Consider the following 230686-nt stretch of genomic DNA (forward strand, 5'->3'; position numbering starts at 1 on the left):
AAGAGTAGGTCACCGCCAGGGGCTTTATCCCAAAAACCTCCACCCGAAACGGTGGGGGTTTTTTCTTGGTTGGGCGTTGCTGTGGCGACCGTAGGTCGCGACCCGCAACAGGTCACCGCCAGGGGCTTTATCCAAGAAGGCCTCCCCATCCGGGGAGGCCTTCGTCTTTATGGCGTTTGAAAGCGGCCACTGTGGCGATCGACGATCGCTGGCTGCAACAGGTCACTGCCAGGGGCTTTATCCCTAAAACCTCCACCCGAAACGGTGGGGGTTTTTTCTTTTGGGCGATCCAGGCGGCTGCGGGGATAGGGCAAATTGTCGCGGCGAATTTGTGTTGCGCAGTATTTTGCGAAGATCGGTGGTCGACTTATAGCCACCCTTATCCCGGATATGCATGACGTCTCCCAGCAAGAATCACCTAGGTCCCCTGTCGCAGCTGATCTTTTCCTCACGCTGGCTGCAACTGCCGCTGTATCTGGGACTGATCGTCGCTCAGGCGATCTACGTAGTGCAGTTTTTGCGCGAATTGTGGCACTTGGTGGAAACCACGTTGTTCCACAACGGTATCGACACAGCGGCAGGTGCCGATAGTGCCGAAGCGACGATCATGTTGACCGTGCTGGGTCTGATCGATGTAGTGATGATCTCGAACCTGCTGGTGATGGTCATCGTGGGCGGCTACGAGACATTCGTATCCCGTCTCAAGCTCGAAGGGCATCCGGATCAACCGGAATGGCTGTCGCATGTGAATGCCACGGTGCTGAAGGTGAAACTGGCAATGGCGATCATCGGCATTTCCTCGATCCATTTGCTTGCCACCTTCATCAAGGCGCGCGCCATGGATGGCGAGACCATCATGTGGCAGATCCTGTTACACCTGACCTTTGTGATCTCCGCGGTGGCGCTGGCGTATATCGACAAGCTGACCCAGCCGGCGGGAAGGCACGTCGAGGCGCATTGAACGCCGACGTTGTGGATCGCGCACTGCACCGACCTGCTCTACTCTTCGCTGACAAGTTTTTGATACGCGACGAATGGACGTTACATGGCGCAGCGCTACATCTTGGCAATAGACCAGGGAACGACCAGTTCGCGCGCGATGCTGTTCGATCGCATTGGCGGCGTGGTCGCATCGTCACAGCGCGAATTCCGGCAGATTTTTCCGCAGCCGGGCTGGGTGGAGCACGATCCGCAGGAGATTCTTGCGAGCATGCTGACGACGGTCGCTGAAGTGCTGGCGACGACGCAAACCGAGACGGATGCACTGGCCGGCATCGGCATCACCAACCAGCGCGAAACCACCATAGTGTGGGATCGTCACACCGGCCAGCCTATCCACAATGCGATCGTGTGGCAGTCGCGACAAAGTCTGGCGATCTGCGAGCAGTTGGAAGCGGACGGCTATGCCTCGCTGGTGCGTGAAAAGACCGGCCTGCTGATCGACGCCTATTTCTCCGGTAGCAAGATCCGCTGGATTCTCGATCATGTGGACGGCGCCCGTGCTCGCGCAGAACACGGCGACTTGCTGTTCGGCACGATCGACAGCTGGCTGATCTGGAACCTCAGTGGCGGCAAGCTGCACGTGACGGATGTCAGCAACGCAGCACGTACGCTGCTGTTCGATATTCATGCGCGATGCTGGGACGACGAACTGCTGCGCATGCTGGATATTCCACGCAGCATGTTGCCGCAAGTGCGCTCCAGCAGCGAGGTCTATGGACATACCGTGGCGTTGCCCGGTCTGCCTGCCGGCATACCGATCAGCGGTGTGGCCGGCGATCAGCAGGCGGCTCTGTTCGGTCAGGCCTGCTTCGAGTCGGGCATGGCCAAGAACACCTACGGCACCGGCTGCTTCATGCTGATGAATACCGGTACCCAAGCGGTGCCATCGCGACATGGCTTGCTGACCACGATTGCATGGGAAGTGGATGGCACCGTCGAGTACGCGCTGGAGGGCAGCATCTTTGTCGCTGGCTCGGTGGTGCAATGGCTGCGCGATGGTTTGCAGATGCTGGAGCATGCCAGCGACTCACAGATTTGCGCGGAGAGTGTGCTTTCCAGCGAGGGCGTGTATCTGGTGCCGGCATTTGTGGGGCTAGGTGCGCCGTACTGGCGCAGCGATGTTCGCGGGGCGATGTTCGGTCTGTCGCGGGGTACCCGCAAAGAGCATGTGGTGCGTGCGGCGCTCGAGTCGATGGCCTACCAGTCGCGTGACGTACTGGCCGCGATGGAGGCGGACGCCGGCATTCCGCTGAAGGAATTGCGCGCCGACGGCGGTGCGATCGCGAACGATTTCATGGCGCAGTTCCAGAGCGACATGCTTGGCGTACCGGTGTTGCGTCCACGCGTGACCGAAACCACCGCGCTGGGTGCAGCGTATCTGGCGGGGCTGGCGGTGGGGTTCTGGGAAAGCCGCGCACAGATCGCCGCGTTGTGGCAGATGGATCGGCGCTTTCAGCCCACGATGGACGAAGCTACCCGCGAGCGCCTGTATCGCGGCTGGCAGGATGCGGTGAACGCGACCATCGGATTCCGCGTCGACTGATACGAACGAGGCTCCCAGCGTGACGCGAGAGCCTCGAGGTCAAGTCGCTCGTGTAGCGATCAATCCAGTGCGTAACCGAACTGATCGAGGAATTCCGCAGCGAACTCGGTGTAGCTGAAGCGCTGGTTCTGCGTGCCGGGATGTTCGACTTTCAGCGCACCCATCAGCGAGGCCATGCGACCGATCGTCGGCCAGTCCTTGCCGCGCATGATGCCGAAGATCAGGCCGGCGCGATAAGCGTCGCCGCAGCCGGTCGGATCCACGATCTGGCGTTCGCGCGCAGGCGGAATGTGGTGAGTCTCGCTGCCGACGTGGATGATCGAGCCGCGCGGCCCCTGGGTCACGATATACGCGGTCACCTGGTCGGCGATCTCGGCGGCGCTCAAACCGGTACGCGTCTGCAGCAACTGCGACTCGTAGTCGTTGACGATCACATAGGTCGACTTGGCGATCATCGAGCGGAACTCGTCACCGCTGAACAGCGGCATCGCCTGGCCCGGATCGAAGATGAACGGCACACCGCGTTCGGCAAACTCATCCACGTGCTGCAGCATCGCATCGCGACCATCGGGAGCGACGATCGCAAAGTCGATCTGCGGGATATCGCGTACGTGGTTTTCCTGCGCGCTGGACATCGCGCCCGGATGGAAGGCGGTGATCTGGTTGTTGTCCAGATCGGTGGTGATGAAGCACTGCGGGGTGAACTGGTCGTCGAACTCGCGCACGCAGTCGAGCCGGATGCCGCACTGTTCCATATGCTTGCGGTATGGCGCGAAGTCCTGGCCTACGGCCGCCACCGGCAACGGATCGCCGCCGAGCAGTTTGAGATTGTAGGCAATATTGCCGGCGCAGCCGCCGAATTCGCGACGCATCCGCGGGACCAGAAACGACACGTTCAGAATATGCATCTGATCGGGCAGGATGTGATTCTTGAACTGGTCCTGGAACACCATGATGGTGTCGTAGGCCAACGATCCGCAGATGACGGCAGGCATGATGTGCGGGAGTCCCCAAGCAAGGTGAAAAGGCCGCGCACGTCGTGATCGGCGGACAGCCGAACCAGAATGCTGCGGTCAAAGGATGGAATCGTACCGCCATATGCCCGCGTTGGCGACTTTTTGCAGCAACGCGCTGCTCACTTCAAGGTGCAGGAAATGCGCATATGGCAGTGTTGTGAAAGGATTTCTTAACGTAATGGTCCTTGCGCATGCGGGCCACGCTGACTAGACTGGCGAGCTTACTTTTTAGCCAAGCCGACCCACGGCGGACCCATGTTCAAGAAGTTTCGCGGGATCTTTTCCAACGACATCTCCATCGACCTCGGCACGGCCAATACGCTGATCTATGTGCGCGGCCAGGGCATCGTCCTGAATGAGCCGTCGGTGGTGGCGATTCGCCAGGATCGTGGTCCCGGTGGTCCACGCACGATTGCCGCAGTCGGTAGCGACGCCAAGCGCATGCTTGGCCGCACGCCGGGCAATATCGCCACGGTGCGACCGATGAAGGACGGCGTGATCGCCGACTTCACCATGACCGAGGCGATGCTGCAGCACTTCATCAAGCAGGTGCACAAGTCGCGCTTCCTGCGACCGAGCCCGCGCGTACTGGTCTGCGTGCCATGCGGTTCGACCCAGGTCGAGCGTCGTGCGATCAAGGAATCGGCCGAAGGTGCCGGTGCACGCGACGTATTCCTGATCGAGGAGCCGATGGCCGCGGCGATCGGTGCCGGCATTCCGGTGCACGAGGCGCGCGGTGCGATGGTGCTGGATATCGGCGGCGGCACCTCCGAAGTCGCGGTGATCTCGCTCAACGGCATCGTCTATTCGCAGTCGGTGCGCGTCGGTGGTGATCGCTTCGACGAGGCGATCATCAACTACGTGCGTCGCAACCACGGCACCCTGATCGGTGAGTCGACGGCTGAGCGGATCAAGCTGCAGATCGGTTGCGCGTTCCCGCAGAGCGAGGTCAAGGAGATCGAGATTTCCGGCCGCAATCTCGCCGAAGGCGTGCCGCGCATGTTCACGATCAATTCCAACGAAATTCTCGAAGCGTTGCACGAGCCGCTCGCCGGTATCGTGGCGGCGGTCAAGTCGGCGCTGGAGCAGACTCCGCCGGAGCTGTGCTCCGACGTGGCCGAGCGCGGCATCGTGCTGACCGGCGGCGGCGCGTTGCTGCGTGATCTGGATCGTCTGATCTCCGAGGAGACCGGCCTGCACGTGCAGGTGGCGGATGATCCGCTGACCTGCGTGGCACGCGGTGGCGGCAAGGCGCTGGAGCTGATCGATCAGCACGGCAGCGATTTCTTCGCGCCCGAATAACCCACGCTAGGCAGGGGCGGCCATGGCGCGCACGCGCGACGAATCCTCGCCTCTGTTCGCCGGCAATGCGGCCGGCACGCTGCGGCTGATTATCTATCTCGCGCTGGCTGTGGTGCTGATGGTGCTCGATCAGCGCAACGGCTGGTTGTGGCGTCTGCGCTACGGTGCATCGGCGGTGGTGGAGCCGGTGTATCGGCTGGCCGGTCTGCCGGCTGCGGGCGTGCGCACCATGAGCGTGGCGTTTGCCGATCGTCAGCGATTGACCGAGCAGAACCAGCGGCTGCGCGAAGACCTGCTGCTGGCCAATGCCAAGTTGAACCGGATGGCCGCCGTCGCCGAACAGAACCAGCGGTTGAAGGAACTGCTCGATACCCAGCACAGTCTGGAGCTCAACGTGCAGTTGGCGCGCGTAATCGGCGTGGATCTGGGTGCCTACCGCTACCAACTGACCTTGAACGTGGGTAGCCGTGATGGCGTCAAGCCGGGTCAGCCGGTGATCGATGCGCATGGCGTGATGGGTCAGGTGAAGGAAGTGCTACCGACCACCGCGGTGGTGATGCTGGTTACCGATCCGGCCCACGCCATTCCGGTGGTGATCGAGCGTTCGGGTTTGCGCACAGTGGCGTATGGCTCGCGCGACGGCGATCAGCTCGCTCTGCCCAATATCCCCTTGGCGGCCGACGTGCGTGCGGGCGACAAACTGCTTACTTCCGGCCTCGGCGGGCGCTTTCCGCCGGGCTTCCCGGTGGGTGAGATCGTCTCGGTGGCGCCGGCAGCCACGGGCATGTTCCTGGTGGCGCAGGCGCGCCCGGCAGCGGATCTCGATCGCAGCGAGGACGTGCTGCTGCTGCACGATCAGGCCGAGCCGGACGGGCCGCCAGCCCTGGTGAAACCGATGGGGCCACCCAGCGATCTGACGCCGAACGGAGCCGCCGCGCCTGCGGCAAACGCCACGGTCCAGTCAGTGACGACGCCGGCGACGGTCGGGGTGCCGCAATGAACAAGCAGCGTTTGAGCCTGTGGTGGTTCATCGGCACGCTGGTGTTTGCGCTGGTGTCGATGCTGGTGCCGTTGCCCGGCGTGCTGGAGCCGTTCAAGCCGTACTGGCCGGCACTGTTCCTGCTGTACTGGTCGCTGGAGTCGGAGGACCGGGTCACCTTGGGGCTGGCCTTCATGGTGGGACTGGGCGCGGATCTGCTCAATGGCGTGGTGCTGGGCGAGCAGGCCTTGCGTCTGTGCGCGCTGGTTTTTATCGCGCTGCGCTTTCGCTCACGGCTGCGTTTCTTTCCGATGTGGCAGCAGGCGCTCGCAGTGCTGGCGCTGTTGTTGAACGACCGCATCCTGCTGCTGATCGTGCGTGTGCTGGCCGGCGGGACGCTGCCGCCGGCCAGCTGGTGGATTTCGCCGTTCGTCGGTGCGGCGTTGTGGCCGTTCCTGTTCCTGCTGCTCGACGACTTGCGCGCACGTCTGCGGATTCAATGAGACATGAACCAGTGACATGAAGATCCGGCGATCGCTCAAGGACCCTCGTGGCGAAAGCCTGCTGTTCCGGCGTCGTGCGCTGGCGGGGTTCGTGCTGATTCTGCTGGGTCTGTGCCTGCTGGTCACTCGCTTCGTGTTTCTGCAGGTGACCCATCACGACGAGTTCGTCACCCGTTCGACCAACAATCGCGTCAAGCCACGTGCGATCCCGCCGGCGCGCGGACTGATCTACGACCGCAACGGCGTGCTGCTGGCCGACAACGTGCCGGCGTTCCGGCTCGAAGTGGTACCCGAGCAGATCACCGACATGCCGGCCTTGCTGGAGCAGCTCGGCAAGGTGGTGCCGCTGGGCCAGGACGACCTGGATGCGTTCCGCAAGCAGCTCAAGCAAAGCCGGCGCTTCGACAGCGTGCCGTTGAAGATGCACCTGACCGAGGACGAGATCGATCGTTTTGCGGTGAACCGTTGGCGCTTTCCCGGCGTGGACGTGGTGCCTTATCTGACCCGGCGTTATCCGCTGGCTGGACTGTTCGCCCATGTGGTGGGCTATGTCGGGCGTATCGATGCGGACGATGTCGAGCGGCTCGATCCGAAGCGCTACCAGGGCACCAGCCACGTCGGTCGCAGCGGCATCGAGCGCTCCTACGAGGATGTGCTGCACGGCACGCCGGGTTACGAATTGCTGGAAGTGAATGCCGATGGACGCACTCAGCGCGTGCTGGAAACGCATGCGCCGATACCTGGCAGAAATCTGTACCTGAGCATCGACGTGCGCCTGCAGAAAGCCGCCGAAGCCGCGTTCGCCGGCCGGCCCGGTGCGGCGGTGGCGATCGATCCGCGCAATGGCCAGGTGCTGGCGATGGTCAGCGTGCCGACGTTCGATCCGAACCTGTTCGTCAACGGCATCAACCACGCCGACTACAGCGCGTTGACCAACGACCCGGACAAGCCGCTAGTCAACCGCGCGCTGAAAGGTGTCTATCCGCCCGGCTCCACGGTAAAGCCTTTCCTTGCGCTGGGCGGGCTCGAATATGGTGTGCGCCGGCCCGAGGACACCGTGTTCTCCACCGGCCAGTTCTGCCTGCCAGGACATGGCGGCAGCAACTCGACGGGGCGCGGAGGTTGTTACCGCGACGATACGCGTGGCGGCGACGGCACGGTGAACATGGTGCGTGCGATCGAGAAGTCGACCAACACCTACTTCTACAAGCTCGCGCTGGATATGGGCATCGATCGACTGAGCGAGTGGATGAGTCGCTTCAGTTTCGGCGGCAAGACCGGCATCGATCTGCTCGGTGAATCCGAAGGCATCCTGCCCTCGCGCCAGTGGAAGGCCGCGCACAGCAAGTTCGGCTGGTTCCCCGGTGAAACGGTGATTGCCGGCATCGGTCAGGGTTACTGGGCGGTGACTCCGCTGCAGCTCGGGCATGCGATCGCCACCTTCGCCGGTCATGGCGTGCCTTACGCACCGCGGCTGGTGATGGCCACCACCGCGGTGGCCGACACGCAACAGCGACCGTTGCCGAATCCACCCAGTGGTCCGTCGTTGATCCGCAGGCCTGCCGAATGGGACGTGATCAACCAAGGCATGCGTGCGGTGATCGTCAGCGGCACCGGCAAACTGGCGAAATTGAACGATGGCTTTCCCTATCTGATCGCGGGCAAGAGCGGCACCGCCGAGCGCTTCTCGCGCACATCTTCAGCGTATGACACCAACAAGAACCTCGCCTACCTGGCGACACGCCATCGCGCATGGTTCATGGGTTATACGCCGACCGATGACCCGCAGATTGCGGCCGCGGTCGTGCTTGAGGCCGGTGCGTGGGGCGGTACCGATGCCGGACCGATCATGCGCAAGATTTTCGATGCGTGGGTCATCGCGAAGGGCGGCCCCACGCCACGGGATGTGCCCCTGCCTGCGCCGGGTTCGTCCAGTCAGGAATCGCCGGATCAGGGCTTGCCAAATCAGCGTGATCAGCGCGCGCCGACCGAGAGCGCGCCAAATGACAGCACGGCACCGGTGGAAGATGTTCCGGTGGAAGACACTCCTGCACAGGCATCCAGCAGCGACGGGGCCACGCCACCATGATCGGAACCATAAGCGTTCGCCTGCAGCGCTTTCTGCGGCGCAGTCTGACCCGGCCCCGCATCGATCTGCCGCTGGCGCTCGGCTTGTTCGTACTCGCTTTGATCGGCCTGGTCACGCTGTACAGCGCCAGCAATGCCAGCCTCGGCATGGTCGGTGGGCAGGCGGCCCGTTTCGTGCTCGGCGGCGTGTTGTTGCTGGTGGTGTCACGCATCCCGCCGGCAGTGTTGCGCGGCTGGACGCCATGGCTTTACGCCGGCAGCACCGCGCTGCTGGTGGTGGTGGCGATCCTCGGCGAGGGGCGCGGCTCGGTGCGCTGGCTGGACCTCGGGGTGATGCGCTTTCAGCCGTCCGAATTGCTCAAGCTGACCATGCCGATGATGGTGGCCTGGTATCTGCATCCGCGCCAATTGCCGCCGGGCTGGAAGGACATTGTGGTGGTCGGCGCGCTGATCGCGATCCCGGCTGGACTGATCGCCGAACAGCCAGACCTGGGCACCGCCGTACTGGTGACGGCCGCCGGTGCGTTCGCGCTGTTCCTGTCCGGCATGGCGTGGTGGCGCATCGGCCTGCTGGTCGGTGCGGTTGGCGGCATGATTCCGGTCGGTTGGCACTTCCTGCATCAGTACCAGCGCGATCGCGTGCTGACCCTGCTCAATCCGGAATCCGATCCTCTCGGCAACGGCTGGCACATCATCCAGTCGCAGATTGCGGTGGGCTCCGGCGGCATCTTCGGCAAGGGCTGGCAGCACAGCACACAGTCGCGGCTGGATTTCCTGCCCGAACACACCACCGATTTCATTTTCGCGGTGTTTTCCGAGGAGTTCGGCCTGGTTGGCGTGTGTGTGCTGGTCGCACTGTATGCATTCATCATCGGCCGCTGCCTGTGGATCGCGATGGAGGCGCGCGACACCTATTCGCGCCTGCTCGCCGGTGCGATCGGCATGAGTTTCTTCGTCTACGTGTTCGTCAACGGCGGCATGGTCGCTGGCATGTTGCCGGTGGTCGGTGTGCCGATGCCGATGATCAGTTACGGCGGTACGTCGGCCGTGTCGCTGCTGGTTGGTTTCGGTGTGCTGATGTCGATTCATGCCAATCGCAAGGCGCACCTGTGAACACAGCCAGTGCAGCGCCCGCGCACGGCCCGAAGTTGCGCCGGTGTGCGTGTTAGGCTTTCGATGACATCAGTTTTCTGCGAGCGGAGCCTCCACATGACAGCCACTCCTGCGCCGCGCGCGGCATGTTTCCTCGCCATCCTCAGCCTGCTCTGGGTGACTGCGCCGGCGCTGGCGACGACGCATCCCGGCCAGGTCGAGCTGGTGCGCGAGGTGGCGCGTGATACCGGCAAGAGCCCACAGGCGCTGAACGCGTTGCTCGATGGCGCGAAGATGCAGCAGAGCATTCTCGATGCGATCAGCCGTCCGGCCGAGGCCAAGCCGTGGAAGGATTACCGGCCGATCTTCCTCAACGACAAGCGCATCAACGACGGCATCGCTTTCTATCGCGAGCATCGCGCGATGCTGGAGCAGATCGGCCGGCAGTACGGCGTGGCGCCGCAGTACATCGTGGCGATCGTCGGCGTGGAGACCAGCTACGGCGGCAACACCGGCAAGTACAAGGTGCTCGATGCGCTGGTCACGCTGGGCCTGTATTACCCGCCGCGGGCGAAGTTTTTCCGCGAGCAGTTGAAGGAGCTGCTGGAGATGCCCGCCAACCATCTGGCCGGCCCGATCGACACGCTCACCGGTTCGTATGCCGGCGCGCAAGGCTGGGGCCAGTTCATGCCCACCAGCATCCGCGACTTTGCGGTGGATGCGGATCAGGATGGTCGCATCGACCTGAAGAATTCGCTGCCGGACATCTTCGCCAGTGTGGCGAACTACTTCGCGAAACACGGGTGGGTCAACGGCGGTCCGGTCGCTGCGCGGGCGCAGCCGGATGTGGCGGCGCGACCGATCGAGGCGAAGGACGCCAAGCCGCAGTGGCCGCTGGAGCAGCTCGAAGCGTGGGGCTATGCGCCGTTGCAATCACTGTCGCCGGCGCAGCCGACCAGCCTGCAGACGCTGGACGGTCCGAACGGGCCGGAGTACTGGTTCACTTTCCAGAATTTCTACGTGATCACGCGTTACAACCGCAGCCCGCTGTATGCGATGGCGGTCGATCAGCTGGCGGGCGCCATCGCCGCCGGCGTGGCGCAGGCGGACGCAGCACCATGAGGTTGATGGGCGTAGTGGCGCTGTTGCTGGCGATGCTGTTGCTGGCTGGCTGCGGCGGTGCGAAGACGAAACCCTCCCATGCCGGCAGCAGCCGTTCGCAGCCGAGCCGGGCCGGCGGCAACGTTGCCGGCGGCGACAGCTTCCGCGATGACCTCAGCAAATCGCAGAGCAGCCGTTATCGCGACGGCAGCGACAGCGTGCCGGGCGACGTGCCGGACGTCAGCAAGCTGACCGAGCCGGTGCCGAAGTCGGAGCCGCGCTCGCTGTACGGCAACAAGTCGCCGTATACCGTGCTTGGACAAACGTACAACGTGCTGCCCAGCGCGCGTGATTACGACGAGCGCGGCATCGCCTCGTTCTACGGCAACAAGTTCCACGGCTACAAGACCTCCAGCCTGGAAACCTACGACATGTACGCGTTCAGTGCCGCCAGCACCACGCTGCCGCTGCCCAGCTACGCGCGCGTCACCAATCTGGAAAACGGCAAGAGCGTGATCGTGCGGGTCAACGACCGCGGCCCGTTCCACCAGAACCGGCTGATCGACCTGTCCTACGCGGCCGCCGTGAAAATCGGCATCTGGCCCAAGGGCACCGGACTGGTCGAGGTGCGCGGCATCGATCCGGGCCATCCGGCGCCGGAACTGCCGCCGCCGGCTGTGGTCACATCCGGACACCCGGGCATCTACCTGCAGGTGGGCGCGTTCTCGGATGCGGACAATGCCGAGCGGCTGGCCCAGCGTCTGCGCCAGGCCAACTTGGGCGACGTGCAGGTGATGGACGCCGACGTCAACGGTCGCCGCGTGCGGCGCGTGCGGGTCGGGCCGCTGGCCGATGTGGATCGCGCCGACCAGGTCAGCGCCCGGATCGAAGGCATGGGTCTGCCGCGGCCTCAGGTCGCGGTAGACTGAGCAGGATTTGCGTGCCCCTTTTTAATCACTCGGCACCCGCGGTGCCGATATTCAGAGACTGAACAACCCGATGAATTTCTTCCGCCGTAGCCTGATTCCGTTCGCCGCCGCCGTATTGCTGGTCGGTGTTGCCGTTGCCCAGACACCGCCGCGTCCGTCGCCGGTGCCGCGCCCGGTGGTGCCTGACGCGCCGGTGCCGCCGCCGCCGGATGTCGACGGCAAGAGCTGGGTGCTGATGGATTACGCCACCGGCCAGATCCTCGCCAGCAAGGAACCTGATCTGCGCGTGGAGCCGGCCTCGATCACCAAGATCATGACCGACTACGTGGTCTCCGCCGAGGTCGGCAACGGCAAGGTGCACATGACCGACCCGGTGACCATCAGCGAGAACGCCTGGCGCGGCGGCGGTGCCGGCACCGACGGTTCCACCAGCTTCCTCAAGCTCAACAGCCAGGTGCCGCTGAAGGATCTGCTGTACGGCCTGATCATCCAGTCCGGCAACGACGCCGCGATCGCGCTGGCCGAGCACACCGCCGGTTCCGAGTCGGCCTTCGCTGGCCTGATGAACGCGTACGCGAAGCAGCTCGGCATGGTGAACTCGAACTTCCAGAATGCTTCCGGCTATCCGATCGCCAACCACTACACCACCGCACACGACGTGGCGATCCTGTCGCGCGCGCTGATCCATGATTTTCCCGAGGACTACGCGATCTCCGCAGTGAAGGAATTCGAGTGGAACGGGATCAAGCAGCACAATCGCAACACGCTGCTGTGGCGCGATCCGAGCGTGGACGGCATCAAGACTGGCCACACTGCCGCCGCCGGCTATTGCCTGGCCGCCTCGGCCAAGCAGGGCGAAGCGCGCATGATCGCGATCGTGATGGGTGCCAGCAGCGAGAAGGCGCGTGCCGATTCGGCGATGGCGCTGCTCAACTACGGCTTCCGCTTCTACGAGACGCACAAGCTGTATGACGCCGGCAAGCCGCAGGCCACGCCGCGGTTGTGGAAGGGTGCGGCCAACCAGCTGCCGATCGGCGTCGCCGACGACGTGCTGGTCACGGTCAAGCGCGGCGACTACGACAAGCTCAAGGCCGACATGGACATTCCGGCCACCCTGATCGCCCCGTTCACGAAGGGCCAGCAGGTCGGCACGCTGCGCATCACGCTGGCCGGCCAGCCGGTGCAGACCGTGCCGCTGGTCGCATTGAACGATGCGCCGCAGGGCGGTTTCTTCTCACGCCTGTGGGACAGCATCATGCTGTGGTTCCACAGCAGCAAGAGCAACACCGAACAGGCGCCGGGCACCAAGTAATGCAACCGATCGACTTCAGCAAGGCGAAGCAGGACGGCAAGGGCTTCCAGTTCCCTGGCGAGTTCGAGATCACCGCGGTCGGCAGTGCCAGCGCGAACCTGCCGACCCACGTGCCGCAGTTGCTGGAGCGTGCCGGCCTGCATGTGCTGCACGAGAGCGTGCGGCACCGGCATTCCGGTGCCGGCAATTTCGTTTCGGTCACGGTGAGCTTTCGCTGCGAGAACCGCGAGCAGTACGAAGCGGCGCACGTCGCGCTGCGCGCGAGCCCGGATATCCGCTACACGATGTAGCGCGGGGATCATGATCGTTGCCCCGAACTACCGTCTCCCAGGTCACCCGTCATGTCGTTGCCGTTGAAAATCCGCCGTCTTGGTCGCCAGTCGTACGAGACGACCTGGAAGGCGATGAGCGCGTTCACCGACAACCGCACGGCGGACACGGCCGACGAGCTGTGGCTGTTGGAACACGACCCGGTGTTCACCCTCGGCCAGGCCGGCAAGATGGAACACGTGCTGGCGCCCGGCGATATCCCGGTGGTGCCGGTCGATCGCGGCGGGCAGGTGACCTATCACGGCCCCGGCCAGATCGTCGGCTATCCGCTGATCGACCTGCGCCGGGTCGGCGTCGGCGTGCGCGAGCTGGTCCACAAGATCGAGCAGTCGCTGATCGATACGCTGGCGCACTGGAACGTCGTGGCGGTGCGGCGCGAAGGCGCGCCCGGCGTATACGCGGGCGACGCCAAGGTCGCCGCGCTGGGATTGCGCGTGCGGCGCGGCTGCAGTTTCCACGGGCTGGCCTTCAACGTGGCCATGGACCTGGAGCCGTTTCATCGGATCAACCCTTGCGGTTACAAGGGTTTGGCGGTCACACAGCTGCTAGACTTGGGCGGTCCGTCGCAGCTGGCCACGGTCGAGGACGTGCTGGTGGAGGAGTTCTGCCGCCAGTTCGGTTTTGTCGCCGAGTCAGCTGCCCCTGTCTTACCCGAACTCCCCGCTCGTGCAGCGGTCTGAGCTGTCTACATGAGCGAAATCTCCACCTCTTCCGCCAAAGTCATCCCGATCACCGTCGTCAGCGGTGCGCCGGCCGGTGAAAAGCAGGTCGGCAACGACAAGATCGCGCTGAATCGCGCCGGCTTCGATACCGCCGTACCGACCCTGCGCAAGCCGTCGTGGATCCGCGTGCGGCTGCCGCAGGGCAACGCCGTGGCGCAGCTGAAGGCGCGCCTGCGCGAGAACGCGCTGGTCACGGTATGCGAAGAAGCGTCATGCCCGAACATCCACGAATGCTTCAGCAAAGGCACCGCGACGTTCATGATCCTCGGCGAGGTCTGCACGCGCCGCTGTTCGTTCTGCGACGTGGCACATGGCCGTCCATCCGCACCCGATCCGCTGGAGCCGGCACGGCTGGCCGAGACGATCCGCGACATGCGCCTGAAGTACGTGGTGATCACCTCGGTCGACCGCGACGATCTGCGCGACGGTGGCGCCGAGCATTTCGCGGCGTGCATTCGCGCGACCCGTCACGCCAGCCCGAACATCAAGATCGAGATCCTCACGCCGGATTTCCGCGGCAAGGGCCGCATGGAGCGCGCGCTGGAAGTGCTCAAGGATTTTCCACCGGACGTGTTCAACCACAACCTGGAAACCGTGCCGCACCTGTATCGCGAAGTGCGTCCGGGCGCCGACTACCAGTGGTCGCTGGACCTGCTCAAGCGCTTCAAGGCGCAGCATCCGGACGTGCCGACCAAGTCCGGCATCATGCTGGGGCTGGGCGAAACCTGGGATCAGGTGATCGAAACCATGGGCGATTTACGCGCCCATGACGTCGAGATGATCACCATTGGCCAGTACCTGCAGCCCACGCCGCACCATCATCCGGTAGTGCGCTACTGGACTCCCGAAGAATTCGAGGCATTGCGCGAAGCCGGTGAGGCGATGGGTTTCCATCACGTCGCCTCCGGTCCGCTGGTGCGTTCGTCCTATCACGCCGACCTGCAGGCCCATGCAGCCGGTGTCACCGAGTCAGCCTGAGAGCCTCCATGAAATTTCGTCCTGCGCTGGTCCTGTTGCTTGCCCTCACCGCGACCTGTGTCTTCGCGCAGTCGGCGGCCGATCTCGGTGCCGGCAGCACGGGTCGCAAGGCGGCCAGCTGGCCGCTCACCTCCACGCCCAGCGAGGCGCAGGCCGCGCAGCTGTCGGCGCGCTTCCTGACCCGCTTCCACTACGACGCGCAGCCGCTCGACGACGCGATGTCGGCGCGCATCTACAAGGCCTACTTCAAGCTGCTCGACAGCGAGAAGGTGTTCTTCACCCAGGTCGACATGGCGAAGTTCGCGCCACTGAAGACCCAGCTCGACGACGCGATCTGGAACCAGGATCTGTCCGCACCGTTCTCGGTGTTCAACCTGTACGTGCAGCGCGCGGTCGAACGCATGACCTACGCGCGTGGCCTGCTCAAACAGGGCTTCGATTTTTCCGTCGATGAAAGCTACACGTTCGATCGCGACCATGCCGACTGGCCGAAAGACCAGGCCGAACTGGACACGCTGTGGCGCCAGCGCACCAAGAACGACTGGTTGCGCCTGAAGCTGGCCGGCAAGAATGACGACGACATCCGCAAGACGCTGGACAAGCGTTATGCCGGCTACATCGAGCGGGTCAAGCAGCTCGATGGCGAGGACGCGTTCCAGACCTTCATGACCGCGTACGCCGAAACCACCGACCCGCATACCGACTACCTCGGCCCGCGTGCCGCGGAGAATTTCGACATCGCGATGAAGCTGTCGCTGGAAGGCATCGGCGCCCAGCTGCAGGCGCGTGACGACTACACGATGATCTTCACCCTGGTGCCGGGCGGCCCGGCGATCAAGTCCGGCAAGCTCAAGTCCGGCGACCGCATCGTCGCCGTGGGGCAGGGCGACAACGGCCCGCTGACCGACGTGATCGGCTGGCGGCTGGACGATGTGGTCAACCGCATCCGCGGCAAGAAAGACACCACCGTGCGGCTGGAGATCCTGCCGGCCGATGCCGGCCTGGACGGCAAGCACGAGATCGTCACCCTGGTGCGCAAGAAAGTCAGCATCGAGGATTCGGCGGCGAAGAAGAAGGTCGTCGACATCAAGGACGGCGACGTCACCCGCAAGATCGGCGTGATCGAGCTGCCCTCGTTCTACTCCGACTTCGGTGCGCGCAGCGAAGGCGACAAGGACTTCAAGAGCGCCACCCGCGACGTCGCCAAGTTGCTTGGCGAACTCAAGGCCGAGGGTGTGCAGGGCATCGTGGTCGATCTGCGCAACAACGGCGGCGGCTCGCTGGCCGAGGCCAATTCGCTGACCGGCCTGTTCATCGACAAGGGCCCGGTCGTGCAGGTGCGCGACTCCAAGGGTCAGGTCGAAGTGCAGGGCGACGACAACGCGGGCATGGCGTGGAGCGGCCCATTGGCCGTAATGGTCAACCGCGGCACGGCGTCGGCGTCGGAGATCTTCGCCGCGGCAATCCAGGACTACCACCGTGGCCTGATCGTCGGTGAACCGACCTTCGGCAAGGGCACCGTGCAGAACCTGGTCGATCTGGATCGTTTCTCGCAGAGCGACAGCGAGAAGCCGCAGCTCGGCGAACTGAAAATGACCATCCAGGAATTCTTCCGCATCAACGGCGGCTCCACCCAGCTGAAGGGTGTGACGCCGGACATCGCCTTCCCGAAGAACGGCGACGACAAGGATTTCGGCGAGTCGACCTACGACAACGCGCTGAAGTGGACGCAGATCGCGCCGGCCGACTACCAGCCGGTGGCGAACCTCAATGCCTATCTGCCGCAACTGCTGCAGTTGCATGACGCGCGCGTGACGAAGTCGCCGGCATGGAAACTGATGCTCGACGAACTGGCGCAGTACAAGACCATGCGCGCGAAGACCTCGATCTCGCTGAACTTCGCCACGCGCGAAGTCGAGCGCAAGCAGCAGGATGCGATCCAGTCCGATTTCCGCGCGCGGCACAAGGCCATCGACGGCACCGATGCCACGCTGGGTGACGAGCAGAGCAACCTCGACGACGGCCTCAACGCAAACGAGCGCAGCCTGAAGAGCGAACTCAAGCAGGAGAAGGACGCGAAAAAGGCGAAGGACGTGCCGCTCAACGAAACCGCGCACATCCTGTTCGACGCGATCGGCCTGGCCAAGGCCGATCCGAAGCTGGCAGCCGAAGTGCTGCCGTATGGCGGCAAGTCCTCCAGTACGGCAGCAGTGGCGCCGTCGTCGCCGAGTCCAGCGGCGGTGCCGGCCGCACAGCACTGATTGCATCGGCGGTTCGCGACAAAGCATAAAAAAACCCGGCGCCAGCGCCGGGTTTTTTTATGGCCGGATCATGCCGGCGGTGTATCTGTTTCTACTTCGTCGTGGTCTTGCGGCGCTGCTGTTCGTGCTGCTGCTTCATCCATTGCTGATATTTCTCGATATGCGGCATGTCGCGCAGCAGCTTCGAGTGCGGGTCAATGATCAGCAGGCTGCCGGTCGGCACCTGCAGCTGGCCGCTGCCGTCGCTCATCGGCAAGCGGTGCACGGTATCGCCGACCTGCACTTCCACCGGCAGCGGGAACGGCTTACCGTGTTCGGTCACCCAGCGCAGCTTCAGCGTGTCGCCGTCGCGCTGCTCGTCCAGGCGCGGCAGTGCGGCGTCGCGCAGGTACACATCGAAGAACCAGTCGAGCTTGCGACCGGTCACCTTGTCGACGATGGCGACGTAGTCGTCGGTGCTGGCGTACAGCGGGCTGAAGTTGCCCGGCTTCGGGTCCGGCCGGCCATACACCAGCTGGCGGATGCTGTCGAAGAAATCCTTGTCACCGATCAGCTGCCGCAGCGTGTGCAGCATCAGAGCGCCCTTGTTGTAGATGTCCTGCCCGGGCCCGGCCGTCTCGTCGTAGACCTGTTCCTCGGTCTTGCTGCTGCCGGACACGATCGGGCGGTGGTCGCGCAACATCAGGCGCAGGCCATGCAGCCAGCTGAAATAATCCATGTCGCCGTTGAGGTACTGACTGTAGAGCGGCTGCATGTAGGTGCCGAAACTCTCGTGCAGCCACATGTCGTCCCAGTCGGCATTGGTCATCTGGTTGCCGAACCACTCATGCGCGAACTCGTGCTGCAGCAGCCGGTCGTAGCCGTAGCCATCCAGCCGGTAATTGTTGCCGTAGGCGTTAAGGGTCTGGTGTTCCATGCCCATGTGCGGCGTTTCCACTACGCCCATCTTCTCGTCGCCAAAGGGGTAAGGGCCGATCTGCTGCTCGAAGAAATCCAGCATCTTCGGGAACCCGGCAAACAGTTCCTTCGCCTGCGCCTCGTGACCGCGCAGATACCAGAATTGCATCGGGATGGTATTGCCGTAACGACTCTTGTAGTCCGCCTTGAGTTCATCGAAGGGGCCGACGTTGATCGAGATGGCATAGGTATTCGGATGCTTCGCACGCCAGTGGTAGGTGTGCTGATCGCCTTCCTCGGTGATGCCGACCAGCACGCCGTTGCCAGGTGCGGCCAGCGACTTCGGCACGGTCACCCAGGTGTCGACCAGGTCGGGCTCACCCTGCGGTTGGTCGATGCACGGCCAGAACAGGTCGCAGCCTTCGCCCTCGACCGCACTGGCGATCCACGGCTGGCCATCCGCGGTATGGCTCCACACGAAGCCACCGTCCCATGGCGCGTTCTTCGCCACGTGCGGCTTGCCGCCGTAGTGGACGGTGGCGCGTACCTTGCCGCCGCTGACGAGCGGCGTCGGCAACGCGATACGCAGGCGGCCGTCCGGATTGCTCCAGGCGCTCGCGGCCAGCGGTTGGCCATCCAGTTCTATGGCGCTGATCGGCAGGTTGCGATCCAGGTCCAGCAGCAGCACGTCGGTGGCGGCCTTGGCGGTGAAGCTCAGCGTGGCGCTGGCGTCGAGGCTTTGCCCGGCCGGGTTGATCGTGAAGTGCAACTCGGCATGATCGAAATGCAGGCGCGCCTGTTCGGCTGGCATCACACCGCCCGAGTTCAGCGTTTGCGCCGTCAATGCCGGTTGGGTCGGCGCGTTGGTCTTGGCGACCGGTACGCTGGTGCAGCCGGCGAGGCCGAACGCGACGCTGAAGGCGAGCAGGTGCAGGCGATGATGCATGACGGGCTTCTTCCGGCAAATTGAACTGGCAGGATGCAGCCTTTCGGGCTGTCATGACAACGCCAGAAGTCATGCCGCGCGGCATCTCGTGGGCGCGATGGCAGCGTCAACGGTGGACAGGCCACCGCTTCGCGCGTAAACACGGTCTGCAGCCGCCCCTCACGAGAACCCGCATGGACATGTTGCCGAACGTCGCGCTTGCCGGTGGTCTGGCCTGGGCCAGTGGCATCCGTCTGTACGCCACGATTTTCGCGGCCGGCATGCTGGGCCGGTTCGGCTATGTGCACCTGCCGGACGGCCTGCTGCCGCTGACCGACACCTGGGTGCTGGTGGTATCCGGCGTACTGATGCTGTGCGAATTCCTCGCCGACAAGATACCGGCGTTCGACAGCGTCTGGGATGCGGTGCACAGCTTCATCCGCATTCCGATCGGCACCTTGCTGGCCTGGGGCGTGTTCAAGGATTCCGGCGCCGGTGCGCAGTTCGCGGCGGCCCTGCTCGGCGGTGCGATGGTTGCCGGCACGCATTTCACCAAGGCCGGCACGCGTGCGCTGATCAACACCTCACCGGAGCCGTTCAGCAACTGGGGCGCCAGTGTGGGCGAAGACATCAGCTGGGCCGGCGGTCTGTACCTGATGTGGCAGCATCCGCTGGCGCTGCTGATCCTGCTTGGCCTGTTCGTGCTGCTGATGTGCTGGATGCTGCCGCGCATCGTGCGCGGCCTGCGCGCCTTGCGGCAGCGGTTGCAACGGATCGGCGCGACCCTGTCCGGCTCCGCTCAGCCGCGATAGCGCTGCTGCAGGAACGCGAACAGCGCACGCAGGCCCATTGCCTCGCCACCGCGAGGGCGGCCGGGACGATCGGCATCGTTCCATGCGTAAGTGTCCAGATGCAACCACGGCATGCCGTCCGGCACGAAGCGTTCCAGATACAGCGCCGCGGTGATCGCGCCAGCGTGGCGTGACGGGCCGGCGTTGGCGAAGTCGGCCAGGTACGAGTCGAGCATGCGGCGGTACGGCCGCCACAGCGGTAGCTGCCACAGCGGATCGTTGACCGTGCGACCGGCGGCCAGCACGGCGGCGGCAAGGCCATCGTCGTTGGCGAACAGCGCCGGCAGATCCGGTCCCAGCGCCACGCGTGCGGCGCCGGTGAGCGTGGCGAAATCGACGATCAGTTCGGGCTGCTGTTCGGTGGCGTAAGCCAGCGCGTCGCACAACACCAGCCGACCCTCGGCATCGGTGTTGTCGATCTCCACGGTGAGGCCGGCGCGGGTGGTGATCACTTCGCCCGGACGCATCGCGTTGCCGGCCACGGCATTCTCCACTGCAGGAATCAGCAGGGTCAGTCGCACCGGCAGCTTCGCCTGCATGATCAGGCCGGCCAGCGCGATCGCGTGCGCGGCACCGCCCATGTCCTTCTTCATCCAGCGCATGCCGTCGGACGATTTCAGGTCGAGCCCGCCGGTGTCGAAGCACACGCCCTTGCCGATCACCACCAGCTTCGGATCGCTGGACTTGCCCCAGCTCAGCTCGATCAATCGCGGTGCGCGATGGCTGGCGCGACCGACCGCATGGATGGTCGGGAAGTTGGCCTTGAGCAGTTCGTCGCCGACCCACTCGCGCACCTTCGCCTTGTGCGTCTTGCCGAGCTGCTTGATGGCGTGGGCGAGCTGCTGCGGGCCCATGTCCTCGGTCGGCGTGTTGACCAGATCGCGTACCTGATGGGTCGCTTCCACCAGCGGCGCCAGCTGCTGCAGTTCGGCGGCGGCGATGGCGAGCCGCGCCGGTGCGCGTTTCGGCTGACGATAGCGGGTGAACTGATACGCGCCCAGCGCCCAGCCCAATGCCGCCATCGCCGGATCGGTCAGCACGCCTTCGGCGGCGAGGTGATAGTTCGCCTCGGGCAGGCTGCACGGCAACGCGGCCAGTGCGCTCAGCGGATCATGCGGATCGACGCCGACCAGCACGCGCACCAGCTTGCCCGCGGGATCGGACAGCAAGGCGACGCTGCCCGGCGCTGCCGCGAAACCGCTGTCGCTCAGCCAGCGTCGCTGTGCCGCGCTCAGTCGCCGGCGCGTCGCGGCGTAGTGCGCGGCGTCGGTGGTCTCGATGGCGATGCTGTGGCGGGCGCCGGACTGGCGTTCGATCAGGGCGGACATGCGGAATCCTTCTGGCTGGCGGCGGCATGAAGCGCGCCGTACTGGTGACAATCAGTCGGCAATGATGCGCGTTTTGCCCGTGCCTTGCCTACTTGCTGGAGACCGGATGCTGCGCATCGAGCCAGTCGGCCAGTGCGGTCATGTCGCGCAGATCCAGCTCGGGCGGCGCGCCCAGTTCGGCCGGCCACGGCTGGCCGTCGCGGTTGATCCAGGCGGTGCGCAGGCCGGCGTCGCGCGCACCGACGACATCCATGACCGGATCGTCGCCGACGTGCAGGATCTGCGCGGGCGCCACGCCGAGGCGCTCGGCGGCGGCCAGGAAGATCCGCGGATCGGGCTTGGCCACGCCGCTGTCGCGCGCGCAGATGTGGTGGGCGAAATGCGTGTGCAGGCCGATGCGCTGCAGGTCGGCATTGCCGTTGGTCAGGCTCGCCAGCGGCCAGCGTGCGGTGATCCGCTCAAGCGCCGGCAGGCTGTCCGGATACAGCTCCACGCTGTTGCGCGCGGCGAAGTAGATTTCCCACAACGCCTCGATCGGCGCCGCGGCGATGCCGCAGGCGGCAAACGCGTGCTGCATGGTGAGCTGGCGCTGAGTGGTGAAGTCATGCGCCAGATCGAGCCGCTCGGCGGCGACCTGATCGCGCAACTCGCGCATGGCCGCTATCGGCCACGCGCGAGCGACGTCGGGATGGTGTTGCCATAACCAGGCATCCACTGCCTGGTCGGCACGTTGCAGTGCCGGCAGCACCGGCCACAAGGTGTCATCCAGATCCAGCGTCAGCGCGAGGATGCGCACGTCCCCCGGCGTCAATCGCGGCCAATGCGCAGCGACTGTCCCGGCTTGACGTTGTCGCTCTTGAGGTGGTTCCAACTGCGCAGCTCGGCGACATCCACCGAGTGCGACTTGGCGATCGAGGACAGCGTGTCACCGCTGGCAACCTTGTAGGTCTTGCCCGAGCCGCCGCTGCTCTTGTTTGCCTTGTCTGCTTTGGCGCCCGAGGCAGCGACACCGCCCTGGACGTGCGCCAGGCTGGTCACGTGGACGCTTGCCACGCCGCCCTTCACACCGGTGAGCTGGGTCTTCTCGCTTTGCGCGAGCTTGTCGGCGGCGTTGCGCTTGTCCAGCGCGAGTTTGGCGGCGACGGTATCGGGCGAGGTCGGAGCCACCGCGGCGCGGGCCGCATAGGTCGCGCCCGGTGCCGACACCGGTGTGATGTGGCTGGCATGGGCGCCGACTTCAGCGAGGATCGCGCTGCGGCGCGAGCCGTCCATCGCGGCCAGCGCGCTGCCGTCCTGGAAGGGCAGAACGGCATGCTTGCGCAGCGCGGCCTTGGCCGGTTCGGTCTGCAGGAAGTCGACGAAGCTCTGCGCCGCGGCGGCCTTCGGGCTGCTCGGGTTGGTCACCAGGTACAGCGGGATGAACAACGGATAGCTGCCGTCGGCGATGTTGGCGACGCTGGCGGACTTGCCGTTGATCGGAATCGCCTTGAGCTTGGAGTTGCCGCTGATGTCGGCCAGCGTGGCGACACCGAAGCCGTTCGGGTTGAGCTCGATGCCTTCTTCCAGCTTGCGCGTGTTGACGTACAGTCGCGGCGCGGCGACCGGCTGGTTGCCGCGGCCGAACAGCAGCGTGCGCAGGCTGTATTCCACGCCGTCGCCGGGGCTGGCCACGGCGTACACGTCGATCGGCGCGTCGCGGCCGCCGACCTCGCTCCAGTTGTGGATCTTGCCGTAGTAGATGTCGTGCACCTGTTTCAGCGTGAGTCCGCTGATCGGATTGGACGACTGGGTGATGATCACCAGCCCATCCCAGGCCACCGGGGTGAACGTGAGGTTCGCGTTCTGCGCGCTACCGTCGCCGGGGCGCGCGCTGCCGGCCAGATCCGCGGTGCCGGTAGCCACCGCGTCGATACCCGAGGCCGTGTTGAACGGCTGCAGTTCGATACGGCCGTGTCCGTTCTTTTCCCATGCCTGCGCCACCTCGTTGACGACGCCATTCGCGGTGGCGATGTCGCCGCGCCAGATCAGGGTAGGGCCTTTCGCGGGCGCAGCGGCCTTGGCCTTGGGATGACTCTTGGCGAATGCCGGGGCAGTGACGAAGCAGGCCCCGATCAGGGCGACGGACAGCAGGCGGGTAAGACGGACGGACATGGTAATGGGGAGCCCCGGCGTGATTTGGGTGATGTGGAAGGCGCGAGTATGCCGCCTCGAAGGCGTACATAGGGTGAAGTAGCGAGGATATTCCATCGGCCTGAACGCAGAACATCAAGCACTTTCATGCATTTGCGTGCAGGCAAAGCGTCAGGCTGTGCGCCGCGACACGGCCGGCCAGCGACCCGTGCCACGGTTTCGCTGGCGCGCCAAACCTCAATTGACCACCACGTAGCGACTGCCGTCGGCGTCGGCGACCACCAGCACCAGCTGGCGCGGCTTCACCCCGGCCAGTCCGCGCAGCATGCGCAGGCTGGTGATGCGCTGGTTGCCCACGCCGATCACCACGTCGTCGGTGCTCAGCCCGGCCAGCGCGGCGCGGCTGCCCGGTTGCACCACGCTGATCGCCACGCCGTAGAAACCCTGGCTGCGCTGGCGCTCGCTCAGGTCGCTGAAACGCACGCCGCTGAGGCGGGGATCGAGCTGGCCGCCGTCGATGCTGGCCAGTTTCTCCACGCTCAGCGTGGCGCTGACTTCGCGGCTGTGGCCGTCGCGCAGCACACCCAGTTGCACGGAGCTGCCCAGCGGCAGCAGGCCTTCGGCGTTGCGCAGCTCCTGTTCGCTGCGCAGCGGCTTGCCGTTGAGCGTGGTCAGCACGTCGCCCGCCTGCAGGCCGGCATGTTCGGCGGCGGAGTCGTCGCTGACCGCGGTGACCACCACGCCGTTGCTGTCTTTCAGATTCAGCAACTGCGCGATGCGCGGCGTGATCGCCTGCGTCTGCACGCCCAGGCTGCCGCGCTGCACCTTGCCGTGCGCCACCAGTTGCGCCATCACTTCGGTGGTGATCGCGCTGGGAATCGCAAAGCCGATGCCGACATTGCCGCCGGATGGCGAGAAGATCATCGTGTTGATGCCGACCAGTTCGCCACGCAGGTTGACCAGCGCGCCGCCGGAGTTGCCGGGGTTGATCGAGGCGTCGGTCTGGATGAAGTTCTGGTAACCGGTGCCGCCAAGGCCCGAGCGACCCAGCGCGGAGACGATGCCGGCCGTGACGGTCTCGCTCAGACCGAACGGCTCGCCCACCGCGACCACGTAGTCGCCCACGCGCAGCTTCGCGGAGTCGGCCAGCGGCAGCGCGGTGAGGCTCTGCGCGGGAATCTGCACCACCGCCACATCGGTGTCCGGATCGGTGCCGATCAACTTCGCCTTGAACGTGCGCCCGTCCTGCAAGGTCACCGTGATGTCGTCGGCACCGCCGACCACGTGGTTGTTGGTCAGCACGTAGCCCTTGGCCGCATCCACGATCACGCCCGAGCCCAGGCTCTGTTTGGTGCGCTCCTGCGGCGTGTCGGGCAGGCCGAAGAACTGGCGGAACACCGGGTCGTTGAAATACGGATTGCTCACCGCCACCCGCGTCTTGGTCGAGATGTTCACCACCGCCGGCGTCACGCGCTCAAGCATCGGCGCCAGCGACGGCATCGGTTGGCCATCGACCGCTGTCGGCAGGGTGGCGGCGCGACTGGTGCCGGGCACGCTGGCAACGACGATCACGGCAAGCAGGCCGGTCAGCCAGTGCAAGAAGCGGGAGTGCGGCTGCGACATGGAATCCTCCTGGAGGTGATGAGGCCTGGGGTGATGGCGACTGGGGCGATGGAGCCGGTGGCGATGAAAACGAGCGCTGGTAAGACCGGGCCGGTGCGCGACGGTTCCATTGCACCGAATGCTGCCGTGGGTACTTTACTTCCAGTGGCGTGGGAGTTAACTTGCCTACCCGGTAGCAACCACAACATCTTGTGTTCGATTACCAGTATTTGGACAAGTACTGGTGGCGATCGCCGCACTCTTGAGGGGGAGTCGTTGTTGTCGGAAACAAGCGGCACATGGGCTGGAGGGCAATCCTCGTGGTCTGTCCGTTGTCGCCGGGATAGCGTGAACGACACCGTCGTATCTAATAAAAATCAACGGGGGCCGCGAGGCCGCACCGAGAGGTCAGGAAGCCGATGAGCACACTGCGTGCCCCAGCCACAAATCCAGCTACAGGTCGTGATGCCGTCGTGGAAATTCCACTGCAACCCGCGTCCTACGATATCTGGGACAAGAAGTACCGCCTGAAGGCGAAGTCCGGCGAGCCGGTCGACGCCACCATCGACGGTACCTATCAGCGCGTGGCGCGCGCCCTGTCCGATGTCGAAATCAGCGACGAGCTGCGCGGCCACTGGTACGAGCGTTTCCTGTGGGCGCTGCGCCGCGGTGCGATTCCCGCCGGCCGCATCACCTCCAACGCCGGCGCGCTGGCGCACAAACCGGCCACCTCCACGATCAACTGCACCGTCTCCGGCACCATCCGCGATTCGATGGACGACATCCTGGAGAAGGTGCACGAGGCCGGCCTCACCCTGAAGGCCGGCTGCGGCATCGGCTACGAATTCTCCACCCTGCGTCCGCGCGGCGCGTACGTCTCGGGCGCCGGTGCGTATACCAGCGGCCCGCTGTCGTTCATGGATATCTACGACAAGATGTGCTTCACCGTGTCGTCCGCCGGCGGCCGTCGCGGCGCGCAGATGGGCACGTTCGACATCAGCCATCCGGACGCCAAGGAATTCATCCGCGCCAAGCGCGAGGACGGCCGCCTGCGCCAGTTCAACCTGTCGCTGCTGATCACCGACGGCTTCATGGAAGCGGTCGAGCACGACCAGGACTGGCCGCTGGTGTTCCCGGTGCACGTCAAGGAAAAGGACGAGATCGACGTCGACGATCCGGCCAAGGTGGTCTGGCGCGAATGGCCGACCCACGAGAACTACGTCGACCGCGAAGACGGCCTGGTTGCCTGCAAGATCTACAGCCACATCCGTGCGCGGCATCTGTGGGACATGATCATGGTCTCGACGTACGACTACGCCGAGCCCGGATTCATCCTGATCGACAAGGTCAACGAGATGAACAACAACTGGTGGTGCGAGCACATCCGCGCGACCAACCCGTGCGGCGAACAGCCGCTGCCGCCGTACGGCTCGTGCCTGCTCGGCTCGATCAACCTGACCACCTTCGTGCGCGATCCGTTCGGCCCGAAGGCACGCTTCGACTGGGACGAGTACCGCGAAGTGGTGAAGGTGTTCACCCGCATGCTCGACAACGTGGTCGAGATCAACGGCCTGCCGCTGGAGCAGCAGCGCAACGAGATCATGTCCAAGCGCCGCCACGGCATGGGCTTCCTCGGCCTGGGTTCCACCGTAACCATGCTCAAGCACCGCTACGGCAGCGCCGAAGCGGTCGCGTTCACCGAGGAAGTCTCGCGCGAGATGGCCGTCGCCGGCTGGGAAATGGCGCTGGATCTGGCCAAGGAGAAGGGCGCCGCGCCGATCCTGCTGCGCGACTTCACCGTCACCGGCGACATGCTGCGCAAGCGTCCGGAAATGGTCACCGACGGCTACAAGGTCGGCGACTCCATCCCCGGCCGCGTGCTGCACGCGAAGTACTCGCGCTACATGCAGCGCATCGCCAGCGTGGCGCCGAACCTGGTCGCCGAGCTGGCCGAGACCGGCGCGCGCTTCACCCACCACAGCTCGATCGCGCCCACGGGCACGATCTCGCTGTCGCTGGCCAACAACGCCAGCAACGGCATCGAGCCGAGCTTCGCGCACAGCTACTCGCGCAACGTGATCCGCGAAGGCAAGAAGTCGAAGGAGAAGGTCGAGGTGCTCAGCTTCGAGCTGCTCGCCTACCGCGCGCTGATCAATGCCGATGCCAAGGTGTTCACCGACGAGGCGGACAACAAGCTGCCCGACTACTTCGTCTCCGCCGACGACATCAGCCCGAAAGAGCACGTCGACATCCAGGCTGCCTCGCAGAAGTGGATCGACTCGTCGATCTCCAAGACCGCGAACGTGCCCACCGATTACCCCTACGAAGACTTCAAGGACATCTATTTCTACGCCTACAAACAGGGCCTGAAAGGATGCACCACGTTCCGCTTCAACCCCGCCGCTTTCCAGGGCGTACTGGTCAAGGAAGCCGACCTTGAAAATACCCTCTACCGCTTCGAGCTTGAGGACGGTAGTGTTGTCGAACTGAAAGGCAATGAGCAGGTGGAATACGACGGCGAAATGCACTCCGCCGCCAACCTCTTCGATGCCTTGAAGGAAGGCTACTACGGCAAGTTCTGAGCTTTTGTTTGCGGTTTCGAATAAAGGCTCACAACTGGTTCTGACCGTCGCACGTCACCAGCGTGCGACAACTCAAGCGGTCCATCGGAGGGGAACATCAGCATGTCCATCGACAACGAATTTGAAGTGAACAGCAACGCCGCACCGGTCGTCGACGCACCTGCCGTCGTGCTGCCCGTGCTGCCCGACGTACCGGCCGCGCCCGTGGCTGCTGCTGCACCGGCAGTGAAGAAGCCGGCAGCGAAGAAGGCTCCGGCCAAGAAGGCGGCGCCGAAGAAGGCCGCAGCAAAGAAGGCCGCGCCGAAGAAGGCAGCGGCCAAGAAAGCTGCGCCGAAGAAGGCTGCAGCCAAGAAGGCCGCACCGAAGAAAGCCGCTGCCAAGAAAGCTGCGCCGAAAAAGGCTGCGGCCAAGAAGGCTGCACCGAAGAAAGCTGCCGCCAAGAAAACCGTGAAGAAGGCCGCCGCCAAGAAGGTGGCCAAGAAAGCCGTGAAGAAGGCGGTCAAGAAGGTGGCGAAGAAAGCCGCCGTCGCCAAGAAAGCGGTGAAGAAGGTCGCCAGGAAAGTCGCCAAGGTGGTGAAGAAGAAAGCCGCCAAGGTCGCAAAGAAGGTCAGCAGCAAAAAGTCGGCCAGCAAGAAGGCCGCACCCAAGAAGGCGGCAGCGAAGAAGTCCGCCAGCAAGAAGGCCGTCGCCAAGACGGCCAAGAGGTCCACTGCCAGCAAGAAAGCGAGCGTCAAGTCGGCAAAGAAACCTGCCGCCAAGAAGGCCGCTGCAAAACGGAAGTAAGCAACACCGCATGCGGCCCGGCCCTGCGCCGGGCCGCATGTTTCTCGCACCACGCCGCGTCCACTCCGGCACCAACACCTCAAGAAGAAGCGAACACCATGGCGATCAAGATCGAAAAGAAGATCACGGGCTACAACGTGGTCAAACCCGAAGACAAGGTTGCCGCCAACCCGGTCACCGTCGCCGCGCCGAAAGAAGTGCGCCAGGCCGAAGTGATCCAGATGCACGAAAGCGTGGAGCGCCCGGAAACCCTGGTCGGCTCCACCTTCAAGGTCAAGTCACCGCTGTTCGAGCACGCGCTGTACGTCACCATCAACGACATCGTGCTCAACGCCGGCACCCCGCACGAGCTGCGCCGCCCGTTCGAGATCTTCATCAACTCGAAGAACATGGACCACTTCCAGTGGATCGTGGCGCTCACCCGCATCCTGTCCGCCGTGTTCCGCAAGGGCGGCGACGTCACCTTCATCGTCGAAGAGCTGAAGGCCGTGTTCGACCCGCGCGGCGGCTACTTCAAGGCCGGCGGCGTCTACATGCCGTCGATCGTCGCCGAGATCGGTGCGGTGATCGAGCAGCACATGAAGAACATCGGCCTGATCCACGATCCGGAAATGGATGCCGCCACGCGCCAGCTGATCGCCGACAAGCGCGCTGCCTACGAGGCGGCCGGGGCAAAAAAAAACACTGACGTAAGTGCGGCGGCCAGCGCCAAGGGCGAGATCAACGACTCCGGCTTTCCGCCCGGTGCCACGCTGTGCGTGAAGTGCAATACGCAGGCGCTGGTGCTGATGGATGGGTGTCAGACGTGTTTGAATTGTGGGTATTCAAAGTGCGGGTGAGTAGAGACGATTGATGGGGACCAAAGCACAAGAGCGGCAGCGATGCCGCTCTTGTGCTTTGGTTCGTGATTATCTGGATAGCCATTGGCTCCAATGGCGTTGTGGGCCACGATGAACGGATGTAGACTTCTATCTAAGGACGTAGAAAATTTTCGCGGGCGACCGTTGACCGAGGGTGCTCGGTTCATAGCTTCGCTTGTCGTGAACATGGTAATTCGGAACGCGCTGGCAATGTCCCCGCGGCAGCCTTGATGAGTTTGCGGTGATTTGGATGATCAGCCGTTCCTATCGTGGATAGCGGCTCCTAGCGGGTAACGGAGTATTGAAGTGAGTGAAGAGCTTTTGCAGACGACAGCGCAGGCTGTTGGAAAATATGAGTACTACAAGCTGGGAGCGACAACGCTTGGACAGTTGGCTGTTCATGGAAAAGTAAAAAAAAGCGCCGCTGTGGTAGCGCTTGCAACTAAGAAGCCTGATGGGTTGGTTATATATCAAGGAAAGATCGTTGCAGTTATTGAATACAAGCAACCATCCAAATTAAAAACTGACGCTCATGTTAAAGCGGCGATCAATCAGGAAATTGCTGTCGCGAAAGCCTTGTGCAATATTTTGATCGTCACCGATGGATCAAAGAGCATTTGGGTGAACGCCCACACTGGCGACCAAATTACACATTCTAATGGATCGAATGTAACGTTCGTTTTCCATCCAAAGAATGTCAGCAACACAAATCAACTTGAAGCATTACTAGACCAGATCCGCTCTTCAATATCAAAGAAGAACAGCAAACTTATCGGCGCTTCGGTGATCGATCCTACCCCATTAGCTGCGCGGCTATGGCAAACGATCTGGGTTGCGACGGGCAAGTCCCCTGTAAAATGCCTTTATAATGTAGTCGAACTTTTCATATTTAAGTTTCTCAGTGACCTACAGGTTCTCGACGACGATTATGCTTTTCCAAAGGTGTATGACATATCGCGCGTCGATGTCGATAAAGCTCTTGAGTTTTACGCCGTTAATACCAGAAAGCAAATACTTAAGCTTTTTCCAAAATCAAAAGTTGATAACACGACAATTATCAACGGAACTATATTCGTCACCGAGGATGGCTCCCCAAATATTACACAGTCATTGCTATTCGCGCGCTCGCTAGAGCATCTTAATAAGTACTCTGAGGAATTCGGAAGTCTCACTAAGATCGACAAACAATTCAAGACAAAGCTGTACGAGAGTTTTCTGAAGCAAGAAGTAGAGGCTTTAGGCCAATACTTTACGCCCCGCTCGGTCGTACAGTCTGTCATCCGCATGGCAGGTCTGAACGAACAATCCTATCAGTTTGCGGGAAAGCGGTTTTGTGACCCGTTCTGCGGTGTAGGTGGCTTCCCATTGGAGCTTCTTAATCTCAATGAGGCGATGCAAAATGCTTATCGGCCCAATAAAGATAAGATGATTGATCCTGGGTTCGTTCTACAGGGTTTTGACAAAGGCTTTGAGCGTGATGATGAGCGAACGATCATACTCGCGAAAGCGAATATGCTTATCTATATTGCCGAATTGCTTTTTTCAAATCCGACCTGTACCACGGAGTTTGCAAAGGCTTTTAACGAGACTTTTCGTCTCTTCAAGGATAACGTCGGAACTTTCGGCCATATAATTACGAAGGAAGAAGAGAAGTATGACGTTATTCTCAGTAATCCGCCTTATGTAACGAGCGGCTCGAGCATTATCAAAGAGGAGCTTCAGAGCAAGGCCCTCACAAGGGACGCCTATCCGATCAATTCCCTTGGCCTAGAAGGGCTGTCGATCGAATGGATAGTGAATTCGCTAAAGGCTGGTGGCAAAGCTTTCGTCATTATCCCTGATGGCATTCTTGGTCGTGTCAATGGCGGAAAGCTGAGAAGCTTCATTCTCGAACAGTGCTACCTCGATGCTATTGTTGCCTTGCCACCCAGAACATTCTTCTCGAACGCCGAGCTGACTTACGTTCTGGCGATCACGAAAAAAACCGAGATTGATGGACTATTGCCCACTCAAACCGATCCGGTATTTACCTATCTCGTTACGAGTATCGGCGAGAAGCTAACTAGTGTGAAGCGAGAAGAAATTACAGATAACGATCTTCCTGAAATGGAGAAGCTTTTTAAAGTATTTTTGGCTGCAAAAAAGGCGACCAAGTCGATGCTTGAAAAGGAAAGTGCACGATGCAAGGTTCAGAAATTCGAGCTATTCTCGAATCCTGGTCACTGGGTTGTGGACCGTTGGTGGTCAAAAGCCGAACTAGTCGCTCTTGGGGTCGAGAAGGAGTTGGAGCCGATCGGTCACGATGAGCTAACCGCGGAGCTTGCAAAATTTCGGACGGATGTTGCCAAATTTCAGAAACTGTACGACGCGAGTATTGCGTCTGGAATGATGACGACTGTCAAACTGGGACAAGCAGAACTGTTTGAGTTGACCATCGGCGAACGGGTTGTAAAGAGGAATATGTCAAACGGGATAGGTGAAATTCCGGTATTTAGCTCGAACGTGAATGATCCTTTCGGTTTTGTTGCCCATAAGACCTTTGACAGCTATTCGCGACCGACCATCATTTGGGGCATTGACGGAAATTTCGATTTTGCTTTGAAGGAAGCGAAGTTTGTATTTTCGATCACTGACCACTGCGGCGCGCTTCGCATCAAAACGCCCGATATCTCGCCAACCTATCTTTTGTATGCGCTGCGTCATCGCGCCGTTGTTGAGTCATTCAGTCGATCATTCCGCGCGTCGCTCACCAACATGCGTGCATTTGAGATCGAAGTCCCCGTAGACGCGCTCGGTCGATTCGATCGCATTGAACAGACGCGGCTTGCTAAACAGTATGCGAAGATCGACAAGGGGCTTTTAGATCTACGCGAGAGCAAGAAGAACTTGGATGAGATGTTTCTTCGATTCACTTCACCTATGGCTTTTCTTGCGTGAACAAGCGACGGGTGGCGAGGTTCGTGACTCTTGCGCGTCAAACCAAAACGGAGGTCACCATTCCGCCGTCCGGGTCATAATAAGCAAGCACTTTTGCTCTTCCTCGGCGATGCCGAGGGTAGATGTCCGTCTTGCCGCGGCCCCCCAGCCGCCGTGTTTCATGTGGCGCAAAGATCGCGCCAGTCGCCGTTCTGGTTAGGGCCGCGTCAGCGGCCCTTGCTGCTTGCCAAACACTCGTCGGTCATCGCGGACCCCGCTCAGGTGCGCGTCGTGCGTCGCACAGAGTCTCGGGCTCACGGTCCACTCCTTGAGGGCTCGGTTCGCGTGAGGTCCTGCGCGCACGCGGGTGCCGACAGTTGCGACCTTTCAGAGCAATGGCTCAAAGCCAACCCACTTTCCAGTCGGCGACCGTCGGCGTAATCAACCGAAGGCGCGTGCGAGATCGAACGTCGTGCTTTCGTGCAGCATGTGGTGTGGTAGCAGTCGCGAGCCAGTTTGTGCGCCACCGCCTGCGCGACAGCTTTTGACGACCCTCCAGCACAGGCATAGCATCAGTGCGCTGCTGTTTTCTCCTGGGGGAAAAACCATGCCACGCGCTTCCGTTCGATCCCGCCCGGCACTGACGCGGCGGATGTATCCCTGGGTGCCGTTGGCCGTGGGTCTGGCCGTGTTTGCCGGCTTTGCCCAAACCTACTATCTGAAGATCGCCTTCGCCCAGCCAGCACTGCCGTTGCTGGTGCATTTGCACGGTTTGCTGATGAGTGCCTGGGTGGTGCTGTTCGCCAGCCAGACCTGGCTGGTGGCGAATCACCGGGTCGATCTGCATCGGCGTATGGGTATCGCCGGGGTGGTCATGGTGGTGTTGATACCGATCGTCGGATCGATGACGGCGATCGAGGCCGCACGTCTGGGCCACACGCCGGGTCCGCCGGCGCTGGTGTTTCTCACCGTACCGCTATTCGATGTGGCGGTTTTTACCGCGCTTGTCGTCGCCGCGCTGCTGCTGAGGCGCCGCACTGACTGGCATCGCCGGCTGATGCTGACCGCAACGCTGAACCTGCTGCCGCCAGCGCTGGGCCGATTAGCGCCGCTTTACCTGCACCTGCCCGGTTTGCCATTCGCCTTCGGCCTGACCGACCTGGTGCTTATAGGCGCGGCAACCTACGACACGCTGCGGCATCGCCGGCTGCATCCGGCTTTCGCCTGGGGCATCGGCTTGACCTTGGCATGGCAGGTGGCGGCGGTCATGCTTGGTTCGACTGCGGGCTGGCTGCGCGTGGCGCACTGGCTGACCGGCACCGGTTGAGCCGCCAGCGCACTGCCGGCTCGCGCTCAAAGGGGGCGGAGACATTTTTCGCAATTTCAGATGCCAGTGATCCGCATCAAAAAAGGACCGGGATGAAGTTTTTGCTAGGCTGCGACCTGCATTTCATCGGGGAACAGGGATGACGTTTGAAGTTGATCAGAAGCTCCGGCCGGAGCTGGCGCGGGGTGAACGCCTGTTGTGGAGCGGGATGCCGCAGCAGGGCCTGCGATGGCGTACCGCCGACTGGTTTGCTGTGCCCTTCACCTTGTTCTGGCTTTACATGTTGATGTTCGGGACTTTCCGGCACGGCATCCAGACAGACCAGCCGCCGCTGTACCTGATGCCGGAAGGCATTCCCTTCGTGCTCGTCGGTTTCTACATGCTTGCAGGACGGTTCCTCGTGGACTGGTACCAGCGGACGCGTACGTACTATGGCCTCACCGATCAGCGCGTCATCATTCTCGGCGGTCTGTTCAATCGTCAGATCAAAAGCGTAACGCTGGCAACTCTCAGCGACATCACCCTGAGTGCGCGATCCAACGGTAGCGGCACCATCACGTTCGGGCCCGGCGCGTCGACGTCTTCGTGGTTTGGCCGCAGTTCCTGGGGGAGTGTGAACAACCAGCAGGCGCCGGCCTTCGACATGATTGAGGACGTGCGCAAGGTTTATGCGATGACCCGCGAAGCGCAGCAGGCGAATCGGATACGCGCGGTGGTGTGACCAAAACAACAAAGCGGAGTTGGCCGGGTCAGTGCCTCCTCCTGACGAGAGCCGGCACTGCTATCGAACAGAAGGCGGAAAAGTGCCAGGGATAATTCCTGCCACCTTTTCGGTGGCTGCGATTCGATATTTGCCATAACGCCGGCGTTAGCGATTTCCCACAGCAAGCCAGCGCATGCCGCGGTAGGAATCCGCCACCACCCAGGCGGCCGCCGTCAGCACCCAGGTGGCATAGGTCTCGCCCCAATTGAAGGCGCTGATATGGCCTGCCGCGACCATGGGTACCCATATCAACAGCAGGAACAGGCCCATTTGCAGCGCCGAGAGCGCGGCCGCCAGCCGTGCACACACACCGATGATTATCGCCACGCCCGCAGCGAGGTAGGCGCCGCCGGTGAAATACGCCCAGAACACATGCGCCGGCAGCCAGCCGGGTACCAGCGGTGCGGTCAAATTGAGATAGGCGAAATGCGACAGGCCGAAGGCGATCAGGGCCAGGCCGTAGAGCACCCGCGCCATGCGCACGCCCTGGTCACCGATGGCGAAACCGAGCCAACGCCTGTCCCCGTCGGTGGCGAACCGGGCATAAAGTACCCAGGCGCCGGCCACGACCACCGCCATCTCTCCGCAGTATTGATAGGAGCCTTCCACGCCGGGCGATTGGACGATGACGGGTAGCTTGAACACCAGCAGCCAAAGCAGGAGATAGACGAACAGCACGCGGGCAGCGGGGGCAGTGGCGCGCCGCCAGAACAGGCCTGCGCCACACGCCAGCGAGACAAAGGCGCAGAGATAAGCCAGTGCTCCGGCCGCGGGCACATGATCGAATACCGGCTGCCATATCACGGTGAAGCCGCCTTCGATCAGGCCGATGATTCCGAGGGCGATCATGGTTGCCGCAAAGACCGCATGACCCATGCTTGCGATGCGCATTGCTCGATCCTCCGGTCGAAAACCAACGGGGTGCGGTTGATGAAGCCGAGCTATTGGCTGGTGCCTGTTGACGCGTGGCAGGCCGGCGAAGAGTTCGGCCCGCCGCCCTGACGTTTCAGCCTGACTTGCGCGATGTTGGAGCAGGCGCCACCACTTGTTGCAGCGGTCCCACGGTGACATGCCCGGCCCAGCCATCGAACACGTTCGCGGCGGCTTGATCGAGAGCCTTGGTCATCGCCGGGATCGGCGGGCATTGTGCCGGGTCTCCCGCCTCACCCGCATCTGCCAGCGTCGTGAGGCCTTCCATGCAGTAGTGGCCATTGCCCGAACTCAGGCGTTCGAGTGTGGCCATGCCCTGCGCATAGCGCCGTTCGGCCCGGCTGGCCGCCGTGGCATCGGCATAGGTCGGACGCATGCTCGCCAGCAACCGTTCGGCCGCTTGCCGTTCGGTCGGCGTGGCGCTGGCATACGCCGAGGTGTACGCATTCTGGAACTTCGACTGCGGCCGTTCCGCCGCCAGGCTCAGCCATGCCAGTGCCAGCGCGCGGTTCACCGGCTGGTGATCGCCATGGAATGCCATGATGCCGAGCACGTACTGTGCCGGCTTGCTGGCCCAGCTGGCCGCGGTGGCAAAAAATTTCTGCGCCCGGTCGAAGTGGTGCTCGCCATAGCTCTGCGTGGCCAGGCAATAGTAGTAGTCCGCCGGCAGGAACTTCTCCTCGCCAATCGCACACCCCGTGTTGGCCAGATCGGTGTCGCTCGGTGATTTGCTGGCTGCCTGCGGCGTCGCGGTTCCGCTGGTCGCGGCCGTGGCGGTCCAAGGTATTCCGAAAGCACCTAGCAGCAGCGCAGACAAGCCCCACCTGCGCAAAAATTTGCAGCACATGCCATGCATGCCGCTCTCCCGTGATCGATTGGATGGCCAGGCTGACCCAGCACAAAGGTTAACGTCGATACCTCGCTGTCGGTGGACAAGGGGCGGAGGAAGTGAGTTGAGGCAGCTGTTCCTCGAGCTGCCTTTTGTCCCCGGACGTATACTGAATTCAGTGCCGCTCCATTGTCGCGATTCGTGGTGGTTCGGCCGCCGTCATTGTATCGATCCGGGAAATTCGCCATGAAATCCTCCCCACTTCCCCGCCTGTTGTGTGTGGTCTGCCTCGCCCTCGCTTCCGTTACCGCATGGGCGGCGACACCGCCGGACAACGTCAGCGTGCACTACAAGGATCCCCAGCACTTCACCGAGGCGAAGCGCAGTGCCGGGGTGCACGCGATCGACGCCGACGCGTATCTGAAACCGCTCAAGGACTACATCGCCCAGCGTGCCTCGCGCATCCTGGCGCCAGGCCAGCGGCTGGACATCGAGGTGACCGATGTGGATCGTGCCGGCGAATACGAGCCCTGGCGTGGCCCCAGCTTCAACGACGTGCGCATCATCAAGGACCTGTATCCGCCGCGCATTGACCTGCACTTCACCTTGTACGGTGCCGATGGCAAGGTGCTGCGCGAGGGCGACCGCAAGCTGCGTGACACGGCCTTTCTCAGCGACAGCTCGGCCGTCGATCAGGATTCGTTGCGTTATGAAAAATCCCTGATCAATCGCTGGCTGCGCCAGGGCACCGGGAAGCTCTGAAGATCGGTAGCGGGGCGGAGGTAGTTGCCTGTCGATGACTACTTCCGCGATAAAGATGGCAGGGACATTCCGGCGCCAACAGGAGCAATACCATGGACCCCGACTTCTGGCACCAGCGCTGGCGCGAAGGCCGCATCGGTTTCCACCAGGACACGCCGACGCCGTTGCTGCTCGAGCATTGGCCGGCGCTGGCACTCGCGCCGGGCAGCCAGGTGTTCGTGCCGCTGGCCGGCAAGTCGCTGGATCTCGTCTGGTTGGCGGCGCAAGGCCACCGCGTGCTGGGAGTGGAACTGTCGCCGCTGGCGGTCGCACAGTTCTTTGACGAACACGGCCTGACGCCGCAGGTACACGACTCGCGCTATGGCCGCCACTATCGGGCCGGCGATATCGAACTGATCTGTGGCGACGTGTTCGGCCTCGATGTCGATGCGTTGGTCGACTGCGCGGCGGTGTACGACCGCGCTGCGCTGATCGCGCTGCCGCCACCGTTGCGCCGTCGTTACGTGCGCGAGCTGCATGCGCTACTCCCGGTAGGCTGCCGCGGCCTGCTGATCACGCTGGAGTATCCGCCGCACGAAAAGCAGGGGCCGCCGTTCGCCGTGCCGGAAGCCGAGGTGCGTGAGCTGTATGGTCACGACTGGGACGTGACGACGCTGGAGCGTCGCGACATCCTCGTGCAGCAACCGGGCTTCGTCGCCGAAGGGGTGAGCGCGCTGGAGACGGTGGTGTATCGGTTGTCGAGGAGATAAGCAGGTCAGCGCCCGCCATCCAGGCTGCGGTCGGAATCGAAACAGTGGCCAGAGCGCACGTTCTTCGCGAGTCGATTCAGTGCGCGAATAGCTCACGTCACTTATCCTTGGCGAGTGAGTGTTTCTGCTCCGTTCTTCCCTTGCAAAGCGAGTGACGTGATGACGACCCCAGCCCCCTATCCGATTGGCACGCCTGGACAACCCTGGGGGGCCGAGGAAGTCGCTATCTGGCGGTCGCGGCAGATCGTGCAGCGCAACTACGAAGCGGATGTTGTCAGCGTGATCGAGACGCTGCGCACGCGCTTCGACGTGTCGGAGTACGGCCGTCTGCATTACGCGCCCGACAGCTACCCGCTGTTCGCGATCAAGAGCCGCGACTGGCGCGACGAACTTCCCTGTGTGCTGGTGACGGGCGGCGTGCACGGCTATGAAACCAGTGGCGTGCACGGCGCGCTGCAGTTCGTCGAGCGACATGCGGCGAACTATGCGGGGCGAGCCAACCTGCTCGTGGCGCCGTGCGTCAGCCCGTGGGCCTACGAGCGCATTCACCGCTGGAATGCGGAGGCGCTCGACCCGAACCGCTCGTTCCGCGAGAACAGCCCGGCACAGGAATCGGCGGCGCTGATGCGTCTGGTCGCGCCGTTCCGTGATCGCGTGGTGGTGCATATCGATCTGCATGAAACCACCGACAGCGACGAGAGCGAGTTTCGCCCGGCGCTGGCGGCGCGCGATGGCGTCGATTACGAACCGGGTGAAATCCCCGACGGCTTCTATCTGGTCGACGACAGCGAGCATCCGCAACCCGCCTTCCAGCAGGCGGTGATCACGGCGGTGGCGAAAGTCACCCATATCGCGCCGGCCGATGCCCAGGGCGAGATCATCGGTTCGCTGGTGGTCGCGCCGGGCGTCATCGAGTACGCGCTCACGCAACTCGGCCTCTGCGCCGGCATCACCAGCGCGCCGTACAAGACCACCACCGAGGTCTATCCGGACAGCCCGCGCGCCACGCCCGAGCAATGCAACGACGCGCAGGCGGCGGCAGTGTGTGCGGCGATCGATTTCGCGCTGGCGCACCGCGCGATCAGGCAGGGGTGAAGTTGCACTTTCGGTAAAACGACTGTCTGCACCGGGTTTCCATACCAATGAGCCAGATGCTGATCTCATGAAAGTCAGACTGCTAGATGCTACCGACGCCCGTGCCTACCAACGGCTGCGGCTGCAGGCGCTTCAGGAAAGTCCCACGGCGTTCAGTGCAAGCCATGCCGACGAGGTGGGCCGGTCACTGGATGACGTGGTGGCGCGGATCACCGCGGCTGCCGATGGATCGGTATGCACGTTTGGCATCTTCGAACAGGATCAGCTGGCCGGGTTCGTGGCCGTCATCCATCCGCAGCGGGAGAAACTGCGGCATGCCGTTGAACTGGCCGGCATGTATGTGGCTCCGTCATGCCGTCGTCGCGGATTCGGCCGTGCACTGCTGCAGGCGGCCGTGGCTCACGCCCATGCCATCGCCGGCGTTCGTCAGATCAGGCTTGGCGTCAACGCCTCGAACGCGGAAGCCAGGGCGTTGTATCAGTCGATCGGCTTCACAAGCTACGGCGTGGAGCCGGGCGCATTGCAGGTCGACGGCATGTGCCATGACGAGGCGCACTATGTGCTTCGCTGGGGTCTTGTCGCCGGATAATCCGGAAGGGACCGCTCGACGCGGCCGGTTGTCCGAAGCATCACGCCGCCGCTGCAAAAACACCGTTAGTCTGGGATTTGCTCGATATCCGAACGGGAGTCAGTAATGGAAGAAGCGACGAAACGATGCCCGGCATGTGCGGAGGTAATCCAGGCGGCTGCGCACAAGTGCCGGTTCTGCGGCACGAACCTCGACAGTTACGTGGCGGCACACGAAGCGACGGTGGAGAAGGAACTGTTTTCGGGGCATCCGAAAGTCATCTACACCTTCAGCCAGTATGTGCTGGTGGTCTGCACGCTCGGCATCGCCTTGCTGGTCTACTGGGTGCGCAGTCTGGGCATCAGGTTCACCATCACGACCCAGCGTGTGCAGATCGAACGTGGGGTGTTCTCCAAGGTGAAGGACAATCTCGAACTGTTCCGGGTCGATCACTTCGATGTACTGAAGCCGCTCGGCATGCGCTTGCTGGGACAATGCCAGGTGCATCTGCACTCATCCGACCAGGGCATGTCGTCGGTCTACCTGTACGGTATTCCCGGGCTCGAAGGCATGGCGGACTCGCTCCGCGAGTGCTCGCTGCGCGAACGCGCACGCCGCCGGGTGTTGCCGGTGGAGCAGATGTAACTGCATTCGCGGAACTTGCCGGATCAGAGCGTCTGGTCGTTCTTCAGCGGCTGGTGTCCGCAAAACGTCAGGATTTCGCCTGCCGCAGTTCAGGTGTGACGGCGATGCTGCGCACTTTGCGACGACGGAGTTTCCATATGTCTTTACGCCTGCTGGCCGGCGCCGTGCTGACCCTGTGCCTGATCCTGCCGACCGCTCACGCGGAACAGCCGTCGGCGAAAACTTCGCATGGCATCGATCGCAGCGAATGGAACGCGCCACAGAAACCATTCCGCATCTACGGCAACACGTTGTACGTGGGGCCGTATGGCTTGTCCTCGATCCTGCTGGACACCGGGCACGGACTGGCGCTGTTCGACGGCGATCTGCCGCAGTCGGCGCCGGTGATCGAGGCGAATCTCCGTGCACTGGGGTTCCACGTGCGCGACATCAAATGGATATTCAACTCGCACGCGCATGCCGATCACGCCGGCGGCATCGCGGCGCTGCAGCGCGACAGTGGCGCGCAGGTGCTGGCCAGCGCGGCCGGTGCGCACGCGATGGCGCTGGGTGGCGCCGATCGCGCCGACCCGCAGCACGGTGATGCTCCCGACTATCCATCGGTGCGCCAGGTGCGCGTGCTGCGCGACGGCGAGGTCGTGCAGCTGGGTGACGTGGCGATCACCGCGCATTACACGCCGGGGCATACGCCGGGCAGCACGTCGTGGACGTGGACTTCGTGCGCGGATGGACGCTGCCTGCGCATGGTGTATGCCGACAGCCTCACTGCGATCAGCGCGCCCGGTTTCCGCTTCAGTGACGATCCGCGTCGCGTCGCGGCATTTCGCCAGGCGATCGCCACGGTGGCCGCGTTGCCTTGCGACATCCTGCTGACTCCGCACCCCGACGCCAGCGATTTCTGGCAGAAGGTGGCGCGGCGCAGGTCGGACACGGATGTCGCTCCGTTGATCGATGCCAACGCCTGTCGTGCCTATGCCGCCACCGCGGCGAAGACGCTGGACGCGAAGCTGGCACAGGAGCAGGCAGAGACGCGGAGCCGGGGCGACGGGAAAAGGGAGCGGCAAGGTCATTGAATCCCGCCCTGGCCATCGAGTGATCGTCGAGGCGGACTGATCCGGGTGCAGTTTCTCCGAATCTCGCACAAACTCGCCTTTCACTTGACTCCAAAAAACTAGCGCGATGCTTCGAGACGCCACGCCCGCCGATTTTCCCGCCATCCTCGCGCTCAATGAGACCTTCGTGAGGGTGCTCAGTCCGCTCGACGGCGAGCGTCTGGCGCGGCTGCATGCGCAGGCGGCACTGCACCGCGTGATCGAACAGGACGGCCGGATCGAGGCGTTTCTGCTGGTGTTCCGCGAAGGGGCGGATTACGACAGCCCGAACTACCGCTGGTTTGTGCAGCGCCATGAGCGCTTCCTGTATGTGGATCGCATCGTGGTGGCCGCGGACACGCAGGCGCGTGGCGCCGGCAGCCAGCTCTATCGCGACGTGTATGCACTGGCGTTGCGTGATGGCGTGCCGTTGATCACCTGCGAGTTCGATATCGAGCCGCCGAATCCGGCGTCCGAACGGTTCCACGCCAGGCTGGGGTTTCGTGAAATCGGCCGGCAACAGCTCGATGGCGGCCGCAAGACCGTCTCGCTGCAGGCACTGGATATCACGACGGGCAACACGTCGTTGGGCAAGATCGACGCCGGCTGACGCAAGCACCTCCATCGCACGCGCTGCATCTTTGTCCGGTTGTCCGCTATCGCCTTGTCCGCTGTCCGCGGACAACCGGTCGGCATGCTTCGCATTTCATTCTTCTTCGAAAACTCAATGACTTAGTCCTCCTGCACGGATTGGCACAGCGATTGCTCTACAGACAGCACAGGGCTTATCGCCAATCACGGAGACACGTCATGAAATTCGAATCACAGATCCTGGCCGCGCTGTTCGTTGCCTGCTTCGGCGTTTGCGCATTGGTCATGGGCGCCATGCTGAAAACCACGCCGGCCTCGGTGCAGTTGGCCGGTACGAGCAAGGCCACTGCCGTCGCTCTGGTTTCGCCGGCAAGCTGCGCGTTGCCCACCAGCTGCGCACGTGCCGGCGAGTGATGTTGCCCGTGACGACTGCTCTGGCGTGTGCGCGAGCCACACCGGTACGAGCAAAGGAACCAGAGGCAGGCTTCTGACAATCTCCGGTTCCTTTGCCTGCCACACGATCAATCGGAATCGTGATCAGCACGCACGATGGCAATGCCGTTCGTGGCAGCGCTGTTGATGGTCGCCAGTCCCTTCAAGCTGAAGTCGCCATCCTCGTCCACGTCGAAAATGGATACATGCGAGACGCCGCCGCTGGCGTCGATCACCGCGGCCAGGTCGTTGCGGTAGGTGATGTCGGTCGGGTTGCCATTGAAGGTCGTGACCACGGCCGCGTCCTGAATGATTTTTTCGCCGTAGACCGCATAGCGCGACACCGACTTGCTTGGCGAATTGGCGGAGAACAGGAAGGGTCCGTCCAGCGTCACCCAGCACGGTGCGGATTGGGTGCCCGAGCCGGTGACGGCCAGCACCGTGTTGTTTCGCACCAGGCTGATCTCGTTCGCGTGGGCAATCGTCACGTAGGCGTCATTGCCGCGCGTGGCCAGACCGAACGGCGCATTGACGTTGGCGGGGATGTTGGCCACCAGCTTGGTCGAGCCGGTAACCGCACCTTGTCCATCCAGGTTGACCGTTTCGATCGCATTGCTTTTTTCGCTGATGACCAGCTGGCCCCGCAGCACTCCCACTTGCGCGGCAGAGCCATCGCCGATGACCAGCCTCGCTTCACCGTCCGCGGTCGATGCCACGCCGTAGCGATCGATCCGGTGCGATTCGATATAGGACGCGGTCAGGATGTACAGGTGATCGTGGCCGAATGCGACGCTTACGGGGTTGGTGATGGCCGGAACCAGTTTCTCGTAGCGCAAGCCCGCATGCTCAAGGTCCTTGTCGAATACGGACACGTTGCCCGAACCGAAGTTGACCACGGCGAGTCGATCGTGATTCTGGGCGATGCCACCGGCATTGCCACTGACGCCTCCCGCACCACCGGTGGGCAGCTGTTCGAGCAGAACGCCGGTCGTGCTGTAGACCATCAGTTGGTTGTGCGTCGTATTCGACGCCGTGACGATCAGTGACTGCTGGTTGTTCGACGATGGAGCGCCTTGCGCCGCTACCGCGCCGGCGATGACCAGCGAAAGCAAACCCACACCACATGCTGCTTTTTTCATGTGCGTATCCTCGAGTGTGACGATTCGAAATGGCGACCCGGTTTGGAGTCGTCCTGCCGTACGACCGGGATTGCGCCGGTCATCCATTCATTCGTTGGGATACAGAGAAAGTTACGAGTGCTCTCCCGCTGCATGGCTCATGACGATGGGGGACTTGGTTGTCGAATGAAGTCGGAATCGGCGCACTATTTCGCGAGCAGGCGTTATTGCCCTGGCAAAGGCCTATGCTGGCAACGCAATCACGCCAAAGGCTTCAGTCATGAGCAATGTTTCCGGCAAGACCCGCAACGGGTTCACCTACGAAGGGGACTACCACCCCGCGAGCGCCGGCCGCGTCAACTGGACGGCGACCTTCCGCCATAACGGTGATTACGCCGGCATGCGGCATGGCTGTGTCCACGGGATGCTCGACGTGCCCACGGCGGCCGTGGATGACGCCGTGAAAGGCGACATCGAGTCGACCTGGACGGATCCCGCTTGACGGAATAGCCGGGCCAATGTGCAGACCTTCGCTCATCATGGCTCGGTTGAGTTTCTGCATCGCCCGAAATCCATAAGCTGACCTCGGAGACCACATGTACAAGCTTGCCGCGTCGATCGTGATGGTTTCCGCACTCGTGGTACTGGGCTCTTCTGTAGCAGCTTCCGGATTGCCGTCTACGAACACACCGCCTGCGGATCCGCTGTTCAATAAAATCTCAGCGCTCGATACCGCTGTGTTCGACGCATTCAACCATTGCAGTGAACCGGGCCAGCTCGAACGGCACGCCAGCTATTTCGCGCCGGATGTCGAGTTCTATCACGACCAGGGTGGCGTGACGTGGACGCGCGACGCGATGATCGCGAACACCAGAAAGAACGTCTGCGATCACTTCCGCCGCGAGTTGATCCCCGGCACGCTGAAGGTTTATCCGATCAAGGATTTCGGCGCCATCGAGCAGGGCGTGCATCGCTTCTGCCAGTTCAAGACGGGCGACTGCGAAGGCATGGCCGACTTTATCGTCATATGGCGCCATCAGGGCGATCAGTGGCAGATCACGCGGGTTCTCAGTTATGGCCATCGGCCCAACAAATAGCGCGATCGAAAGTTCAGTGACGTCCGGCGACGGCTTCACTCGCTGCGACCGCCAACCCCGACACCACGCCAAGCGACGGATCGCCTTGTACCAGCGGGATCTCCGGGAAGCAGGCCTGCACGCGCGCCTTGACCTGCGGTGAGCGCGAGGTGCCGCCGGTAAGGAAGACACTGGCGGGGAGTTCGTCGAGGTCGTTGCGCACGGTCGCCAGGGTGCGTTCCAGCTGGCCGAGAAAGGGTTCGATGGCGGCGAGGAAATCTTCGCTGCCAAGCTCAACGGCCAGATCGCGTTCGATGAAGTCCAGCTCGGCGCGATGGCGTGACGAGGTGCTCAAGGTGATCTTGCTGCGCTCGGCCATCTGATTGAGACGTGTAGTGGCGCCGAGTTCCTGCAGGGCGCGCAGTCGCGCGCCGTACGGCTCGTCGACGAGACGGTAGTTCTGCTGACGGAACTCGCGCTGTTTGGGCAGGTTGTGCACGCTGGCCGCATCCACGTAGCGGTGCGCCGGCATGCTGATCTGATCCTTGCCCAGCTGTGGCATGAAACTGTGCAGGCTGACGCTCACGTCGAGGTCGGTGCCGCCTTTGGGCAGGCCCCAGCTGCGCGCGATGTACGCAGCTTCACCGCCGCCGAGCTGGGCGTGCGCCACGTCGGTGGTGCCGCCGCCGATGTCGACGATCAGCGCGTACTGCCGTTGCTGCAGACTCTGGTGGTAGTGCATCGCGGCGGCGGCCGGTTCTTCCAGAAACGACACGTGGTCGAAGCCGGCCACGGCGGCGGCTTCACGCAGGATCTCGATCGCCTGTTCCGATCCCTGCGCGCCCATCGAGCTGCGGAATTCCACCGGCCGGCCGATCACCGCGCCGCGGACCGGCACGCCGAACTGGTGGCTGGCGCTGAGGCGGATGTGTTCGAGGATATGTGTGGCGATGTGCATGATCACCTTGCGCACTTGCGGATCGAGTCGGTAGCCGAACATCGACTTGGGCGACTCGATCAGATTGCCGCCGCCGCTTTCCAGATAGCCTTCCACCGCCTCTTCGCCGAACAGCGCGTGCTGGAAGCTGGCGACCGAGGCGCTCGTGGCGCGGGTCTGTTCTTCCATCCACTGCCGGCGCACCACGCGCAGCGCCTCGCGACGCAACTCATCGTCGCTGCGCGACACCGGTGCCTGCCCGCGTGCGGCTACCGCTGCGGCCTGCTGACGCTGCTGGGTTCGCGCCAGACGCAGCTGGGTCTCCAGTTGCGCTTCCAGCGCCGGCGTCAGGGTGAAGTCATTGGGGTCCGGCACCAGCTCGGGAAAAAACACCGCGGTGCGGAACTGCTCGGCGTCGCCGAAACGCACCAGGCTCAGTTCACCGTCGATGATGGCCGCGGCGGCTGAATAGCTGGTGCCGAAATCGATACCGATGTGCATGGGTCATGTCGTCGCGGTAGGCCAACCTGGCATTATGACGGCTGCGCCGGTAATGGCCTAGACATCGAGGGGAAGGAGCCGACGCTACGATGGTTTTCTGCACGCTGGCGTCGTGAAGAAACGGAGGTCATGGATACATCGCAAGCCGATGGCGTAGCAGGTGACACTTGCCGCTGCCCGCAGGCAATAATCGGCAGCCCGCTTCTGGCAGCTTTTTGCGCAGCGGGTGGATCGCCAATCAAACAGGGGAAGGGAATGAATACCTACAATCCGTACGAGGCGCCCAAGGCCGATGTCACCACGCCGGTGGCGGACGAACCCGGCATCGAAAAGGTGGCCGGCGCACAGAAGCTGATCATTTACTCGATCCTTGCCTACTTTGTCGCTGTGGCCATCAAGGCCGCGCTTGGTCCAATCGGTTTTCTGGTTTTGCTGGTCGCGCTTTGCATGGGCGTGATCGGTACTTGGCGTCTTTGCACGGGCCTGGGCTATTCGATGGTGGTACGGGTCATCTTGATGGTGCTGATGTTCGTGCCGCTGGTAAGCCTGATTGTGCTGCTGGTATTGAACGCCAAAGCGACCGGCAAGCTGCGGGCGGCTGGATACACGGTGGGATTGCTGGGGGCGTCGCGCTGAAGCGTCGTTGCGGAGTCGGCGTCAGCGTCATTCGGCCGGCGCTGATGTGCTGCTGACGCAGTTCGCGCGCAGCGGCGGATGCAGGGCAGCCGTTTTGATGGGGCGCGTCATTGATAAATGGACGGCCCACGGCAAAGTTGTCGGGCATGGCCGACTTGGCGTTTGCACACACTGCATGTGGAGAAGGGAGATCCGCGGCAGACTCGGCAGGATCGAGTTGTCGATACTCAATCTCTCGATGTTCGCGCTTCCAGCCATCTGTGTCGTGAGTGCGTTGGTCGTGTTGTATCTCTACTGGCGTGGCGGCAGCGTGGCATCTTACTGGTGGTCGCATTTCCGCTGGCGGCTACGGCCCTGTATCTCGCCTATGCGATCTGGCTGAGCAAACGTGGGTGACTCAATGCCGGCAACGGGTCGCGTTTAGCAGTAGCGTGGTCGGCACATGGCGTCTTTGCGCGAGCTGGCGTTGGTCTATCTCTGGTCTGACTGCACCAGGCCAAGCTTGTAGCTCAGCGCAACTGCTTTGCTCCTGGAAGCAACACCAAGTTTGCCGAGAATGTTTCCCACGTGAAACTTGATCGTGTCTTTGGTGACGGCCATTTCCCGGGCAATTTGAAGGTTGCTATGCCCTCGCACCAGCCATTGCAGCACTTCCAGTTCGCGCGCGGTCAGGTCGGGGCGGACGGCGATCTCGTCGGCCTTGCGTCCCACCGCAGGCGACAGATATCGACCGCCACGGAACACTGTGCGGATGGCGCCCAGCAGTTCCTCGGAAGGAGCGTTCTTGAACAGGTAGGCATGCGCGCCCGCCTGCAGGGCCTTGCCGATCTCGCTGCCGCCCGCGTTTGCGGTGAGTACCAGGAATCGTGCGACGGCGGATTGCCGGCGCAGGATCGTGATCAGTTCGATGCCACTGAGGTCGGGAAGCGACAGATCCACCAGGGTGACATCGGGCGTCTTGAGCGCAAACAGCTCGATCGCTTCGGCTGCACTTGCCGCCTCGCCGACGAGTTCCAGATCTTCCTGATAGCCGACAATCGAACAGAGTCCGGCGCGGACGACCGGATGGTCGTCAACCACCAGCACCTTGATTTTCGGTTGCATGCTCATCCGTCGATTCTCGACACGCCGGCGCCGCGCAGGCGTTGCCACCACCTCGTCAACAGGCCGGGTCGCGGAATGCTGAGGAATATCCTTGTACCCGTTCCGACTTCACTCGTCACCTCGAGCCTGGCGCCCAGCGACAACGCACGATGACGCATGTTGCCCATACCGTGTCCGCGCGCATGTTCGCGTGCATCACTATCGGGATCGAAGCCGGTCCCGTCGTCCGTCACGGCGAGGCGCAAGGTGTCCGCAGCAAACGTCAGATTGATCGATATGGTTCGGGCGCTGCCGTGCTGCATGGCATTCGACACGGCCTCCTGCGCGATCAGAACGATGTGGTGCTTCGCTTCCGCCGGTACGACCCACGCTGTTCCGGACGAATGTACATCCAGTTCATCCACGCGTCCGCCGGTCAGTTGCCTGGCCATCGCCGAGAGTGATTCGAGCAGACTCTTCTGGTCCAGTATCGGTGGGCTGAGGTTCAACACGGAATAGCGGGCGTCATCCAGACTGCTCTTTGCCAGGTCGCGGGCCGCTATCAGATGCTTCGACGTCATCGCCGGCGCACGCTCCATGCTGATAAGCGCGGCCTCCGTCTGGAAAACGATGCCGCTGAGACCCTGGGCCAGGCTGTCATGGATTTCGCCGGCAATGCGCTGCCGCTCCTCCAGTACGGCGGCTCTGGCATGAAGCCAGTTGACCCGCATCCTATAGAAGCCCAATAGCACCAGTATTGCCGCGAGTCCTCCCAGCAGGTGAAACCACCACGTCTGGTAGAACTGTGGCAATAACTCAAAATGGAGGATGCCCTCGCGACTGCCCCAGCGGCCCGCATCATCACTGGCGCCCACGTGAAAGGTGTAACGCCCAGGCGACAAGTTGGTGTATTGCGCCACGCGCTGCGCGGAACCGGCAATCCACTGCTCATCGAAACCGTCCAGGCGATAGCGGAACCGCGTCCGCTTCGGTGTCGAGAGGTTGGGCGCTGTGTAGTGAATCTCCAGCCGGCGCGTGCCCGCTGCCAGTCGCACCGGCGCGGCAAGGTTGGTATCCACCTCGTCGGCGAGCAACTGCTCCACCATGGCGGGCCGCGGCTGATCGCTGAGGGAAATCCGTGCGGGATCGACCACGACCAGGCCCCGAGGGGTCGGAAACCACAATCTTCCATCGTGTGCGCGCCAGCTGGAAGGTTGCGTACCCGTATTGGTTTCGCTGCTTTTCATGCCGTCGGCTTCACCGAAGACCAGCGGCTGCATCATCGTCCCAGTTCCCACAGCTATAGCATCAAGCTCGTGCGTGGTGAGGCGGTAGATGCCCTTGTCGGATCCGATCCACAGATTTCCGGCACGATCATCCTGGATGCTGTTGACCGTATCGTTCAGCAGCCCCTGACGGGTGGTGTAACGGGTGATGTGACCGTGCTCCAGCCGGAACAGGCCGCGTCCTATGGTACCGATCCACAACACGTGCTTCGCGTCGATATGCAGCGCGACAATCCATGCATGCGCGAGCAGCGGATTATCCGCGTAGCTCTTGATGTGGCCGTCGGTGACGCTGTTGAGTCCATCACTGGTCGCGATCCATAGTGTTCCCTTGTCATCCTCCGTCAGTGCGTAGATGAAATTGGACAGTAAGCCGGTCTCCCTCGAATACGTGGTGACCCGGTCATCAGCACGACGCACCAAGCCCCCGCCGCGGGTCGCGATCCAGAGTGCGTGCTGGTGGTCCTCGACGATTGCGGTGAGGAGGTAATCAGGAATGCCGTCACGTGCCACGAGCCCGGGTACGACATGCCCGTCGGTCATCCTGGCCAGCCCATTCCGTGCCGTCCCTATCAGCAGGTTTTGCTGATGATCCTCAGCCAGCGCCCAGACGTCATTGCTTGGCAGTCCGTCAGCTGTCGTGAATACGTGGAAACGATCGCCATGCAGCTGGTTTAGCCCTGCAGGAGTGGTCACCCAGATATCGCCCGCGTGATCCTCCATCACCGAATAGGTGCGGTCGCCAGCGAGTCCGTTCTCTCGGGAGTAGCTGGTAAAACTTCCATTTTGGAAACGATCCAGGCCTCCTTCGTTGGTACCGACCCAGATATTTCCGGCGCGATCCTCGTACAGGGAAATAATCTCGTTGCTGCTCAGTCCATCCTTCGTCGAGAAATGTGTGACCTGCTGGCCGCTGATTTTGAAAAGCCCTGCGGTCAAGCTGGCGATCCAGAGGTTTCCATCGCGATCTTCCAGAATGTCATGAATGCCTGCGCCGGCAATGCCCGGAATTATCCAGGGCTGGAAATGGCCATCCATTCGTCGCGTCGGTTCTGCGTTCTGGGTCTTGACCCACAACATATCCTTCGCATCGAGGCCCATGTCGATCACGTCGTTGCCAGGCAGACCGTCCCTGCTCGTATACGCCACGAACTTGTCGCCAGTCAGTTGGTCAAGCCCGCTAGGCGTCGCAACCCACAACGAGCCGTTCCGATCACCGAGGACACGTGCCACCGGGTCGCCAGATAAACCGTCAGCGACGGTATAGGTTCGGATCACCTTTCCGTCTTTGACGTGGGTCATGCCGCCATACCCGCCCAGCCAGACACTGCCGTCAACGGTGACCGCGAGAGTGAGCGCGCCGCGCGCAGCCACCGAGTCGAAATGGGAAAACCTGCCGCCGCGATAGATCGTGACGCCGCCATGGGATGTGCCGATCCATAGCGTTCCATCGCCGTCTTCGGCCAGGTCGCAGATCCAGTCGTCCTCCAGCGCCGGCGTGTTGCTGCGATCGAAATTCGTGAAACGCACCCCGTCGAACCGGGCCAGGCCCGCTTGCGTGCCGATCCACAGATAGCCGTCTTTCGTCTCGAGAACTTTCATGACCGAGCTTTGCGGAAGCCCGTCGGAAGTTCGCCACGAAGAGTGCACGTACTGCGTCAGGGCCTTGGACGGATCGAGCGCGATCGCCGATCGCAACGGCGCCATCGCACAAAGCAGTGCAAGCGCCAGCTGCAAGAGTCGCCGTTGCAAGCACACCATCATCGTCTCGTCCCCGCGTGGTCGAGACCCACTGTAGGCCATCCCACGCGACGGCGTGGCATCGGCGCGCGTGCGGTTCCCTAACCTACCCATTGGAGTAGGGCGAACCTACCGGCACTGCGGTCGTCCCGGCGAATGCCGTGTGCCAGAGTTGCTGCAGATAGCCGGGGACGCTTTCGAACCGTCGCGCGACGCGTGCGGTGAATCGTTCGGCCAACGGGCACAGCCAGGGCAAGCAGTGTCCGTTACGTAATGCCAGGGTGGCTCAGATCTTTCGCGTTCCCGGAATCATCCGGGTTGTTTCGTAACCACCTTTGCATGGGGTCGAATGACCATGAAGACGTTTTACTACTCTCCATTTCAGGCGCTGGCCCTGAGCGCGACGCTGGCACTTGCCGCCGCTGCGGTCATGTCCGCGCATGCCAGTGACATCATCATAGGCACGGACGTCGCGGTGAGCAGCACCACCACCCTGCGCCAGGGCGATGCTTTCGCCGGCGTGTTGCCGCATACGCAGCCGCTGCACATTGTGGTGGCTCTGAAGTTGCGCAACCCCGTCCAGCTCCAGAGCCTGGTCGCCGCGCATGGCACGCTGGCACCAACCCAGTTCTCCGCGCTGCACGCTCCCACGCAGTTGCAGGCACAAGCGGTCGCGAAGTACCTGAGCCAGACCGGCTTCACCCATGTGGTGATCGCGCCGAACAACATGCTGGTGTCGGCGGACGGAACCGCTGGCATCGCGCAGGCGGCGTTCCGCACCTCGTTCGCGCGAGTGCAGACGCTCGATGGGCGCGCGGCTTTCGCCAACGACAGCGACGCGCACATTCCAGCGATACTGCAGGACAGCGTGCTGTCGGTGATCGGCTTGCAGAACGTCTACCAGGTGCACAGCTTCGCGCAGCGCATGCAGCCGAAGGCCAACGGCGCCACGTTCTCGATCACCGGACATAACCCGCTGGAGTTTTCGTCGATCTACGGCGGCACCGGCGTGCAGACCGGCGCCGGCGTCACTGTCGGCATCATCAGCGAAGGCGATCTCACACAGACCATCGCCGACCTCAACACATTCACCGCCAACAACGGCCTGACTACCGTGTCCACGCAGGTCGTCAATACCGGCACGCCTAGCGGCGATACCAGTGGTACCACTGAATGGGATATCGACGGGCAGGACATCGTCGGCGCGGCTGGCGGACAGATCGGCAAGATCATTTATTACGTTTCTCCCGCGATGAGCAATCCGGACATTGTGGCCGCCTTCAACGGGGCGATGAACGCCAACGCGGCGAAGATCATCAATGTCTCGCTCGGCGAATGCGAAATCGGCGCCAAGGCTGACGGCTCGGCAGCCGCGGCGGCACAGATCTTCCAGGCTGCGGTCGCGCAGGGTCAGACCTTCGCCGTCGCCACCGGCGACAGCGGCGCGGATGAATGCAAGAACGGCGGCATCACGCCGAGCTGGCCGGCCAATTCGCCGTACGTACTCGCGGTAGGCGGCACCACACTCAACGCCTCGACCACGACCTGGGGCAGCGAAACGGTCTGGATCGGCGGTGGCGGCAGCCCCAGCACCTACGAGCTGAAACCGAGCTGGCAGAACGCGCTGGTGCCCGGCCTCAAGCGCGGTGTGCCGGATATCGCGATGGAAGGCGACCCCGACTCGGGCGCGATCATCGTCGTCAACGGCGGCTATCAGCAGTGGGGTGGCACCAGCCTGGCGACGCCGATCTTCGTCGGCCTGTGGGCGCGCATGATCGCGATCAAGGGAACCTCGATCGGCTTTGCGCCGCCGCTGCTATACCAGCTTCCCTCTACGGATTTCCACGACATTACCGTCGGTACCAATGGTGGCGAAGCGGCGAAGATCGGCTACGACTTCGCCAGTGGCCGCGGCAGCGTGATTCTCAACCGCTTGGTCGGACAGCTCGGCGCACCCAGTCCGCTGGTGCCGGACTTCAGTGTCACCGCCAGCGGCCTGGTCGCGAAGTTCACCGACCTTTCCACCGACAGCGCCGGCACGATCACTTCGCATCTATGGGCATTTGGCGACAACGGCACATCCACTGCCGCCAATCCCAGCCATCTGTACCCCAAGGCAGGTGTCTACACCGTGTCGGAGACGGTGACGGACAACGCCGGATACGCCTTGGCAAAAACCACCAGCGTGACGGTTGGCTCCGCGCCGCCCAAGTAATCGCGTCATGGCTTGCTGCGCGTCCGCGCCGCTGGCCACCACCGAATGGATCGTCATCGCCGCCGCACCGCGACCGGAACCCCGGACGCGGCCCGCGCGATTCCAAAAAAACCGAAGGGGTCTGGTCAGCTGATGAATGCAAACACGAGCAATCGAACAAAAGCACTTCGAGTCGACCAGGCCCCCAAGGTCACGCCCCTCACGCACGCGGTGCGTGCGGCGCTGGCCATCTCCTTCACGCTGTTCGCCTTGGGCGGTAGCGGAGCAGCCATCGCTGCCGGCACCTGCGTCACCACCGTGTCGAACACGGTCTCGTGCAACGGCGATTTCACCGAGACACTGCCCGGTACGGTATTCGCCCCAGTCGCCGATCTCACCCTTGTCGTCGGCGACAGCCTGCCCAGCAGCGTGATCCCGGGCGCCGGGCTCATCGGCATCGACGCGACTTGGGGGGGCAACGTCGGCGTGGTCAGCGCCGCCAACATCACGACCGTCGGTGCGGACGGCATCCATGCGGTCGGCACGACATCGGCCCTAGTCACCAACAGCGGCAGCGTCAATACGGATGTGACCGGCTCCGCCGCAATCGCGCTGAACGTGGTCGCCAACGGCGACGTCGGCGTCGTTAACAGCGGCAACATCAACGCGTACAGCACGGATGTCGATGACGTCACCGCGGTGAATGTCTATACCGACAGCGGCAACGTCACGTTCGACAACCAGGCCACCGGCGGCATCACGGCCACGGCGCAGGACGGCAACGCCATCGCGGTCAATGCGTCGGCCGCCGCGGGCATCGCAACCTTCAGCAACGAAGGCACGATTACCGCCAGCTCGGTCAACGGCATCGCGATCGGTGTCCTCGTCAGTGCCTATGGCGACGTGGGCGTCACCCATAGCGGCAACCTGTCGGCGACCTCCACCAACTATCAGGCCGTGGGTCTGCTGGCTTCGTCGGCCACGGGGATCGCCACGGTCGATAGCAGTGGTTCGATCAGCGCCACCGGCGGCCAGGATCAGGCGATCGCCCTGGAGGCCTTCGGCCAGACCGGTGCCAGCGTCACCAATAGCGGCTCCATCAGCGCGACATCCGCCACCGGTACCGCCACTGGCATCCTCGCGCAAACGGTGTACGGCAACGCAACGATCGACAGCAGCAGCGGCCTGAGCATCACCTCGGGTTACAACGCCGTAGGCCTCTCCGCCATCAGCACCTACGGCGACGCATCGGCTTCGGGTTCGGGCTTCACCCAGGTGATCGGGCACGGCGGCATCAGCCATGTGATCGAGGCGTACTCGGTGAATGGCAACGCGACCGCCAGCAACAACGGCTTCAATCTTTCGGGTGCCTACAACGGCAGCGCCGTCGGTGTGTCAGCCATCAGCGGCAACAGCACTGCCAGCGCCAGCAACAACGCCTACATGCAGATCATTGCCAAGGGCGACAGCTCGAATTACGCCACCGCCATACTCGCCAAGACCTATAACGGCGATGCCAGCGCCAGCAACAGCGATACCGCCGTGGCCTATTCCAGTCATGGTGTCGCCATCGGTATGAAGGTTGATGCTGCTGGAGGTGATGCACTGGCTACCAACACTGGCACGATCATCAGCCAGAATTTCCTGTTCGCCAACGCGGACGGCATCCGCGCGGTGTCCTCCACCGGAAAATCGACGGTGAACAACTCCGGCACCGTGGTCGGTGACTCGCTACAGATCCTTGGCTACCCGTTTTCGTTCACGACGGTGCTGGGCATCGGTGCGCAAAGCTATTCCGGTACGAGTGTCACCAACTCCGGCATCGTTCAGGCTGTGGGTCCCTGGTTTGTCGATGGCATCAAGGCCATTGCGCTGTACGGCGATGTCGGCGTGACGAATACGGCCAGTGGCACCGTATTCGCGAGTGGGCTCGCGCCCGTCGGCATTGGCGCCTACGTCGGCTACGGCTTGTCCTACCATGCCACGGTCAACAACGACGGTGCGGTCCACGTCGTGCAGACGGGCGACTGCTTCTGCAGCGGCATCACGCCGGACGGCATCGGCATCGCTGCAGCGTCCAACTATGCCGGCGGCGTGCAGGTCAACAACAACGCGACCGGCAGTATCGTCATTTCGACTCAGCACGGCGGCACCGGCATCAGCGCGAATACCTATAACGACGTGGCTGGGGTGGACAACGCCGGCAGTATCGCCATCAACAGCAGTGCCTACAACGCATCCAGTTTCGGCATTTTGGCGTTCAGTGCCTACGGCGCCGTGGGCGTGGTCAATAGTGGCAGCATCACGCTCACGGCTGCGCCCGCACCCGGCCTGGGTCACTATACCTTTAACGACATGATCGGCATCTACGGCAAGACCGGTCGCCATCACAACGTCGGCTACGGCTCGGGCTATTACGGTGCGCTGGACACTACCATCACCAATAGCGGTGACATCGACATCCGCGCCTCGCAGGGTGATGGCATCCTCGGTGTCGCACAGTACGGTTCGGCGCTGGTATCGAACTCGGGCAACATCCGCATCGACGATACGTTTGGCGGTTACGGTGTAGTGGTGCAAACCGGTTTCAACGGCCTGACCACGATCGGCAGCGCCGGCATCGACAACACCGGGCTCGTGCAGGTCTACGGTTCGCAAGGTGCACGCGGCCTGATTGCCCGCGTTTCCGGCGGCAACGCGATCGACATCACCAATGAAGGCGACGTGGAGGCCTCCGGCGAACTGGGTGCCGCAGGCATATTCGCCCGCAACTACAACTACACCGGCAACGCGATCAACGTCACCAACACGGGCAGCATTGGCGCGCACAGCGCCACCGGCGCGCTCTACGCCGCCAATGCCATCAGCAGCAGCCTCCACGCCGAAGCAATCGGTGTGCGCACGTACAACTACTCGGGCGTCACCACGGTCAACAATGGCGGCGACATCGTGGCCACCGCAGCCACGTCCAACCCGTTGTCCAGCAGTGCGATCGGTGTCTACACGAAGAACGGCTACGCCACCCACTATGGCGACACCGTCATCGCCAATACCGGCACGATTACCGCGGCCGACATTTCCAGCAATGGCAAGCCAGCCTTTCATGCACAACACGGCGCCTGGGGCGCGGGTATCGCCGCGGTCGGCACGTACGGCAACTTCGATATCAGCAATACCAACAGCATTGTCGCCAGCGCCAAGTCGGCGTATTTCGACAATAGCGGACTCACCACGGCCAATGGCATCTCGGTGATCTCGAAGGTCGGCAGTGTCGCGCGTACGCTGACGCTGGGTGACATCTCGCTGGTCAACAGCGCGACCGGATCCATCTCGGCCAGCGCCGAAAGCAGCATCGGTACCGGTACTACCACTTTCGCCAGCGGACTCGATGGTCTGGTGACCGTGGGCTCATACGGCAGCGGCCTGGTCAGCACCCTCCATGGCATCACGATCGACAACGAAGGTAGCGTGCTGACAAGCGCCATTACCGACGCTGCAGCCGCCGGCTCGTCCACCGCGATCGGCCTGTCGGCAGTGAACGGCTCGGCGCAGGGTTACGCCAAGGTCATCAATAACGGCATCGTGTCGAGTCAGGCCAACAGCGAGAGCGTGGCCAATGCCACTGGCATCTTCGCCACGGCGAACGACATCACCGTCACGTTGAACGCCGCCAGCAACATCGTGGCCACGGCGACTGGTGGCAGCGGCACTGCGATCGGTCTGTTCGCTTCCGGTGCGACCATTGCGGCAAGCAATGCCGGCATCATCGACGCCACCTTCATCGGCAGCGGCGGCAGCGCCAATGGCGCAATGATCACCTCGGCCAGCGATGTGGCCTTCACCAATACGGGCAACATTGTCGCCAGCGCGGATAACGCCGTGGGCGTAAACCTCGTCAGCACCACGGCGACCACACTGACCAACAGTGGCATGATCAGCGCGGTGTCGCCGAGTGGGAATGGCGTGGCGGTATTGACGGGTGCGTCGAGCGATACCATCACCAACACCGGCACAATCAACGGCGCAATTCAAACCGGTGCTGGCGACGATACCTTCACCAATGCCGTGGGCGGCGTCTGGAATGCGGTGGGTGCCTCGGACTTCGGTGCCGGTGACGACATCATCACCAATGCCGGCACGATCCACCTGAGCAACACGACGATCAGCCTGGGAAGCGACCCGATCGGTAACCAGTTCGGCAATGCCGGCCTGATCACCGTTTCAGGCACCAATGCCATCACCATGATCACCGGCACGTCGGCGAACCCGAATGCGTTCACCAACAACGGTACGTTGAATTTCCAGAACGGTGTGGTGGGCGACACGCTGGCGATCACTGGCAACTTCGCCGGCAACGGCACGATCAACATGGACGTGAGTGGCCTGCACGGTACCAGCGATCAATTGGAGATCATCGGCAACGTGCTCGCCGGCAGCGTGAACACGGTCAACGTGCACGTGCTGGATGATCCGACCGCCGCCTCGACCGTCATCCCGCTGGTCACAGTGACCGGAACTTCCGTCGCCGGCTCCTTCGTGCTGGGCAACGTGGTGCAAGACAAGAGCTTCCTGGAACTGAGTGAGGTGCTGCTCACCAACATCGACCCCAGCAACACAACCAGCGATGCGTTCTCGCTCGGTCAGACCGTGACAGCGCCCCCGGCTCCGCCCGCGCCCCCGGCTCCACCAGCACCGCCCGCCCCTCCGGCTCCACCCGCCCCGCCACCGATCGTGGGCATCGGCGAAAGTGTGAGCGGTCTGAGCAACCTGGGCACACTCGCGGTGTCGGCGGCACCGGGTGCGCAGAGTCTGATGAATAGCCAGATCGGCACCTTGGAACAGCGCATGGGCGCAGTCAGCCAGACGCTCAAAGGCGGCGTGAGCCTGTGGGCTCGTGTGTTCGGCGACAGTGGCACGGTTGATCCCAGTCACAATGCCGGCAACTTCGGCCAAGGCGGTAACTTCTCTTTTGACCAGAGCAACACTGGTGAGGAGGTGGGCGTGGACTTTGCGTTCACCGACGAGCTGAAGGCTGGTCTGTTGGTGGCAAAGAATCAGGCTAACCAGCATCTCGATGGCAGCAACTCAGGTTCTGGTCAGATCAAGGGCACCACCAGTGGTGTCTATGCGACCTGGATTTCGTCGACTGGCGCCTACCTCGATGCCTCGTTTCGCTCGATGAGCTTTACCAGTCATCTCAAGTCGGCCGCAGGCGAGGCATGGGTCGAGGGCGATGCCGATGCCTTTAACGTGGAAGCAGGCAAGAGCTGGACACTCGGCAACGGCCTGCAAATCGCTCCGCAACTGCAGTACACGTGGAACCGGGTCAACAGCGTCAAGTCCGATTCGGCCACGTTGGCGGGCTTCCAGTCCGGCGGTGACAACTCGTCGCGCGGCCGACTGGGTGTGATGGTCAGCAAGAGCTATACGGCGGATGCAGGCACGACATGGACGCCGTATGTCGGGATCTCCGCGGTGCATGAATTCGACGGCACCAACCGTTACACGATCAACAACACGTTCTACGGTGAAACCAGCACGCAAGGCACCAGTGCGTTGGTCGAGGGCGGCGTCAACGTGAAGATCCGCAACCTCGCCCTGTACGGCGGCGCAAGCTGGCAGGACGGCGGCGCGATGAAGAGCTTCTTCGGTGGGCAGGTCGGGTTGCGCTACACCTGGTAAGGCAGCGGGGAGGGAGTCCGGTAGATGCAGATTTTCCGGGCTTCTTTTCCCGAGGACACAGCAAATGGCAGCAGCCCCGAATGATATCGAAGGCTGCTCTAGGGAGAGCGTCATAGTAAACAAGTTACATGGAGCAGGGTCCGTCGAATCTCAGATGAGCCTGGCTCAAGATGGTGCCCGGGTATTCACGCCTGGTCAGCAGCGTGTTCTAGAACTGGAAGATGGAGACAGTTTCTTGTTGCAGACGATTCTGGTCGACGAAGACAACAGTGTCATCCCGCGGTGGCGTTACCGCAGCGCGTCACAAATCGCTACTCGTCTGACGAGCTGGGCGCGGGAGCGCCATGTGCTGGTCGCATATCGCATGATCGACAAGAACACCGCCCGGATCTGGCGACTCGGTACGATCTGATGAAGCAGGCATGAGCATCACCGTATTCGAGGGTTACACGGTCGGCAAGATCGAGCGGGGTATCCCATTTCCGAACGGGAGCAGGAGGCCGCTTTCCATCGAACAGCAGCGGGTCCTGCAAATGAAGGAGGGCGATAGTTTTGTGCTTGTAGTGCGCTTCGATGGGTTTTCGACCGACAACGCTAGGCGACTCGCGCAGTGGGCGCGAACGAAGGGCATTCGCATCATGCAGCGCAAGATCGACCACGACTCTGTGCGAATCTGGCGTGTGGGAGCCATGAAGTCCGATACGCCAGACCAGCCACAGAAATGATCATGAGCCACGCATGCAGGGTTGGCCCGGACGACACCCCCGATTTTCTCCTGGCCATCGTCGAGGATGGCGCTTCGAGCAAGCTGCGTGGTCAAACATCTGCCGGCGCATCATGATCTGAAGGCGTACTCTCAGAGGGTGAATACTTCGACGCGAAGTCAGTCACGAGAATGTGGAGAATGATGTGACAAGCAAGCAGGAAATTTCGGGTCACGCTGTGTCGATGGCTGGCATCCCGGGCGACTTCGAGGCAGGTTCACAACCTGTTGTACCTGAGGTTTTTTTACCAGCGGATCCTGCGAAATCTGCACTGTCATCTGCAGATTCGCCCGTAGAGATCACCGCACAGGCCGCTGTGGACGTTCCCAAGCCACGAGTCGTCGACAAAAGCTGTTCACGCGGGCTAGCGGGATGGCTGGCCGGCAACAATTTGTCGCTGGCGATCTCGTCCTATCAGACCGGTCGCGTCTATCTGGTGGGTAGCGACAAGCAAGGCCGCGTGTCGTTCTTCGAGCGACTGTTCGAACGTGCCATGGGCATTGTCGGCAACGCCCAACGCATTTATCTGGGCGGCCTGTACCAGCTGTGGCGCTTTGAGAACGTGCTGCGTTCGAACGAGGTCATCCACGACCAGTTCGACAAGTGCTATGTGCCGCGCAACGCGCAGACCATCGGCGATCTGGATATCCACGAGCTGGGCATCCGCAAGAATGGCAAAGTGGTGTTCATCAACACAAAGTACTCGTGCGTCGCCGAGCTAAGCCAGACGCACAGCTTCAAGGCGATCTGGAAGCCGGATTTCATCAGCAAGATCGCACCGGAGGATCGTTGCCATCTCAACGGGCTGGCGATGGTCGACGGCGCCCCCAAGTACGTCACCGCCGTGTGCAAGAGCGATGCGGTGGATGGTTGGCGCGATCGGCGCCACAACGGCGGTGTGGTGATCGACATCGACACCAACGAGATCGTCTGCGAAGGTCTGTCGATGCCGCATTCGCCGCGCTGGGCCAACGGCAAGCTGTGGGTACTGAACGCGGGCACCGGGTATCTGGGCTGGGTGGATTTTGCGACCAAATCGTTTGTGCCGCATGCGTTCCTGCCCGGTTTCGTGCGCGGCCTGTCGATCTTCGGCAATACCGCAGCGGTGGGTCTGTCCAAGCCAAGGAATCAGCGCTTCGAAGGCCTGCAGCTGGACGCGGAACTGACCAAACACGACGTCGAGCCGTGGTGCGGCGTGCAGATCATCTCGCTCACCAGCGGCGATGTGCTGCACTGGATCCGTTTTGATGGCGACATCTCCGAGATCTTCGATCTGTGTTTCCTGCCGAACGTGCGCAACCCGATGATGGTGGGACTGCGTACACCGGAGATCCGCGAGCTGATCACGTTTGAAACCGAACTGATGATGGAGGTGACCTCATGAACCTTACTTGCGAAGGATGGGTCCGGTGATTTGCATAACCGCAGCACAACTCGTGGTCAACATGGTGCAGGCGCCGTCGCGCTGAGGTCATACGTGGCTTTGCCATCAGCAAACACGTCGCCGCGACATGTGAGCCTCGCGCGAAGCACTGCACCGGATCATTGCTGGCGCGGACAGCCGTACGTCTTGCGCCGCTGCACGAGCAGATGAGCGACGCGTTGGAGGCCGCGATGTGCGCGTACTTCAAGAAGCGGCGTACTACGGCGGGCTGGAAAAGGCTGATCAGCGCCCGGATCTGGACGGCTGCTTCCAGTAAGGGCCTGTGTGTTTTGGTTGTAGGGCGTAGGAGCAGTGGTTACTTGCAATGCCGCTGTTGGCTCATGCTGCTACTTGGATGGGATGTCACGTAGCTTCCTGAATTCGGGCGCCTAACTCTGCGGTCAGCTCCACTGCGCAAGAGAAGGCACTTCGTGCGCAGATCGTCGTACGACTCCAGATGATCGTCCAGCCACCGCTTGAATCGCGAGGTGAACAAGCCGTCCGCCTTGTTTTCCATGGGGCGTGGAAGGCCGCTGATGGCGCCGTCCTTCCAGGGCTCGTGCTTCAGATCCGCAATGCTCTGGCTGCAGGTGTCCTCGAGCCGGGTGTTGGGTCGCAGATCCAGGAATTGACAGATCCGCGTCCATTCATCGTCCGGCTCGCGGATCAGGTCTTCCAGAAATACGAAGGCGTGATTGGCGCGCCCGATGCATGCCTCATGAATCTGCATCGCGCGGTTCCAGCGGCGCGCCCAGTGCACCGAACCACCGCCAAAGGCATCGTCGTTCTCGAAACGAAGGTAGGCGTCCACCAGCGAAGCCAGCACGTCCTCGCCCGGGCGTATCACGTGGATGAAACGTGCGTCGGATGCGCAGGCTTCGATTTCCGGCATGTACAGAAGATGGTTCGGTGTCTTCTCCACCCACAGCGAGCAATCGGCGTGCGACGCAAGCGAGTCGAGCAGGTCGATGAACTTGGCGGCGCAGGCGTTCGAGCTGAACGGTACTCGCTTGATCTGGCTGCGCTCGTCATCCAGCGAGTGCAGCAGCGGAACGATCGAAGGTCTTACTCCCTTGCGCATCAAGCCAAGGCGCTGTCGCCACCGGCGTCGTCGCGGTTTGGCACGGTAATCGCCCCAGCGCCATTCCAGATCGGCGTACAGCTGCTCAAAGAAAGCCGTCTCTGGCAGGGTGAATACATCCGGGTGTCTGGCCAGCAAGGCCTGCACGACCGTGGTGCCAGATCGCGGACAACCAACAATAAAAGTCCGTTTCATAGCTCAGGATCTCCTTCAACTCACGTCGGAAGCGACAAGCCCGACCATTTACGTTCAAACGTGCCTGAAACCCGGCGGTTGACCTGTGAAAGCATCGGGATGCGTGACCCATATCGCGAAGTGCCGGCAAGTCAGGCCACTCCATGAGAATCCGGGTCACTTGATGTCTGCCGTGTAGTGCCGGGTTCCGCTGCATGGTCGCGCGGCGCAGCCGCCGACAGGCTCGCTGTGCCTTGCACAGGAGACGAGCTGTTTCAGTTGCGAGGCGAATCGGCACAAGACGATCAGCCGATGCGCGGTGTTGCTCGCGGCGACGCTGCAAAATCGCTACGTCGCGTTGGCACCGATGGCGCCGTCGTTGCGGGTACGTCCGTGGCGGGTGGTGCTGCTGAAACGCAGCTTGTACGTCATGGATGTTGCGGCTGATCCGCTGGATCGGATGACTTGACGATTTCGCTCTCCACGACCATGTCGAGCACGAGCGCGGTGGCCGGTGCATCGGCGAGCGGCTGCTTCAGCGTGTAACGCTTCACGCGCAGCACGTTGCGTGTGCCGGGCTGGTGCACGTAACCCTCGATGTCCTGTTGCAGCGTCTGCCATGGGCCGGGTTGGCCGCTGCGCAGACCTTGTGCGTCGTAGTGGCGTTCGCGCACCAGCAGGCATGACTTGTCCGGGATCAGCGGGTGATGGCACGGCGTCGTGTTGGATGCCACTTCCAGAAACATCGTCTCGCCGGGGCCATCGTAACGTGCCTCCGCTGTCGGCTTGCCGGCGAACGTCAGCGACAGGCCGCTGTCGGCCGCCAGCGTGAGCAACGGTGTGTCGCCGGCCGTCGTCAGGATCAGTGTGGGTCGGCTTTGCAGCACAGCCTTGATGGTGGACTCGCGCTGCATCAGGGTCGGCTCGGCGCAGGCCATCATGGTATGCAACAAAGACGTCGTGACGAGATGGCCCTCGACGATGGTGTAGCCGCCGTGGATGCCATTGCAGGCGTTGCGCACGCTGATCGTGTCAGCGCTGAAATCGAGCTGCAGCGGTTGATCCGGCTTGTCGAGCAGTACGTCGAGGCGCCGATTGTTGCCGTCGACGGCGTCGTGCAATTGCCAGTGGTAGCGCGCGAGGGTGATGGTGGATGTCGGCACGCTGGCGCTGGCTGCCATCGGCGCAGCCGGATGCGTGGTCGATTCGGGTGCCGACATGCAGGCAGTGAGTGCGAGCGACAGCAGCAGTAGGCAGGCTTTCATGATGGGTTCTCCTGAGAGGACGATTCAACAATCTCGCACGTGAACATGGCTTGACGATGGCGTTGGCAAGGCGAGACGTGCATACACAAAAAAGCCGCGTCGAGCTTGCGCCGAACGCGGCAAATGTTTGAACCGATCCACTGCCAGTGCATCGGGTGCCGCCAGCGGAGGGTTCCGACTGGCCCGGGCCAAGTTAGCGGTTGCCTGTCTCACGGACTGGGATGGCGTTTGGCCGGTGCCGGATTTCGCTCGTCACACGGCCTAGACGGCTCTGGCGGGCACGATGCGGTTCTTGTTGGCCAACACGGCACAACATCCCCATGAGAACGTGCCATGTTGATCACCATCCTGATTGTCGTCCTTGTCCTTGCACTCGTCGGCGGTCTGCCGACTTGGCCGCATTCCCGTTCGTGGGGTTACGGGCCGAGTGGCGGCATCGGCCTGATCCTGGTCATTCTGCTGGTGCTTTTTCTGCTCGGCCGGCTGTGAGGCCGGTTCTGAGGCGATAACGAGCGCGCGCTCAATCCGCTGGCGTGACACGTGGCCGGCGTGGGCCCGGTGCGGAGTGCCGGCCCTGCGCCGCGTCGATCTCGTCGATCCAGCCCGCGCGCGAGATCGGAAACGCATCGGCGTAGGGCACGTACGGCTTGATGTCGAGGATCGGTGTGCCGTCGAGCAAATCCATCCCGCGCACGCGTAGCGCATGTTCGCCGACCTCGACCAGCTCGACCGCGGACAGGCCGATCGCATTCGGCCGGTGCGGCGAACGGGTGGCCAGCACGCTGCGCTTGCCGCCACCGCGCGGTGGTCGTACCTCGGCCTTCCAGCCTTCGCTGCGATGGAACACGAACACCAGCCAGATGCGCTCGAAGCCGGCCAGGTCGCGAAATGCCGCGGTCGGAAAGTCCGCCGTGAACTGGATGATCGCCTCGGCCGCCGCGCCGGTCTCGGTGCCTTCGACCACGGTGGGCTGGTGCGGCGCGTCGATGCGCTGCGCATATGGCGAGCGTACGAACGCGATCGGGTGGCAGGAGAACGCGCTGGAGGTATCGTTCATGGTGGTCAGCGTGGCGGGATGCCGGCATTATCCATCCTCCGCACACCTTCCCATGGCTTTATCCACCTTCCCCTGTCGAGGACGCCATGAAATACCTGGTCATGATCTATTGCGACGACGCCTTGCTCAACGCGTTGCCGGACGGCGAGTTCGACACGATGATGCACGGCTGCTTCATGCATGCGGACGAATTGCAGGCGCAAGGCCATCTGCATGATTCGCAGCAGCTGGAGGCGCCAGCCACGGCGCGAACGCTGCGCATGCGCAACGACCGCGTCAGCGTCGTCGACGGGCCGTTTGCCGAGACCAAGGAATACCTGGGCGGCTTCAACCTGATCGAGGCCGACAGCATGGACGAGGCGGTGCGGATCGCCTCGGAGTTTCCGTGGTCGCGCACCGGTGCGATCGAGATCCGGCCGGTGCGCGACATGGCGGCGGTGCGCCGCCGGGTGGGCGCGTGATGATCGGCGCTTCCCCCGCGGCGGCGTACGCGCCACCATGCGACTCCTGCCTGTAGTGATCCACCCATGAATTCATCCGACGACGAATATGAAGGCGAGCGCGAATTCGACGATGTCGATGAGGACTCGGTCGAGGCGAAGGTCTGGCAGCTGCTGCTGCTGATCAATCCCGGCGACGAGGAAACTGCGCTGCTGCAGTTCAACGACTACCGCGAGGCGATGGCCGATGTTGACGCTGACGAGGTCGAGCCGATCGAGGTGATCGGTCGGGTGATCGACTGGCGCTCTGGTTTCATCGTGGGCACGCACGACCTGCGCTCGCTGGTGCAGGCGATCGACGAACTGTCCTCACGCTGGAACCTGTCGGTCGACTGGAACGGCGATCCGGACGACGACGAGTTCTTCGACGACCTGGATGCGGCCGAGTTATTCTCGATCGCCTACGACCGCCTGGCGGAGTTCGGCTACACGCTGTGGGCGTGGGAGACCGACGGCGACACCTACGCCGGCTTCATGACGCTGACCCGCGACGGCGAACCGTTGCGTGAACTGGCCACCACGTTAGGCATCAATCTGCGACTGGGTAGCGAAGTGAGCTGAGCCGCACTCCAACGCTCAGTAGTAGCGCGGGATCGGGCCAAGCTGCGGCGTCATGCGGTCACGCAGGTCGAACATCACTTCATCCACGTAGCACCAACCCCATCCTTCCGGCGGATCGTAGCCTTCGATGATCGGGTGCTTGGTGCTGTGAAAATGTTTGGTGGCGTGCCGGTTCGGCGAATCGTCGCAGCAGCCGACATGCCCGCAGGTGCGGCAGATGCGCAGGTGCAGCCAGACGTCGCCGGACTGCAGGCATTCCTCGCAACCGCGCGCGCTGGGTGTGACCTCCTGAATGCCTTCGAGATGGGTGCAATGCGTGGCCATCGAAAGTCTCCGTCGGGATCCGCAAAGCCGGCCCATGAATGAGGGGCGAGCCGGGCGCTTATCATAGGCCGACTTTCGGTATCTGTTCCGGTACAGACCCCACCCAGGATGAAAGGTTGACGGCATGCTGCAACTGATCGGTTTCGATGGCGACGACACGCTGTGGCATAGCGAGGGTTACTACCGGCAGGCGAACGAGGAGTTCGCCACGATCGTCGGGCGCTACGTGGATCTCGGCGACCAGCAGGTGCACGACAGCATGCTGGCAACCGAGCAGCGCAACCTCAAGCTGTTCGGCTACGGCGCGAAAGGGATGGCGCTGTCGATGGTGGAGACCGCGATTGCGGTCAGTGCCGGCCGCATCACGGCAGCCGACATCCATCGGCTGATCGAGCTGGGCAAGGACGTGCTGCAGCACCCGGTGGAACTGCTGCCCGGCATTCGTGAGGCGGTCGAGGCGGTAGCGCAGCATCACGCGGTGGTGCTGATCACCAAGGGCGACCTGTTCCACCAGGAAAAGAAGGTCGCGCAATCAGGTCTGGCCGAGCTGTTCCGCCGCATCGAGATCGTCTCGGAGAAGAACGGCGACACTTACCGGCGCGTGCTGGCCGAGTTCAAGCTGCAGCCGGCGCAGTTCGCGATGGTCGGCAATTCGCTGCGTTCGGATATCGAGCCGGTGGTGAAGCTCGGCGGCTGGGGCATCCATCTGCCGTATCACGTGACCTGGGCGCATGAACTGGAGCACGATCTCGGCGACGACCATCCGCACGTGATCACGGTGGAAGCGCCATCGGCGATTCCGGCAGCCGTGGCGCAATTGCGCGAGCGGGCGGCTTGAATCGCGCGCGGCGCGTGAGCAGGTTTGATTAGAAGATTTCATTAATTCGGAGCGCCACGCCATGCATGCCTTGTTGTTTGAAAAATTCGGCGGTCCCGAGGTGTTGCACTGGGGCGAGCAACCCGATCCGGTTCCCGCGCCCGGCCAGGCGCTGGTGCGCATGCGCAGCGTCGGGCTCAATTTCGCGGACGTCTACCGGCGCAACGGCAACTATCACCTGAGCGGCACGGCGCCGTGGATCCTCGGCTACGAGGGCGCGGGCGTGATCGAGCAAGCAGCCGCAGGCGATTCGCTGTTTCCAGTCGGTACACGCGTCGGTTTTGCCGACATGCCGTACGCGAATGCGGAGCTGGTCGCGGTCGATCTCGACAAGCTGATTCCGCTGCCGGACGACATCACGTTCGATACCGCCGCGGCGACCCTGTTGCAGGGTCTGACCGCGCAGTATCTGGTGACCGACAGCTATCGCGTACGCCGCAGCGATGTCGCAGTGGTGCATGCGGCGGCCGGCGGCGTGGGCCAGCTGCTGGTGCAGATGCTGAAGGCGCTGGGTGCGCGCGTGCTGGGCGTGGCGTCGAGTGCGGTGAAACGCGCCGCGGTGCTGACGGCCGGCGCGGATGCTGCGTGTGGTTACGACGAGCTATCCGTGCAAACGAAGCAACTGAGCGAAGGTCGCGGCGCCGACGTGGTCTACGACTCGGTCGGACGCACGCTGGGCGACAGTCTGGCCGCGGCACGTATCGGCGGCACCGTAGTGTTCTACGGCATGGCGGCGGGCGATCCCGATCCGGTGGATCCGCGCCTGCTGATGGATCGCTCGCTGACGCTGACCGGCGGCGATCTCTGGAACGTGCTGACCAGTGCGGCGATCCGGCGCGAGCGGGCGGCGGCGTTGTTCGCGCAGATCCGCGCCGGCCAGCTGCAGCCGAACATCGCCGCGCGCTTTCCGCTCAGCGACGGCGCGAAGGCGCATGCCTATCTGGAAAGTCGCGAAGCGATCGGCAAGGTGCTGCTGACGCTGTGAGTTGCCACAGCTCGGCGCTCGATATGCGCCGGACGCGGAATTATTCCGGCTCGCTGCCCGGCTTGTCGTCGTCAAAACCGGTGTAGCCGTCCGGGAAGATCGGCGTGCCATCCTCTTCCAGTCCCAGCATGTCGGCAAGCGCCTTGGCGGCGGCGGTCTCGGCGATGGTCTTGTCGCGGAAGCTGCGGTTTTCGCAGATCGCGAAATACATCGGGAAGCCGCTCTTGCGCGGAGTCACCGCGAGATAGGCGGTGTAGCGCGAACCTTCGAGCGTGGCGCCGGAGCGGGCAAGGTAGTTGTCGAACTCGCGCTCGGCCATCGGTGGTCATCCGCTAGAGGGAAGCCACAGTGTATCGCCTGACAAGTACGGTGCAGCATCAGCCGGACAGACTCGTATCCTCATCCAGCGGCAGCACGTCGTGAAAGACGCTGTAGTCGATGACGTTGACACCGCTATCGTCGACGTGGACGAGATCGAGGTAACGATGATTCCAGCGCAGCTCCTGGTGACCCCATTGCTGGCGCGCCAGCATGGATTGCGAGGTGGTCTCGTCGACGCCTTCGATACTCAGCAGGAAGGCCGACTGGGTACTTTCCAGGGTCTCGGGGGTTTCGCCGTAGAGCGGGCTGCTCTCATCGATCACATGCATCAGGCTCCAGCTCAGCACGAAGATCGGGTGACGATCGCGGACCAGTTGCAGATCGTGGATCTTGCGCAGCCTGAAACCCTCCGGCGACGTTTCTAGGCGCAGCAGATGCAATTGGGCCGAGGCTTCGGCGATCACGTTCTGGCGGGTGTTGGCGGCACGGATCATCAGGGTTTGCCGGCCGTCGATGACCCGCACGACCGGGTGGTTGGCGAAGATGATCTTCGCGCGTGGCCGCGAGAAGCGCGAAAAGATCAATCCGGTCATCACCGCGATGCAGGCCATGCCGGTGAAGATTTCCACCGTGGCCACGACATGCGCGTAGACGGTCTGTGGATGCATGTCGCCGTAACCGACCGTGGCCAGGGTCTCCACGCTGAAAAAGAACGCGCCGGCAAAACCATGCGGATACTGGTTCGCGATCGGCTGTGTGCCGAGCTGGTAGATCCCGGCAAAGATCGTGTTGAGCAGCAGGAAGGCTGCCGCGGCGAGGCTGAAGAACACCGGCCAGCGCATGATCAGCGCGCGATGATAGATATCGTCCCAGATGCGCCTCGACAGGCCCTGGCTGACGAAGGTCCGGCCGCCGATGTTGAGGGTGCGGGGCTTGTTGAGGAAGTTCGGCATCGGCTTGGCGCTCATCGTCGGCGTGATACGCAAAGATGGATGCCGTCCACGCTGAGGGCGGCAGTGCCGTCGATTGTAGCGCGCCGAACTGAGGCCCCGTGCCGCCAGTCTGTGGCAAGCTGGGTCATCCCTGCTTCGGTACACGCCCATGCTCACGCCCTTCGACATCTCCTGCCCGTATTGCGGCGAACCGATCGAGATCCTGGTCGATGCCTCGGTCGGCGATCAGCACTACATCGAGGACTGCCAGGTCTGTTGCCGACCGATCACGCTGAGCGTCCGGATCGATGCGGACGGCGAGCCGCATGTGAGCGCGACATCCGAAAACGACGCCTGATGGAAGCGCCGGCACTCATGCATCGGTGCTACCCGGTGCTGCTGCGATGACTCGCGCCGAGCTTCCGGTGCCGCGCATCGTGCTGGACACCAATGTGTGTCTGGACCTGTTCGTGTTCGGCGACTCGCTGTGCTCGCACGTGCTGGCGGCCATGCGCAGTGGGGCGGTGCAGGCGGTGACACGCGACGACTGCCGCGAGGAATGGCAGCGGGTGCTGCACTATCCGCAACTGCCGATCGACGATCGACAACGTCCGAGGTTCCGCGATGCTTTCGACGCGTTGATCCAGCTGCTGACGCCCGAAGCATCGATGGTAGGCGAGGACGATCTTCCGCTGCCGCGCTGCGCCGACCCGGACGACCAGAAATTTCTGGAGCTGGCACTGGCGTCGGGTGCGCGTTGGCTACTCAGCAAGGACAAGGAACTGCTGAAGCTGGATCGCCGCACGCGCAGTGCCGGACTGTTTGCGATCCGCTTGCCGCAGTTGTGGTCGATCGCCGAGGTCCGATCGCTCCGAGCGCCTGAGCCCGGATGACCCGCCGCTTCATTCTCGCCTCAGCTCACTTGCTTCGGTAATCGTGATGCCCTGCGTCAGCAGGGTGGTGCGGGTCGCTGCATCCGTATCCAGTGTCACCGGCCGACTGAGATCCCACAGCAGGTGGGCACGGAAGCCGAGTTCCACAGCATCCTGCGCGGTCCACAGCACGCAGACGTCGCGCGCCAGTCCGCACACGAAGACCTCCTCCACGCCGCGTTCGCGCAACCAGCCGGCCAGGCCGGTACTGGGGCGCGCGCCAGCCGGGCCGTGGTTCTCGCGAAAACCGCTATAGGAATCCACGCCCGGATCACTGCCCTTGCGGATCACTGCATCGAGTGGCGACCAGTCGATGGCCGGATGCAGTTCGGCGCCGGGCGTGCCCTGCACGCAGTGATCAGGCCACAGTGTCTGCGGCTGGCCGTACAGGTCGATCTGTTCGAACGGTACCCGGCCTGGATGCGAGCTGGCGAACGAGATGTGTCCGCGCGGGTGCCAGTCCTGGGTCGCCAGCACATGGCGGAAGATGCGCGAGCGCAACAGCTCATCGATGCCTGGCACGATCGCGTCGCCCTCGTGGCAGGCCAAAGCGCCGCCGGGCATGAAGTCAGGCTGCACGTCGACGATGATCAATGCGGCGTGGGACGAGAGGATGTGGCTCATGCGGAGGTTCGCGGATGGGCAGACACTCGAGTCTAGCGCGCTGGCGTCACGAGCCGGATGAGCGAGCATGCATAATGCGCGGGACAACCATCGACGGATATCGCAGCACCATGCATTACGACCAGAGCTGGATGGGCTACGGCATCATCGGCGGCATCGAGGCCGGGGTGATTTCCGCGCTGGCGGGCCTGCTGCTGTTCGGCGTGTTCCACTGGTTGGGGCGGCGCAACGGCTGGAGCTACGGTCCGCAGATCGGCTGGTCGTTCCTGCTGGCGACGGTGCTGACGGCCAGCGGCGATCTATGGGATCTGTTCTATTTCAATTACGCGCGCTTGCAGTCGCTGCAGTTGCTCAAGGCCAAGCTGGCACAGGTGCATGATCCGGACGGCATCGGCACGCGGGTGTTGTGCGAGTTGCTGGGTGTGGTGCTGGGCATCTATATCGGCTGGGTGTGGTGCAGTGGCAACGGGAGCCGGCGCGCCGGTAGCCAGGATAAAGACCAGGATAAACGGGGATAACCGCTGCCTTCGCTGGTCAGCATTACGGCTCCAGCGTGGTCTGGTCAGCATGGTCTACAGCAGCGGATCGAACAACCGCGCCACGTGCATCGCCACCCGGCGCAGGTACGGTGCATCGCGGTATTCGCGCTCGTCCACGGCGGCGGCGTGACGAAAATCTTCGGTCAGCATCGCCGCCACGTCGGCGGCGAAGGCAGGATCGACGGCCAGTGCTGCAACCTCGAAGTTGAGCCGGAACGAGCGGCTGTCCAGGTTCATGCTGCCGATCGCGGCGGCGTCGCGGTCGATCAGCAGCGCTTTTTGATGCAGGAAACCGGGCTGGTAGCGGAACACGCGGATGCCGGCGCGCACCGCGTGATATGCATGCAGGGTGGAGGCGAGAAACACGGTGCGGTGATCCGGCCGCGAAGGAATCAACACGCGCACGTCGACCCCGCGCAGCACCGCCAGCTGCAACGCCGCCCGCACGGCGTGGTCGGGTACGTAGTACGGCGTGCTCAGCCACACGCGCTGTTGCGCCGCGTTGATCGCGGCGGCAAAAAACAGCGAGCCGGTTTCCTGCGGGTCGGCCGGACCGCTGGCGACGACCAGCGCACTGGCATTGCCGTCACCGGACGGCGACGGCAGCAGCGGCGGCGGCGCGCCGGTGATCCATTGCCAGTCGTCGGCAAACAGTTGCTGCAGGTCGGCCACCACCGCGCCGTGCAACTCCAGCTGGGTATCACGCCACGGCGCCAGCGGCGGCTTCAGGCCCAGGTATTCGTCGCCCACGTTGAGGCCGCCGACGAACGCGCGCGCGCCGTCCACCACCACGATTTTGCGATGGTTGCGAAAATTCAGCTGGAACCGGTTGCGCCAGCGATGCGTGGCAAAGCGGTGGATCGCCACGCCGCCGGCGCGCAGCGTGTCTACATAGTGCTGCGGCAACGCATGGCTGCCGATGCCGTCGAACAGCACGCAGACATGCACGCCGGCAGCCGCGCGTTCCAGCAGTATCTGCTGCAGACGGCGACCGAGTGCGTCGTCGTGGATGATGAAAAACTGCACCAGCAGGCACTGCTCGGCGGCGGCCATCGCCGCCAGCATGACGTCGAACGCGGCCTCGCCGTCGATCAGCAGGCGCAGTCGATGACCGCCACGGAATGGCCGCCCTTGCAGTGCGCTGATCGCGGCGAAGCGGGCGCAGCCGGGATCGATGGCGTGTGTATCCGCCGCGGCCAGCACTGCGCGCGGCGACAGCGGGTGATGCCCCACGCGATAACCGAGGAAGCGGCTGGAGCCCAGATACAGATAAGGCAGCAAGGTCACATACGGCAGCAACAGCAGGCCGAGTGCCCAGCCGATCGCGCCCTGTGGTGTACGCGTATGCATCACGGCGTGCATCGCCGCGAACATGCCGAGCAGATGCAGCAGGGCGATACCGAGGGTGAGTGCGCTGGCGGTCATCGCGGGCGCCGGTGACGGCTAGACGCCCAGCAGCCGATCAGCCAGATTGCGGGCCTGCTGGCGGATCTCCGGCATCGCGGTGGATTCCCACAAGGTGCCGCGTAGCAGACTGCCGATCGCGAACAGATGCGGCCAATCCTGGCCGCCATGCTGGAGCCGTCCATCCGTGCCGGCCTGCACGCCGAGTCCGAGCGGATCGGCCGCGATGTGCGCATTGGTCAGCAGCTGGCTGATCAGTCGATGGCTGGTGCGGCGCACGTCGGTGTCCAGGCCGACGGTCTGGATCACCAGATCGGCGCCCAGCGTGTGCGTCTCGCCAGCGTGGCTCAGGTTCAGCTGCAGGCTGTCGCCGATGACGTTCACCGATTGCATGCGTCCGCGCTGGCGATGCAGGCGGCCGCTTTGCTCCAACGCGGCGATTGCGGCGTGTACCTGCGGCGGCATGCGGTGACGGACGCGTTCCCACGCCCAACGCGCATGACGCATGAAGCGCGCACGTTGCTCCAGCGACAGCTCGGCCCACAGGCCGGGCACATGCGGTCGCAGGCTGTCGACGACGGTGCGCCACTCATTGTCTTCCTGCACGATCGCCTCGCGCAGCAGGTGCATCCAGCGGTGGATCTCTGGCGCGTCGTGCATCGCCTCGATCAGTTCGGCGCTGTCGTCGGCGGGCGCGGCGGCCGCGTGCAGATGCGCCTCGGGCAGCAGGCCGTGGCGAGAGATCGCGATGAATTCGGTCTGCGGCCATTGCGCAGAGAGTTCGAGCAGGACGTCGACCGCGGTCAGCCCCAGCCCGATCAGCACCACCTTGCGTGGCGGCGGTTGCAACTGGCCCACCGTGGCCAACAGTTGCCACGGATCCACCACGTAACGACCGCTGGCCAGTGCGTCGGCACTGACGCCGGGCAGCGGCTGCGGCGGCAGCGCGCCGAGTGCCAGCACGGCAGCGTCCACGTGATGACTTTCCTCGCCGTGGATCACGGTGACGCCGTCGTGCTCGGGAACCAGTGCGTCGACCGCGAACGGAATGATGTTCACGTCATGTCCGTGCGCCTTGCCGTGCTGCAGAACGCGCGCCACTTCCGCCTCCAGATAGTCGCCGTAGCGGCGGCGCGGCAGGAAGTCGGTGCCGGCGATCGCCGGGTCGTCGCGCTGCACGAAATCCAGGAAGCCGCGTGGCTTGCCGGCGAACATGCTCATCGAGGCTGCCCGCACGTTCAGCAGATGGCGCTCCGACAGGGTGCCGTAGGCTACGCCGCGCGCGGGCGTGCCGCCGCCGGTATACCAGTCCAGATGCAGTGACTGCGGCGGCTGGCGCTCCAGCAACTCGCTGAGCAGCGTGGCGGCCGCGGCACCGCCGCCGATGATGGCGACCCGTCGAAACATGAAATTCCTTGTGTGTGGTGTCGTGCGGATCAGCGCTGCAGGCGACCGGCGATCGCGCTGCGCTGCGGCTGTGCGATCCAGCGTCCGTCCGGTTCCGCCTGCTCGTACGCGAAGTACTGTGCCAGATCGCCACCATAAACGTGAAGCGTGAGCGCCGTATCGTGCCGGGACAGATTGCGGCAGCGGTGCGCGTGGTGCTGATCGCCTTCGAACCAGGTGCCGTCGCCCGGCCCGAGCCAGTCGCGCCCTTGCATACGCAAGTCGCCCGTGACGGGATCACGCGCATACGACTGCACTTCCAGCGCGCCATGCAGGGTCAACTCCAGACCCCACAGGCCGGCGTGATCGTGCACCGGGGTGAGGTGATTCGGCGGCCACGCCATCACCAGCACACTGAGTGCCGGCTTGCTGCGCTCGGCCAGCAGCCAGCGTTCGAAGCCGCGTTGGCGCGCGCGCAGCGGCGCCAGGCGTGCGGCCAGTGCCGTGGCATCCTGATGCACCACCTGACCCAGTTCACGTGCCATCGAGGCGAGATCGGGCTGCTCGACGGCGCCGTGTTCGAGCGCAATGGCGCGCAGGGTTTTCAAGGTGTTCGCGTGCTTGCCCATGCGTGAAACCTGGCAGGGTGGATGGGCGTCAGTGGAGCATGCGTATCGTTAAAGACGCGTAAGCCGGCGACGAATATTCGCCATGCTGGCGTGCCGCACCGGCATGCGGAGACAGAAGGTTGGCGTGGGGAGCCCGGCCGGAATACCGGCCGGGCTTGCTGGCGGATCGGTCAATCGCGCAACTGGAAATTCACCGGCACCCTGGCCCATGCACGCACTGCCTGCCCATTCACTATCGCAGGCTGGAAACGCCAACCGGCGAGGACCTGGTCACGTGCGCTGCGGTCGAGCAGGGCATAGCCGCTGCCCTGTTCCACCGTCACCTGCATTGGCTTGCCGGTTTCATCCACCAGCACCCTTAGCAGCACGGTGCCGTGCATGTGCTGTTGCCGCGCCTGTGCCGGGAAACGCAACGGCGCTACCTGATAGGCCAGGCTGGCTTCGACCGCAGGCGCCACCCCAGCGGTGCCGGGAGTGGTGTCGCTGGGTAGCAGCGTTGGTGGGCTGATCGGCGGCGCGGCGATATTGCCTTCCACGCTGGGCACGACGACCGGTGGGCTGACCGGTGTCGGTCGCACGTGCGCTTGCGGCAGTGTCGGTGGGTGCGGTAACGGCTTCAGCTCGACCGGCAGCGGTGGCGGAATCACGGCTGGGCGCTCGATGATCCGGATCAGTGACGCGGGAGTCAGCTGGCTGACCACGGCAAACTGCGCCGGAGTGACCGGTCGTGTGGCAATCACGATGACGGCCAGGTTGAGTGCAATCGCGGCGCTGAGAGCAGCGATGCGTGCACTGTCGGGGTGTGCGCGATGAGCAACGGCCAGGCTTGCGGACGACATGGCGACCTCCTGACATCGGTGGGGATGTTGCGGCAGTCACGCTGCGTGAGCAGGGGGATCGTGCTGCCGCGACTGCAGCGTATGCCTGTCCGGCGATCTTGCGCAAGTAGACGGCTGGATGGCCATGTTTGACGGGCCGTTGTCCGTGGATCGGGCAGGTTGTGAGGAGCGACGATGAGTTTGATCAAATGAGCGGCTGGGGCGGTAGTAGGCAAGCGTCGACCTGCCCGCTAAGGTAGTCGGGGCGCTGTCGGGCGCCGGTGCGTTGCCAGGAGTTCCTCCATGTCCGTCACATCCGGTGTGCTGACCCCGCGCTACAGCTTTGGCGATGAACTGGCCAGCAGTGTCATTCACGGCATCGGCATCGTGCTCAGCATCGCCGGGCTGGCCACGCTGGTGGCGTTTGCGGCGTTGCATGGCAATGCGCTCACCGTGGTGGCCTGCGCGGTGTTCGGCAGCTCGCTGGTGCTGCTGTATACCGCTTCGACGCTGTACCACTCGATTTCCGTCGCCGCCGCCAAGCCGGCCTTGCGCGCGCTCGATCACATCGCGATCTATGTGCTGATCGCCGGTACCTATACCCCGTTCACCCTGATCGCGCTGCCCGGCGCCTGGGGCTGGAGCCTGTTCGTGGCGGTGTGGACGCTGGCGCTGATCGGCAGTGCGCTGGAGCTGGGCCTGTTCAAGCGATATCACAAGCTGGCCGTGCTGCTGTACGTGGGCATGGGCTGGATCGGCATGATCGCGTTCAAACCGCTGAGCGAGCACCTGCAGACCGGCGGCATGCTGTTGCTGATCGGCGGCGGCGTCGCCTATACGCTGGGCGTGCCGTTCTATCTGTGGCGACGGCTGCCGTATCACCACGCGCTGTGGCATGTGTTCGTGCTGGCCGGCAGCGTGCTGCATTTCCTCGCCGTGCTGCTGTACGTGATTCCCGACGCGCAGGCATGAGCATGCCGGCCGCACTCGACGTCATGCGTGGCGAGCTAGAAGATGCGGCCGCGCATCTGGGCAAGCTGCACGATCTGCGCTTCAAGCCGATGTTTGGCGGGCTGATGGCCTGGCTCGACGAAAAGCCATGTGCATGGCTGACGCCGAGCGGGTTGGCGTTGAAGCTGGCGGCTGCTGATCAGTCGGCGTTGTTGCAGCTAGCCGGCGCGTCGCGGCTGATCGCCATGCCGGGGGCGGCGCCGAGCCGACACTACATCGTGCTGCCTGCTGCACTCAGTCGCGATACCGTGCAACTCGCCAGCTGGCTGGCCAAGCATGCCGAGGGTGCGGTGAGCCGACGTTCCGCAGCATCGTCGCCACGGCGTCGCCGCTGAGACCACACCATCGTCGCGTGGACGGTCAGTGCTTCTGCTGGGCCGGCACGAATTGCGTGCGCACCGCCGCGGCCAGCTGTGCCGGCGGCAGCAGGCCCTGGCCGATTACGAAGTCGTTGAACTCCATGCGGTTGAACTTCGGCCCGAGTGTGAGCTCGGTTTCCAGGCGCAGTTGCTGGATCCGCATGTAGCCGTAGAAATACGAGGCGGCCTGGCCTGGACTGTTGAAGGTGTAGCGGTCGATCTCCTCGCGCGCCATCGGCTCGGACAGGCCGACGTCGTGCATCAGCACTTCCATTGCACGCTCCTTGCTGATCAGGCCGAGGTTGAGCATCGGATCGAGGTAAGCCCGCGCGGCACGCATCATGCGGTGCTGCAGGGCTATGAACTGACCAGCCGGGGGTTCATACGGCAGCATCTCGGATTCCGAATACAACGCCCAGCCTTCCACGTTGACGCTGTTGAACGCGAACAGGCTGCGCGCCAGCGATACGCCGCGCTCGAGCATCGCGGCGAATTGCAGCTCATGGCCGGGGCGGCCTTCGTGCGAGGTGAGCGTCCACGCCGCCGCCTTGAAAGTGAAATCGTCGTAGCTCTGCTTGCTGTCGCCCTTGCTCGCCGGCTGACCGGTGCTCAACACGAACGTGCCCTGCTCGCCGTGATTGTTGATGAACGGCGGCGGGTCCATGTGCGGCGCGGGAATCTGCGCGTTCTCGGCATCCGATGCCAGTCGCATCGCCATCTTGCGCTGGGGCAGGGTGATGATGTGCTCGCGACGGATGATCGCCTCGATCTGGCCGAGCACGTCGTGGTACCACGGCAGCACCTGGTCCTTCGGCAACTGCTGTTTCTTCAGCGCCTTCAGCACATCGCGGTAGTCGGTAGCGTCGATACCCTCGGCCTTGGCCACCACCGGCGCCAGCATCTGCATTGCCCCGCGCATCTCGACGAATTCCAGCTCGGCCTGCTTCATCAATTCCTGCGGCGGAATGTCGATGCCGACCTGTTTGAGGGTGTAGGCATACAGTGGCTCGGGCATGCGGAAGTCGGTGCGTGCATGCGGCAGCACGGTGCTGCGCGTCCAGCTGTCGTAATCCTTCAACTGCTGCGCGAGCGTATCGAGCGCGGCCTTGCCTTCGGCATTGTCCAGCTTGTACTTGGCGAACAGCTGGCGAATGCCGTCGACGTAATGCGAGGTGTTGTCCAGTTGCTGTTCGATCTGGCCTTTGTAGGGGCCGAGCAGGGCCTTGTTGCCCAGCCGCTCGGTGGTCTGCGCCTCGGCAAGCTGGGTGATTGGCATGCAGCCGGGCGTCTTGCCGATGTAGCACTGCAGGCGGGCCAGTGCAGACGGTCGACGTTTGGCATCGACGTCGTCCTTCAGCAATGCAAACTCGCCACCGAAGATTAGCTGACCGACATCCTGGAAGGGCAGCAGGTATTTTGCGTTGAGGTCGATACCCTCGATTTGTTGCGCGGTGGCATCGATCATGATGTGCAGGTCCTGCTGCACGTTGGCGTCCTTCTCGGTCGCCAGCATATTTTCCAGCTTGCCTTTGGCATCCACCAGCGCTGCGCGCGAACGTGCGTCTATGCCGGGCTTGAGGTCGGCGACCTTGTCATCGTAGCCGGCGATACCGATCTGCGAGGCGAATTCCGGGCTGAAGCGGGCCAGCGTATCGAGCATCACCTGGGCATCTACATTGCTGCGTGCAACCCAGGCGGACGGCGCGGTGGCCTGTGCATGGACCGAGCCGGCAGCCAGCGTGGTTGCCATGGCGAAGGCAAGATATTTGGACATGGGTGGGATCCCGGTGAGGTGGCTCAGCCTAGGTGAGGCCACCGGCATTGCACCATGTGCCGAAGGTCGTGGTGATCAGCCGAGCAGCATCGCCAGCCCGAACAGACCGACCATCACGAACGAAAGCACCAGCTTGATCAGCGTGCCGAACAATAATCCCAGCCAGGTGCCGACGCCGACGTGCGCCGAACGCAGCACGCTGGTGCCCGACGCCAACTCACCGCAGAGCGCACCGAGGAACGGCCCGAACAGCAGGCCCGGGATGCCGAAAAACATTCCGACCAAGGTCCCCAGGCTGGCACCCCACAGGGCCAGGTTGCTGGCACCGACACGTTTGGCGCCGAGCGTACTGGCGACGAAATCGACGATCACGCCCACCGCACCCAGGGTGCCGATGATCAGCAGCCACCACAGGCCGAGATGGCGGTAATCGTCCACGGCGGCGACCAGCCAGATGCCGCCGAAGATCATCGGGATGCCCGGCAGGCTGGGCAGCACGGCACCGGCAAGTCCGCCGACGATCAGCAAGGCGGCGAGCGCATACAGCGCGATATCCATCATGGGCGTTCCGCCGCAGCATCGAGGTGAGTGGAGCCCGCAGCATTTCAGGAGTTTGCCTGGCGCGCCAGTACAGCGACGGCATCGCACTTGTCAGGCGGCTGCTTTCACTTCTCCACGAACGCCCGCTCGATCACGTAATCGCCCGGCTCGCGCGTGCGCGGCGAGGCCTGGAAGCCGCGGCCATCGAGCAGGGTGCACAAGTCGTCCAGCATCACCGGGCTGCCGCACAGCATCACGCGGTCGGTTTCAGGATTCAGTGGCGGCAGGCCAATCGCCTCGCTCATCACGCCATCGACGATCGCGTCGGTGATGCGGCCGCGATGGCGGAACGGTTCGCGCGTCACCGTGGGGTAGTAGATCAGTTTCTCGCGCACCAGTTCGCCAAGGTATTCGTGCCGCGGCAGCTCGTGTTCGAGGTAGTCGGCGTAGGCGAGGTCGTTGATGTGGCGCACGCCGTGGGCCAGCACGATCTTGTCGAAGCGTGCGTAGGTGTCCGGGTCGCGGATGATGCTCATGAACGGTGCCAGCCCGGTGCCGGTACCAAGCAGGTAGAGATGTTTGCCGGGCTTGAGATCATTCAGCACCAGCGTGCCGGTGGGTTTGCGCGTGACGATCAGCGGATCGCCCGGTTGCAGATGTTGCAGGCGCGAGGTGAGCGGGCCGTTGGCGACCTTGATCGAGAAGAACTCCAGGTGTTCCTCCCAGTTCGCGCTGGCGATCGAATACGCGCGCATCAGCGGACGGCCTTCCGTTTCCAGCCCGATCATCACGAACTGGCCGCTGTCGAAACGGAAGCCCGGATCGCGTGTGGTGCGGAAGCTGAAGAGCGTGTCGTTCCAGTGCTGCACGTCGATCACGTACTCGGTCGCCATTGCCACCATGGTGGTTGTCTCGATGTTTCGGGTCAGGGGTCGGCACCACGCACGCTGTAGCGATGCCTGCGCAGGGGAGTGATGGACTGCGGGGCCTGACACATGCTGCCGGTGGCGCAGGGCCGCGTCGGCATTTTACGCGATCCGGCACGCCGGGTGCCTGCACGGGATCTTTGTCGGTTTCCGCTGAGAACGTTCTACGGCATCCAGGGGGTGATCATTACCGCATTGATCACATGGGCTGGCGGGGTAATGCGCCGCGCTTCGCTCCGGATGGAACGATCGAGTAAATCCTGAGCCGTTTGGTCAGCCGGCGATTCGAATGGCCGGGGTCAAGAGGTGCGCTGCTGCATGCCTGGGGCAGGATTTTCCGTCGCGCAGCGTGGCGGGCACGGCGCGGAGAATGGTTGCCAGTGCAATGCGGATGCTTTGCCACAGGAGGTGCGGTCGCAACATGTCGCACAGGCAGGCCGCCGTTCCATCGGCGACCTGCCGCCAATGATCGTCAGCCTTGCTTGACGGTGTTCGCTGGCACGAAGGTATAACCCATCGTCTGCAGGCCCACGACGATCTGCTTCAGGTAGCTGATATCCAGGTAAGGATGGAAGAAGAAGCTCATTACACCGTCGGTAATCACCGTATTGCATTGCGCACTGGCCAAGATGTCGGCCGGAAAGCGCGGCGGATTGTGATTGGACGCGAGCAGCTCGACGTTGCCCAGGTTTTCCGGGATCACGTTGGAGCCGTAGATGTCGCGCACGAGGTATGGGAAGAACTGGCCGTAGATGCGGGTGTAGTCCGGGGTGCCGGTGCCGCAGTTGCCATTCGGGCACCAGCCAACCGCATAGAGGCCGCGGTCATAACGTGTGCCGAACATCTGCTGGAACACCTGGTAGTCCACGGCGGATGCGGCGTAGTGCGGCGGTTCGAAGATGGTCGGTGCCGACAAGCCGGCGGCGGCAAACACTGCTAGGCCGGAGTTGATACGACCGGATGCCCACAGGCCGGTGTCCTGCGGTGGGGGAGTGTCGTAGATGACATAGTTGTCGCTGCTGATATGCGACAGATAGAACTCGAAATCGTCCGCGCTCACTCCAGAGTAGGGATTGGCGACGTTCGAGTACTGGTGGGTGTAGCCATGCATGATCAGCGTGCCGCCTTTGGATTGCATGTACTTCAGCGCCGATACGATGCCTTTGACCTTGTTCAGGGGGACCGACATCGGTACGCCGTTGTTGTAGTAGCCGTTGGGATCGAGATACAGCGGGATCACTGCGACGCTGAAGGGTACGTGCACGCTGTACAGATAATCGGCGATCGCGCGTAGTGAATTCGGGTCATCCTCGGAGTTGACATCCTCGATCCGTACCAGCGCGCGCTTGCGTGCCTGCATGGCTGGATTGGAGACATTGCCGACCATGTCGATGGCGGCAAGGTAGCGATCGCTCATGCCGACATAGCTGAAGGGTACTTCGCCGATATAGGTGAGATTGCCCGAGCGGGTAGCCCAGTTGGAAACCACGCCGGTGTCCGAGGCAGTGCCGGTCGCGATGGCTTGCGCTTTGGTGGGGTCGGAGATCACCGTCTCCAGCAGACCCGAAGGTACCGCCAGCGGATCGCGCGTCAGTGTCACACCCTTGTAGGTCACACTAAGCGTGTTGCCGAAATCGAAGTAGCCGGGAGTCCAGCCGTACTGAGCGGTGAAGTTGCTGGCGCGCGCTGACAGCTGCCAGATATTGTCGTTCAGCCACAGCACCGGCTTGGTCGTGGCGAGTATGTCGTCCAGAAGCGCAGTGGGCAGCGGCTCTCCGTAGGTCGAGCCGACATAGATCAGGCCGGTATAACCGGCCAGTTCACCCGACGTGTAATTTACAGCGGGCTGCAGGGTGTACTTGCTGCCATGCGAGACCAGGTTGCCGGCTTGTACACCATAGGCCTCACCCAGCCAGCCCCACGCGCCGGTAGTGTCGTAAAGCACCAGGGTGTTCTGGTTTGGATTTGCTCCCGGTGCACCGGGGTAGTGGTTCGATGGGGTTGCTGCCTGTTGCAGCGTCGACTTCACCCGACTGGCTGCCGTCGAGAGGGTGGTCAGCGATCCCTTCGTCGGCAGTGTTGCGCTCGGCGGTGGTGGTGGCGCGGGAAGCATGCGGTGATCAGCAGGCCGTACGGCCGACACGGGCGCAAAGGCTGGCTGCGTTGCACTGGCGGCGGGCATCGAGCTGGCTGCTGCAACCAATACAAGTACTGCACTGGCGACGAGGGATTTGAGAGTCGACAGCCCGATAAGCGTTGACCTGGTCATGGGGAATCCTCACTGCATTGTTGGGATTGGCGCGCAGTTACCGCGCGCATTGCTGTAAAAAACGCAATACACATCCCGAATGCCCAGGCCCCTGTCCCGTGAAAGGGACGCCTCGCCGTCCGTTGGCAAGCCTGCTTGCGACCGGATTGCCCGGTCTCCTGTTTCATATTATAAATATAAAAATATGTCAATATCAACAACGCAAATATTCACCAATAATTATCGTTAATTTAACGTTGAGTTGGCAATATAGAACATCAAGGCAGAATTTTTCGACTGCCGATACCGGCTGGACCACAGGTACTCCCTCCCCGCCCAATCGAGGCGCCTGCGGCTAGCTGTTTGCAACTGAAACGACAGGGGAAGGGCAGGATGCCCGTGGGGCAGGATTGTGTCGTCGTCCTGCGTGGGGGGAGGGAGCGCATGCAGGATGTCCTGATCATCTGCGGCACGCGTCCGGAAATCATCAAGCTGGCGCCGCTGTATCACAGCCTGCGCGCCAGTGGGTGGGCGCAACCGCGCTGGTTGCATACCGGGCAACACGACGAGATGGCGCGTCAGATGCTTGCCTGTTTCGGCATTGTTCCCGACGTTTGGCTCGAGCGCGGTGGCGATGGGTTGAGCGAATTCAGTACGCGCTGCCGCACCCTGCTCGACATGGTTATTTCAAGCGGAACATGGTCGCTGGTGGTGGTGCAGGGCGATACCGAGAGCGCCTTCCTCGGTGCGTTATGCGGTTTCTATCACCACGTTCCCGTTGCGCACGTCGAAGCCGGTCTGCGTACTTATGATCTGGAGCGGCCATTCCCCGAGGAAGGCCTGCGCCAGATGATCAGCCGCATCACCCGATTCCATTTCGCACCGACCGAGCGCGCTGCGCTGGCGCTGCGTGATGAGGCGATTGCGCTGGAGCGCATCTTCGTCACCGGCAATACCGTGATCGACGCGCAACACTGGGTGGTGCGGCACCACCGGATACAGCGTCGTGTGGAAAGTCGCGGTCACCTGTTGGTCACCGCGCATCGCCGTGAGAACTGGGGTAGCGACCTGCGCGAGATCTGCTATGCGATCGCCGATGTCGCGAGTCGCCACCCGGAGTTGCAAGTGCTGTTTCCGGTACATCTCAATCCGGTGGTGGGTCAGCCTGTGCGCGCCATCCTCGGCGAGCTGGCCAACGTGCATCTCAGCCCCCCGTTCGACTATCTGGAGATGCAGCAGGCATTGATCGACTCCTGGCTGGTACTGACCGATTCCGGCGGCCTGCAGGAAGAAGCGCCCACCTTTGGCGTGCCGCTGCTGGTGCTGCGTACGGAAACCGAGCGGCCGGAGGCGATCGAGGCGGGCTGCGCCCGACTGGCCGGCACACAACGCGTGTCCATCGTGAGGCAGATCGAGGAGCTCTGGTCGGACCCGGCCGCGTACCAGTCGATGGCGCGCGCAGGCAATCCGTTCGGTGATGGCCAAGCCAGCGTTCGGATCGTCAATCTGCTGCAGAACGCGTTGGCGTGCGACGAGCGCCTGCGTGCGGTGATTTAGCTAGCGAAGGAGACGCAACATGTGGTGGCTGGATGCATTCTCGACCTATCTCTACGGACTGAGCGTGGTCGTCACCGCGATCGCCATGCTGATGCTGGTCAGTGGGCTGGACGATTTGTTTATCGACATCGTTTATTGGTCGCATCGGCTGTGGAAGTCGCTGTTCATCTACCGCAGGTACGAGCACACCGACTACCAGGAGCTGTACGGACCGGCTGAGAAGCCTCTGGCAATCATGGTGCCTGCCTGGCATGAAACCGGCGTGATCGGTCATATGGCCGAGCTGGTCGCGACGACGCTGGACTACGAGAACTATCACATTTTCGTCGGCACCTATCCGAACGATCCGGATACCCAGCGCGACGTCGACGAGGTGTGCGCGCGTTTTCCCAATGTGCACAAGGTCGTATGTGCGCGGCCGGGGCCGACCAGCAAGGCCGACTGCCTCAACAATGTGCTGGACGCGATCCTGCAGTTCGAGCGGCGCGCCCATATGACGTTCGAAGGCTTCATCCTGCACGATGCCGAAGACGTCGTGTGTGAGCATGAGCTGCGGCTGTTCAACTATCTGGTTGGCCGCAAGGATCTGATCCAGATTCCGGTCTACCCGTTCGCGCGGCAGTGGAACAACTTCACCAGCCTGCATTACCTGGACGAGTTCGCGGAACTTCACGGCAAGGACGTGCCTGTACGCGAAACGCTGGCGGGGCAGGTGCCCAGCGCCGGTGTCGGTACCTGCTTCAGTCGGCGCGCCGTGCTCACGTTGATAGAGGCGGGCAACGGCATAGCGTTCGACGTGCAGAGTCTGACCGAGGATTACGACATCGGTCTGCGCCTGAAGGCCTGGGGCATGGAGGAGATCTTCGTGCGCTTCCCGGTGCTGCGCCATCGGCGCCACCCTGAAGGTGAGAGCTGCCTGGGTCAGAGCTGGCGCGAGTCCAATGTGATCTGCGTGCGCGAATACTTCCCCGATCGCCTGATGACGGCGGTACGGCAGAAGTCGCGCTGGATCATCGGCATCGTCTACCAGGGCTACCGCACCCACGGTTGGAAACAGGGCCCGGTGCTCAATTACTTTCTGTGGCGTGATCGCAAGGGCGCGATCAACAACTTCGTCAGTTTTTCCGCGATGCTGATCCTGCTGCAGCTGATCTTGATCTGGCTGCTCCAGCAGGTGTGGACGGACGCGCCGCGCTTCGTCTCGATCTTCGAGGGGCGAGTGTGGTTCGACTACATACTGACGGCGAACATCGTGCTGATGGGCAACCGCATGCTGCAGCGGATCATCTTCGTGTCCGGCTACTACGGCGTGAAACAGGGGTTGCTGTCGATACCGCGGTTGTTGTGGGGCAACCTGATCAATTTCCTCGCCAACTGGCGTGCGATCCGCCAGATCATCAAGTGCGGCGATCCACGTCGCGTGGCCTGGGACAAGACGACCCACGACTTTCCCAGCATCAGCGGCGACAACCATGCCAAGCGCTCGCTCGAAGAGATACTCGTCGCGAACGGCATGGCATCGGAGCAGGCGTTGCACGAAGCGGAATTGCACCGTATCGACGGTCTGCAACTGGGCAGCTCGATGGTCCATGAAGGCCGGATCACGGCTGCGCAACTGGCCTGCTCGATCGCCGAACAGATCGGCGTAAGTTGCGAGTCGGTGGATCCGACCGGGTTGCCGCGCGATCTGCTGGGGGTGCTTCCGGCGCGCACGGCGCTGCACTACGCGATACTGCCGCTGCGCCACGAAGGCCGCACGCTGGTTCTCGCCAGCGAGTGCTACATCGACCCGGTGTCGTTGGCCGCGATCGCGCGCCAACTCGGCCGGCCGGTGCGTTATGTGATCGCGCACAAGGGCCAGGTCACCGTCGGTCTGCGACGCTGGTACGCACACGCGTGCGACCACGATCGCGACCCGCACCATTTGCTCGACATCGCGGCACGCAGCGGGCACCTTCATGGCAACCGCGTGGCGCTTGTGTGGGACAGCTATGTGTCGCGCCAGGTCATGCTGGGCGAGATCCTGGTCGCGCAAGGTCACCTGGATGAAGTGGCATTCAGGTCATTGCTGTTGAGCCATGCGCGCAATCCTCAGCCACTGGGTGAATTCCTGGTCGAGCGGGGTGCGATCAGCCGCGAAATACTGGATCGCATGCTGGTTCTTCAGGCTGCACTGCAGCCAAGCATCGCCAATCTCCTGTTGAGGGAGGTCGCGGTGTCGGCGCAGCTGGCGACGCCGACGGAACAAGCGGCATGAAACGGTCATGGCCGAGCCGATGTGCCATGGCGCTGTTCGTGATGGCACCTGCGTGGCCGCTCCATGCGGCAGGCCAGGAACCGGTCGCCGACAGCAGCCGCTACCGGCAGTTCATGGTCTATCCGCATCGTCAGGCCGGTTATGCGGCCATGCGTGCCGGCGATGAGCGCGTCGCGATGGCGGAGTTCATGCGCGCACGCGCGCTGGCACCGCAGAGTATCGACACCGCCCTGGATCTGGTCGAGGCCTATCGGCATTTCGGTCACGCGGCGCAAGCGCAGAAGTTGCTGGACGAACAACATCGCTACACGCCGAACGATCCACGCCTGCGAGCCGCTCAATCCGTTGCCGCGCCATCGGCGGTGGACTGCAGTCGCGACGGCAGGCCGGTATGCCGCGCCCAGCGCGGCTTCGACGACTTGCAGGCGGGCAATCTGGCCAAGGCGCAGGCAGAACTCGATGCCCCGGATTTCGCGCGCAGTCCCGAAGGCCGTTCCTTGCGTCATGCACTGGTTCAGCGCGCGATTTACCTCGGCGACCGTCAGCGCGCCGACGCGCAACTGGCTGAGCTGGATGCCAACGACAAGCTCAGTGCCGATGAGCGCAGCCAATGGTTCAATCTGCTGCTTCAGCTCGGCAAGCTGGATGCGGCGCGTCAGCTGCAATCGCGTGGCGGGCTGGATGCGCCGGCGCAGGACCTGGCCATGGCTCAGGCCATCGCCAACCACAGCGATCGCAAAGGGCTGGCCGCCTACATGGCGTCCCGCCAACCTGCATTCACCACCGAAAAAGACGAGCGGCAATGGGTGAATCTGCTCGCGTCGGTGGCGCACGATCGACCGGAGCTGTTGGCCCGTTATGCCTCGCGCTATCCCGCCAACGCGGTGTTGCAGGCGCGGCTTTCGGTGCCGTTGGCGATGGCGCGCGGCGACAGCGCGATGGCGCAACGCATGTTGTCGCGCTTGCCGGATGGCAGCTTTCGCGAGGATCGTTTCAGCCTGGATCTGCAGCAAGGTCGGTATGCCGAAGCCAGCCAGCAGGCCGAGCTACTGATCGCCCAGCCGGAGGGCTACCGTCTGCTCGATCCGCTCAGCTACCGCTTGATGGAGGCCGGTGCGCGTGGTGAGGCAAAACAACTGCTGTTGGCGGCGTACCCGTTTGCCGGCAACCCGGGTTCGGCGGCCCTGTTCTCTCGCCTGGCGGTGCTGGCTGGCGAGCAGCCGGCGTTGTTTTCATCCGATGATCGCGTACGCCTGCGGCGGCCGCTGGAAAGCGTGCCGCTGCGCATGGCGCAGGTCGCCATCCTTGGCGCGTTGCACGATTGCGATGGCATCCGCCAGGTGATGATTGACCTCTCACCGAACTATTCCGCCGAACAGTGGCGGCAGCTCGGCGATTGCTACGGCAACGACCGGCCCGGTCTTGCCGAATACGCTTACGCCGAGGCCAACAAGCGCAAGCCTGACAGCGACACCACTCGGGCATTGGCCTATCAGGCCTATAGTGCGCAGGACTATGCAACGGCCTTGCAGGTCTGGCGTTCGATACCGGTGGTGCACATGCAGTCGGCCGATTTGCTGGCCGCCGCGACCACCGCGCTCACCGTCGACGACCCGGCCGTCGCGCGCTCCTGGCTGGATACGTATGCAGCGCAGGGCGGCCAACGGGATCACACGTATTGGTGGTTGCGCGCGCAAGCCGACGATCCGCGTGATCCGGCGCTGGCCCGTGCGGATCTGGAAAACGCCGTGGCCATGCATCCCGATCCGCGTTATTACGCGCGCCTGGCGGCTTTGCAAAGTCAGGCCGGCGAGGCGCAGCAGGCGCTGGTTTCATTGCAGCGTGCCAGTGCGCTCGCGCCCAACGACAGCAAGCTGGCTGCCGCGTTGGGCTACGCCTACCTGCAAGTCGGTGCGCCGGACAAGGCGATGGTGCAGTTCGAGCGCGCGCACCAGGCCAACCCGGACGACCCGGCTTTGACCCGGCAATTGCTGTACGTGCATCAGCAGCTTGGCGACAGCGCACAGGCGCGCACGTATGCAGCGCTGGCGATCGACCAGCTCGGTCCCATCGACGCCCCCGGCACCGGGAGCAGCGACAGCACGGCGCAGGAAGACGAGGACCAGCAGCGCTATACCCTGCGGCGCCTGCACGAAGATCTCGGCCGCCAGTGGCGCTTCAATGCCGACATGACCCTGGGCGATACGGTGTCCTCGGCGGCCAACACGGCGGCGCCGGGCGTTTCCTATCGCAGCTATCTGCAACTCGAAGCGCAATACCGCTTTGATCCGCATCTCACCGGCGGCGATGCCAATACGCTGGCCGCCTACGCACGCGTGTTCGCCGGTAGCGGAGCCAGCGGCTCGGTGTGGCCGATGCATGCGCCAATGCTGGGCGTGGGCCTGCACTGGAAACCGCTTCTTTCGCAGAACGTTGTGTTGTCGATCGAGCAGCAAACACCCGTCGGCAACAGCCGCGACACCCGCAACGACACCATGCTGCGAGCCAGCGGATCGTGGTCCTTCAGTCCACGGCTGAGCGACGACTGGCACGCGACCGGACCAAGTTGGTTCACCCAGAACTTCTACGTCGACATCGCCCGCTATCTGCGTGCGAGGCAGACCGTGTTCACGGTGGACTACCAGCTGGGCTGGCAGCGCAAACTGATCGACGGCCAGACCATTGAGCCCTATGCCCATGTGCAATACACCGGCATCGACCGTGCGCATGGCGCGGGCTATGCGCGTGACGCACGCCTCGGCGTCGGCCTGCAGTGGAACCTGTGGTACGGCGAAACCCGCTACGACGCCTACCCGCACCGCTTCAGCATCGCGGTGGAAGGGCAGCACGCCTTCACCAGTTATCTGCACGAGAACAATGCGGTGTTCCTGATCGCGAGGACGCAGTGGTGAGGTCTGCGCTGTGCTGGCTGATAGCACTGCTGTTGTGGGTGCCATGGTTGGCCGGTGCGACCACGGCGATCTTCTACCAGCCGCAGCTGCGCGACCGCGAGGTCGCGCAGGCGCAATGGCCATCGGTGTTTGCACAAGTGCGCGCGCGTGGCTTCGATACGCTGGTGGTGCAGTGGACCCAGGACGGCGATGCGTTCGGCGACCCTGCCGGACATGCATGGTTGCTGCAGCGGGTACACGAGGCACACGCTGCCGGTTTGCGTATCGTGCTGGGGCTCTACAACGATCCTGCGTTCTTTCATCGGCTGGAAGTGGAGGCGTTGCAAAAAACGCAGCTGGCAGTGCCGGACGACTACCTGCCCGGGCTGTTACGCCACAACGCCGAGGTCGCCCGACGCTGGGGCGCCGACCTTGGCGGCGAAGCGATTGCTGGCTGGTATTTGCCGATCGAGATCGACGACATGCACTGGCGCAGTCCTGCCGCGCGCAAGCAGTTGGAGCATTACCTTGCCGCGGAGCGGCGCCAACTGGATGGCATCGCACAACGGCCGGTCTACGTAACCTCGTTCTTCAGAGGCAATATGACGCCATCGCGCTATGCCGAGCTGCTCAGCGACGTTCAGCGCAGTGGCGTGCGTGTCTGGGTGCAGGACGGCGCGGGTATCGCGAGTGCCGAGGGTCTGGAGGGCGGCGTGCGTGCGCTGTATCTCGGGGCGGTAAGCCAGTGTGCGAGTCCGCATGTGCACGGGATTATCTACGAAATCTTCCGCCAGACCGGCAAGGACGCGGCGTTCACTGCTGCGGCTTTGCCTGCTGTCGAAGCGAGTGCGGCATTGGCGCAACGAACCCCGTGTGGGGGCGACAGTGTCTTCTTCGAGCTGGGTTACCTGCCTGAGATGGCGGGAGTGTTGCGGCGCTAGCCACGAAAGAAAAAAAGCGCCTCCATCAGGAGGCGCTTTTCTATTTTCAAGAGCGATTGCGCAAGGTAACCGATCTATCGCATGGAGCGGTCGCTGGTTTACTGCGGCACTTTCAGCGGAGCAATCGTCTGATTGAGTGTGGTCCAGTACGCCTTGGTGTACGGAACCATTTGCTCGGCGTAATTCCACCAGAAGAAACCACCGACAAACCGCGGGTTCTTGATGGTGTTGACCATCGGGTAGTACGTCTTGATCAGGTTGGTCTGCACCGACGTGGGCGCGCTGGTGCTCGACGTGCCGATCTCGCCGAAGCCGAGCCTGGCGTTCGGGAAGATGCTCCCCAGTGCGCTGAAATCGGTCTCCCACGAGGGCGACAGTCCCGGGCAATCCTGGTACGGGTAATAGCTGAAGAATGCGTAGTCGGCGCCCAGGCGCACCGCGGCGGGCAGGAAGGTGGTGGGCCAGGTCTTCCAGTAATCCTGCGACTTCTCCCAGCAATTGGTGCCCTTGCTGTCGTCGTTGTAATAGAGCGTGATGGCTGTCTTGCCGCCAACGCCCTTCACGATCGTGTTGGCAGCGGCGACCATCTGCCCGATGGCAGTCTCCTGGGCGTTGACCGTGGTGTTGTTGCCGTTCGGATTCGGTCGCAGCCATTCGCCATTGATCTCGTTGGCGATCTCCCACACGTCGACCGTACCGTTCAGGCCGTAGACCAGTTCCTTGGTGCGCGCCGTATAGGTGTTGATGTCAGTCGGGAAGTAGTACGAGTCCATGATCTCGCCCATCACGTTGGCCACCGTGTGCAGCTTGACCAGCGCGGGGTAGTACTCGGCGGCGGTGGTGCCTGGGTCGAACACCACGCGGACCGTGGGCTTGTACGGCAGCTTGGTCAGCGACGTGACGATCGCATTGATGTTGGACAGGTCATCCAGGGTGACGCCGTAGATCGGTGCCTTGAGCGTTGTCGCTGCCTGCGCATGCGCGTTCGAAGCGAGCGGTGCGGCGGCGGCATAGAGCGCGATGGATGCGGCAAGTGGAGCCAGAAAGGTCTTTGCGACGGTTGCAAGATTTGTCATCGATTGAAATTCTCGTACTTGGGCGATCCTTTACCCGGTCTAGGAGTAGTTGCGGTGACGCAAGTGGTTTGCCACGGCATGAAGACGGCGCCGTGGAAAAGCCTGCGGAATGGGTTTTGCCCGTGCGGGTCCGAGCACTAATGGAAATCGTCCATAAACGGCGGCCTTCCCCTGCAGCAAGGCAAAGGAGTGGCAATGGAGCTACCGTTGGGAATACCAGCGAAGATGGCGAATACTGCGTGGACAGCCGAACCATGTCGGACCATCCATCAGCACAACCGATCGAGCCAGCCTTTATGGAACAAGACTGAGGGTACTGGCCCAGAGAAACCGTACCTGGACATCACTGGCGCGGCGAGTCTAGCGAATCGATCTTCAGGAAGATCAAAATTTGGTTAGTTCATGCCAACTTGCAGGGAAAAGCCTGCGCTTTTGTGACGCAGTTGACAGGTGAGTGGTTTGTCAACACGGGTCCATTCGTCGAATGCAGTGGGCGCCACGGCGCCCACCAATGCCAGGCTGGTAGCATTCCTTTCAGGAGGAGCTCGTTGCCCGGCGGTGGTCTTGCTGAGGAAGTTTCCGTAAATCAGTGGTGTGCGAACCTGCATCCGCCCGCCCTTGTCCCGCCGGACAAGCGTCGCCATCAAGTGTGCCGACCCGTGTGCCGAACGGCATGCTGCCGAGGATGCGCAGTGACGCAGTCGGAAATTAATGGACGTGAAATGCATGACCTGGCGTTGTGCCACGTCGAGCGCAGACTTTGAAAAACGTGCATAACTCATTGAACACACAAGACTATAAAGTGTGCGTCGCGCCGATGATGGACTGGACCGATCGGCATTGCCGCTACTTCCATCGGCTGCTGTCGCCGCGGGCGCGGCTGTATACCGAAATGGTGACCAGTGCGGCGTTGGTGCGCGGCAAGCAGATGCGCTTGCTGGAACATAGTCAGCAGGAGCATCCGCTGGTACTGCAACTGGGCGGCAGCGACCCGCAGGAACTGGCGCAGGCGGCGCGTTTTGGCGCCGAGGCGGGCTATGACGAGATCAACCTCAACGTGGGTTGTCCGTCGGATCGGGTGCAATCGGGCCGTTTCGGTGCCTGCCTGATGTACGAGCCCACGTTGGTCGGTGATTGCGTGAAGGCGATGCGCGATGCGGTCAGCATCCCCGTCACGGTGAAGTGCCGTATTGGCGTGGACGACCAGGACGACTACGCCGGCCTGCAGCACTTCACCGAGATCATGCTGGACGCCGGCGTCGAGGTACTGATGGTGCATGCGCGCAAGGCATGGCTCAAAGGACTGTCGCCGAAGGAGAACCGCGAGATTCCGCCGCTGGATTACGAGCGGGTCTATCGGCTCAAGCGCGAGTTTCCGCAGCTGGTGGTGGTGATCAATGGCGGCATCACCACGGTCGAACAGGTGCAGGCGCATCTCGCGCAGCTGGATGGCGTGATGCTGGGTCGCGCGGCGTACCACGATCCGTACCTGCTGGCGCAGGTCGAGACGGCGCTGTACGGCGAGCCGCTGCCGCAGCGCGACGACGTGCTGCGGCATATGCAACCTTATGTCGAGGCCGAGCTGGCGCGCGGCACCGCGCTCAAGCACATCAGCCGGCACTTGCTGGGCTTGTATCAAGGCGAACCGGGCGCGCGCGCGTTCCGCCGCACGATCAGCGAAGGGGCGCATCTGCCGGGGGCGGGCTGGGGTCTGCTCGAACAGGCGTTGCTGCCAAGTTCGGCAGCGGCGTGACAGCAGACGGTCATCCGGTCAGTATTCAGCCCTGATTGCCTAGGCTAGACGGCATGGCAGGTGCCGGGCGGAATCTTCGACGCATGACAACGCACAAAAACTTCATCCCTGCTCTGCTGATATGGCTGCTCATGGGTGCCGTGGCAACGGCTTCGGCGCAATCGGCCGGGCCGACACTGACGCTGGATCAGGCGGTGGCCAAGGTGCAGCAGGATACCGGTGGCCGAGTATTGTCGGCCGAGCCGCACCGGGTGGATCGCAAGCTGAAATACCTCATCAAGGTGCTCACGCCGGACGGGCATGTGCAGAGGTTGGTGGTTTCGTCCGAAGCGAGCAAGAATCCCGCTTCCAGTCAGTCAACCAAGAATCCGCCCGCGAAACGCGCGGGCAGCAAGGAGAAACACTGATGCGCATCCTGTTGGTGGAGGACGAGGCGCCGTTGCGCGAGACGCTGGCGGCACGCCTGAAGCGGGACGGTTTTGCGGTCGATGCAGCGCAGGATGGCGAGGAGGGCATCTACCTCGGCCGCGAGGTGCCGTTCGACCTCGCGATCATCGATCTGGGCCTGCCCAAGATGTCCGGCATGGATCTGGTCAAGGCCCTGCGCGAGGCCGGCCAGCGTTATCCGATCCTGATCCTGACCGCACGCGGCAGTTGGCAGGACAAGGTCGAGGGGCTGAAGTACGGCGCCGACGACTACCTGGTCAAGCCGTTCCATGTGGAGGAGTTGCTGGCCCGGATCAACGCGCTGGTGCGCCGCGCCAGCGGCTGGTCGAAGCCGATCCTGGCCTGCGGCATGATCAAGCTGGACACCACCGCGCAAACCGTGACGGTGGAAGGCAAGCTGGTCGACCTCACCAGCTACGAATACAAGGTGCTGGAATACCTGATGCTGCACGCCGGCGAGCTGGTCTCCAAGGCCGACCTCACCGAGCATATCTACCAGCAGGATTTCGATCGCGATTCCAACGTGCTTGAAGTGTTCATCGGCCGCCTGCGCCGCAAGCTCGATCCGGAAGGCACCCTCAAACCCATCGAGACGGTACGTGGACGCGGATACCGCTTTGCCATCCCGCGCACCGACGGCGACGACGAATGAACCGGAATCGCCGCGCCGTCCGCTTTCATTGGCGGCGCGCGCGGCGATTGCCACCGGTTTCGTGCTGGCCGGCTTCCTCGGCCTGGTCGGGTTGACCCTGTCGCAGGCGAACAAGCAACGCGCGCTGAGCGCGTTGCATGATCGGCTGCAGAACTTCGCTATTGCGTACATCACCAATACCGAAGTCAATCGCTATGGCAACAAACTGCTGCCGCCCTCCGCCGACACGCTGCCCGACCCGAATTTTCTGCATCCCGGTTCCGGCTTGTACGCGGTGGCCGTGGGTGACTATGGGTATCACTGGGAGTCGTCGTCGGCGGTCGGCCGCGATTTCAGTTTCCTGAAGCCGCTGGAGCCAGGTCAGAGCCTGTTCGTCGGCCCGGTCGATACGCGCATGGGCCGGCTGTACTACTACAGCTACGGCGTGGCGCTCGATACCGATGAGAAGGGCAAGTCGGTGCGACTCACCATGACAGTGGCGCAGACCGAGTATCAGTTCGAGGACCAGAACGCGGTGTTCCGGCACTCGCTGGTGATCTGGCTGTCGATCCTCGGCGTAATGCTGATCGTGCTGCAGTTGCTGCTGCTGCGCTGGAGCCTGACCCCGCTGCGCAAGGTGGCCAGCGACATGAGCCGGGTCGAAAGTGGTGACAGCGAGCAACTGGACAGCCAGTACCCGCTGGAACTGACCGGCCTGACCGAACGCATCAACGCCTTCATCACCAGCGAGCGCGAGCAGCGCACGCGTTATCGACACACCCTGGCCGATCTGGCACACAGCTTGAAGACGCCGCTGGCGGTGATCCGCTCGCAGCTGGAATCGACCACCGGCGACGAGCCGGCGCGGCGCAGCAGCGTGCTGGACCAGGTGCGGCGGATGAACGAGCTGGTCGCCTACCAGCTCTCGCGCGCCGCCACCTCCGGCCGGCAGACCTTCGCCAGCGCGGTGCCGATCGCCGGTCATGCCGAGGATCTGGTGCAGAGTCTGGAGAAGGTCTATGCGACCAAAAATGTGCTGTGCGAATTCGACATCGAGGACGGTGCGGTGTTCTACGGCGAGCAGGGCGACCTGCTGGAGCTGATGGGCAACCTGCTGGAGAACGCGTTCAAGTGGGCCGGTCACCGCGTGCTGCTGGTGGTGAAGATGCGGCCGCAACCCGGCCGGCAGCGACCGGGTCTGAGTCTGAGCGTGGAAGACGATGGTCCGGGCATCGCCGCGGAGAAGATCGAGAAGGTATTGCAGCGTGGCGTGCGCGGCGACGAACGGGTGCAGGGCCATGGCATCGGCCTGTCAATCGTGCAGGACATCGTGCATGCCTATCAGGGCGAGCTGGTGGTCGATCGTTCGCCGGAATTTGGCGGTGCCCGCTTCAGCGTGAGCCTGGCAGCGAGCTGAGTTGCTTCTCGAACGATCAGCGCGAACCGCAGAAGCCAAGCGACTCGCGACCCGCGGCTGGTGAGCGGCCATAGAACGCTTGCAGCAGATCGGCGACCGCCGGTTCCGCCTCGCGCAGCAGCGCTGGCTGCGAGTAGTGCAGTTCGCTGACCACGGCGAAATATTCGCTGGCGCTTTCGGTGGCGTAATGATCGATCGGGCTGTCGTGGCTGTGCGGCGGTGCGCTGGCCAGTCGGTCATAGGCGAGCTGGAATTGTTCGATCCAGCGCCGCCGCGGAATGTCGACTAGCGGCGGTACGCCGTCGGGTGGGCCGTCCAGCATGTCCAGCTTGTGCGCCATCTCGTGCACGACCACGTTGTAGCCGTCCCACGGCTGTTCGAGGTCCAGTTGCACATCGGCCAGCGACAGTACCAGCGGGCCGTGTTCCCACGCTTCGCCGATCCGCGCCTCATCGCCTACGGTGACGACACCGGTGTGGTCATCGTGATGGCTGCGGCGTACCTTGAACTCGCCTGGGTAGATCAGTATCTCGCGCCAGCCACGCAGGCTGGCGGCGCCTTGCTGCAAGGCGGGCAGACAGGCCTGCATGGCAATCACCAAGCGCCAGTAATCGTCGAGTACGGCGCCGGCCAGTGCATGAAAGTTTTTGCGGGCGAGGAACAGCGTGGCCAGTCGGCGCAACTGATCTTGCCGTTCGGAATCCAGTCGGCGCGCCAGTGGGCAGCCAGTCAGTGCGCGCCGCCATAGAGAGTCGGCAATCGGCGCAGGTTCGAAACGAGCCCGCAGCGAATGCCACCAACGCCCGGGCATGACGCCGAGTGCTACTGGATTGATCCAGGCAGCAACGATTGCCAGCCCAGATGCGGCCGGCGGGTTGGCGCCGGTGCGGAGGAGCCGCCGCCGGAGCGATCGCTGCTATTGCTGGACGTGCTGCTTGAGTTGTTGCTGGTCGACGGGCATTCGCGATTCAGCCCCAGCGCATCACCGCCGCTGCTGGTGTTGCTGTCGCGCGGACTGGCATTGTCGATCGTCGCGTGTGGGGAACTGTCCACGTCCTGGGTTTCCAGACTCGCCGCGGCGGCACTGCCGATTCCGGCAATGCACAAGGCGCAACCGATAAACCAAAGGGTGGCACGCATGGCGATCGAACTCCCTGACCCGCAAGCGAAGACTTGGATCGTCTCAGAAACACTGGCGCCGTGCCAGTGCTGCCGTTTTTGACAGTCGCTGCGCGCCGCATGGCAGGCCAGCCGGGCTAAAATCCGACGATGTCCATCCTGTCCCGCTACCTCTTTCCTCATCCCCATCGGTTGGTGATGGCCTCTGCGTTTGGGGCTGGCTGATGCAGCCCGCGCAGTTGCTGGCGATGCTTGCCGCGGGTGAGCCGCTTCCCGGCGCCGGTCTCGCCGCGCAGGCGGGGGTGACCCGCGCGGCCATCTGGAAACAGGTCGAGGCCTTGCGCACTCGTGGCGTGCCGATCGAGGCACGTGGCGCAGCCGGGTATCGACTGCCATGGCCGTTGCAGATGCTGGACGCCACGCAGATCCGTGCCGCCTTGCCGGCATCCATGCTGCGTTCGCTGGGCGCGCTGGAAGTGCATTGGGAGCTGGATTCCACTTCCAGCGAACTGCAGCGCCGCGGCGCCACCGCCAAGGATTTCAGCATCGTGCTGGCCGAAACCCAGACTGCCGGGCGCGGCCGGCGTGGCCGCGAATGGCTGTCACCGCCGGGAATGAACCTGTATCTGTCCTGCCTCAAGCGCTTCGAGCAGGGCTTTGCTGCCTTGAGTGGCCTGTCGCTGGCGCTGGGCGTGATCGTGCTGCGCGCGCTGGAGAATCTCGGCATCGACGGAGCTGGCCTGAAATGGCCGAACGACGTGCTGGCCATCGCCACAGGTGAACGTCCAGGCGGCAAGCTGAGCGGCATCCTGGTCGAACTCAGTGGCGAATATCAGGGGCCGTGCGCGGCAATCATCGGCATCGGCCTCAACCTGCGACTGACCCCGGCGTTGCACGCCCAAGCCGGCCAGCCGGCCTGCGATCTGGCCACGCTGGCCGGCGGCGCGCCACCGGACCGCAACCGTGCCGCCGCTGTGCTGATCGAGGCGCTGGTCGAGGGCCTGCGGCAATTCGAGCGTGACGGTTTCGCCGGCTTCGTCGACGACTATGCGCGGCATGATCTGCTGTGCGATCAACCTTTGCAGCTGAGTGGCGTACACGGCGCGTTCGATGCCATCGGCGCTGGCGTGGATGCGCGTGGCGCGCTGCGGGTGCGCATGGCCGATGGCAGTGTGCGCCAGATCGACAGCGCGGATGTCACGGTGCGCCGCGCATGAGGCTGCTGCTCGACATGGGCAATACGCGGCTGAAGTGGGCCCTGCAGGTGCAACCAGTCGGATGGTTGGCGCGTGGCGCAGTCGACTGGCAGCAGGACATGACAGCGGCGCTGGAATTAGCTTGGGCCGACCTGCCACGGCCAGTGACGGTGCTCGCGGCTTCGGTCGTCGACACCATGCGCGAGGCAGAGGTAGCAAGCGTCATCGAACGCTTGTTTGCCTGCGCGCCAAGCTGGCTGCGCACGCCAGCCATTGCCTGCGGCGTGCGCAACGTGTATGCCGAGCCGCAACGGCTCGGCGTGGATCGCTTCCTGGCAATGGTCGCGGCACATGCCGAAGGTTACGCGCCCTGTGTCGTGGCCGGTGCAGGCACCGCACTCACGCTCGACGCGTTGGCCGCCGATGGTCAGCATCTGGGCGGCCTGATCGCGCCGGGCCCGCAACTGATGCAGCAATCGCTGCTGAACGCGACCGCCCGTGTACGCCCGGAACGGCCCGGCGACATTCTGGAGTTGGCCGACAACACCGCCGATGCGGTGGCCTCGGGCTGCTGGCAGGCGGCGGCCGCGCTGGTCGAGCGCTTTGCCACACGGATGGCGCCGCGACTCGGTGTCACGCCGACGCTTATCCTTGGTGGCGGCGATGCAGCGCGCCTGGCGTCGCTGTTGTCGCTACCAGTCCGGCTGAGCCAGGACGGTGTACTGCGTGGTCTGGCGGTGTGGGCCAACACACCATGACGACGGTGCTGTCCATCTAGAATGGCGGCTGCTGCCGGTTGCTGGGGGTTCGATGTTTCTGCGTTTGCTGTTTGTGCTTTTGAGCGCGCTCAATATTGCAGTGGGCGCGTGGTTGCTGCTGGGGCAGCCGTATGCCCGCGGCGGCCGTCCCAGCGATCCGGGGGTGACGGAATTGCGTCTGCTGTCGGAATTGCCGCAAACCGCGCCGGCGGCCTCGACGTCGGCGACAGTGGCCGCACCGGCAGCGGATCCGACAACGACACCACGCGTGCTCAGCTACAGCTGCGTGGCGCTGGGACCGTTCGCCACCCCGCAGGATCTGCGCAATGCGCGCCAGGCGCTCACCGCGCAGGCTACCCGCATGCGCTCGCGCCAGGAGCAGGCCAGTCAGACCAGTGGCTGGTGGGTGTATCTGCCAGCCGCCGGCAGCCGCGCACAAGCACTGGAGCAGGCGCGGCAGCTTGGCGCGCATCAGATCGGCGATTACTTCGTGGTCAGTTCCGGCGATCAGCCCAATACCATTTCGCTGGGCCTGTTCAAGGATCCGGCGAATGCGCGCAAGCGTCGCGATGAAATCGTCGCCGCCGGCTTCCCTGCCCGCATGAGCGAGCGCAGTGAAAGCGTGCCCGAGTACTGGCTGGATCTGGTGGTTGCCGACAGCAGCCGCTTCGACTGGCGCAGCCGCGTCCGTGTCAGCGGCATTGGTTCACACAGCACCGGCTGTTTTTGAGCACGCGGCCCTGCGGCCCTGCTAGAATCCCCGACCTTCGCCGGCATAGCTCAGTTGGTAGAGCAACTGATTTGTAATCAGTAGGTCCCCAGTTCGAATCCGGGTGCCGGCACCATGTAGTCACGCGCTTAGGCCGTCCTTCGGGTCGGCCTTTGTCGTTTTGGGGCAGGTCGGACACGGGATCGGACCGATGCGTCATCGTCTGCCATGTCTGAACCGTTCCCAAGACACTTAACGCCATTATCGCGATCCATATACTTCGAATTGTTCACGCTCAAATCCTCTGAAGGTGCGAGGACACATCATGGGAATGCTTTACGTGGTGCAGGGTTTTTGCGAGATGGGTGGGGATGTCATTCCCGATAAACCTATCCTTCACGGCATGGAACAGTTGGCGCGCACGCGCGGCGAGATGCTGGCCGGACAACGCGATGGCGTGCTGGTGTATGCGCAAGAAGCGGATATTGATCGCGGCGAATATTCGGAGCCGGTCATTCTCGCGAAGTACGGCTTGGTGCCGCATCCGGAACAACAAAGCCTCTGTCAGATGGGCTAACGCCATACCGGAGTCAGTGCCCGTAACGCGTGCTGCCTAGCGGTGGTCCGGGCATCGATCCCGTATCGACGCCACGCAGCCGCCGGGATTGTTTCCAGCCCACCTCGGTCGCATGGTCTGTCTGCGAACCTGTTGCGCACAAAGTTCATGCCAGGCTGCGGTAAGATTTCCGAATGGAAAAAGATTCTAAATAGAAAAAATTATGTGCACGCGGCGTGAAAGCTTGTAGGATCGACTCAACGGCTGCACAGGGGCAGTCGGGAGTAATGACATGCAAACGCTTCTTGCACATTCCGCCTTCTGGCGTGGAGTGTCGCTGTTTGCAGGGATGCTGGTGGCAAAAATCGCGCGTGATTCGAAACCCATGGTTGCGCCGGTTCGTCGTGACGAACTGGTGTCTTGGAGTTCGGGTGCGCGCTCGCGCCGCGAAGATGAGTTGGCGCGTAGTTGTCGGGATGAAGTCCACTAAACGAGCGCCTTGATTCCGGTGCGTGTTGTCGCAAATAGCGATAGCCGGGGCCGTGCGCTTCGATCTGCCGAGATCAGCTTTGTCCTGTGTTGGGCGGGAGAGTGGTCATGTGCATCGTGCCGATACTTCGTGTCGGTAGTCGGTGCGTATCCATGCTATTCGCCCTCTCGGCTCGTGCCCGGATCTGGGAACCTGCGGTCAACAGCAGGTCGAGCACGGTTGCGCGACGAGAATCATCGATCCCGATCGGAATATGGTTCCTGCTGGTTTTGAACGTGCGAATCGCGAGGTGATTGGCGCGATTCGACAGCCGCCTGCTGACGGAGCATGACGCTGTGCGAGAGGCTGCGTAACGGCGTAGGCCAGGCCATTCCGGTAAACTTCGGCCAATTCGTGACGCTGCATGTCGCGAATATCTTTCTCGCACGGACGCCGGCGATTCGCCTGGGAGCGGTGGCTTGAAGTCACCTTTCACTGGCCGCCGCACCGACATCGACGGCGCGTGACGGCTGTGGCCGTGCCCGTCGGCGTGCCACAGCCAGGTAAACAGCGATATGAGCAGACAGACCATTTCACTGATCGGCGCGCCGACTGACATCGGTGCCGGCCATCGCGGTGCCGCGATGGGACCGGAGGCGCTGCGGGTGGCCAATCTGGCGGAAAAGCTGGAGCGCCGAGGACTGACCGTGGTTGACCGCGGCAATCTGCAGGGGCCGCTCAATCCGTGGCAGCCGCCTGTGCATGGCTATCGTCATCTGGATGAAGTGGTGGCATGGAATACGGCCGTCTATACGGCTGTTCATCAGGAGCTTCAGGCGGGTCGTTTGCCGATCCTGCTGGGTGGCGATCATTGCCTGGCGATCGGCTCGGTCTCGGCGGTGGCCCGCCATTGCCACGACGAGGGGAAGCAGCTGCGCGTGCTGTGGCTGGATGCGCATACCGATTTCAACACGGCGCAGGCTACGCCGACCGGGAATATCCACGGCATGCCGGTGGCTTGCCTGTGCGGTACTGGTCCAGCCGAGCTCACCACTCTCAGCGGTCACGCGCCGGCGACTACGCCGGATGTGTTCCGCTACATCGGCATCCGCTCGGTCGACGAAGGCGAGAAGCGGTTGGTACGCGGGGCGAACATGCAGGTGCACGACATGCGCCGTATCGACGAGGTCGGCATCAAGCGCGTGATGGAGGAGGCGCTGGCAGGCATCGACGAGAACACCCATCTGCATGTGAGTTTTGATGTCGACTTCCTCGATCCCAGCATCGCGCCGGGCGTCGGCACCACCGTGCGCGGCGGCCCGAATTACCGCGAGGCGCAGCTGTGCATGGAGATGATCGCGGATACCGGGCGGATGGCGTCGCTGGATATCGTCGAGTTGAATCCGGCGTATGACAAGCGCAACCAGACTGCGAAGTTGGCGGTGGATCTGGTCGAGTCGCTGTTCGGCAAGTCCACGCTGATTCGCTGAGCCAGGCTGACCTGAAGCCGGCTGGCGTGATAACGGCGCGCCCCGGAAAGGGGCGCGCCGTTGCGCTCACTCCTCAACGAGCTTGGCGTCCGGCGCGTTCGCCATCACCGAGGCGATACCCGCATCGCGCGAGTGCTCGCTTTCATACATTTCGCTGCTGCCGATGACCTGATGGTTGGCGGCCTTGAGATTGAAGTGGAATTTGCCGTTGACCGAGGTCTTCTTCTCGTAGTGCGCCGCATTGGCTGCGTTCTTGCGCACCGACTCGATGCCATTGTGCGCACCGGACTTGTCCTTGTAGCCCTCGCTCTTGAGGATGATCTCGCCATTGCCGGCCTTCAGATTGAAGTAGGTCTCGCCGTTCTTGCCAGTGAATACCGTGAACTTGCCACTCATGGCTGAATCTCCTTTGCGAACGATCATGGGTCGGCAGAATCTGAACCGGCAGACGTGATTTTTTTGGCAAGGGACAGCACCAGTCGTGGCGAAGTGAGCCGGCCCGCCTGTTTTCGCGAGGAGCAACCCGACGGTCGAAACCCTTGCCGCGGAAGGGCTGGCTGGTCGAGGTGCCGCGCGGGATGTCGTAGACTGGCGTTTTACTTGCGCGACGCAGCATGAATACCCGAGTCCTGACCGGCATCACCACCACCGGCACGCCGCATCTTGGCAATTACGTGGGTGCGATTCGCCCCGCCGTCGAAGCCAGTCGGCGCGACGACGTCGATGCGTTCTATTTCATGGCCGATTACCACGCGCTGATCAAGAGCGACGACGCGGCGCGGATCGAACGTTCGCGACTGGAGATCGCCGCCACGTGGTTGGCAGCCGGGCTCGATCCGGCACGGGTCACGTTTTATCGCCAGTCGGACATTCCGGAAATTCCGGAGTTGACCTGGTTTCTCACCTGCGTCGCGTCCAAGGGCATGCTCAATCGCGCGCATGCGTACAAGGCGGCGGTGGACCGGAATACAGAAACCGGCGAGGACGCCGATGCCGGCATCACCGCCGGCCTGTACATGTATCCGGTGCTGATGGCGGCCGACATTCTCGCGTTCGACGCGCACAAGGTGCCGGTCGGGCGCGACCAGATCCAGCACATCGAGATGGCGCGCGATCTTGGCCAGCGCTTCAACCATATCCACGGCCGCGAGTTCTTCGTGCTGCCGGAGGCGCTGATCGAGGAACAGGTGGCCACGCTGCCGGGTCTTGACGGGCGCAAGATGTCGAAGAGCTACGACAACACCATCCCGCTGTTCGCCGGCGGCAAGAAGCAGCTTCGCGAAACGATCATGCGCATCGTCACCGACTCGCGCCTGCCGGGTGAGGCGAAGGATCCCGACAACTCCGCGTTGTTCACGATCTTTCGTGCCTTCGCCTGCGAGACCGAAACTTCTGCATTCCGTCAGGCGCTGATCGACGGCCTCGGCTGGGGCGAGGCGAAGCAGGTGCTGTACGAACGGATCGAGTCCGATGTGGCGCCGATGCGCGAACGCTACGAGGCGTTCATGGCCGACCCGGCAGCGATCGAGGCGATCCTGCAGCAGGGTGCGCAGAAGGCACGCGCGATCGCCACGCCGAAAATCGTCGCTTTGCGCGATGCGCTGGGTCTGCGTTCGGCCACTGCGGTGACAACGACGACAGGCCAGCCGAAGGCGACGCCGAAGCAGGGCAAAATGCCGCGCTTCGCCAGTTTCCGCGACGCCGATGGTAACTTCCGTTTTCGCCTGTTCTCCGCGGACGGCGAGGAGTTGCTGCTGTCGATGCCGTTCACCGATCCGAAAGCGGCCGGTGCGCTGCAGAAGCGCCTCAAGACGCTGGGTGCGGCCGCTGCCGTGGTGCAGGCCCAGTCATCAGGCATGGCCTTGGTGCTGGATGGCGAGCCGGTTGCCAGCACGCCCGAGCACCGCGACGAATCGGCACGCAACGACGCCCTCGCGCGACTGCATGAGGCACTGGATCAACTCGCCGCGCAGGAATGATGCGTCGCGATTCATGAGTGATTGACCGATGCGTTACCTCGCCATCCTGCTGCTTGCGCCGTGGCTGCTGATTCTGTGCTGGGCCTATTGGGCCTATCCGAAGAGTCTGCCGCGCACGTCGGGCCGCCGCGTGCTGGATGTCGCCGCCTTGCTGCTGGCGCTGATTGCCGCCGCGCAGTGTGCGGTGATCGGTTTCGACATGGCCGAATTGCCGGTGGTCGACGGCTTCGGGCGCTCCAGCGGCGCGATCTGGCAACAGGTGCTGCCCGCGTTGTACGGCTACGGCGCATTCACTGCTGTACTGGTGCTGGCGATGTTGCTGCGCCATGTGATCTGGGGACGTCGCCGCTGACTCTCTGCCCGATGGCAGTAGTGCCGTGTCGACGACGCTATTGCGCGTGAAGCAGTAGCCGTCAATCACGGCGAGCAGCGACCAGCCACAAGTCATGCGTGACTTATGGCTGTCGATGACAGCTAAACGCAAAGTGCAATCTATGCATCCATATGACGCGGCGAATTCATCGCCACGTGGCGCAATCCTGCGCAGCATTATCTGGAAATCCCCCACGACATGCGCATGGCATGCCTGCTGTTTGTGATCTTTGCGCTGCCATCGGCGTCTGCATGGGCTGTCGATATCGACGGCCACATCAAGCCCGATGAATGGAAGGGCGCGCGCCACATCACCGATTTCCGCCAGACCCAGCCGCTCAGCGGCAAGCCGGGCTCCCTGCATACCGAGGCGTGGATCCTGGCCACGCCGGAAGGCCTCGCCGTGGCCTTTCGCTGCGAGCAGCCGGCGGATGTGCCGCGCACGCGACAGCGCGTGCAGCGCGACTTCGAGGATCAGGTCGATCGCGTCAACCTGATGGTCGACTTCGATGGCGATGGACGCACTGGCTACGACTTCGTGGTCAGCTCGACCGGCGGCATCAATGACGCCGTGGTCACCAACGAAAACAATTTCAACAAGGACTGGGACGGCAATTGGCAGCATGCGGTCAGCGAGGACGCCGCCGGCTGGAGTGTCGAGATCCTGATCCCGTGGTACATCGCGCCGATGCATACGGCCCGCGACGGCAAGCGTACGCTCGGTGTGTATCTCGATCGCGTCGTCGGCACGACCGGCGAACGCGTGGCGTGGCCGGCCGCCAGCTTCACGCGCCCGCGCTTCCTGTCCGAGTTCAGCCGGGTCGAAGTGCCGCAGTACAGCCAGTCGCTGCTGGCGATCACGCCGTACGTGTCCGGCCTGTATGACAACGTGCGTGGTCGCAGCCACTTGCAGGAAGGCGCCGACCTCCTGTGGAAGCCGAACGGCCAGTTCCAGTTGACCGCGGCGCTGAATCCGGACTTTGGGCAGGTCGAAAGCGATGACCTGGTAGTCAACTTCGGCGCTACCGAGACCTACGTCGCCGACAAGCGACCGTTCTTCACCGAGAACCAGGGCATCTTCGATTTCAGTCTGCTCGACGACAACAGCCAGCTCGTCTATACCCGGCGCGTCGGTGGCCCATCCGACGATGGCCATGGCGCCGCCGACATCAATGCCGCGATCAAGCTCAATGGCAGCGTCGGCACCACTAGCTACGGCGTGATGGCGGCGGACGAGGATGGCGAGGCGGGCCGGTTCTTCGGTGCTGCCCGGGTGACCCACGACTTCGGCGACCAGAGCCTGGGCATGCTGCTGACCCGCGTCGATCGGCCGTGGCTGGACCGCGAGGCGACCGTACTCGGCGTCGATCACCATTGGCGGCCGACGCCGCAGTGGACCATCGCGACCAACGTGATCGCCAGCGACATCCTGCAGTACGGCACGCATACGCGTGACAGCGGGGCGACTCTGGTGGCCAATTATGAGATGGGCGGCGGCTGGCGCCAGCAGTGGCTGGGCATGCATTTCGGCGATCAGCTGCAGGTCAATGACTTCGGCTACCTGTCGCGCAACAACTTCAACTATGGCCACTGGGAAGTGCGCAAGCGCTTTACCGACTTGCCGGCCGACTCGGCGTACAGCTCGCATGATTTGCAGTTCCGCATCGATGCGCTGGACAACGATCACGGCCTGCGCCTGCGTCGCCAGTTGCGCATCGGCGACCTCAGCAACCTGCGCAACGGCGCCACCGACCAGGTGCAGTTCAACTTCAACAGCGCCGGCTGGGACGACCTGCTGACCCGCGGTCACGGCGCGCTTTTCCTGCCGCCTTCGGTGGACCTTGCGTACGAGCGGATCAGCCCGCGCCATGGCGACTGGGCGTTCAAGCTGGATGCGGAGGTCGTCAGTGGCGGTCTCAGCGGCAATCGCCAGATCGGCTACAACGTCAAACTCCTGCCGACGTACTTCATTAGCGACGCCTTCAGCGTGTATGCCGGCCCGTACTACGAGCACGTACCGGACTGGCTGGTGTGGCAGCACGACAACCTTATCGGCCGCTTCAACGAGCACAGCCTGGAACTCGACGCCGGCTTCGACTGGAACATTGACAGCCGCCAGGAGCTGCGGCTCAAACTGCAGGCGATCGGACTGGATGCACGCACGCGTGGCGGCTATCGCGTCGGCGGCAACGGGCGCGCCGTCGCCACGGATGACCCGGTCGATGACTTCAGCGTGCGCAATCTCGGCCTGCAGATCCGTTATCGCTACGAACTGGCACCGCTGTCCTATCTGTATGTGGTCTACGGTCGCGGCGGCTATGCGCAGGACGACTTTGCGCACAGCACGACCGACGTGTTCAACAACAGCTTCGCGCTGCGCGACGACGAACAGTTACTGGTCAAGGTCAGCTACCGCTTCGATATCTAGAGTTCAGTCCCAACGATTGAGGTGCGGCCCGAACGCCGCGCGCTGCGGCTGCACCACGCAGAAGCGATGGCCGCTGGGTGCCTCCATCACCCACCAGCGATCGCGCACTAGTGCAACACGGTGAGCGCCGAGCTTTTCCAGTCGGGCCACCTCCGCGTCCAGGTCGTCGGTCTCGATATCCAGATGCACGCGGCTGGCGTGGTCCACTTTCTGCAGCAGGATGATCGGCTCGTCCGCGGCGGTCTGCAGTTCGGCGTACCTGCCATCGCCATCCTGGTCGGCACTGGCGACCGGTTTGCCGAGCGCGTGGCTCCAGAACGCGGTAGCCACGTCGAGATGGTCGATGTCGCAATCGATGACGATGGTGCTGAGCCGACTGTGATGCATGGGACACCTCCGCGGATAATCGAAGTGGCTGTTCTACGCCGAAGCGCGTGAACCGGTGCAGTGCGAGAATACCCGGCATGATCCCGCTCAAATATCTCCAGGCCTACCCGACCACCTTGCAGGACAAGGTGCGCGAGCTGATTGCGCAGGAGCGCCTCGGCGAGCATCTGGCCAAGCGCTATCCGGAACGCCATCCGGTGCAGAGCGACAAGGCGCTGTATGCCTACACGATGGATCTTAAACAGCAGCATCTGAAGAACGCGCCGGGCATCGACAAAGTGCTGTACGACAGCAAGCTCGACGTGGTGCGCAATGCGCTGGGCCTGCACACTGCGATCTCGCGCGTGCAGGGCGGCAAGCTCAAGGCGAAGAAGGAAATCCGGGTGGCCGCGTTGTTCAAGGCGGCCGCGCCGGAGTTCCTGCAGATGATCGTGGTGCACGAACTGGCGCACCTGAAGGAATACGATCACAACAAGGCGTTCTACCAGCTGTGCCAGTACATGTTGCCGGACTACCATCAACTCGAGTTCGATCTGCGCGTGTATCTGACCTGGCGCGAGTTGCCGACAACGGCCAATGCAGACAATCGGGACTGACGATGAATAGTGCGGCACTACAGAAATACCTGCTGCGGCTGTTCGAGCGGCACGATGTCGAACTGGATGCGGACGAGGACGGCTGGCTGGTCACCGATGACGATTTTCCCGCGATCCGTGCCGAGTGGCATGAGGGCATTGCAGGCGAGCCGGGTCGTCTCGATATCGACGTGGTGCTGAGCGAGGAGCGTCGCATCGAGGAGAGCTTCGCCGGTATCGGTGGTGGTGACGCCGGTTGTCGCGATGCCCTGCACGCATTCGAGCAGAATGCGTTCCACATCTTGCTGGCGGCCTGCTGGTACGTCACCGACGAGCGCAAGATGCAGATTGCCGCGTGGGATATCGGCGTGCGTACCTGGGACGTATTCGTCGGTCCGTTCAACGTGCGTGGCACGACCGCTGATGCCGTGAGCATTCCGGCCGAGGCGTTGGCGGCGATCGAGGCTGCGGTGAAACGCGAAGCGCTGACGCCCGAGCTGCACTGGCTGCGCCTGGTGCACAGCCATACTGCTGCCGGGGACGACTCGCGCAGCGAGGCGTTGCTCGACAACGAGTTGTGGACGGCCGGGACCTTGGCGCTGACCGCGGTGGCGTGGCCGCAGGCTGGCGACTACAGCGCGCGCTGTTTCATGTTGCTGGACGTGCGCGATTACTGATCGCTAGTGAAAGAAACAAACAGGGCGCCCGAGGGCGCCCTGTTTGTTTTACATGTGCAGCCAGCTCAGTTCGGCAGCGCCAGATCGTCGAGCATCGCCTTGAGGAAGCGCGCGGCTTCACCGCCGGTGGCGGCACGATGATCGAAGGTCAGCGACAGCGGCATGCGGCGATGCACTTCGATGCCGCCGATCACCGCGACCACGTCGTGGCTGAGCTTGCCGGCGCCGACGATGGCGACGGTCGGCGGCACCACGACGGGCGTGGCGTAGCGGCCGGCGAACATGCCGAAGTTGGACAGACTGATGGTGTAGCCGGACAGCTCCGACGCCGGGATGGAACGATCCTCGACCTGCGTGCGCAGGCGCTTGATCGCAGCGCGGATGCCGGCACCGTCGAGCACGTCGGCGTTGCGCAGCGCCGGCACGAACAGGCCGTCGTCGGTATCCACCGCGATGCCGATGTCGACATGCGGATGCAGGGTACGGGTGAGGTTCTTGCCGTCGAACCACGCGTTCAAGCCCGGCACCGTCTTGCAGGCAAACACGATCGCGCGGATCAGGCGCGCGGTGATGTCCTGCTTGCCGATCCAGGCATGCAGGTCGGCGTCGTCGACGAGGGTGGTCGGCACGACCTGCGCGTGGGCGTCGGCCATCACGCGGGCCATGTTGCGACGTACGCCCTTCAGTTGTTCCGGCTGGCCGCTGGCCTGCTGCGACGGCGGTGCGGTGCGCACCGGTTTGCCGGCGAGCGACACCGGTGTACGGGCGGCTTCAGGCTGCGGCAGTTCGGGCGCAAGATGGCGACCGGCGGAGGCGGGCACACTGCGGGGCACACTGCGTGCCGGCGCAGCACCGAGCGCAGCCGAACCGTTGGCGGCGGCGTCCTTCACATCCTTCATGGTGACCACGCCATCGGCGCCGCTCGGGCGCACGCGGGTCAGGTCGACCTTGAGCTTCTTCGCCAGCGCGCGCACCGCGGGCACGGCCTTCACGCCGCCGATGTTGGCGGCCTGTTCGACGTGCACATGACTGCCGCTGACCATCGCGCCGACCACGGTGCCTTCGTCTTCGCGTGCCGCGGCAGTCTCTTCGACTTCGCCACCCTCATCCGAAGCGACCACCTTGTGGCTGTCGTCCGTGGCTGGGCTGCCGACACTTTTCTTCGGGCCATGCTGGTGGCCCGTGTCCTGCGATTCGGCGCGCTGCTTGGCGTTCGCATCCGGCTCGAACTCGGCCAGCGCGGAACCGGTCTCGATGATGTCGCCGGCGGCGCCGTGCAGCTTGGTCACTTTGCCGGTGTACGGCGAGGGCACGTCGACGACCGCCTTGGCGGTTTCCATCGAGCACAGCGGGGCGTCGAGCTTGATGCTGTCGCCCACCTTCACGTGCCACTCGACGATGGTCGCGTCGGGCAGGCCTTCGCCGAGGTCGGGCAGGTAGAACGTCTTGATATCAGCCATGAGCAGATTTCCAGGTATGAGTTGTCCGGTTTGCTCCCTCCCCTGCATGCAGGGGAGGGCTGGGGTGGGGTGCTCTTTGCCTGAGTTTCAGATCAAGAGCTTTACCCCCTCCCGGCCTCCCCCTGCAAGCAGGGGGAGGAGCGAGACTTAGCTTGCCGCTAGCGTACGCTTCGCCGCGTCGACGACGCGCTCCACGCTCGGCATGTATTTCATTTCCAGGCGAAACAGCGGGATGTGCGTGTCGAAACCAGTGACACGCTCGACCGGCGCGAGCAGGTCGTACATGCACTCCTCGGCCAAGCGGGCAGCGATCTCCGCGCCGAAGCCGGCGGTCTTGGGTGCTTCGTGCACGATCACGCAGCGGCCGGTCTTCTGCACCGATTCGGCAATGGTGTCGAAGTCCAGCGGGGTCAGCGTGGCGACGTCGATCACTTCGGCGCTGATGCCCTGGCTGGCCAGTTCGTCGGCAGCTTCCAGCGCCTCCTTCACCTGCGCGCCCCAGGTCACCAGGGTCACGTCGGTGCCGTCGCGCAGCACGAAGCACACGTCCAGCGGCAACGCCTCGCCGTCGTCCGGCACTTCTTCCTTGTACTGGCGATAGATGCGCTTCGGCTCGAAGAACATCACCGGATCCGGATCGCGGATCGCCGCCAGCAGCAGGCCGTAGGCGCGCGCCGGCGACGAGGGCATCACCACGCGCAGGCCGGGGATATTGGTGAACAGGTGCTCGTTCGCCTCGGAGTGATGCTCCGGCGCGCGGATGCCGCCACCCCACGGCGCGCGGAACACCGCCGGCACGGTGAGGCGGCCGCGGGTGCGGTTGCGCATGCGTGCGGCGTGGCAGGCGATCTGCTCCATCATCGGATAGATGAAGCCTTCGAACTGCGCCTCGGCGACCGGCTTCATGCCCTGCACGGCGAGACCGACGGTGACGCCGGCAATGGTGGTTTCGTCCAGCGGCGTGTCGAGCACGCGCAGCTCGCCGAATTTCTCCTGCAGGCCCTGGGTGGCGCGGAACACGCCACCGTTGAGGCCGACGTCCTCGCCCAGCACCATGACGCTGTCGTCGTGGGCCATCTCATAGGCGAGTGCCTGGGTGACTGCTTCGATGAGAGTGATTTGTGCCATGACTCAATGACCCTTGGTTTCAAGCGAGAGGACGTAATCGCGCTGCTTGGCGAGATCGGCGGGGACTTCGGCGAAGATGTAGTCGAACATCGCCGAGACCGGCTGGGTCTTGGTTTCGAGGTAGGCGTTCACCTCGTTGTCCATCCACTCGTCGCACTCGGCCTTCCAGGCCTCTTCCTTCGCGTCGTCCCACACGCCCTTGGCCACCAGCCAGTTGCGCAGGCGCTTCATCGGCTCCTTTTCCCAGCCGTCCTTCACTTCCTGCTCGCCGCGGTAACGGCGTGCGTCGTCGGCGGTGGTGTGGTCGCCGAGGCGATAGGTCACCGCCTCGATCACGCTGCCACCCTTGCCGCTGCGCGCGCGCTCCAGCGCGTCTTCCATCGCCTTGCGTACGGCGATGATGTCGTTGCCGTCGACCTGGATCGAGAACAGGCCGGCGGCGATGCCTTTCTGTGCCAGCGTGGGCGCGCCGGACTGGATCTTGCGCGGCACCGAGATCGCCCACTGGTTGTTGACGATCACCGCCACCAGCGGCAGGTTCTGCGCGCCGGCGATGTTGATGGCACCGTAGAAGTCGCCCTTGGACGAGCCGCCGTCGCCGATCGTGCACACCGCCACGCGCTTCTCGCCGCGGATCTTGAACGCCAGCGCGGAACCCGCGGCATGCAGGCACTGCGTGGCGATCGGCACCGACCAGGCGAAATCGTGGCGTGCCGGCTCCTTCTGGTAGTCGTTGCCGCGCTCGTCGCCACCCCAGTACATGTAGACCTCGCGCGGCTGCACGCCGCGATACAGCTGGGCGCCGTATTCGCGATAGCTTGGCGCATATACATCTTCGGGTCGCATCGCGCTGCCGATGCCGACATGCGCGGCTTCGTGGCCGAGGCAGCTGGCATAGGTGCCGAGCTTGCCGGTGCGCTGCAGCGCGATCGACTTGGCGTCGAACACGCGGGTCGACAGCATCAGCTTGTACAGCTCGACCATGTGGCCGAGGTCCTTGGCGAACTCGGGCAGATCGTCACGGACCTGCTTGCCCTCGGCATCGAGGTATTGCAGGTATTCGATTTCAAACTTGGCGGCGATGGTCACGACTCGCTCCGGGGTGAGGAAGAGAGGGGGTAAGCAGGGAACACGACATTTTACCGGGAGTCGGTGAAGGCCGTATGTCCGGATAAGACCGCGCTTGATAACAGGCGAGCATGTTGCACTGCAAGGTACGGTGCAGCATGCGGGGGCGTACGGGGTGGCTTGCGACAGCCGCTAAAATGACCGTCTTTTGCCGGACTGCCTAGCAGCATGAGCGAGAACCAGCGCGATATCGAAGCCGGCATCCAGACCGACCTCAACGGTCAGATGACCTACGGTGGTTACCTGCATCTGGACACGTTGCTGTCTGCGCAGCAGCCGCTGAGCCAGCCGCCGCATCACGACGAGATGCTGTTCATCGTGCAGCATCAGGTGTCCGAGTTGTGGATGAAGCTGCTGATCCATGAGCTGAAGGCAGCTGTGGCGCATCTGCAGGTCGACGACATCGACGCCTGCCTGAAGATCCTTGCGCGGGTGAAGCAGGTGCAGCGCCAGCTGTTCGAGCAGTGGGCGGTGCTGGAGACATTGACGCCATCGGAGTACTTGGAGTTTCGCGGCGTGCTGGGGCCGTCGTCCGGCTTCCAGTCGCTGCAGTACCGGCAGATCGAGTTTCTGCTCGGCAACAAGAACGCCGGCATGCTCAAGGTGTTCGCCCACGATCCGGCCGCGCAGGCCGAGCTGCGCGCGGTGCTGGAAGCGCCCAGCCTGTACGACGAATTCCTGCGCTACCTGGCGCGGCGTGGTCATGCGGTGCCGGCCGAACTGCTGCAGCGCGACTGGAGCCAGGCGTATCAGCGCAGCGAGGCGCTGCTGCCGGTGCTCAAGCGCATCTACGAGGGGCGCGCGGATTTCTGGCCGGAATATCACATGTGCGAGCAGCTGGTGGACGTGGAAGGGAGTTTTCAGCTGTGGCGTTTCCGTCACATGAAAACGGTGGAGCGGATCATCGGCCATCGTCGCGGCACCGGTGGTTCGTCTGGCGTGAGCTTTTTGAAGAAGGCGCTCGATCTGGAGTTCTTCCCCGAGCTGCTGGACGTGCGCACCGTGCTGGGCAGCTGACACTTTCGTAGGAGCCCGCTGGCGGGCGATGCTCTTGATCTGAGTCTCCAATCCCAAAGCAAAAGCATCGCCCGCGAGCGGGCTCCTACAAATGACACCTTGAGGGGAATCCATGAACCAGGCTGTCGAGACAAGCGCCGCACCGAGCTATCCGCAGATGCTCGGCCATCCGCGTCCGTTGTGGATGCTGTTCATGACCGAGTTCTGGGAGCGCTTCGCGTTCTACAGTGTGAGCTGGGCGCTGGCGCTGTACATCGTGGCGCATTTCTACAACGGCGACGCCTCCGGCCAGGCCTGGGCCAGCAGCATCTTCGGTGCGTATACCGCACTCATCTACGCCTCCAGCATCTTCGGCGGCTATGTGGCGGACAAGGTCATCGGCTACCAGCGCTCGATCCTGCTCGGTGCGCTGGTGATGGCGCTCGGCTTGTTCGTCGTCATGCTGCCGAGTCGCGAAATCTTCCTGGTCGGCCTGGCGATGGTGATCGTCGGCAACGGACTGTTCAAACCGAACATCTCCACCATGGTCGGGCAGCTGTATGGACGGGATGACCCGCGTCGCGATCGCGGCTTCACCTTGTTCTACATGGGCATCAACGGCGGTGCGTTGCTGGCGCCGCTGCTGACCGGCTGGATGGCCGGTTATTTCACCGACACGCCGATGCAGCAGAACTACCGGATCGTGTTCGGCGCTGCCGGCGTCGGCATGCTGCTTAGCCTGCTGTGGTTCTGGTTCGGACGACGCGGACTGCAGGGCGTAGGTCGGCCAGCGCCGGAGGCTGCCGGCCGGATGCGCGTGGTGTGGGTGTTGCTGGGCATGATCGTCGCGGTGCCGCTGGTGTATCTGCTGCTGGCGTTTGTCACCACCGGACTGTCATGGATGCTGGGCGTGCTGTTCGCCGGCGTGGCCGTGATGCTGCTGGTCGAGGCAGTCCGGCACGGGCGGGTACAGGTGGATCGCGTGGTGGCGATGCTGATCATCTTCGCCTTCAATATCCTGTTCTGGATGTTCTATTTCCAGCTCGGCACGTCATTCAATTTCCTGGCGGAGAACCTGGTCGACCGGCAGATGTTCGGCGGCTGGACATTCCCGGTCGGCTGGTTCCAGTCGGTGAGTCCGCTGGCGATCATCGTGCTGGCACCGGTCGTCACCGTGGTCTGGAGTCTTCTGGCGGCGCGCAAAAACGAGCCGTCGATCCCGCGCAAGTTCGGCCTCGGCCTGGTCTTCAACGGACTGGGTTTCGCGGTGCTGATGTATGCCTTGTCGCGACTGCTCGGTGCGTCTGGGCTGATTCCGTTCTGGCCGCTGGTGCTGTGCTACGTGCTGCAGACCGTGGGCGAGCTGTGCCTGTCACCGATCGGGCTATCGATGGTGACCAAACTGGCGCCGCCGCGGCTGGTCGGTCTGGCGATGGGTGGCTGGTTCCTGTCGCTGGCGGTGGGCGGCAACCTGTCCGGCCTGCTCGCCGGACATATCAGTGGCGACAGCGGTATGACCGCCGCCTCGGCATTGAGCGGCTTCACTTTCAGCTTCTGGCTGCTGGCCGGCTCGGGTGTGCTGTTGTTGCTGATCTCGCCGTTGATCAACAAGCTGATGCACGGCGTGCGCTGACGCTTTGTACGATTCATCGTAAGTTTTTGCTGTTGTCGGGGTGGTTCAAACAGCAGAAGATGCTGTGCGGCTTGATTTCACAACGGTCGTTCCTCAGGGGGACAAACATGGCATCAAATTTCGGGGCGCGATTGCGTCCTTGCGTGCAGTTGCGTGTGTCGAAAGCATGGAGGGTCATTGTCGCAACGCTGTTATTCGGGTGCCTGGTGAATTTCGCCCATGCGGCACCCGCGCGTTACCAGGTGATCATGCAGTTTCCGAATGCCGACGGACTGGGTGCGGCGGGTTTTGGTTTTGCCATCGCACCCAACGGCACTATGTACGGCACGTTTGGGTCTGGGGGTGGGATGTACGGCTTAGGCGGTATTTATTCGGTGAGCCCATCAGGCGTATTTACCGATGTTCACGACATGGGCCTGTACGAAGGGTCCCAGCAACTTCCAGGTGGTAGTCGTGCCAGCGTCCCCTTCGTTCAATCGGTTGGTTTGACGAGCGACGGTAGCGTGTATGGGACGACTTATGCCGGAGGCCCGTATACCGATCCCGTAAATGGCCCGCAGCCGCAGGGTACGATATTCAAGCTTTCCCCGGATGGCCAGTTCACTACATTGCATACGTTTTACGGCAACACCCTTAGCACGAGCGATGGGGCGACGCCGATGGGTGTGACGCTCGGACCGGACGGCAACTACTACGGATTCACGCTGTACGGGGGAGGCACCAACGGTTCCAACGGCGGAACTATCTTTCAGTTAACGCCGGGTGGTCAGGAAAAAATCATCTACAGTCTTTATGGCCCTGGCAACAACGCGACGAGTTTTTTGGTGGGCTCGGATGGCAACATTTATGGATCCCTGCTGGCTGGATCACAACTGACCTACAACGGGGCACCACTTACCGCCGACGTGCTGTTCAAGCTCACAGTGGACGGCAACCTGTCGGTGATCCACCAATTTGCTAGCGCGGTCGATGGCACCAGGGTGAGCCACCTGATTCAGGGTGTGGATGGAAACTTCTACGGAACTACGACGGGTGGCGGTGCGAACGGGTTCGGGACGGTCTTCGAGCTCGATCAAACGGGCACGTTTTCCGTCCTGCATTCATTCGACAATACCGTAAAGCAGGAAGGCTTTTCCGCCGGTCCGTTGGTGCAAGGCACGGACGGAAATCTATATGGTTCAACCACTCTCGGTAGCCTGAATGGCTTGGGTGCCGTATACAAGCTGGCTCCCGACGGCGTGTTCACTCTCCTGCAGAAAATTGACGGCACGGCGGCCAACGGCGGGTCCCCTTCCACCATCGTTCAATCCGGGCCGCGGACGTTCTATGGTACGGCGGGCGGGGGGCTCACAACGCCTAATCCATCGGGGGTCTACAAGCTGGTTGTGCCCGTGCATGATGACGTCACCGCAGTCGGTCGAGCTAGTGTGCTGGCCAGTGGCCCGGGTGTTTTTTCGACGACGCTCATTACTACAGCCGGTGCAACCCAAGGCGCGTCGCTGGCGATTGCAGCCGGTTATTACCCGGCTGCAATCGGCGACTTCAATGGTGACGGCGTGACGGATATCGTATGGACCAGCGCCAACAATGATCTGTACATCTGGTTTGGCAGTGCCAGTGGATACACATCGAAATACGCCGGCACTTATCCGGTCGGTTGGAGTGTAGTAGGCGCGGGCGATATCGATGGCGATGGCAAGGACGATCTGCTGTGGGTCGACAACCACGCACACGAATTCGCCTACTGGGTTATGGATGGCACCACGCGCACTGGCTATCGGATCTTCAACATCACGCCAGGTTATTACCCAGCGGCTATCGGTGACTTCAATGGCGATGGCAAGTCGGACGTGTTGTGGACCAGTGCGAACAACGATCTTTACATGTGGCTCAGCACCGGCAGTGGCTTCACTTCGAAATACATCACCACGTATCCAGCCAGTTGGAAGGTAGTGGGACGTGGTGATCTCGATGGCGACGGCCGCGACGATCTCGTCTGGCAGACCAAAGACGGTGTTAGCTGGGGTTATTGGCTGATGAACGGTGCATCCATCGAAAAAATTGTCAGTCTGAGTGTGCCCGTGCAAGTTGCCGGCTACACCATTGCTGCAACTTCAGACTACAACGGAGATGGCGTTGCCGACATCGTCTGGTCGAACGGGAGCGATCTCGTGCTGTGGTCAAATCTGGGACAGTGTTCCGTCATGGTGGTATGTACATTCAGCGCCTCCACCGGTCCGATCTCGGTTCCGGCGGGAGAGGCCATTTTCAATAGCGGTATCCCGTTGTCAGTAACCACTCAGTGACATCAGTGACATCAGTGACAGGCATGATTCGGGGAAAGAAGTTCGGATTGAGTTCTCAATATCAATGGTGGTCTTGATCGAATTTTCAGGTGGAAGAAAAGGGCAGCCAAAGTTGGCTGCCCTTTTTGTATCCATATCGGCATGTTTCAGCGCTTTATCGGTAGCAATTTGCCGAGGATGCGACGCAGTCAGTTGCGATTTCTTTCGTTGAGATTCTCAAGCACTTCGCGCTCACGCGTTATCGGCGCTACTCGTCGTTCATGGTCCGGCCCACCTCGGTCAGACCGAGGATCGAGCACTACATGTTGCCGTGGGTGATTCGATGGCGGGCTCGGCTTCGACCAGTTCGCCGAGACGTGGCTCACCGCAACCTTGCCTATCGCGGTGCGCTCGGCGCGCCTCGCGGGCCGATAGATCGTTGAAGCGGGCCAGCATAGCCATTACCCACGATTCGGTCGCTGAGATGTCGCAGCGGTGCCGATGTACGCCTTGCACTTGCTCGATAGCCGTGGATTGATCCCGTTTGGGCCGATAGAGCTGTGCTAGGTTGTCTGTCGCCGATCGGTCTGTCGATGGTGACCAAGCTAGCACCATCGCGGCTAGTCGGCCTGGCGATGGGCGGCAACCTGTCCGGTCTGCTGGCCGACTCCGGCGTGCTGTTGTTGCTAATCTCGCCACTGATCAACATGCTGATGCACGGCGTGCGCTGATTCGGGAGGTTGGCAGCGGCACATGAAGGGGCGGTCCTCGGGTCGCCCTTCTGCATTCATGCCGGGCGCGTTCCGTGCGGGAGCGACGCGTCGTTGTTGCAGTGCATTTGACGGCAGCGGTGGTCAGCGGTTACACCTTCCGCAAGAATTTACGTATCCGCACGTGACGTGCCGACCCGCCAGCAGGGAAACCCATGAGCCAAGCCACCGACACGACGCCGCGCGCCGTGCCCGATTATCCGCAGCTGCTTGGCCATCCGCGCCCGTTGTGGATGCTGTTCATGGCCGAGTTCTGGGAGCGCTTCGCGTTCTACGGCATGCGCTGGGCGTTGACGCTGTACATCGTGGCGCAGTTCTTCAATGGCGACAGCGCCGGCCAGGCCTCCGCCAGTCGGACCTATGGCGCGTACCTGGCGCTGGTGTACGCCACCGCCGTATTTGGCGGTTATGTGGCGGACAAGATCATCGGCTACCAGCGCTCGATCCTGCTCGGCGCGGTGGTGATGGCGGCCGGTCTGTTCATGGTGATGGTGCCAAACCAGCAGATCTTCATGCTCGGGCTGGCCACGATCATCGTTGGCAACGGCCTGTTCAAGCCGAATATTTCCTCGATGGTCGGGCAGTTGTATGCGCCGGGTGATTCGCGTCGTGACCGTGGTTTCACCCTGTTCTACATGGGCATCAATGCCGGTGCGCTGATCGCGCCGGTGCTGACCAGCATGCTGGCGACCAAGGTGTTCGGCACGCCCGGCCACCAGAACTACCACGTGGTGTTCGCCGCTTCGGGCGTCGGCATGCTGATCAGCCTGGTGTGGTTCTGGTTCGGTCGGCGCCAGCTCGGTCGCGTCGGCATGCCGGCGCCGGAGATCGCCAACCCGATGCGCGTGGTCTACGTCGCGCTCGGTGTGCTGGTGGCGATTCCGCTGGTCTACCTGCTGATGGCCAAGGCCGGCGCCGTGGTCCTGCAGTGGCTGCTCACCGCGCTGTTCCTCGGCGTGGGCGTGATGCTGGTGGTCGAGGCGATCCGCACCGGTCGGGTGCAGATCCAGCGGGTGATCGCGATGCTGATCATCTTCACCTTCAACGTGCTGTTCTGGATGTTCTTCGAGCAGGCCGGCAGCTCGTTCAACTTCCTTGCGCAGCACATCGTCGATCGCCAGATGTTTGGTGGCTGGGAGTTCCCGATCGGCTGGTTCCAGTCGGTCAATCCGGTCGCCATCGTGCTGCTGGCGCCGCTGGTGACCCTGGTGTGGGCGTGGCTGGACAAGCGTCGCATCGAACCGTCGATTCCGCGCAAGTTCGGGCTCGGCCTGATCGGCAACGCGCTGGGTTTCGCAGTACTGATGTACGCCCTGTCCAGCCTGGTCGGTGACAACGGCATGATTCCGCTGTGGCCGCTGGTGCTGTGCTACGTGCTGCAGACCGCCGGCGAGCTTTGCCTGTCGCCGATCGGCCTGTCGATGGTGACCAAGCTGGCACCGGTGCGGCTGGTCGGACTCGGCATGGGCGGCTGGTTCCTGTCCACCGCCATCGGCAACAACCTGGCCGGCCTGTTCGCCGGACATGTCAGTGGCGAGAGCGGGATGACCGTGGACTCGGCGTTGTCCGGCTACACCATGGGTTTCTGGATCCTGCTGGGTGGCGGCATCCTGCTGTTCCTGATCGCGCCGTTGATCAACAAGCTGATGCACGGCATACGTTGATCCAGTCGAGTTGATTCGCCATGAAGGAGGGCGGCCATGGGCCGCCCTTCCTGTTGCGGCATTCAGGGCTTCGCCGGTTGCAGTTTGTCGAGGATGCGTTCCAGCCAGGCACGTTCCTCGGCGTCGAGCTTCGCCAGCACTTCGCGTTCGCGCGCACGCGCCATCGGCGCGACTTCGTCGTGCATGGCCCAGCCTGTTTCGGTCAGGCCCAGCACCGAACGGCGCTTGTCGTCGTCGTGGATCGCCCGGCTGACCCGGCCGGCCGCGACCAGCCGCGCCAGCGCACGGCTCACCGCCACCTTGTCCATCGCGGTGCGTTCGGCCACTTCGCGAGCGGACAGTCCGTCGAAGCGGGCCAGCACGGCCATCACCCGCCATTCGGTCACCGAGATGTCGTAGCGGCGCTGGTAATCGTCGGCAATCGTCTGACTGATCGTGTTGGACAGGATCGACAGCCGATACGGCAGGAAATGTTCCAGCTGCAGCGGAGCGTGCTCGGCGGTGGCGGGGGCAGGCTGACGTTTGGCGGGCATTGCGGCGGTGTTCCTTGCAAATGGTTTCATATGAAACTATAACGTACGATTATCCGGATGGTGGCACGCTCAGGCACTGCCATCGTGCACCGACAGACAGGAGAGCGCCATGAACGCCCAGCCGAACCTTGGCATGCAGGTCACCACGTTCGAGAACCCGATGGGTATCGACGGTTTCGAATTCGTCGAGTTCGCCGCGCCGGCCGGTCGCGCCGATGAGTTGCATGATCTGTTCAAGCGGATGGGTTTCAGCGCGGTGCTCAAGCACAAGACGCGCGCGATCACCGTATACCGGCAGAACGGCGTGAACTTCCTCGTCAACGAGACTCCGGATTCGTTCGCTGCCGATTTCGCCGACAAGCACGGCCCCAGCGCCTGCGGTTTTGCGATCCGCTTCAAGAAGCCATCCGACGAAGTGCTGGCCACGGTCCTCGGCAACGGCGGCGAAGCGGTGACCGACAAGGCCGACAGCAAGGCGGTGAACGCGCCGGTGGTCAAGGGCATCGGCGACTGCATGCTGTACCTGATCGACCGGTACGGCAGCGCCGGCAGCATCTACGATGCCGACTACGCGCCGATCGAAGGTGCGGATCAAAACCCGCAAGGTTTCGGTCTGACCTTCATCGATCACCTCACCCACAACCTCTACTTCGGCAACATGCAGAAGTGGTCGGACTACTACGAGAAGCTGTTCAATTTCCGCGAGATCCGCTACTTCGACATCAAGGGCGTCAAGACCGGCCTGGTGTCGAAGGCGATGACCGCGCCAGACGGCGTCGTGCGCATTCCGCTCAATGAGTCGAACGACCCGAAGAGCCAGATCAACGAATACCTCGACGCGTACCACGGCGAAGGCATCCAGCACATCGCCTGCTTCACCGACGACATCTACACCACGGTGGAAAAGATGCGCGCGGCGGGCGTGGAGTTCCTCGATACACCGGACGCGTATTTCGAAGTAATCGACGTGCGCGTGCCGAACCACGGCGAGGACGTGGCGCGGCTGGCGAAGAACAAGATACTGATCGACGCCGACCTGGAGACCAAGCAGCGCAAGCTGCTGCAGATCTTCACCCAGAACGCGATCGGCCCGATCTTCTTCGAGATCATCCAGCGCAAGGGCAACGAAGGTTTCGGCGAAGGCAATTTCCAGGCGCTGTTCGAGTCGATCGAGCGCGACCAGATGAAGCGCGGCTTCCTGTAAGGATCTGTCCTCATGGCGACGATCGTCAGCAACGGTTACCAATCCGGCTTCGGCAACGAGTTCGCGAGCGAGGCGATCGCTGGCGTGCTTCCGGTAGGGCAAAACTCGCCGCAGCGGGTCGCGCACGGTCTCTACGCGGAGCAGCTGTCCGGCACCGCATTCACCGCACCGCGGCACAGCAACCGGCGCAGCTGGCTGTACCGGATCCGTCCGGCGGCAGTGCATGAGCCGTTTCAGTCGTTGGCGCATGCCACGTTCCATAACCGTTTCGACGAAGCGCCGGCGACGCCGAACCAGCTGCGCTGGAATCCGCCGCCGATGCCGTCGCAGCCGACGGATTTCGTCGATGGCCTAGTCACGCTGGCAGGCAATGGCGGCCCGGCCGAGCAGGCCGGCGTGGGTATCCACGTCTATACGGCGAATCGCTCGATGCAGGGGCGGTTTTTCTACGACGCCGATGGCGAGCTGCTGGTCGTGCCGCAGCAAGGTGCCTTGCGCCTGGCCACCGAGCTGGGCGTGCTGGACGTCGAGCCGCAGGAGATCGCGGTGATCCCGCGCGGTGTGCGTTTCCGCGTGGAGCTGCTGGGTGATGAGGCTCGCGGCTACATCTGCGAGAACTTTGGCGCGCTGCTGCGCTTGCCGGACCTGGGCCCGATCGGCTCGAACTGTCTGGCTAACGCTCGCGATTTCCTCACCCCGCACGCGGCGTACGAGGATGTCGAGGGTGCGTTCGAGCTGATCGCGAAGTTCCAGGGTATGTTGTGGTCAGCGAAGATCGGTCACTCACCACTGGATGTGGTCGCCTGGCACGGCAACTACGCGCCGTACAAGTACGACCTGCGCCGCTTCAACACGATAGGCTCGATCAGTTTCGATCATCCCGATCCGTCGATCTTCACCGTGCTGACCTCGCCCAGCGAGCAGGAAGGCACGGCGAACGTGGATCTGGCGATCTTCCCGCCGCGCTGGCTGGTGGCGCAGCATACGTTCCGGCCGCCGTGGTTCCATCGCAACGTGGCCAGCGAGTTCATGGGCTTGATCACCGGCGTATACGACGCCAAGGCCGAAGGCTTCCTGCCCGGCGGCGCGTCGCTGCACAATTGCATGAGCGGGCACGGTCCGGATGCGGCCACGTTCGAGAAGGCGTCCAACGCCGACCTGTCGAAACCGGACGTGATCGGCGGCACGATGGCCTTCATGTTCGAGACGCGCAAGGTGATCCGGCCCACGCAACAGGCGCTGGATTCGGTGCAGTTGCAGGACAATTATCACGAATGCTGGCAGGGCATCCGCAAGCACTTCGATCCGTCGCAGGCGTAAGCCGCCGCACCGTTCTGTCTGGAGAAACGCATGAAGCTGGGAAGTCTGAAGGAAGGCGGCCGCGACGGTACGCTGATCGTGGTCAGCCGTGATCTGACGAAGGCCGTGAAGGCCAGCGCCATCGCGCCGACCTTGCAGGTCGCGCTGGACGACTGGTCCAACAGCGCGCCGCGACTTAACGCGCTGTCGGACGAATTGAACGAAGGCAAGGCCAGCGGCGCGTTCGCGCTGGACATGACGGCACTCGCCTCGCCGCTGCCGCGCGCGTACGAATTCGTCGACGGCTCGGCCTACCTGCCGCATGTCGAGCGCGTGCGTCGCGCGCGTGGTGCCGAGGTGCCGAAGTCGTTCTACACCGATCCGCTGATGTACCAGGCGACCAGCGCCGGTTTTCTCGGTCCGCGCGATCCGGTGGTGGTGCCGAGTGAGGACTACGGCATCGACCTGGAGGCTGAAGTGATCGTGATCACCGACGACGTGCCGATGGCGGTGACACCGGCGCAGGCGTCGGAGCACATCCAGCTGATCGGCCTGATCAACGACGTCAGCCTGCGCGGATTGATCCCGAAAGAACTGGCCAAGGGCTTCGGCTTTCTGCAATCCAAACCGCGTTCGGCGCTGTCGCCGGTGCTGGTGACACCGGATGAACTGGGCGACGCGTGGCAGGGCGACAAGCTGCATCTGCCGATGCGCACCTGGTTGAACGGCGCATGGTTCGGCGAGGCCGAGTGCGGTGTCGATATGCAGTTCAGCTTTGCCGAGCTGGTCGCCCACGTGGCAAAGACGCGTCCGTTGACGGCCGGCAGCATCGTCGGTTCCGGCACCATCGCCAACGAGGACACCGGCAAGGGCGCGTCATGCCTGGCCGAGCAGCGCACGGTGGAAACCTTGCGCGACGGCCAGCCGAGTACACCGTTCCTGAAGTTCGGTGACCACCTGAAGATCGACATCACCGATGCTGCTGGTGCTTCGATCTTTGGTTCGATCGAGCAGCAGATCGCGCCGTATCGGGGCTGATAGCGTTGCTGACAGGGTCTGCATTGGCCCTGTCACACACACGCCTGTGACAACTCGCGCTTTGACCCGCTGGCCGTGACACGGCACCATCCGGGCATGCGATCCAGCGTCCCGCCATTCCAACTTGCCGAGTTGCCCAGCTCGATTGCCGACGACGGCGATGAGACGCGTTTCTGCGGTACCTGCGCGTTCTCCAGTGCCTGCATCGCGGCAGGTTACGACAAGCCCGAGCTGGCCGAACTGCAGTGCCTGGTCGAGCATGTCGGGCCGTTCTGCGCGGGCGAACACATCTTCCGCACCGGTGATCCGTTCCGCGCGATCTTCGCTGTGCGCGGCGGCACCGTGAAAACCCGCATGGTCGACAAGGACGGTCGCGAGCAGGTGCTCGGCTTCTACTTGCCCGGCGAAGTGATCGGCCTCAACGCGATCTATCCCGAGCGTTTCCCGTGCGATGCAGTGGCGCTGGATACAGCGTTCTTCTGCCGCTTCTCGTTTCCCGCGATGAGCGCGCTGGCCTCGCGCGTGCCGGCGGTGCAGCAGCATCTGTTCCGCATGCTCAGCAAGGAACTGGGCAGTGCGTCGCTGCTGGCCGGCGACCATAGTGCCGATGAGCGGGTGGCCGCGTTCCTGATGGACCTGGCCAGCCGCTACGCCGCGCGCGGCTTTTCCGCCACGCATTTCCACCTCAGCATGTCGCGTGGTGACATCGCGAACTACCTGCGGCTTGCCGCCGAAACGGTTAGCCGCGTGCTCAGCCGCTTCCGGGCGCAGAAGCTGATCCAGATCGAAGGGCGTGAATTGCATTTGCTGGATGTGCCGGGTCTGCGCGCGATCGGGCAGGCGTTGTTGCCGGATTGATGCCGCCGCTGCTGAGCGGATTCACCAGCGTGATTTGACCCAGATCATGGCCGCCGCTCAGGGCGGCACGCATCATGGCGGATCGTTCCCACTCGGTCTGGCTCGCGTCATGTCTGAATCATCGACTGCAAAGGCCAAACCGGCCACGTTCGCGGAGTTGCCGGCGCTGCTGACGTCGGCGCCGCATCGGCTGCTGTTTCTGGCCGGTTCCGTCGCGGTGCTGCTCAGCATGGCGTGGTGGGCGTTGGAGCTGACCTGGATGCGTTTCGGGCTGGGCAGTTGGCCGCAGCCGTCGATACCGCCGGGCTGGGCGCATGCGATGTTGATCCAGTACGGCATGTTTCCGCTATTCATGTTTGGCTTTCTGTTGACCGTGTTTCCGCGCTGGTTGCATCGGCGGGCGTTGCCGCGGGCGTGCTATGTGCCGGTGGCCGGCTGCGTGTTCGGCGGTTACGTGCTGGCGAACGTGGGCCTGCTCGATCTGCCGTGGTTGCTCAAGCTCGGTTTTGTCGTGATGCTGGCCGGCTACCTGATCGGCGGCTGGACGCTGGCGACGGTGCTGCGTGCGTCCGAGGATCGTGATGATCACGCGCGCTCGTGCCTGCTCGCGCTGGGGTTCGGCACGCTGGGCCTGCTCGCGTTTCTGGTCTATCTGTTTGGCGGCCCGGTGGCGTGCGCGATGCTGGCGATCCGGCTGGGCACGTTCGGTCTCTTGTTGCCGATCTTCTTCACGGTGACGCACCGCATGCTGCCGTTCTTCAGCGGCAATGTGGCGAAGGACTACGTAGTGGTGCGTCCGCGCTGGAGCCTGACGCTGGTGTGGGTGCTGCTGTTGACGCACGCGCTGCTGGACTGGCGCGGTGCGCTGGGCTGGCTGTGGCTGGTGGATATTCCGCTGGCGCTGGTGTTCGGTTGGCACGCGCTGGCGTGGCAACCATGGAAGGCGCGGCGGCCGGGTTTGCTGGCGGTGCTGCATCTGGCGTTTGCGTGGTTGCCGCTGGCGTTCGTGCTGTTTGCGGTGCAGGACGTGATTTACGCGATCAACGGCCAGCAGCTGCTCGGTCGCGCGCCGTTGCATGCCTTGGCGATCGGCTATTTCGGTTCGATGCTAGTGGCGATGGTTACGCGCGTGACCCAGGGTCATTCGGGTCGGCCGCTGCAGATGGGTGCGGTGGCGTGGCTGTGCTTCGGCTTGCTGCAGATCGTGGTGCTGCTGCGTATCCGTGCCGAGCTGGGCGGTGATGTTTACTGGTGGCTGGCGATCGCAGCGTACGGTTGGCTGCTGGCGTTCCTGCCGTGGGTGCTGCGTTCGGTGTGGATTTATCTGACCCCGCGGGTAGACGGCAAGCCGGGTTGAGGCGCCAGCGTAGCCATGCGCACCTGATCCAAATCAGCGCGTCTACCAATGATGACATGCAGACTTCGCTGATGACGTCCCGGGAGAATGCGCATGGCTGCTTGGTATCCGTGGATCGTGTTGCTGCACCTGTCCTGCGTGATCGTGTTTGTTGGCGCAGTGGCGTTCGAGGTATTGGTGGTCGAGTCGCTGCACAAGCACTTCGATGCCGCCATCATGCATCGCATCGAGCAGGCGGTGATCGCGCAGGTGCGCCGGTTCATGCCGGTGGTGGTGATCGTGCTGTTCGTCAGCGGCGGCCTCCTGTTTGATATCCGTTGCGATGGTTTCGGCTGCGTCGGCTCGCGCTTCGGCAACCTGTTGCTGCTGAAGGTGCTGCTGGCGTTCGGCGTGCTTGGTGTGTTCGTCAATGCGATGTGGGCGTCACGGCGTGGCAGCATGGACGTCTGCCGGTTCCGGCACACCCACCGCATCGTGCTGGTCCTGATGATCGGGATCGTCTTTCTGGCCAAGACCATGTTCTACTTGTAGGCCGTTTTTTCCTCACGAGGTGCAACATGTCCAACGTCACGCTCAAGGGTCAGCCGATCCGCATCAACGGCCAGTTTCCGGTGGTGGGTACGCCGGCGCCGGCGTTCACCCTGGTCGGCGGCGACCTGTCCGATGTCACGCTGTCGAATTTTTCCGGCAAGCGCAAGGTGCTGAACATTTTCCCCAGCGTCGATACGCCGACCTGTGCCATGTCGGTGCGCCATTTCAACGAATCGGCGAGCCAGCTCGACAACACCGTGGTGCTGTGCATCTCGGCCGACCTGCCGTTTGCGCAGGCGCGCTTCTGTGGCGCCGAAGGGCTGAAGCAGGTCATCAACCTGTCGCTGATGCGCGGTCACCAGTTCCTCAACGACTACGGCGTGGCGATCGTCAGCGGCCCGCTGGCCGGCCTGGCCGCGCGTGCAGTCGTGGTGCTGGACGAACACGACAAGGTGATCCACGCCGAACTGGTCGGCGAGATCGCGCATGAGCCGAACTACGACGCGGCGCTGAAAGCGCTGGCGTGATGGCGCAGGAGCGCACTCGGTGCGCTCCTGCGGAGCTTTTCTCAGCGGCTGATGCCCACGATCGGCACGCCGAACGGGTGTGCCTGCGGACGCAGGCCGAGTCCGAGCTTGAGGCTCTGGCCGATGCGCTGGGCATATTCCAGCATCTGCGCAGCATGGGCTTCGTTCAGCTCCTCCGCACAGGTTTCGCGCCATAGCGTGAGCCAATGATCGAAGTGTTCGGCGCGGATCGGATGCGGCCGATGCGCCGCCATCGGGTTGCCGCGATAGCTGCTTGCACGCAATGCCACCGAGGCCCAGAACGAGGTCAGCAGGTGCTTGTGTTCGTCCCAGTCATGCACGGCCGCGTTGAACACCGGGCCGAGTTCCGGATCGAGCCGCACTTTTTCGTAGAAGCGGTCGACCAAAGTGGCGATCGCAGACTCGTCGAATGGAGTCGATGGGTTCATGGCGAGCATCGTGGGTCGCGATTGCAGAGCGTGCTTGAAATATGTACTGCGCTGGGGCCACATCGGTGTGGTGAAGGGCAGCGTTGCGATTCTGCGCCGTTCGCGAGCCAGTCGCGCTGATCTGGATCAAGGCCGTCATTAACGAAAAAGCCGCACCAAGGGGTGCGGCTTTTCATTTCGGGGATGGCACGCCTTATTTGGCCGCGACCACGCGCACCATTTCCAGGCACTTGTTCGAGTAGCCCCACTCGTTGTCGTACCAGCTGACCAGCTTGACGAAGGTGTCGTCGAGCGCGATGCCGGCTTCGGCGTCGAAGATCGAGGTGTGTGCGTCACCGCGGAAATCGGTGGCGACGACCTTGTCGGTGGTGTAGCCGAGGATGCCCTTCAAGGCGCCTTCGCTCTGTGCCTTCATCTCGGCGCAGATCTCGGCATAAGTTGCGGGCTTTTCCAGTTCGACGGTGAGGTCGACCACGGACACATCCGACGTCGGCACGCGGAAGCTCATGCCGGTGAGCTTCTTGTTGAGCTCGGGAATCACCACGCCGACAGCCTTGGCGGCGCCGGTGGAGGAGGGAATGATGTTCTCGAGGATGCCGCGGCCGCCGCGCCAGTCCTTGTTGCTCGGACCATCGACCGTCTTCTGCGTCGCAGTGGCGGCGTGCACGGTGGTCATCAGGCCACGCTTGATGCCCCACTTGTCATTGAGCACCTTCGCGATCGGCGCGAGGCAGTTGGTGGTGCAGCTGGCATTGGAGACGATCGCCTCGCCCGCATACTTCTTGTCGTTGACGCCGTAGACGAACATCGGTGTGTCGTCCTTCGACGGTGCGGACAGGATCACTTTCTTGGCGCCCGCATCCAGATGCTTCTGCGCGGTGACCTTGTCCAGGAACAGGCCAGTGGACTCGATCACCACGTCGGCGTTCACCTCGTTCCACTTCAGGTTGGCCGGATCGCGCTCCTGGGTCAGCCGGATGGTCTTGCCGTTGATCACCAGGTGGCCATCTTCCACTTTGACATCGCCCTTGAAGCGGCCATGCACCGAGTCGTAGCTGAGCATGTAGGCCAGGTAGTCCGGCTCGAGCAGGTCGTTGATCGCCACGATCTCGATGTCGTTGCCGAAGTTCTGCACGGCGGCGCGAAGCACATTGCGACCGATGCGGCCGAAGCCGTTGATGCCGACCTTGATGGTCATGGGTGAACGTCCTCCAGAAGGGAATGAAAACGTGGCCGCGGCAAGCGGCCGGCAAAGCCGCAATTTTACAGCCAATCGGCTCCCGGCGCTCGCTGCGGCTGGCATGCCTTTGCCGGATCGCGCCATAAATTCCGAACCGACTGTGGCAGACTGCCGCGATTGCCTCGAAGGACCATTCGCATGAGCTTTACTCGCCGCGCCACCACTGCCCTGCTTGCCTGCCTGCTGGTCGCACCGGTACAGGCATGGGGACCGCTCGGTCACAGCGTGGTGGCCGAACTGGCGCAGCGCCATCTGAGTCCGGCGGCCGAGGCCGAGGTCGAGCGGCTGCTGGCGCCGGAACATACCCAGTCGCTGGCTGATATCGCCAACTGGGCCGACCAGGTGCAAGACGATCCGGCGCGCGCCGCCCTGTGGAAACAGACCCGCGCCCAGCACTACATCAATTTCCGTGGTGGCAGCGATTGCGATTACGTGCCGCCGCGCGACTGCCGCGACGGTCGCTGTGTGGTGTCGGCGCTGCAGTACTACGTAGGTGTGCTGGGCGATCGCAGCCAGCCGGATGCCGCGCGCCGCGAGGCGCTGAAATTCGTGGTGCATTTTGTCGGCGACATCCACCAGCCACTGCACGCCGGCTATCTTGACGACAAGGGTGGCAACACCTATCAGGTGCAGTTCGACGGCAAGGGCAGCAACCTGCACAAGGTGTGGGACTCGGGCATGTTGCGCACCCGCGGCATCGAATGGCAGGCCTATGCGCAGCAGCTCGACTCGCCGGTTCCGGTCGCGATGCCGATGCCGATTGCGCCGCTGGACAACCCTTACGCGCAGTGGGCCGAAGAGTCCTGTCGGATCACCGCCGAAGCCGGTTTCTATCCGGACGGCCACAGCATCAGCGCAGCTTATGTGAGCGCCGAATTGCCGGTGGCCGAACAGCGTCTGCGCGAAGGTGGTCGGCGCCTGGCCGAGGTGCTCAATCTCGCCCTGCAGGGTGATGCGCCGGCAGCTGCTGGCGGCTGACGAAGCACGCGGATAGTTCTGCTAGGCTCCCTGCATGACTACTGAAACCCCCACACGCCGTACCAAGATCGTTGCCACGCTCGGGCCCGCCACCGACGCGCCGGGCATGCTCGAAAAAATCATCGCCGAAGGTGTCGACGTGGTCCGGCTGAACCTGTCGCATGGTCAGCCGGACGATCACCGCGCACGTGCCAACGCGGTACGTGTGGCGGCGGCGGCGGCCGGGCGCGAGGTCGGCGTGCTGGCTGATCTGCAGGGGCCGAAGATCCGCATCGAGACGTTCGCGAACGGGCCGGTGGAATTGGTCGACGGCGCCTCGTTCGTGCTGGATTGCCGCCCCGATGCGCCGCCCGGCGATGTTTCCCGCGTCGGCGTCAGTTACTACGAATTGCCGCAAGACGTGCATGCAGGTGACGTGTTGCTGCTGGACGACGGTTTGGTCGCGTTGACCGTGCTGGCCGTGGTTGGCGCCGAAGTGCGTTGCCAGGTGCTGATCGGCGGCAAGCTGTCCAATCGCAAGGGCCTCAACCGGCAGGGCGGTGGATTGTCGGTCACGGCGCTGTCGGACAAGGACAAGGCCGATATCAAGCTGGCTGCCGAGATCGGCGCGGATTTCCTGGCGGTGTCGTTCGTGCGCTCGGCCGATGACATGCATCAAGCGCGTCGATTGCTGCATGAGGCCGGCGGCAACGCGTCGCTGGTGGCGAAGATCGAGCGCGCCGATGCGATCCCGGTACTGGGCGAGATCATCGACGCCTCCGACGTGGTGATGGTGGCGCGCGGCGACCTCGGCGTGGAGATCGGCGATGCCGAGCTGCCCGGCCTGCAGAAGAAGATCATCCGCGAATCGGTGCAGCGCAATCGTGCGGTGATCACCGCCACCCAGATGCTGCAGTCGATGGTGCGTTCGCCGATCCCGACCCGCGCTGAGGTGCTGGACGTGGCGAACGCGGTGATCGACGGCACCGACGCAGTGATGCTGTCGGAGGAAACCGCGGCCGGCGCGCATCCGGACAAGGCAGTGGCGGCGATGCGCCGGATCTGCCTCGGTGCCGAGCGCCAGTTCGAGCCGAAGGAAGACCTGACGGGCACCAATCACCAGATGAACCGCACCGATCAGGCGATCGCACTGGCTGCGATGGTGCTGGCCGGCCAACTGGGTGTGCGCGCGATCGTGGCGTTGACCGAGTCCGGTGCTACCGCGCAGTGGCTGTCGCGCTACCGCAGCGCGGTGCCGATCTACGGCATGTCGCCGTTCGCGGCCGCGCGTCGGCGCATGCAGGTGCTGCGCGACGTGCAGCCGGTAGAGTTCAGCCATGGCGAGAAGCAGAGCATGGCCTCCTCCACCCGCGCCGCGGTGCAACTGTTGTTCGAGAAGGGCAAGCTGGTCGAGGGCGACAGTGTGGTAATCACCTACGGTGACCGCGTCGGCCACGTCGGCGGTACCAACACGCTGAAACTGCTCTCGGTCGGTGCCGGCGGCACGATCGAGAGCCTGCGCGATCTTTGATGCTGTCTGGCAGCCATCTGACTGGCTGCGGTCGGCAGCTCCCGATCCGCCGGACGGTTACACTCTCAACTTGGTGCAATGTGCGCAGGAGATCGCCATGAAAACGATGTTTCGCCCGTTTCGTCAGACTCTGTTGCTGGCATTGGCGCTGGGCTTCGTCGCGCCGTTGCTGGCGCAGTCGCGCAAGGTCGACCAACAGGATCTTTACCGCTACTGGATCCTGTTGAATACCAAGGTGCAGATGGATGCGCCGAACAGCGGGTTGAATCTGGACAAGCCCGGTTGTGCGGCGGTGACCTATACGATCGGTTCCAACGGCGTGCCGATGGATGTGCAGGTGGTCAAGGTTGTGCCCAAGAGCGACCTGGGCCCGGTAGCGCGCAGTGCGGTTTCCAATTTCCGCTACGGTCCGTCGCTGAGCAACCGCATCGGTGATCCAGTCGCCACCTATTACGTGGTGCCGTTCAACTCACCGCAGGATCCGGCGCAGCGTCAGCAGTTGATGGACGCGTGCAAACTGCCCGGTTACACGCCCTGAATCGGCATTGACACGGCGCCAGCGGGCCCGGCGGCGGCCGATCGCGCCGATCTGGCCTATAATTGACGTTTTTAACCATGCCGCTTCGCTCTCGAGGCGGTTTCAACCTTGTGCGGGCACGCATCGTCCTCGCTATACGGAGTCGTCATGAGTATTGAAGATCTCGAAAGCATCGCCTTGGCGATGGTCGCGCCCGGCAAGGGCATCATCGCCATCGACGAGTCGACCAACACCATCAAGAAGCGTTTCGAGGCCGTCGGCATCGAGAACACCGAAGAGAATCGCCGTGCCTACCGCGAGTTGCTGCTGACCACGCCGGGCCTGAACGAGCACATCTCCGGCGCGATCCTGTACGACGAGACGATCCGTCAGTCGACCAAGGACGGCGTGCCGTTCACCCAGCTGATGAAGAAGCTCGGCATCATCCCGGGCATCAAGGTCGACAAGGGCCCGCAACCGCTGGCCGGCTTCCCCGGCGACGTGGTCACCGAAGGCCTCGACGGCCTGCGCGAACGCCTGCAGGAATACGCCAAGTTGGGCGCACAGTTCGCCAAGTGGCGCGCGGTGATCAACATCTCCGAAGACAACCCCAGCTCCACCGCGATCGAGGCGAACTGCCACGTGCTGGCCCGTTACGCCGCGCTGTGCCAGGAAGCGGGCATCGTGCCGATGGTCGAGCCAGAAGTGATCATGGACGGCGACCACAGCATCGAAGTCAGCTACGAAGTGCACGAGGCCGTGCTGCGCAGCCTGTTCAACGCGTTGTACGAGCAGAACGTGATGCTGGAAGGCACCATCCTGAAGGTCAGCATGGTCATCCCGGGCAAGGATTCGGACGAGCAGGTCGACGTCGAGGAAGTCGCCGAGGCCACCGTGCGCGTGCTCAAGACCACGGTGCCAGCCTCGCTGCCGGGCATCGTGTTCCTCTCCGGCGGTCAGACCGACCTGCAGTCGACTGCGCATCTGAACGCGATGAACCAGATCGGTCCGCATCCGTGGCCGCTGTCGTTCTCCTACGGTCGTGCCATGCAGCAGGCGGCGCTGAAGTTGTGGGCGAAGGATATGAAGGCGAACTACGCCGACGCACAGAAGACCGTGCACGCCCGCGCCCGCGACAACGGCCTGGCAGCGCTGGGTCAGTGGAAGGGCTGATCGAGCGGGGACGTATTTCTAGCGCGACTCAGCGCTCGCGATGTAAATAAAACGGGCGCCTTAAGGCGCCCGTTTTATTTACATGGTTCTCAATGGATCTGTAGCGGTATTCGGCGACGAGCTAGCTTTGCTTGCCGCACGATTTTAGATCAATAGCTTTGCGAACTGCTTCTTTCTCGCCCCTGATATTTGCAAGCTCTGATGCCTCGACGCCATCACCTTGACCATAACCAAGCCAGAAAGCCTGAACTTTACTTGATTTGCGGCGCTGCTCTTGAGCGATTACAAGCTGATCCTCGCGCCGAGCCAGAGTGTTGAGTTCTATGCCGAGGCGTGGGCAATCATAAGGCTCGTATTTGAGCTCAGACGTATACGACGGAGTGATTTGGGATGGCTGAGTTGCCAAGTTGAAACAACCTCCGAAAAGCGGCGTAAAAGCGGCGATCAATGCGATGCGCGAAATGATTTTCATAGTGGCCCCTGTGCCATTTGGTGAAGCTATTGCATAGATGAACGTAACATATTGCGATTTTGACAAACAGGGTCGCAAATAAAAACGGGCGCCTTGCGGCGCCCGTTTCGTTTCTTTCCATGTTGCAGACGGATCAGAAGCGGTATTCCGCGCTGGCCGAGACCATGTCGGTGCTCAGATCAACGTTGCGCTTCTGCGCGTCGAAGTAGTCGTAGTTCAGACCGACACTGAGGTTGCTGGTGATGTTGTAGCCCACACCGGCACCGGCGTACCAGCTGTTGTCGCTCAGGCCCTTGCGGACCGGATTGACGTCGTTGCTCATGCCGTGGCCGGTCCAGCTGTAGAGGCCGGCGCGACCGCTGAGGTACCAGTTCGGGCTCAGGTCAAGGTGGGCATTGGCACCGGCGGTCCAGCCGTGCAGCTGGGACTTGCCTGGGGCGATCACCGGCTGGCTGTTGAAGACGTTCTTGGCGTGGATGTTGCCCAGATCGTTGTAGCCCACTTCGGCGCCCAGCGAGAAGTTCGGCGCCAGCGACCAGCGGTAGCCGCCGTTGAGGGCGTAGCCGGTGTCATGGCCGTCGTACGGACCTTGGTTGATGGAGGTGCGGCCGACGTTACCGTTGATGAACCAGCCGCCGTTGTCGGTCGGCGCGCTCTGCGCAAACACGGCAGGAACGGCCAGCAGGCCGGCGGTGGTGAGGGCGAGGGCAAGCAGGGTCTTTTTCATTTTGAGATGCTCCAGTTGTCATGGCAGTCGGCCCGAAAGGGGGGAGTGGCCGCTGCTGAAGGTGCGCTGCCCAAGTCAGGCGGCGACACTTGTACCGTTAGATGGGGTGCTGGCTGAAAGATTCAATACCGACTAGTTCAGTATTAAGCCAAGGTTAATGCAGCGCGCAAAGATGGCGCGGAAATGAGCCTCCGCACCATTCGTTGCGTATCTTCAGAAGCGATATTCCGCCGTCAGCGATGCGGTATCGGTGGACAGGCTGACGCGGTCCTTCTTGGCGTGGAAGTAGTCGTAGGACAGGCCCAGGCCAAAGTGCTCGCTGAAGTCGTAGCCCACGCCGGTGCCGGCGTAATAGTCGACCTTGTCGAGGTCGTGCCGATTGATGCTCTGGTTGTCGTAGCCCTGACCTTTCCAGCCGTACACGCCGGCGCGGCCGCTGAGGTACAGGTCTTGCCACACGTTGATCTTGCCGTTCACGCCGGCAGTCCAGCCGCGCAGGGCATTGCGCTGCGAGGTCAGGTTGACGTCGTTGCTGTTGAAGGCGTTCTTCAGCTTGAAGTTGCCCAGGTCGTTGTAGCCGACATCGACGCCGAGACCCAGATCCTGGCCCACTTTCCAGCGGTAGCCACCGTTGATCGCATAGGTGGTCGGGTGGTCGTTGTACGGGCCCTTGTTCAGATGCGCCTGGCCGACACTGCCGTCGACAAACCAGTTGCCACTGCCGACCGGCTGATTCGGCTGATAGTTGCCGCCAGCGGGCTGGGTGCTGCTGGTTGTCGTGTCAGGCGTTGAGGATGCCGGTGCCGCGTCCTGCGCCAAGGCGGGCAGGGCAAGCAGGCTGGTAGAGGCGAGTGCAAAGGCAAGCAAGGTCTTTTTCATGGGGTTCTCCTTCTTATAGACAACGCACCGTCGGGCACTTGGGGACGTGCGCAGACGGTGGCGCGCGGAAGCCACGCGCCGGCCATTGAACGCATTCCAGCCTGAAGCTCGGCGGTATCCGCTCCGGAGAAATTAAGGATGAGTTAATTCACGGCACACTATTCGCGCGCATCGAAAAGTAGTGTGCAGACGAGGTGACCGGGGCGACAGCGCCAGGTCGGATCGGCGACAATCAGCGTTTTGCCAAGCCTTCCGGAGATGTGCCGATGACCACCCGCCGCGAACTCGCCAACGCCGTGCGCGCCCTTGCCATGGACGCCGTGGAGGCGGCCAAGTCCGGTCATCCGGGCATGCCGATGGGCATGGCGGATATCGCCGAGGTGCTGTGGAACGATTTCCTGCAGTTCAATCCGGCCAATCCGAAGTGGTTCAACCGCGACCGCTTCGTGCTCTCCAACGGCCACGGCTCGATGCTGCAGTACGCGCTGCTGCACCTGACCGGGTTCGACCTGCCGATGGATCAGCTCAAGCACTTCCGTCAGCTGCACTCGAAGACTGCCGGCCATCCGGAAGCCAGCGAAACCCCGGGCGTGGAAACCACTACCGGTCCGCTCGGCCAGGGTCTGGCCAATGCGGTCGGCTTCGCGCTGGCGGAGAAGGTGCTGGCGGCGCATTTCAACCGCGACGGGCATGCCATCGTCGATCATCACACCTACGTCTTCCTCGGCGACGGTTGCCTGATGGAAGGCATCTCGCATGAAGTCGCTTCGCTGGCCGGCACCTGGCAGCTGGGCAAGCTGGTCGCGATCTACGACGACAACGGCATCTCGATCGACGGCGAAGTGCACGGCTGGTTCACCGACAACACGCCGGCTCGTTTTGAAGCGTACGGCTGGAACGTGATCCGTGGTGTCGATGGCCATGACGCCGAGGCGGTGAAGAAGGCGATTGCCGCCGCTACTGTGCAGAACGACAAACCCACCCTGATCTGCGCCAAGACCATCATCGGCTTCGGTGCGCCACACAAGCAGGGCAAGGAAGAAAGTCACGGCGCGCCGCTGGGCAAGGACGAGATCGCCGCCGCTCGTGCGCAGCTGGGCTGGAACTACGCGCCGTTCGAGATCCCCGCGGAGATCTACGCCGGTTGGGATCACAGAAAGTCAGGTAATGAAGCCGAACAGGCCTGGAACGACGCGTTCGCGAAATACGCTGCGGCGCATCCGGAGCTGGCCGCTGAATTCAAGCGCCGCCTGGCCGGCGAATTGCCGACCGACTGGGCCGCGAAGTCGCAGGCGTATATCGCAAAGCTGCAGGCGGAAGGTCCGGAAGTCGCTACGCGCAAGGCCTCACAGATGACGTTGGACGCGTTCGGTCCGCTGCTGCCGGAACTGATCGGCGGTTCGGCCGATCTGGCCGGCTCCAACTTGACCAAGTGGAAGGGCAGCCTCGATGCCGCCAACGGCAACAGCGCGGACGGCAAGGGCAACTACGTCTACTACGGCGTGCGCGAATTCGGCATGACCGCGATCGCCAACGGCCTGGCGCTGCACGGCGGCTTCATTCCGTACGATGCCACCTTCCTGGTGTTCTCCGACTACGCACGCAACGCAGTGCGCATGAGCGCGCTGATCCCAGCGCATGCGATCCACGTCTACACGCACGATTCGATCGGTCTGGGCGAAGACGGCCCGACGCATCAGCCGGTCGAGCACATGGCCAGCCTGCGCTACATCCCGAACAACCAGCTGTGGCGCCCGTGCGACGCGGTGGAGTCGGCGGCGTCATGGAAGGCGGCGATCGAGCGCAAGGGCGCGCCGTCGTGCCTGATCTTCTCGCGACAGAACCTCAAGCATCAGCAGCGCAGCGAGCAGCAGGTTGCCGACATCATGCGTGGCGGCTATGTGCTGTCCGATCCGCTGGACACGAAGTTCCAGGCGATCCTGATCGCCACCGGCTCGGAAGTGGAGCTGGCGATGGAGGCTTCGCGCGCATTGGCCCAGCAAGGCATCGCGGCACGCGTGGTGTCGATGCCGTGCACCGAGGTGTTCGATGCGCAGCCGCTGGAATACCGCGAAGGTGTGCTGCCGGGCTGGTGCCGCGCGCGCGTGGCGGTGGAAGCGGCGACGGCCGACTTCTGGTGCAAGTACGTGGGCCTGGACGGCGAGGTGGTCGGCATGACCACGTTCGGCGCGTCGGCGCCGGCACCGCAGTTGTTCGAGCACTTCGGCTTCACGGTGGCGCATGTGATCGATGCGATGAAGCGCGTTATCCGCTGAGCATCCGCGACGGATACAAAAAAGGCCGCGGTTATGCCGCGGCCTTTTTTCATGTGCGGCATGGAATTCAGCCGAGCAGCAGTCTGGCCAGTTCGTCCGGTGTCGCGGCGATCGCGCTGGCGCCGGCTTGTTCCAGTTCGGCACGACTGCCGAAGCCCCACAGCACGCCGAGACCGCGTACCTGGTTGGCGACCGCGCCGTCGATGTCGAAGTGGCGGTCGCCGATCATTACCGCATCGGCCGGGTCGGCATCGAAGTCCGTCAATGCCTCGGCAATCATCGAGGCCTTCTCGCTGTGCGGGCTGTCGGGATGCGGACCGTACAGGCGCAGGAAGGCCTCACCGAACGGCAGGTGGGCAATGATCGGCGCAGCATGTCGTTGCGGCTTGCTGGTCACCACGGCGAGCTGATGGCCGGCGGCGAGCAATCGCTCGATCAGCGCTTCGATGCCCGGATAGATTTCATGCTCGCGCCAGCCGTGCGTGTTGAAGCGCTCGTGGTAGAACTCGACGGCCGCCTCGATCCGCGCGGCGTCGTGATCCAGCAGTGGCGCGAAGCTGTGCCGCAGTGGCGGGCCGATCCAGCCACGCAGTTCCCCATGCGCCGGCGCGGGAACATCCAGTCGTGCCAGCGCATGTTTCACGCACGCGGTGATGCCGTGCTCGGAATCGATCAGGGTGCCGTCGAGGTCGAACAGGCAGAGCATTACTTCGCGGCTCGCGCCTTCAAGGCGGTGACCGCCGGCAGTTCCTTGCCTTCGAGGAATTCGAGGAAGGCGCCGCCGCCGGTGGAGATGTACGAGACATCATCGGCAATGCCGTATTTGTCCACCGCGGCCAGCGTGTCGCCGCCACCGGCGATCGAGAATGCGCTCGAGGCGGCGATGGCGCGCGCCAGCGTCTCGGTGCCCTTGCCGAATGCATCGAACTCGAACACGCCGACCGGACCGTTCCACACCACCGTGCCGGCCTTGGCGATCATTTCGGCGTAGCGCCTGGCGGTCTCCGGCCCGATATCGAGGATCATCTCGCCGGCGCCGACCTGGTCGACCGGTTTCACCGTGGCCGGGGCCTGCGCGGAAAACGCTGGCGCCACCACCACGTCGACCGGCATCGGCACTTCGGCGCCGCGGCGTTTGGCGTCGGCCAGCACTTTTTTCGCGGCATCGATCAGGGCCGGCTCGTACAGCGAGTTGCCGACCGAATAGCCCATCGCGACGATGAAGGTGTTGGCGATACCACCGCCGACGATCAGCTGGTCGACTTTGCCGATCAGGTTGTCGAGCAGGGTCAGCTTGGTCGAGACCTTGGAGCCGGCGACGATCGCCAGCAGCGGATGCGCCGGATGCTCCAGCGCCTTGCCCAGCGCGTCGAGCTCCGCCGACAGCAGCGGGCCGGCCGCAGCGATCGGTGCGAACTTGATTACGCCATGAGTCGAGGCCTGTGCGCGGTGCGCGGTGCCGAACGCGTCCATCACGAAGATGTCGCACAGTGCGGCGTACTTCTTCGCCAGCGTCTCGTCGTCCTTGCCCTCGCCGACGTTCATGCGGCAGTTTTCCAGCAGCACTACTTCGCCGGCAGCGACTTCGACGCCATCGAGATAATCGGCCACCAGCCGCACCGGCGTGCCGAGCTGCTCGCGCAGCCACGCGGCGACCGGCGCCAGCGAGGACTCGGCGTCGAACTGGCCTTCCTTCGGTCGGCCCAGGTGCGACAACACCAGCACGCGTGCGCCGACATCGCGGGCGGCCTTGATGGTCGGCAATGCGGCGTCGAGGCGCTGGGTCGAGGTGATCTGGCCGTGGTCGTCGATCGGCACATTCAGGTCTTCGCGGATCAGCACGCGCTGGTCGCGCAAATCAAGGTCACTCATGCGGATGACTGACACGGCAGAACTCCAGTAGTGGGTTGAGTTCGCCCTGGGTGGGCGGCAACCGCCTATTGTCCGACGCGTTGCCTGTCGACGCAAACGCCGGCCGGCCACGCAGGGTGCCCGAAGGCGGCGTTGCGGTTGGCCATGTGTCGAGCCCACACTGTGGCTAAACTGCGGTTACTCGTCCAGGGGGATGGTTCATGACTACCGGTCTGGTGCTTTACGGCTACTGGCGCTCCAGTGCCGCCTATCGCGTGCGCATCGCGCTGAATCTGAAGGGTCTCAGTTACGAGACGCGACCGGTGCATCTGGTGCGTGATGGCGGCGAGCAACATGCGGAGGGCTACCGCTTGCTCAACCCGCAGGAGCTGGTCCCCTGTCTGCTCGATGGCGACCGGGTGATCACCCAGTCGCTGGCGATCATGGAATACCTCGACGAAATGCATCCCGAGCTGGAGACGGCGCTGCTGCCGGTCGATGCGCGCGGCCGGGCGCAGGTGCGCGCGCTGGCGATGGCAGTGAGTAGCGACATCCATCCACTGGGCAACCTGCGCGTATTGCAGCAGCTCGAAGCGCAGTTCGGTGCCAGCGAGGAACAGCGCGCGGCGTGGTCGCGGTACTGGATTGCCAGTGGTTTCAAGGCGATCGAGGCGATACTGGCCGACAGTGCGGCGACTGGTCGTTACTGCCACGGCGAATCGCCGAGCATGGCTGACATCTGTCTGGTGCCGCAGGTCTACAACGCGTTGCGCTGGAAACTGCCGATGGACGATTACCCGATCATCTGGCGTATCTACCAGGCCTGCAACGAACTGGAGGCGTTCCAGCTGGCGGCGCCGGAAGCGCAGCCGGATGCGCCGAAGAGCGAGAAGTGAGTGATGAGAAGTGAGCAGGGCGAGATGGCTGTGCCTTCTCTCACTCCATACTCCTCTCCTCTCACTCCTTGACTCTAGAAGCCCATCCCGTACGGATCGTTGCCAACCAGTTCCTGATCGCTGCCGCCTTCGGCCAGCCGGATCTTCAGCGCCAGGCCATCGCGCGAATCGGACTTGTTGAGTACTTCTTCCAGCTCCACGCGACCCTCCTTGTACAGCCGGTACAAGGACTGGTCGAATGTCTGCATGCCTTCCTGCAGGCTGCGATCCATCGCTTCCTTGATCTCGTGGGTTTGGCCGCGACGAATCATGTCGCGGATCAGCGGCGTGTTCAGCAGCACTTCTGCAGCCGGAATGCGCCGGCCGTCCTTGCCCACTACCAGGCGCTGGCTGATCACCGCGCGCAGGTTCAGGGCTAGGTTCATCAGCACGTTCTTGTGCGCCGATTCGGGGAAGAAGTTGAGGATGCGCTCCAGCGTCTGGTCGGCGTTGTTCGAATGCAATGTGGCCAGGCACAGATGGCCGGTTTCGGAGAACGCGATCGCCGCCTCCATCGTGTCGGTGTCGCGGATCTCGCCGATCATGATCACGTCCGGCGCCTCTCGCATCGCGTTCTTCAGCGCCTCGTGATAGCTGTGCGTGTCCAGTCCGACTTCGCGCTGGTTGACGATGGATTTCTTGTGCCGGTGCAGGTATTCGATCGGATCCTCGATGGTGAGGATGTGCCCGGGGGTATGCGAGTTGCGCTGGTCGATCATCGCCGCCAGCGTGGTGGACTTGCCCGAGCCGGTGGCGCCGACCACCAGGATCAGGCCGCGCGGCTCCATGATCAGATCGCGGAAGATGCTGGGCAGCTGCAGCTGATCGATGCTGGGGATCTCGCTCTTGATCGCGCGGATCACCATGCCCACTTCGCCGCGCTGCTTGAACACGTTGATGCGGAAACGGCCGGCTTCCTTCACCGCCAGTGCCATGTTCAGCTCGAGGTTGCGCTCGAACTGGGGCACCTGACCTTCGTCCATCAGCGAGTAGGCGATCTTCTTGACCATGCCGCCGGGCAGGCCGGTATTGCCCAGTGGATACAGCTTGCCCTCGACCTTGATGTTCACCGGGGCACCCGTCGTCAGGAACATGTCCGACGCGCCCTTGTCTACCATAAGCTTGAGGAAGTAACCGATATCCACGTGTGACCCCTGTTTCTATGCGCGTTGCAATGATGGATTATGCCTGTCCACAATACGCCGCGACACACCATGAGGAATGTGATGTACATCTTTTCCCCGCTGGCCGGATCCCTGGGCCGCATCCGTACGGCAACGGCTGTTCTGGTACTGACACTGGCGCTGACCGGCTGCGCCACGGTGCCCCCGCCCGATGATTCGATGAATCTGGCGCAGACGCAGCTGCAGGCGGCGCGCGATGCCGGCGCCGCCGACTATGCGCCGGTCGATCTGGGCTTCGCGCAGGACAAATTCCAGCAGGCGCAAGCGGCCATGGCCGAGCGCAAATACGCCGATGCGGCCAATCTGGCCGAGGAGTCGCGTGCCGACGCCGATCTGGCCCGGGCCAAGGCGAGGCTTGGCGCGGCGCGGGCGCAGATCCAGGGCAAAGTGCAGGAAAATACCAGTTTGCGCAGTCAGGGCGAGCAGGCTGCTGCTGCCGAGCAGCAACAACAGGCACCTCCGGCGGCGTCTTCCAGCTCAGTACCCACTGAGGACATGCCGGCACCGTCCTCGTCGGAGTTGTCCGCGCCAGCCTCCGGCGCCGGTTTCCAGACCCTGCCCGAGAACGGCCAGCAACCCGCCTCCAGCTCCAGCACTCAGGAGGTGCAGCCATGAAGCGGCTCAGCATCATCATTGCCTCGATGGCATTGGCCATGGCCGCGGTGGGAGCCGCGCACGCGCGCCAGGACGATATCGACATCAACCGGCTGACCGGCAGCCTCGACCAGCTCGCCAACGACCCCAGTCTGGGCGGTTATGCGCAGGCCGAGCAGGCGCGCGCGCGCGATGCGATCAACCGGTTGGCACAGGCGAGTTCGCGCGAGCGTCCGCATGACCTGTATCTGGCCGAGCGCCGCGTGGATCTGGCCAAGGCTGCCGCGCAACTGCAGGATGCCCAGCTCAAGCTGACCCAGCTTGATCGCGAACACGACCAGATCCTGCTCGACAACAGCCGCCGAGATGCCGAAATGGCGCGCCGCGAGCTGGAGCGTCAACGCCTGCAGTACCAGTTGTCGCAGGAAGAAGCTGCCCGGCTGCAGCAGCAGGGGCAGGAATACTCGCAGGCGGCCGACCAGGCGCGTGCCGAAGCCGAGCAGGCGAAGAAGCTGGCGGCGGCGCAGAGCAAGGTGGCCAATGCGGCTCGCCGCGAAGCCGCACTGGCGGCGCAGGCGGCCAAGGCGATGCGTTCGCAGATGCAGGATGGCGGCACGGTCGAAACGGCCCCGGCCCCGAAGAAAAAGGCCACCAAAAAGCATACAGACCAACCCTGAGCTGGCGTTGCCGGGTGGGCTGAAGGCCGCCATCTGGCGCACGCCAACGGGTGGGGCGGGTGAACTGCCGTGGTCCGGTTATGTAAATGTAAAATGCTGTTTTGACAGGTTTTTCTTCGACGTTCCGATGATGGCTTGCGCGCCTGACAATGGGCTTGCGCCACCCGGATCGGGAGAGTAGGGTCAAAGCCCCACGAGGCATCCAGGCCTTGTGGGTCACTGACCTGAACCATGCGCCTATCCCACGTTCAAAGTTCCACCTGCGTTCCGATGTATCGGCGTGGGTTGTGGCTGTGTGCATCGTTCAACGGTCTGCGGATGCCCACTGTCGCGGCATCCGGCAAGTCCACTCGCGAGGAGGTCGGATCATGTTTGAAAACCAGCAGCGTGATGATGTCGAGGCATTGATGAAGGCCGATGCCGAATTCCGTCGGCTCTATCAGCACCACCGAGAACTCGACAGCAAGGTGCACGACGCCGATATCGGCGTGCTGCCCATCGACGATGTCACCCTTGCCAGCATGAAGAAAGAGAAACTGCTGGCCAAGGCACGACTCGAGCGCATGTGGCAGAGTCGCGCGCACCTCATCCACTGAGTCTGCGATTTCACGTGAAGCGCGGCCCCGGGTCCTTCCTGCTGTATCGGATAGGACGCCGGGGCCGCGGCGTTTCCGGCGTACCGCGGAGTGGCTCGGTTATCATGGCGGTCTTGCCGGACTGATACGCAGCCTGCGTGACCGGCGTTCCCTGCGACGGAGCCCCCATGACGGTCCACCAGAGTGTTCTTGAACTGATCGGACGTACCCCGATGGTGCGCGCACAGCGCCTCGATACCGGGTTGTGCGAACTATTCCTCAAGCTCGAGAGCGCCAATCCCGGTGGTTCGATCAAGGATCGCATCGGCCTGTCGATGATCGAGGGCGCCGAGAAGGATGGCCGGATCCGGCCGGGCGATATCCTGGTCGAAGGCACCGCCGGCAATACCGGCCTAGGTCTGGCGCTGGTGGCGCAGCAGAAAGGTTACCGCCTGATCCTGGTGGTGCCGGACAAGATGAGCCGCGAGAAGATCTTCAACCTCAAGGCGATGGGTGCCGAAGTCGTGCTGACCCGTTCGGATGTGGCCAAGGGTCACGCCGATTACTACCAGGACATGGCCGAACGCATCGCGCGCGAAACGCCGGGTGCCTATTTCATCAATCAGTTCGGCAACCCGGACAATCCGGCGGCGCACATCCAGACCACGGGTCCGGAAATCCTCGAGCAGATGGATGGCAAGGTCGACGCGATCGTGGTCGGCTGCGGTTCGTCCGGCACGCTGAGTGGCCTGTCCAAATTCTTCGCCGAACATTCGCCACAGACGGAGCTCGTGCTGGCCGATCCGGTCGGCTCGATCCTCACCCAGTACATCAACGAAGGCACGCTCTCGACCAAATCCGCCAGCTGGATGGTCGAAGGCATCGGTGAGGATTTCCTGCCCGGTATCAGCGACTTCACCCGAGTCAAGAAAGCCTATGCGATTCCCGACAAGGAGAGCTTCCTGACCGCGCGTGAGCTGTTGGCGAAGGAAGGTATCCTGGGTGGCTCATCCACCGGCACGCTGGTCGCCGCAGCATTGAAATACTGCCGCGAACAAACCACGCCGAAGCGGGTGGTGACCCTGGTCTGCGATACGGGCAACAAGTACCTGTCGAAGATGTACAACGACTACTGGATGCTCGACAACGGTTTCCTCGAACGCGAACAGCACGGCGACCTGCGCGACCTGCTGTTGCGCCCGTTCGCCCAGCGCGACACCGTGGTGATCGGTCCGAACGAGTTGCTGATCACCGCCTACACCCGCATGAAGCTGTACGACGTGTCGCAGCTGCCGGTGATGGATGGTCACAAGCTGGTCGGCATCGTCGACGAGTCGGACGTGCTGATGCACGTGCACGCCGACGAAACGCGTTTTCGCGACCAGGTGTCCACCGCGATGATGACCAACCTGCAGAAGCTGCAGGTTGGCGAGACGATGGAGGCGCTGTTGCCGGTATTCGAGCGCGGCCATGTGGCGATCGTGGTCGATGGTGAGGACTTCCTCGGCCTGATCACCCGTATCGATCTGTTGAACTATCTGCGCCGCAAGGTGAACTAAGCGGTTCATTCGATCGCTCGCATCATGAAAGTTTGCGGTAATGCGGCCAGCTCAGAATGGCCGCCTGTGACGGAGCCCCGACTGGCTCCGTGTTTATCAAAGGAAGTCCTGCCATGTGTGGAATTGTTGCTGCTGCTGCCCAACGCGATGTCGCGCCGCTGCTGATTGTTGGCCTGAAGGCGCTGGAATACCGGGGCTATGATTCCTCCGGTGTGGCCGTGCTCGATCATGGCGTGATCCAGCGCGTGCGGGCCAAGGGCAAGGTACGCGAAATGGAAGCGCTCTATCTCGCCAACCCGTTCCCCGGCGGCACCGGCATCGCGCATACCCGCTGGGCCACGCATGGCGTGCCGAATGAGGCAAATGCGCATCCGCACATCGCCGGCCGCGTCGCCATCGTGCACAACGGCATCATCGAGAACTACGTCAGTCTGCGCGCCGAACTGCAGGCGCGTGGCCACGTGTTCACCTCCGATACCGATACCGAGGTGATGGCGGCGCTGATCGATCAGCGCATCAGCCAGGGTATGAAGCTGCGTGAAGCGGTACTGGCCACCGTGCGTGAGCTCGAAGGCGCCTATGCGATCGCGGTGATCAGTCGTGACGAACCGGGCCGCGTGGTGGGCGCACGCCGTGGTGCGCCGCTGCTGGTCGGCATCGGCATCGGCGAGAACTTCCTCGGTTCGGACGCGCAGGCGTTGATCCAGGTCACCAACAAGATGCTGTATCTCGACGAGGACGATGTCGTCGAGATCACCCGCGACAGCGTGCAGGTGTTCGGCCTCGACGGGCATCCGGTCGAGCGTGCGGTGCACGAGAGCGAGCTGTCCTCCGATGCGGTGGAGCGGGGTGAATATCGTCATTACATGCAGAAGGAAATCTTCGAGCAGCCACGCGCGGTCGCCGATACGCTGGAAGCACGCATCGGCCCGCACGGCGTACTGCCGAACATCTTCGGCATCGACAGCGATGCGCTGTTGCAAGCCACGCGTGGCCTGCACATCATCGCCTGCGGCACCAGCTATCACGCTGGCCTGGTCGCCAAGTACTGGATCGAGGAGTACGCGCGGCTACCGGTCAGCGTGGAAGTGGCCAGCGAGTATCGCTATCGCGATGCCGTGGTGCCGGCCGACACGCTGTTCGTCGCCATCTCACAGTCCGGTGAAACCGCCGACACCCTGGCCGCGATGCGCGAGTCGCGCCGCCGCGGCTATCTGGGCACCCTGGTCATCTGCAATTCGCCCGAGTCCTCGCTGGTGCGTGAGGCAGATCTGAAGCTGATGACGCGCGCCGGTCCGGAAATCGGCGTGGCGTCGACCAAGGCGTTCACCACCCAGCTCGCCGGCCTGGCTCTGTTGACGCTGGAGCTGGCGCGCCGCAATGGACTCGATCCGCAACGCTACGCCACTTTGTGCGCCGAGCTTCAGCATCTGCCGCGTGCGATCGAAAGCGCCTTGAAGCTGGAGCCGGCGATCATCGAACTGGCGGGTGAATTCATCCATCATCAGCACGCCTTGTTTCTCGGCCGTGGCGCGCAATATCCGGTCGCGCTGGAGGGTTCGCTCAAGCTCAAGGAAATTTCCTATATCCACGCCGAGGCCTATCCGGCCGGCGAGCTCAAACATGGACCGCTGGCCTTGGTCGACGAGCACATGCCAGTAGTGGCGGTGGCGCCGAATGGCCCGCTGCTGGACAAGCTCAAGTCCAACCTGCAGGAAGTGCGTGCCCGTGGCGGCCGCTTGATCGTGTTCGCTGACGGTGCTGCCGGCATGGACGATATGGCCAAACATGGCGCGATGCTGCGGGTGGAATCCGGCGGCAGTTTCATCGCGCCGGCGGTGTTCACCGTGCCGCTGCAACTGCTGGCCTATCACGTCGCCGTGTTGCGCGGCACCGATGTCGACCAGCCGCGCAACCTGGCAAAGTCGGTGACGGTGGAATAATTTCCAACGAGGTGTTGTTCGTTGGTATGACCTAATAAAGCTTACAACTCTTTAATAGAGCTTCCAACTGAACTGTAAATTCGAGGCCAGCGGCGCGAATAGACCTTGCAACGTCTAAAATAGCCTGAGCTTATCTGCGGGACCATCCGGGATACCGCTCGGTTTCGAGCGGCGCCCATGTCTCCTGATTAGAGACGATCCAACGGGCTTATGGTTCGCCGGATGGCTTGATGGACGTGGGTGTAGATCATCGTCGTCTTCAGATTGCGATGGCCGAGGAGTAACTGGATGGTGCGGACGTCGGTGCCTTCTGCAAGCAGATGCGTGGCAAAAGAGTGACGAAGGGTATGCACGGAGGCGTGCTTTGAGATACCGGCATCAGCAAGTGCCCGTTTAAGGCAATCTGAACGTTTGACTCCGAGGCGTGCCAACGCAGAAGTCGACCGCTGAGGGGACAGACTGGAGTTACCAGGTTTTCTTGGACAAGAGCTAGCATCTGAGTTCGTGGCTGGAGGTAATTGCCATATCTGGGACAAGGCTCCAAGCAAAGCTAGGCAAACGTACAAGTTCATCGAAGCGCATCGGGATGAGTTCAGCATCCAAGTGATGTGCCGGCTTCTCGGCGTTGCCCGCGCCAGCTACTACGCATGACTGGATCATCCGGTATCTGACCGAGCTCAGGAAGATGCGCGACTGCCCCGACTTATCCGCGCATCCTTCACTGCAAGTCACGGAATTTATGGTGCCCCTAGTCGCCGCGACGTTCAATTGACCCCCACATCTTTTTTGTAGCCCATCGATCGTGATCGGCCAGTCAGATCTTCAGGCAGGTCTGCAGCGCTCCAGTGCCGTGCCAACGCTCGAAATCTTCGGTACCGGGATGCTGGTCGCCCCGGACCGTGTCACCCCGAGGGAAAACTGTGAAAGACTTGGCAGAGTAAAGTCAGAGGGGTCTGACTATCGCCGTCCAGGATTACTGGTGGCCGCGACGTCACAAACAGGGGAGGTTGCATATGTTCTACCGACGGTCGCCGGGGTTTGCCCGGAGTAAGGCAATGGCTTTTTGCGCTGCACGACAACTGGCCATGGTGATGGCAGGCGTGCTTGCAGGGGCTAGTCAAGCATGGGCCGCTTCACCGCACTACAGTCTTTTTGCGCAATTTTCGCCGCCTAATGCTGGGCCACCAAGCACCGGCACTGAAATGAGAAACCCGCAGACCATCATTCTTGGTTCGGACGGGCAACTCCTTGGCGTGTCTACCGCCGGTGGATACTTCGGTTCCGGTGGTGTTTTTTCCGTCAGGCCTGACGGCATCATCGACTCGCAAATTGACTACGGCAGCACCGCTGACAGCAGTATTGGCTGGATGCTGCCGCCCTCACTGCCGGCCAACAATTTCACCCCTCTCGCTTTAATGCCGAATGGCAGCATCCTGAGTACCTCCAACGCGGGTGGTTACTATGGAAGCGCCTTTGGAACCCCTTCAGGCGTGCTCTACGCATATACGGGAAACGGTGGCTACGGTAAATTGCATACGTTTTATCCGAGTACAGGCGACGTCACTCAGCCACAAAGTGTTGCTGTGGGAAGCGATGGCAGTGTTTACGGACTTGCACTCGGAGGCACCTGGTCCGGCGGCAAGCTCACCAGCAACGCCAACCTGTTCCGGTTCGCTCCGGTTAGCTTGAATGGTGTGGTGACCAACCTTTTCAGCTTTCAAAGCTACAGCCCCACCAACTTCGTACTGGGCGCGGGTGACAACATGTACGTCACGCTGCCAAAAGGTGTCGTCTTGCCCGGGGCCGTCACAGGGTCCTCCGGCGACGTGATCTACCAGGTGACCAAAGGCGGCGCAGGTAGCGTCGTCCACGTGCTCGATCCTGCCACCGAAGGTCAAGGGATCGACGAACTCGTAGGCGACGGCCAAGGCAATCTGTACGGCGCCGCCCTGAACGGGGGAGTGCTCGGCAACGGCGACGGAACGGTCTTCAAGGTCAGTGCCACGGGTGAGTTTTCGGTACTGCATAGTTTCAGCAGTTTTGTCGGCGCGAGCCAACAAGGCTTCTGGCCCAATTCCCTGGTGGCCGGTTCCGATGGCAATGTCTACGGCATGACACGCCTTGGTGGGTTGCCGTCCGCTCCCAATGGCACTTTGTTCCGAGTCACGCCCTCCGGCGCTTACTCAGTACTGCATGTGTTTGGCGCTCCACAGGTCGAAGGCGGCAATGCACGCTCGCTGATCCAGGCCGGACCAAGGAGCTTTTACGGCATCGTGGACGGAGGACCCACCACGTCAGGTGCGATCTTCAAACTGGTCGTGCCCATCCAGGACGATATCTATGGCGCAGGTAAATCCTCCCTTCTCATGAGTGGCCCGGGAGCACTAAGTGTCGGCACCACCACCAATATCGGCGCGCCGATCTCGATCGCCAATGGCTACTACCCCGTGGCCGTAGGTGATTTGGATGGCGACGGCATCGCCGATATTGTCTGGACCAGCCAGAACCATGACCTCTATGTCTGGTTCGGAGGCGTCAACGGCTTCCAACCTAAATATATTGGCACCTACCCTGCTGGATGGACTGTCGTGGGAGCGGGGGACATCAATGGCGATGGCAAGGACGATCTGATCTGGATGAATGACCAGGTGCATCAGTTCGCCTACTGGCTGATGGACGGCTCCACTCGAATCGGATCACGCACCTTCAATATCACGCCAGGCTACTACCCTGCCGCTTTGGGTGATTTTGATGGAAACGGCAAGCTCGACATCATGTGGACGAGTGCCAAGAATGATTTGTACGTCTGGTTAGGCGATGGCGCTGGGTTTTCGTCAAAGTACATAACGACCTATCCAGCCGGCTGGCGTATCAGTGGCCGAGGCGATCTCGATGGCGACGGTCGCGACGATCTCATTTGGTCCACCGCTGACAACCAGCATTGGGGCTATTGGCTGTTGAATGGCGCATCCATCATCAAGATGGACAGCTTCGGCGTTCCAGCCGGACTGAATGGTTATGCCATTGCAGCAACCTCCGACTACAACGGTGATGGTCTGGCCGACATTGTCTGGACGAACGGGTCAAATGTTGTTCCATGGTCGAACCAGGGGCAATGCTCCGCCACCGTGAGTTGCACCTTCTCCGCGGGCGCCACGCTGCAAGTTCCGTCTGGTCAGACCATCTTCAATAGCGGCATTCCACGAGTGCCGTAGTGAGGTCATAGGTTGGCTATGCAGGAGAACAGGATGGGGCTGCCTATCCTGTTCTCCGTGGGCGACTCTCGTAGTGCGTTCGATACGGCAACAAAAATAGGGGCGGCTGAATCCACCAGTTCTTCCCAATGGAATGGGCGCCACGCGCCATGCGCTGGTGATGTCGCCTAGCGGCATAGAGTGGCATGCCGCGTCCGCCATTCAGCGCCTGGATCTGATCGGCCACAAACCCCAGGTCCATGTCCGCGGACTGCGCGGGCAGCACCCAGTCACTGTCATGGCGACCTGTACGCTCGGACGATCCGATGGCCGCGCAACGGTTGCCAGTTGCGGCATTCACTGGCATCGGTAAAGGCTGGAGCAAAAACAATACTTCGCAAAACCAGCGATGTCTGTATCGTCATGAGCTCTGTCGTCTGGACTGTTGATTGACCTGAGCGATATCGAACCGAAAATATGGGAACGGGTTCTCCCCGCTTTGATTTCTCCTCTGAAAACTGGGCGATCAGAACGGGTGCTGCCGGTAAAATTGCTCAAGCTGCCGATACACATCCGACAAGTGCTGGCGCAAAGTTGTCGGCTGGGCGATGTCCGATCGCAATGACGAACCGCTCGTCTCGGTCGCCTTACGCATGGTCGTCGCTCATTGGAAGCCAGCCGCAGGCCTCATCCATCACACCGATCGCGGCGTACTGTACAGCTCGGGCAACTACCGCTGCCTGATGGCCCGCCACGGCCTGCTTCCCAGCATGAGCCGTCATGGCGACTGCTATGACAACGCGTGTGCCGAGAGCTTCTTCTCAACGTTGAAGAACGAACTTATCCATGGCCAAGCCTTTTCGCCATGCGAGGCGAGGCGAGGATAGCATCGTCAATTACATCGAGGGCTTCTACAGCCGCAAACGGCTGCATAAGACAGGTTGTGGATGACGAAGCCATGAGTGCTTAATGAAAAAGCCGGGTCACCTCAATCCTCAAAATCCTGTTGAATACCCATTACATCGGTTACTACACGTATTCGGGCAAGTCGCTCAAGGAAACACCTGCTTGAGCTCAAGTTCGCACAAACAATTTCTGGTGACGCCATCATTGAGCGGGGTTCCAGCTTCTGGTGAGTCCCCGGGATTGGTGCTGTGAAGCTTCACGCAGGAGAGTCATCTGAGGGGTGGCGACTGACCCCGTTGGAAAACGTTACGCTACGGTGGAATAAATCGTGCCGTAAAGTCCATAAAAAACCGCGCACTCGGCGCGGTTTTTTATGGACCGTGCAATGACTCACGCGCGACCGTAGACGTCGTCGAAACGCACGATATCGTCTTCGCCCAGATAGCTGCCGGACTGCACCTCGATCAGCTCAAGCGGTGTCTTGCCGGGATTGCGCAGGCGATGTTTGCTGCCAAGCGGGATATAGGTGCTCTGGTTCTCGCTGAGCAGGAACACCTTGTCGTCGCAGGTGACTTCGGCTGTGCCGGAAACAACGATCCAGTGTTCGGCACGATGATGATGCTTCTGCAGGCTCAGGCTGGCACCGGGCTTGACCACGATACGCTTGACCTGGAAGCGCTCACCCGCTTCGAGTGAGTCGTAGCTGCCCCATGGGCGATGCACCACGCGGTGCAGCGAATGTTCGCTGCGGTTGGCGGTCTTGAGCTGCTCGACGATTTTCTTGACGTCCTGCGCGGCGTCGCGATGCGCCACGAGGGTGGCGTCCGGTGTGGTGACAACGATCAGGTTGTCGACGCCGACGGTGGCGATCAGATGGCGGTCGTGCGAACGCAGCAAGGAGTTGTGCGTGTCGATCGCCATCGTGTCGCCTTCGCACAGATTGCCCTGCGGATCCTTGTCGCCGGTCAGCCACAGTGCCGACCACGAGCCGATGTCGCTCCATGCACAGCTGACCGGGATCACCGTGGCGCGCTGGGTTTTTTCCATCACCGCGTAATCGATCGAATTGTCTGGCACCAGCGCGAACGCATCGCGGTCGATGCGCACGAAATCCAGGTCGGTGGATGCCTTCGCATGCGCCTCGCGCACGGCAGCGAGCATCGCTGGCGCGTGTGTGGCCAGTTCTTCCAGATAGCGCGAAGCCTTGAACAGGAACATGCCGGAGTTCCAGTCGTAGCCGCCATCGGCGAGGTACGACTCGGCGGTCGTCAGGTCTGGCTTTTCGACGAACTGTTCCACCCGGTAACCATCACTGCCGATCGCCTCAGCGCGGCGGATGTAGCCGAAGCCGGTTTCCGGACGATCCGGTCGGATGCCGAACGTGACCAGCCAGCCTTGTGCGGCCAATGGCATGGCTAGCTTCACCGCATCAACAAAGGCACTGGTGTCGCCGATCAAGTGATCGGCCGGCAGCACCAGCAGCATGGCGTCGGCATCGCGCTGCAATGCTTGTAGCGCACCCAATGCGATCGCCGGCGCGGTGTTGCGCGCCAGCGGCTCCAGCACAATGGTGGCGTTCTCGATACCCGCTTCCAGCAACTGGTCGGCGGCGAGGAAGCGATGATCCTCGCTGGCCACCACGATCGGCGCGGCGAGGTCCGGCAGCTGGCGGGTGCGCGCGATGGTCTGCTGGAACAGCGTGCCCTTGCCGGCCAACGCGAGGAACTGCTTGGGCAGATTCTTGCGCGATACCGGCCACAGGCGTGTACCGCTGCCGCCACTGAGAATGAGGGGTATCAACATGGCTCAGGATCCTGAAGTGACCAGCTGGCGGATGACCTCGTTCAGGCCGTGCTGCCAATCGGGTAGCGGAAAATCAAAATGCTGCTGGAAGCCGCGATTGTCCAGCAGTGACCACGCCGGGCGCACCGCCGGCGTGGGGAATTCGGCGCTGCCGATCGGGACCACACGCGGTTGCCGTGGGATCAGACCCTGCGCGGTAGCTTGCTCGAAGATTGTGCAGGCGAAGTCATGCCAGGTCGTGGCGCCGCTGGCGACCAGGTGATACGTGCCGCTGAGCTGCCTGCGTTGTGCGGCATCGGCGTGTTGCCAGTGATCGAGTGCAGCGAGGCTGGCGTTGACGATCAGCGTGGTGTCGGTCGGCGCACCGTGCTGGTCGGCCACCACGCGCAGTTCCTCGCGTTCGGCGCCGAGTCGCAGCATGGTGCGCAGAAAGTTGTGGCCGTGCGCGGCATAGACCCATGCGGTGCGAAGCGTCAGATGATTAGCGCCGCTGTCGCGCAGCGCCTGTTCACCGACCAACTTGCTGCGACCGTAGGCACCAAGCGGACCAGTGGCAGCATCGACGGCATACGGCTGTGATTGGCTGCCGTCGAACACGTAGTCGGTCGAGTAATGCATCACCAAGGCGCGGTGCGCCGCCGCCCATGCACCGAGGACACCTACCGCTTCGCCGTTGACGCGGGTGGCGAGTGCCTCTTCCTGCTCGGCCCGATCGACGGCGGTGTAGGCGGCGGTATTGATGATCACGTCGGGCCGCACGCGGTCGAGCAGGGCGGGCAGGTTGGTCGGTTCGGCAAGATCGGCGATCTCGCCGTGGCCGCCCGTCGTCAGCACGCCGTCGCGGCTGGCCGCGATGACTTCGCCGCAGGCGCTCAGGCCAGCGTGCTTGAGAAACGTGCGGCCAAGCTGGCCGTTGGCCCCGAGCAGCAGGATCCTCATGACACGAAAATCGGCAGTCGCTCGGGTGGCACGTCTTTCAGTAGGGGTGTCTTGCTGTCCTTGTCGGACAGCAGCGGCACGCTCAGCGGCCAGTCGATGCCGAGATCAGCGTCGTTCCAGCGGATGCCGGCATCGGCCTTGGCGTCGTACAAGGCGGTGCATTGGTAAGTGAAGGTGGCAAATTCCGACAGCACGCAGAAGCCGTGTGCAAAACCTTCCGGCACCCAGAAGTGGCGATGGTTGTCGGCGGTCAGCATGACGCTGAATGACTTTCCGAAGGTGGGCGAGCCACGGCGGATATCCACCGCCACGTCATACACCTCGCCTTCGAGCACGCTGACCAGTTTGCCCTGCGGGTTCGGCCACTGGTAATGCAGGCCGCGCAACACACCCTTGGCCGAGCGCGAGACGTTGGACTGGATGAAGTGGTGATCAATACCAGCTTCGCGATACTTCGCCTGGTTGTAGCTCTCGTAGAAGAAGCCGCGGGCGTCGCCGAACACCTGGGGTTCGAGGATCAGCGCGCCGGACAGTCCGGTGTCTATCACTTTCATCGTACGAGGCCCTGCCTGGTCAATTGCTGCAGATACTGGCCGTAGCCGGTCTTGGCCAGCGGCGCGGCCAGCGCCAGCAACTGCTCGGTATCGATCCAGCCGTTGAGGTAGGCGATCTCCTCCGGGCAGCACACCTTGAGGCCCTGCCGGTTCTCGATCGTCTCGATGTAGTTGCCGGCTTCCATCAGCGAGTCGTGCGTGCCGGTATCGAGCCACGCGAAACCACGGCCAAGCTGTTCCAGATGCAAGGAATTGTCATCGAGGTAGCAGCGGTTGAGGTCGGTGATCTCGAGTTCGCCGCGCACCGAGGGCTTCAGCGCCGCCGCGTAATCGCAGACGCGGCCGTCGTAGAAGTACAGGCCGGTGACCGCGTAGTTCGACTTCGGCTGGGCCGGTTTTTCTTCCAGTCCGATCACCCGGCCAGCGGCATCGAATTCGGCCACGCCATAACGCTCGGGATCCTTTACCCAGTAGCCGAAGACGGTCGCGCCGTGATCACGCGAGGCCGCGCGCTTGAGCCGCTCGGTCAGGCCAACGCCGTAGAAGATATTGTCGCCGAGCACTAGGCAACTTGGCTTGCCGCCGACGAAATCGCGGCCGATGGTGAACGCCTGCGCCAAACCATCCGGTGACGGCTGCACGGCATATTGAATGTCGATGCCCCACTGCGAGCCATCGCCGAGCAGGCGCTGGAACATTTCCTGCTCGTGCGGCGTGTTGATCATCAGCACTTCGCGGATGCCGGCCAGCATCAGCGTGGCCAGCGGGTAATAGATCATCGGCTTGTCGTACACCGGCAGCAGCTGCTTGCTGACCGCGCGGGTGATCGGATACAGCCGGGTGCCGGAACCGCCGGCCAGGATGATGCCTTTCTGCGTCGTGCTCATGAACCGAGGCGCTCCATGCGATAGCTGCCGTCAAGCACGCGCTGGCTCCACGGCTGGTTGGCGAGGTACCAATCCACCGTCTGCCCAATGCCTGTTTCGAACGTTTGCGACGGTCGCCAGCCCAGCTCGTTCTGCAACTTGCTGGAGTCGATCGCATAGCGGCGGTCGTGACCGGGTCGATCCTTCACGTAGGTGATCAACGACTCGCGCGAACGACCATCGGCCAGCGGGCGGCGCTGATCAAGCAGCGCGCAAATGGTTTTCACCACCGCGATGTTCTCGCGCTCGGCATTCCCGCCGACGTTGTAGGTCTCACCGATGCGGCCCGCTTCCAACACGCGACTGATCGCGCTGCAATGGTCGCCCACGAACAGCCAGTCACGGATGTTCTTGCCGTCGCCATAAACCGGCAGTGGTTCGCCGGCCAGCGCCTTCTGGATGATCAGCGGAATGAGCTTTTCCGGGAACTGGTACGGCCCGTAATTGTTCGAGCAGTTGGTGGTCAGTGTTGGCATGCCATAGGTATGCTGGAACGCGCGCACCAGATGATCCGACGCTGCCTTCGAGGCGGAGTACGGTGAATTCGGCGCATATGGCGTCTGCTCGGTGAACTTGCCTTCGGCACCGAGCGAGCCATACACCTCGTCGGTTGACACGTGCAGGAAACGGAACGCGTCGCGCGTGGCACCTTCCAGCCCGCGCCAGTAGTCGCGGGCGCATTCGAGCAGGCCCAAGGTGCCGACCACGTTGGTCTGCACGAATTCGGCTGGACCGTCGATCGAACGATCCACGTGGGATTCGGCGGCGAAGTTCACGATGGCATCGGGGCGGTGTTCGGCGAGCAGCTTCGCCACCAGCTCACGATCGCCGATATCGCCCTGGACGAACGTGTGGGCAGAGGTTTCCTTCAGCGAGCTGAGCGTGTCCAGATTGCCGGCATAAGTCAGCTTGTCCAGGTTGATCACGTGCAGGCCGTCGGCCACCGCCTGCAGCACGAAATTCGCGCCGATAAAGCCGGCGCCGCCGGTTACCAGTAGCGTTTTGGTCCCTGTGGATGGGCTATTCATCAAGTACGTCCATGGTTTGACGGAGAGTGGCCAAGGCAACTTGGCCACCTGGCAGACAGTAAATGATGCCTGTTCTTGCCTTGTCGACCAAGCGCAGAGGGGTCGTAGGGCCAGGTTGGGCGAGAAAAGGCCGCAGTTTGCCCATTCCTGCATGAACGCGAAGCTTGGCGCCATTCGGCAACGAGGGGCATAGAAGCTAAGATGACGGACTTCATAACACGAGGCAGCCCGCCAGGCGGGCTGTGAGAACAGCGATGAAAACTGGTGCAAAGCGTAGCCAACATGGCATGGGAACCCGGGCCATTCATGCCGGCCAGCATCCGGATCCCAGCACCGGCGCGATCATGACGCCGATCTACGCTACCTCGACCTACGTGCAGGCAAGCCCCGGCAAGCACAAAGGTTACGAGTATTCACGCACACAGAATCCCACCCGTATGGCGTACGAGCGCTGCGTGGCGGAACTGGAAGGTGGCGTGGCCGGCTTTGCGTTTGCCTCCGGTTTGGCCGCGGCCGCGACGGTGCTGGATCTGCTCGATTCGGGCAGCCATGTCATTGCGATGGACGACCTCTACGGCGGCACCTATCGCCTGTTCGAAAAGGTGCGGCGGCGTTCGGCCGGGCTGGATTTCAGCTTTGTCGACCTGAATGACACCGGCGCCATGAAGGCGGCGCTGAAGCCCAACACGCGGATGATCTGGGCCGAAACGCCGACTAACCCGATGCTTAAGCTGGTCGACCTGACCAAGGTCGCCGCATTCGCCAAGAAACACGGCCTGATCCTGGTGGTCGACAACACGTTCTGCTCGCCGATGCTGCAGCGTCCGCTGGAATACGGCGCGGATCTGGTGCTGCATTCGGCCACCAAGTACCTCAACGGCCATTCCGACATGGTGGGCGGCATCGTGGTCGCCGGCAGCCAAGAACTCGCCGAGCAGATGGGCTTCCTGCAGAACTCGGTCGGCGCCGTCGCCGGTCCGTTCGACTCTTTCCTTGCGATGCGCGGCCTGAAGACCCTGCATCTGCGTATGAAGGCACACTGCGAAAGCGCGCTGGAACTGGCGAAGTGGCTTGAAAAGCATCCGGCGGTCGAACGCGTGATCTATCCCGGCCTCAAGAGTCATCCGCAACATGCCCTGGCGAAACGCCAGATGGATGGCTTCGGCGGCATCATCACGATCGAGGTGAAGGGTGGCCTGAAAAAGGCCAGACGCATGCTGGAACGCTGCGAATTGTTTGCGTTGGCCGAATCACTCGGCGGCGTCGAGAGTCTGATCGAGCACCCCGCCATCATGACCCACGCCTCGGTACCGGCGGCCAACCGCAAGCGGCTGGGTATCAGCGACGGGCTGATCCGGTTGTCGGTGGGCGTGGAGGACATCGAGGATCTTCGCCACGAATTGTCCGAGGCACTGAGCTGAAGGAGGCGCCACAAAGCTGCCGAAGACTGTTCAAGAAATGTTCCCGGGTTTTGAGCTTGTCACATCAAGAGCGCGAGCATTGGCAGCGGGTGTTTCACTCCTCCGTAAAACAAGGCGATGCATTTGAACAACATGAGTTGGCTATTGAGTCCTGTCGGGGCTCTGCGAGAACACCGGTCACTGACCTTCGAGCTTGCGAAGCGCGATGTGCTTGGTCGCTATCGTGGCGCCAGCTTCGGACTGCTTTGGTCCCTGATCAGCCCGTTCCTCCTGCTATGCGTGTACACGTTCGCTTTCGGTACCGTAATGGGAGGGCGCTGGCCGCAAATCGGCGATGGCCACGCCCATTACTCGATCATTCTTTTTGCGGGAATGATTGTTCATGGATTCCTGGCTGAATGCATCAATCGGGCGCCCCAGCTAATCGTGGGGAATCCGAATTTCGTGAAACGGGTGATATTTCCGCTGGAAATTCTTCCGTGGCCCATGGTCTTTTCGGCGCTGTTTCATGTGTTCATGAATCTGATCGTATTCATGGCGCTGCGCTGGTTCATGGATGGGGCGTTTTCATGGACGATCATCATGTTCCCATTAGTCATGTTTCCATTGGTCGTGTTGGCGCTTGGCGTTTCCTGGTTCCTGGCCTCGGCAGGTGTCTACATGCGCGATGTGGGCCAGGTAACTGGCGTGCTGACCATGGCATTGCTTTTTCTTTCTTCGGCCATGATGCCGATAGCTTCGGTACCTGCATCGTATCGTTGGGTGTTCATTGCCAATCCTCTGACGTTCATCATTGACCAAGCTCGCAATGTGATGCTGTGGGGTCAGATGCCGGACTGGGCCGGGCTTGGCATTTATCTGTTGGTTGCGCTAGTCGTGGCCTATTTGGGGCGCGCTTGGTTCGTGGCCACCCGGAAAGGATTTGCGGATGTCCTCTGATGCTGCCATTCAGGTGCGTGGCCTGTCCAAAGCCTTCCCCATTTACAGCAAGCCTCATCATCGCTTGCTGCAGATGATTGCACCGGGACCGAAGGATCGTTGGTTCCGCGAATTTCACGCCTTGCGAAATATCGATCTCAACATCTCCCGCGGCGAGACCGTTGGGATCGTTGGCCGCAACGGCTCCGGCAAATCGACGTTGCTGCAGCTCATCTGCGGTACGCTCACGCCGAGTGCTGGCGATATCCAGGTCAATGGACGAATTGCCGCATTGCTCGAGCTGGGCGCAGGCTTCAATCCGGAATTCACCGGGCGCGAGAATGTTTTTCTCAATGCGACCGTGCTGGGATTGAAGCATGCCGAGATTATCGAGAAATTCGATGAGATTGCCGCATTTGCGGATATCGGCGACTTTATTGATCAGCCGGTAAAGAGCTATTCCAGCGGCATGTACGTTCGTCTGGCTTTCGCGGTGGCGATCAATGTTTCGCCGGAAATCCTGGTGGTGGACGAGGCGTTGTCGGTGGGCGATGAAGGGTTTCAGCGCAAGTGTTTCGCGCGCATTGACGCGATCCGCGACTCGGGTGCGACCGTGCTGTTTGTTTCACATTCCGCCAGTACCGTCGTCGATCTGTGCGACCGCGCGATCCTGCTCGATCGGGGTGAATTGTTGACGCAGGGTACACCCAAGCATGTGGTTTCGCGATACCAGAAGCTGCTCTATGCGCCGGCGGATCGGGTGGTACAGATCCGCGAGGAGATTCGCGCATCGTCAGTAGACGGCGCCGGGGCGGTGAAGCGATCCGTGGCCTTGGGTAATGACGATGCCTCATCAACAACGGACTCGGCTCCTGTTGCAGCACCGGAAGAGGAACGCCAGCCCTATTGGGAGGAGGGCATGGTGCCGTCAAGCACCGTTTCTTACGAAAATCGCGGTGCGGCCATCGAGGCTCCTCACTTGCAGACGCTGGATGGGCACAAGGTCAACGTGCTGGTCCCTGGAGGCACTTACGTCTACACGTACAAAGTGCGGCTGGAGCGCGCGCTGGTGAATGTGCGGTGCGGGATGATGATCCGTTCCATCACCGGCATCGAAGTGGGTGGCGCAGCCACCTCGCAGCCGCATAGTGGGTTGCCGGTGGTCGAGGCGGGTGAGGTGATCAATGTGCGCTTCCGGTTCCGGTGTCTGCTTGCACCGGGTACCTATTTTCTCAACGCAGGCGTGCTCGCGACGCTCGGCGAAGGTGAGGAGTACGTTGATCGTCAGATCGATGTGGCCATGTTCCGCGTGATGCCTACCGCGGATCGACTGGCGACCGGTTTCGTCGATCTGGACGTTGTGCCGCAGCTGTCGATTGCTTCATGACCGCGGGCAATTCCACTGCCATTCTGGTTGCGGGCATGCATCGCAGCGGCACCTCGGCCCTGACGGGTGCGCTGAATGTGCTCGGCATATCGCTTGGCGAGCATTTGCTGGCTCCCGGCGAGGACAATCCCAAAGGCTATTGGGAGCACCAGGGCGCGGTCGAGATTCATGAACGCTTGCTCGTGGCGCTGGAGCGGCGCTGGGACGACGTTCGTCCGTTGCCGGCCGGATGGTTGACCAGCGACGCAGCACAAATGGCGTTGGCTGAAATCAGCGAAATGGTTTCGCGGGAATTTGCCGGGGCACCTGTATGGGCGGTCAAGGACCCACGGATATGCAGATTTCTGCCGCTGTGGATTGAGGCGCTGCGGACGCTGGGCATCCGGCCGGTGGTCCTGTTTGCCGCCCGTCGGCCGAGCGAAGTGGCGGCATCGATCGCCGCTCGAAACCATTGGTCTGCGCCGGTCAGCGAGATGCTGTGGTTGCGACATGTGCTGGAAGCGGAGGCGGCCAGTCGGATGGTGCCGCGCGCCGCAGTCATCTACGACGATCTGCTGGCTGATCCCGCCGACACAGTTTCAACTGCCTTGGCGCGGCTGGATATCGGGATTACGCGCCCGTCTGCCATGGAGCAAGGCGCTCTTGCGGAGTTTGTGGACAGCGCTGACCGGCATCACGCGCACCGTACGACGGAAGAGCGTCCCACCACGCTGGCCCAGATTGCTGATGCGGCTTATGCATCACTGACCGAAATTGCCCATGGCGTGGATGCTTGGCAGTCGCTGCAGCACTGCGGCACTCGTTTCGAAGCGGAATGGCAGCACTGCGGATCCAGCATCGAGGCGGTTGCAGACATGGCTTATCGCTTCAGTATGAACGAGGTTGCCGCCGGTATCGAAGCGAGCCGACTGGCAAGCGACCTGAATGCCCAGATCCGCTGGTCGGAAGAGGCTGTTGAAATACGCTCCGCCTTGCAGGCGAATCACGACGAGCTGTCGGCCCAAGCGCAAGCGCTTGCGCGCGAGCGCCATCATCTCGTCACTGAGCTTGAGCGGGTGACGGGCGATGCGATGCGGGTCGGGCAGGAACTGTCGATTTCCGAGATTCGCGTGGCGCAAGTCGAGTCGGAGCTGTCGCTTTCTCAGACTCGCGTGGCGCAAGTCGAGTCGGAGCTGTCGCTTTCTCAGACTCGCGTGGCGCAAGTCGAGTCGGAGCTGTCGCTTTCTCAGACTCGCGTGGCGCAAGTCGAGTCGGAGCTGTCGCTTTCGCAGGCCGAAGCAAGTTCACGGGCTGCTGTGATCGAAGAGATGTTGCAGTCCCGCTCCTGGAAAATCACGCGCCCCATGCGCGGAATCGCTCGAGTGTTCCGAGGCATGGCACATCGGCGCTGATTGCCTGCCATATCAAGTTCCCACACAGCGTTTGCATTTGATCGTTATCATGGTGGCTTCGGGATGGGGCCACGTAAAAAATTCTGACTCAGGGTGTTCTCGTGATCTTCTATACCTCGATTTGCTCCAACTACCTGCCCAAGGCCATGGCATTGGCGGAATCCGTCAAGCGTCATTGCCCCAACGCGTACTTCGTACTCTGTCTGGTCGAGAGGCAGGTACCCGACGTGGCGGCTGCATATCCGCATTTTGACGAGATCATTCTTGCAAAGGACGCGGGTTGGGAGAATTTCGACAGCTTCATGTTCCGTCACTCCATCGTCGAGGCTTCCACTGCGGTCAAGCCGCGTTTTATGCAGCACCTGGTCGAGCGCTACCAGTCAGAGTCCAAGTTTGTCTATCTGGACCCCGATGTGCTGGTCTACAGCGATCTGATGGAACTGGAGGCATTACTCGACCGTGAATCCATTGTGCTCTGTCCGCATCTGCTGCGTCCGGGCAATATCGACATGGAGATCAGCTCGCTCGCCCATGGCAGTTACAACCTTGGCTTCCTCGCGGTGAGTCGGGCGCAGAATGCCATCGACTTCCTCGACTGGTGGGCGGAGCGCCTGTTCCTCTTCTGCTATGACGACAAGAGCCGCGGTATCTTCACCGACCAGAAGTGGATCGACCTGGTGCCGAGCTTCTTCGACGCGCACATCCTCAAGCATCACGGTTACGACTTCGCCACGTGGTCACTGCTTGGCAGCGACATGCGCCAGGTGGATGGCCGCTACATGATCAATGGCGATCCGCTGCGTTTTATCCATTTCTCCGGGCTGGATTCGGGCACGATCGACAAGGCGATCGGCTGGTGGCTGACCGATGACAACAAGGACACATTTGTCTCGCTGTACAGGGAATACCTGAGCCTGTTGGCCCGCCATGGGCAGGAGAAGCTCGGCAAACTGCCCTGGACCTATTCAACCTACGCAGATGGCCGCCCGGTTGGAAAGGCTGCGCGAATTGCCTACCGCAACAGTGAGCTCTGGCAGATATTTCCGTCGCCATTCGATGTGGATGATGCACAGATCCTGCAAACGGCAGGCAGTGAAGGTGTCATGGTCGACTCGAATGCACCGTCGCCGGCTGTTGTGTCTGACGGTATCCTCGACCGGTTCGCCCGGTCGAGCCGGCAGATCGGACTAGGCCCGACCATGCTCAAGGCGTTCCGGAAGATCACGCGTCCGGGAAGCGGGGTCTGACCGTGCCACGGGTCTCGATCATCATCCCGTGTTACAACGCGGGTGAGTTGCTGACCGAAGCGGTGCAATCGGCACTTGCACAGACCTGGGAGGATCTGGAGGTCGTGATCGTTGACGACGGTTCGACCGATTCGGCCACGCAGAAGATTCTCGAACAGGCCTCCTGGCCGCGGACCCGGATAGTTCACCAAACTAATGCAGGGCCTTCTGCCGCGCGCAATCGCGCCGTCCAGATGGCTACGGGGCAGTACATCCTGCCGCTGGATGCAGACGATACCATCGAGCCCCAATACGTTGCCAAGGCAGTTGCCGTGCTCGATGCAAGGCCGGAGGTAGGCGTGGTCTACTGCAAGGCAAGAAAGTTTGGGGCGGAGGAGGGGCCGTGGAATCTGCCGGCCTATTCACTGCGGGAACTGGTGATCGACAACGTGATCTTCGTGACTGCCCTGTACAGGAAGGCGGATTGGGCAGCTGTGGGCGGCTATAACGAAAAGTTGCGCCATGGCGTCGAGGACTACGAGTTCTGGGTGAAAATCGTTCACTTGGGCCGAGAGGTAGTGCAACTCGATGAAAGCCTTTTCAATTACCGCATTCAACAGAAATCAAGAACCACCTCTTTTCAGGATGGCAGGGCGGCCGTCGTGGAGACCTACGCTGAGATATTTCGTTCAAATATCAGCTTCTATGCGGCGCACGCAGATTTTCTCTTTGAACATCGATTCGGGTTGTATGACGAATTAGGGCATTGGCGTTCACGCTATGGAAAGCTGGACGCATTCTTCAATCGTCATCCAGTGTTATTGAAAATCGGCAGACGACTGAAAAGGATTTGCAGATATTGACGATATCAGAACTGTGGTTTTGGATCGTTGCGAACGAGCGGGTCAAATACATGTGAAAGTTACCCACGCATGGCTGCGCTTCACGGTTACAGCAAAAAAGGTTGTTTTGGAAACACATTCATCACTTGCATTGCTGGTATGTACTTCAGGAGAAAAACATGACTGCGAAGGTACTTTTAACCTCAATTTTCATCGGCATGCTCACGCTTGCTGGATGTGGGAATAATGATCAACAGAACGCCGCTGGCGCGAAGAGTACGGCAGCTTCAGCGAACACACCTGCAGCACCTGAGGTGACAACGGTTGTAGCCGAAGACAAGATCCAGCTGATTGGCGCGGATGTGCTTGCCGCCGCGCAGCGCACAGGCGATACGTGCTCGCTTGATTCGGTTGACGGAAACTACTCCAGGAATCAGGTGAAATTAGCCGAAGGAAAGCCGCACGTGTTTCGCGGTTGGTTGCTGGATGAAGCCAAACATCCTGCGGGTCAGTTCAGCCTGGTGCTGAAAGGCGCACAGGATTTTGAGATTCTGGTGTCAACGGGCGTTGTGCGAACAGACGTGGGTGAGTTTTTCAAGGATCCAACGTTGGGTGATGCGGGCTTCAATTTTTCATCGGCTCTGGCCTCGGTTAAAGCGGGCGATTATCACGTCATATATATGACCAAGAATTCCGAGAAAACATATTTTTGCGACACGGGTAAGACGCTGACGATTGAATGAAAATCCGCGGATTTTCTTGAATATCGCGTGTCAAAAAAACCTTGCATGACTATCAAGCGAGATTGCGTATGCGGCTGTACCGCAGGTTGACCATCGGACTCTTCGCGACAATCGCTGTGACCTTGGCGGCGATTCATGCCCCGGGACAAATGTCGGTAGATTCAGTGACGGCGCTGTATGAGGGTGTGACAGGTACGGCAGTGGGCTGGGGACCGACATTTTTCGCTGCGTTTCTGGCGTGGCTGGGAGGCAGTCTCGTCGGAACCAGCATGTTCATCGCGATCAATTGCTATGCAATATATGGCTGTTTCGCTGCTCTGCTGACGAGCGGCGGATGTAAGCCGGTGCCGCGCTGGCAGCTGTTGGCGGCATTTGTGCTTGCGCTGAATCCGCTCTTCATGTTCTACGTCGGCATTATCTGGAAGGATGTCATGCTGGCGACGTTCGCGATGGTTGCCGCGACGTTCATGCTCCTTGCAGTCGATCGAAAAGGCCGCGGACGCTACCTGCTGCTCGCCGGCGCCCTGCTCGCGATCACCAGTCTGACGTTGATTCGACAGCAGGGATTCCTGGTGGCTACTCCATTCGCTGTCGTGGCAGCGTGGCTGATGGCCAGGACATGGAGAAGCACACTTCCGGGTCGAGCCATCGTGTTTTTCACATGCATCGGGTTTGTTGCCGGGACTTGCCTGATTCTTGAGAGTCTTTCAAACCAAACCGTCAAGCCGGCAGCAACTAGTCAGGTGTCAGTTGGCTTGTCGACAGTCCGCGCATACGATATTGCCGGAATAATCAATTACGCCAAACTTGGCGATGCGGCAGGATGGGCGGACGCTCCTGCTGCAGTTCAGGCCAAGATCAAGTCGTCTTACAGCCCGGAACGGATAGATACAATCTGGCATGAGCCGGTGATTCGAAATTACTTTAACTCGCTAAGTCCCAGCCAATATTCGCTGATTTGGGAGCGTGGGATCGAGCATGATCCGAAAGCTTATCTGGAGCATCGCATCAGTGCATTTATGTCACTGCTGGGATTGCGAAGCATAGAACGCTGCGTGCCGGCATACTGGGGCATTGCAGGAATCCCTGAACAAGTCGCAGCGCTCAGTCTCCGAGAAGAAATGGATGCTCGGGCCAGGGTCATAGGGCGAACTTCGTTGGAGCTGCATGAAACGCCAGTGTTTCGCAACTGGTTCTACGTGCTGATACTGCTTGTGTCGACAGCGTTTGTTGTTCTAAGGACGCACGGTGAGCAAAGGTGGGCCGCGGGTGGGATTGCGATTGCAGCATGGTTGTATCTGTTCTCATTCATACCTACGACCATCGCGTGCGATTTCCGTTATCTGTATCCGGTGGCTGGCTTGTCCACGGTTCTGTGTCTATTTCTGTTAACTCATGTTCCGCTTGCAAGGCGGGACATTGCATGACAATACCTCGTCTCGTTTGCCTGTCACGTGGACATGATTCGTCTGCGACAGACTCCAGTTTGGTATCTGTCTGGTACCGAACAATGTGGAATATTGGCCACAGTAGCGGCCTACTCGACGAGGGAATTTGATGAGCACGTGTCCAATTTGCGGCGCAGAGTTGTTTGTTGGGTTGAGATCATGGCATCTGGTTTGCGGAGTTTGCGGTTACGAAGGCAGCACACTGAATGCCCACATTCTCAGCCAGGCACCCGGCGGAGATCTCGACGAAGTGGCGCGCGAGGATGCGCTTGAGACGCTCAGGCGCTCAAATTTTCAGCGCCTGTTAGCAGCAATTCGTGGTCTGACATCGAAGACCTCCTCATGCCAACATCCGATGCGTCTGCTGGATGTGGGTTGCGCGCACGGTTGGTTTCTGGAGCAGGCTCGTGGGAATTTCGATGCGACGGGCATAGAGCCGGATCGCGGTGTAGCGGAGGCTACTGCAGCCAGGGGGCTACGCGTGCGCAAGGGCTTCTTCCCCGACGTCCTTGCTACGGATGAGCGTTACGACATTATCGTGTTCAACGATGTTCTCGAACATATCCCCGATATCAACGCCACGTTGCAAGCCTGCATGCTCCATCTGGTACCTGGTGGCCTGCTGGTGATTAATGCGCCGAATCGCATGGGCACGCTTTATCGAGTATCGAAAAATTTACTCCGGCTTGGACGATCGGGTACGTTTGATCGCATGTGGCAACTGGGATTCCCATCACCGCATGTCCACTATCTCGACACCGAGGCAGTCACAGCGCTGGCGGAACGGCATGGTTTCACCCTACTCGCCAGTGAACGATTGCCATCGGTATCGATCTCCGGACTTTATTCACGCGTGCGTTATTCGAAAGATGTATCGCCGGTGAAAGCATTGCTGTTGACGTTGGCTGTCGCAGTGGCTATCCCCGCCTTGGCCGTGCTTCCTCCCGATATCGAGGTCTGGTTCCTGAGACGCGAACCGGACGCTTGAAGCAGTTGCAAGACTGTGGCCCTATGAACGCAGTCATGTTCAAACTTGCTGCAGATTGGGCGTGCGTATAATGACCGATGGGTCAAACCAGTCTTTTAACGCCTGACATCAGGCCATTCGCCAGGCACGGACGCCGGTCTGGCAAGCCGGCCGCAAAGAGAATACAGCTATGAGCAAACGTATCGGGGTCGTGATACCAAGCTACAAGGTGCGGGATCACATCTTGCAAGTCATCATGGCGATAGGTCCGGAAGTCGATCGCATCTATGTAGTCGATGACTGCTGCCCCGACAAGACCGGTGATTTCGTTGCTGCCAACTGCATGGATCGGCGTGTGGTCATCGTACGCCATGAGCAGAATCAAGGCGTCGGGGGAGCGGTGATGAGCGGATATCAGGCTGCGATTGCCGAAGGTATCGACATCATCGTCAAAATCGATGGTGACGGGCAAATGGATCCGGCACATATTTCGGATTTCGTTGCACCAATCCTGCTGGGTGAGGCTGATTATACGAAGGGTAATCGTTTCTTTGATCTGGAGCAGATCCATGCCATGCCTAAAATGCGCCTGTTCGGCAATGCAGGCCTTTCACTTTTGACTAAAGTATCTTCAGGTTATTGGGATCTTTTTGACCCGACCAATGGTTATACGGCCATTCACCGTGATGTGGCTCGTCATTTGCCCTTCGAAAAGATCAGTCGGCGCTATTTTTTTGAGACTGACATGTTATTTCGCCTAAACATCCTGCGAGCCGTTGCGGTCGATGTGCCGATGCACGCGAAATACGGAGATGAGGTAAGCAATCTGAAAATTTCAAAGGTCATTGGCGAGTTCTTTGTGAAAAACATGCGCAATTTCTTCAAGCGAATTTTCTACAACTACTATTTGCGTGATATGTCGCTTGCTTCATTCGAACTTCCAATCGGCGTTGTCTCCGTGCTGTTCGGGCTGTTCTATGGCATAGCCCATTGGGTAAGCAGTGCAAGTTCAGGCGCCATTGCGTCGAGCGGCACTGTGATGCTTGCTGCGATGCCTTTCCTGATCGGCGTCCAGCTGATTCTGGCCTTCATCGGCTACGACGTCAGCTCCACTCCAAAGCGTGCCATACATTCCAAACTGAGCCGTTCTGCCCTCTTGAAGACGGGTGAATCGTGACCTACCTCATCGCGCTTATCTGCGTCATCGGCATTGCATCGGGCCAGATTCTGTTCAAGTTGAGCGCTGTTTCGCTCAAAAAGACCGGCAGTTTTTTCGACCCCTCGACGATGACGCTGTTGTTTTTAGCGTTCGCTCTCTACGGAATCATGACCATCGCCTGGATATGGGTTCTGCAAAAGGCTGAGCTTGGACGTATCTATCCATTGATGGCGCTCGCATTCGTTATCGTTCCGATCGGCAGCTATTTCGTTTTTGGCGAGCGGTTTCAACCTCAATACTTTGTGGGTGTAGCTTTGATCATGGCGGGCATCGTGGTGGCGGTCAGATCAGCGTAGATATTTACGGCATGGTACTCGGCCACAAGACACCACGACAGGTGATGCGCGCGTGGCGAGAGAAAAAGCCGGAACTGTTTGTCAGGCGTCCGAAGAGCCAGGCTGGACTAGGCACTGGACCACATTCTCGGGTGACGTGCGCCAAATTCTTAGTCACCTCTGCCACTCTCTATTCACATGGCGAGCGGGAGTAGTCGGTGTGATCGACGTGACCTTATTGAGCGTGATTCGACACAATAGGGGGCTCGATTTCCGATGCATTTCCAGGTTCAATTTTCGGCGCCCATCAACAATCACCGGAGCACGTGTTGGTGTTGTGTTGCGGCGAAATGAGCCTGGTGCAGATGCTGGATCGAACGCAATCGGTTCGCCGTTTAAGACGGGGTGCGTGGCGACCAAGACTACAAACGTCATGACGAGACGATGCAGTTCGCCGCGCTCAACATGTTGGACGGTCAGGTCAACGCTCGCGAATTGCCTCAGCAATGTTCCGTCAAAATTTCACACATTGCACCTGCTACCGCAGTGGTTGGTCGGCAGGTTGATTTGGATGTCGCCGCCTCAGAAGAGATCTGTTTAGTGATGGAACCGTCTGTTCGCAATTTCAAAGGTAACTGGCATCGATCGGACAACGTGGGCTTGTCTTTGGTCGTGTTACTAGGGGTGGTCGCTTGTCTCGGCACGTTTCTTCTGGATGGGCGTATCGGCTTCAGTCTGTGGGACGAGGGCTATCTCTGGTATGGCGTGCAGCAAGTGCTGCATGGCGAAGTACCCATCCGGGATTTCATGTCCTACGATCCGGGCCGGTATTACTGGGCGGCTGGCCTGCTGAGGCTCTTTCATGCGGATGGCATCGTGGCAGTGCGCGCCGCGACGATGGCGTTCGTTGCCATCGGAGTCGCTGCCGGCGGCGTGCTGGTGTGGCATCAATCTCCGGGTCGCGACATAGTGCGGTTCGGCAAGTGCGCATTGGCCATCGCGCTACTGGTCATGTGGGCTGTGCCGTGGTGGAAGGGGTACGACGCTGCGTTATCCGTCATTCTGACCGCGAGCCTGGCGTGGGTACTCACGCGCCCCTCCGCTGCGCGGTTTTTCCTGCATGGCGTCGTGATTGGAGTGGCAGCCATGATCGGCCGCAATCATGGCGTCTACGGCGTGATCGCTTGCTTGGTGGCTGCTCCGCTGCTGCTGTTGGGCACCAGCAAGCCGGCGTGGCGTCAATGCATACCGGCATGGACTGCGGGTGTCGTGCTGGGATTTGCGCCGATTTGTTTCAGCCTTGTGCTGGACCATCGTTTCGCCGCGATGTTCTGGGACAGCATTCGATTCATGCTGTTCGAGTACAAGGGCACCAATCTTCCGCTGCCCGTGCCATGGCCGTGGACGATGCATGGCGGAGGTGCGCTGACACTTTCGCTAGTCACACAGTGGCTGACAGGAAGCCTCTTCGTGCTGTTGCCGCTTTTCTGTATTGTCGGTCTTGCGGTTGTGCTGAATGGACTGCGCCGCGAACGCAATATGGCCCATGCTGGATTTGTCGCTTGTGTTGCCACGGCCATTCCCTATCTCAACGTAGCGTTCTCGCGGGCCGACGTTTCCCATCTCGCGCAAGCGATATGCCCGCTATTGATCGGTCTGCTGATCTTTCCCGTGCACGATGTTGCCCGATCCATGCACCGCTGGTTGGTCGTTCCATTGCTGCTTATTGTTTCTTTGCTAATCACGATTCCGCTGCATCCCTGGTATCAATCGCGAGTGCAATCTGGCTGGCGAGTAATCGATGTGCGCGGCGACAAGCTCCGCATGAGCGATGCCGCAGCGGCTCCTGTCGAAGCCGTCGAGAGGCTCGCAAACCGTTGCATACCCAATGGGAGCACGCTCCTCGCCGCTCCGGTATGGCCGGGGGCGTACGCGTTGCTTGGGGTGAAATCGCCGGTCTGGGAAATCTATCCATTGTTTCCGCGCGGAGATGGCTTTCAGAACCAGGAAATCGCCCGGCTGCAACAGGCGCGTCCATCGCTGATACTGATTTACGACATCAGTGTCGATGGGCGTGAGGATCTGCGTTACGCCCATACACATCCACGTGTATGGGAATTCGTGAGCGCGAATTATCGACAGATTCCGGGACCGGACAATTTGCCGGGACTCCTGGTCTACATTCCGAAGTCGACAGTGGACTGAGGATAGGATCAACCTTTGCTCAGCGGTTCCGTTGGCGATGCAGGACGAACAGGCAGGCCAGTCCCGCTAGGGCGATCAGGGGCGTGAGCAGGCGCAATGCAATCGCGATGGCATCCCCATCGGTAGCGGATGCGCCCAGCCACAGCATGATGCCGCGGCTGCCGAGTTCTGCCACGCCTATCCCGCCGGGGACCATGCTGGCGACGACAGCCAGCATGACGCCGCCAAGCAGGATGCAGACCTGGCTGAAGTCCAGCCTCACATTGATGGCAAGGATGGCGACCCACCACAGACCGGCATAGAGCATCCAGATCACGATCGTCAGCAGGCTGGCCTGAACGATGCGCTGTTTGTGGCGTAATGCCTCCAGATAAGGCTGCAGGCGAGATGGCAGCCGGTGCAAATGGCCGGTCAGCAGACCGAACAGCAAACCAGCGAGCAGCGGCAGCAGCAGGAGCAACGGAGCGAGCCATGCGAACCCGAAGTGCATGGCCAAGCCGCACAAGCCCATGCCCAGCACGCCGCTGAGATCAAGCAGCCGTTCGACAAAGAATCCGGAAGCCCCGAGCCGCCAGGCGCTGCCGTGGTGGTCGGGGATCAATCGTATCTTGATGATCTCCCCGAGCTGGAACGGCGTGAGCGCAGCGAGCCCCGCTGCCGCACCATTGGCGCAGAACGATTGCCAGAACCTCCGGCGATTCGGCTTGATCCCGAGCACGACCAGCCAGCGCAAGCCGCGCAACGAGAAGATCGCAAGTAGTAGGGGTAGCGTGCCGGCCAGCAGCAGGCCCAGACGCATGCGCGAAAGTGCATGGGCTACCGCGTGCCAATCGAACAGCCTGAGCGTAGCGGCCACGCAAACCACCACGATCAGCAGCACCAGCAGATGGCGCAAGCGATGGCGCATCAAAGTGCGCGCCGGTGGCAGTCGTGGATTGCGGCGCGATATAGCCGGATTCCTGACCGATGCGGGATCGAAGCCACGATTACTTCATGCCATGGGCTCATGACGTGTCCCGAATTGGCAAGCATGAGCCTCAGGCTAGCCCCAGAATGTGCTGCGCGGCCTGCATGACGTGATCATGCTGATCCTCCAAGCCAACCCAGAGTGGCAGTCGCACCAGACGGTCACTGGTGGCGTCGGTGTGCGGCAGTGGCCCAGCTGCACGCCCATAGCGTTGGCCGGCCGGTGAGCTGTGCAGCGGAATATAGTGGAAAACCGTACCTATGCCGGTAGCCATCATCGCCTCGATGAAGTGCGTTCGTGCTTCCAGATCGCGTAGCAGCAGGAAATACATGTGTGCGTTATGCATACAGTGATCCGGCACGATGGGACGACGCAGCGTGCCGTTCCTTTCCAGCGGAGCTGCCCATCGGTGGTAATGATCCCAGATCGCCAATCGTCGGGCGGTGATGCCTTCGGCTTCCTCCAGTTGTGCGGCGAGAAAGGCAGCAATCAATTCGCTGGGAAGGTATGACGAACCGATGTCGACCCAGGTGTATTTGTCGACCTGCCCGCGGAAAAACTTGCTGCGATTGGTACCCTTTTCGCGAATCACCTCTGCGCGTTCGATCAGCGCGGGATCATTGATCAGCAGCGCACCGCCTTCCCCGGAGATCACATTCTTCGTCTCATGGAAGCTCAGTGCGGCCAGGTCACCGATGCTTCCCAGGGCACGGCCCTTGTAGCTGGACAGAATGCCCTGAGCAGCATCCTCGATCACTTTCAACCCATGTCGTGCGGCGATCGCCATGATCGTGTCCATCTCGCAGGCAACGCCGGCATAGTGCACCACGCAGATCGCACGGGTGTGCGGCGTGATTGCCTGCTCGATCAATGTCTCGTCAATATTCAGCGTATCCGGCCGGATATCCACGAATACCGGCACGGCACCGCGCAACACGAAGGCGTTAGCGGTTGAGACGAAAGTGAATGACGGCATGATCACTTCGTCGCCTGGTTGCAGATCCAGCAGGATCGCCGCCATCTCCAGTGCCGCTGTGCATGACTGCGTCAACAGCGCCTTGCATACGCCGAGGCGCTGCTCCAGCCATGTGTGGCAGCGCCGGGTGAAAGCACCATCGCCGGACAGCTGGCCATTGGTATGGGCTTGCGCGATGTAGTCAAGCTCGCGGCCAACAAGATAAGGACGATTGAACGGAATGGTCATGGGAATGTTAGCCGTGTCGGCAATCGAAGCCATTGGCTGGCGAGACGCTGGGCTATCGAGGGTATTGGCACGATGCCCGTATTATTCATGCGGCACCATGGCGATGGCCCCAGATGTATTCAGGTGCCTGTGGCCCCGTGTTGAAGATCAGGTCGACGATACTTACCGCGTGTTCGAATGGCGGATACAGCTGGACATAGTCCGGGTAGTCAGAATAGTTTTTGAACTGAAGCTCGATACCCATTGCTTCGAATCTTGAAGGATCGAGGTAGTCAGCAGCCATCGGCCCAGAGATGTAACGCGTAGCGCCACTCAGTTGGAGAAGATCCAGGATGCGATCGAGCTTTGCCCCTTGCGCCGGATAACTGCGTGAATCGGAGAAAGTGGTATGGATACCAAGCAAGTCATGGGCTATGCGCTGCGTCATTGCCCTGTTCATGTGCGAAAGATTCGTCCAGGTCTTCCCGAGATACAGTTCTTCGAAGAAGGCAGCGTACTGCCGAAAGTAGGGCGCGCGCGAATAACTGTGACAAAGGGTCTTCCAGTGCTTCTGCTGCCAGCTCGATTCGTCCAGGCTCACTTCGCAGATGAGGCGATTGCGATTGGCGCCGGCCGGGACAGTCAGCCAGCTAGTGCCATTTGCAGTCTTGATGCGGTTTCTGGTGCGCCAGTCACGTACCGTGTACTGGACGTCATCGAGAAAAATGAACTCATCCACATCGTGGATGATGTCGAAATATCCCTTCCACGGAATATACGACGATTGAATGATGGCGACCTTGTGTCTGCTCATGGCACTAGACAGGCATGGCGGGCGGACAGCAGGCTGTCCACCATGTCGATCCTGCTGGTTAACTGTGCAGGAATTCGCGCCGCGATGCCTGCATGTGGGCTCAAAAAACCACCTTCGCGCCGGACAATCAATGCGTGCATGTATCCGGCCTGCACCGCACCGACGCCATCGCGAAAATAGTTGTCACCAATCATCACCAGATGCTTCGGTTCGGTGGAAAGTGCACGTGCGGCCTGGAGGAAGCCGGCGCTGTCGGGCTTTTCGTTACCGTGGTCTCGTGCATAAATCACGGCATCAATGCCGCGCAATTCAGGCGCATGCTGCACTTTGGCTTCTTGCGTGGCGTGCGGGTTATCGGTGAGGATAGCCACGGGCAGACCAGCGGCCCTCAATGCAGTGAGCATGGGCACAACATCAGGAAACAGGGGTGTGTCGGACACGATGGCCGCACGATAGGCTGCGATGGCGCTGTCACGCAGCGTGGTCGGGAGAGCCAGTAAGGCGAGCAAACGGTCGATGAGAAGCGCCCGCTCACCCTCGTCAATCAGTTGCGTCGCGCGCATGAGGAAAGTCGTCTCCTCGACGTGCTCGGAGAATATTTCCGGAAAGATCGCCTCGAGTTTTCGCAACATCCACGCCTTGTGATCAACCAGTGTGTCGTCGAGGTCGAAAACGATACCTTTCGGCGGATGCGCCAGACGGGGGATCACGATGTCCGTCAGTACGCGAACGGTCTTGCCCATCTTACGGACTGGCGCGGGGCTGCTGACCGCGCCATCGGCGGAATCCATGAAGAACCCGGGTAGGTTGATACATTCGCTGAGCGCATGCGTCGCGGACGTGCCGATGCGCGGATTGACGTCGGAAACAAATGGCGCATCCGTGCCGGATTGCAGCATTTGTACGTTGAACAGACCGCGGCCACCTGCGTGACTGAGGCTGTTGGCAGTGCGCTGCGCGGTATCTCCCAGTACGGTATCGGCAACCGACTCGGAGATCACCGCGAACCCGCCGGAGGTCCGCAGCCGCCTGCGCAGGACGATCGTCGAGATCTCGCCGTGCACGCCGATCGCAAAGTCGGCGGAGAACTCCTCGAATTGCGCCAGCCAGGGTGTCCATACATGTGTTGACAAGTCGCCGTGATAGGCATGCGCCTCGTCGCGGCTGTGCAGCATGACGGTCCCGCGGCCACCCCAGCCATGGCGAAGGCGACCAAACAAGGGTTGGTCGTAACTGAAGGTCAGCGGATCGACCAGTGCGGGTACGGGCAGGCCGGCCGCATGCAGGAACTCATGGGTAGATTGCTTGTCGAGCAGTCGATTCAGCAAACCTTCTTCCGCGATGGCAACAAGTACACCGCGCGCGTGCAGTTGGGCCTTCAATTGCGACAGCGCATGCAGTTCAAGCGCGGTAGCGGGGAAGATCACATTCACCCGTTCACGTGCCACCGTCTCCAGCAGGAAATCGGCGAAGCCATGCGTGTCCGAAAGCGGCGGGGCTACTAGGTAGCCATCGCAGATGTAGCGGGTAATGTTTTCCGGATAAAGGTCGCAGACGAGCACTCTCGTGTCGCTACGTTGTTGCAGTGCGCTGACCAAGGTCAGTCCCTGAAAGCCGCCGCCATTGACGACCAAAGCCGTTTTTTTCATGGGGCGCGTGCGATCAGCAGGATCCCATTGGCGATATCGGGATACTCGTAACCCACATCGATGAAGGCCTTCTCGACGCGCTCATCCAGCGACAGCTGGCGCAATTGCGATGTCGTCAGTGGCTTCAACACCAGGCCCAGTTTGTGCAGCAGGGCATAGCCGGATTCCTCGACCAGTTGGGTGATTGACTGGCTGTCGAAATAGCGTTTATGGCCTAGCTCCCGATCGAACTGGCTCAAGGCGTAGATATCCTGCATGAATCCCGCGGCCTGACCAAGCAGCCGGTGCAGCGAGCGCGCATTGGGCACCGATGCGAACAGCACACCACCCGGTTTCAGGAAGGTCCGGAAACGGCGCAGAATCAGACCCGGATCATCGACATGCTCCAGTACGAACCCCATTTCGACGGCATCAAAAGTCTGCTCGAAATGGGCGTTCTCGAAATATGTATGGTGAATCGTGACCGATGGCGGTGGTGAGGTTTCAGCTCGGTATCTTTCGATGATGTCCTGCGAGCCCTCGAGTATGTGGTACTCGGCAATATCGAGTTGCTCAAGCATCGTCCGACTGACCCGCTGTCCACCGATACCCAAGCTGAGCAGTTTGAGCGACGAGCGATCACGCAGCTGTTCCACGATCTTTTGCGCATAGGCCATCAATAACAGCTCTTCATCCCAATGGTAGGGGAACTGCTCGGTATAGGCGGCCTGATAGGCGTCGAGATTTTCTCTCATCCGGTCAACCTCAGTCGTGGAATTCGCGAACGATGAACAGCGGCCGGTTCTGTGTTTGCGTATAGATACGGGCGATATAGAGCCCGACGATGCCGAGTACGGTAATGACCATGCCGGCCATGCCGATCGTCACCAGCATCAGGGAAGTGAATCCTTCCAGCACTGCTTCAGGATGCAGCAGTTTTCTGACAAGTAGCACGATCCCGACCGTCATCGCGAGCAGGGTGACACCAAGCCCAGCCAGCAGCACCACCTTGAGCGGTGCCGTGGAAAACGAAGTGACGGCTTCCAGCAATAGTGAGAGTCGCTTGCGGAAGGAATAGGTAGAGGCACCTTCACGCTGGGTTTTCTGCACCACGATACCCAACTGCCGGAATCCCGACCAGTACATCATGCCGCCAAGAAAGACATTTCGATCGCCCAGCGATAACAACGCCTGCACGTAGCTTCGCTTCATCAGGCGTTCGCTCAACACGTTTTCCGGAATCTTGGTATCACTGAGCAAATTGAACAGTCGCCAGAACAGGGCTCCGCCGGTACGCTCTACCAGCGCTCCCTTGCGCTTCTCCTGCACGCCGTAGACGACATCCACGTCGGTCTCGCGCAGGGTGTCCAGAAAACGCTGCAGTACACCGGGGCGCACTTCCAGGTCGCAGTCGATGATGAACGTAAGATCGCCTTTCGCGTATGACAGCCCCGCCAGCACAGCCTTGTGATGACCGAAGTTCCGCGACAGGTCGACGATCTTGATGCGCTGGTTATCGGCGTGCGCGCGGATCAGGTAGGGCAGTGATTCGTCAGGCGACCCGTCGTTGACGAAGATCAGCTCATAGTTTTTGATGCCTGCCTTTTCGACTGTGGCCACCATCTCGTCGATGAAAGGGGCAAGGAATCGTTCGGATCGATAAACCGAGGTCACCACGCTGAGCGACGGTATCGTACTGGTCGGATCCTGGGGATTGGTTTTGCCGGTGGGTTTCAGCATGTGCAGGTTTCCTGCGGGTTGAAACGAAGTGACAGCCGCTCAGCAGGCATCTGCTCTGTACTTACCGCAGAGACAAGGATATCCCGGGAGATTAACTGTTAAGTATGCCCCGGATGCAGAGCCGCCCCGACAATGCGGGGCGGCTCTGCATAGTTCTCGCTCTGGATGCCGCTCAGCCCAGCACCTGTTCCAGCTCCGGAATCAGCTTGAACAGATCGCCGACCAAGCCGAAATCGGCAATCTCGAAGATCGGCGCCTCGCCATCCTTGTTGATTGCGACGATGGTGCCGGCGTCCTTGATGCCAGTGAGGTGCTGGATCGCGCCGGAGATGCCGATCGCCATGTACAGCTCGGGGGCAATGATCTTGCCGGTCTGGCCGACCTGCATCTCACTCGGCACGTAGCCGGCGTCGACGGCGGCACGCGAGGCACCCACGGCGGCCCCAATCCTATCGGCGAACTTGTAGATGATCTCGAAGTTCTCTTTCGAGCCTACGCCGCGGCCGCCGGAGACAACCTTGCTGGCGCTTTGCAGGTCCGGGCGATCGCTGCTGCCCTGCTTGAGTTCGACGTAGCGGGTATGCGTGGGCAGCGCAGCATCGATGGCCAATACTTCGATCGGGGCGCTGTTGGCACCATTGCTCGCAGCAGCCCATGAGGCGGAACGGATCGTGGCGACCACGGTGTGATTGGCGTCAGCCTCGACCGTGATGATCGCGTTGCCGGCGTAGATCGGGCGCTTGAAGGTGTGTGCGGCTTCCACGCTCATCACGTCGCTGACCTGGGCCACGCCGAGCAGGGCGGCGACGCGCGGGGCGACATCCTTGCCGAACGTGGTGGACGGTACGAATACATGGCTGTAGCCGGCGGCGACCTTGGCGATCTGAGGCGCAAGCACGGCGGCCAGCGGTTGCGCGTTCTCGGGCCTGGCGACGGTGAGTACGCGGCTCACGCCGTCGATCTTTGCCGCCTCGACGGCGATCGCGTCGACATTGTCGGCGAGTACCAGTACGTCGATGGCATCACCCTTCACCGCGATCGCAGCGCTCACCGCACGCGCGGTGGAGGAGTTGAGTTTGCCGCCGAGGTGTTCGGCGATGACCAGAATCTTGCTCATGATGTGTCTCCGAAGCTTTGTGTAGGAGCCCACCCTGTGGGCGATGCTTTTCGCCATGCATCCAGAGCATCGCCCACAGGGTGGGCTCCTACAGATAATGGGGTTACAGCAGACCTTTCTGCTTAAGCGCGGCGACCAGTTCGGCGGCATCCTTCACCATCACGCCCTTGCTGCGCTTGGCCGGTGCCGCGTAGTGCGTGATCTTCAGATGATCGTGTGCCGCGACGCCGAGTGAGTCGAACTCGATCGTGTCGATCGGCTTGGACTTCGCCTTCATGATGTCCGGCAGCTTGATGAAGCGCGGTTCGTTGAGGCGCAGGTCGGTGGTGATCACCGCCGGCAGTTCAGCCTCGATCACCTCCAGGCCGGCGTCAACCTCGCGGGTCACCGTGGCCTTTCCATCGGTGATCTCGACCTTGCTGGCGAAGGTGGCTTGCGGGCGATCCCATAGCGCAGCGAGCATCTGGCCGGTCTGGTTGGCGTCATCGTCGATCGCCTGCTTGCCCAGGATGACCAAGCCCGGCTGCTCCTTCTCGATCAGCTTGAGGAAGACGCGGGCGGCGGTCAGCGGCTGCACCGATTCGCTGGTGAGTACGTGGATCGCGCGGTTCGCGCCCATCGCCAGGCCGTTGCGCAGGTGCGCTGTAAGGTCGGCCGGACCGATGCCGACCACGATCACTTCTGTGGCGACACCTTTCTCGCGCAGGCGCAGCGCCTCTTCCAGCGCGATGTCGTCGAACGGATTGGCGGACAGCTTGACGCCATCGGTGACCACACCGCTACCGTCGGGCTTGACCTGGATACGCACGTTATAGTCCACGACGCGCTTGTAGCCGACCAGAATTTTCATCGGTGGATCCTTGCAGTTTGTACGATAGGGCAATAAAGGCTGCCATTGTAACGTGAGCCCTCTTTTCACGCTGCATAGGCACTTCACGGCCCTGGAGCAGGCCTTTCGCTAAGCCTTGTGGCCGCTGGCGGTGATCACCTCGCCGCGGCCGGTGTAGTTGTCCTCGACACGAAGCGCTTCGGCCCATTTGCCCAACTGCCACAGTCCAGTCCCGATGCAACGCAGTGGTTCTTGGACATGGATGCTGTCGAAGGCGAGGTCGGCTGTCTCTGCACCTGTCACGTTGCAGACATCGTCGATGAACTGTTGTGCGCCGGCCTGGATGCGTTCGATCATGTTCCACTTACTCGTGTTCACCGCATTCGGAAAGTGCACGGGGAGGGGGGTGCCAGAGCCGGATTCGAAGTGTGAAAACTGGCCATCCGGAGAGGTAAGGATGGCCTCGAGCATGAGGTGGAACTTCATTACAGGCGATTCGGAGGGGTCGCCGCGGCGCTCATCGAAGAAGCGGGCGCGAGCCCAGCCGTCATTTACCTGCACCTGGTCCATGGCCTGTTTTGCAGCGAAGTAGGCACCACCCAGCGTATGGCCTGTCAGTTTCGAAAGTTGGGTCTGGATGGTCCCTGCGTATCCGATGTCGGCGACGATGACGCTGCCTTCGCCTGCTTGGGCTTCCCAATATTTCATGTAGAGATCGCGCTCTTCCCTGGCGATATCGAGGATGGTCGCAGCGAGCGGGCGCAGCCAATCAATAATCCTTGTGCTCATCTGCGGCAGGAATACCTCGGTGGCGACGAAGGGTCTGCCCAGATGTTTGGTTGCGACAGCAGTAATGCGTGCACCGAGTCTGACATTGAGCAGGTTTTCCAGCGATCCGGTATAGGGCGCGCTGAATATCCCCGCCAGATCCTCGATCGTGCGCAGTGCTGGGGTGTTCACCCCGCGTCGCGAAACCAGCAGGTAGCGTGCCTGGATGACGCCGAGATGGGGGCTTGCCATCTGCAGTCTCTGGAATGCGCGCTGAAGCAAGTAACCTTCGCGGCTGAGGAAGAGAATCCTTCCCGCCCCGCTGTCCAGCGTCAGGCGAGCTAGCCAGATGACGTAGTCGAGAACCAGCGGGCCCATGACGGTGTAGCCCAAGGTCTCAGGTTCTTCGATGGCCAGAGGCTGGCCAAAGGTGGTGGGATGGCCGTCGGCCAGTTCGTTGAAGTGGTTGGCGACCAGCCCAAGCCATAACTGATCCTGCCAGCGGTCAGGCTGCCCTGATTTCGGGCGCAGGCTGCGCAACGCAGGGACGACATCCAGCAGTGAGCTGGAGCGCAAGGCATGTACGGGGTGAATAAATCCCATCGCCAAGGGAAGTTGAACGTCGGAGTGCTCGTTGTCTCCAACATGCAGCCACTGTCCGGTTGGGACATTCTCGATTTTCGGCAGATGCCGCCATGCCTCGGCGGTGTCCTTGCGCCAGCCGTTCTCGCATGAAACGTGGATTTTCTGGAGAGTGTCCGAAACCACCGGAGGGAGTACGCGGCGCAGTTCGTCTGTGCTGAAATACATGTCGGATACGGCAACGATACGTTTGTCAGAGTGGGCAAGCTCACGGATGGAATCGATCAGGGTTGCCCTTGGCTTCAGTAGACGCTTTTCAGTGTCGAGCTCCAGCTCGCGGAGATCCGCCACGGAGATCCCTCGCAGTTCGGCCGTGTTTGCCATGGTGTCGTAGATGATGGTGCAGTCGACATCGCGCCCATGCTTAATGCGCGCCATCGTTTCGGCGCGGGACCTGAGAGTGGCGAAATCCATCAGTCCAAATTTTTTCTCGACGAGATGAGCGAGGTAATCCCGCGCGCCCGACGGATGCAGGAACGGGCGCGTCACCAGGGTATCGAACAGGTCAAACGAGACGATCTTTGCATCGATCGCGGCGAAACGGACCTTGTGCGCCAGCGGAGCGGTGAAATAGGTCATCCAGTTCCGCTCTCCCTCGCTTCTCAACGTCGCCGTGCCATCCGCAGGAATGACTCCGAGCACCATGCCCTGGTGCCGAACGATCAGACCGAGCATTCGCTCCACGACATGCTGTGTGGTGCCGTCGGTCTGGCCCTGCTCTTCCGGGAAGGCATCCAGCGGCAACTTCAGTTCGTACAGCGGACGCAATGCATCGGTGCGGGCCCAGAACATCGAGCCGGCTGGGTAATCCAGATACGCCATGGGATTGATGCCCACCCCAAGTCGCGTCCCCAATTCGCGCGCGGGGCCGCTGTTGGATAGCCATGTATGCGCCCACAACGGCATCGAGATGAAACTTTCCGGGTAGACCATGCCGAGGCGCGGCATGGCCTGGAACATGCCAAGGATCCAGGCCACCCGATCGTTGCTACCGAGCAGGGCGTCAATCAGGTAACGCCGCCACTTCCCCTGTTCGCTGCCGGAGTAGAGCGACTTCTTGGTGTGAATATGGCAGATGAGATCGAGAGCCAAGACCTCTTCGCGGAAGGTCAGCAGGAACGGTGCAATGTCACGACCACGGTTGGGTACGACACGGACATGCAAGGTCTGGACGTTCGGAATCTTTCCGAAACGCGACAGCGCCGCGATCCTGGTCTGCTCATCGATGACCGAAACCATCAGGACGAACGGAACGGGTACATGCGCGACATCATTCGCGAGTTCGTCGAGCAAATCCGCGTAGAAGACATGGATCATGATGCCGAGACTGAGTTCGAGCTGGCTCAGCTGGCTGGCTGTCGGAAACGATATGGCATCGGGTGAAGTAGCGGCGCGGGGCTCAGCTTGTCGCGATGCGCGGATTCGCTGCGCGAAGCCGCTCCAGCCGAGCGCCCGGACGACCCGTAGGCTTCGGGCAGCCACCGAGCGCACCCCAGCCCATCCACCGCCGTGTCGGTCAATGGCGGCGCGTATCAGGTCCACGATGGCAGCGAGTTTTCTCATGACTACCATTGGCGCAACGTCGTCGGGCTATCCATGAGAGGCATTCGCGATCAACCGAGAGTGCGCTGCAGGACGGCGGCTGCGGCGTCCGTCGAGAAATGTTCGCGCACGTTCGCCATGCCGTTGACGCTAAGGGTTTCCCATAGCCTGATGTCGTCATGCAGGCGCACTACGGCGGTGACGAAGGCGGCAGCATCTTCTGCCACCAGTACATCAATCTCATCGTTCAACTGCATACCTTCGACGGCGATCGATGTGGCAACCACGGGTACACCGTAACTCATTGCCATATTGATCTTGCCTTTCACGCCGGCCCCGAAACGCAAGGGTGCCAGCGACGCTAGGCAGCTTTCGAGCCATGTCGCCAAGTCCGGCACTCGCCCATGAAAATGGAGACCTGGCGAAGCCAACTGCTGACGTATCAGCTCGGGCACGTCACCCAGTATATGCACGCGGATATCGGGCAGCACTTCGCGCAATCGCGGCAGGATCTCGCCAGCGATCCAGCGGATCGCGTCGCTGTTTGGTGGATGGCCGTAGCCGCCGATGAAGACCAGACCCTTGCGTTGTGCGTGGGGATGTCGGCAGCCGTGGACATCGTGGATATTGGATAGCAGCTCCACCCGGGCTTGCGGCAGCATCTGCGCAAGCAACGCCTGTTCGTGCGGGCTGACCACGAAGGTGGCATCGCATTGACCGATCAACGCCAATTCGCTGCGACGTGACGCTTCGGCCTGACGGGCCATGGCGGAATTGCTGCTCAGTTCCGCGGCGCGTTGTTCGCGCAAAAAGTGCAGATCCACCGTGTCGAACAGCAGCTTTGCCTGTGGTGCGTGTTTGCGCACCAGGTCGGCGTATTGGCCGGCTACGGTGTGGCGGCACAGGATCACTGCGTGCAATTCGCTGCCGTGTTCACGCAGCCACCCAGGCAGCTCGGACACCCACGGCTTGCACAACACCTCGACACCAAGCGAGCCGAGTGCCGTGATCTCCTGCGTGCTGGCGCGACCATCGTCGGGTAAAAAGCTGGTGGACCAACCCTGTTCATCCAGCAGGCGCAGGATCGCCGATAGCCGCAGCGAGCCCGAATCGCGCGCAGGCTCCGGCGTCATCGTATCCACCACCAGGATGCGGCCGCGCGCACGCCAGCGAACCGCGCGTTCCAGCGATGTGCCGACGGGCGGTTGCGAGGCAAGTTCGACCTTCCATTTATCGACGAACTTCGCCTGATTGATCACCTGATGGCGTTTGATGCCGCTGGTGAGGTCGGTGCCCGCTGTTATGCCTTCGCAGTGGATGATGGTGCTGGTCGGCTCGTAATAGACACGCAGGCCGAGTTGACGTACCGCGAACGCCAGATCGGTGTCCTCGTAATAGGCCGGCGCATAGCGGTCATCGAAGCCGCCAACGCGCTGGAACACCTCGCGGCGCATCAGCAGCGAGGCGCCGGAGACGTAATCAGTTTCGCGGCGATAGCGGAACGCGGGTGCGTCGCGTAGTTCGAAGCGGCCGGTGGCCCAGCAACTGCCGTCGGCGAATACCAACCCGCCGGCCTCCTGCAAGCGACCATCCGGATAGACCAGTCGGCTGCCGGCGATGCCACAGTCGGCGCGTTCGGCGAAGCAGCGCAGCAAGGCATCCAGCCAGCCGGATGTCACCTGCGTATCGTTGTTGAGAAACAGCAGAAACTCGCCGCGCGCCACGGCGGCACCGGCATTGCAACTGCCGATGAAACCGAGATTGCGCTCATTGCGCAACAACCGCAGGCCGGCGACTTGCGCCAGTGCGGTGGCGCTGTCGTCGGGCGAGGCATCGTCCACCACGATCACCTCGAACGGCGCTTGCGCACCGTGTCGGGCCAACGAGCGCAGGCAGGCGAGGGTATGGGCGAGCTTGCCGTGGATCGGTATGACGATGGAAACCTGTGATTCTTCAGCTACCGGCAGCGTAAACGGCGCGAACGCCTCATCCAGCGGCAGCAGCGACAGGTCTTCGTCGTGTTCAGGTCGTGACTGGAACTCCTGACGCATCCGCGCCAGCGTGCCGCGCCAGCCACGCAGGGCAAAGCTGCCACGTGTACGTTGCAACAGATAACTGAGGCGTTTCAGGCGCCATGGCAGATTGCCGATCAGCGGAATGCCCTCGGCCGCTCAGAGGTTCTGGTAATTTGGCCCGGAGCCGCCTTCCGGCGTGACCCAGGTGATGATCTCGTACGGATCTTTGATGTCGCAGGTCTTGCAGTGCACGCAATTCGCCGCGTTGATCTGCAGCCGCTTGGCGGCGCCATCGTCGACGATCTCGTAGACATTGGCGGGACAGAAGCGGGTGCACGGGTTGCCGTATTCGGTGGTGCACTGATCGATGCAGATATTGGTGTCGGCCACGTGCAGGTGGATCGGCTGGTCCTCGTCGTGTTCGGTGGCGGCGAAGTAGACGCCGGCGAGGCGATCGCGCGGAGCCAGCGTGCGCTGCACGTAGTCGCGCTTCGGCTCTTCCTGCGTGCCCAGCTTGTGCAGCGACGACCAGTCGGCCTTGTTCTTCAGCGTCCACGGCGAGGCGCCGCCGGTGACAGTTTCCCATGCGGCATTCAACATGCCGAACCACAGGCCCTTCTTGAAGGCGGGTTTGATGTTTCGGACTTTCTTCAGCTCCGCCATCACGTCGGAGCCGCGCAGCTTCGCGTCGAAGCCGGCAGGTTTCAGCCCGTTGGCGACCAGGTGCTCGGCGGCAAGCATGCCGCTCTTGATCGCCTGATGCGTGCCTTTCACCTTCGGCACGTTGAGAAGGCCCGCGGTGTCGCCGATCAGCAAGGCGCCAGGCATCTCGCATTTGGGCAACGACTGGTAGCCGCCGGTGACGATCGCGCGGGCGCCGGCCGAGAGAATCGTGCCGCCGTCCAGCAGCGGTTTCATCATCGGGTGGTTCTTCCACTGCTGGAACGCCTCCCACGGCTGGTAGTTCGGGTCGCTGTAGTCGAGTCCACTGACGTAGCCGAGCGCGATGCGATCCTTGTCCAGGTGATACAGGAAGCTGCCGCCATAAGTATGTGTATCGGCCGGCCAGCCGAAGCTGTGCACGATCTTGCCCGGGGTCACGCGCCCGGCCGGCAACTGCCACAGTTCCTTGATGCCGATGGAATAACCCTGCGGGTCGCTGTCCTGATCCAGCTTGAAGCGCTTGATCAGCTGCTTGGTCAAGCTGCCGCGAGCGCCTTCGGCGAGTACGGTGACCTTGGCCTTGATGTCGATGCCTTCGGTATAGCCGGGCTTGTGCGTGCCGTCCTTCGCCACGCCCATGTCGCCGATGCGCACGCCGGCGACTGAACCGTCCTCGTTATAGATGGTGTCGGCGGCGGCGAAGCCGGGGAACACGTCCACGCCCAGCGCTTCGGCCTGCGGCGCCAGCCACGCGCACATCGCGCCCAGCGAAACGATGAAGTTGCCATGGTTCTTCATGCCTGGCGGCACCGGTAGCTTGCGCCCGCCGGTTTTCGACAGAAGCCAGAACTCGTCTTCACCGGCCGGCACGCAGATCGGCGGTGGGTTGTCGCGCCAGCCCGGCAGCAGCGCGTCCAGCGGCTGCGGCTCGATCACCGCGCCGGACAGGATCTGCGCGCCGATAGTCGAGGCTTTTTCGATCACACACACGCTCACATCGGGCTTCAACTGCTTGAGGCGGATCGCGAACGACAGCCCGGCCGGGCCGGCGCCGACGACGACAACGTCGTATTCCATGGTTTCGCGTTCGCTCATGGCGGACTCCGTTGTGTTGGGGCTGGTGCAGGCGGTTGCCGTGCGTGGCGGTATGGATCAGACCGCCATTGTCCGGTTTCAGATGCTGCGCGGCAACGCGTGCTGCGCTACCGCTTGCAATCACTTGACCAGACGCGGCGATAATCGCGACATAAACGTAAGGAGTACCCATGAATTCGATGCCGCCGATCGCCGATCTTGACCTGCGTCGGGCCTCGTTGTGCCAGCTGCTGCACTGGCTGGCAGTGGGCCGGGTGCAGCCGCAGGCGCTGGCCGACGCCTATCAGCACGCGATCGAGCGGCTCAACCCCGAACTCAACGCCTATGTCGACCAGCGCTCGGGCCTGCTGCAGGAGCAGGCGCACATGGCCGATCGGCGCCGCCGCGACGGCGTGATCGGGCGACTCGACGGCATCCCGTTGGCGTTGAAGGACAATTTCGACATGGCCGGCTGGCCGACACGAGTGGGTTTGCCGGGTCGCGAAAAACCGGTGCAGGACGACGCGCACGTGGTGGCGCGGTTGCGTGCGTCCGGTGCGGTACTGGTTGGCAAGACCAATATGGACGAAGGCGCGCTGGGCGCAGCGACCGACAATCCGCATTTCGGTGCCACCCACAATCCGCATCGGCATGGCTACAGCGCCGGCGGTTCCTCCGGCGGCGCAGCGGCGGCGGTGGCGGCGGGTCTGGCCGTGGCGGCGGTCGGTTCGGACAGTCTCGGCTCGATCCGCATCCCGGCCAGCTATTGCGGTGTCTATGCACTGAAGCCCACGCATGGCGAGATTTCCGCCCGTGGCCTGGTGCCGGCGGCGCGTCGACTTGATGCAGTCGGCCTGCTGGCGCGCAGCGTAGACGATCTCACCGTGCTGTTGCAGGTGCTGGCCGGTTACGACGCCGACGATGCGCGCTCGCGCCGGCGCCGCGTCGCCTTCGCGCTGCCGGACTGGGAGCCGGGCAATCTGCGTGCGGGTCTGCTGCCGGATCTGGCCGCGGTCGGCGTGCAGCCGGAAGTCATTGAAGTATTCGAGGCAGCCATGGCGAAGCTGCCGCATGCGCTGGGCGATCGGCGCACGGTCGATTTTGCCGACTGGAATTTCAGCCGCACTCGTCGCGCCGGTCTGCTGCTGATGGAGGCGGAGATGCTCGGTACGTTCGCCACCGATCTGGCGAACACCGAACGTCCGGTGTCTGCACGTTTCCGCGACATGCTCGGCTATGCGGCGGGCAAGAGCGCGGCCGACTACGCGGTGGCTGATCGCGTGCTCGACGCGGCCACCTTGAAGATGCGCCGCTTGTTCGCCCAGGTCGACGTGCTGGTGTTGCCGACCACGCCGCAGGGCGCGTTTCCGCTGGATGGCCCGGTGCCGGATTCGCAAGCCGACCTCACCAGTTTCGCCAGTCTGGCCGGTTGTCCCGCGGTGAGCCTGCCGATGGGCAGCTTGCCGAACGGCATGCCGGTCGGGCTGCAGCTGGTCGGCGCGCGCGGTTCGGACTTGCGTCTGCTGGAACTGGCGGCGGTATGCGCCGCGACGCTGGATGCGGAGCCAACGTATCCGGTGATCGCCTGAGGATCGCGTAAGATGTCGAGTCTTGCACGGTGTCGCGCGGCACCGTTGATACGCCGTTGCGGCAAAAACATTCTGACTCTTCCGGCATGACGACAGCTTCCCTGCAAACCCATTCCCACCTCGACGATCTCGAGGCCGAAAGCATCCACATTTTTCGCGAAGTGCAGGCGGCCTTTCAGCATCCGGTGATGCTGTATTCGATCGGCAAGGATTCCTCGGTGCTGCTGCACCTGCTGCGCAAGGCGTTCTATCCGGCGCGACCACTGATGCCGGTACTGCATGTCGATACCACGTGGAAGTTCCGCGAGATGATCGCGTTTCGCGATCAGGTCGCGGCCGCCGGCGATGTTGAAGTGCTGGTGCACATCAACGAAGACGGCGTGCGCCAGGGCATCTCGCCGCTGACCCACGGCGCCACCGTGCATACCGACGTGATGAAGACCGTGGCGCTGAAACAGGCGCTGGACCAGTACGGTTTCGACGCGGCAATCGGCGGGGCGCGCCGCGACGAAGAGAAGTCGCGTGCGAAGGAGCGCATCTTCTCGTTCCGCAATGCCCAGCATCGCTGGGACCCGCGCAACCAGCGCCCCGAGTTCTGGCACACCTACAACACGCACATCCGCAAGGGCGAGAGCGTGCGGGTGTTTCCACTATCCAACTGGACCGAGATGGACGTGTGGCTGTACATCCAGCGCGAGAACATTCCGGTGGTGCCGCTGTATTTTGCCAAACCGCGCCCGGTGGTCGAGCGCGATGGCGCGCTGATCATGGTCGACGACGAGCGCTTCGTGCTGCGTGAGGGTGAGTCTGTGCAGATGCGTGAGGTGCGCTTCCGCACGCTGGGCTGCTACCCGCTGACCGGTGCGGTGGAGTCCTCGGCCGACACGCTGGCGAAGATCATTGACGAAATGGCCAACTCGCGCAGTTCCGAGCGACAGGGTCGGGTGATCGACCAGGATCCGACCGCATCGATGGAGCGCAAGAAACAGGAAGGCTATTTCTGATGAGCGTATCGACCGCACCTGGCCTGCTGCGCTTCATTACCTGCGGCAGCGTGGACGACGGCAAGAGCAGCCTGCTCGGTCGTCTGCTGTACGACGCCGGCATGCTGCCGGACGATCAACTGGCCGCGCTGGCCCGCGACAGCCGCCGGCAACATGCCGATGCGAGTGACGTGCTGGATTTCTCGCTGCTCACCGACGGTCTGGATGCGGAGCGTCAGCAGGGCATCACCATCGACGTGGCGTATCGCTACTTTCATACCGCGCGGCGCAGCTTCATCGTGGCCGACTGTCCGGGCCACGAGCAGTACACGCGCAACATGGCCACCGGCGCGTCCAATGCCGAGCTCGCGGTGGTGCTGGTCGATGCGCGCAAGGGTGTGCTGCCGCAGACGCGTCGACATACCTATATCTGTGGCCTGCTGGGCATCCGGCAGGTGGTGCTGGCGGTCAACAAGATGGATCTGGTCGATTACGACCCGGTGGTCTATGCGGCCATTGCCGCGCAGTACCGCGTGCTGGCGCAGGAGATGGGCATCGTCGAGGTGCATTGCCTGCCGGTGGTGGCGTTGACTGGCGACAATGTGGGTGCGCGTTCGTCACGGATGCCCTGGTACCAGGGCGACAGCCTGCTCGAACTGCTGGAAAAGGTCGAGGTCACGCCGTTCCGTGCCGCCGATTTCCGCATGCCGGTGCAATGGGTGAATCGCCCGGATCACGCGTTCCGCGGTTACGCCGGCACGATCTGCGGCGGCCGGGTGAGCTGCGGCGACGAAGTCATCGTGCAACCGGGTGGACAGTCGGCGCATATCGAACGCATCGTCAGTGCCGATGGCGATCTGCCGAGCGCGGCGGACGGGCAGGCGGTGACGCTGTGCCTGGATCGCGAGATCGACGTCAGCCGCGGCGACGTGATTGCCGATGCGCTGCGTCCGGCGCCGGTGTCCGATCAGTTCACATGCCATCTGCTGTGGATGGGTGATGCCACCTTGTTGCCCAACCGTACCTACTGGCTGAAGATCGGCACGCGCACGGTCAATGCGCGGGTGATGTCGATCAAGTACAAGGTCGACGTCAACAGTCAGGCCAAGCTCGCGGCACGCCATCTCAGTCTCAACGAAGTGGGTTACTGCACGCTGGGGCTGGATGACGAGATCGCGTTCGAAGCCTATGCCAGCAACCGCACGCTGGGCGGCTTCATCCTGATCGATCGCCAGAGCAACGCCACCGTGGCATGCGGCATGCTGGATTTCGCGCTGGGCCGATCGGCCAACGTGCACTGGCAGCACGTCGATATCGACCGCACGGTGCGCGCCGCCAGCAAGGGCCAGCATCCGTTGTGCCTGTGGTTCACCGGCCTGTCTGGCGCCGGCAAGTCCACCATCGCGAACCTGGTCGAGCGGCGGCTGCATGCGCTCGGTTATCACACCTATCTGCTCGACGGCGACAATGTACGCCACGGCATCAACAAGGATCTGGGCTTCACCCCGGAGGATCGCGTCGAGAACATCCGGCGCATCGCCGAGGTGGCGCATCTGATGGTGGACGCCGGGCTGATCGTGCTGGTCAGCGCAATTTCGCCGTACCGCAGCGAGCGGCAGTCGGCACGCGAGCTTTTTGACAAGGCGGAATTCATGGAGGTGTTCGTGGATACGCCGCTGGAGGAATGCGAACGGCGTGACGTCAAGGGTCTGTATCGCAAGGCGCGTGCGGGCACGATCCGCAATTTCACCGGTATCGACGCACCGTACGAACGACCCGAGGCGCCGGATATCCACCTGTTGAGCAACGGAGAACGCGCCGAGCAACTGGCCGAGCAGGTCACCGTAGAGCTGTTGGCTAGACTGGACAACAGCGGCAGCCACGAGTGACGCGGCGGCATGATCGAGCGGGCAACGCTTGGATTGCCCGGGGCCGGCGGCGATAATACGGAACTCCCCCCGTAAGGCGCCGCCGTGATGACCGAGAAGACCGTACTCAACGCCACTCACCGTGCGCTCGGCGCGCGCATGGTCGATTTCGGCGGCTGGGACATGCCGATCAACTATGGCTCGCAAATCGAGGAGCATCATGCGGTGCGTCGCGATGCCGGCATGTTCGACGTCTCGCACATGACGGTGATCGACCTGCACGGTGCGCGCACGCGCGAGTTTCTACGGCACCTGCTGGCCAACAGCGTCGACAAGCTGAAAGTGGTTGGCAAGGCGCTGTACTCGTGCATGCTGAACGAGCAGGGCGGCGTGATCGACGATCTGATCGTGTATTACCTCGGCGAGGAGTTCTTCCGACTGGTCGTCAATGCCGGTACCCGTGCCAAGGATCTGGCGTGGATCGAACAGCAGGCCGCCACGTTCGAGGTGCAGGTCAAGGAGCGCCCGGAATTCGCGATGATCGCGGTGCAGGGCCCGAACGCACGAGCCAAGGTGCTGGGCCTGTTGCATGACGTGGATCGCCCGCGCATCGAGAAGCTCGGCAAGTTTGCCGCGGCTGCTGCACAAGGCCCGCACGGCATGCCGCTGTTTGTGGCGCGCACCGGCTATACCGGTGAAGACGGTTTCGAAATCATCGTGCCGGCCGAGCATGCCGTCGCGCTGTGGGAGGCGCTGGTCGCTGCCGGCGTCGTGCCGGCTGGCCTCGGTGCACGCGACACGCTGCGGCTGGAAGCTGGCATGAACCTGTACGGGCAGGACATGGACGAAAGCGTCCTGCCATGGGAAGCAAACCTGGGCTGGACCATCGCACTGGACGAGGGCCGTGCGTTCATCGGTCGTGCTGCGCTGGAGCAGCAGAAAGCCGCCGGCGTGCCGCGTGTGATGGTCGGCCTGGTGCTGGACGACAAGGGCGTGTTGCGCCACGGCCAGAGCGTGCTCACCGCGAACGGCGCAGGCGAGATCCTCTCCGGCAGTTTTGCGCCGACGCTCAACAAGGCGGTGGCATTCGCACGCATCCCGGCCGGCGAGCCAGGTGATGTTCGCGTCGACATCCGCGGTCGCGAAGTGCCTGTGCGGCTGGTGAAGTATCCGTTCGTGCGCGACGGCAAACCCTGCGAAGGCATCTGAGCCGCCGCGTCACAACTTACCCATGGCGGTTGTGGCTAGAATCACCGCCTGTACCCTGACTCACACCCAACTACTGGACCCCATCATGAGCGAGATTCCTGGCGATCTGAAATTCCTCAAGTCCCACGAGTGGGCCCGCGCCGAAGACGACGGCCTGGTTCGCGTGGGTATCTCCGACCACGCGCAGGGCCAGCTCGGCGATCTGGTCTATGTCGAACTGCCGGAAGTCGGTTCGGCCGTGAAAGCGGGCACCGGTGCGGCCGTGGTCGAGTCGGTGAAAGCTGCCTCGGACATCTACTCGCCGGTATCCGGCGAAGTCGTCGAGGTCAACGAGCTGCTCAACGACAAGCCCGAGATCATCAACGAAGACGCCTTCGGCGAGGGCTGGATTTTCCTGGTGCGCCCCAGCGATCGCGCGGAGCTGGATGAGCTGCTCGATGCGAACGAGTACGAAGAGCTGATCGAGAACGAAGACCACTGAGTCTTCCGCCATGGTGTGACGATACCGGCCGCCCAGTGCGGCCGGTATCGTTTCCGGGGTAGTGATCGGCGAGGCGCGTCGAGCCGTTCGTTTGTCCGGGCGAAGGCCGACGTGCATCGTGTCGTCACGCCGTGCATGCAGCGCACGCATTCGTTGCACCGCTCGTCGATCTGCATCGACGGTATCGACACAATCCGCGTTCTGTTTTTCAGTGGGATCGCGTTGACATTGGCGTCATGTGCGCACGTCATCGTCGATGCCGTTGCACAGAAAAATGTCGTCGCTCTCACTGCCTTCGACAACGAGCACCGAGGTGTCGGTCATCTCGATCGAAGTCCTTGCGAGCCAGGGTGGCGAACTTTTTTGCTCGGGTCGGCGGGCCGGCTGAAATAATTTCAGTCGTGTCCCGTTCATCTGGCGGAGGCGCCGGAATGGTCCGAATTCGACCTCGTGGAAAGCGCGATTATGAGAGGCGCATTTTTTCTTCGCGGTGATGGCGGTTGCGATGAAATCGTTGTGCAGCAATGGTTTCAAGGGTTTTTGCCATTTTATGGAGAAAATCGTTTGGACGTATGGATGTCCAAATAATATTCACCTTGAATGCCCTTGAGGCCTTGCTGGCACCGGGTTTCGGTCGGTATGGGGAGGGTGCAGTGGTTTGATTTCATGACTAAAATCAATTGACAGCCGAAATCTTCAGGGATAGCTTTCGCAACAGATCACGGGGAATGCGCTTTATGGCGACAGCAAAATTCATCAAGCCTTATGTCGAGCACGGTGAAAAGGCCAATGCAGTACGCAAGATCACTGTCTCGATTCCGCTGCATGTTCTGCGGCGGCTTTCCGATTTGCGCACCCACCGTCAAGTGAACAATCTTCGGCACGCCACCAACAGCGACTTGTTGGTCGAGGCGTTCCTGCACGCTTTTACTGGGCAACCACTGCCAACTGATGAGGAGCTTAGACGAACTATGGCCACTGCCAAGAAATCCGCTGCAAAGAAACCGGCTGCCAAGAAACCGGCCGCCAAGAAATCCACCGTGAAGAAGGTTGCCGCCAAGAAGCCGGCTGCCAAGAAAGCTGCCGTGAAGAAGGTCGCGAAGAAGGCTGCGCCGAAGAAGGCTGCCGCCAAGAAAGCTGCGCCGGCGAAGAAAGCTGCCGTGAAGAAAGTTGCGAAGAAGGCTGCGCCGAAGAAGGCTGCCGCCAAGAAAGCTGCACCGGCCAAGGTGGTGAAAGCCACCAAGACCGCGAAGGCTTCCAAAGCCAAGAAGTAAGCGACACGCAACAAGCGACACCTCCAATAAGATAAGTTCATCGATACTTCTCTCCCCGCGGTGCCCAGCGCGGGGAGAGTATTTCGAGAAGCCTTCGTCCCGGCCTGGCCGGGACGCTTCGTTTGTGGGGTCGAAAAGCTCGGTTGCGGCGGCAGTGTGCGGCCCAGACCCGCCTCGTTACGGGCAAGCGGGGGATTTCGATTGGCTCAGCGCCATGCTGATGCCCGACCACCGGCCATGGAACAAAATCCTGACTCGTGCTGTGAACTGACCGGCGATTTGCTGTGTTGAGTCATTGGAGTTACCTTTCGCACATCCGCGCCGCGGTGAGTCCGGGGGATTCATTCGCTCCTACAGGGGGAAAAAGCGCGGGTATCTGTCGACACTCAGTGAGAGACCATGGATACCCGAGACATACTTGATACACGCAGGCATGCGCGTGGGGCCATTCGGCCCGTTGTCATCGCCATCATCGCCATCTTCGCCCTGCTCGCCGTGGGTGCATGGTTCCTGATCATCAAGCCACATCAGGAGCTGGTCATGGCCGACTCGGGCGGTCACCCGTCCACGCCGGTATCCGCGACGACCCGGGCGGCGCCACCACCGCCAGCCAACGTGGCGGCGATGGACGTCAACCAGCTGCTGGCCGAAGCGCGCACGGCGATGAACGAACAGCGCTATCTGGCGCCGACCGGCAACAATGCCTTCGAGTTCTATCTGCGTGTGCTGGAGAAGGATCCGGGCAACAAGGTTGCATCCGATGCATTGCGCGAGACGTTTCCGTTCGCGGCCACTTCGGCGGAGCAGTCGATCAACTCGCGTGACTTCAATGAAGCGCAGCGCCAGATCGACCTGCTGGCCAAGGCCGACCCGACCAACTTCACGTTGACCATCCTGCGTTCCAAGCTGGATGCCCAGCGCAAGACGCTGGACAAGCAGCAGCAGGATGCCGCCGATCAGCAGAAGACACAGCAGCTGGCGGCACAGAAGGCGGCGGCGGACAAGCTTGCAGCGGATCAGCTGGCAGCCGAGCAGCAAAAGGCCCAGTCGGCGGCCGAGCAGCAGAAAACGCAGCAGACCCGTACGGCGCAGCAGCCGAGTCAACAGCCATCGACGGCTCCGACGACGGCGGCTGACAACTCTGCGGCAGCCAGTGCGGACGGTGGCAACGCTGGTGCCCCGACCAGTGACGCGGTGTTGGTGAAGGCAGTCGGTGCGCGCTACCCCACGGCAGCGATGCGCGCGCGGCAGGAAGGCTGGGTGCTGGTGTCGTTCACGGTCGATGCGAATGGGCGGACCAGTGACGTCAAGGTAGTTGACGCGCAGCCGCACCGCATCTTCGATCGCGCCGCACTGGACGCGGTGGAGCGTTACCAGTTCACGGCGGCCAAGAAGGACGGCGTGGCCGTTCCCAGCACCAAGCAGCAGCGGATCGAGTTCAAGCTCTGATCGTTATGCGCTGAGGTGAGAGCAGTAACCGGACGGCGCATGGTTCCCATGCGCCGTCTTTCGTTTCGGGTGGTTGTCGCGACTCAGTTGTGGTGTTTCGCACGATGCTTGCGCGGCTTTTTCCTTTGCGGTGTCGCTGCCGGCGTCTTGATGCTGCCTTCGATCTCGGCCCAGTCCACATGCGGCAGGTCCAGCAAATCGTCGAACACCATCGGCATCAGTCCGCTGGGGACTGGGCCGGTGGAGTTCCACAGGGTGACCACGCCGGCGTGGTACTTCGGGAAGAAGCCGATCATGGTGCGATAGCCGGCCACGGCGCCCGCGTGAAAGATCAGGGTTTCGCCGCCGTAGTCGTACACGCGCCAGCCCAGTGCGTAGTGTGCATCGGTCAGCCGAGCCTGACGCCATGGCGTGGCATGCAGTTCGCTCGGTGTGGCTACGCCCGGAGCGTGCAGCACATCCAGCAACGAAGTGGGCAGCACGTCCTGGCGATCGCCCATCTGCGCGATCAGCCATTTTTCCATGTCGCGCAAGCTGGCGTTGACACCAGCCGCAGGCGCGACCCGGTAGTAGGTTTCGCTTGGTTCGAAGGGTATCCAGCCGTGGCTGGATGCGCGATGCGGGCGTGCCCAACTCTTGCTGGATTCCAGTGCGGCGCGACCATAGCTGGCGGTGGTCATGCCGAGCGGATAGAAGATGCGCTTGTCGACCTGGCGGTAGAAGAAGTCGCCGGTACGTGCAAGCACCACATCGCCGATCATGCCGAACGCGACGTTCTGATAGCCGTAGCACTGACCGACGCCACAGACAAGGTCGACCTCGTCCAGCTTGCGCACCAACTCTTCGTAGGGGATGTCGCCCTCGAGCATGTTGTCATAGGTGTTGCGTGGCAGGCCTAGTCGTTGTCCCAGGATGTCGCTCACGGTGGCTTGTGATGCAGCCTGCATGTCCTTGAGCTTGAAGTACGGCAGTACGTCGACCAGTTTGGTATCCCAGCTCAGCTTGCCATCGTCCACCAGAATACCGGTGATGGCGGTGGCAAATGCTTTCGACAGCGACGCGAGCCGGAACACGGTGTCCGGTGTCACCGGCTGCTGGGTGACGGCATCGGCGTAACCAAGAGTGCCTTCGTAAACCACTTTGCCATCGATCACGACCGCGGTGACCAGGCCGGCGACGGCATGTCGCTCGACAACACGGTCCAACCAGCGCTGGTAGTCGGCGATGGTCTGCTTGACGCGTGCCGGTGGCAGACTTTCCGTGGTGCTGTGAACCCGCGCAGCCGGCGCCGATGCAGCGGGAGTGGTGGCGCGGACCGGTGTGCAGGCCAGTCCGAACACGCCCGCGATCAACAGGAAGATCTTTTGAAACTGCATGGTATTCTGATGTGGTTCCGGCGTGGGGATGCGCCTCAGGGTGGAGGGTCTAGCAATGGGTCTGATCATTTTTCTGGTTGTTGTCGTTCTGATTGTCTTGTACTTCGTGGCGATCTACAACGGACTGGTCACCTCGCGCAACAGCTACAAAAATGCCTTTGCGCAGATCGATGTGCAGCTGACCCGCCGGCATGACCTGATTCCGAATCTGGTGGAAACGGCCAAGGGTTATCTTGCGCATGAACGCGGCACGCTTGAAGCGGTGGTGCAGGCGCGCAATGCGGCGGTCAGCGGACTGGCCAGCGCCAAGGCGAACCCGGGTGATCCGGCTGCGATGCAGCAGCTGGGCAGCAGCGAAAATGCTTTGACACAAACTTTGGGTCATTTGTTCGCGTTGCAGGAGTCGTATCCCGACCTGAAGGCGAACCAGACCATGATGCAGCTCTCCGAAGAGCTGACCTCGACCGAGAACCGGGTCGCGTTCGCACGACAGGCATATAACGATTCGGTGCTGACCTACAACAACAAGCGTGAAGTCTTTCCCGCATCGTTCGTGGCCAACAGCCGCGGCTTCCTCGCGGCCGAGCCGCTGAAGATCGAGGATCCGGCCGTGCGTGACGTGCCGAAGGTTTCCTTCACCTGATCGCCGCTGCATCGCGACGGTAGTCGTGATGCACACGTTCAGCCGCCGGAGCCTCCATGGATTTCTTTGCGCAACAGGCGCGCGTACGCGGCAGCAGCCGACGACTGGTCGCGTTGTTCGTGCTGGCCGTGATCGCGATCGTGGCGGCGATCGATACGGTGGTGTGGTTCGCGATGGGTCACCACCCGGTGGATGGCGAGCCGGCGCGATCGAATCTGTCGTTGCTGTTTACCAGCAGTGTCGTCGTGCTGGGCGGGATCGGGTTCAGTTCACTGTTCCGCATCATGAGTCTGTCCGGTGGTGGCAAGGCGGTGGCCGAGAGTGTCGGCGCGGTACCGGTACCGCCGGATACGCGTGACCCGCAGCTGCGTCAGTTGCGCAACGTGATCGAGGAAGTGGCGATCGCGGCGGGCGTGCCGGTGCCGGACATCTATCTGATGGAAGAGGAGCCGGGCATCAACGCGTTCGCGGCCGGCTATTCGGCGTCCGATGCGGCGGTGTGCGTGACCCGCGGCTGTCTGGATAACCTGAGTCGCGACGAGTTGCAGGGTGTGATCGCGCACGAGTTCAGTCACGTGCTGAACGGCGACATGCGACTCAATATCCGCTTGATGGGCCTGTTGTTCGGCATCCTGGTGCTGGCCATCGTCGGGCGCAAGGTGATCTGGTTCGGTGGCGGCCGCAGCAGTCGCCGTGACGGTGGCGGTGGCCAGGTGTGGATGATCGGGCTGGCGTTGATCGTGGTCGGCTACATCGGGTATTTCTTCGCGCGGCTGATCCAGGCTGCGGTAGCTCGTTCGCGCGAATCGCTGGCCGACGCATCGGCGGTGCAATTCACCCGCCAGACCGACGGTATCGCCGGCGCCTTGAAGAAGATCGCGATCCTCAGCGAAGGCTCCGAACTGCAGGTGGCGAACAAGCAGGAAGTGGCGCACATGCTGTTTGGCGAAGCCGGCACATTCAACGCGCTGTTCGCCACCCATCCGCCGCTGCTGCAGCGCATCCGTGCCCTGGAGCCCGGTTTTCGCGAAGAGGATCTGGCTCGGCTGGCGGCATCGTTGCAGCAGGATGCCGAGATGCCGCCCGCTGGACCAGCCACCAGCAAGCCGAGGAGTCCACTGGGTGTACCGGGAGTGGCCGTACCACCGCCATTGTCTGGCGTACTGGCCGGTGCCGTGCTGGCACAACAAGGTGCCGACGGTGGCGCCACAGCATCAACGCGTTTCCAGCGCGCCGCCACGGTGCATCAGGCCATGCCGGCCACGTTGACCATCGCCGTACAGCAACCGGAATCGGCGCTGGCGGTCGTGCTGGCCTTGGCGATGTCGGCGCAGGCCGAACTGCAGGCATCCCAGCGCCGGATCGTCGCCGATGCGTTTGGCGACGATCTGCAACAAGCGGTGCAGGCGATTGCCGTCGAGGTCGCGGCGCTGGCGCCGGAGTCGCGGTTGCCGCTGGCTGCGCTGGCGTTCCCCACATTGAAGCAACTGTCGGCAGGGCGCCAGCAGACCTTGCAGAGCGCGCTCGATGCGCTGGTGCGGGCGGATGGTCGGGTCGATCTCGACGAGTACTGCCTGGCCCGGCTGTTGCGCGTGCAATTGATCGAGGCACAGCAGCCGCGGCGTACGCCGATGGACGGACTGAAAAAACTGCCGGCGTGCCGCGACAGCGTGATGCTGGTCTGTGCGGTCGTTGCCGCTAACGGCAGTGCCGACGAGACCGCTGCACGTCGCGCCTGGCTGTTGGCGATGCAGCAAGCCTTTCCCGGTGAAACGCTGGAGTGGTCGGCGCCACCGGCGGCGTGGCAGACGCCGTTCGAGCGCGCGCTGGATGATCTCGACGGACTGATGCCGCCGGCCAAGGAACTGGTGATCCAGAGCCTGGCCAGCGCGATCCATGCCGATGGCGTCGTCAGCGTGGAAGAGGCCGAGTTGCTGCGGGTGATCTGCGCCAGCCTGCATTGCCCGCTGCCGGCGTAGCCGCTCAGCTTTTACCGCGCGATCAACGCGCTGGCCCGCTCGGTCAGCATGAGCGTCGATGGGTGTGTATTGCCAGCACGCCACCGACCAAGTCGGCACCAGCGATTGATGCAGCCGCGATCGTTCAACGGCCTGATGTTCTTCACTGGACGGACGTGAGCGCATGCTAGGCTTGCCGCGCCCCACGCTGGATGTGCCCGTGAGTTTGCCCCGCCAAACCGTTGTGGAACAAGCCGCCGCGCCGACACTGTCCGCGCTGGCGTTTTTTTTCGTGATGACGTCGTACTACATCATCCGGCCGGTCAGGGATCAGTTGAGCGGTGCGGTCGGTTCGCAGTCGTTGCCGCTGTTCTACGGCGCGGTGTTCGTGGTGATGCTGCTGCTGACGCCGGTGTTCGGCATGCTAGTGGCGCGTTTCCGGCGCCGGCAATTGCTCGGCTGGAGCTACAGCTTCTTCATCCTGTGTCTGCTCGCGTTCGTACCCGCGTTCATGGCGCAGGATCGCATCGGTGCGCGCGAGCTGGGCGTGGTGTTTTTCGTCTGGGTCAGCGTGTTCAACCTGTTCGTGGTGTCGCTGTTCTGGAGCTTCATGGCCGACATCTTCTCCAGCGGGCAGGCGCGGCGGGTGTTTTCGCTGATCGCGCTCGGTGGCATGGCGGGTGCGATCTTCGGTCCGCTGGTGACCAAATTGCTGGTGCAGCTGATCGGCGTGGCGCCGCTGTTGCTGGTCTCGGCGCTGGCATTGGGCTTCTCGATGATGTTGTTGCTGCAGCTTTCCGCGCAGCACGATCGGCAGGCGGGCAGCCGTGGCGATGAGGCTATTGGTGGCTCGTTGTGGGCGGGCATCAGGGAGCTGTGGTCGCGTCCGTTCCTGCGTTACATGGCGTTGTTGATGTTGTTCGGTGACGGCATCGGCACGCTGGCCTATGCGCTGGTGGCCGACTATGCCAAGGCGCATTTCACCAGCACGGTCGCACGCACGTCGTTCTACAACGATCTCGACCTGGCCACCAACCTGCTCGGTGCAGCGTTGCAGCTGACTTTGACGCCATGGTTGCTGATTCGTCGCGGTGCCGGCTGGGGACTGGTCCTGCCTTCGCTGGTGAATCTGGCCTTGCTGGCCGTGGTGGCGTTGATCGGTGGCGGCAGCTTCCTGTTTTTCGGCCACAGCGTGCCGCTATTGCTGGCGGTGATGCTCGTAATCACGCGCGGCTTCGCCTACGGCATGACCAAGCCGGCGGTGGATGCGCTCTACACGCGGGTGCCGCGCGAGACGCGCTACAAGGGCAAGAACTTCGTCGAGACCGCGGTATGGCGCTTTGGCGACGTGGTGGTGACCAGTGCCGTGAGCGGCCTGCGCATGCTCGGCTGGAGCATCAGCGGCTTGGCCCTGCTGGGTGCCGGTGTGGCCGCACTGGCGACGGTGGTGTCCCGACGTGCCGGCTGGTCACCCGATCTGGCGCCGGACGAGCATGCGCGAACTGACGGCGCCGATGTGCCGTCCGCCTGACGAAGCCTGCGCCGCGCCCAGCTGGTGCTGCCTTAACTGGTGCTGCCTTAACTCGTGATGTAGCGCTGCAGATGCTCGATCTGTTCGGCCTGTGCGTCGATCACCGCCTTGACCAGATCGCCGATCGAAATCACGCCGATGACCCGCTTGCCTTCCACCACGGGCAGATGCCGAATGCGACTGTCGGTGCACAGGCGCATGCAGTCGAATACATCGGTATCCGGGCCGACGGTGAGCGGCTCGCTGCTCATGATGTCGGACACGGCGGTTTGTGACGAAGAGCGGCCCTGCAGGATCACCTTGCGCGCGTAGTCGCGTTCGGACATCACGCCGACCAGCTGGTCGCCGCGCATCACCAGTAGCGCGCCTATGCGGTGCTCGGCCATGTGCTTGATCGCTTCGAGCACCGGCGCATCCGGTGCGATGCTGAAGACCGTACTGCCCTTGCTTTCCAGCAGATGCTTGACCTGACTCATGCTTGGGTCTCCCTCCGGCCCGGACGGGCCGTTTGTCACGAGTCTACCGCCGGTACTGCCCTCGCGTGTAGCAAAGTTGTGAAGCTGTGCAGCGAGCGCGACGGGCTCAGTGCGGATCCCCGCGGCAGGCGTTGTTTCCCGATGAAATACGGTGGTCGCGACCTGCTTTAGACTCGACTCAATGCTTCGCTCGTGGCGGCGCACGACCTTCGATGTAGGCGGGGCCACCAAGCTGGTCCATCTGTCGCTGGATCCAGTTGGCGCGGCGCTGCACGTATGCGCTGGGCCGATCCGCGTGCAGGCGACGCGGGCTCGGCAGTACGGCGGCCAGGCGCGCGGCCTGCGCCGGCCCGAGCTGTGCCGGCGAGGCATGGAAGTACGCCTCGCTCGCGGCACCAACGCCATAGATGCCATCGCCCAGCTCGGCGATGTTCACGTACACCTCGAGGATGCGCTGTTTCGGCCAGGTCAACTCGATCAGCACGGTGAAATACGCTTCCAGCCCCTTGCGCACGAAGCTGCGGCCGTTCCACAGGAACAGGTTCTTGGCGGTTTGCTGGCTGATCGTGCTGGCGCCGCGCAGACGCTTGCCGTCATCGGCCGCATCCATCGCATCCTGGATGGAATCGAAGTCGAAACCATGATGGTAAGGGAACTTCTGATCCTCGCCGGCCACCATCGCCAGCGGCACCCAGGGCGATACCTGTTTCCACGGCACCCAGTGCTGGCGCAGCTGGAAATCCTTCTCACCATGAACCCACGCGCCGAGCTGGCGCTCCAGCATCACCGCCGACGTCCACGGCGGTACGAAGCGCAGCAGCAGCACCATCAGCCAGCTCAGTGCCAGCCATGCCAGCATGAGGATCGCCAGTGAGCGCAGCAGACGAATCAGCAGGGGGCGGCGGAACACAAGGTGCATGGCGGTACGTGCGGGAAGATGGGGCAGTATAAGGGGCGTTGTCCCGGCGCTGCCGCGCCCCCATCTGAAGCGCTTGACCTCATCCGGAACGCTTATTGTGGAAACCCTGCCTGTCGACGATGTACTGCATCGCTTTCTGCTGGAACGTGCCGGCGTGCGCGGCACGCTGGTGCGACTCGGACCGGCCTGGCGCGAAGTGGCCGGCCGCGCTGACTATCCGCCGTCGCTGCACGCGTTGCTCGGCGAGGCCTTGGCCGCCAGCGCGTTGCTGACCGGCAACATCAAGCTGGACGGTGCGCTGTCGATCGAGCTGAAGAGTTCCGGCGCGTTGCGCCTGCTGTTTGCCGAGTGCAATGACCAGGGCCGCCTGCGCGGGCTGGCGCGCTGGAATGAGCCGTTGCCCGAACCGCTGGTACTGGATGCGCTGCCTGACGCGATCATGGCGATCACCATCGGCAATGTGGATCGCGACCAGCGCTATCAGGGTCTGGTCGACCTGCAGCACGCCGGTTTGGCCGAGTCGCTGGAAAATTACTTCGTCAAGTCCGAGCAATTGCCGGCGCGGATCGTGCTGGCCGCCAACGGTGAGCACGCGGTGGGCCTGATGTTGCAGAAGATGCCGGACGAGGGTGGCCGTGACGCCGCGCTCGATGATGATGCGTGGAACCGCATCGTGCACCTGACCGCCACGCTGGGCGCCGACGAGTTGCTGAATACCGCACCGGAGCAGTTGCTGTACCGGCTCTACCATGAAGAGTCGGCGCGTCTGTTCGAGCCACGCGCGCTGGCGTTCGGCTGCAACTGCAGTCGCGAGCGGGTGACGGCGATGCTGCGCTCGCTCGGTCGCGATGAAGTCGAGGCGGCGCTGGTGGCGCGCGGTGACGAGATCGAGGTGATCTGCGAGTTCTGTGCGCAGCGCTATCACTTCGATCGGATCGACGCCGAGCATCTGCTCAGCCACAGCGCAGCGCCGGCTGCGCCGGAGACGCCGCAATGAATCCACGGCAATAGATCGGGGCGGAGCGACAGGTCGGTCGCGGATCAGGCCAGCAACAGCGGGTTGTCCGCGTTCAGCCAGGTAGAGGCGGGTTGCGGCGTGGCGAACAGGAAGCCCTGGCCATAGCGGCAGCCGACCCGCAGCAGCGCCTGCCGCTGCGATTCTTCCTCGATGCCCTCGGCGATCACCTTCATCTGCAGCGAGTCGGCCAGTACCTGGATCGCGCGCACCAGCGCGAGGCCCTGGGTTTCGGTGTCGTCGACGGGCAGCTCGGTGATGAAGGAGCGGTCGATCTTCAGCGTCTCGAACGGGTACTGGTGCAGGTAGCTGAGCGAGGAATAGCCGGTGCCGAAATCGTCGAGCGCGATGCCGACACCGTGACTGCGCAGGTTCTGCAGCATCTGCTTGACCTGGGTCGGGTTCTCCAGCAGCGCGTGCTCGGTGACCTCGATGCGGATGCAGTGTGTCGGCACCGCATACTGCTCGAACAGGGCAAGCAGCCGCAGGTCGAGGTCGGCGGAACGGAAATGCCGGCCGGAGACGTTGATGCTGATGAAGCCCTCGGTGCCGATCAGCCGCACGGCCTGGGTGCATACCTGCTCGAAGATTTGCCAGTCGATCGCCTCGGCACAGCCGCACTCCTCGGCGATCAGCAGGAAATCGTGCGGCGGCAGCAGACCGCGCTCGGGATGATGCCAGCGCAGCAGCGCCTCGTAGCCGGTGACGTGGCCGTCGGCGAGTTCGACGATGGGCTGGTAGAACGGTTCGAATTCGTTGCGGCTGAGCGCGTGGCGCAGGTCGCTCTCCATGTCCAGCAGCGAGAGTGCCTCGCGGCGCAGGCGGTCGTCGAACATCGCTGCGCGATGGCGCCCGCCATCCTTCGCGTTGTACATCGCCGCATCGGCGTCGCGCAGCAGCTCCTCCGGCTGACGGTAATGCGGGCTGGCCAAGGCGATGCCGATCGAAGCGGAGGTGAAGATCTCCTTGGTGCCGAGCCGGAACGGCGTCTGCAGCTCGCTGATGATGCGTTCGGCGATCAGCGATGCCTTGCCGATCTCGACGATGCCTTCCAGCAGCACGGCGAATTCGTCGCCGCCCAGACGTGCAACCACGTCGCGGGTCTTCAGGCAGGCGCGGATGCGACCGCCGACCTGGAACAACAGATCATCGCCGACCAGATGACCGACCGAGTCGTTGATCACCTTGAAGCGGTCCAGGTCGATGAACAGCACGGCGAACTGTTCGCTCGGATTCGCGACATAGCGCTGCATCGCCTGTTCCAGCCGTTGCAGCAGCAAGGTGCGGTTGGGCAGGCCGGTCAGCGAGTCGTGCAGCGTTTCGTATTTCAGCCGGCGCTCGACCCGTTCGCGCTCGGCGATCTGCTCGCGCAGGTCGCGGTTGGCCAACGCCAGTGCGCGGGTGCGCTCGGTGACGCGACGTTCCAGCCCGGCATAGGCATGCTTCAGCGAGGACGCTGCCTGCTTGCGTTGCAGCGCGTTGGCGATGTGGTAGCTGACGAAGGTCAGCAGCTCCTGGTCGCGTTCGTTATAGGTGTGTTCGGGTGAATAGCTTTGCAGCGCCAGCACACCCATCGCCTTGTCGCCCCAGATCAGCGGCACGCCGAGCCAGCAGACCGAGCGTGAACCGAAGTGGCTGATTTCGCCGACCGCAATCAGGCGGTCGATTTCCACCATGTCGGCCAGCAGCGGCTTGGCATGACGCAGCACATATTCGGTGACGCCGCGACCGTGCGCACGCGGTGGCCGCACACTGTCGACGTCGTCCACCGAATAGGGGAAGGTCAGGTAGCCGCTTTCCTCGTCGACCAGCGCGATGTAGAAATTGCGTGCGTACAGCAGGCCGCTGATCACCTGATGCATGGCCGCGTAGAATTTTTCCAGGCTCTCCGAGGTATTCGCCAGCTCGGCGATGCGGAACAGAGCCGCCTGCAGGCGTTCACCGCGTTGTCGCTGCAGCACCTGCTGGCGCAACACGCGGTTGGCTTCGCGCAGCGCGGCGGTGCGATCGGTTACCCGACGGCCCAGTTCGATATGCGCCTCGCGTCGCTCCAGCGTGGTTTGTACATGCTGGGCCACATAGCTCAGCAGTTCCAGATCATGCCGCGAGTAATGGGTGTCGTCGCGGTAGCTCTGCATCACGATGCCGCCGACCACGCGTCCGCCGCGCAACAGCGGAACCCCCAGCCAGTGTTCGCAACTGGGTCCGACCAGGACAAAGCGGTCGCCGAATTGTTGCCGCAGTTCCTCGATCGACCCCATCAACGGGCGACCTTCCTGCAGCAGGTTCCAGGTCAGGCTATGCAGCATGTCGTGCAACGGCATGTTCTGGTCAGGTGACGGCGGATCGGTATCGGCGATGTCGACGTAATAGGGAAAGCGGACGCTATCGGTGGCTGCGTCGTACAGCACGATATAGAAGTTTTCCGCGTACATCAGGCTGCTGACGATGGCATGCAGCGAGCGCATCATCTCGGGCATGTTGTGTTCGGCGCCGGCCTGTTCGGCGATCGCATACAGCGCGCGTTGCAATCGCTCGGACACGGCCAGGCGGGAAATCGCTTCGTACAGGCGACTGGTTTCGGCCAGCTGGCGCAGGCGGGTATTGGCCAGCCTGCCCAGCCAGTCCAGCCGGTCACGTACGAGTTCGGGCAGCGGCAGGTCGGCCCATTCGAGCGTCAGCGTGCGCGGGCCCTGGGGGTCTTCGGCCAGATCGAGCTGGCCGGCCAGGCGGGTAGCCGGTTCGTCCATACGGCGCCAGCGCAACCGGCCCTGGATACCGATAGTGCCCAGCATCGACTCACAGATTTCCATCACGCAGCTGGCGTCAGTAGCTTCGAACAATCGCTCGACCGCACCGTGCAAGGCCGCAAGATCATGCGTCACCGGCAGTGGTGGGGATGAACGGATCGTCGGCGTGGCGCTCATTGGGCTGTGATTGGTTTCCGGAGCGATCTGGCGGATCGGCGTCAAACGCCTTTATAGCGTGTAAGTTGGCCCGGTCGCCAGCTCCCCCGCCAGCGGGAACTGCGGGTGTCCCGGCCGGTCGAAGCTTGACACAACCCATCCCGTTCTGTGATTGGGTAGGGGTTTTCATGGTGTTAGCAAAACGTAAAACGGGGTATACTCGCGTACAGCTATTCCCCTATTGAAAGAGTCATCGACCCCAAGCTCATGCGTCGCCTGTCCGCCCTGCTGTTGATCTCCCTGTTGCCGCTCACTGCGGTCGGGCAGTCTGCGGGCGGCGACAACGCCATGGCCCAGCGTTTGCTGGCGCAGCCGCCGGATCAGATGACCGAAGTCGAACCCGGCGTGATGGTGCCGTTGTGGCGCGGTACCGATGGTCGCCTGCTCGCTCTCAAGGCCGATCAAAGCACCGGCGCCGATGCCTTGCGCAAGAATGCACCGCTGGCGTTGCGCGTGGTCGATGCGGCCAGCGTGATGACGACCGGCTTGCAATACGGCTTGGGGCCGAGACTGCAGGCGCATGCCGAGATCAGCGAACACTCGTGGGTCAACCAGAGCTCGCGAGTGCTCGGCAGCGAAGTGGGTGCCACCTATGACGCCGGCCGTTACAGCCTTGGCGTGAGCGTCGGCACCGTCAGCACTTCGAACAACAACACCGTATTGCCGCGCGTGCTTCCGGGCGCCGTGCCGGGGGTCGATGGCCTGTCCAGTTTCGACAGCAGCTCCCAGCTCAACGCGCGTGGCCGATTGGCCTTGGGCGGCAAGAGCGGTATCGATCTGGGTGCCAGTGTCGGCCGCATTCACCTGCTGCCGGGCAATCTGCTTGGCATCAACACGCTGGATCAGAAAGCGCTGAGTTTCGGTGTCGATCACGGCCCGTTGAGCGGTGTCCTGACTGGGCGCACCATGCAGCCGGAGGCGGGCATTCCAGGTAACTACGGTGCCGATCGACGCTGGAACAGCATCGATCTGGGTGTGACCTGGCGTTTGCCGTGGCGCGGTGCGTTGAGTGTTGGTGCGCAGAATCTGTGGTCGTCCGGCACGCCGACGAATACGCCAGCGGGCCCGGAGCCGGATCAATCGCGCACACCGTACGTGCAGTATCACCAGGATCTTTGATTCGTCGGGCTGTATTCGCCGATTGAATTTAAAACGCCGTCGCATTGCGACGGCGTTTTCATTTGAGGTGCATTGATCTGCCTGCCGTCAGTTCTGCTTGCGCACGCGCAGGTCGCCGCTGAATGTCTCGATATTGATCTTGCCGCGACCGTCGCCGAGACGGACGTCCAATGAGCTGCCGGGGCCGTGCTCGGGTTCCTTCGGTGTGCCGAAATCGCTGCGCAGGTTACCGCTGAAACTGCTGGCGTGCAGGTTGCCGGAAGTGTTTACAGGCAGCTGCAGTTGCACGTCGCCGCTCATGCTGTCGATGCCGAGAATGCCATCGGTAGCCAGCCCGCCAGTCAACTGCACATTGCCGGATACCGTGCTCAGCGTCAGTTTCTTCCACGGGCCACCATCGGCCTGGATCCGACCGGAAATGGTCTGCAGCTTTACGTCGCTACCGAGCACGGGGGCAAGGATGTCACCGCTGACGGTCTGCAGGTCGGCCTGTCCGGCATGTCCGGCCAACTCGATGCCGCCGCTGACACTGTCGACTTTCAGCGACGGCACGCGTGCATTGATGCGTGCCTTGCCGCTGACCGTATTGACCTCGATGTTGCCGCCATCCATGCCGTCGACGACCAGTGGTGCGCTGACTACGTCGATGTCCAGTGAGGCAGCCTTGGGAACATGCAGTTCCAGCGTGGTTGCCGCCATGTTGTTGTCGCCTTTCCAGTTGAACCAGCCGGAGCCACCTTGCGGTTCGACCTTGATTGCCATGTCGGTATTGCTGCCGGTGATCGTCAGCGGCTTGGCACCATTGCCGAGTTGGCCGCGGACCTGCACTTCGTTGCGATCCCAGGCGATCACGTTCACCGTGCCGGCGATATTGCTGATGCTGACATGGGCGGTCGGACTGGCGTCATGACGCAGCTGGATCGGTGTGTCGGCGAGCGCCTGGCCGATGCACAGACACAGCAGCAGCGGAAGATAGCGGGTGGTTTTCATGGTCATTCCTGTGGATATCAACCGGCCTGGTTGGCCAGCTGGCGCAATTGCGTCTGTTGCAGTTCGGTGCGGTCGAGCAGGCGCTGCAGTGCGGGCGAATGAGGTGCCTGCTGGATCGCCAGTTGCAGCTCCATGCGGGCGGCGTCCAGTTCGATCGCGGCGCCAGCCAATCGTGGATCGGCCGGTTTCCAGCTTGCCGGAGCCGTGCTGACACGGGCGATCGGTGTGGAAGTGGGCATCTGCAGCCGATGCCAGCCGATGCCGGCGGCCAGCAGCACTGATGCAGCGAGGCTGGCGACAACCAGCCAGCGCTGCCGGTGCCCCGACCGATGCATGGGTGATGCCTGGATCGTGGGCGCATCCGTCCGTTCGGCATCGTCCAGTGCGGCGGCGAGCGAAGCCCACAGATCACGCTGCGGCGTGAGCGGCTGGCGCAGCTCGCGCATCTGCCGGCGCCATTCGAATTCGTTCATGACCTTTCTCCCAATACCTTGCGCAGCAGACCGCGGGCACGATGCAGTTGCGCTTTCGATGTACCGACCGCCATGCCCAGCTCGTTGCCGATCTCTTCGTGTCGCCAGCCTTCGATGTCGTGTAACACCAGCACAGCGCGAGCTCGTGGTGGCAGCTGGCCGATCGCGTGCTCCAGTTCCTCGCGCTCGGCGGCGCAGAAGGGGGTCTCGCCGGTGTCTGGCAGGTGATCGTCGTCCAGCATGCTGACCGGGTCGGCGCCGCGGGAGCGGATATCCATCAGCGCCACGTTCACCGCGAGTCGGTACAGCCAGGTGCCGAACGCGCTCTCGTGGCGAAAGCCGGGCAGTTTCTGCCAGGCGCGGATGAAGGCGTCTTGGGTCAGGTCTTCGGCGCGGGCATGGTCGTAACCGGCGAGCCGGTATACCGCGCCGTGTACCCGGCCCACATGCAGGTGGTACAGCCGCTGGAATGCGTGGCGATCACCGGCAGCCGCGGCGCGCACGTCATCGGCGTCGTTGGCTCCCGTTGAGGCAGGCGACATGGAGCTTCCAATGGCAGGGCAGGCGGCGATCATCTTGCCAACTTGGATGCACCGTCATGCGAAAGGGTTTGAACCGCCGCCGCTGTGTCATCGCCACGATGCATCCCGGACGGGCGTGATAGCCCGCCCGGGTGCGCTGGCTCAGTGTGCGGTTGCCTCGCGACGCGGCTGGGCGTCCGCATCATCCAGCGCCTTGGCCACGCGCTGCTGTTCCTGGTGCAGACGCTCCGGCAGACGCGGAGTAAAGCTCTGCAGATACTCGCCGATCGCGGCCAGCTCGTTCTGCCAGCCGGCATTGTCCACGTCGAGCAGCTCATCGAGCTGGGCAGGGTCGAGCTTGAGGCCGTCCAGCTTGAGTTCGCCGTCCGCCGGCAGGATGCCGATCGGGGTCTCGGTGCCGTCGACGCGGTCCTCTACACGGTTGATCATCCACTCCAGCACGCGCAGGTTGTCGCCAAAACCGGGCCACAGGAACTTGCCGTCCTTGCCCTTGCGGAACCAGTTGACGTGGAAGATCTTCGGTAGCTTCGCGCCGGGCTGGTCGAGCGACAGCCAGTGCGCGAAATAGTCGCCGTAGTGGTAGCCGCAGAACGGCTTCATCGCCATCGAGTCGCGGCGCAGCACGCCGACCGCGCCGGTAGCGGCAGCGGTCGTTTCCGAACCCATCGCAGCACCCATCAGCACGCCATGGTTCCAGTCGCGCGCCTCCATCACCAGCGGCAGCAGCGACGGCCGGCGGCCGCCGAACACGATCGCGCTGATCGGCACGCCCTGCGCGGCTTCAGCCATTTCCGACCAGGTCGGGCATTGCTTCGCGCTGACCGTGAAGCGTGAGTTCGGATGGGCGGCGGCGCCGTTGGCCGCATCGTAGGGACGTCCCTGCCAATCAGTGACCGGTGTGCCGGGCAGGCCTTCCCACCACGGCTGGTTGTCGGTGGTGACGGCGACGTTGGTGAAGATGGTGTCGCGCGCGATGCTCTTCAGTGCGTTCGGGTTGGTGCTGTCGCTGGTGCCCGGTGCCACGCCGAAGAAACCGGCTTCGGGATTGATCGCATACAGCCGTCCATCCGCACCAGGGCGCATCCAGCAGATGTCGTCACCCACCGTCCACACCTTCCAGCCGTCCTGACGGTAGCCTTCGGGCGGGATCAGCATGGCGAGGTTGGTCTTGCCGCAGGCGGACGGGAATGCGGCCGCGACGTAGTGCGTCTCGCCTTGCGGGTTCTCGATGCCGACGATCAGCATGTGCTCGGCCAGCCAGCCTTCGCTGCGCGCCTGATGGCTGGCGATGCGTAGTGCATGGCACTTCTTGCCGAGCAGCGCATTGCCGCCGTAGCCGGAGCCGTAGGATTTGATCGACAGTTCGGCCGGGAAGTGCATGATGAAGCGGCGTTCGGGATCGAGTTCGCCGGTGGAATGCAGCCCCTTGATGAACTTTCCTTCACGCTCGATCCGCGCCTGCGCCGCGGCACCCATGCGGGTCATGATCTTCATGTTGGCGACCACGTACGGGCTGTCGGTGATCTCCACGCCGCAACGGGCCAACGGTGAGTCGATCGGCCCCATGCAGTACGGGATGACGTACATCGTGCGGCCTTCCATGCAGCCGTCGAACAGCGCATCGATCTTCGCGTGTGCCGCGGCCGGATCCATCCAGTGATTGTTCGGACCGGCATCCTGCTCGTCGGGATGGCAGACGAAGGTCAAGTGCTCGACACGGGCCACATCGGAAGGATGGGAGCGGTGCAGATAGCAGCCTGGATGGGTCTGCTGGTTCAGTTCAATCAGGGTGCCGTCGGCCAGCATCTGCTGCACCAGGGTTTGGTATTCGGCATCCGAGCCATCGCACCAGTGGATTTTCGCGGGACGGGTCAGCGCCGCCACCTCGTTTACCCAGTGCGTGAACGCTTCCAGCTTGCTGGCCATCGTGTCCCTCTAAAGGTCTTGAGAAAAATTGAACCGAAACGGTAGTTTGCGTGCACTGGTATTGCAAGGTTTCGTGCAACAAAAACGGCGCCAAATGGCGCCGTGCGGGGATACTCGAGAGGTGGATCAGGCCGGAATCAAGGTCGCGATCATGTGTTCGACGTAGGCGTCGAATTCCTCGTGGTTGATCCGCGGCAGGCCCAGCGTGAAGTTCAACTGCAGGAAGCCGACATAGGCGGCATAGGTCAGCCGTGCGCGGTTCAGTGCCTGTTGCGCGGGCAGGCCGGCTTCGCGATAGGCGGTGGTCAGGAACTCCATCCGCCGCTGCGACACGCGCGCCATCACCGGCACCACCTGCGGGTGATCCAGCGCCTTCAGCAGCGCGGCATACACGCGATGCGGCTGCAGTTCGTGCGCGACGCGGCGGAACAGTTCGGGCAGGCGCTTGCGCGGGTCCGCGATCTGTTCGATCTGGCCGAGCACCTCGCGCTCGCCGTACTGCTCCCAGCGTTCCAGTGCGGCATTCAGCAAGGCTTCGCGGGTACGGAAATGCCAGTAGAAGCTGCCCTTGGTCACGCCGAGCTGGCGCGCCAAGGCCTCCACGGCCAAGGCGCCGACGCCTTGTTCGGCGATCAGGTGCAGGGCGGCGAGTTCCCAATCTTCGGCGGACAGGCGGGTGCGTTCTGGTTTGCTGCTGACATTCATGTCCGTATGGTAGCCACACCCTGCGGATTTGTAATGGGGTGCGGCCAATCGAGCGTGATTGCACCGGCTATTTCAGCATGCCAGGGGACCATCGGCAGGACGGTTGACGGCAGTTGTCGAGGCAACCCATACTCTTCCGTATGGTTGACCATATTCAAACCTCTGCCACCACCAGCCGTTTTCCGGTGGCCGATCTGCGTCTGGCCGTGGAGACGCGCCATCCGGGCGGCGATCCGGCGCTGCTGTTCGCGCACGGTTTCGGCCAGACCCGCGGTGCCTGGAACGGCGCAGCGGCGGCACTGGCCGATGCCGGTTGTCGCTGCGTGACATTCGACAGCCGCGGTCATGGCGAAAGCGATCGCGTGGCGGGTGGTGCGGATCCTGTAGATGGTTACCACATGGATCAGTTCGCCGATGACCTGCTGCGGCTGGCCGTGGCGCAACCGCAACCGCCGATCCTGGTCGGCGCGTCGATGGGCGGCTTGCTCGGCATCGTGCTTGCCGGCGAAGTGCGACCCACGCCGTTTCGCGCGATGGTGCTGGTCGACATCACGCCGCGCTGGGAAACTGCCGGGGTGGAACGCATCCTCGCTTTCATGCAGGCGCATCCAGACGGTTTCGCGAATTACGCCGAGGCGGCCGAACAGATCGCCAGCTACCTGCCGCAACGGCGCGAGCGCAAGAGCGAGGAACAACTGCGTCCATTGTTGCGCGAAGGCGCGGACGGCCGGCTGCGCTGGCACTGGGACCCGGCCCTGCTGGCCGGCAGCCTGCTGCAGGAAAGCGAGCGCTACCAGCCGCGCCTGCAAGCAGCTGCGGCGAAGATCGATGTGCCCGTGCTGCTGCTCTCGGGCGCGCGCAGTGACGTGGTCTCGCGCACCACCGTCGATGAATTCCTGCAACTGGTGCCGCATGCGCAGCATGTGGAACTGTCGCACGCCACACACATGGTGGCGGGCGATGCGAATGATGCGTTCACGCGCGAAGTCGTCCGCTTCGTGCAGAGTCTGGATCAACCCGAGGGCCGGCCCAGCGCTGGCGCTGTTCAATCGCGATGAGGTACTCAAGATGTCCGTGATACTGACCCTGCTGGCGGCACTGATAGCCACCGGCACCTGTGCCTACCATCGCAGCAGCCTGCGCACCTGGGCGATCGCCACGATCGCCACCACGCTGGTGGTCGGTCTGATCGCGCATGCGCCGTGGACGACGATCATCTTGCTGATCATCGAACTGGCCATCGCGGTACCGTTGCTGCTGGTGGATTTCCGCCGCCGGCAGATCAGTGCGCCACTGCTGAAGCTGTTCGCGAAAGTCACGCCGAAGCTGTCCGAGACCGAGCAGACCGCACTGGAAGCTGGCACGGTCGGTTTCGAAGGCGAACTGTTTTCCGGCAAGCCGGACTGGCACGAATTGTTGAAGCAGCCGAAACCCGAACTGAGCGTCGAGGAGCAGGCCTTCCTCGACGGTCCGGTGGAAGAGCTGTGCGGCATGATCGACGACTGGCAGATCACTCACGAGCTGGCCGACCTGCCGCCGAACGTGTGGGAGTTCATCAAGAAGAACCGCTTCTTCGGCATGATCATCCCGAAGCAGTACGGTGGTCTGCAGTTCTCCGCGCTGGCGCATTCGGCGGTGCTGCAGAAGCTGGCGACGATGTCGGCCACGGTGGCCTCGACCGTTGCCGTGCCGAACTCGCTCGGACCGGCCGAGCTGTTGTTGCATTACGGCAGCGATGAACAGAAGAACCACTATCTGCCGCGACTGGCCGTCGGTGACGAGATCCCGTGTTTCGCGCTGACGGGTCCTTACGCCGGCTCCGACGCCACCTCGATTCCCGACTTCGGCATCGTCTGCAAGCAGAGTGTCGATGGCGTCGACACGATCGGCATCAAGCTCACCTTCGACAAGCGCTACATCACGCTGGCGCCGGTGGCGACCGTGGTTGGTCTGGCGTTCCGCATGTATGACCCCGAGCACCTGCTCGGCGACAAGGAGGATCTTGGCATCACGCTGGCATTGCTGCCGCGTTCCACGCCAGGCCTGCAGATCGGTCGCCGTCATTTCCCGTTGAACGTGCCGTTCCAGAACGGTCCGATTCACGGCAAGGACATGTTCGTGCCGCTGTCCACCCTGATCGGCGGCCCGCACATGGCCGGTCATGGCTGGCGCATGCTGGTCGAGTGCCTGTCGGTGGGTCGTGCGATTTCGCTGCCGTCCAACGCCACCGGTGGCGTGCGCGCGGCCGTCGCTTCGGTCGGTGCGTATGCGCGCATGCGCAAACAGTTCGGCTTGGCGATCGCCCGTTTCGAAGGCGTGGAAGAGGCGCTGGCACGCATCGGCGGCCTGACCTATGCCACCGCCGCGTTGTCGCGTGCCACGGCGGCGGCGGTCGACCGTGGCGAGAAGCCGGCAGTGCCGTCGGCGATCGCGAAATACCACGCCACCGAATGGGGCCGGCAGATCGCCGGTGATGCGATGGACGTGCTGGGCGGCAAGGGCGTGCAGCTGGGGCCGAGCAACTATGCCGGTCGTGCCTGGCAGGGCGTGCCGATCGCGATCACCGTGGAAGGCGCCAACATCATGACGCGCAGCCTGATGATCTTCGGGCAGGGTGCGATCCGTTGCCATCCCTACGTACTGAAGGAAATGCAGGCGCTGTCGATCACCGATCGCGGCGAACAGCTTAAGACCTTCGACCGGCTGCTGTTCGGCCACATCGGTTTCGGCCTGTCCAACGCGGTGCGCAGTTTCGCGATGGGCCTCACCGGCTCGCGTCTCGGCGAAACGGCGGGCGATGCGTATACGCATCGCTACTACCGCAAACTCGATCGCTATTCCGCGGCGCTGGCGCTATGCGCCGACGTGTTCATGGGCGTGCTCGGCGGCAAGCTGAAGTTCAAGGAGAAACTGTCCGCGCGCCTCGGCGACGTGCTCAGCTATCTGTACATCGCCAGCGCGATGCTCAAGCGTTACGAGGACACCGGCCGGCCTGAGGCGGATCGTCCGCTGCTGGCGTGGGCGTTCCATCAATGCGTGTGGAACATGCAGATGGCGCTGGATGGCGCGATCCGCAACTTCCCGGTGCGTCCGGTCTCGTGGCTGCTGCGTGCCCTGGTATTCCCGTTCGGGCGCCGCGAAGTGCCGCCGTCCGATCGCCTGGGTCGTCGTGTCGCTGCCTTGATCACCGCACCCAGCGAGGCGCGTGACCGCCTGCTGGAATGGGTCTACCTGACGCCGACCGCGAACAACACGATCGGCCGCATGCATGCCTTGCTGCCGGACGTGATTCTTGCCGAGCCGGTCGATCGCAAGTTCGGCAAGGCGCAGAAGAGCGGCCAGTTCACGTCGCACGACTACATGGATCAACTGGCCGAGGCCGAACAGGCCGGCGTGCTGAATGCCAGCGAGGTGGCGCTGCTCAAGCGCGTGCGTGAAGGCGTGTTCGAGTTCATCTCGGTGGATGACTTCGAGCCGGACGAGCTGCGCGCGTTCAAGACACGCGCAGAGAAGTAAGCAGCTCGCAAGCATGTACCTGCCGGCCCGCGCTGAATGTCGTTTGTCGACACCAGGCGCGGGCCGACTTTTTGCTGGAGATCGCCGATGACTGTATCCGTGCTGTCGCTCTACCGCCGCATCACGCGCTGGCCGGCCGGTCACTGGCTCTTCTCGCGACTGGTCTGTCTCAAGGCACCTTACTTCGCCACGATCGCACCGCGATTTGTAGCGCTGGAACCGGGCCGTTGCGAAGTACGCATCCGCGACCGCCGGCGCGTGCACAACCATATCGGTACCGTGCATGCGATCGCGCTGTGCAACCTGGCCGAGCTCAGTGCCGGGGTGATGACCGACGCGACGATTCCAGCCGACATGCGCTGGATTCCCAAGGGCATGAGCGTCGAATACCTGAAAAAGGCCGCAGGTACCCTGCATGGGGTCGCCACGCCGGGGACGGCAGTGCATTCCGCTGGCGAGGGCTATGAATGGCCGGTCGATGTACAGGTCACCGACGCCGCCGGCGAGGCGGTTTTCCGCGCGCGCGTGATGATGTGGGTGTCGCCGCGCAGGCACAGCTGAAACCGCGGAATCAGCCCACCAGCACGCAGCGGTTCTTGCCGCCGCGCTTGGCTTCGTACATGGCGCGGTCGGCGGCATGGATCAGCTGCTCATCGGCATCGGGACGATCGTCGGGAAGATAGGGCGCGATGCCTATGCTGGCGCCGATGCGCACTTCGACCGACCGACCGTTGATGCTCAGCGTGTATGGCTCGCCCAGCGCCGTGCACAATTTCTGGCAGAGCTGCAGCGCCAGCTGCGAATCCTCGATGTCCTCCAGGATCAAGGCGAATTCGTCGCCGCCGAGTCGCGCCACGGTGTCGTTGCCGCGCAGATGCGCCGACAGCCGCGCGGCAATGTCCTGCAGCAACGCGTCTCCTGCCGGATGGCCATGGGTGTCGTTGACGTTCTTGAAGCCGTCGATGTCGATGCAGGCCAGCGCGAAGCGGTCGTGATGGCGATGCGCGCGCTGGATCGCCACGTGCAGGCGATCGCGGAACAGCATGCGATTGGGCAATCCGGTCAGCATGTCGTGGCTGGCCTGATGACGCACCATCGCCTCGATCAGTTCGCGCTCGGCGACTTCCTGGGTGAGCTGCTGGTTGCGTTCGGCCAGCTCGGCCATCGCCTGCTTCAGCTCGGCACGCGCCGCATACAGCTCCAGGAACACGCGCACCTTCGACTGCAGGATCACGTCGTTGATCGGCTTGGCGATGTAATCCACCGCACCGGAGCGATAGCCCTTGAGCCGGTTCAGATCATCGGCGTAGGCGGCGGTGACGAAGATGATCGGCGTCTCGCGCAACTGCTCGGCCTCGGCCAGCAAGGCAGCCACTTCGAAACCGTCCATCTCGGGCATGTTGACGTCGAGCAGGATCAACGCGAACCGATGATCCAGGCACAGCGCCAGCGCCTCGTTGCCGCTGCGCGCCTCGATGATCTGTGCCCCGCTGTGGGCAAGCAGCCGACGCATCGCGACCAGGTTGGCAGCGGTATCGTCGACGACCAGGATTTTTGGCGGCATCGTGTTCATGTCGGTGGCCAGGCAACTTGCCTCGTGCCCAACCTTAACTGCTACCGGTGTCATTCGGCGTGAACGGCAGCACTGTCCGGGCAAGCTCAATCGAGGCCGGCCGATTGCCGCGCCGGTACAGCCGCAGGGGGGCATCGAGTACGCTGAAGTCGGCGGCCACCGGCGCGAAATCCAGGCTCTCGCGCAGCCCCAGGCACAGATAACCGCCACGCACCAGGCTGTCATGGAACAGCGTCAATGTGCGGTTCTGTAGCGGTGCGGAGAAATAGATCAGCACGTTGCGGCACAACACCAGGTGCGCCTCGCAGAACACCTTGTCGGCCACCAGGTTGTGGCTGGCGAAGGTGATGTTGCGGCGCAGCCGCTGGTCCAGCTTGATGAAGTTGTAGCGCGCGCTGTAGTAATCCGCCAGCGAACGGTGGCCGCCCGCTTCCTGATAATTGCGCGACCACAGTTGCGCATCCCTGGCCGGATAGATGCCTTCATAGGCGCGGCGCAACGCGTCGGGATTGAAGTCGGTGGCGAAGATATGGCTGCGCTCGTACAGGCCAGCCTCGTCCAGCAGGATCGCCAGCGAATAGGCTTCCTGCCCGTGCGCGCAGCCGGCCTGCCAGATGGTGATCTGCGGATACGACGCCAGTATCGGCAACACCTGTTCGCGCAGTGCGCGAAACACCGGCGGGTCGCGAAACATTTCCGACACCGGCACCGACAGCCCTTGCACCACCAGCGCCACGAAGTCCGCTTCGTGCAGCAGGCGCGTGGTCAGCCCGCTGATGCTGCCGCAATGATGGTCGTGCACCAGCTGGCGTACGCGCCGGGCCAGCGAAGCCGGCGCGTACTGGCTGAAGTCGTGACCATGACGGCGTTTCAACGCCTGCACGAACAGATCCAGTTCGATCTGTTCCAGTTCGCTGACTGAATTCGATGCCGGCATCGCGCTCAGCGCTGCAGCCACACGCGCATCATCGACGCCAGCTTGTCGATATCGATCGGCTTGGACAGGTAATCGCTGGCGCCCATCTCCAGGCACTTCTCGCGATCGCCGCGCATCGCCTTGGCGGTCAGCGCGATGATCGGCAGGCTGGCGAAATGCGGTTGCGTGCGAATCGCGCGGATGGTTTCGTACCCATCCATGCCCGGCATCATGATGTCCATCAGCACCAGCTCTGCGGTGTCGTCGTCGGCCAGCATCTTCAGCGCCTTGTGTCCGTCCTGCGCCATGCTCACCTGCAGTCCCCAACCGCGCATTACTTTGGACAGCGCAAACAGATTGCGCATGTCGTCGTCCACCAGCAGCACGCGCCGGCCAGCCAGTTCGCTGGTTGCCGCCGATTCGGCGACCAGCCGAGGCGATACATGCTGGATGCTGTGCAGGAACAGGCTGACTTCGTCGAGCAGCCGCTCCGTGGAGCGCGCGCCCTTGACCACGATGGCATCGGTGTACTGGCGCAGCTTGAGGTTTTCCTCGCGGCTCAGCTCGCGGCCGGAATACACCACCACCGGCGGTACACCACCGGCGGTCTCCGCCAGCTGCTCCAGCAATTCGAGCCCGGACATGCCGGGCAGGCCCAGGTCGAGCACGATGCAGTCGTAATCGGTGTGGGCGATCTTCTCCAGCGCGGCTTCCGCCGAACCGGCTTCGTCGATCTGCACGCTGTCGCTGCGCAGCATGATGTGCACGGCGGTGCGCGAGTCGGCATCGTCGTCCACGATCAGCAGGTGCCGTTGCTGGTCGGCCGCGAAATGCAGCAGACGCTCCAGTGCGAGACCGATCGATTCGCGGCTGACCGGCTTGGTCAGGAAGCCCACCGCGCCGCGCTCCAGCCCGCGCCTGCCGCCGTCGGTGACCGAGATGAAATGCACCGGGATTGCCCGCGTGGCATCGTCGGCCTTGAGCTGGTCGAACACGTTCCAGCCGTCCATCGCCGGCAGCGCAATGTCCAGCAGGATGCCGGTGGGACGATGTGTTCGCGCCAGTTGCAGCCCCGATTCGCCATCGCCGGCGGCCAGCGCGCGATAACCCTTGCGATGAATCATGTCGATCAGGATGCGCGCAAAAGCGGGATCATCATCGATCACCAGGATCGTGGTCTGACCCGGCAGCAGCGTGGCGCGATCATCGTCGATCGGCTCCGGCAGCAGATACGGCGACGTGGCCCGGCTGAGCCTGGCGGTGCTGGTGCGTGGTACGTCTTCGGCGATATCGGATATCGCTGGCGGTGTCTCCGGCAGCAGTACGGTAAAGCAGCTGCCGCGGCCGCTCTCGCTGTGTAGCAGGATGTCGCCACCGAGCAGCTGCGCCATCCGTCGCGAGATCGCCAGACCCAGCCCGGTGCCGCCGAACTGGCGACTGGTGCCGGCATCCACCTGTTCGAAGGCATTGAAGACGCGCTGGAACTTGTCCGACGGAATGCCGATGCCGGTATCGCTCACCATCATCGCGATCAGTGACTGTCCGAGCAGCGCCGCAGGGATGTCGACGTCATTGCCAGGGCGGCCAATGCGCAGACTCACGGTACCCTCGGCGGTGAATTTGAAGGCGTTGCTGAGCAGGTTGTTGGCGATCTGCTCGAGCTTGTTGCCGTCGGTGCGCAGGACCGTCGGCAGGCCGGGATCGATGTCCAGTGTGAAGGCCAGCCGCTTTTCCTCGGCCACATGCGCAAACGTGCGTCGCAACCGCTGCACCAGCTCGGCCAGCGCCAGCTCGTCGATCATCAGCTCCATCTTGCCGGCCTCGACTTTGGACAGGTCGAGGATGTCGTTGATCAGGTGCAGCAGGCTGTTGCCGGCGTCGTGGATGATCCGCGCGGACTCGATCTGTTCGCCGTCGAGGTTGCCGGTGTCGTTGTCGGCCAGACTGCGCGACAGGATCAGCAGGCTGTTCAGCGGTGTGCGCAGCTCGTGCGACATGTTGGCCAGGAACTCGGACTTGTACTGGCTGGCGCGTGCCAGCTCGGCCGCCTTGTCGGCGGTTTCCTGCTGCAGTTCCTCCAGCACAACTTTCTGCCGGTTCAGGCTGTCGGTCTTCTCGAGCAACTCCTCGTTGGACGCCTGCAGTTCCTCGGCTTGCACGCGCAACTCTTCCTCGGAAGCGATCAGCCGTTCGGATTGTTCCTCCAGCTCGGCCGTCTTCGCCTGCAGTGCCTCGTTGTTGTCGCGCAGCACTTCCTTCTGCTGGCGCATCACCAGTTCGGACAAGCGCAGGTCATCGGCCTGTTCCTGCGTCTGCAGCAACAGGTCGTGTGTATTGACCGCGCGATTGAGGTTTTCAAGGGTCAACGCCACGATCGGCAACAGCTCGTCCAGCAGCTGCTTATGCTGCGTGCTGAGTGGTGCAAAGCCGGCCAGCTCCAGCACGCCGATCAGGGTGTCGCGGTAGAGCACCGGCAGGATCGCGACATGACGCGGCAATGCCTCGCCGGTGCCCGAGTCGATGTGCAGGTAGTCCGCCGGCACGTCGTCGAGCATGATCGCCTTGCGTTCGATCGCGCACTGGCCCACCAATCCTTCGCCGGGCAGGTAGTGATCCGCCGTACGGTTGCTCAGGCGCAGGCCATAGCTGCCGAGCAGATCGAGGCGATGGCGCGTGTCGTCGAACGAATAGAACAGGCCCACACCGGCCTTGCACATCGGCACCAGTTCGCTGGCCAGCCATTGCGCGAAATCCTTGTGCGTGGTGGCCTGCAGCAGCACATGCGAAATGTCCGACACGCGGGATCTGACCCAGGTCTGTGCATCGGTATCGATCGACATCTGCTTGAACACCTGCAGCGCGCGGGCAATCTCGCCGACCTCGTCGCGGCGATCGAGCCGGCGGATCTCGAAATCGTGATCGTGATTGGCCAGTCGCGTCATCAAGTCGGTCAGGCGACGCAACGGCCGGGTCACCAGCCGCGAGGTCAGCCGGATCACCACGATGCCGAGCAGCAATCCGAGCAGTATCGCAACGACATTGATCACCTTGGTGGTGAGCAGCGAGCCGTCAAGTTGCTGGTTGCGCGTCGCCAGCAGCTGATTTTCCTCGGCAATCATCTGGTCGATGGCGGCGTGCAGATCCTCGCTGCGAACTGTGCGGTGCTCCAGATAGCTCGACTGGATGCGTTGCAGTTCCAGTGCCAGCGCGGTCGTATCGGTGACCTTCTGCTGTGCGATCGGGTCGATCGCATTGACCATCATCTCGCGCTGCCACTGCGCCACCATCTTTTCCAGCGAATCGATGCGCAACTGCTGCAGCTGATTGTCGGTGGTCATCTGGCGCAGATGGGCGATGCGTTCATGCAGGTCGCTGATGCCGCTGTCGAACATCGCCCGCTGGTCGGCACGCTGCGTCAGCAGGTAGCCGCGCGCACCGATCTGACTGGTCTGCAGTGCGTGCTGCACATGATCAAGTTCGAGCAGCACCTGATAGGTGTGCGTCGCCCAGTGACGATTGCTTTCCTGCTGGCGCAGCGAGTGCAGGGTGATCAGGCTGGTCAGCAGGAACAGGCCCAGCAGCAGGCCGATCGCCAGCATCATCTTGCGCTGCAGCGGCTGATCGGCCAGCCATGAATTTCGTTTCGGTCGGGTAGGTTGCGGCATGCTGGTCACGGCGGTGCGGGAGGCGATCTGTCACGCGATCGCCGGATTGGCGATCGCACTTTCAACAGGGTAGCCGGTGCCGTCGCCGAACCATAGCCGGCCGTGCGCCGTGGTTCAGCGGCGGCTGAACCGCTGCAGCAGCTGCTGCCACGGCCGGCACGGCACGAGCGAACCGCGGCGCAGCGCGACAACCAGCAAGGCCAGTGTGCACAGCGAGCACAGGCCCAGCGCGATCACCGACGCCTCGGCGCCGAACACGCCGCCGCTGAGCCAGCCCGGGCCGGTTCGGGTGGATACCAGCCAGCCGTCGGCGGCCTGGCCGGATACCGGGATGCCGTAGACCGTGCCCTGGCAAAAATTCCACGCCGCGTGCAGGCCCATGCAGATCGGCAGCGAGCGGGTCACGTGATACAGCACGCCGAACAGCAGGCCGGCCTCGATCGCGATGGCGGCCGAACTCCACAGCGTGGCGCCGGGGTTGCCCGCATGGGCGAAGCCGAAGAACAACGCGGAAATCAGCAGCGCCCACCAAGTGCCGAGACCTTCCTCGACGATGCGGAACAGTGCGCCGCGAAACAGGATTTCCTCGCCGATGCCGGCGCCCAGTCCGACCATCAGCAGTGCCGGTAGCCAGTTGGCGTGGTCGTTGAAGCCGGTGACGTGATAGCTGCCCAGCAGCCAGAGCACGCCTACAACCGTGCTGAACAGCAGGGCGCCTGCCAGCAGGCCGCCGAGCGCGCCAGGCCAGCGCCGCACGGCCAGTTCTTCCGGTTTGCGGCGCTCGACGATGCGTGCCAGAAACACATAGGTAAGGATCGCCGGCAGCACGAAGACCGCAAGGTAGACCAGCGCCGAGCTCATCGGTGTCTTGACCATACCGGGCACAAGCGCGTGAACGAGTGCCGAACTCGACTGGTTCAGCACGATGAATGCCGCCATAAAGATCACGATGCGCGCCAGCGGCGAGTACACCAGCCAGCGTTTCCATGACGGTGTCGTGGCTGGCGTGACGTAGGCGAGTGACAGCGTGGCATTCATGCGTGCAATTCCATGGATGAAGTGCCGCAAAGCCTAGCGGGCGTATACGGTTCCGTCTGCGTGACTTCCGCCACGTGAAAGCACGTTACATTTCCACCGATGCCGCATGCTCGCGCGTATTGGCGAAGCGCACCTGCGGCCAGCGCTCCTGCGCCAGTTGCAGGTTGACCCGTGTCGGCGCGATGTAGACCAGCTCGCCGGCGCCGTCGATCGCCAGGTTCATCGCGTTCTTCTCGCGGAACTCGGCCATCTTCTTCTCGTCGTCGCAGTGCACCCAGCGCGCGGTGGTCACCGTCACCGGCTCGAACGTGGCGTCGACGTTGTATTCGTCCTTGAGCCGGTACGCCACCACATCGAACTGCAGCACGCCGACCGCGCCCAGGATCAGGTCGTTGCTCATCAGCGGTCGGAAGAACTGGGTGGCGCCTTCCTCGGACAGCTGCGCCAGGCCCTTCTGCAGCGCTTTCATCTTCAGCGGGTCACGCAGGCGCGCACGGCGGAACAGTTCCGGCGCGAAGTTCGGGATGCCGGTGAAATTGACCAGCTCGCCTTCGGTGAAGGTGTCGCCGATGGTGATGGTGCCATGGTTGTGCAGGCCGATCACGTCGCCCGGATACGCGGTCTCCACGATCTCGCGGTCGCTGGCCATGAAGGTCAGCGCGTTGGCGATGCGGATGTCCTTGCCGGTGCGCGTCTGCACCATCTTCATGCCGGCGTTGTACGTGCCCGAGCACACGCGCATGAACGCCACGCGGTCGCGGTGCGCCGGGTCCATGTTCGCCTGGATCTTGAACACGAAACCGGAAAGTTTCTCTTCCTCCGGCTGCACGTCGCGGCTCAGCGTGCCGCGCGGGCGTGGCGACGGTGCGTGCTCGACGAAGAAATCCAGCAGCAGCTGCACGCCGAAGTTGTTCACCGCCGAGCCGAAGAACACCGGCGTCTGCTTGCCGGCGAGATACTCGTCCATCTCGAACGACGGCGCGGCGCCCTGCACCAGTTCGAGTTCCTCGCGCAGTTCGCGCATGGCCTCGTCGCCGATTTTCTCGAGCAGGCCCGGCGCGTCGAGACCCTTGAAGATGGTCGAATCCTGGCGGGTGAAGTTCTTGCCCGGCTCGAAGATATGCACCTCATCCAGCACCAGGTGGTACACACCCTTCAGCCGCTTGCCCATGCCGATCGGCCAGGTCACCGGCGCACAGGCGATGCCCAGCACCGACTCCACTTCGTCCAGCAGCTCGATCGGCGAGCGGCCCTCGCGGTCGAGCTTGTTGATGAAGGTCATGATCGGCGTGTCGCGCAGACGGCAGACCTCCATCAGCTTGATCGTGCGTTCCTCCACACCCTTGGCGCAGTCGATCACCATCAGCGCCGAATCCACCGCGGTCAGCACGCGGTAAGTGTCCTCGGAGAAGTCCGCATGGCCCGGCGTGTCGAGCAGGTTGACGATCTTGCCCTCGTACGGAAACTGCATCACCGACGAGGTCACCGAGATCCCGCGCTCCTTCTCCAGCGCCATCCAGTCCGACGTCGCATGGCGCGCCGCCTTGCGTCCCTTCACCGAGCCGGCCATCTGGATCGCGCCGCCGAACAGCAGCAGCTTTTCGGTCAGCGTGGTCTTGCCCGCGTCAGGATGGCTGACGATGGCGAAAGTACGGCGGCGGCGGGTTTCTTGGAGGTGGATGGACATGGGAGCAGGTCAGCTGGAGCGCGAACCGGCAATTGTAGCTTGGATCGGGCGGTGGGCTCAGAGTGTCTGGTTCACCAATGCCTGCTTTCGGCCAGTATGTGGCATTCGTTGCGTTCAATTCGATGCCCAAAGGCAAATGTTCGTTGGCCGGCACCGGCAGCTTGGATCGTGGTGAACGAACGGAAGCCAATGCTTCGCAACTTCGGTCGGTTTGAGTCGGTCGGCATCGCGTGCAGCTTCGTTATTCCATGGAATGATCACCGCGCCGATGTAGGTGAGGTCACAATGTGTTCGCTGCGCGCGGCGAGCGATTTCGTGAAGTCGATTGGCCTTGGATCGTCGACATTCAAAGCGTCGGTCTCCAACAGCGGCATCTCTTCAGCAGGCCTGCGAATTGCTGAGGTTTGATCCGCGACACAGGCCGCCGCGCTGAACCTATTCGCCGCAGGCAGCGATCAATGCCACGGCACGCTCGATGTCGTTGTGCGTCGTGGGGGCGCCGACGGACAAACGCAGCGCACCCACGGTGGCGGCACGCCCCACGCAGTTCCGGAACGCCTTGATGCTGAAGCTGCGTTCGAGTTTGTCAAAGCAACGTTCCACTCCCATGGCATCGAATCCGAAGGCCTTTTCGGCCGCCCCGGGATTGCAGAAGCAACCTCCCCGAATGGCGACGCCATGCTCGCGCGCCAGCCACTCGACACGCTCGTAGGGCAGCACGCAACCGTCGTTCTGCAGCACGTTGAAGGCGACGACAGCGCCCCGCTGCTCCATATCCCGAGGACCATACAGACGTGCCAGCGGCGCTCCATTACGGTGTCGCAGTGTCGTTGCCAGTCCAAGGAAATGCTGCATATGGGACTGGATATGGGCACGCAGGCTCGGGCGCGGCATGCGGGCGAGAAAGGCGAATCCGGACTCGATGGCGGCGAGGTCGAGAAAGTTGGGGGTTCCGTCCTCGAATCCCTCGTGGCCCGTCCTGAGCCCGTGCCGCCCATGTGCGACGGAGACGAACTCCACGGTTCCGCCCGAAAACCACGGCCTCCGAAGGCGGGCCAGGGCCGATTTTTTCGCGATCAATGCTCCGACACCGGTCGGCAGGCCGAACAGCTTGTAGAACGAACACGCGACGAAGTCTGCGGAATGCTCCCTCAGGCTGAGCGCGCCGCATGGGCCCGCCGCTGCCGCATCGAGCAGGACATCGCATCCGAGCGCCTGGGCCTCTTCGATGAGTGACAGGTCGTGACGCACTCCGGAAAAGTTGGACTGCTGCGGGAAGGCGAACAAGCTCCCACCCTGTCGCTCGACGCTTGCCCGCAGGCTCGCCGACCCGTGATCGAGCCGGAGTTTCGTATCCAGCGGCAGCACGCTAATGGGCGCCTGTGCGCGCTTGGCAAACTCCCGGATGCCGTTGACGGAATTGTGGTTGTCGGCCGAGAGAATGAGTCCGCGGCGCAACGAAAATCGGTAGCTCTCGGCGACGAGCTTGATGGCTGCCGTCGCGTTGGCGGTGAAGCAGACATCGTGGATGTCCGGATCGGCATCGAAGAAGGCGAGCGTCGCGGCACGGGCGGCCGCCTGCGCGGCAGCGCTATGGCGGGACGCCAGATGCTCCGAATGGGGATTGCCGAAAATCCCGTGCGCCAGCCGGTCACCATGCGCTCGTGCCTGCGAGGCGCCGTACAGCGCGCTCGCCGCGTAATCGAGATAGGCGATGCCGGCGCTATCGAGACGCTCGAATTCGCTGGCGCGAAGAGCGGCGAAGTCGAATGTATCGGCCGCATCGGTGGGCTCCGTTGCACGCGCTAGCATCCACGCCTCCGCGAGCCGCGCCCGGTCTGCGTCGCACCTGCAACCTGGTCTTCCTGCGATCCTCCGATCCGGGGAGAGCCGCCGAAGTAGTGGCTCAATTCCGCGATCCGTGCACGCTCCGCGGGCGAGGCGTTCGCCGGCAGCAGTGGACTCAGGACCTCTTCGCGCCAGTCGGCAAGACCACCCGGCACGAACACCGCCTGGGTCACGCCGAGCGAGCGCAGCATGACCCAGGCCTGGCCGGCATGCGCCCCTTCCTGCGAGTAAAGGACGATGGTCTGGTCGGGCGCAAAGCGCGACTTCACCAACTGGTCGATCGGCAAGTTCTCCGCCGTTGGGATCGCGTCGTCGTGGAACTCGGCCGGCGAGCGCACGTCGATGACGCGAAGTCCCGGTCGGCGATCGCGTATCCACTGGGCAAGCTGGCGCGCGCTGACATGGTCGGAGCCGTCGTCGATCGCGCGGGCGATCGAATCCAGATCAAGCCCTCGCTGCTGCGTGCGAGAGGGGCTGCCTGCGAAAGGCGCCACCAGGCCCAAGGCAAGCGCACCGATGCCCAACCCTCGCACAAGTCTCATCGTGCCGCCTCCCGCTTCGCGATCCACGCCAGCATCGAAACGGCGACCACCGTGACCAGCGCGACCACGACCCCGTAAGGCAGGTCCGCGAGGCGTTGGATCGTCAGCGGGCCGTGTGGCGTCGAGCGGTAGAAAGGTTCGATCGCGGGAAAGGCCAAGCCGACAAGCAGCACGCCGGCGAACAGCCCGAGCATCGTCGCGGCGCCTTCGATGCGGCCGCTGGCCAGCGCCACGCAGGACGTGCCTGGACACAGACCGCTCAGCACGAAGCCGAGGCCGAAGACCAGACCGCCGACGAGTTGCGGCAGCAGATACGTTTCGGGCACGTAGAGCGCACCGGGATCGAGCATGTCCAGTCGGCCGCCCCAGAAGACACCGAGCATCGCGGTCAGCATCGCGCTCAGCATCACCTTGAGGACGGTGAAATCGCGCAGGTAGAACTGGCCGGCGAGCTTCGGTGGATCGCCCAGGCCGGCGCATTCGAGTGCCCAGCCGAACGCCACGCCGATGCCTCCCGCGATCAGCAGATCGTTCATGGCCAGAGCCTGCGCACGAGCGGCGCGGCGAGGAAGCCGGCGAGGAACAGCGCCACCATGAAGATCCAGGCGCCGACACTCAGCAGCGCACCGCCACTCAAGGCGAGGCCGCTGGTGCAGCCTCGCGCCAGTGCTGCCCCGACGCCCATCAAGATGCCGCCTGCGACGCCAGCGAACAGCCTGCCGCCGGATGGACGGACGGCGCGGACGAACGTCGGTCGCATTCGTCCCGCCAGAGCCGCCGATGCGGCGGCGCCGACCAGCACGCCGATGATTTCGACGACAAGCCAGGCAGTCCATGGCGAACCGTCCTGCAGATAGCTCCGGAAGTAGGCGCTGTGCGCGGCGGTTTCCGGCGAGACTGCGCCGACGACACCACTCGCCACGCTCGCGAATGCGCCGGACGCTCCCAGCCCCTGCCCGGTCAGCACGAAGCAGGCGAGCAGCACCAGGCCCAGGCACACGCCGGTCGCATGGGGTTCGGCATAGGGACGGAGCGGGCGCATCGTCAGCGCTCGACCGGCAGATCGCGCATCGTCCAGTCTTCGAATGAACCGTCGTACAGCACGGCATCGATCCCCACGGCACGCGCCGCGAACAGCACCGCCGTCGCCTGCTGGCCGATGTGGCAATAGGCGATCACCCGATCACCCGGCTTGACGCCGGCGTTGCGGAACAAGGCCAGCAGTTCGGCCGGCTGCTTCAGGGTCAGATCGTCGTTGGCGATGCCGGTGAAGGGCAGGTTGCGCGCACCGGGAATATGGCCGCGGCGGAGGTGGCCATCCGCGCCGCTCTCTTCGACACCGTCGTAGTACATCGCGGCACGCGCGTCGATGAGCACATAACCCGGTTGCCGTGCGTGCGTGCGCACGAACGCGGCATCGACGATGGTTGGCTGAAGGCTGAAGGGTGCCAGCGTTCCCGGCGGTGTGGCTGCAGTGACCTGGTCGGTCAGGGGGCGGCCCTCGCGACGCCACTTCGGCATGCCGCCGTCGAGCAGGGCGGCATGCGCGCCCAGTCCAGCCGATTGCAGCGTGAACAATATCCGCGTCGACGGGGAGACTTGATCGTTGCCGAAGTACACCACGACACGGGAGTCGTCCGAGATGCCGAGGCCCTGCAGTCGCTGGCGCAATTCCGCCGCTGTCGGCATTTCCAGCGAAAGCTCGCCCGACGTGGCGGAGACGTCGGCAAGCCGGACGAAACGCGCGCCGGGAATGTGCGCGGACTTGTACTGCGACTCTTCGCCGACCTGCAGCAGCACGAGGTTCGGGTCGCGCAGGTGACTTGCCAGCCACGCCGTGGATACCCATGGCTCGGCTTGCGCAGTGGCCTGTGCGGCGGTTTGCGCGTGCGCACGGTACGGCAGGGCCGTGAATCCGCCGAGGATCGCAAACGCAACGGCCGCCTGCGCCAGAATCTTGATCTGCATGGTCTCTCCCGATGTCGTGTTTGCGACAGATATAGGGCACGCAGGCGTGCGGTGGGATGGGTATGCGACGGAACCGGTCAGCGATGCGACGAAACGGTCCAGGCGCGGATGGTTCGTGTGCGCGACTGCGCATGCTTTGCTAACGTGTCACGCATGAATTTGCCCGACGACGACCTGCATGCCCGACTGCCACGAAGTGTGCTGTCGGATCTCGGCGGCTGGACGCTTTACCAGAACTTCCGCACCTTCACGTGGCCTTGGCTGCTGCGCCGGGGAATCGTGTTTTGGCCGTTGGCGGTCCTTGCCGGTTGCACGTATGCCACCTGGCATGCGTCGGGCATGGATGCATGGGGCGACTGGCCCGGGCTTGCGCTCCGGGCTTGCATCGCGTCGCTGATCGCGGTCTCGGCCGGCCCCTTGCTCGCCACCTTGATTCGGCATGGGCGTCTGCCGCTGCTCATGGAGCGCACGCTGGTGCTGCTCGCGATCCTGTTCGGGCTCTGGATCGGCGTCATCGCCCTGGACTGGGCGGGCACCTATCACGCCCATCTCATGCAGGCCTATGCCGGGCGCCCCATGGGACCCAACCTGCTCGGCCAAGCCGTTTCAAACTTTCTCGGCGCCACCATCAACGCGTCCGTCTTTGTACTGATCGTCGCCGGTGGAGGCTTCGCCGCCATCTACTATCTTGGCGAACAGCGACGCGTTGCCCAATACGCAGCCGGTCGCCAGATCGAAAGCCTGCGCGCGGAACGGAACGCAGCCGACCTGCGACTGGCTGTCCTCCAGGCGCAGGTCGAACCGCATTTCCTCTTCAACACGCTGGCGTCGGTGCGATCGCTGATCGCCAGCGAACCCGAGCGCGCGGCGAGAACCATCGACGCGCTTGCGGCGTATCTGCGCGTCGCGTTGCCGCGCCTCCGCACCACAGGCATCGAGGAAGCCACGCTCGGCCGCCAGATCGATCTCTGCCTGGGCTATCTCGAGATCATGAATGTCCGTACGGCCGGCCGCATCGAGGTTCTCGTCGAGGCGAGCGACGAGGTCCGGGCTCTGCCGTTCCCTCCCTTGATCCTGCTGACGCTGGTGGAGAACGCGATGACCCACGGCATCGAGCCTAAGCCCGGCCCCGGCATGATCGCGATCATCGCTGGTACCTCAGATGGATTCCTGAGCGTGAGCGTCGAGGACGATGGCCAGGGATTGCAGCCCGGCACCACGCCTGGCCTGGGCCTCGCGAATGTTCGCGCCCAGCTCCACGATCGTTTCGGAAGCCGCGCTGGCTTCGACATCGCATCGCGTGCCGGCGGCGGGGTGCGCGCTTGCATCCGCATTCCATTGGCATTGTCATGACCGCACCCGTCACCGCCCTCATCGCCGAAGACGAGGAGCCGCAGCGAACGGAGCTGCGCGGCATGCTGGCAACCCTGTGGCCGGAACTGGTCGTCGTCGCGGAATGCGCTGATGGCATCAGCGCGCTCGATGCGTGGACAACGAAGAAACCGGACGTGGCCTTCCTCGACATCCGCATGCCGGGACTGGGTGGCCTCGAGGTGGCGCGGCAGGCCGGAAGTCCGGCCCAGGTCGTCTTCATCACCGCACATGACGAATTCGCGGTGAAGGCCTTCGACGCTGGCGCCATCGACTACCTGCTGAAACCGATCCGCACCGATCGCCTCACCGAAACGGTGGCACGTCTGCGCAGCCGCCAGCCTGCAACGCAAGTCGATTTGACGGCCTTGATCGACAGCCTCGCCGGGCGGTTGACGCGAGCGGAGACGATCACCTGGATCACCGCCAGCATCGGCGATACCGTCCGGATGATCCCCATCGAAGATGTCGTTCTTTTCCAATCTGAGGAAAAGTACACCCGCGTAGCCACCGCCACCGATGCCGCGTTCATCCGGACGCCGCTGAAGGATCTGATGCTCAAGCTCGATCCGGAAGTCTTCTGGCGGGTTCACCGCAACGCCATCGTTCGCGTGTCGGCGATCCGGCAGGTCAAGCCGGATGGGGATGGTCGCTTGCTGGTCTGGCTCCATGGCATTACCGAGCCGCTTCGCGTGAGCGACGCGTTCCGCCATCGCTTCCGCGCCATGTGATGTGGCGTACAGGGCAGAGATCGGTTGAATCCGCAGTCGGAAGCGGACAGTCCGATGACTTCCCTTTGTGGTCTCAAAACTTTGCAAAAAAGAACCCGGAGATCGCTCTCCGGGTCGGGTGGTCTTCTGTGGCCGCGTGGGGTCAGTGCGATGCCTACAGTTTGTAATTCACCCCCAGCATTACGGTCCGCCCCCACGTGTCGTACTCCAGCGGTCTTGCCACCTGGACGCCGTTGGGCAGACCGGCGACTTGCACAGTAGTGTCGGGGGTGTTGGTGAGGTTGCTGACCTGCAGCAGGATCGACAGACCGCTCCAGCGGCCTTCGGGGAAGGCATAGCCGAGCTGCAGGTCGGTCTGCTTGTTGGCCAGTATCTTGGTGTAGCCGAGCTGATCGAACAGGGCCACGGCCTCGCCGGTGAAGGACGAGCGGTAGCGTTCGGCTATGCGTGCGGACCAGCCATATTTTTCGTAGTACAGCGAAAGGTTGGCGACCTTGCGTGACAGGCCCGGCAAGGTGGCGGGGCCACCGGGGATCGACGAGATCGAGCTGACCGGAATGTTGCTGTTGGTCAGCGAGAAGTTGGCCTGCACGCCGAAGCCGTCCAGCGCCTGCGCGAGCAGGCCACCCTCCAGCGCACCGGATAGTTCCAGGCCTTGCATCTTGCCGCCGGTGCCGTTCGCCGGGCGGGTGAACGAGCCGATGTTGCTGGTCGGCGTGAGCGTGGGGTCGTCGTTGGTGTAGTGCGAAAAGTCGTAGTCGAGCGTGGTCTGGTTGTAGATGTAGTTGAGGAGGTTCTTGTTGAACACCGCCGCGGCGAAGTAGCTGGACTTGCCGAAATAGAATTCGTACGACAGGTCGGTGCCGACCGCGACGTACGGCTTCAGCTGCGGGTTGCCGCCGCTGCCGGACCACAGCACCTGGCCGGCGCCCGGGCCCTGCAGCACCTTCGAGACGCTGGCGGAGGTGGCCACCTTCTCGTCGTCGATGCGTCCGCGCGCCATGGTCTTGGCAAAGCCAAAACGCAGGTACTGGCGATCGGTGAGCTGGGCCACGAGGTTCAGGCTGGGCAGCACGTTGTTGTACTTCGCGCCGTCGCTGATGCTGCCGACCAGGGTGTCGCCGTTGGTCTGCAGCGCCTGCGACGACTGGTCGGTGCGCACGAACTGCACGCCCACATTGCCGCGCAACGGCACGTTGCCCAGCATCGTTTCGATATTGAACTTGGCGTAGGCGACGGGAACCTTCTCCTCCACCGTGTAATTACGGCTCCAGTCGCCCTGGCCGTTGCGCTGGGTGAGGTAGAACTGGCTGTTGAGTGCAGCCAGCACGTTGTAGTTGAGCGCGCCGGGGATGCCGCCGTAGCCGAGCGAGGTCGGCCCCCACAAGTAGGCCGGGTTCACCGGTGTGCTGAAGTGGTTGTTGTAGGTGCCTTGGGTGGAGCCGTTGCCGTTCAACCAAGCGAAGTCCACGTCGGCCTGCTTGGTCTTGCTGCGGTCAGAGTAGTCCACGCCCAGGTTCATGCTGCTGAAGATCCAGCCCAGCGGGTGGCTCACTTCCAGACGTACCGCCTTGATGGTGTCCTTCTGGCGGTCGAACTCCTGGCGGCCGTTGTAGCCGTAGCCGTCCGGGTCGGTGAATACCACCGTGGCGGGATCGGCCAGGTTCACGGCCGGCGAGAAGTACGGGTAGCCATTGCCGAGCGGGGTGCGGAAGTCAGCGCTGGTGAAGGCCCCGCCGGCCAGGCCGCTGAACAGGTAGGCGTCGTGCAACTTCTTCTTCGCGCTGGAATACGACAGGTCCGCCGTTGCTGCCCAGTCGTTGCCGAAATCGTACTGGTTGTTCCAGCCGGCCGAGAACAGCTTGTCGTGTTCCTTGGAGTATTCGTTCTGCAGGATCGGCGCGAGGCCGTTGACCGTGCCGGAGGTGACGATGGGATAAGGCTGTGCGGGCGAGATGCCTGCATTGGAGTAGGAGACGTTGTCGTAGGGGCTGCTCGACCACTGCACGCCGTTGGTGAACTTTTTCTCGCCGAAGGTGGAGTAGTACAGATCGAGTGTGGAGTGGTAGTGGTCGCCTGGCGCCCATTCCAGCACCGTCATCAGGCCGTTGCGTCGCTGGTTTTCCGATTGCGCGCGCAGTTGCATGCCTTCCTGCGAGATCACGTTGTCGGGCAGGCCTAGCGTATGCGGGCCACCCCAGTTCTGGTCGATGCCGGCGCTGCCGTTGTCCACGCTCCACCACCACGCCTGGTACTGCTTCTCCTGGATCGGCGAGTCGAGCTGGGCGAAGCCTACGGCGAGGCCGAGCGTGTGGTCGAAGAACTGGTCGATGTACGAGATGCTGGCGCGATGTCCGTTGTCGCCGATACCGGTGCCGGGGTTGAGCGAACCATTGCTGGTGTGCTCGCCGCGCAGGTTGACCGCGATGGCGCGGCTGGGCAGGTCCAGCGGCTTGATCGTGTGCAGGTCGACCGTGCCGGAGAGGCCTTGCCCGATCAGGCTGGCGTCGGGGGTCTTGTACACCGCCGCGCCGCTGATCAGTTCGGACGGGTATTGGTCGTATTCGACGCCACGGTTCTCGCCGATCGTCGCCTGCTCGCGCCCGTTGAGCGTGGTGCCGGCGAAATCCGGCGACAGGCCGCGGATCGAGATGACGTTGGCGCGGCCATCCAGGCGCTGGGTCGCCAGGCCGGGCAGGCGCGACAGGCTCTCGGCGATGCTGGCATCCGGCAGCTTGCCGATGTCCTCGGCCGAGATCGCCTCGATGATGCTGTCCGAGTTTTGTTTGGCCTTCATCGAATTTTCGAT

General features: G+C 62.6%; 202 protein-coding genes, 1 tRNA gene and 2 pseudogenes (1 of these 205 cut by a window edge). 122 read left to right on the forward strand and 83 right to left on the reverse strand.

All coding sequences use genetic code 11. The annotated features are described in order from the left end of the window. The first annotated feature begins 394 nt into the window (after positions 1 to 394). A complete protein-coding gene (locus IE071_RS00005; RefSeq protein WP_189439147.1) occupies positions 395 to 961 on the forward strand; it encodes a TIGR00645 family protein in 567 nt (188 codons plus the stop codon). A gap of 84 nt (positions 962 to 1045) precedes the next feature. Beyond that, entirely contained in the window at positions 1046 to 2545 is a 1500-nt protein-coding gene (gene glpK, locus IE071_RS00010; protein ID WP_189439148.1) for a glycerol kinase GlpK, read from the forward strand. A gap of 59 nt (positions 2546 to 2604) precedes the next feature. Here the strand turns inward: glpK and IE071_RS00015 are convergent, their stop codons facing one another. Then, complete coding sequence (locus tag IE071_RS00015) at positions 2605 to 3540, reverse strand: carbohydrate kinase family protein (RefSeq protein ID WP_189439149.1); 936 nt, start codon at positions 3538 to 3540, stop codon at positions 2605 to 2607. 276 nt (positions 3541 to 3816) lie between these two features. Here IE071_RS00015 and IE071_RS00020 point away from each other — a divergent pair, with 276 nt between their 5' ends. The 12 genes from IE071_RS00020 (at position 3817) to IE071_RS00075 (ending at position 17158) form a co-directional block, all read left to right on the forward strand. Continuing rightward, the gene (locus IE071_RS00020) at positions 3817 to 4863 is read left to right on the forward strand and encodes a rod shape-determining protein (RefSeq protein WP_008437271.1); all 1047 of its coding nucleotides are present in this window, start codon (positions 3817 to 3819) and stop codon (positions 4861 to 4863) included. A gap of 22 nt (positions 4864 to 4885) precedes the next feature. After that, positions 4886 to 5863 carry a rod shape-determining protein MreC gene (gene mreC, locus IE071_RS00025; protein ID WP_189439150.1) on the forward strand — a complete coding sequence of 326 codons (978 nt, stop codon included), beginning with the start codon at positions 4886 to 4888 and terminating at the stop codon, positions 5861 to 5863. Then, a complete protein-coding gene (gene mreD, locus IE071_RS00030; RefSeq protein WP_189439151.1) occupies positions 5860 to 6345 on the forward strand; it encodes a rod shape-determining protein MreD in 486 nt (161 codons plus the stop codon). Before mreC ends, mreD begins: the two co-directional genes overlap by 4 nt. A gap of 16 nt (positions 6346 to 6361) precedes the next feature. Continuing rightward, positions 6362 to 8434, forward strand: a complete 2073-nt coding sequence (gene mrdA / locus IE071_RS00035; RefSeq protein ID WP_189439152.1) for a penicillin-binding protein 2 — start codon at positions 6362 to 6364, stop codon at positions 8432 to 8434. Continuing rightward, entirely contained in the window at positions 8431 to 9546 is a 1116-nt protein-coding gene (gene rodA, locus IE071_RS00040) for a rod shape-determining protein RodA (RefSeq protein WP_189439153.1), read from the forward strand. Before mrdA ends, rodA begins: the two co-directional genes overlap by 4 nt. Before the next feature lie 96 nt (positions 9547 to 9642). Continuing rightward, on the forward strand, positions 9643 to 10647 hold the full coding sequence (mltB, locus tag IE071_RS00045) for a lytic murein transglycosylase B (RefSeq protein WP_189439154.1): 1005 nt from the start codon (positions 9643 to 9645) through the stop codon (positions 10645 to 10647). Further along, positions 10644 to 11555, forward strand: coding sequence for a septal ring lytic transglycosylase RlpA family protein (locus IE071_RS00050; protein WP_189439155.1), 912 nt, complete (start codon positions 10644 to 10646; stop codon positions 11553 to 11555). Before mltB ends, IE071_RS00050 begins: the two co-directional genes overlap by 4 nt. A gap of 70 nt (positions 11556 to 11625) precedes the next feature. Then, positions 11626 to 12867 (forward strand): D-alanyl-D-alanine carboxypeptidase family protein, encoded by a 1242-nt coding sequence (locus tag IE071_RS00055; RefSeq protein ID WP_189439156.1) that lies wholly within the window; start codon positions 11626 to 11628, stop codon positions 12865 to 12867. After that, complete coding sequence (locus IE071_RS00060; RefSeq protein WP_189439157.1) at positions 12867 to 13157, forward strand: DUF493 family protein; 291 nt, start codon at positions 12867 to 12869, stop codon at positions 13155 to 13157. Before IE071_RS00055 ends, IE071_RS00060 begins: the two co-directional genes overlap by 1 nt. A gap of 51 nt (positions 13158 to 13208) precedes the next feature. Beyond that, entirely contained in the window at positions 13209 to 13877 is a 669-nt protein-coding gene (gene lipB, locus IE071_RS00065) for a lipoyl(octanoyl) transferase LipB (protein WP_189439158.1), read from the forward strand. Between the two features lie 9 nt (positions 13878 to 13886). After that, positions 13887 to 14897 carry a lipoyl synthase gene (lipA, locus tag IE071_RS00070; RefSeq protein ID WP_189439159.1) on the forward strand — a complete coding sequence of 337 codons (1011 nt, stop codon included), beginning with the start codon at positions 13887 to 13889 and terminating at the stop codon, positions 14895 to 14897. Positions 14898 to 14905: 8 nt separating this feature from the next. After that, positions 14906 to 17158, forward strand: coding sequence for a carboxy terminal-processing peptidase (locus IE071_RS00075; RefSeq protein WP_189439160.1), 2253 nt, complete (start codon positions 14906 to 14908; stop codon positions 17156 to 17158). A 91-nt stretch (positions 17159 to 17249) separates the two neighbouring features. On the opposite strand, the gene IE071_RS00080 is transcribed toward IE071_RS00075, so the two are convergent. Continuing rightward, positions 17250 to 19001 carry a M1 family metallopeptidase gene (locus IE071_RS00080; RefSeq protein ID WP_189439161.1) on the reverse strand — a complete coding sequence of 584 codons (1752 nt, stop codon included), beginning with the start codon at positions 18999 to 19001 and terminating at the stop codon, positions 17250 to 17252. A 173-nt stretch (positions 19002 to 19174) separates the two neighbouring features. On the opposite strand from IE071_RS00080, the gene IE071_RS00085 reads away from it, so the two are divergent. Further along, a complete protein-coding gene (locus tag IE071_RS00085) occupies positions 19175 to 19792 on the forward strand; it encodes a DUF4126 domain-containing protein (RefSeq protein ID WP_189439162.1) in 618 nt (205 codons plus the stop codon). On the opposite strand, the gene IE071_RS00090 is transcribed toward IE071_RS00085, so the two are convergent. The 4 genes from IE071_RS00090 to IE071_RS00105 form a co-directional block, all read right to left on the reverse strand. Further along, positions 19780 to 21159: a leucyl aminopeptidase family protein gene (locus tag IE071_RS00090; protein ID WP_189439163.1), complete on the reverse strand. Its 1380-nt coding sequence runs from the start codon at positions 21157 to 21159 to the stop codon at positions 19780 to 19782. The two genes, IE071_RS00085 and IE071_RS00090, sit on opposite strands and share 13 nt — an antisense overlap. An 88-nt stretch (positions 21160 to 21247) precedes the next feature. Beyond that, the gene (locus IE071_RS00095; protein WP_189439164.1) at positions 21248 to 21955 is read right to left on the reverse strand and encodes an HAD family hydrolase; all 708 of its coding nucleotides are present in this window, start codon (positions 21953 to 21955) and stop codon (positions 21248 to 21250) included. Positions 21956 to 21966: 11 nt separating this feature from the next. Beyond that, entirely contained in the window at positions 21967 to 23310 is a 1344-nt protein-coding gene (locus tag IE071_RS00100) for a LysM peptidoglycan-binding domain-containing protein (protein WP_189439165.1), read from the reverse strand. Between the two features lie 216 nt (positions 23311 to 23526). Then, positions 23527 to 24912, reverse strand: coding sequence for a DegQ family serine endoprotease (locus IE071_RS00105; RefSeq protein ID WP_189439166.1), 1386 nt, complete (start codon positions 24910 to 24912; stop codon positions 23527 to 23529). A 398-nt stretch (positions 24913 to 25310) separates the two neighbouring features. Between IE071_RS00105 and IE071_RS00110 the strand changes: the two genes are divergently transcribed. From IE071_RS00110 to IE071_RS00135, 6 genes are all read left to right on the forward strand, one after another. Then, positions 25311 to 27473 (forward strand): adenosylcobalamin-dependent ribonucleoside-diphosphate reductase, encoded by a 2163-nt coding sequence (locus IE071_RS00110; protein ID WP_189439167.1) that lies wholly within the window; start codon positions 25311 to 25313, stop codon positions 27471 to 27473. Between the two features lie 102 nt (positions 27474 to 27575). Beyond that, positions 27576 to 28256, forward strand: a complete 681-nt coding sequence (locus IE071_RS00115) for a hypothetical protein (RefSeq protein WP_189439168.1) — start codon at positions 27576 to 27578, stop codon at positions 28254 to 28256. Positions 28257 to 28354: 98 nt separating this feature from the next. Beyond that, positions 28355 to 29095, forward strand: a complete 741-nt coding sequence (locus tag IE071_RS00120; RefSeq protein WP_189439169.1) for a TSCPD domain-containing protein — start codon at positions 28355 to 28357, stop codon at positions 29093 to 29095. A 327-nt stretch (positions 29096 to 29422) separates the two neighbouring features. Then, the gene (locus IE071_RS00125; RefSeq protein ID WP_189439170.1) at positions 29423 to 32053 is read left to right on the forward strand and encodes an N-6 DNA methylase; all 2631 of its coding nucleotides are present in this window, start codon (positions 29423 to 29425) and stop codon (positions 32051 to 32053) included. 586 nt (positions 32054 to 32639) lie between these two features. After that, positions 32640 to 33359, forward strand: a complete 720-nt coding sequence (locus tag IE071_RS00130) for a hypothetical protein (RefSeq protein ID WP_189439171.1) — start codon at positions 32640 to 32642, stop codon at positions 33357 to 33359. A 139-nt stretch (positions 33360 to 33498) separates the two neighbouring features. Further along, on the forward strand, positions 33499 to 34080 hold the full coding sequence (locus tag IE071_RS00135) for a PH domain-containing protein (protein WP_189439172.1): 582 nt from the start codon (positions 33499 to 33501) through the stop codon (positions 34078 to 34080). Positions 34081 to 34227: 147 nt separating this feature from the next. On the opposite strand, the gene IE071_RS00140 is transcribed toward IE071_RS00135, so the two are convergent. After that, entirely contained in the window at positions 34228 to 35013 is a 786-nt protein-coding gene (locus IE071_RS00140; RefSeq protein ID WP_189439173.1) for a DoxX family protein, read from the reverse strand. A gap of 115 nt (positions 35014 to 35128) precedes the next feature. Beyond that, positions 35129 to 35869 carry a hypothetical protein gene (locus IE071_RS00145; RefSeq protein ID WP_189439174.1) on the reverse strand — a complete coding sequence of 247 codons (741 nt, stop codon included), beginning with the start codon at positions 35867 to 35869 and terminating at the stop codon, positions 35129 to 35131. 258 nt (positions 35870 to 36127) lie between these two features. Between IE071_RS00145 and IE071_RS00150 the strand changes: the two genes are divergently transcribed. From IE071_RS00150 to IE071_RS00185, 8 genes are all read left to right on the forward strand, one after another. Then, positions 36128 to 36643, forward strand: a complete 516-nt coding sequence (locus IE071_RS00150; protein WP_189439175.1) for a DUF3016 domain-containing protein — start codon at positions 36128 to 36130, stop codon at positions 36641 to 36643. 92 nt (positions 36644 to 36735) lie between these two features. Continuing rightward, positions 36736 to 37392 (forward strand): thiopurine S-methyltransferase, encoded by a 657-nt coding sequence (locus tag IE071_RS00155; protein ID WP_189439176.1) that lies wholly within the window; start codon positions 36736 to 36738, stop codon positions 37390 to 37392. Positions 37393 to 37551: 159 nt separating this feature from the next. Beyond that, positions 37552 to 38487, forward strand: a complete 936-nt coding sequence (locus IE071_RS00160) for a M14 family metallopeptidase (protein ID WP_189439177.1) — start codon at positions 37552 to 37554, stop codon at positions 38485 to 38487. A gap of 67 nt (positions 38488 to 38554) precedes the next feature. After that, positions 38555 to 39076 carry a GNAT family N-acetyltransferase gene (locus tag IE071_RS00165; protein WP_189439178.1) on the forward strand — a complete coding sequence of 174 codons (522 nt, stop codon included), beginning with the start codon at positions 38555 to 38557 and terminating at the stop codon, positions 39074 to 39076. A 201-nt stretch (positions 39077 to 39277) separates the two neighbouring features. Further along, entirely contained in the window at positions 39278 to 39700 is a 423-nt protein-coding gene (locus IE071_RS00170) for a PH domain-containing protein (RefSeq protein WP_189439179.1), read from the forward strand. Positions 39701 to 39837: 137 nt separating this feature from the next. Then, a complete protein-coding gene (gene bla / locus IE071_RS00175; protein ID WP_189439180.1) occupies positions 39838 to 40773 on the forward strand; it encodes a subclass B3 metallo-beta-lactamase in 936 nt (311 codons plus the stop codon). Between the two features lie 166 nt (positions 40774 to 40939). Continuing rightward, positions 40940 to 41401, forward strand: a complete 462-nt coding sequence (locus tag IE071_RS00180; RefSeq protein ID WP_229792679.1) for a GNAT family N-acetyltransferase — start codon at positions 40940 to 40942, stop codon at positions 41399 to 41401. Between the two features lie 200 nt (positions 41402 to 41601). Next, entirely contained in the window at positions 41602 to 41796 is a 195-nt protein-coding gene (locus IE071_RS00185; protein ID WP_189439182.1) for a hypothetical protein, read from the forward strand. 107 nt (positions 41797 to 41903) lie between these two features. Here the strand turns inward: IE071_RS00185 and IE071_RS00190 are convergent, their stop codons facing one another. Further along, entirely contained in the window at positions 41904 to 42953 is a 1050-nt protein-coding gene (locus IE071_RS00190; protein WP_189439183.1) for a hypothetical protein, read from the reverse strand. Positions 42954 to 43212: 259 nt separating this feature from the next. On the opposite strand from IE071_RS00190, the gene IE071_RS00195 reads away from it, so the two are divergent. Further along, entirely contained in the window at positions 43213 to 43434 is a 222-nt protein-coding gene (locus IE071_RS00195) for a TonB-dependent receptor (RefSeq protein WP_189439184.1), read from the forward strand. A gap of 94 nt (positions 43435 to 43528) precedes the next feature. Next, complete coding sequence (locus IE071_RS00200) at positions 43529 to 44029, forward strand: nuclear transport factor 2 family protein (protein WP_229792680.1); 501 nt, start codon at positions 43529 to 43531, stop codon at positions 44027 to 44029. Positions 44030 to 44042: 13 nt separating this feature from the next. On the opposite strand, the gene IE071_RS00205 is transcribed toward IE071_RS00200, so the two are convergent. Beyond that, positions 44043 to 45446: an Hsp70 family protein gene (locus tag IE071_RS00205; RefSeq protein ID WP_189439185.1), complete on the reverse strand. Its 1404-nt coding sequence runs from the start codon at positions 45444 to 45446 to the stop codon at positions 44043 to 44045. 255 nt (positions 45447 to 45701) lie between these two features. Between IE071_RS00205 and IE071_RS00210 the strand changes: the two genes are divergently transcribed. After that, the gene (locus IE071_RS00210; RefSeq protein ID WP_189439186.1) at positions 45702 to 46082 is read left to right on the forward strand and encodes a hypothetical protein; all 381 of its coding nucleotides are present in this window, start codon (positions 45702 to 45704) and stop codon (positions 46080 to 46082) included. Between the two features lie 471 nt (positions 46083 to 46553). On the opposite strand, the gene IE071_RS00215 is transcribed toward IE071_RS00210, so the two are convergent. Together IE071_RS00215 and IE071_RS00220 are read right to left on the reverse strand one after the other, a co-directional pair. Next, a complete protein-coding gene (locus IE071_RS00215) occupies positions 46554 to 47192 on the reverse strand; it encodes a response regulator (protein WP_189439187.1) in 639 nt (212 codons plus the stop codon). Continuing rightward, positions 47189 to 50215: a sensor histidine kinase gene (locus IE071_RS00220; protein ID WP_189439188.1), complete on the reverse strand. Its 3027-nt coding sequence runs from the start codon at positions 50213 to 50215 to the stop codon at positions 47189 to 47191. Before IE071_RS00220 ends, IE071_RS00215 begins: the two co-directional genes overlap by 4 nt. 331 nt (positions 50216 to 50546) lie before the next feature. Between IE071_RS00220 and IE071_RS00225 the strand changes: the two genes are divergently transcribed. The 5 genes from IE071_RS00225 (at position 50547) to IE071_RS00245 (ending at position 60215) form a co-directional block, all read left to right on the forward strand. Next, positions 50547 to 52406 (forward strand): protease pro-enzyme activation domain-containing protein, encoded by a 1860-nt coding sequence (locus IE071_RS00225; RefSeq protein ID WP_189439189.1) that lies wholly within the window; start codon positions 50547 to 50549, stop codon positions 52404 to 52406. A 132-nt stretch (positions 52407 to 52538) separates the two neighbouring features. Continuing rightward, complete coding sequence (locus IE071_RS00230) at positions 52539 to 58067, forward strand: autotransporter outer membrane beta-barrel domain-containing protein (RefSeq protein WP_189439190.1); 5529 nt, start codon at positions 52539 to 52541, stop codon at positions 58065 to 58067. A gap of 154 nt (positions 58068 to 58221) precedes the next feature. Beyond that, on the forward strand, positions 58222 to 58479 hold the full coding sequence (locus IE071_RS00235; RefSeq protein ID WP_189439191.1) for a hypothetical protein: 258 nt from the start codon (positions 58222 to 58224) through the stop codon (positions 58477 to 58479). 10 nt (positions 58480 to 58489) lie between these two features. Continuing rightward, positions 58490 to 58792, forward strand: coding sequence for a hypothetical protein (locus tag IE071_RS00240; protein WP_189439192.1), 303 nt, complete (start codon positions 58490 to 58492; stop codon positions 58790 to 58792). Positions 58793 to 59015: 223 nt separating this feature from the next. Further along, on the forward strand, positions 59016 to 60215 hold the full coding sequence (locus IE071_RS00245; RefSeq protein ID WP_189440820.1) for a TIGR03032 family protein: 1200 nt from the start codon (positions 59016 to 59018) through the stop codon (positions 60213 to 60215). A gap of 355 nt (positions 60216 to 60570) precedes the next feature. Here the strand turns inward: IE071_RS00245 and IE071_RS00250 are convergent, their stop codons facing one another. Next, positions 60571 to 61530 carry a sulfotransferase family protein gene (locus IE071_RS00250; RefSeq protein WP_189439193.1) on the reverse strand — a complete coding sequence of 320 codons (960 nt, stop codon included), beginning with the start codon at positions 61528 to 61530 and terminating at the stop codon, positions 60571 to 60573. Between the two features lie 407 nt (positions 61531 to 61937). Next, complete coding sequence (locus IE071_RS00255) at positions 61938 to 62774, reverse strand: META and DUF4377 domain-containing protein (RefSeq protein ID WP_189439194.1); 837 nt, start codon at positions 62772 to 62774, stop codon at positions 61938 to 61940. Positions 62775 to 63107: 333 nt separating this feature from the next. Here IE071_RS00255 and IE071_RS00260 point away from each other — a divergent pair, with 333 nt between their 5' ends. Next, entirely contained in the window at positions 63108 to 63263 is a 156-nt protein-coding gene (locus IE071_RS00260; RefSeq protein WP_189439195.1) for a DUF3309 family protein, read from the forward strand. 31 nt (positions 63264 to 63294) lie between these two features. Here the strand turns inward: IE071_RS00260 and tsaA are convergent, their stop codons facing one another. Next, complete coding sequence (gene tsaA / locus IE071_RS00265; protein WP_189439196.1) at positions 63295 to 63831, reverse strand: tRNA (N6-threonylcarbamoyladenosine(37)-N6)-methyltransferase TrmO; 537 nt, start codon at positions 63829 to 63831, stop codon at positions 63295 to 63297. 86 nt (positions 63832 to 63917) lie between these two features. On the opposite strand from tsaA, the gene IE071_RS00270 reads away from it, so the two are divergent. Next, a complete protein-coding gene (locus IE071_RS00270) occupies positions 63918 to 64292 on the forward strand; it encodes a YciI family protein (protein ID WP_189439197.1) in 375 nt (124 codons plus the stop codon). Positions 64293 to 64358: 66 nt separating this feature from the next. Then, entirely contained in the window at positions 64359 to 64892 is a 534-nt protein-coding gene (locus tag IE071_RS00275; RefSeq protein WP_189439198.1) for a DUF6630 family protein, read from the forward strand. A gap of 15 nt (positions 64893 to 64907) precedes the next feature. Here the strand turns inward: IE071_RS00275 and IE071_RS00280 are convergent, their stop codons facing one another. Beyond that, positions 64908 to 65216: a UBP-type zinc finger domain-containing protein gene (locus IE071_RS00280; protein ID WP_189439199.1), complete on the reverse strand. Its 309-nt coding sequence runs from the start codon at positions 65214 to 65216 to the stop codon at positions 64908 to 64910. Between the two features lie 124 nt (positions 65217 to 65340). Between IE071_RS00280 and IE071_RS00285 the strand changes: the two genes are divergently transcribed. Together IE071_RS00285 and IE071_RS00290 are read left to right on the forward strand one after the other, a co-directional pair. Continuing rightward, positions 65341 to 66054 (forward strand): HAD family hydrolase, encoded by a 714-nt coding sequence (locus IE071_RS00285; protein WP_189439200.1) that lies wholly within the window; start codon positions 65341 to 65343, stop codon positions 66052 to 66054. 61 nt (positions 66055 to 66115) lie between these two features. Further along, positions 66116 to 67078, forward strand: coding sequence for a quinone oxidoreductase family protein (locus IE071_RS00290; protein ID WP_189439201.1), 963 nt, complete (start codon positions 66116 to 66118; stop codon positions 67076 to 67078). A 40-nt stretch (positions 67079 to 67118) separates the two neighbouring features. Here the strand turns inward: IE071_RS00290 and IE071_RS00295 are convergent, their stop codons facing one another. Together IE071_RS00295 and IE071_RS00300 are read right to left on the reverse strand one after the other, a co-directional pair. After that, complete coding sequence (locus tag IE071_RS00295; protein WP_189439202.1) at positions 67119 to 67397, reverse strand: hypothetical protein; 279 nt, start codon at positions 67395 to 67397, stop codon at positions 67119 to 67121. Positions 67398 to 67455: 58 nt separating this feature from the next. Then, positions 67456 to 68385 carry an ion channel gene (locus tag IE071_RS00300; protein WP_229792682.1) on the reverse strand — a complete coding sequence of 310 codons (930 nt, stop codon included), beginning with the start codon at positions 68383 to 68385 and terminating at the stop codon, positions 67456 to 67458. A 115-nt stretch (positions 68386 to 68500) separates the two neighbouring features. Here IE071_RS00300 and IE071_RS00305 point away from each other — a divergent pair, with 115 nt between their 5' ends. Together IE071_RS00305 and IE071_RS00310 are read left to right on the forward strand one after the other, a co-directional pair. After that, positions 68501 to 68689 carry a CPXCG motif-containing cysteine-rich protein gene (locus IE071_RS00305; protein ID WP_189439203.1) on the forward strand — a complete coding sequence of 63 codons (189 nt, stop codon included), beginning with the start codon at positions 68501 to 68503 and terminating at the stop codon, positions 68687 to 68689. A 46-nt stretch (positions 68690 to 68735) separates the two neighbouring features. Further along, entirely contained in the window at positions 68736 to 69224 is a 489-nt protein-coding gene (locus tag IE071_RS00310; protein ID WP_189439204.1) for a putative toxin-antitoxin system toxin component, PIN family, read from the forward strand. A 9-nt stretch (positions 69225 to 69233) separates the two neighbouring features. Here the strand turns inward: IE071_RS00310 and pncA are convergent, their stop codons facing one another. Continuing rightward, the gene (pncA, locus tag IE071_RS00315) at positions 69234 to 69887 is read right to left on the reverse strand and encodes a bifunctional nicotinamidase/pyrazinamidase (RefSeq protein WP_189439205.1); all 654 of its coding nucleotides are present in this window, start codon (positions 69885 to 69887) and stop codon (positions 69234 to 69236) included. A gap of 110 nt (positions 69888 to 69997) precedes the next feature. On the opposite strand from pncA, the gene IE071_RS00320 reads away from it, so the two are divergent. Then, positions 69998 to 70405 carry a hypothetical protein gene (locus IE071_RS00320; RefSeq protein WP_189439206.1) on the forward strand — a complete coding sequence of 136 codons (408 nt, stop codon included), beginning with the start codon at positions 69998 to 70000 and terminating at the stop codon, positions 70403 to 70405. Between the two features lie 54 nt (positions 70406 to 70459). Here IE071_RS00320 and cls read toward each other — a convergent pair whose 3' ends face one another. The 4 genes from cls to IE071_RS00340 form a co-directional block, all read right to left on the reverse strand. Then, on the reverse strand, positions 70460 to 71851 hold the full coding sequence (gene cls / locus IE071_RS00325; RefSeq protein WP_189439207.1) for a cardiolipin synthase: 1392 nt from the start codon (positions 71849 to 71851) through the stop codon (positions 70460 to 70462). Between the two features lie 18 nt (positions 71852 to 71869). After that, positions 71870 to 73237 (reverse strand): FAD/NAD(P)-binding protein, encoded by a 1368-nt coding sequence (locus tag IE071_RS00330; RefSeq protein WP_189439208.1) that lies wholly within the window; start codon positions 73235 to 73237, stop codon positions 71870 to 71872. A 29-nt stretch (positions 73238 to 73266) separates the two neighbouring features. Continuing rightward, positions 73267 to 73845, reverse strand: a complete 579-nt coding sequence (locus IE071_RS00335; protein WP_189439209.1) for a cysteine dioxygenase — start codon at positions 73843 to 73845, stop codon at positions 73267 to 73269. A 170-nt stretch (positions 73846 to 74015) separates the two neighbouring features. After that, the gene (locus IE071_RS00340; protein WP_189439210.1) at positions 74016 to 74684 is read right to left on the reverse strand and encodes an energy transducer TonB; all 669 of its coding nucleotides are present in this window, start codon (positions 74682 to 74684) and stop codon (positions 74016 to 74018) included. A gap of 282 nt (positions 74685 to 74966) precedes the next feature. Here IE071_RS00340 and trhA point away from each other — a divergent pair, with 282 nt between their 5' ends. Further along, positions 74967 to 75635 carry a PAQR family membrane homeostasis protein TrhA gene (gene trhA, locus IE071_RS00345; RefSeq protein WP_189439211.1) on the forward strand — a complete coding sequence of 223 codons (669 nt, stop codon included), beginning with the start codon at positions 74967 to 74969 and terminating at the stop codon, positions 75633 to 75635. Next, positions 75632 to 76009 (forward strand): TfoX/Sxy family protein, encoded by a 378-nt coding sequence (locus IE071_RS00350; protein ID WP_189439212.1) that lies wholly within the window; start codon positions 75632 to 75634, stop codon positions 76007 to 76009. Before trhA ends, IE071_RS00350 begins: the two co-directional genes overlap by 4 nt. 25 nt (positions 76010 to 76034) lie before the next feature. On the opposite strand, the gene IE071_RS00355 is transcribed toward IE071_RS00350, so the two are convergent. The 4 genes from IE071_RS00355 to IE071_RS00370 form a co-directional block, all read right to left on the reverse strand. After that, positions 76035 to 77807, reverse strand: coding sequence for a DUF885 domain-containing protein (locus tag IE071_RS00355; protein WP_189439213.1), 1773 nt, complete (start codon positions 77805 to 77807; stop codon positions 76035 to 76037). Between the two features lie 75 nt (positions 77808 to 77882). Further along, complete coding sequence (locus tag IE071_RS00360) at positions 77883 to 78365, reverse strand: DUF456 domain-containing protein (protein ID WP_189440822.1); 483 nt, start codon at positions 78363 to 78365, stop codon at positions 77883 to 77885. Positions 78366 to 78472: 107 nt separating this feature from the next. Beyond that, positions 78473 to 79249, reverse strand: coding sequence for a ferredoxin--NADP reductase (locus tag IE071_RS00365; RefSeq protein WP_189439214.1), 777 nt, complete (start codon positions 79247 to 79249; stop codon positions 78473 to 78475). Between the two features lie 496 nt (positions 79250 to 79745). Continuing rightward, entirely contained in the window at positions 79746 to 81386 is a 1641-nt protein-coding gene (locus IE071_RS00370) for a DUF2334 domain-containing protein (protein WP_189439215.1), read from the reverse strand. Between the two features lie 579 nt (positions 81387 to 81965). On the opposite strand from IE071_RS00370, the gene wecB reads away from it, so the two are divergent. The 4 genes from wecB to IE071_RS00390 are packed head-to-tail and all read left to right on the forward strand — an operon-like array spanning position 81966 to position 89167. Then, positions 81966 to 83078 carry a non-hydrolyzing UDP-N-acetylglucosamine 2-epimerase gene (gene wecB / locus IE071_RS00375; protein ID WP_189439216.1) on the forward strand — a complete coding sequence of 371 codons (1113 nt, stop codon included), beginning with the start codon at positions 81966 to 81968 and terminating at the stop codon, positions 83076 to 83078. Between the two features lie 19 nt (positions 83079 to 83097). Continuing rightward, positions 83098 to 85335 (forward strand): glycosyl transferase family protein, encoded by a 2238-nt coding sequence (locus tag IE071_RS00380; RefSeq protein WP_189439217.1) that lies wholly within the window; start codon positions 83098 to 83100, stop codon positions 85333 to 85335. Between the two features lie 26 nt (positions 85336 to 85361). Then, a complete protein-coding gene (locus tag IE071_RS00385) occupies positions 85362 to 88247 on the forward strand; it encodes an NfrA family protein (protein WP_189439218.1) in 2886 nt (961 codons plus the stop codon). Next, complete coding sequence (locus tag IE071_RS00390; RefSeq protein ID WP_189439219.1) at positions 88244 to 89167, forward strand: DUF4434 domain-containing protein; 924 nt, start codon at positions 88244 to 88246, stop codon at positions 89165 to 89167. The genes IE071_RS00385 and IE071_RS00390 overlap by 4 nt, the downstream gene beginning before the upstream one ends. A 98-nt stretch (positions 89168 to 89265) precedes the next feature. Here the strand turns inward: IE071_RS00390 and IE071_RS00395 are convergent, their stop codons facing one another. Next, positions 89266 to 90243: a hypothetical protein gene (locus tag IE071_RS00395; protein WP_229792683.1), complete on the reverse strand. Its 978-nt coding sequence runs from the start codon at positions 90241 to 90243 to the stop codon at positions 89266 to 89268. Between the two features lie 395 nt (positions 90244 to 90638). Further along, positions 90639 to 90887: a hypothetical protein gene (locus IE071_RS00400; RefSeq protein ID WP_189439220.1), complete on the reverse strand. Its 249-nt coding sequence runs from the start codon at positions 90885 to 90887 to the stop codon at positions 90639 to 90641. 125 nt (positions 90888 to 91012) lie between these two features. Between IE071_RS00400 and dusA the strand changes: the two genes are divergently transcribed. From dusA to IE071_RS00420, 4 genes are read left to right on the forward strand one after another with little or no spacing between them, the layout of a single operon-like run. Next, complete coding sequence (gene dusA, locus IE071_RS00405; protein WP_268244947.1) at positions 91013 to 91996, forward strand: tRNA dihydrouridine(20/20a) synthase DusA; 984 nt, start codon at positions 91013 to 91015, stop codon at positions 91994 to 91996. Between the two features lie 53 nt (positions 91997 to 92049). After that, positions 92050 to 92403, forward strand: coding sequence for a PepSY domain-containing protein (locus IE071_RS00410; RefSeq protein WP_229792684.1), 354 nt, complete (start codon positions 92050 to 92052; stop codon positions 92401 to 92403). Next, complete coding sequence (locus IE071_RS00415; protein ID WP_077439428.1) at positions 92403 to 93095, forward strand: response regulator transcription factor; 693 nt, start codon at positions 92403 to 92405, stop codon at positions 93093 to 93095. Before IE071_RS00410 ends, IE071_RS00415 begins: the two co-directional genes overlap by 1 nt. Further along, entirely contained in the window at positions 93061 to 94491 is a 1431-nt protein-coding gene (locus tag IE071_RS00420) for an ATP-binding protein (protein ID WP_189439222.1), read from the forward strand. The genes IE071_RS00415 and IE071_RS00420 overlap by 35 nt, the downstream gene beginning before the upstream one ends. A 16-nt stretch (positions 94492 to 94507) precedes the next feature. Here the strand turns inward: IE071_RS00420 and IE071_RS00425 are convergent, their stop codons facing one another. Together IE071_RS00425 and IE071_RS00430 are read right to left on the reverse strand one after the other, a co-directional pair. Further along, complete coding sequence (locus tag IE071_RS00425) at positions 94508 to 95302, reverse strand: M90 family metallopeptidase (RefSeq protein WP_189439223.1); 795 nt, start codon at positions 95300 to 95302, stop codon at positions 94508 to 94510. A gap of 11 nt (positions 95303 to 95313) precedes the next feature. Beyond that, positions 95314 to 95631: a hypothetical protein gene (locus IE071_RS00430; protein WP_189439224.1), complete on the reverse strand. Its 318-nt coding sequence runs from the start codon at positions 95629 to 95631 to the stop codon at positions 95314 to 95316. Positions 95632 to 95834: 203 nt separating this feature from the next. Here IE071_RS00430 and IE071_RS00435 point away from each other — a divergent pair, with 203 nt between their 5' ends. From IE071_RS00435 to rocF, 7 genes are all read left to right on the forward strand, one after another. Beyond that, positions 95835 to 96827 (forward strand): biotin--[acetyl-CoA-carboxylase] ligase, encoded by a 993-nt coding sequence (locus tag IE071_RS00435; protein ID WP_189439225.1) that lies wholly within the window; start codon positions 95835 to 95837, stop codon positions 96825 to 96827. Beyond that, positions 96824 to 97564: a type III pantothenate kinase gene (locus IE071_RS00440; RefSeq protein WP_189439226.1), complete on the forward strand. Its 741-nt coding sequence runs from the start codon at positions 96824 to 96826 to the stop codon at positions 97562 to 97564. The genes IE071_RS00435 and IE071_RS00440 overlap by 4 nt, the downstream gene beginning before the upstream one ends. A gap of 52 nt (positions 97565 to 97616) precedes the next feature. Beyond that, positions 97617 to 98294 carry an SPOR domain-containing protein gene (locus tag IE071_RS00445; protein WP_189439227.1) on the forward strand — a complete coding sequence of 226 codons (678 nt, stop codon included), beginning with the start codon at positions 97617 to 97619 and terminating at the stop codon, positions 98292 to 98294. 39 nt (positions 98295 to 98333) lie between these two features. Next, positions 98334 to 98409 (forward strand) — tRNA-Thr (locus IE071_RS00450). Between the two features lie 189 nt (positions 98410 to 98598). Then, on the forward strand, positions 98599 to 98850 hold the full coding sequence (locus IE071_RS00455) for a hypothetical protein (protein WP_189439228.1): 252 nt from the start codon (positions 98599 to 98601) through the stop codon (positions 98848 to 98850). A 271-nt stretch (positions 98851 to 99121) separates the two neighbouring features. Next, positions 99122 to 99319, forward strand: a complete 198-nt coding sequence (locus tag IE071_RS00460) for a hypothetical protein (protein ID WP_189439229.1) — start codon at positions 99122 to 99124, stop codon at positions 99317 to 99319. A 554-nt stretch (positions 99320 to 99873) separates the two neighbouring features. Then, positions 99874 to 100788: an arginase gene (gene rocF / locus IE071_RS00465; protein WP_189439230.1), complete on the forward strand. Its 915-nt coding sequence runs from the start codon at positions 99874 to 99876 to the stop codon at positions 100786 to 100788. Positions 100789 to 100854: 66 nt separating this feature from the next. Here rocF and IE071_RS00470 read toward each other — a convergent pair whose 3' ends face one another. Next, entirely contained in the window at positions 100855 to 101184 is a 330-nt protein-coding gene (locus tag IE071_RS00470) for a YegP family protein (protein ID WP_189439231.1), read from the reverse strand. Between the two features lie 218 nt (positions 101185 to 101402). On the opposite strand from IE071_RS00470, the gene IE071_RS00475 reads away from it, so the two are divergent. The 3 genes from IE071_RS00475 (at position 101403) to IE071_RS00485 (ending at position 105567) form a co-directional block, all read left to right on the forward strand. Then, entirely contained in the window at positions 101403 to 102767 is a 1365-nt protein-coding gene (locus tag IE071_RS00475; protein ID WP_189439232.1) for a tryptophan--tRNA ligase, read from the forward strand. Between the two features lie 28 nt (positions 102768 to 102795). Beyond that, complete coding sequence (locus IE071_RS00480) at positions 102796 to 103119, forward strand: hypothetical protein (protein ID WP_189439233.1); 324 nt, start codon at positions 102796 to 102798, stop codon at positions 103117 to 103119. Positions 103120 to 103344: 225 nt separating this feature from the next. Continuing rightward, positions 103345 to 105567, forward strand: a complete 2223-nt coding sequence (locus tag IE071_RS00485; RefSeq protein WP_229792685.1) for a DUF5916 domain-containing protein — start codon at positions 103345 to 103347, stop codon at positions 105565 to 105567. A gap of 3 nt (positions 105568 to 105570) precedes the next feature. Here the strand turns inward: IE071_RS00485 and IE071_RS00490 are convergent, their stop codons facing one another. After that, complete coding sequence (locus IE071_RS00490) at positions 105571 to 105954, reverse strand: VOC family protein (protein ID WP_189439235.1); 384 nt, start codon at positions 105952 to 105954, stop codon at positions 105571 to 105573. A gap of 77 nt (positions 105955 to 106031) precedes the next feature. Here IE071_RS00490 and IE071_RS00495 point away from each other — a divergent pair, with 77 nt between their 5' ends. Together IE071_RS00495 and IE071_RS00500 are read left to right on the forward strand one after the other, a co-directional pair. Then, positions 106032 to 106550, forward strand: a complete 519-nt coding sequence (locus tag IE071_RS00495) for a M48 metallopeptidase family protein (RefSeq protein ID WP_189439236.1) — start codon at positions 106032 to 106034, stop codon at positions 106548 to 106550. Positions 106551 to 106552: 2 nt separating this feature from the next. Then, the gene (locus tag IE071_RS00500) at positions 106553 to 107206 is read left to right on the forward strand and encodes a DUF6348 family protein (protein WP_189439237.1); all 654 of its coding nucleotides are present in this window, start codon (positions 106553 to 106555) and stop codon (positions 107204 to 107206) included. A gap of 65 nt (positions 107207 to 107271) precedes the next feature. Here IE071_RS00500 and IE071_RS00505 read toward each other — a convergent pair whose 3' ends face one another. From IE071_RS00505 to pdhA, 3 genes are all read right to left on the reverse strand, one after another. Further along, on the reverse strand, positions 107272 to 108666 hold the full coding sequence (locus IE071_RS00505) for a dihydrolipoamide acetyltransferase family protein (protein ID WP_189439238.1): 1395 nt from the start codon (positions 108664 to 108666) through the stop codon (positions 107272 to 107274). 147 nt (positions 108667 to 108813) lie between these two features. Further along, positions 108814 to 109794, reverse strand: a complete 981-nt coding sequence (locus IE071_RS00510) for an alpha-ketoacid dehydrogenase subunit beta (protein WP_189439239.1) — start codon at positions 109792 to 109794, stop codon at positions 108814 to 108816. Positions 109795 to 109797: 3 nt separating this feature from the next. Continuing rightward, complete coding sequence (gene pdhA / locus IE071_RS00515; protein WP_077446002.1) at positions 109798 to 110883, reverse strand: pyruvate dehydrogenase (acetyl-transferring) E1 component subunit alpha; 1086 nt, start codon at positions 110881 to 110883, stop codon at positions 109798 to 109800. Positions 110884 to 111090: 207 nt separating this feature from the next. On the opposite strand from pdhA, the gene IE071_RS00520 reads away from it, so the two are divergent. The 5 genes and pseudogenes from IE071_RS00520 (at position 111091) to IE071_RS00540 (ending at position 118270) form a co-directional block, all read left to right on the forward strand. Then, positions 111091 to 111939, forward strand: coding sequence for a tryptophan 2,3-dioxygenase (locus IE071_RS00520; protein ID WP_189439240.1), 849 nt, complete (start codon positions 111091 to 111093; stop codon positions 111937 to 111939). Between the two features lie 112 nt (positions 111940 to 112051). Beyond that, entirely contained in the window at positions 112052 to 113551 is a 1500-nt protein-coding gene (locus IE071_RS00525; protein ID WP_189439241.1) for a peptide MFS transporter, read from the forward strand. A 107-nt stretch (positions 113552 to 113658) separates the two neighbouring features. After that, complete coding sequence (locus IE071_RS00530; RefSeq protein ID WP_189439242.1) at positions 113659 to 115857, forward strand: choice-of-anchor tandem repeat GloVer-containing protein; 2199 nt, start codon at positions 113659 to 113661, stop codon at positions 115855 to 115857. Positions 115858 to 116405: 548 nt separating this feature from the next. Beyond that, a pseudogene (locus IE071_RS00535) lies at positions 116406 to 116567 on the forward strand (MFS transporter); the annotation flags it as partial. 194 nt (positions 116568 to 116761) lie between these two features. Continuing rightward, entirely contained in the window at positions 116762 to 118270 is a 1509-nt protein-coding gene (locus tag IE071_RS00540; protein ID WP_189439243.1) for a peptide MFS transporter, read from the forward strand. Between the two features lie 62 nt (positions 118271 to 118332). On the opposite strand, the gene IE071_RS00545 is transcribed toward IE071_RS00540, so the two are convergent. Further along, complete coding sequence (locus IE071_RS00545; protein WP_189439244.1) at positions 118333 to 118803, reverse strand: MarR family winged helix-turn-helix transcriptional regulator; 471 nt, start codon at positions 118801 to 118803, stop codon at positions 118333 to 118335. A gap of 109 nt (positions 118804 to 118912) precedes the next feature. On the opposite strand from IE071_RS00545, the gene hppD reads away from it, so the two are divergent. The 7 genes from hppD to tpx all read left to right on the forward strand — a co-directional run bounded on the left by hppD (position 118913) and on the right by tpx (position 125617). Next, positions 118913 to 120007: a 4-hydroxyphenylpyruvate dioxygenase gene (gene hppD, locus IE071_RS00550; RefSeq protein WP_189439245.1), complete on the forward strand. Its 1095-nt coding sequence runs from the start codon at positions 118913 to 118915 to the stop codon at positions 120005 to 120007. A gap of 12 nt (positions 120008 to 120019) precedes the next feature. After that, positions 120020 to 121327 carry a homogentisate 1,2-dioxygenase gene (gene hmgA / locus IE071_RS00555; RefSeq protein WP_189439246.1) on the forward strand — a complete coding sequence of 436 codons (1308 nt, stop codon included), beginning with the start codon at positions 120020 to 120022 and terminating at the stop codon, positions 121325 to 121327. A 30-nt stretch (positions 121328 to 121357) separates the two neighbouring features. Further along, positions 121358 to 122344: a fumarylacetoacetate hydrolase family protein gene (locus tag IE071_RS00560; protein ID WP_189439247.1), complete on the forward strand. Its 987-nt coding sequence runs from the start codon at positions 121358 to 121360 to the stop codon at positions 122342 to 122344. 96 nt (positions 122345 to 122440) lie between these two features. Next, entirely contained in the window at positions 122441 to 123202 is a 762-nt protein-coding gene (locus IE071_RS00565; protein WP_189439248.1) for a helix-turn-helix domain-containing protein, read from the forward strand. A 109-nt stretch (positions 123203 to 123311) separates the two neighbouring features. Further along, positions 123312 to 124559: an NnrS family protein gene (locus IE071_RS00570; RefSeq protein ID WP_189439249.1), complete on the forward strand. Its 1248-nt coding sequence runs from the start codon at positions 123312 to 123314 to the stop codon at positions 124557 to 124559. A gap of 93 nt (positions 124560 to 124652) precedes the next feature. Then, the gene (locus tag IE071_RS00575) at positions 124653 to 125090 is read left to right on the forward strand and encodes a hypothetical protein (RefSeq protein ID WP_189439250.1); all 438 of its coding nucleotides are present in this window, start codon (positions 124653 to 124655) and stop codon (positions 125088 to 125090) included. Positions 125091 to 125116: 26 nt separating this feature from the next. Continuing rightward, a complete protein-coding gene (gene tpx / locus IE071_RS00580; RefSeq protein ID WP_189439251.1) occupies positions 125117 to 125617 on the forward strand; it encodes a thiol peroxidase in 501 nt (166 codons plus the stop codon). 41 nt (positions 125618 to 125658) lie between these two features. Here the strand turns inward: tpx and IE071_RS00585 are convergent, their stop codons facing one another. Both IE071_RS00585 and gap read right to left on the reverse strand, forming a co-directional pair. Further along, entirely contained in the window at positions 125659 to 126066 is a 408-nt protein-coding gene (locus tag IE071_RS00585; protein ID WP_189439252.1) for a group III truncated hemoglobin, read from the reverse strand. Between the two features lie 193 nt (positions 126067 to 126259). Further along, the gene (gene gap, locus IE071_RS00590; RefSeq protein ID WP_189439253.1) at positions 126260 to 127264 is read right to left on the reverse strand and encodes a type I glyceraldehyde-3-phosphate dehydrogenase; all 1005 of its coding nucleotides are present in this window, start codon (positions 127262 to 127264) and stop codon (positions 126260 to 126262) included. A gap of 180 nt (positions 127265 to 127444) precedes the next feature. On the opposite strand from gap, the gene IE071_RS00595 reads away from it, so the two are divergent. From IE071_RS00595 to IE071_RS00610, 4 genes are all read left to right on the forward strand, one after another. Next, positions 127445 to 128284: a S1/P1 nuclease gene (locus IE071_RS00595; protein ID WP_189439254.1), complete on the forward strand. Its 840-nt coding sequence runs from the start codon at positions 127445 to 127447 to the stop codon at positions 128282 to 128284. A 34-nt stretch (positions 128285 to 128318) separates the two neighbouring features. Beyond that, the gene (gene pyk, locus IE071_RS00600) at positions 128319 to 129794 is read left to right on the forward strand and encodes a pyruvate kinase (RefSeq protein ID WP_189439255.1); all 1476 of its coding nucleotides are present in this window, start codon (positions 128319 to 128321) and stop codon (positions 129792 to 129794) included. A gap of 97 nt (positions 129795 to 129891) precedes the next feature. Beyond that, positions 129892 to 130332, forward strand: coding sequence for an energy transducer TonB (locus tag IE071_RS00605; RefSeq protein WP_189439256.1), 441 nt, complete (start codon positions 129892 to 129894; stop codon positions 130330 to 130332). Positions 130333 to 130479: 147 nt separating this feature from the next. Beyond that, positions 130480 to 131484: a class I fructose-bisphosphate aldolase gene (locus tag IE071_RS00610; protein ID WP_189439257.1), complete on the forward strand. Its 1005-nt coding sequence runs from the start codon at positions 130480 to 130482 to the stop codon at positions 131482 to 131484. Between the two features lie 121 nt (positions 131485 to 131605). On the opposite strand, the gene IE071_RS00615 is transcribed toward IE071_RS00610, so the two are convergent. From IE071_RS00615 to IE071_RS00625, 3 genes are all read right to left on the reverse strand, one after another. Beyond that, positions 131606 to 131956, reverse strand: a complete 351-nt coding sequence (locus IE071_RS00615) for a hypothetical protein (protein WP_189439258.1) — start codon at positions 131954 to 131956, stop codon at positions 131606 to 131608. 133 nt (positions 131957 to 132089) lie between these two features. Further along, positions 132090 to 132683: an outer membrane protein gene (locus tag IE071_RS00620; protein ID WP_189439259.1), complete on the reverse strand. Its 594-nt coding sequence runs from the start codon at positions 132681 to 132683 to the stop codon at positions 132090 to 132092. Positions 132684 to 132896: 213 nt separating this feature from the next. After that, positions 132897 to 133562, reverse strand: a complete 666-nt coding sequence (locus IE071_RS00625; protein WP_189439260.1) for an outer membrane beta-barrel protein — start codon at positions 133560 to 133562, stop codon at positions 132897 to 132899. 266 nt (positions 133563 to 133828) lie between these two features. On the opposite strand from IE071_RS00625, the gene tkt reads away from it, so the two are divergent. Next, a complete protein-coding gene (gene tkt, locus IE071_RS00630) occupies positions 133829 to 135838 on the forward strand; it encodes a transketolase (protein WP_189439261.1) in 2010 nt (669 codons plus the stop codon). A 67-nt stretch (positions 135839 to 135905) separates the two neighbouring features. On the opposite strand, the gene IE071_RS00635 is transcribed toward tkt, so the two are convergent. Together IE071_RS00635 and IE071_RS00640 are read right to left on the reverse strand one after the other, a co-directional pair. Then, on the reverse strand, positions 135906 to 136544 hold the full coding sequence (locus IE071_RS00635; protein ID WP_189439262.1) for an HAD hydrolase-like protein: 639 nt from the start codon (positions 136542 to 136544) through the stop codon (positions 135906 to 135908). Then, entirely contained in the window at positions 136544 to 137710 is a 1167-nt protein-coding gene (locus tag IE071_RS00640) for a phosphoglycerate kinase (protein WP_425503413.1), read from the reverse strand. Before IE071_RS00640 ends, IE071_RS00635 begins: the two co-directional genes overlap by 1 nt. A 200-nt stretch (positions 137711 to 137910) precedes the next feature. Here IE071_RS00640 and maiA point away from each other — a divergent pair, with 200 nt between their 5' ends. Continuing rightward, on the forward strand, positions 137911 to 138585 hold the full coding sequence (gene maiA / locus IE071_RS00645; RefSeq protein ID WP_189439264.1) for a maleylacetoacetate isomerase: 675 nt from the start codon (positions 137911 to 137913) through the stop codon (positions 138583 to 138585). A gap of 74 nt (positions 138586 to 138659) precedes the next feature. Here maiA and IE071_RS00650 read toward each other — a convergent pair whose 3' ends face one another. Next, positions 138660 to 139769, reverse strand: a complete 1110-nt coding sequence (locus IE071_RS00650) for a PilT/PilU family type 4a pilus ATPase (RefSeq protein ID WP_308427756.1) — start codon at positions 139767 to 139769, stop codon at positions 138660 to 138662. 81 nt (positions 139770 to 139850) lie between these two features. Here IE071_RS00650 and IE071_RS00655 point away from each other — a divergent pair, with 81 nt between their 5' ends. The 5 genes from IE071_RS00655 (at position 139851) to glmS (ending at position 145156) form a co-directional block, all read left to right on the forward strand. Next, positions 139851 to 140423 carry a DUF4398 domain-containing protein gene (locus IE071_RS00655; RefSeq protein ID WP_189439265.1) on the forward strand — a complete coding sequence of 191 codons (573 nt, stop codon included), beginning with the start codon at positions 139851 to 139853 and terminating at the stop codon, positions 140421 to 140423. Further along, positions 140420 to 141079, forward strand: coding sequence for a hypothetical protein (locus tag IE071_RS00660; protein ID WP_229792686.1), 660 nt, complete (start codon positions 140420 to 140422; stop codon positions 141077 to 141079). The genes IE071_RS00655 and IE071_RS00660 overlap by 4 nt, the downstream gene beginning before the upstream one ends. Before the next feature lie 368 nt (positions 141080 to 141447). Continuing rightward, positions 141448 to 141675 carry an HP1242/YdcH family protein gene (locus IE071_RS00665; protein ID WP_189439266.1) on the forward strand — a complete coding sequence of 76 codons (228 nt, stop codon included), beginning with the start codon at positions 141448 to 141450 and terminating at the stop codon, positions 141673 to 141675. A gap of 167 nt (positions 141676 to 141842) precedes the next feature. Next, positions 141843 to 143213: a pyridoxal-phosphate dependent enzyme gene (locus IE071_RS00670; RefSeq protein WP_189439267.1), complete on the forward strand. Its 1371-nt coding sequence runs from the start codon at positions 141843 to 141845 to the stop codon at positions 143211 to 143213. Positions 143214 to 143326: 113 nt separating this feature from the next. Next, on the forward strand, positions 143327 to 145156 hold the full coding sequence (gene glmS / locus IE071_RS00675) for a glutamine--fructose-6-phosphate transaminase (isomerizing) (protein ID WP_189439268.1): 1830 nt from the start codon (positions 143327 to 143329) through the stop codon (positions 145154 to 145156). 188 nt (positions 145157 to 145344) lie between these two features. On the opposite strand, the gene IE071_RS15985 is transcribed toward glmS, so the two are convergent. Next, positions 145345 to 145755 carry a tyrosine-type recombinase/integrase gene (locus IE071_RS15985; protein ID WP_189439269.1) on the reverse strand — a complete coding sequence of 137 codons (411 nt, stop codon included), beginning with the start codon at positions 145753 to 145755 and terminating at the stop codon, positions 145345 to 145347. A gap of 456 nt (positions 145756 to 146211) precedes the next feature. Here IE071_RS15985 and IE071_RS00690 point away from each other — a divergent pair, with 456 nt between their 5' ends. Both IE071_RS00690 and IE071_RS00695 read left to right on the forward strand, forming a co-directional pair. Further along, positions 146212 to 148371 (forward strand): choice-of-anchor tandem repeat GloVer-containing protein, encoded by a 2160-nt coding sequence (locus IE071_RS00690; protein ID WP_189439270.1) that lies wholly within the window; start codon positions 146212 to 146214, stop codon positions 148369 to 148371. Between the two features lie 566 nt (positions 148372 to 148937). After that, positions 148938 to 149237: pseudogene (locus IE071_RS00695) on the forward strand (transposase); the annotation flags it as partial. A gap of 409 nt (positions 149238 to 149646) precedes the next feature. Here IE071_RS00695 and IE071_RS00700 read toward each other — a convergent pair. The 5 genes from IE071_RS00700 to rfbB are packed head-to-tail and all read right to left on the reverse strand — an operon-like array spanning position 149647 to position 154506. Continuing rightward, positions 149647 to 151059 carry a mannose-1-phosphate guanylyltransferase/mannose-6-phosphate isomerase gene (locus IE071_RS00700; RefSeq protein ID WP_189439272.1) on the reverse strand — a complete coding sequence of 471 codons (1413 nt, stop codon included), beginning with the start codon at positions 151057 to 151059 and terminating at the stop codon, positions 149647 to 149649. A gap of 3 nt (positions 151060 to 151062) precedes the next feature. After that, on the reverse strand, positions 151063 to 151998 hold the full coding sequence (gene rfbD, locus IE071_RS00705) for a dTDP-4-dehydrorhamnose reductase (protein ID WP_189439273.1): 936 nt from the start codon (positions 151996 to 151998) through the stop codon (positions 151063 to 151065). Continuing rightward, the gene (gene rfbC / locus IE071_RS00710) at positions 151995 to 152552 is read right to left on the reverse strand and encodes a dTDP-4-dehydrorhamnose 3,5-epimerase (protein ID WP_189439274.1); all 558 of its coding nucleotides are present in this window, start codon (positions 152550 to 152552) and stop codon (positions 151995 to 151997) included. Before rfbC ends, rfbD begins: the two co-directional genes overlap by 4 nt. Further along, entirely contained in the window at positions 152549 to 153439 is an 891-nt protein-coding gene (gene rfbA / locus IE071_RS00715; RefSeq protein WP_189439275.1) for a glucose-1-phosphate thymidylyltransferase RfbA, read from the reverse strand. The genes rfbC and rfbA overlap by 4 nt, the downstream gene beginning before the upstream one ends. Further along, a complete protein-coding gene (gene rfbB, locus IE071_RS00720; RefSeq protein WP_189439276.1) occupies positions 153436 to 154506 on the reverse strand; it encodes a dTDP-glucose 4,6-dehydratase in 1071 nt (356 codons plus the stop codon). Before rfbB ends, rfbA begins: the two co-directional genes overlap by 4 nt. Before the next feature lie 254 nt (positions 154507 to 154760). On the opposite strand from rfbB, the gene IE071_RS00725 reads away from it, so the two are divergent. From IE071_RS00725 to IE071_RS00780, 12 genes are all read left to right on the forward strand, one after another. Further along, the gene (locus IE071_RS00725) at positions 154761 to 155927 is read left to right on the forward strand and encodes a cystathionine gamma-synthase (RefSeq protein ID WP_189439277.1); all 1167 of its coding nucleotides are present in this window, start codon (positions 154761 to 154763) and stop codon (positions 155925 to 155927) included. Between the two features lie 132 nt (positions 155928 to 156059). Continuing rightward, positions 156060 to 156866: an ABC transporter permease gene (locus IE071_RS00730; protein WP_189440826.1), complete on the forward strand. Its 807-nt coding sequence runs from the start codon at positions 156060 to 156062 to the stop codon at positions 156864 to 156866. Then, a complete protein-coding gene (locus IE071_RS00735; protein ID WP_189439278.1) occupies positions 156856 to 158232 on the forward strand; it encodes an ABC transporter ATP-binding protein in 1377 nt (458 codons plus the stop codon). The genes IE071_RS00730 and IE071_RS00735 overlap by 11 nt, the downstream gene beginning before the upstream one ends. Then, positions 158229 to 159623, forward strand: coding sequence for a sulfotransferase family protein (locus tag IE071_RS00740; protein WP_189439279.1), 1395 nt, complete (start codon positions 158229 to 158231; stop codon positions 159621 to 159623). Before IE071_RS00735 ends, IE071_RS00740 begins: the two co-directional genes overlap by 4 nt. Positions 159624 to 159724: 101 nt before the next feature. After that, positions 159725 to 160870 carry a hypothetical protein gene (locus IE071_RS00745; RefSeq protein WP_189439280.1) on the forward strand — a complete coding sequence of 382 codons (1146 nt, stop codon included), beginning with the start codon at positions 159725 to 159727 and terminating at the stop codon, positions 160868 to 160870. Positions 160871 to 160872: 2 nt separating this feature from the next. Continuing rightward, positions 160873 to 161712 carry a glycosyltransferase family A protein gene (locus IE071_RS00750; RefSeq protein ID WP_189439281.1) on the forward strand — a complete coding sequence of 280 codons (840 nt, stop codon included), beginning with the start codon at positions 160873 to 160875 and terminating at the stop codon, positions 161710 to 161712. 158 nt (positions 161713 to 161870) lie between these two features. Continuing rightward, positions 161871 to 162434, forward strand: a complete 564-nt coding sequence (locus IE071_RS00755; RefSeq protein WP_189439282.1) for a hypothetical protein — start codon at positions 161871 to 161873, stop codon at positions 162432 to 162434. A 41-nt stretch (positions 162435 to 162475) separates the two neighbouring features. Beyond that, on the forward strand, positions 162476 to 163861 hold the full coding sequence (locus IE071_RS00760; protein WP_189439283.1) for a hypothetical protein: 1386 nt from the start codon (positions 162476 to 162478) through the stop codon (positions 163859 to 163861). 130 nt (positions 163862 to 163991) lie between these two features. Beyond that, a complete protein-coding gene (locus IE071_RS00765; protein ID WP_189439284.1) occupies positions 163992 to 164870 on the forward strand; it encodes a class I SAM-dependent methyltransferase in 879 nt (292 codons plus the stop codon). A 169-nt stretch (positions 164871 to 165039) separates the two neighbouring features. Next, the gene (locus IE071_RS00770; RefSeq protein ID WP_189439285.1) at positions 165040 to 166026 is read left to right on the forward strand and encodes a glycosyltransferase family 2 protein; all 987 of its coding nucleotides are present in this window, start codon (positions 165040 to 165042) and stop codon (positions 166024 to 166026) included. Further along, positions 166023 to 166364: a DMT family transporter gene (locus IE071_RS00775; RefSeq protein WP_189439286.1), complete on the forward strand. Its 342-nt coding sequence runs from the start codon at positions 166023 to 166025 to the stop codon at positions 166362 to 166364. Before IE071_RS00770 ends, IE071_RS00775 begins: the two co-directional genes overlap by 4 nt. 423 nt (positions 166365 to 166787) lie before the next feature. Next, positions 166788 to 168548 (forward strand): hypothetical protein, encoded by a 1761-nt coding sequence (locus IE071_RS00780; RefSeq protein ID WP_189439287.1) that lies wholly within the window; start codon positions 166788 to 166790, stop codon positions 168546 to 168548. Between the two features lie 19 nt (positions 168549 to 168567). Here IE071_RS00780 and IE071_RS00785 read toward each other — a convergent pair whose 3' ends face one another. From IE071_RS00785 to IE071_RS00835, 11 genes are all read right to left on the reverse strand, one after another. Further along, positions 168568 to 169428: a lysylphosphatidylglycerol synthase transmembrane domain-containing protein gene (locus tag IE071_RS00785; RefSeq protein ID WP_189439288.1), complete on the reverse strand. Its 861-nt coding sequence runs from the start codon at positions 169426 to 169428 to the stop codon at positions 168568 to 168570. 157 nt (positions 169429 to 169585) lie between these two features. Beyond that, the gene (gene rffA, locus IE071_RS00790; RefSeq protein WP_189439289.1) at positions 169586 to 170719 is read right to left on the reverse strand and encodes a dTDP-4-amino-4,6-dideoxygalactose transaminase; all 1134 of its coding nucleotides are present in this window, start codon (positions 170717 to 170719) and stop codon (positions 169586 to 169588) included. Positions 170720 to 170804: 85 nt separating this feature from the next. Further along, entirely contained in the window at positions 170805 to 171512 is a 708-nt protein-coding gene (locus IE071_RS00795; RefSeq protein ID WP_189439290.1) for a WbqC family protein, read from the reverse strand. Further along, positions 171509 to 173161 (reverse strand): HAD-IA family hydrolase, encoded by a 1653-nt coding sequence (locus IE071_RS00800; RefSeq protein WP_189439291.1) that lies wholly within the window; start codon positions 173159 to 173161, stop codon positions 171509 to 171511. The genes IE071_RS00795 and IE071_RS00800 overlap by 4 nt, the downstream gene beginning before the upstream one ends. Next, the gene (locus IE071_RS00805) at positions 173158 to 173895 is read right to left on the reverse strand and encodes a class I SAM-dependent methyltransferase (protein ID WP_189439292.1); all 738 of its coding nucleotides are present in this window, start codon (positions 173893 to 173895) and stop codon (positions 173158 to 173160) included. Before IE071_RS00805 ends, IE071_RS00800 begins: the two co-directional genes overlap by 4 nt. A gap of 10 nt (positions 173896 to 173905) precedes the next feature. Continuing rightward, entirely contained in the window at positions 173906 to 174880 is a 975-nt protein-coding gene (locus tag IE071_RS00810; protein ID WP_189439293.1) for a glycosyltransferase family 2 protein, read from the reverse strand. 172 nt (positions 174881 to 175052) lie between these two features. Further along, positions 175053 to 175997, reverse strand: coding sequence for an electron transfer flavoprotein subunit alpha/FixB family protein (locus tag IE071_RS00815; RefSeq protein ID WP_189439294.1), 945 nt, complete (start codon positions 175995 to 175997; stop codon positions 175053 to 175055). A gap of 103 nt (positions 175998 to 176100) precedes the next feature. Next, a complete protein-coding gene (locus IE071_RS00820; protein ID WP_189439295.1) occupies positions 176101 to 176847 on the reverse strand; it encodes an electron transfer flavoprotein subunit beta/FixA family protein in 747 nt (248 codons plus the stop codon). Positions 176848 to 176955: 108 nt separating this feature from the next. Beyond that, entirely contained in the window at positions 176956 to 179799 is a 2844-nt protein-coding gene (locus tag IE071_RS00825) for a rhamnan synthesis F family protein (RefSeq protein WP_189439296.1), read from the reverse strand. 50 nt (positions 179800 to 179849) lie between these two features. Next, complete coding sequence (locus IE071_RS00830) at positions 179850 to 181886, reverse strand: glycosyltransferase (protein WP_229792687.1); 2037 nt, start codon at positions 181884 to 181886, stop codon at positions 179850 to 179852. Positions 181887 to 181949: 63 nt separating this feature from the next. After that, positions 181950 to 183551 (reverse strand): electron transfer flavoprotein-ubiquinone oxidoreductase, encoded by a 1602-nt coding sequence (locus IE071_RS00835; RefSeq protein WP_189439297.1) that lies wholly within the window; start codon positions 183549 to 183551, stop codon positions 181950 to 181952. Positions 183552 to 183721: 170 nt separating this feature from the next. Between IE071_RS00835 and IE071_RS00840 the strand changes: the two genes are divergently transcribed. From IE071_RS00840 to gcvH, 5 genes are all read left to right on the forward strand, one after another. Further along, on the forward strand, positions 183722 to 185119 hold the full coding sequence (locus IE071_RS00840) for an amidase (protein WP_189439298.1): 1398 nt from the start codon (positions 183722 to 183724) through the stop codon (positions 185117 to 185119). A gap of 86 nt (positions 185120 to 185205) precedes the next feature. After that, positions 185206 to 186123 carry a sulfate adenylyltransferase subunit CysD gene (gene cysD / locus IE071_RS00845; protein WP_189439299.1) on the forward strand — a complete coding sequence of 306 codons (918 nt, stop codon included), beginning with the start codon at positions 185206 to 185208 and terminating at the stop codon, positions 186121 to 186123. Beyond that, entirely contained in the window at positions 186123 to 187991 is a 1869-nt protein-coding gene (cysC, locus tag IE071_RS00850) for an adenylyl-sulfate kinase (RefSeq protein ID WP_189439300.1), read from the forward strand. Before cysD ends, cysC begins: the two co-directional genes overlap by 1 nt. Positions 187992 to 188078: 87 nt before the next feature. Continuing rightward, positions 188079 to 189179 carry a glycine cleavage system aminomethyltransferase GcvT gene (gcvT, locus tag IE071_RS00855; protein WP_189439301.1) on the forward strand — a complete coding sequence of 367 codons (1101 nt, stop codon included), beginning with the start codon at positions 188079 to 188081 and terminating at the stop codon, positions 189177 to 189179. Positions 189180 to 189264: 85 nt separating this feature from the next. Continuing rightward, positions 189265 to 189660, forward strand: a complete 396-nt coding sequence (gcvH, locus tag IE071_RS00860; protein ID WP_189439302.1) for a glycine cleavage system protein GcvH — start codon at positions 189265 to 189267, stop codon at positions 189658 to 189660. A 234-nt stretch (positions 189661 to 189894) separates the two neighbouring features. On the opposite strand, the gene IE071_RS00865 is transcribed toward gcvH, so the two are convergent. After that, the gene (locus IE071_RS00865) at positions 189895 to 190194 is read right to left on the reverse strand and encodes a hypothetical protein (protein ID WP_189439303.1); all 300 of its coding nucleotides are present in this window, start codon (positions 190192 to 190194) and stop codon (positions 189895 to 189897) included. Positions 190195 to 190340: 146 nt separating this feature from the next. Here IE071_RS00865 and metJ point away from each other — a divergent pair, with 146 nt between their 5' ends. Together metJ and IE071_RS00875 are read left to right on the forward strand one after the other, a co-directional pair. After that, a complete protein-coding gene (gene metJ, locus IE071_RS15910; protein WP_343226462.1) occupies positions 190341 to 190934 on the forward strand; it encodes a met regulon transcriptional regulator MetJ in 594 nt (197 codons plus the stop codon). Positions 190935 to 191333: 399 nt separating this feature from the next. Then, complete coding sequence (locus IE071_RS00875; protein WP_189439304.1) at positions 191334 to 192383, forward strand: energy transducer TonB; 1050 nt, start codon at positions 191334 to 191336, stop codon at positions 192381 to 192383. Positions 192384 to 192466: 83 nt separating this feature from the next. Here IE071_RS00875 and IE071_RS00880 read toward each other — a convergent pair whose 3' ends face one another. Further along, positions 192467 to 193759, reverse strand: a complete 1293-nt coding sequence (locus tag IE071_RS00880; RefSeq protein WP_189439305.1) for a serine hydrolase domain-containing protein — start codon at positions 193757 to 193759, stop codon at positions 192467 to 192469. 55 nt (positions 193760 to 193814) lie between these two features. On the opposite strand from IE071_RS00880, the gene IE071_RS00885 reads away from it, so the two are divergent. From IE071_RS00885 to IE071_RS00895, 3 genes are all read left to right on the forward strand, one after another. After that, positions 193815 to 194402 (forward strand): LemA family protein, encoded by a 588-nt coding sequence (locus IE071_RS00885; protein WP_189439306.1) that lies wholly within the window; start codon positions 193815 to 193817, stop codon positions 194400 to 194402. A gap of 56 nt (positions 194403 to 194458) precedes the next feature. Next, the gene (locus tag IE071_RS00890) at positions 194459 to 196381 is read left to right on the forward strand and encodes a M48 family metallopeptidase (protein WP_189439307.1); all 1923 of its coding nucleotides are present in this window, start codon (positions 194459 to 194461) and stop codon (positions 196379 to 196381) included. A 199-nt stretch (positions 196382 to 196580) separates the two neighbouring features. Next, the gene (locus IE071_RS00895) at positions 196581 to 197891 is read left to right on the forward strand and encodes an NTP/NDP exchange transporter (RefSeq protein ID WP_229792688.1); all 1311 of its coding nucleotides are present in this window, start codon (positions 196581 to 196583) and stop codon (positions 197889 to 197891) included. 47 nt (positions 197892 to 197938) lie between these two features. On the opposite strand, the gene IE071_RS00900 is transcribed toward IE071_RS00895, so the two are convergent. Further along, positions 197939 to 198367 (reverse strand): CBS domain-containing protein, encoded by a 429-nt coding sequence (locus IE071_RS00900; protein WP_189439309.1) that lies wholly within the window; start codon positions 198365 to 198367, stop codon positions 197939 to 197941. Positions 198368 to 198545: 178 nt separating this feature from the next. Beyond that, positions 198546 to 199286 carry a monofunctional biosynthetic peptidoglycan transglycosylase gene (mtgA, locus tag IE071_RS00905; RefSeq protein ID WP_189439310.1) on the reverse strand — a complete coding sequence of 247 codons (741 nt, stop codon included), beginning with the start codon at positions 199284 to 199286 and terminating at the stop codon, positions 198546 to 198548. A gap of 97 nt (positions 199287 to 199383) precedes the next feature. Between mtgA and hslO the strand changes: the two genes are divergently transcribed. Beyond that, positions 199384 to 200283 (forward strand): Hsp33 family molecular chaperone HslO, encoded by a 900-nt coding sequence (hslO, locus tag IE071_RS00910; protein WP_189439311.1) that lies wholly within the window; start codon positions 199384 to 199386, stop codon positions 200281 to 200283. Between the two features lie 44 nt (positions 200284 to 200327). Here the strand turns inward: hslO and IE071_RS00915 are convergent, their stop codons facing one another. Beyond that, positions 200328 to 203228 carry a bifunctional diguanylate cyclase/phosphodiesterase gene (locus tag IE071_RS00915; protein ID WP_189439312.1) on the reverse strand — a complete coding sequence of 967 codons (2901 nt, stop codon included), beginning with the start codon at positions 203226 to 203228 and terminating at the stop codon, positions 200328 to 200330. 246 nt (positions 203229 to 203474) lie between these two features. On the opposite strand from IE071_RS00915, the gene IE071_RS00920 reads away from it, so the two are divergent. Beyond that, positions 203475 to 204386: a hypothetical protein gene (locus IE071_RS00920; protein ID WP_189439313.1), complete on the forward strand. Its 912-nt coding sequence runs from the start codon at positions 203475 to 203477 to the stop codon at positions 204384 to 204386. A gap of 87 nt (positions 204387 to 204473) precedes the next feature. Here IE071_RS00920 and IE071_RS00925 read toward each other — a convergent pair whose 3' ends face one another. From IE071_RS00925 to IE071_RS00945, 5 genes are all read right to left on the reverse strand, one after another. Continuing rightward, a complete protein-coding gene (locus IE071_RS00925; RefSeq protein ID WP_189439314.1) occupies positions 204474 to 205376 on the reverse strand; it encodes a DUF4097 family beta strand repeat-containing protein in 903 nt (300 codons plus the stop codon). A gap of 17 nt (positions 205377 to 205393) precedes the next feature. Further along, complete coding sequence (locus IE071_RS00930) at positions 205394 to 205849, reverse strand: hypothetical protein (protein WP_189439315.1); 456 nt, start codon at positions 205847 to 205849, stop codon at positions 205394 to 205396. Beyond that, positions 205846 to 206391 carry an RNA polymerase sigma factor gene (locus IE071_RS00935; protein WP_189439316.1) on the reverse strand — a complete coding sequence of 182 codons (546 nt, stop codon included), beginning with the start codon at positions 206389 to 206391 and terminating at the stop codon, positions 205846 to 205848. The genes IE071_RS00930 and IE071_RS00935 overlap by 4 nt, the downstream gene beginning before the upstream one ends. Positions 206392 to 206532: 141 nt before the next feature. Next, entirely contained in the window at positions 206533 to 208317 is a 1785-nt protein-coding gene (locus tag IE071_RS00940; protein ID WP_189439317.1) for a phosphoenolpyruvate carboxykinase (GTP), read from the reverse strand. A gap of 126 nt (positions 208318 to 208443) precedes the next feature. Beyond that, positions 208444 to 209022, reverse strand: coding sequence for a TetR/AcrR family transcriptional regulator (locus tag IE071_RS00945; protein ID WP_077518590.1), 579 nt, complete (start codon positions 209020 to 209022; stop codon positions 208444 to 208446). 140 nt (positions 209023 to 209162) lie between these two features. Between IE071_RS00945 and IE071_RS00950 the strand changes: the two genes are divergently transcribed. The 3 genes from IE071_RS00950 to IE071_RS00960 all read left to right on the forward strand — a co-directional run bounded on the left by IE071_RS00950 (position 209163) and on the right by IE071_RS00960 (position 213099). Further along, the gene (locus IE071_RS00950) at positions 209163 to 210080 is read left to right on the forward strand and encodes an alpha/beta fold hydrolase (RefSeq protein WP_189439318.1); all 918 of its coding nucleotides are present in this window, start codon (positions 209163 to 209165) and stop codon (positions 210078 to 210080) included. A gap of 10 nt (positions 210081 to 210090) precedes the next feature. After that, a complete protein-coding gene (locus IE071_RS00955) occupies positions 210091 to 212538 on the forward strand; it encodes an acyl-CoA dehydrogenase (RefSeq protein ID WP_189439319.1) in 2448 nt (815 codons plus the stop codon). Between the two features lie 87 nt (positions 212539 to 212625). Then, positions 212626 to 213099, forward strand: a complete 474-nt coding sequence (locus IE071_RS00960) for a hotdog fold domain-containing protein (RefSeq protein WP_189439320.1) — start codon at positions 212626 to 212628, stop codon at positions 213097 to 213099. A gap of 10 nt (positions 213100 to 213109) precedes the next feature. On the opposite strand, the gene IE071_RS00965 is transcribed toward IE071_RS00960, so the two are convergent. The 5 genes from IE071_RS00965 to IE071_RS00985 form a co-directional block, all read right to left on the reverse strand. Then, complete coding sequence (locus IE071_RS00965) at positions 213110 to 214102, reverse strand: diguanylate cyclase domain-containing protein (RefSeq protein ID WP_189440829.1); 993 nt, start codon at positions 214100 to 214102, stop codon at positions 213110 to 213112. Between the two features lie 43 nt (positions 214103 to 214145). Further along, entirely contained in the window at positions 214146 to 215069 is a 924-nt protein-coding gene (locus IE071_RS00970) for a CheR family methyltransferase (RefSeq protein ID WP_229792689.1), read from the reverse strand. After that, positions 215054 to 218692, reverse strand: coding sequence for a response regulator (locus tag IE071_RS00975; RefSeq protein ID WP_189439321.1), 3639 nt, complete (start codon positions 218690 to 218692; stop codon positions 215054 to 215056). Before IE071_RS00975 ends, IE071_RS00970 begins: the two co-directional genes overlap by 16 nt. 114 nt (positions 218693 to 218806) lie before the next feature. Then, positions 218807 to 219730 carry a CPBP family intramembrane glutamic endopeptidase gene (locus IE071_RS00980; protein ID WP_189439322.1) on the reverse strand — a complete coding sequence of 308 codons (924 nt, stop codon included), beginning with the start codon at positions 219728 to 219730 and terminating at the stop codon, positions 218807 to 218809. Positions 219731 to 219815: 85 nt separating this feature from the next. Further along, entirely contained in the window at positions 219816 to 221417 is a 1602-nt protein-coding gene (locus IE071_RS00985) for a peptide chain release factor 3 (protein WP_189439323.1), read from the reverse strand. A 189-nt stretch (positions 221418 to 221606) separates the two neighbouring features. Between IE071_RS00985 and IE071_RS00990 the strand changes: the two genes are divergently transcribed. After that, a complete protein-coding gene (locus tag IE071_RS00990; protein ID WP_189439324.1) occupies positions 221607 to 221825 on the forward strand; it encodes a hypothetical protein in 219 nt (72 codons plus the stop codon). A gap of 27 nt (positions 221826 to 221852) precedes the next feature. On the opposite strand, the gene IE071_RS00995 is transcribed toward IE071_RS00990, so the two are convergent. From IE071_RS00995 to IE071_RS01015, 5 genes are read right to left on the reverse strand one after another with little or no spacing between them, the layout of a single operon-like run. Next, positions 221853 to 223229, reverse strand: a complete 1377-nt coding sequence (locus tag IE071_RS00995; protein ID WP_189439325.1) for an aminotransferase class V-fold PLP-dependent enzyme — start codon at positions 223227 to 223229, stop codon at positions 221853 to 221855. After that, entirely contained in the window at positions 223223 to 223834 is a 612-nt protein-coding gene (locus IE071_RS01000; protein WP_189439326.1) for a rhodanese-like domain-containing protein, read from the reverse strand. The genes IE071_RS00995 and IE071_RS01000 overlap by 7 nt, the downstream gene beginning before the upstream one ends. Next, positions 223804 to 224343, reverse strand: coding sequence for a YeeE/YedE thiosulfate transporter family protein (locus IE071_RS01005; RefSeq protein ID WP_189439327.1), 540 nt, complete (start codon positions 224341 to 224343; stop codon positions 223804 to 223806). The genes IE071_RS01000 and IE071_RS01005 overlap by 31 nt, the downstream gene beginning before the upstream one ends. Next, positions 224340 to 224849: a YeeE/YedE thiosulfate transporter family protein gene (locus IE071_RS01010; protein ID WP_189439328.1), complete on the reverse strand. Its 510-nt coding sequence runs from the start codon at positions 224847 to 224849 to the stop codon at positions 224340 to 224342. The genes IE071_RS01005 and IE071_RS01010 overlap by 4 nt, the downstream gene beginning before the upstream one ends. A gap of 2 nt (positions 224850 to 224851) precedes the next feature. Next, positions 224852 to 225775 carry a sulfurtransferase gene (locus tag IE071_RS01015; protein ID WP_189439329.1) on the reverse strand — a complete coding sequence of 308 codons (924 nt, stop codon included), beginning with the start codon at positions 225773 to 225775 and terminating at the stop codon, positions 224852 to 224854. A 153-nt stretch (positions 225776 to 225928) separates the two neighbouring features. Between IE071_RS01015 and IE071_RS01020 the strand changes: the two genes are divergently transcribed. Both IE071_RS01020 and IE071_RS01025 read left to right on the forward strand, forming a co-directional pair. Then, positions 225929 to 227128, forward strand: a complete 1200-nt coding sequence (locus IE071_RS01020) for a sensor histidine kinase (RefSeq protein WP_189439330.1) — start codon at positions 225929 to 225931, stop codon at positions 227126 to 227128. Then, positions 227125 to 227877 (forward strand): LytR/AlgR family response regulator transcription factor, encoded by a 753-nt coding sequence (locus IE071_RS01025; RefSeq protein ID WP_189439331.1) that lies wholly within the window; start codon positions 227125 to 227127, stop codon positions 227875 to 227877. The genes IE071_RS01020 and IE071_RS01025 overlap by 4 nt, the downstream gene beginning before the upstream one ends. A 154-nt stretch (positions 227878 to 228031) precedes the next feature. Here IE071_RS01025 and IE071_RS01030 read toward each other — a convergent pair whose 3' ends face one another. Then, positions 228032 to 230686 carry the 3' portion of a TonB-dependent receptor gene (locus IE071_RS01030; RefSeq protein ID WP_189439332.1) on the reverse strand. Its footprint extends 261 nt past the window's final position, so only the last 2655 of its 2916 coding nucleotides appear in the window; its start codon lies beyond the right edge, outside the window; it ends in the stop codon at positions 228032 to 228034.

This window comes from Rhodanobacter panaciterrae (assembly GCF_014651895.1).
Lineage (GTDB): Bacteria > Pseudomonadota > Gammaproteobacteria > Xanthomonadales > Rhodanobacteraceae > Rhodanobacter > Rhodanobacter panaciterrae.

Bases quoted from the DNA above. Each gene is read 5' to 3' on its own strand.
- IE071_RS00005 (WP_189439147.1), top strand. From the start codon at position 395: ATGACGTCTCCCAGCAAGAATCACCTAGGTCCCCTGTCGCAGCTGATC.
- glpK (WP_189439148.1), top strand. From the start codon at position 1,046: ATGGCGCAGCGCTACATCTTGGCAATAGACCAGGGAACGACCAGTTCG.
- IE071_RS00015 (WP_189439149.1), bottom strand. From the start codon at position 3,540: ATGCCTGCCGTCATCTGCGGATCGTTGGCCTACGACACCATCATGGTG.
- IE071_RS00020 (WP_008437271.1), top strand. From the start codon at position 3,817: ATGTTCAAGAAGTTTCGCGGGATCTTTTCCAACGACATCTCCATCGAC.
- mreC (WP_189439150.1), top strand. From the start codon at position 4,886: ATGGCGCGCACGCGCGACGAATCCTCGCCTCTGTTCGCCGGCAATGCG.
- mreD (WP_189439151.1), top strand. From the start codon at position 5,860: ATGAACAAGCAGCGTTTGAGCCTGTGGTGGTTCATCGGCACGCTGGTG.
- mrdA (WP_189439152.1), top strand. From the start codon at position 6,362: ATGAAGATCCGGCGATCGCTCAAGGACCCTCGTGGCGAAAGCCTGCTG.
- rodA (WP_189439153.1), top strand. From the start codon at position 8,431: ATGATCGGAACCATAAGCGTTCGCCTGCAGCGCTTTCTGCGGCGCAGT.
- mltB (WP_189439154.1), top strand. From the start codon at position 9,643: ATGACAGCCACTCCTGCGCCGCGCGCGGCATGTTTCCTCGCCATCCTC.
- IE071_RS00050 (WP_189439155.1), top strand. From the start codon at position 10,644: ATGAGGTTGATGGGCGTAGTGGCGCTGTTGCTGGCGATGCTGTTGCTG.
- IE071_RS00055 (WP_189439156.1), top strand. From the start codon at position 11,626: ATGAATTTCTTCCGCCGTAGCCTGATTCCGTTCGCCGCCGCCGTATTG.
- IE071_RS00060 (WP_189439157.1), top strand. From the start codon at position 12,867: ATGCAACCGATCGACTTCAGCAAGGCGAAGCAGGACGGCAAGGGCTTC.
- lipB (WP_189439158.1), top strand. From the start codon at position 13,209: ATGTCGTTGCCGTTGAAAATCCGCCGTCTTGGTCGCCAGTCGTACGAG.
- lipA (WP_189439159.1), top strand. From the start codon at position 13,887: ATGAGCGAAATCTCCACCTCTTCCGCCAAAGTCATCCCGATCACCGTC.
- IE071_RS00075 (WP_189439160.1), top strand. From the start codon at position 14,906: ATGAAATTTCGTCCTGCGCTGGTCCTGTTGCTTGCCCTCACCGCGACC.
- IE071_RS00080 (WP_189439161.1), bottom strand. From the start codon at position 19,001: ATGCATCATCGCCTGCACCTGCTCGCCTTCAGCGTCGCGTTCGGCCTC.
- IE071_RS00085 (WP_189439162.1), top strand. From the start codon at position 19,175: ATGGACATGTTGCCGAACGTCGCGCTTGCCGGTGGTCTGGCCTGGGCC.
- IE071_RS00090 (WP_189439163.1), bottom strand. From the start codon at position 21,159: ATGTCCGCCCTGATCGAACGCCAGTCCGGCGCCCGCCACAGCATCGCC.
- IE071_RS00100 (WP_189439165.1), bottom strand. From the start codon at position 23,310: ATGTCCGTCCGTCTTACCCGCCTGCTGTCCGTCGCCCTGATCGGGGCC.
- IE071_RS00105 (WP_189439166.1), bottom strand. From the start codon at position 24,912: ATGTCGCAGCCGCACTCCCGCTTCTTGCACTGGCTGACCGGCCTGCTT.
- IE071_RS00110 (WP_189439167.1), top strand. From the start codon at position 25,311: ATGAGCACACTGCGTGCCCCAGCCACAAATCCAGCTACAGGTCGTGAT.
- IE071_RS00115 (WP_189439168.1), top strand. From the start codon at position 27,576: ATGTCCATCGACAACGAATTTGAAGTGAACAGCAACGCCGCACCGGTC.
- IE071_RS00120 (WP_189439169.1), top strand. From the start codon at position 28,355: ATGGCGATCAAGATCGAAAAGAAGATCACGGGCTACAACGTGGTCAAA.
- IE071_RS00130 (WP_189439171.1), top strand. From the start codon at position 32,640: ATGCCACGCGCTTCCGTTCGATCCCGCCCGGCACTGACGCGGCGGATG.
- IE071_RS00135 (WP_189439172.1), top strand. From the start codon at position 33,499: ATGACGTTTGAAGTTGATCAGAAGCTCCGGCCGGAGCTGGCGCGGGGT.
- IE071_RS00140 (WP_189439173.1), bottom strand. From the start codon at position 35,013: ATGCGCATCGCAAGCATGGGTCATGCGGTCTTTGCGGCAACCATGATC.
- IE071_RS00150 (WP_189439175.1), top strand. From the start codon at position 36,128: ATGAAATCCTCCCCACTTCCCCGCCTGTTGTGTGTGGTCTGCCTCGCC.
- IE071_RS00155 (WP_189439176.1), top strand. From the start codon at position 36,736: ATGGACCCCGACTTCTGGCACCAGCGCTGGCGCGAAGGCCGCATCGGT.
- IE071_RS00160 (WP_189439177.1), top strand. From the start codon at position 37,552: ATGACGACCCCAGCCCCCTATCCGATTGGCACGCCTGGACAACCCTGG.
- IE071_RS00165 (WP_189439178.1), top strand. From the start codon at position 38,555: ATGAAAGTCAGACTGCTAGATGCTACCGACGCCCGTGCCTACCAACGG.
- bla (WP_189439180.1), top strand. From the start codon at position 39,838: ATGTCTTTACGCCTGCTGGCCGGCGCCGTGCTGACCCTGTGCCTGATC.
- IE071_RS00185 (WP_189439182.1), top strand. From the start codon at position 41,602: ATGAAATTCGAATCACAGATCCTGGCCGCGCTGTTCGTTGCCTGCTTC.
- IE071_RS00190 (WP_189439183.1), bottom strand. From the start codon at position 42,953: ATGAAAAAAGCAGCATGTGGTGTGGGTTTGCTTTCGCTGGTCATCGCC.
- IE071_RS00195 (WP_189439184.1), top strand. From the start codon at position 43,213: ATGAGCAATGTTTCCGGCAAGACCCGCAACGGGTTCACCTACGAAGGG.
- IE071_RS00200 (WP_229792680.1), top strand. From the start codon at position 43,529: ATGTACAAGCTTGCCGCGTCGATCGTGATGGTTTCCGCACTCGTGGTA.
- IE071_RS00205 (WP_189439185.1), bottom strand. From the start codon at position 45,446: ATGCACATCGGTATCGATTTCGGCACCAGCTATTCAGCCGCCGCGGCC.
- IE071_RS00210 (WP_189439186.1), top strand. From the start codon at position 45,702: ATGAATACCTACAATCCGTACGAGGCGCCCAAGGCCGATGTCACCACG.
- IE071_RS00215 (WP_189439187.1), bottom strand. From the start codon at position 47,192: ATGAGCATGCAACCGAAAATCAAGGTGCTGGTGGTTGACGACCATCCG.
- IE071_RS00220 (WP_189439188.1), bottom strand. From the start codon at position 50,215: ATGATGGTGTGCTTGCAACGGCGACTCTTGCAGCTGGCGCTTGCACTG.
- IE071_RS00225 (WP_189439189.1), top strand. From the start codon at position 50,547: ATGAAGACGTTTTACTACTCTCCATTTCAGGCGCTGGCCCTGAGCGCG.
- IE071_RS00230 (WP_189439190.1), top strand. From the start codon at position 52,539: ATGAATGCAAACACGAGCAATCGAACAAAAGCACTTCGAGTCGACCAG.
- IE071_RS00235 (WP_189439191.1), top strand. From the start codon at position 58,222: ATGAGCCTGGCTCAAGATGGTGCCCGGGTATTCACGCCTGGTCAGCAG.
- IE071_RS00240 (WP_189439192.1), top strand. From the start codon at position 58,490: ATGAGCATCACCGTATTCGAGGGTTACACGGTCGGCAAGATCGAGCGG.
- IE071_RS00245 (WP_189440820.1), top strand. From the start codon at position 59,016: ATGGCTGGCATCCCGGGCGACTTCGAGGCAGGTTCACAACCTGTTGTA.
- IE071_RS00250 (WP_189439193.1), bottom strand. From the start codon at position 61,530: ATGAAACGGACTTTTATTGTTGGTTGTCCGCGATCTGGCACCACGGTC.
- IE071_RS00255 (WP_189439194.1), bottom strand. From the start codon at position 62,774: ATGAAAGCCTGCCTACTGCTGCTGTCGCTCGCACTCACTGCCTGCATG.
- IE071_RS00260 (WP_189439195.1), top strand. From the start codon at position 63,108: ATGTTGATCACCATCCTGATTGTCGTCCTTGTCCTTGCACTCGTCGGC.
- tsaA (WP_189439196.1), bottom strand. From the start codon at position 63,831: ATGAACGATACCTCCAGCGCGTTCTCCTGCCACCCGATCGCGTTCGTA.
- IE071_RS00270 (WP_189439197.1), top strand. From the start codon at position 63,918: ATGAAATACCTGGTCATGATCTATTGCGACGACGCCTTGCTCAACGCG.
- IE071_RS00275 (WP_189439198.1), top strand. From the start codon at position 64,359: ATGAATTCATCCGACGACGAATATGAAGGCGAGCGCGAATTCGACGAT.
- IE071_RS00280 (WP_189439199.1), bottom strand. From the start codon at position 65,216: ATGGCCACGCATTGCACCCATCTCGAAGGCATTCAGGAGGTCACACCC.
- IE071_RS00285 (WP_189439200.1), top strand. From the start codon at position 65,341: ATGCTGCAACTGATCGGTTTCGATGGCGACGACACGCTGTGGCATAGC.
- IE071_RS00290 (WP_189439201.1), top strand. From the start codon at position 66,116: ATGCATGCCTTGTTGTTTGAAAAATTCGGCGGTCCCGAGGTGTTGCAC.
- IE071_RS00295 (WP_189439202.1), bottom strand. From the start codon at position 67,397: ATGGCCGAGCGCGAGTTCGACAACTACCTTGCCCGCTCCGGCGCCACG.
- IE071_RS00305 (WP_189439203.1), top strand. From the start codon at position 68,501: ATGCTCACGCCCTTCGACATCTCCTGCCCGTATTGCGGCGAACCGATC.
- IE071_RS00310 (WP_189439204.1), top strand. From the start codon at position 68,736: ATGACTCGCGCCGAGCTTCCGGTGCCGCGCATCGTGCTGGACACCAAT.
- pncA (WP_189439205.1), bottom strand. From the start codon at position 69,887: ATGAGCCACATCCTCTCGTCCCACGCCGCATTGATCATCGTCGACGTG.
- IE071_RS00320 (WP_189439206.1), top strand. From the start codon at position 69,998: ATGCATTACGACCAGAGCTGGATGGGCTACGGCATCATCGGCGGCATC.
- cls (WP_189439207.1), bottom strand. From the start codon at position 71,851: ATGACCGCCAGCGCACTCACCCTCGGTATCGCCCTGCTGCATCTGCTC.
- IE071_RS00330 (WP_189439208.1), bottom strand. From the start codon at position 73,237: ATGTTTCGACGGGTCGCCATCATCGGCGGCGGTGCCGCGGCCGCCACG.
- IE071_RS00335 (WP_189439209.1), bottom strand. From the start codon at position 73,845: ATGGGCAAGCACGCGAACACCTTGAAAACCCTGCGCGCCATTGCGCTC.
- IE071_RS00340 (WP_189439210.1), bottom strand. From the start codon at position 74,684: ATGTCGTCCGCAAGCCTGGCCGTTGCTCATCGCGCACACCCCGACAGT.
- trhA (WP_189439211.1), top strand. From the start codon at position 74,967: ATGTCCGTCACATCCGGTGTGCTGACCCCGCGCTACAGCTTTGGCGAT.
- IE071_RS00350 (WP_189439212.1), top strand. From the start codon at position 75,632: ATGAGCATGCCGGCCGCACTCGACGTCATGCGTGGCGAGCTAGAAGAT.
- IE071_RS00355 (WP_189439213.1), bottom strand. From the start codon at position 77,807: ATGTCCAAATATCTTGCCTTCGCCATGGCAACCACGCTGGCTGCCGGC.
- IE071_RS00360 (WP_189440822.1), bottom strand. From the start codon at position 78,365: ATGGATATCGCGCTGTATGCGCTCGCCGCCTTGCTGATCGTCGGCGGA.
- IE071_RS00365 (WP_189439214.1), bottom strand. From the start codon at position 79,249: ATGGTGGCAATGGCGACCGAGTACGTGATCGACGTGCAGCACTGGAAC.
- IE071_RS00370 (WP_189439215.1), bottom strand. From the start codon at position 81,386: ATGCTTCCCGCGCCACCACCACCGCCGAGCGCAACACTGCCGACGAAG.
- wecB (WP_189439216.1), top strand. From the start codon at position 81,966: ATGCAGGATGTCCTGATCATCTGCGGCACGCGTCCGGAAATCATCAAG.
- IE071_RS00380 (WP_189439217.1), top strand. From the start codon at position 83,098: ATGTGGTGGCTGGATGCATTCTCGACCTATCTCTACGGACTGAGCGTG.
- IE071_RS00385 (WP_189439218.1), top strand. From the start codon at position 85,362: ATGGCGCTGTTCGTGATGGCACCTGCGTGGCCGCTCCATGCGGCAGGC.
- IE071_RS00395 (WP_229792683.1), bottom strand. From the start codon at position 90,243: ATGACAAATCTTGCAACCGTCGCAAAGACCTTTCTGGCTCCACTTGCC.
- IE071_RS00400 (WP_189439220.1), bottom strand. From the start codon at position 90,887: ATGGCGACGCTTGTCCGGCGGGACAAGGGCGGGCGGATGCAGGTTCGC.
- IE071_RS00410 (WP_229792684.1), top strand. From the start codon at position 92,050: ATGGCAGGTGCCGGGCGGAATCTTCGACGCATGACAACGCACAAAAAC.
- IE071_RS00415 (WP_077439428.1), top strand. From the start codon at position 92,403: ATGCGCATCCTGTTGGTGGAGGACGAGGCGCCGTTGCGCGAGACGCTG.
- IE071_RS00425 (WP_189439223.1), bottom strand. From the start codon at position 95,302: ATGCCCGGGCGTTGGTGGCATTCGCTGCGGGCTCGTTTCGAACCTGCG.
- IE071_RS00430 (WP_189439224.1), bottom strand. From the start codon at position 95,631: ATGCGTGCCACCCTTTGGTTTATCGGTTGCGCCTTGTGCATTGCCGGA.
- IE071_RS00435 (WP_189439225.1), top strand. From the start codon at position 95,835: ATGCAGCCCGCGCAGTTGCTGGCGATGCTTGCCGCGGGTGAGCCGCTT.
- IE071_RS00440 (WP_189439226.1), top strand. From the start codon at position 96,824: ATGAGGCTGCTGCTCGACATGGGCAATACGCGGCTGAAGTGGGCCCTG.
- IE071_RS00445 (WP_189439227.1), top strand. From the start codon at position 97,617: ATGTTTCTGCGTTTGCTGTTTGTGCTTTTGAGCGCGCTCAATATTGCA.
- IE071_RS00455 (WP_189439228.1), top strand. From the start codon at position 98,599: ATGGGAATGCTTTACGTGGTGCAGGGTTTTTGCGAGATGGGTGGGGAT.
- IE071_RS00460 (WP_189439229.1), top strand. From the start codon at position 99,122: ATGCAAACGCTTCTTGCACATTCCGCCTTCTGGCGTGGAGTGTCGCTG.
- rocF (WP_189439230.1), top strand. From the start codon at position 99,874: ATGAGCAGACAGACCATTTCACTGATCGGCGCGCCGACTGACATCGGT.
- IE071_RS00470 (WP_189439231.1), bottom strand. From the start codon at position 101,184: ATGAGTGGCAAGTTCACGGTATTCACTGGCAAGAACGGCGAGACCTAC.
- IE071_RS00475 (WP_189439232.1), top strand. From the start codon at position 101,403: ATGAATACCCGAGTCCTGACCGGCATCACCACCACCGGCACGCCGCAT.
- IE071_RS00480 (WP_189439233.1), top strand. From the start codon at position 102,796: ATGCGTTACCTCGCCATCCTGCTGCTTGCGCCGTGGCTGCTGATTCTG.
- IE071_RS00485 (WP_229792685.1), top strand. From the start codon at position 103,345: ATGGCATGCCTGCTGTTTGTGATCTTTGCGCTGCCATCGGCGTCTGCA.
- IE071_RS00490 (WP_189439235.1), bottom strand. From the start codon at position 105,954: ATGCATCACAGTCGGCTCAGCACCATCGTCATCGATTGCGACATCGAC.
- IE071_RS00495 (WP_189439236.1), top strand. From the start codon at position 106,032: ATGATCCCGCTCAAATATCTCCAGGCCTACCCGACCACCTTGCAGGAC.
- IE071_RS00500 (WP_189439237.1), top strand. From the start codon at position 106,553: ATGAATAGTGCGGCACTACAGAAATACCTGCTGCGGCTGTTCGAGCGG.
- IE071_RS00505 (WP_189439238.1), bottom strand. From the start codon at position 108,666: ATGGCTGATATCAAGACGTTCTACCTGCCCGACCTCGGCGAAGGCCTG.
- IE071_RS00510 (WP_189439239.1), bottom strand. From the start codon at position 109,794: ATGGCACAAATCACTCTCATCGAAGCAGTCACCCAGGCACTCGCCTAT.
- IE071_RS00520 (WP_189439240.1), top strand. From the start codon at position 111,091: ATGAGCGAGAACCAGCGCGATATCGAAGCCGGCATCCAGACCGACCTC.
- IE071_RS00525 (WP_189439241.1), top strand. From the start codon at position 112,052: ATGAACCAGGCTGTCGAGACAAGCGCCGCACCGAGCTATCCGCAGATG.
- IE071_RS00530 (WP_189439242.1), top strand. From the start codon at position 113,659: ATGGCATCAAATTTCGGGGCGCGATTGCGTCCTTGCGTGCAGTTGCGT.
- IE071_RS00540 (WP_189439243.1), top strand. From the start codon at position 116,762: ATGAGCCAAGCCACCGACACGACGCCGCGCGCCGTGCCCGATTATCCG.
- IE071_RS00545 (WP_189439244.1), bottom strand. From the start codon at position 118,803: ATGCCCGCCAAACGTCAGCCTGCCCCCGCCACCGCCGAGCACGCTCCG.
- hppD (WP_189439245.1), top strand. From the start codon at position 118,913: ATGAACGCCCAGCCGAACCTTGGCATGCAGGTCACCACGTTCGAGAAC.
- hmgA (WP_189439246.1), top strand. From the start codon at position 120,020: ATGGCGACGATCGTCAGCAACGGTTACCAATCCGGCTTCGGCAACGAG.
- IE071_RS00560 (WP_189439247.1), top strand. From the start codon at position 121,358: ATGAAGCTGGGAAGTCTGAAGGAAGGCGGCCGCGACGGTACGCTGATC.
- IE071_RS00565 (WP_189439248.1), top strand. From the start codon at position 122,441: ATGCGATCCAGCGTCCCGCCATTCCAACTTGCCGAGTTGCCCAGCTCG.
- IE071_RS00570 (WP_189439249.1), top strand. From the start codon at position 123,312: ATGTCTGAATCATCGACTGCAAAGGCCAAACCGGCCACGTTCGCGGAG.
- IE071_RS00575 (WP_189439250.1), top strand. From the start codon at position 124,653: ATGGCTGCTTGGTATCCGTGGATCGTGTTGCTGCACCTGTCCTGCGTG.
- tpx (WP_189439251.1), top strand. From the start codon at position 125,117: ATGTCCAACGTCACGCTCAAGGGTCAGCCGATCCGCATCAACGGCCAG.
- IE071_RS00585 (WP_189439252.1), bottom strand. From the start codon at position 126,066: ATGAACCCATCGACTCCATTCGACGAGTCTGCGATCGCCACTTTGGTC.
- gap (WP_189439253.1), bottom strand. From the start codon at position 127,264: ATGACCATCAAGGTCGGCATCAACGGCTTCGGCCGCATCGGTCGCAAT.
- IE071_RS00595 (WP_189439254.1), top strand. From the start codon at position 127,445: ATGAGCTTTACTCGCCGCGCCACCACTGCCCTGCTTGCCTGCCTGCTG.
- pyk (WP_189439255.1), top strand. From the start codon at position 128,319: ATGACTACTGAAACCCCCACACGCCGTACCAAGATCGTTGCCACGCTC.
- IE071_RS00605 (WP_189439256.1), top strand. From the start codon at position 129,892: ATGAAAACGATGTTTCGCCCGTTTCGTCAGACTCTGTTGCTGGCATTG.
- IE071_RS00610 (WP_189439257.1), top strand. From the start codon at position 130,480: ATGAGTATTGAAGATCTCGAAAGCATCGCCTTGGCGATGGTCGCGCCC.
- IE071_RS00615 (WP_189439258.1), bottom strand. From the start codon at position 131,956: ATGAAAATCATTTCGCGCATCGCATTGATCGCCGCTTTTACGCCGCTT.
- IE071_RS00620 (WP_189439259.1), bottom strand. From the start codon at position 132,683: ATGAAAAAGACCCTGCTTGCCCTCGCCCTCACCACCGCCGGCCTGCTG.
- IE071_RS00625 (WP_189439260.1), bottom strand. From the start codon at position 133,562: ATGAAAAAGACCTTGCTTGCCTTTGCACTCGCCTCTACCAGCCTGCTT.
- tkt (WP_189439261.1), top strand. From the start codon at position 133,829: ATGACCACCCGCCGCGAACTCGCCAACGCCGTGCGCGCCCTTGCCATG.
- IE071_RS00635 (WP_189439262.1), bottom strand. From the start codon at position 136,544: ATGCTCTGCCTGTTCGACCTCGACGGCACCCTGATCGATTCCGAGCAC.
- IE071_RS00640 (WP_425503413.1), bottom strand. From the start codon at position 137,710: ATGAGTGACCTTGATTTGCGCGACCAGCGCGTGCTGATCCGCGAAGAC.
- maiA (WP_189439264.1), top strand. From the start codon at position 137,911: ATGACTACCGGTCTGGTGCTTTACGGCTACTGGCGCTCCAGTGCCGCC.
- IE071_RS00655 (WP_189439265.1), top strand. From the start codon at position 139,851: ATGTACATCTTTTCCCCGCTGGCCGGATCCCTGGGCCGCATCCGTACG.
- IE071_RS00660 (WP_229792686.1), top strand. From the start codon at position 140,420: ATGAAGCGGCTCAGCATCATCATTGCCTCGATGGCATTGGCCATGGCC.
- IE071_RS00665 (WP_189439266.1), top strand. From the start codon at position 141,448: ATGTTTGAAAACCAGCAGCGTGATGATGTCGAGGCATTGATGAAGGCC.
- IE071_RS00670 (WP_189439267.1), top strand. From the start codon at position 141,843: ATGACGGTCCACCAGAGTGTTCTTGAACTGATCGGACGTACCCCGATG.
- glmS (WP_189439268.1), top strand. From the start codon at position 143,327: ATGTGTGGAATTGTTGCTGCTGCTGCCCAACGCGATGTCGCGCCGCTG.
- IE071_RS15985 (WP_189439269.1), bottom strand. From the start codon at position 145,755: ATGCTGAACTCATCCCGATGCGCTTCGATGAACTTGTACGTTTGCCTA.
- IE071_RS00690 (WP_189439270.1), top strand. From the start codon at position 146,212: ATGGCTTTTTGCGCTGCACGACAACTGGCCATGGTGATGGCAGGCGTG.
- IE071_RS00700 (WP_189439272.1), bottom strand. From the start codon at position 151,059: ATGTTGATACCCCTCATTCTCAGTGGCGGCAGCGGTACACGCCTGTGG.
- rfbD (WP_189439273.1), bottom strand. From the start codon at position 151,998: ATGAGGATCCTGCTGCTCGGGGCCAACGGCCAGCTTGGCCGCACGTTT.
- rfbC (WP_189439274.1), bottom strand. From the start codon at position 152,552: ATGAAAGTGATAGACACCGGACTGTCCGGCGCGCTGATCCTCGAACCC.
- rfbA (WP_189439275.1), bottom strand. From the start codon at position 153,439: ATGAGCACGACGCAGAAAGGCATCATCCTGGCCGGCGGTTCCGGCACC.
- rfbB (WP_189439276.1), bottom strand. From the start codon at position 154,506: ATGAATAGCCCATCCACAGGGACCAAAACGCTACTGGTAACCGGCGGC.
- IE071_RS00725 (WP_189439277.1), top strand. From the start codon at position 154,761: ATGAAAACTGGTGCAAAGCGTAGCCAACATGGCATGGGAACCCGGGCC.
- IE071_RS00730 (WP_189440826.1), top strand. From the start codon at position 156,060: ATGAGTTGGCTATTGAGTCCTGTCGGGGCTCTGCGAGAACACCGGTCA.
- IE071_RS00735 (WP_189439278.1), top strand. From the start codon at position 156,856: ATGTCCTCTGATGCTGCCATTCAGGTGCGTGGCCTGTCCAAAGCCTTC.
- IE071_RS00740 (WP_189439279.1), top strand. From the start codon at position 158,229: ATGACCGCGGGCAATTCCACTGCCATTCTGGTTGCGGGCATGCATCGC.
- IE071_RS00755 (WP_189439282.1), top strand. From the start codon at position 161,871: ATGACTGCGAAGGTACTTTTAACCTCAATTTTCATCGGCATGCTCACG.
- IE071_RS00765 (WP_189439284.1), top strand. From the start codon at position 163,992: ATGAGCACGTGTCCAATTTGCGGCGCAGAGTTGTTTGTTGGGTTGAGA.
- IE071_RS00770 (WP_189439285.1), top strand. From the start codon at position 165,040: ATGAGCAAACGTATCGGGGTCGTGATACCAAGCTACAAGGTGCGGGAT.
- IE071_RS00780 (WP_189439287.1), top strand. From the start codon at position 166,788: ATGCAGTTCGCCGCGCTCAACATGTTGGACGGTCAGGTCAACGCTCGC.
- rffA (WP_189439289.1), bottom strand. From the start codon at position 170,719: ATGACCATTCCGTTCAATCGTCCTTATCTTGTTGGCCGCGAGCTTGAC.
- IE071_RS00795 (WP_189439290.1), bottom strand. From the start codon at position 171,512: ATGAGCAGACACAAGGTCGCCATCATTCAATCGTCGTATATTCCGTGG.
- IE071_RS00800 (WP_189439291.1), bottom strand. From the start codon at position 173,161: ATGAAAAAAACGGCTTTGGTCGTCAATGGCGGCGGCTTTCAGGGACTG.
- IE071_RS00805 (WP_189439292.1), bottom strand. From the start codon at position 173,895: ATGAGAGAAAATCTCGACGCCTATCAGGCCGCCTATACCGAGCAGTTC.
- IE071_RS00810 (WP_189439293.1), bottom strand. From the start codon at position 174,880: ATGCTGAAACCCACCGGCAAAACCAATCCCCAGGATCCGACCAGTACG.
- IE071_RS00815 (WP_189439294.1), bottom strand. From the start codon at position 175,997: ATGAGCAAGATTCTGGTCATCGCCGAACACCTCGGCGGCAAACTCAAC.
- IE071_RS00820 (WP_189439295.1), bottom strand. From the start codon at position 176,847: ATGAAAATTCTGGTCGGCTACAAGCGCGTCGTGGACTATAACGTGCGT.
- IE071_RS00825 (WP_189439296.1), bottom strand. From the start codon at position 179,799: ATGAGAAAACTCGCTGCCATCGTGGACCTGATACGCGCCGCCATTGAC.
- IE071_RS00835 (WP_189439297.1), bottom strand. From the start codon at position 183,551: ATGAGCGAACGCGAAACCATGGAATACGACGTTGTCGTCGTCGGCGCC.
- IE071_RS00840 (WP_189439298.1), top strand. From the start codon at position 183,722: ATGAATTCGATGCCGCCGATCGCCGATCTTGACCTGCGTCGGGCCTCG.
- cysD (WP_189439299.1), top strand. From the start codon at position 185,206: ATGACGACAGCTTCCCTGCAAACCCATTCCCACCTCGACGATCTCGAG.
- cysC (WP_189439300.1), top strand. From the start codon at position 186,123: ATGAGCGTATCGACCGCACCTGGCCTGCTGCGCTTCATTACCTGCGGC.
- gcvT (WP_189439301.1), top strand. From the start codon at position 188,079: ATGACCGAGAAGACCGTACTCAACGCCACTCACCGTGCGCTCGGCGCG.
- gcvH (WP_189439302.1), top strand. From the start codon at position 189,265: ATGAGCGAGATTCCTGGCGATCTGAAATTCCTCAAGTCCCACGAGTGG.
- IE071_RS00875 (WP_189439304.1), top strand. From the start codon at position 191,334: ATGGATACCCGAGACATACTTGATACACGCAGGCATGCGCGTGGGGCC.
- IE071_RS00880 (WP_189439305.1), bottom strand. From the start codon at position 193,759: ATGCAGTTTCAAAAGATCTTCCTGTTGATCGCGGGCGTGTTCGGACTG.
- IE071_RS00885 (WP_189439306.1), top strand. From the start codon at position 193,815: ATGGGTCTGATCATTTTTCTGGTTGTTGTCGTTCTGATTGTCTTGTAC.
- IE071_RS00890 (WP_189439307.1), top strand. From the start codon at position 194,459: ATGGATTTCTTTGCGCAACAGGCGCGCGTACGCGGCAGCAGCCGACGA.
- IE071_RS00900 (WP_189439309.1), bottom strand. From the start codon at position 198,367: ATGAGTCAGGTCAAGCATCTGCTGGAAAGCAAGGGCAGTACGGTCTTC.
- mtgA (WP_189439310.1), bottom strand. From the start codon at position 199,286: ATGCACCTTGTGTTCCGCCGCCCCCTGCTGATTCGTCTGCTGCGCTCA.
- IE071_RS00915 (WP_189439312.1), bottom strand. From the start codon at position 203,228: ATGAGCGCCACGCCGACGATCCGTTCATCCCCACCACTGCCGGTGACG.
- IE071_RS00920 (WP_189439313.1), top strand. From the start codon at position 203,475: ATGCGTCGCCTGTCCGCCCTGCTGTTGATCTCCCTGTTGCCGCTCACT.
- IE071_RS00925 (WP_189439314.1), bottom strand. From the start codon at position 205,376: ATGAAAACCACCCGCTATCTTCCGCTGCTGCTGTGTCTGTGCATCGGC.
- IE071_RS00930 (WP_189439315.1), bottom strand. From the start codon at position 205,849: ATGAACGAATTCGAATGGCGCCGGCAGATGCGCGAGCTGCGCCAGCCG.
- IE071_RS00935 (WP_189439316.1), bottom strand. From the start codon at position 206,391: ATGTCGCCTGCCTCAACGGGAGCCAACGACGCCGATGACGTGCGCGCC.
- IE071_RS00940 (WP_189439317.1), bottom strand. From the start codon at position 208,317: ATGGCCAGCAAGCTGGAAGCGTTCACGCACTGGGTAAACGAGGTGGCG.
- IE071_RS00945 (WP_077518590.1), bottom strand. From the start codon at position 209,022: ATGAATGTCAGCAGCAAACCAGAACGCACCCGCCTGTCCGCCGAAGAT.
- IE071_RS00950 (WP_189439318.1), top strand. From the start codon at position 209,163: ATGGTTGACCATATTCAAACCTCTGCCACCACCAGCCGTTTTCCGGTG.
- IE071_RS00955 (WP_189439319.1), top strand. From the start codon at position 210,091: ATGTCCGTGATACTGACCCTGCTGGCGGCACTGATAGCCACCGGCACC.
- IE071_RS00960 (WP_189439320.1), top strand. From the start codon at position 212,626: ATGACTGTATCCGTGCTGTCGCTCTACCGCCGCATCACGCGCTGGCCG.
- IE071_RS00965 (WP_189440829.1), bottom strand. From the start codon at position 214,102: ATGCCGCCAAAAATCCTGGTCGTCGACGATACCGCTGCCAACCTGGTC.
- IE071_RS00975 (WP_189439321.1), bottom strand. From the start codon at position 218,692: ATGCCGCAACCTACCCGACCGAAACGAAATTCATGGCTGGCCGATCAG.
- IE071_RS00980 (WP_189439322.1), bottom strand. From the start codon at position 219,730: ATGAATGCCACGCTGTCACTCGCCTACGTCACGCCAGCCACGACACCG.
- IE071_RS00985 (WP_189439323.1), bottom strand. From the start codon at position 221,417: ATGTCCATCCACCTCCAAGAAACCCGCCGCCGCCGTACTTTCGCCATC.
- IE071_RS00990 (WP_189439324.1), top strand. From the start codon at position 221,607: ATGCTTCGCAACTTCGGTCGGTTTGAGTCGGTCGGCATCGCGTGCAGC.
- IE071_RS00995 (WP_189439325.1), bottom strand. From the start codon at position 223,229: ATGCTAGCGCGTGCAACGGAGCCCACCGATGCGGCCGATACATTCGAC.
- IE071_RS01005 (WP_189439327.1), bottom strand. From the start codon at position 224,343: ATGAACGATCTGCTGATCGCGGGAGGCATCGGCGTGGCGTTCGGCTGG.
- IE071_RS01010 (WP_189439328.1), bottom strand. From the start codon at position 224,849: ATGCGCCCGCTCCGTCCCTATGCCGAACCCCATGCGACCGGCGTGTGC.
- IE071_RS01015 (WP_189439329.1), bottom strand. From the start codon at position 225,775: ATGCAGATCAAGATTCTGGCGCAGGCGGCCGTTGCGTTTGCGATCCTC.
- IE071_RS01020 (WP_189439330.1), top strand. From the start codon at position 225,929: ATGAATTTGCCCGACGACGACCTGCATGCCCGACTGCCACGAAGTGTG.
- IE071_RS01025 (WP_189439331.1), top strand. From the start codon at position 227,125: ATGACCGCACCCGTCACCGCCCTCATCGCCGAAGACGAGGAGCCGCAG.